The sequence below is a fragment of the Mesoflavibacter sp. CH_XMU1422-2 genome, from assembly GCF_037029245.1.
In the GTDB taxonomy this organism is placed as follows: Bacteria; Bacteroidota; Bacteroidia; order Flavobacteriales; family Flavobacteriaceae; genus Mesoflavibacter; species Mesoflavibacter zeaxanthinifaciens.
The window spans coordinates 57,672-234,900 of record NZ_JAYMEE010000001.1 but is presented as its reverse complement, the minus strand read 5'-3'; the positions used below and the strand labels follow the sequence as shown (position 1 = coordinate 234,900).

Annotated in this window: 164 protein-coding genes, 1 tRNA gene and 1 pseudogene (1 of these 166 running past the window's edge); 92 read left to right on the top strand and 74 right to left on the bottom strand. The window is 31.2% G+C overall.

From position 1 onward, the window contains the following. Positions 1-256: 256 nt before the first annotated feature. Both WA340_RS01105 and WA340_RS01100 read right to left on the bottom strand, forming a co-directional pair. On the bottom strand, positions 257-1,612 hold the full coding sequence (locus WA340_RS01105) for a UDP-N-acetylmuramate--L-alanine ligase (RefSeq protein ID WP_336126946.1): 1,356 nt from the start codon (positions 1,610-1,612) through the stop codon (positions 257-259). A 230-nt stretch (positions 1,613-1,842) separates the two neighbouring features. Then, positions 1,843-2,790: a tetratricopeptide repeat protein gene (locus WA340_RS01100; RefSeq protein WP_336126945.1), complete on the bottom strand. Its 948-nt coding sequence runs from the start codon at positions 2,788-2,790 to the stop codon at positions 1,843-1,845. 177 nt (positions 2,791-2,967) lie between these two features. On the opposite strand from WA340_RS01100, the gene WA340_RS01095 reads away from it, so the two are divergent. Further along, positions 2,968-9,114 carry an alpha-2-macroglobulin family protein gene (locus tag WA340_RS01095; RefSeq protein WP_336126944.1) on the top strand — a complete coding sequence of 2,049 codons (6,147 nt, stop codon included), beginning with the start codon at positions 2,968-2,970 and terminating at the stop codon, positions 9,112-9,114. A gap of 61 nt (positions 9,115-9,175) precedes the next feature. Here WA340_RS01095 and WA340_RS01090 read toward each other — a convergent pair whose 3' ends face one another. From WA340_RS01090 to WA340_RS01080, 3 genes are all read right to left on the bottom strand, one after another. Beyond that, positions 9,176-9,898, bottom strand: a complete 723-nt coding sequence (locus WA340_RS01090; RefSeq protein ID WP_336126943.1) for an SDR family oxidoreductase — start codon at positions 9,896-9,898, stop codon at positions 9,176-9,178. Between the two features lie 224 nt (positions 9,899-10,122). Beyond that, positions 10,123-11,118, bottom strand: a complete 996-nt coding sequence (gene obgE / locus WA340_RS01085) for a GTPase ObgE (RefSeq protein ID WP_336126942.1) — start codon at positions 11,116-11,118, stop codon at positions 10,123-10,125. A gap of 85 nt (positions 11,119-11,203) precedes the next feature. Further along, positions 11,204-12,319: an adenylate kinase gene (locus tag WA340_RS01080; protein WP_336126941.1), complete on the bottom strand. Its 1,116-nt coding sequence runs from the start codon at positions 12,317-12,319 to the stop codon at positions 11,204-11,206. Positions 12,320-12,438: 119 nt separating this feature from the next. On the opposite strand from WA340_RS01080, the gene WA340_RS01075 reads away from it, so the two are divergent. The 10 genes from WA340_RS01075 to WA340_RS01030 all read left to right on the top strand — a co-directional run bounded on the left by WA340_RS01075 (position 12,439) and on the right by WA340_RS01030 (position 20,206). Next, entirely contained in the window at positions 12,439-13,593 is a 1,155-nt protein-coding gene (locus WA340_RS01075; protein ID WP_336126940.1) for a 5-(carboxyamino)imidazole ribonucleotide synthase, read from the top strand. Between the two features lies 1 nt (position 13,594). After that, positions 13,595-14,083 carry a 5-(carboxyamino)imidazole ribonucleotide mutase gene (purE, locus tag WA340_RS01070; RefSeq protein WP_336126939.1) on the top strand — a complete coding sequence of 163 codons (489 nt, stop codon included), beginning with the start codon at positions 13,595-13,597 and terminating at the stop codon, positions 14,081-14,083. A 526-nt stretch (positions 14,084-14,609) separates the two neighbouring features. Beyond that, positions 14,610-16,640, top strand: coding sequence for a M3 family metallopeptidase (locus tag WA340_RS01065; RefSeq protein WP_336126938.1), 2,031 nt, complete (start codon positions 14,610-14,612; stop codon positions 16,638-16,640). Between the two features lie 128 nt (positions 16,641-16,768). Next, positions 16,769-17,272, top strand: a complete 504-nt coding sequence (locus WA340_RS01060; RefSeq protein WP_336126937.1) for a GbsR/MarR family transcriptional regulator — start codon at positions 16,769-16,771, stop codon at positions 17,270-17,272. 54 nt (positions 17,273-17,326) lie between these two features. Then, complete coding sequence (locus WA340_RS01055) at positions 17,327-17,662, top strand: hypothetical protein (RefSeq protein WP_336126936.1); 336 nt, start codon at positions 17,327-17,329, stop codon at positions 17,660-17,662. Beyond that, positions 17,659-17,835 carry a hypothetical protein gene (locus WA340_RS01050; protein ID WP_336126935.1) on the top strand — a complete coding sequence of 59 codons (177 nt, stop codon included), beginning with the start codon at positions 17,659-17,661 and terminating at the stop codon, positions 17,833-17,835. The genes WA340_RS01055 and WA340_RS01050 overlap by 4 nt, the downstream gene beginning before the upstream one ends. A gap of 178 nt (positions 17,836-18,013) precedes the next feature. Then, positions 18,014-18,412: a hypothetical protein gene (locus WA340_RS01045; RefSeq protein ID WP_336126934.1), complete on the top strand. Its 399-nt coding sequence runs from the start codon at positions 18,014-18,016 to the stop codon at positions 18,410-18,412. A 2-nt stretch (positions 18,413-18,414) separates the two neighbouring features. Next, a complete protein-coding gene (locus WA340_RS01040) occupies positions 18,415-19,311 on the top strand; it encodes a TIGR01777 family oxidoreductase (protein WP_336126933.1) in 897 nt (298 codons plus the stop codon). Between the two features lie 85 nt (positions 19,312-19,396). After that, positions 19,397-19,948: a sigma-70 family RNA polymerase sigma factor gene (locus WA340_RS01035; protein WP_027880243.1), complete on the top strand. Its 552-nt coding sequence runs from the start codon at positions 19,397-19,399 to the stop codon at positions 19,946-19,948. 3 nt (positions 19,949-19,951) lie between these two features. Continuing rightward, entirely contained in the window at positions 19,952-20,206 is a 255-nt protein-coding gene (locus WA340_RS01030; RefSeq protein ID WP_336126932.1) for a hypothetical protein, read from the top strand. Here the strand turns inward: WA340_RS01030 and WA340_RS01025 are convergent. Continuing rightward, the gene (locus tag WA340_RS01025) at positions 20,186-21,013 is read right to left on the bottom strand and encodes a hypothetical protein (RefSeq protein WP_336126931.1); all 828 of its coding nucleotides are present in this window, start codon (positions 21,011-21,013) and stop codon (positions 20,186-20,188) included. The two genes, WA340_RS01030 and WA340_RS01025, sit on opposite strands and share 21 nt — an antisense overlap. 174 nt (positions 21,014-21,187) lie before the next feature. Between WA340_RS01025 and gcvP the strand changes: the two genes are divergently transcribed. The 4 genes from gcvP (at position 21,188) to WA340_RS01005 (ending at position 26,603) form a co-directional block, all read left to right on the top strand. Next, a complete protein-coding gene (gene gcvP / locus WA340_RS01020; RefSeq protein ID WP_336126930.1) occupies positions 21,188-24,037 on the top strand; it encodes an aminomethyl-transferring glycine dehydrogenase in 2,850 nt (949 codons plus the stop codon). Between the two features lie 100 nt (positions 24,038-24,137). Then, entirely contained in the window at positions 24,138-25,196 is a 1,059-nt protein-coding gene (locus tag WA340_RS01015; RefSeq protein ID WP_336126929.1) for a 3-oxoacyl-ACP synthase III family protein, read from the top strand. A 23-nt stretch (positions 25,197-25,219) separates the two neighbouring features. Next, positions 25,220-25,741, top strand: a complete 522-nt coding sequence (locus WA340_RS01010) for a methyltransferase (protein WP_336126928.1) — start codon at positions 25,220-25,222, stop codon at positions 25,739-25,741. 13 nt (positions 25,742-25,754) lie between these two features. Beyond that, complete coding sequence (locus WA340_RS01005) at positions 25,755-26,603, top strand: glycosyltransferase family 2 protein (RefSeq protein WP_336126927.1); 849 nt, start codon at positions 25,755-25,757, stop codon at positions 26,601-26,603. On the opposite strand, the gene WA340_RS01000 is transcribed toward WA340_RS01005, so the two are convergent. From WA340_RS01000 to WA340_RS00990, 3 genes are all read right to left on the bottom strand, one after another. Further along, positions 26,600-27,412 (bottom strand): DNA/RNA non-specific endonuclease, encoded by an 813-nt coding sequence (locus WA340_RS01000; RefSeq protein WP_336126926.1) that lies wholly within the window; start codon positions 27,410-27,412, stop codon positions 26,600-26,602. The genes WA340_RS01005 and WA340_RS01000 overlap by 4 nt on opposite strands. Before the next feature lie 95 nt (positions 27,413-27,507). Further along, the gene (locus WA340_RS00995) at positions 27,508-28,212 is read right to left on the bottom strand and encodes a hypothetical protein (RefSeq protein WP_336126925.1); all 705 of its coding nucleotides are present in this window, start codon (positions 28,210-28,212) and stop codon (positions 27,508-27,510) included. 235 nt (positions 28,213-28,447) lie between these two features. Next, positions 28,448-31,084, bottom strand: coding sequence for a valine--tRNA ligase (locus WA340_RS00990; RefSeq protein WP_336126924.1), 2,637 nt, complete (start codon positions 31,082-31,084; stop codon positions 28,448-28,450). 184 nt (positions 31,085-31,268) lie between these two features. On the opposite strand from WA340_RS00990, the gene WA340_RS00985 reads away from it, so the two are divergent. After that, a complete protein-coding gene (locus WA340_RS00985; RefSeq protein WP_027880253.1) occupies positions 31,269-31,694 on the top strand; it encodes a DUF1573 domain-containing protein in 426 nt (141 codons plus the stop codon). 49 nt (positions 31,695-31,743) lie between these two features. Here WA340_RS00985 and WA340_RS00980 read toward each other — a convergent pair whose 3' ends face one another. Together WA340_RS00980 and WA340_RS00975 are read right to left on the bottom strand one after the other, a co-directional pair. Further along, positions 31,744-32,511, bottom strand: a complete 768-nt coding sequence (locus WA340_RS00980; RefSeq protein WP_336126923.1) for a PDZ domain-containing protein — start codon at positions 32,509-32,511, stop codon at positions 31,744-31,746. A 188-nt stretch (positions 32,512-32,699) separates the two neighbouring features. Further along, the gene (locus tag WA340_RS00975; RefSeq protein WP_336126922.1) at positions 32,700-33,083 is read right to left on the bottom strand and encodes a retropepsin-like aspartic protease; all 384 of its coding nucleotides are present in this window, start codon (positions 33,081-33,083) and stop codon (positions 32,700-32,702) included. A 127-nt stretch (positions 33,084-33,210) separates the two neighbouring features. On the opposite strand from WA340_RS00975, the gene WA340_RS00970 reads away from it, so the two are divergent. The 10 genes from WA340_RS00970 (at position 33,211) to WA340_RS00925 (ending at position 43,050) form a co-directional block, all read left to right on the top strand. Beyond that, positions 33,211-34,401, top strand: coding sequence for a pyridoxal phosphate-dependent aminotransferase (locus tag WA340_RS00970; RefSeq protein ID WP_336126921.1), 1,191 nt, complete (start codon positions 33,211-33,213; stop codon positions 34,399-34,401). Next, the gene (gene murB, locus WA340_RS00965; protein ID WP_336126920.1) at positions 34,401-35,414 is read left to right on the top strand and encodes a UDP-N-acetylmuramate dehydrogenase; all 1,014 of its coding nucleotides are present in this window, start codon (positions 34,401-34,403) and stop codon (positions 35,412-35,414) included. The genes WA340_RS00970 and murB overlap by 1 nt, the downstream gene beginning before the upstream one ends. A gap of 46 nt (positions 35,415-35,460) precedes the next feature. After that, a complete protein-coding gene (locus WA340_RS00960) occupies positions 35,461-35,991 on the top strand; it encodes an RNA polymerase sigma factor (protein ID WP_336126919.1) in 531 nt (176 codons plus the stop codon). A gap of 12 nt (positions 35,992-36,003) precedes the next feature. Beyond that, a complete protein-coding gene (locus WA340_RS00955) occupies positions 36,004-36,813 on the top strand; it encodes an anti-sigma factor (RefSeq protein ID WP_336126918.1) in 810 nt (269 codons plus the stop codon). Between the two features lie 109 nt (positions 36,814-36,922). Beyond that, a complete protein-coding gene (locus tag WA340_RS00950) occupies positions 36,923-37,126 on the top strand; it encodes a hypothetical protein (protein ID WP_027880259.1) in 204 nt (67 codons plus the stop codon). Positions 37,127-37,132: 6 nt separating this feature from the next. Next, positions 37,133-38,248, top strand: a complete 1,116-nt coding sequence (locus WA340_RS00945) for a glycosyltransferase (RefSeq protein WP_336126917.1) — start codon at positions 37,133-37,135, stop codon at positions 38,246-38,248. Beyond that, the gene (locus WA340_RS00940; protein WP_336126916.1) at positions 38,239-38,784 is read left to right on the top strand and encodes an RNA polymerase sigma factor; all 546 of its coding nucleotides are present in this window, start codon (positions 38,239-38,241) and stop codon (positions 38,782-38,784) included. The genes WA340_RS00945 and WA340_RS00940 overlap by 10 nt, the downstream gene beginning before the upstream one ends. A 103-nt stretch (positions 38,785-38,887) precedes the next feature. Then, complete coding sequence (gene lipA, locus WA340_RS00935; protein WP_336126915.1) at positions 38,888-39,766, top strand: lipoyl synthase; 879 nt, start codon at positions 38,888-38,890, stop codon at positions 39,764-39,766. After that, complete coding sequence (gene gap / locus WA340_RS00930; protein WP_336126914.1) at positions 39,766-40,761, top strand: type I glyceraldehyde-3-phosphate dehydrogenase; 996 nt, start codon at positions 39,766-39,768, stop codon at positions 40,759-40,761. The genes lipA and gap overlap by 1 nt, the downstream gene beginning before the upstream one ends. Positions 40,762-40,806: 45 nt before the next feature. Continuing rightward, the gene (locus WA340_RS00925; protein WP_336126913.1) at positions 40,807-43,050 is read left to right on the top strand and encodes an ATP-binding protein; all 2,244 of its coding nucleotides are present in this window, start codon (positions 40,807-40,809) and stop codon (positions 43,048-43,050) included. Here WA340_RS00925 and lpxK read toward each other — a convergent pair. Then, the gene (gene lpxK, locus WA340_RS00920; RefSeq protein WP_336126912.1) at positions 43,037-44,041 is read right to left on the bottom strand and encodes a tetraacyldisaccharide 4'-kinase; all 1,005 of its coding nucleotides are present in this window, start codon (positions 44,039-44,041) and stop codon (positions 43,037-43,039) included. The genes WA340_RS00925 and lpxK overlap by 14 nt on opposite strands. Positions 44,042-44,132: 91 nt before the next feature. On the opposite strand from lpxK, the gene WA340_RS00915 reads away from it, so the two are divergent. From WA340_RS00915 to WA340_RS15255, 5 genes are all read left to right on the top strand, one after another. Then, positions 44,133-45,227 (top strand): Nif3-like dinuclear metal center hexameric protein, encoded by a 1,095-nt coding sequence (locus tag WA340_RS00915; protein WP_336126911.1) that lies wholly within the window; start codon positions 44,133-44,135, stop codon positions 45,225-45,227. Positions 45,228-45,230: 3 nt separating this feature from the next. Beyond that, a complete protein-coding gene (locus tag WA340_RS00910; RefSeq protein WP_027880267.1) occupies positions 45,231-46,016 on the top strand; it encodes a zinc ribbon domain-containing protein in 786 nt (261 codons plus the stop codon). Positions 46,017-46,148: 132 nt separating this feature from the next. Continuing rightward, positions 46,149-46,805, top strand: a complete 657-nt coding sequence (gene msrA / locus WA340_RS00905; protein ID WP_336126910.1) for a peptide-methionine (S)-S-oxide reductase MsrA — start codon at positions 46,149-46,151, stop codon at positions 46,803-46,805. Between the two features lie 73 nt (positions 46,806-46,878). After that, positions 46,879-47,244: a hypothetical protein gene (locus tag WA340_RS00900; protein ID WP_336126909.1), complete on the top strand. Its 366-nt coding sequence runs from the start codon at positions 46,879-46,881 to the stop codon at positions 47,242-47,244. Position 47,245: 1 nt separating this feature from the next. Next, the gene (locus WA340_RS15255; protein ID WP_442920763.1) at positions 47,246-47,485 is read left to right on the top strand and encodes a type II toxin-antitoxin system HicA family toxin; all 240 of its coding nucleotides are present in this window, start codon (positions 47,246-47,248) and stop codon (positions 47,483-47,485) included. A 16-nt stretch (positions 47,486-47,501) separates the two neighbouring features. Here the strand turns inward: WA340_RS15255 and WA340_RS00895 are convergent. Beyond that, positions 47,502-48,301 (bottom strand): annotated as a pseudogene (locus WA340_RS00895) (class I SAM-dependent methyltransferase). A 90-nt stretch (positions 48,302-48,391) separates the two neighbouring features. Between WA340_RS00895 and WA340_RS00890 the strand changes: the two are divergent. The 13 genes from WA340_RS00890 to WA340_RS00830 all read left to right on the top strand — a co-directional run bounded on the left by WA340_RS00890 (position 48,392) and on the right by WA340_RS00830 (position 59,499). Continuing rightward, the gene (locus WA340_RS00890) at positions 48,392-49,063 is read left to right on the top strand and encodes a hypothetical protein (protein WP_336126908.1); all 672 of its coding nucleotides are present in this window, start codon (positions 48,392-48,394) and stop codon (positions 49,061-49,063) included. A 192-nt stretch (positions 49,064-49,255) separates the two neighbouring features. Continuing rightward, positions 49,256-50,524, top strand: coding sequence for a kynureninase (gene kynU / locus WA340_RS00885; protein WP_336126952.1), 1,269 nt, complete (start codon positions 49,256-49,258; stop codon positions 50,522-50,524). Positions 50,525-50,594: 70 nt separating this feature from the next. Continuing rightward, positions 50,595-52,013 (top strand): FAD-dependent oxidoreductase, encoded by a 1,419-nt coding sequence (locus WA340_RS00880; RefSeq protein WP_336126907.1) that lies wholly within the window; start codon positions 50,595-50,597, stop codon positions 52,011-52,013. Between the two features lie 352 nt (positions 52,014-52,365). Continuing rightward, positions 52,366-52,818 (top strand): RidA family protein, encoded by a 453-nt coding sequence (locus WA340_RS00875; protein ID WP_336126906.1) that lies wholly within the window; start codon positions 52,366-52,368, stop codon positions 52,816-52,818. 2 nt (positions 52,819-52,820) lie between these two features. Continuing rightward, positions 52,821-53,141 (top strand): GIY-YIG nuclease family protein, encoded by a 321-nt coding sequence (locus tag WA340_RS00870; protein ID WP_336126905.1) that lies wholly within the window; start codon positions 52,821-52,823, stop codon positions 53,139-53,141. After that, complete coding sequence (locus WA340_RS00865; RefSeq protein ID WP_336126904.1) at positions 53,131-54,597, top strand: aldehyde dehydrogenase; 1,467 nt, start codon at positions 53,131-53,133, stop codon at positions 54,595-54,597. The genes WA340_RS00870 and WA340_RS00865 overlap by 11 nt, the downstream gene beginning before the upstream one ends. An 82-nt stretch (positions 54,598-54,679) precedes the next feature. Beyond that, positions 54,680-54,976 (top strand): hypothetical protein, encoded by a 297-nt coding sequence (locus tag WA340_RS00860; RefSeq protein ID WP_336126903.1) that lies wholly within the window; start codon positions 54,680-54,682, stop codon positions 54,974-54,976. A 53-nt stretch (positions 54,977-55,029) separates the two neighbouring features. After that, on the top strand, positions 55,030-55,812 hold the full coding sequence (locus WA340_RS00855; RefSeq protein WP_336126902.1) for an SDR family oxidoreductase: 783 nt from the start codon (positions 55,030-55,032) through the stop codon (positions 55,810-55,812). 237 nt (positions 55,813-56,049) lie between these two features. Beyond that, positions 56,050-56,541, top strand: a complete 492-nt coding sequence (locus WA340_RS00850; RefSeq protein WP_336126901.1) for a 3-hydroxyanthranilate 3,4-dioxygenase — start codon at positions 56,050-56,052, stop codon at positions 56,539-56,541. A gap of 67 nt (positions 56,542-56,608) precedes the next feature. Further along, entirely contained in the window at positions 56,609-57,694 is a 1,086-nt protein-coding gene (locus WA340_RS00845) for an amidohydrolase family protein (RefSeq protein WP_336126900.1), read from the top strand. Beyond that, on the top strand, positions 57,694-58,341 hold the full coding sequence (locus tag WA340_RS00840) for an O-methyltransferase (protein WP_336126899.1): 648 nt from the start codon (positions 57,694-57,696) through the stop codon (positions 58,339-58,341). The genes WA340_RS00845 and WA340_RS00840 overlap by 1 nt, the downstream gene beginning before the upstream one ends. Positions 58,342-58,346: 5 nt before the next feature. Continuing rightward, a complete protein-coding gene (locus WA340_RS00835) occupies positions 58,347-59,126 on the top strand; it encodes a HipA family kinase (protein WP_336126898.1) in 780 nt (259 codons plus the stop codon). After that, on the top strand, positions 59,116-59,499 hold the full coding sequence (locus WA340_RS00830; protein ID WP_336126897.1) for a DUF3037 domain-containing protein: 384 nt from the start codon (positions 59,116-59,118) through the stop codon (positions 59,497-59,499). Before WA340_RS00835 ends, WA340_RS00830 begins: the two co-directional genes overlap by 11 nt. Positions 59,500-59,558: 59 nt before the next feature. Here WA340_RS00830 and WA340_RS00825 read toward each other — a convergent pair whose 3' ends face one another. The 3 genes from WA340_RS00825 to WA340_RS00815 all read right to left on the bottom strand — a co-directional run bounded on the left by WA340_RS00825 (position 59,559) and on the right by WA340_RS00815 (position 62,628). Further along, positions 59,559-61,079 (bottom strand): S8 family peptidase, encoded by a 1,521-nt coding sequence (locus tag WA340_RS00825; protein WP_336126896.1) that lies wholly within the window; start codon positions 61,077-61,079, stop codon positions 59,559-59,561. A gap of 260 nt (positions 61,080-61,339) precedes the next feature. Beyond that, entirely contained in the window at positions 61,340-61,627 is a 288-nt protein-coding gene (locus WA340_RS00820) for a Sec-independent protein translocase subunit TatA/TatB (protein ID WP_336126895.1), read from the bottom strand. Positions 61,628-61,659: 32 nt separating this feature from the next. Beyond that, complete coding sequence (locus WA340_RS00815; RefSeq protein WP_336126894.1) at positions 61,660-62,628, bottom strand: type I phosphomannose isomerase catalytic subunit; 969 nt, start codon at positions 62,626-62,628, stop codon at positions 61,660-61,662. 113 nt (positions 62,629-62,741) lie between these two features. Here WA340_RS00815 and WA340_RS00810 point away from each other — a divergent pair, with 113 nt between their 5' ends. Continuing rightward, positions 62,742-64,505, top strand: coding sequence for an aromatic amino acid hydroxylase (locus tag WA340_RS00810; protein ID WP_336126893.1), 1,764 nt, complete (start codon positions 62,742-62,744; stop codon positions 64,503-64,505). Position 64,506: 1 nt separating this feature from the next. Here the strand turns inward: WA340_RS00810 and WA340_RS00805 are convergent, their stop codons facing one another. Further along, positions 64,507-65,259 carry an enoyl-CoA hydratase/isomerase family protein gene (locus tag WA340_RS00805; protein WP_336126892.1) on the bottom strand — a complete coding sequence of 251 codons (753 nt, stop codon included), beginning with the start codon at positions 65,257-65,259 and terminating at the stop codon, positions 64,507-64,509. Between the two features lie 113 nt (positions 65,260-65,372). Between WA340_RS00805 and WA340_RS00800 the strand changes: the two genes are divergently transcribed. Then, the gene (locus WA340_RS00800; protein ID WP_336126891.1) at positions 65,373-65,684 is read left to right on the top strand and encodes a rhodanese-like domain-containing protein; all 312 of its coding nucleotides are present in this window, start codon (positions 65,373-65,375) and stop codon (positions 65,682-65,684) included. Here the strand turns inward: WA340_RS00800 and WA340_RS00795 are convergent. From WA340_RS00795 to alaS, 8 genes are all read right to left on the bottom strand, one after another. Then, positions 65,679-66,278, bottom strand: a complete 600-nt coding sequence (locus WA340_RS00795) for a DUF4230 domain-containing protein (protein WP_336126890.1) — start codon at positions 66,276-66,278, stop codon at positions 65,679-65,681. The genes WA340_RS00800 and WA340_RS00795 overlap by 6 nt on opposite strands. A 322-nt stretch (positions 66,279-66,600) precedes the next feature. After that, the gene (locus WA340_RS00790; protein ID WP_106676638.1) at positions 66,601-67,242 is read right to left on the bottom strand and encodes a response regulator; all 642 of its coding nucleotides are present in this window, start codon (positions 67,240-67,242) and stop codon (positions 66,601-66,603) included. A 1-nt stretch (position 67,243) separates the two neighbouring features. Beyond that, positions 67,244-67,507, bottom strand: a complete 264-nt coding sequence (locus WA340_RS00785; protein WP_106676636.1) for a hypothetical protein — start codon at positions 67,505-67,507, stop codon at positions 67,244-67,246. An 87-nt stretch (positions 67,508-67,594) separates the two neighbouring features. Then, the gene (locus WA340_RS00780; RefSeq protein WP_336126889.1) at positions 67,595-69,406 is read right to left on the bottom strand and encodes an ATP-binding protein; all 1,812 of its coding nucleotides are present in this window, start codon (positions 69,404-69,406) and stop codon (positions 67,595-67,597) included. 146 nt (positions 69,407-69,552) lie between these two features. After that, positions 69,553-71,442: an outer membrane protein assembly factor BamB family protein gene (locus tag WA340_RS00775; RefSeq protein ID WP_336126888.1), complete on the bottom strand. Its 1,890-nt coding sequence runs from the start codon at positions 71,440-71,442 to the stop codon at positions 69,553-69,555. 12 nt (positions 71,443-71,454) lie between these two features. Then, complete coding sequence (locus WA340_RS00770; RefSeq protein ID WP_336126887.1) at positions 71,455-71,904, bottom strand: hypothetical protein; 450 nt, start codon at positions 71,902-71,904, stop codon at positions 71,455-71,457. A gap of 98 nt (positions 71,905-72,002) precedes the next feature. Then, entirely contained in the window at positions 72,003-72,971 is a 969-nt protein-coding gene (locus tag WA340_RS00765; RefSeq protein ID WP_336126886.1) for a GSCFA domain-containing protein, read from the bottom strand. Positions 72,972-72,988: 17 nt separating this feature from the next. After that, entirely contained in the window at positions 72,989-75,604 is a 2,616-nt protein-coding gene (gene alaS, locus WA340_RS00760) for an alanine--tRNA ligase (protein ID WP_336126885.1), read from the bottom strand. A gap of 172 nt (positions 75,605-75,776) precedes the next feature. Here alaS and WA340_RS00755 point away from each other — a divergent pair, with 172 nt between their 5' ends. From WA340_RS00755 to WA340_RS00730, 6 genes are all read left to right on the top strand, one after another. Beyond that, positions 75,777-76,748, top strand: a complete 972-nt coding sequence (locus WA340_RS00755) for a M23 family metallopeptidase (RefSeq protein ID WP_027880294.1) — start codon at positions 75,777-75,779, stop codon at positions 76,746-76,748. Next, positions 76,748-77,077, top strand: a complete 330-nt coding sequence (locus WA340_RS00750) for a MerR family transcriptional regulator (RefSeq protein ID WP_027880295.1) — start codon at positions 76,748-76,750, stop codon at positions 77,075-77,077. The genes WA340_RS00755 and WA340_RS00750 overlap by 1 nt, the downstream gene beginning before the upstream one ends. Before the next feature lie 12 nt (positions 77,078-77,089). Beyond that, a complete protein-coding gene (locus tag WA340_RS00745) occupies positions 77,090-77,674 on the top strand; it encodes a LemA family protein (protein WP_336126884.1) in 585 nt (194 codons plus the stop codon). Positions 77,675-77,683: 9 nt separating this feature from the next. After that, complete coding sequence (locus tag WA340_RS00740; protein WP_336126883.1) at positions 77,684-78,124, top strand: TPM domain-containing protein; 441 nt, start codon at positions 77,684-77,686, stop codon at positions 78,122-78,124. Then, entirely contained in the window at positions 78,121-78,954 is an 834-nt protein-coding gene (locus WA340_RS00735) for a TPM domain-containing protein (RefSeq protein WP_336126882.1), read from the top strand. The genes WA340_RS00740 and WA340_RS00735 overlap by 4 nt, the downstream gene beginning before the upstream one ends. Before the next feature lie 92 nt (positions 78,955-79,046). After that, positions 79,047-79,523 (top strand): TPM domain-containing protein, encoded by a 477-nt coding sequence (locus WA340_RS00730; protein WP_336126881.1) that lies wholly within the window; start codon positions 79,047-79,049, stop codon positions 79,521-79,523. 158 nt (positions 79,524-79,681) lie between these two features. Here WA340_RS00730 and WA340_RS00725 read toward each other — a convergent pair whose 3' ends face one another. Further along, positions 79,682-82,465, bottom strand: a complete 2,784-nt coding sequence (locus WA340_RS00725) for an outer membrane beta-barrel protein (protein ID WP_336126880.1) — start codon at positions 82,463-82,465, stop codon at positions 79,682-79,684. A gap of 116 nt (positions 82,466-82,581) precedes the next feature. Next, complete coding sequence (der, locus tag WA340_RS00720; RefSeq protein ID WP_027880301.1) at positions 82,582-83,889, bottom strand: ribosome biogenesis GTPase Der; 1,308 nt, start codon at positions 83,887-83,889, stop codon at positions 82,582-82,584. 110 nt (positions 83,890-83,999) lie between these two features. Between der and WA340_RS00715 the strand changes: the two genes are divergently transcribed. Then, positions 84,000-84,497, top strand: a complete 498-nt coding sequence (locus tag WA340_RS00715; RefSeq protein WP_336126879.1) for a GTP-binding protein — start codon at positions 84,000-84,002, stop codon at positions 84,495-84,497. A 1-nt stretch (position 84,498) separates the two neighbouring features. Here the strand turns inward: WA340_RS00715 and era are convergent, their stop codons facing one another. Beyond that, complete coding sequence (era, locus tag WA340_RS00710) at positions 84,499-85,383, bottom strand: GTPase Era (protein WP_304143879.1); 885 nt, start codon at positions 85,381-85,383, stop codon at positions 84,499-84,501. 27 nt (positions 85,384-85,410) lie between these two features. Continuing rightward, the gene (locus tag WA340_RS00705; RefSeq protein WP_027880304.1) at positions 85,411-85,869 is read right to left on the bottom strand and encodes an RNA methyltransferase; all 459 of its coding nucleotides are present in this window, start codon (positions 85,867-85,869) and stop codon (positions 85,411-85,413) included. Between the two features lie 626 nt (positions 85,870-86,495). Between WA340_RS00705 and WA340_RS00700 the strand changes: the two genes are divergently transcribed. The 12 genes from WA340_RS00700 (at position 86,496) to WA340_RS00645 (ending at position 98,177) form a co-directional block, all read left to right on the top strand. After that, the gene (locus WA340_RS00700) at positions 86,496-87,392 is read left to right on the top strand and encodes a T9SS type A sorting domain-containing protein (protein WP_336126878.1); all 897 of its coding nucleotides are present in this window, start codon (positions 86,496-86,498) and stop codon (positions 87,390-87,392) included. Positions 87,393-87,801: 409 nt separating this feature from the next. Further along, positions 87,802-88,686 (top strand): PHP domain-containing protein, encoded by an 885-nt coding sequence (locus WA340_RS00695; protein ID WP_336126877.1) that lies wholly within the window; start codon positions 87,802-87,804, stop codon positions 88,684-88,686. Between the two features lie 168 nt (positions 88,687-88,854). After that, positions 88,855-90,396 (top strand): hypothetical protein, encoded by a 1,542-nt coding sequence (locus WA340_RS00690; RefSeq protein ID WP_336126876.1) that lies wholly within the window; start codon positions 88,855-88,857, stop codon positions 90,394-90,396. Between the two features lie 331 nt (positions 90,397-90,727). Beyond that, complete coding sequence (locus WA340_RS00685; protein WP_336126875.1) at positions 90,728-91,783, top strand: hypothetical protein; 1,056 nt, start codon at positions 90,728-90,730, stop codon at positions 91,781-91,783. A 279-nt stretch (positions 91,784-92,062) separates the two neighbouring features. Further along, positions 92,063-93,388, top strand: coding sequence for an ATP-binding protein (locus WA340_RS00680; protein ID WP_336126874.1), 1,326 nt, complete (start codon positions 92,063-92,065; stop codon positions 93,386-93,388). After that, entirely contained in the window at positions 93,388-94,182 is a 795-nt protein-coding gene (locus WA340_RS00675) for a hypothetical protein (RefSeq protein WP_336126873.1), read from the top strand. Before WA340_RS00680 ends, WA340_RS00675 begins: the two co-directional genes overlap by 1 nt. Further along, positions 94,175-95,386, top strand: a complete 1,212-nt coding sequence (locus tag WA340_RS00670; RefSeq protein ID WP_336126872.1) for a hypothetical protein — start codon at positions 94,175-94,177, stop codon at positions 95,384-95,386. Before WA340_RS00675 ends, WA340_RS00670 begins: the two co-directional genes overlap by 8 nt. Further along, positions 95,373-95,900: a condensin complex protein MksE gene (locus tag WA340_RS00665; protein WP_336126871.1), complete on the top strand. Its 528-nt coding sequence runs from the start codon at positions 95,373-95,375 to the stop codon at positions 95,898-95,900. Before WA340_RS00670 ends, WA340_RS00665 begins: the two co-directional genes overlap by 14 nt. A 125-nt stretch (positions 95,901-96,025) precedes the next feature. Beyond that, positions 96,026-96,157, top strand: coding sequence for a hypothetical protein (locus tag WA340_RS00660; protein ID WP_336126870.1), 132 nt, complete (start codon positions 96,026-96,028; stop codon positions 96,155-96,157). 493 nt (positions 96,158-96,650) lie between these two features. Continuing rightward, on the top strand, positions 96,651-97,064 hold the full coding sequence (locus WA340_RS00655) for a hypothetical protein (RefSeq protein ID WP_336126869.1): 414 nt from the start codon (positions 96,651-96,653) through the stop codon (positions 97,062-97,064). A gap of 6 nt (positions 97,065-97,070) precedes the next feature. Next, positions 97,071-97,643, top strand: coding sequence for a Crp/Fnr family transcriptional regulator (locus tag WA340_RS00650; RefSeq protein ID WP_336126868.1), 573 nt, complete (start codon positions 97,071-97,073; stop codon positions 97,641-97,643). Positions 97,644-97,721: 78 nt separating this feature from the next. Beyond that, positions 97,722-98,177: a carboxymuconolactone decarboxylase family protein gene (locus tag WA340_RS00645; RefSeq protein ID WP_336126867.1), complete on the top strand. Its 456-nt coding sequence runs from the start codon at positions 97,722-97,724 to the stop codon at positions 98,175-98,177. A 37-nt stretch (positions 98,178-98,214) separates the two neighbouring features. Here the strand turns inward: WA340_RS00645 and WA340_RS00640 are convergent, their stop codons facing one another. After that, a complete protein-coding gene (locus WA340_RS00640; RefSeq protein WP_336126866.1) occupies positions 98,215-98,391 on the bottom strand; it encodes a hypothetical protein in 177 nt (58 codons plus the stop codon). Positions 98,392-98,959: 568 nt separating this feature from the next. On the opposite strand from WA340_RS00640, the gene WA340_RS00635 reads away from it, so the two are divergent. Both WA340_RS00635 and WA340_RS00630 read left to right on the top strand, forming a co-directional pair. After that, positions 98,960-99,973 carry a hypothetical protein gene (locus tag WA340_RS00635; protein WP_336126865.1) on the top strand — a complete coding sequence of 338 codons (1,014 nt, stop codon included), beginning with the start codon at positions 98,960-98,962 and terminating at the stop codon, positions 99,971-99,973. Beyond that, positions 99,974-100,729 carry a LytR/AlgR family response regulator transcription factor gene (locus WA340_RS00630; RefSeq protein WP_336126864.1) on the top strand — a complete coding sequence of 252 codons (756 nt, stop codon included), beginning with the start codon at positions 99,974-99,976 and terminating at the stop codon, positions 100,727-100,729. Here the strand turns inward: WA340_RS00630 and WA340_RS00625 are convergent. The 13 genes from WA340_RS00625 to WA340_RS00565 all read right to left on the bottom strand — a co-directional run bounded on the left by WA340_RS00625 (position 100,726) and on the right by WA340_RS00565 (position 116,266). Continuing rightward, on the bottom strand, positions 100,726-103,692 hold the full coding sequence (locus WA340_RS00625; RefSeq protein WP_336126863.1) for a type I restriction endonuclease subunit R: 2,967 nt from the start codon (positions 103,690-103,692) through the stop codon (positions 100,726-100,728). The two genes, WA340_RS00630 and WA340_RS00625, sit on opposite strands and share 4 nt — an antisense overlap. A 2-nt stretch (positions 103,693-103,694) precedes the next feature. Further along, positions 103,695-104,381: a nucleotidyl transferase AbiEii/AbiGii toxin family protein gene (locus tag WA340_RS00620; RefSeq protein ID WP_336126862.1), complete on the bottom strand. Its 687-nt coding sequence runs from the start codon at positions 104,379-104,381 to the stop codon at positions 103,695-103,697. 6 nt (positions 104,382-104,387) lie between these two features. Further along, complete coding sequence (locus WA340_RS00615) at positions 104,388-104,948, bottom strand: hypothetical protein (protein ID WP_336126861.1); 561 nt, start codon at positions 104,946-104,948, stop codon at positions 104,388-104,390. Between the two features lie 86 nt (positions 104,949-105,034). Beyond that, on the bottom strand, positions 105,035-105,394 hold the full coding sequence (locus tag WA340_RS00610; protein ID WP_336126860.1) for a hypothetical protein: 360 nt from the start codon (positions 105,392-105,394) through the stop codon (positions 105,035-105,037). A gap of 9 nt (positions 105,395-105,403) precedes the next feature. Then, positions 105,404-106,222, bottom strand: a complete 819-nt coding sequence (locus WA340_RS00605) for a GIY-YIG nuclease family protein (RefSeq protein ID WP_336126859.1) — start codon at positions 106,220-106,222, stop codon at positions 105,404-105,406. A 2-nt stretch (positions 106,223-106,224) separates the two neighbouring features. After that, entirely contained in the window at positions 106,225-106,845 is a 621-nt protein-coding gene (locus WA340_RS00600) for a hypothetical protein (RefSeq protein WP_336126858.1), read from the bottom strand. After that, complete coding sequence (locus WA340_RS00595; protein ID WP_336126857.1) at positions 106,833-107,519, bottom strand: hypothetical protein; 687 nt, start codon at positions 107,517-107,519, stop codon at positions 106,833-106,835. Before WA340_RS00595 ends, WA340_RS00600 begins: the two co-directional genes overlap by 13 nt. 3 nt (positions 107,520-107,522) lie before the next feature. After that, on the bottom strand, positions 107,523-108,752 hold the full coding sequence (locus WA340_RS00590) for a restriction endonuclease subunit S (RefSeq protein WP_336126856.1): 1,230 nt from the start codon (positions 108,750-108,752) through the stop codon (positions 107,523-107,525). Beyond that, complete coding sequence (locus WA340_RS00585) at positions 108,745-110,208, bottom strand: type I restriction-modification system subunit M (RefSeq protein WP_336126855.1); 1,464 nt, start codon at positions 110,206-110,208, stop codon at positions 108,745-108,747. The genes WA340_RS00590 and WA340_RS00585 overlap by 8 nt, the downstream gene beginning before the upstream one ends. A 1-nt stretch (position 110,209) precedes the next feature. Then, complete coding sequence (locus tag WA340_RS00580) at positions 110,210-112,078, bottom strand: GmrSD restriction endonuclease domain-containing protein (protein ID WP_336126854.1); 1,869 nt, start codon at positions 112,076-112,078, stop codon at positions 110,210-110,212. 2 nt (positions 112,079-112,080) lie between these two features. Beyond that, complete coding sequence (locus WA340_RS00575; protein ID WP_336126853.1) at positions 112,081-113,559, bottom strand: type I restriction-modification system subunit M; 1,479 nt, start codon at positions 113,557-113,559, stop codon at positions 112,081-112,083. A 481-nt stretch (positions 113,560-114,040) separates the two neighbouring features. Then, positions 114,041-114,766, bottom strand: coding sequence for a hypothetical protein (locus tag WA340_RS00570; protein WP_336126852.1), 726 nt, complete (start codon positions 114,764-114,766; stop codon positions 114,041-114,043). A gap of 6 nt (positions 114,767-114,772) precedes the next feature. Next, a complete protein-coding gene (locus WA340_RS00565; protein WP_336126851.1) occupies positions 114,773-116,266 on the bottom strand; it encodes a tyrosine-type recombinase/integrase in 1,494 nt (497 codons plus the stop codon). Positions 116,267-116,507: 241 nt separating this feature from the next. Between WA340_RS00565 and WA340_RS00560 the strand changes: the two genes are divergently transcribed. Next, a complete protein-coding gene (locus WA340_RS00560) occupies positions 116,508-117,539 on the top strand; it encodes an AAA family ATPase (RefSeq protein ID WP_336126850.1) in 1,032 nt (343 codons plus the stop codon). Here the strand turns inward: WA340_RS00560 and WA340_RS00555 are convergent. From WA340_RS00555 to WA340_RS00540, 4 genes are read right to left on the bottom strand one after another with little or no spacing between them, the layout of a single operon-like run. Continuing rightward, positions 117,534-117,755, bottom strand: a complete 222-nt coding sequence (locus WA340_RS00555; RefSeq protein ID WP_336126849.1) for a hypothetical protein — start codon at positions 117,753-117,755, stop codon at positions 117,534-117,536. The two genes, WA340_RS00560 and WA340_RS00555, sit on opposite strands and share 6 nt — an antisense overlap. Before the next feature lie 17 nt (positions 117,756-117,772). Then, complete coding sequence (locus WA340_RS00550) at positions 117,773-118,255, bottom strand: hypothetical protein (RefSeq protein ID WP_336126848.1); 483 nt, start codon at positions 118,253-118,255, stop codon at positions 117,773-117,775. Positions 118,256-118,279: 24 nt separating this feature from the next. Further along, entirely contained in the window at positions 118,280-118,459 is a 180-nt protein-coding gene (locus WA340_RS00545) for a hypothetical protein (protein ID WP_336126847.1), read from the bottom strand. Next, complete coding sequence (locus WA340_RS00540; protein ID WP_336126846.1) at positions 118,443-119,090, bottom strand: hypothetical protein; 648 nt, start codon at positions 119,088-119,090, stop codon at positions 118,443-118,445. The genes WA340_RS00545 and WA340_RS00540 overlap by 17 nt, the downstream gene beginning before the upstream one ends. A gap of 101 nt (positions 119,091-119,191) precedes the next feature. On the opposite strand from WA340_RS00540, the gene WA340_RS00535 reads away from it, so the two are divergent. After that, positions 119,192-119,413, top strand: coding sequence for a helix-turn-helix domain-containing protein (locus WA340_RS00535; protein WP_336126845.1), 222 nt, complete (start codon positions 119,192-119,194; stop codon positions 119,411-119,413). Here the strand turns inward: WA340_RS00535 and WA340_RS00530 are convergent. The 4 genes from WA340_RS00530 to WA340_RS00515 all read right to left on the bottom strand — a co-directional run bounded on the left by WA340_RS00530 (position 119,410) and on the right by WA340_RS00515 (position 121,484). After that, positions 119,410-120,249 carry a hypothetical protein gene (locus WA340_RS00530; protein ID WP_336126844.1) on the bottom strand — a complete coding sequence of 280 codons (840 nt, stop codon included), beginning with the start codon at positions 120,247-120,249 and terminating at the stop codon, positions 119,410-119,412. The genes WA340_RS00535 and WA340_RS00530 overlap by 4 nt on opposite strands. Positions 120,250-120,281: 32 nt before the next feature. After that, positions 120,282-120,446: a hypothetical protein gene (locus WA340_RS00525; RefSeq protein ID WP_336126843.1), complete on the bottom strand. Its 165-nt coding sequence runs from the start codon at positions 120,444-120,446 to the stop codon at positions 120,282-120,284. 158 nt (positions 120,447-120,604) lie between these two features. Further along, complete coding sequence (locus tag WA340_RS00520) at positions 120,605-121,042, bottom strand: JAB domain-containing protein (protein WP_336126842.1); 438 nt, start codon at positions 121,040-121,042, stop codon at positions 120,605-120,607. A 49-nt stretch (positions 121,043-121,091) separates the two neighbouring features. Further along, on the bottom strand, positions 121,092-121,484 hold the full coding sequence (locus WA340_RS00515) for a hypothetical protein (protein ID WP_336126841.1): 393 nt from the start codon (positions 121,482-121,484) through the stop codon (positions 121,092-121,094). Between the two features lie 284 nt (positions 121,485-121,768). On the opposite strand from WA340_RS00515, the gene WA340_RS00510 reads away from it, so the two are divergent. The 5 genes from WA340_RS00510 to WA340_RS00490 are packed head-to-tail and all read left to right on the top strand — an operon-like array spanning position 121,769 to position 130,645. Beyond that, the gene (locus tag WA340_RS00510; protein WP_336126840.1) at positions 121,769-123,004 is read left to right on the top strand and encodes a DNA cytosine methyltransferase; all 1,236 of its coding nucleotides are present in this window, start codon (positions 121,769-121,771) and stop codon (positions 123,002-123,004) included. 1 nt (position 123,005) lies between these two features. Beyond that, the gene (locus WA340_RS00505; protein ID WP_336126839.1) at positions 123,006-124,475 is read left to right on the top strand and encodes an ATP-binding protein; all 1,470 of its coding nucleotides are present in this window, start codon (positions 123,006-123,008) and stop codon (positions 124,473-124,475) included. Then, the gene (locus tag WA340_RS00500) at positions 124,472-127,282 is read left to right on the top strand and encodes a Z1 domain-containing protein (protein ID WP_336126838.1); all 2,811 of its coding nucleotides are present in this window, start codon (positions 124,472-124,474) and stop codon (positions 127,280-127,282) included. Before WA340_RS00505 ends, WA340_RS00500 begins: the two co-directional genes overlap by 4 nt. 2 nt (positions 127,283-127,284) lie before the next feature. Further along, on the top strand, positions 127,285-128,265 hold the full coding sequence (locus tag WA340_RS00495; RefSeq protein WP_336126837.1) for a PD-(D/E)XK motif protein: 981 nt from the start codon (positions 127,285-127,287) through the stop codon (positions 128,263-128,265). After that, a complete protein-coding gene (locus tag WA340_RS00490) occupies positions 128,258-130,645 on the top strand; it encodes an AIPR family protein (RefSeq protein ID WP_336126836.1) in 2,388 nt (795 codons plus the stop codon). The genes WA340_RS00495 and WA340_RS00490 overlap by 8 nt, the downstream gene beginning before the upstream one ends. A gap of 42 nt (positions 130,646-130,687) precedes the next feature. Here the strand turns inward: WA340_RS00490 and WA340_RS00485 are convergent, their stop codons facing one another. The 11 genes from WA340_RS00485 to WA340_RS00435 form a co-directional block, all read right to left on the bottom strand. Further along, complete coding sequence (locus WA340_RS00485; protein WP_336126835.1) at positions 130,688-131,710, bottom strand: DUF3871 family protein; 1,023 nt, start codon at positions 131,708-131,710, stop codon at positions 130,688-130,690. Continuing rightward, the gene (locus tag WA340_RS00480) at positions 131,679-132,503 is read right to left on the bottom strand and encodes an AAA family ATPase (protein ID WP_336126834.1); all 825 of its coding nucleotides are present in this window, start codon (positions 132,501-132,503) and stop codon (positions 131,679-131,681) included. The genes WA340_RS00485 and WA340_RS00480 overlap by 32 nt, the downstream gene beginning before the upstream one ends. 253 nt (positions 132,504-132,756) lie before the next feature. Continuing rightward, entirely contained in the window at positions 132,757-133,449 is a 693-nt protein-coding gene (locus WA340_RS00475) for a hypothetical protein (protein ID WP_336126833.1), read from the bottom strand. A gap of 163 nt (positions 133,450-133,612) precedes the next feature. After that, positions 133,613-134,824 carry a site-specific integrase gene (locus tag WA340_RS00470; RefSeq protein WP_336126832.1) on the bottom strand — a complete coding sequence of 404 codons (1,212 nt, stop codon included), beginning with the start codon at positions 134,822-134,824 and terminating at the stop codon, positions 133,613-133,615. A gap of 166 nt (positions 134,825-134,990) precedes the next feature. Then, positions 134,991-135,063: transfer RNA gene (locus WA340_RS00465), tRNA-Met, on the bottom strand. A 121-nt stretch (positions 135,064-135,184) separates the two neighbouring features. Continuing rightward, a complete protein-coding gene (locus WA340_RS00460; RefSeq protein WP_336126831.1) occupies positions 135,185-135,367 on the bottom strand; it encodes a CPXCG motif-containing cysteine-rich protein in 183 nt (60 codons plus the stop codon). A gap of 64 nt (positions 135,368-135,431) precedes the next feature. Further along, positions 135,432-136,244, bottom strand: coding sequence for a leucine-rich repeat domain-containing protein (locus WA340_RS00455; RefSeq protein WP_336126830.1), 813 nt, complete (start codon positions 136,242-136,244; stop codon positions 135,432-135,434). 194 nt (positions 136,245-136,438) lie between these two features. Beyond that, on the bottom strand, positions 136,439-137,689 hold the full coding sequence (locus tag WA340_RS00450; RefSeq protein WP_336126829.1) for a TolC family protein: 1,251 nt from the start codon (positions 137,687-137,689) through the stop codon (positions 136,439-136,441). A 61-nt stretch (positions 137,690-137,750) separates the two neighbouring features. Then, the gene (locus WA340_RS00445) at positions 137,751-140,951 is read right to left on the bottom strand and encodes an efflux RND transporter permease subunit (protein ID WP_336126828.1); all 3,201 of its coding nucleotides are present in this window, start codon (positions 140,949-140,951) and stop codon (positions 137,751-137,753) included. After that, the gene (locus WA340_RS00440) at positions 140,951-142,078 is read right to left on the bottom strand and encodes an efflux RND transporter periplasmic adaptor subunit (protein ID WP_336126951.1); all 1,128 of its coding nucleotides are present in this window, start codon (positions 142,076-142,078) and stop codon (positions 140,951-140,953) included. The genes WA340_RS00445 and WA340_RS00440 overlap by 1 nt, the downstream gene beginning before the upstream one ends. Positions 142,079-142,167: 89 nt before the next feature. Then, entirely contained in the window at positions 142,168-144,075 is a 1,908-nt protein-coding gene (locus WA340_RS00435) for an ABC-F family ATP-binding cassette domain-containing protein (RefSeq protein ID WP_106676816.1), read from the bottom strand. Between the two features lie 87 nt (positions 144,076-144,162). Between WA340_RS00435 and WA340_RS00430 the strand changes: the two genes are divergently transcribed. Next, positions 144,163-144,549, top strand: coding sequence for a DUF983 domain-containing protein (locus WA340_RS00430; protein ID WP_027880543.1), 387 nt, complete (start codon positions 144,163-144,165; stop codon positions 144,547-144,549). A 146-nt stretch (positions 144,550-144,695) separates the two neighbouring features. Here WA340_RS00430 and WA340_RS00425 read toward each other — a convergent pair whose 3' ends face one another. The 7 genes from WA340_RS00425 to topA form a co-directional block, all read right to left on the bottom strand. After that, entirely contained in the window at positions 144,696-145,745 is a 1,050-nt protein-coding gene (locus WA340_RS00425) for an NAD(P)/FAD-dependent oxidoreductase (protein ID WP_336126827.1), read from the bottom strand. A 76-nt stretch (positions 145,746-145,821) separates the two neighbouring features. Continuing rightward, positions 145,822-146,721, bottom strand: coding sequence for a type IX secretion system ring protein PorN/GldN (gene porN, locus WA340_RS00420; protein WP_027880541.1), 900 nt, complete (start codon positions 146,719-146,721; stop codon positions 145,822-145,824). A gap of 32 nt (positions 146,722-146,753) precedes the next feature. After that, positions 146,754-148,316 carry a type IX secretion system motor protein PorM/GldM gene (gene porM / locus WA340_RS00415; RefSeq protein ID WP_336126826.1) on the bottom strand — a complete coding sequence of 521 codons (1,563 nt, stop codon included), beginning with the start codon at positions 148,314-148,316 and terminating at the stop codon, positions 146,754-146,756. Positions 148,317-148,370: 54 nt separating this feature from the next. Then, a complete protein-coding gene (gene porL / locus WA340_RS00410; RefSeq protein WP_304141838.1) occupies positions 148,371-149,006 on the bottom strand; it encodes a type IX secretion system motor protein PorL/GldL in 636 nt (211 codons plus the stop codon). A 68-nt stretch (positions 149,007-149,074) separates the two neighbouring features. Beyond that, positions 149,075-150,436, bottom strand: a complete 1,362-nt coding sequence (gene porK / locus WA340_RS00405) for a type IX secretion system lipoprotein PorK/GldK (RefSeq protein ID WP_244906262.1) — start codon at positions 150,434-150,436, stop codon at positions 149,075-149,077. 168 nt (positions 150,437-150,604) lie between these two features. After that, the gene (locus WA340_RS00400; protein WP_336126825.1) at positions 150,605-151,771 is read right to left on the bottom strand and encodes a formimidoylglutamase; all 1,167 of its coding nucleotides are present in this window, start codon (positions 151,769-151,771) and stop codon (positions 150,605-150,607) included. 6 nt (positions 151,772-151,777) lie between these two features. Beyond that, the gene (topA, locus tag WA340_RS00395; protein ID WP_336126824.1) at positions 151,778-154,282 is read right to left on the bottom strand and encodes a type I DNA topoisomerase; all 2,505 of its coding nucleotides are present in this window, start codon (positions 154,280-154,282) and stop codon (positions 151,778-151,780) included. 155 nt (positions 154,283-154,437) lie between these two features. On the opposite strand from topA, the gene miaB reads away from it, so the two are divergent. The 8 genes from miaB to groL all read left to right on the top strand — a co-directional run bounded on the left by miaB (position 154,438) and on the right by groL (position 162,135). Next, positions 154,438-155,883, top strand: a complete 1,446-nt coding sequence (gene miaB / locus WA340_RS00390; protein WP_304141832.1) for a tRNA (N6-isopentenyl adenosine(37)-C2)-methylthiotransferase MiaB — start codon at positions 154,438-154,440, stop codon at positions 155,881-155,883. A 12-nt stretch (positions 155,884-155,895) separates the two neighbouring features. After that, a complete protein-coding gene (locus WA340_RS00385; protein WP_336126823.1) occupies positions 155,896-156,891 on the top strand; it encodes a hypothetical protein in 996 nt (331 codons plus the stop codon). Positions 156,892-156,916: 25 nt separating this feature from the next. Continuing rightward, entirely contained in the window at positions 156,917-158,176 is a 1,260-nt protein-coding gene (locus tag WA340_RS00380) for a sigma-54 interaction domain-containing protein (RefSeq protein WP_304141828.1), read from the top strand. A 28-nt stretch (positions 158,177-158,204) separates the two neighbouring features. Next, positions 158,205-158,705, top strand: a complete 501-nt coding sequence (locus WA340_RS00375; protein WP_336126822.1) for an LptE family protein — start codon at positions 158,205-158,207, stop codon at positions 158,703-158,705. Between the two features lie 10 nt (positions 158,706-158,715). Next, a complete protein-coding gene (locus WA340_RS00370) occupies positions 158,716-159,636 on the top strand; it encodes a hypothetical protein (protein WP_336126821.1) in 921 nt (306 codons plus the stop codon). Between the two features lie 12 nt (positions 159,637-159,648). Further along, positions 159,649-160,005, top strand: a complete 357-nt coding sequence (gene secG / locus WA340_RS00365; RefSeq protein ID WP_027880530.1) for a preprotein translocase subunit SecG — start codon at positions 159,649-159,651, stop codon at positions 160,003-160,005. Positions 160,006-160,145: 140 nt separating this feature from the next. Beyond that, positions 160,146-160,424 (top strand): co-chaperone GroES, encoded by a 279-nt coding sequence (locus WA340_RS00360; RefSeq protein WP_223076052.1) that lies wholly within the window; start codon positions 160,146-160,148, stop codon positions 160,422-160,424. A 73-nt stretch (positions 160,425-160,497) separates the two neighbouring features. After that, positions 160,498-162,135 (top strand): chaperonin GroEL, encoded by a 1,638-nt coding sequence (gene groL, locus WA340_RS00355; RefSeq protein ID WP_336126820.1) that lies wholly within the window; start codon positions 160,498-160,500, stop codon positions 162,133-162,135. Between the two features lie 56 nt (positions 162,136-162,191). Here groL and WA340_RS00350 read toward each other — a convergent pair whose 3' ends face one another. Then, entirely contained in the window at positions 162,192-162,620 is a 429-nt protein-coding gene (locus WA340_RS00350) for an exosortase F system-associated membrane protein (protein ID WP_223076051.1), read from the bottom strand. Continuing rightward, positions 162,613-163,164 (bottom strand): exosortase family protein XrtF, encoded by a 552-nt coding sequence (gene xrtF, locus WA340_RS00345; RefSeq protein ID WP_027880526.1) that lies wholly within the window; start codon positions 163,162-163,164, stop codon positions 162,613-162,615. The genes WA340_RS00350 and xrtF overlap by 8 nt, the downstream gene beginning before the upstream one ends. Positions 163,165-163,244: 80 nt before the next feature. Here xrtF and WA340_RS00340 point away from each other — a divergent pair, with 80 nt between their 5' ends. The 7 genes from WA340_RS00340 to rodA all read left to right on the top strand — a co-directional run bounded on the left by WA340_RS00340 (position 163,245) and on the right by rodA (position 171,165). Continuing rightward, complete coding sequence (locus WA340_RS00340) at positions 163,245-163,700, top strand: GAF domain-containing protein (protein ID WP_336126819.1); 456 nt, start codon at positions 163,245-163,247, stop codon at positions 163,698-163,700. 156 nt (positions 163,701-163,856) lie between these two features. Next, positions 163,857-165,386 carry a bifunctional phosphoribosylaminoimidazolecarboxamide formyltransferase/IMP cyclohydrolase gene (purH, locus tag WA340_RS00335; protein WP_336126818.1) on the top strand — a complete coding sequence of 510 codons (1,530 nt, stop codon included), beginning with the start codon at positions 163,857-163,859 and terminating at the stop codon, positions 165,384-165,386. Between the two features lie 226 nt (positions 165,387-165,612). Beyond that, entirely contained in the window at positions 165,613-166,641 is a 1,029-nt protein-coding gene (locus WA340_RS00330) for a rod shape-determining protein (RefSeq protein WP_027880522.1), read from the top strand. Positions 166,642-166,653: 12 nt separating this feature from the next. Beyond that, positions 166,654-167,466, top strand: a complete 813-nt coding sequence (gene mreC, locus WA340_RS00325; RefSeq protein ID WP_106676521.1) for a rod shape-determining protein MreC — start codon at positions 166,654-166,656, stop codon at positions 167,464-167,466. After that, positions 167,459-167,965 carry a hypothetical protein gene (locus WA340_RS00320; protein ID WP_027880520.1) on the top strand — a complete coding sequence of 169 codons (507 nt, stop codon included), beginning with the start codon at positions 167,459-167,461 and terminating at the stop codon, positions 167,963-167,965. Before mreC ends, WA340_RS00320 begins: the two co-directional genes overlap by 8 nt. After that, on the top strand, positions 167,962-169,887 hold the full coding sequence (gene mrdA / locus WA340_RS00315) for a penicillin-binding protein 2 (protein WP_027880519.1): 1,926 nt from the start codon (positions 167,962-167,964) through the stop codon (positions 169,885-169,887). Before WA340_RS00320 ends, mrdA begins: the two co-directional genes overlap by 4 nt. After that, entirely contained in the window at positions 169,888-171,165 is a 1,278-nt protein-coding gene (gene rodA / locus WA340_RS00310; RefSeq protein ID WP_336126817.1) for a rod shape-determining protein RodA, read from the top strand. A 52-nt stretch (positions 171,166-171,217) separates the two neighbouring features. Here the strand turns inward: rodA and WA340_RS00305 are convergent, their stop codons facing one another. Beyond that, a complete protein-coding gene (locus tag WA340_RS00305) occupies positions 171,218-173,953 on the bottom strand; it encodes a TonB-dependent receptor (RefSeq protein WP_336126816.1) in 2,736 nt (911 codons plus the stop codon). Positions 173,954-173,985: 32 nt separating this feature from the next. Beyond that, positions 173,986-174,900, bottom strand: coding sequence for a GLPGLI family protein (locus tag WA340_RS00300; protein ID WP_336126815.1), 915 nt, complete (start codon positions 174,898-174,900; stop codon positions 173,986-173,988). Positions 174,901-175,057: 157 nt separating this feature from the next. On the opposite strand from WA340_RS00300, the gene WA340_RS00295 reads away from it, so the two are divergent. After that, positions 175,058-175,837, top strand: coding sequence for a hypothetical protein (locus WA340_RS00295; RefSeq protein ID WP_336126813.1), 780 nt, complete (start codon positions 175,058-175,060; stop codon positions 175,835-175,837). Between the two features lie 2 nt (positions 175,838-175,839). Further along, positions 175,840-176,454 carry a deoxynucleoside kinase gene (locus WA340_RS00290; protein WP_027880514.1) on the top strand — a complete coding sequence of 205 codons (615 nt, stop codon included), beginning with the start codon at positions 175,840-175,842 and terminating at the stop codon, positions 176,452-176,454. A 96-nt stretch (positions 176,455-176,550) separates the two neighbouring features. On the opposite strand, the gene WA340_RS00285 is transcribed toward WA340_RS00290, so the two are convergent. Further along, a protein-coding gene (locus tag WA340_RS00285) for an App1 family protein (protein WP_027880513.1) crosses the window boundary here: on the bottom strand, positions 176,551-177,229 show its 3' portion. It continues 323 nt past the right edge of the window; only the last 679 of its 1,002 coding nucleotides appear in the window; its start codon lies beyond the right edge, outside the window; it ends in the stop codon at positions 176,551-176,553.

Genomic DNA, 177,229 nt, shown 5'->3' with positions numbered 1-177,229 from the left:
ATAACCTTATTCCTCTCTTTGGTTCTTTATGATTAAATGTTAAAGTTAATAGATTGCTAACTTAAGACGTATATAAAAAATAGCTAAGTAATCGCCTAACCTAATTTGCTATACTAATTTAATAACGTTATTTTAGTCGGAAAAGTATTTGTGTACTTACACGCTACTTTTCATATACAAGACCGGACGTTAAACGAAACTCTTCAATCCAATATATTCAGTACATTTTAAGATTCCTGTCTGCACAGAAATAACTCTACTCAATCAATCCTTTCACTTCATCAAAATCCAATCCGCCATAATTACCACTACTCATTAACAATAAGGCTTTGTTATCAAAATTTTGAGAGAAGAGATAATTTTTAAAATCGTCTGGATTGGTATAAATAATTAAATCGTCACACTCAAAAGCATCTGCTATTTGTTGGTGTGTTACTGCTTCTAATTTTTTAATTTCTACAGCATGCGGACTGTAAAACACTACTGCAACATCTGCTGCATCTAAAGCGCCTTTATATTCTTTTAAAAATTCGGCATTTAAACTGCTATAGGTATGTAATTCTAAACACGCTACCAAAGTACGATCTGCATATTGTTCTTTAACAGCTTTTGTAGTTGCACTTACTTTACTTGGCGAATGCGCAAAATCTTTATAAGCAACGCTATTATTGGTTTCGGCAATTTTTTCTAAACGCTTGCTTGCACCTTTAAATGTTGAAATAGCTTCGTAAAAATCATCCTCATCTATTCCCATATGTTGGCAAATCCATTTTGCGCCAGCCAAATTATTTAAGTTGTGCTTACCAAACACTTCTATTGGCATTGGTCCTTCTGGAGTTTCTAACAATGTTTCACCATCTTCTACGGTGTATTCTGGTGTGTGATATGGTAATTTTCTAATTGGGTTTTCGCTAGCTTCTACAATGCGTTTAACCGCTTCGTCTTCTTCGTTATAATTTATACTTCCTCCTCGTACAATACTATCTACAAAGATTTTAAACTGCTCTTCATAATTTTCATACGTTGGAAACACATTGATATGATCCCAAGCAATACCACTTAACAACGCTATATTAGGTTTATATAGATGGAATTTTGGTCGTCTGTCTATCGGACTACTTAAATACTCATCACCTTCTAAAACGATAAAATCATTATCCTCGGTTAATTTTACCATCACGTCAAAACCTTCTAATTGCGCGCCAACCATAAAATCTACATCACGATCATGGTAATGCATGACGTGTAAAATCATAGATGTTATTGTGGTTTTTCCATGACTACCACCAATTACAACTCTAGTTTTATCTTTAGATTGCTCGTATAAAAACTCTGGATAACTGTATATTTTTAAGCCTAATTCTTGAGCTTTTAATAACTCCGGATTATCTGCTTTAGCGTGCATACCTAAAACGATAGCATCTAATTTATCAGTAATTTTCTCAGGAAACCATCCAAATTGTTCTGGCAATAATCCTTTAGCTTCAAGACGTGATTTTGAAGGTTCAAAAATCGTGTCGTCACTTCCGGTTACTTGATATCCTTTGTTATGTAATGCTAATGCAAGGTTGTGCATTGCGCTTCCGCCAATGGCTATAAAATGTACGTTCATGGTTTATTTTTGAAGATGTTTCAAAGATAGTTGTTTTGATACTAATTCCCGAATTATTTAAATGACGAAATAAACTTGATTATTTTACAGAGATATTAATGTTTATTAACTCTTTATCGAGTTTTTGAGATAATTTTGACACGAATTTCACAAATGTTCACTAATAAAATAATTACATAGCTTACTTTCAACTAAAGACTGAAAACTGTTTACTGCTTACTGCTTACTGCTTACTGCAAACTTTCCTTAAATTCTTTAAAGACTTCAATTTTTGGTAGTTCTTTTAAAGCTAGATTTATATGTGCTAAAGCTTGCTTATTGTCTTTTTTGTGTTTGTAGATTTGTGCTATACGGTAATTTGCCCAAGCTTTTGGCACACCATCTTTTGCAGAGTAGTTATGCAAATACACTTTTAAACATGTTAGGCCTTTATCTAATTGCACGTTATAATCTGCACATACTTTTCCTATTTGATAGTGTAGTGCATTTCTTTTATGTTTTACCTGTGAGGCTTCAATATTACTAATAGCTTTTTCTGGTAGGTTTTCCTTTTCATATAACGCTGTTAGCTTGTCGTAACAAGTAATAGAGCCACCAACTTTAATAGCTTTTAGGTAATAATCTTCAGCAAGTTCTGGCTCATCATCATATTCATAAATATAACCTTTAGCTAAATAGCCATCTACTTTAGAAAGTTTTTCAAGCTCGTTAGCATATTTTAAAGATTTACTTTTACTACCACCAATAATACCTGGTAACTGCATGTATAACTCTACTAAAGCCCAACGTGTGTCTATATGATTTGGATCTAATTCGGCTGCTTTTAAAAACGCTGCTTTAACGTCATCTATAATGGTTAATGCTCTAATTTTACTTACAGACAAGGCTTTCATCCCTAAAGCGCCTCCATATTTATAATGGTAATTAGCTTCGGTTGGTTTGGCTTCAATTAACTTTTTATATTGCTTTGCGGCTTCATCCCATTTTTTTTGATGTCCGTAAGCATCGCCTAATAATTCTATAGCTTCTAAATCATTTTCATTATTATCAACAAAAGGTTTTAGCTCTGCTTCTGCTTTGCTAAACAATTTTTGTTGAATAAGGGCTTTTCCTTTTTCAATAGAGGTTTGCCCCATTAAAAAAAGCGGAAAGCAACATATAAAAATGATTAATCGCATATTTAGTATTTTCAATTTATACAAAAATAACATTCTGTTGGTATTGTTTTTGATTCTGTTGCGTTAATAATTGTTAACTTTAAATTTCTATCGTTTTACTCAACAAAACGATAGACTCACGCATTTTTAGTTTTAAGTCAAAATGTCTAAACTTATCTTGCTTTTAAAAATAATTTTATGAAACAGATTTCAACCTTAATAATGATTTTACTTTTTGCTACTACTTACGCTCAAGATGACTATTCCAAGCTTTGGAAGCAAGTCGAAACCCATGAAAAAGATGGTTTGCCTAAAAGCGCTTTGGATGTTGTTAAGCAAATTGAAATATTAGCTAAAAAGGAGCAAAACAGACCACAAGTTATTAAAACGCTTATTTTTAAAAGTAAGTATGCGCTAACTTTAAAAGAAGATGCGCAGTTGAGTATTATTAAAGATTTTAAAACTGAAATAAACAACAGCCAATCACCTACCAAAAACGTATTGCAAAACTTGTTAGCTGACTTGTATTGGCAATATTTTAATCAGAATAGATATAAGTTTTACAATCGTACAAAAACTGAAAGTAAAATTGATGAAGTAGATTTTAGAACTTGGGATTTAGACACTTTATTTACCGAAATACAAACACTTTTTAATCAATCTTTAGAAGACGAAAGCGGTTTAAAATCGACACCAATCCATCAATTTGATGCGATAATTAATAAGTCTAAAAACTCAGAAACATACAGACCTACGTTATTTGATATTTTAAGTCACAATGCATTAGACTTTTTTAAAACAGACGAGAACAGCATTACAAAACCAGCTTATAAATTTGAGATTGATAACGAAAGTTATTTAAGTGCTTCGTCACAATTTTCTACCCTAAAACTTGAAGCTAAAGACAGTACTTCTTTACAACTACAGGCTTTAAAAGTGTATCAAAAACTAATTCAGTTTCATCAACAAAACAAAAATTATAAAGCGTTAGTTGATGTTAATATTCAGCGTTTAGATTATGTCTTACAACATGCGACTTTTAATAATAAAGATGAAATTTACCTTCAAACGTTAAAAGATGAAATTTTTAGTATAAAAACAGATGAAACAGCTGCGCTTTACGAATTTGAAATTGCAGAAAAAACTTATCAAAACGGCTTACAATACGATTCTAAAACCAATACCGAAAACCGTTGGTTAATACAAGAAGCTTTAGCGATTGTAAAGAATATCATTAAACGTTTTCCTGATAGCAAAGCGGCTAAAAACAGTACAATTTTAAAACAACAAATTTTAAATAAAGAGTTACAACTTACTACCGAAACGTATATACCAATTCAGCAAAATAGCAGATTTCTGGTACGTTATAAAAATGTAGAAAATCTTGAATTCACGCTTTACAACTTATCTAAAAATCAGTTAGAAACATACAACAAAACCTATCGTAAAGACGAGCGTTTAAAGTTCATAAAAACTTTAAAACAACACACGAATTGGAACAATAATTTAAAAAACGAAAATGACTACCAATCGCACACAACAGAAATTGTCGTACCAAAATTATCTAATGGAAGCTATCTAATTCTTGCTAGAGCCAATAGCGATTTGTACGCTACGCAAACCTTTCAAATTACCGATTTTGCGTTAACCGAAATGGAAACCAACAACGAAGTTATTTTTCAATTAATAGACAGAAATAACGGGCAACCAATTCAAAATGCAACTTTAGATATTACGTACCGTAAAAATTACAAAAACAAATACCACAACTCGACATTAAAAACCGACGTATTTGGTAAAGCTACCTTAAAAAAAACGTCAACCTATCTTTCAGACGTTAGCGCAGAAGTTAAACACAACAACCAAACTGCTTATTTTGGCAATTATTACGTTGGCAGAAAGTACAATAATAACAAAGAAGAAACACGTTACAACGCGTTTGTATTTACAGACAGAAGTATTTACAGACCTAGACAAACTGTTTATTTTAAGGCAATCGCAATAAAAACACTTAAAGAAAAATCTGAAGTGTTACAAAACGAAGCAGTTTACGCTATTCTTTATAATGTAAACAACGAAGAAGTTGGTCGTTTAGAATTAAAAACTAACGATTTTGGATCGGTTGCTGGCGAGTTTATTTTACCTAACTCAGGTTTAAACGGACAATACAGAATTCAAATTTTAGGAAAAAATCACACCTTTGATAATGGTAGACATTATTTTTCAGTTGAAGAATACAAACGTCCAAAATTTGAAGCTAATTTTAATCCAATCACCGAAACCTTCAAAATTAACGATAGTATTACCATAAAAGGTAACGCAAAAGCCTACGCTGGTAGTAATATTAGCGATGCTAAAGTCACTTACACCTTAAAACGTAAAGTACAATATCCAACTTGGTGGTACTGGCGTAGACCGTATTTTAACAGCGAACCTCAAGAAATAACTCACGGTGAAACCAAAACAAATAATAAAGGTGAATTTGATATTACCTTTAAAGCCATACCAGACCAAAGTGTTGATCAAAAATCACAACCTGTTTTTAATTACGAAGTCACTGCAGACGTTACCGACATTAACGGTGAAACGCGAAGCACAACGACAATCGTCAACGTTGGCTATCATGCTTTAACAGCAACTATATCTGTAAAAAGTAAATTAGATAAAAGCAGTAAAGACCATACAATCCAAATCGATACTAAAAATTTAAATGGCGAATTTGTTCCTGCAAAAGGCTCTATTAAAATCTACAAACTTAAAGCACCAAACCAAGTATTAAGACATCGTCCTTGGGACGCACCAGATTATCACAATTTAAGTGAAACAGAATTTAAAACGCTTTTTCCTCATGATGCTTACAAGAATGAAGATGATAGCAAATTTTGGAACAAAGGTGAACTTGTTTTTTCAGAAGAATTCAATACTGAAAACACTAAAGACGTTAAACTTGGTAACATCAGAAAATGGGATTCTGGTAAATACCTTATTGTTTTAGAAAGCAAAGATAAGTTTGGACAATTAGTGAAAGCTGAAACCAGAACAACACTTTACAGTGAAAAAGATAACACTGTTTCAGACAACCAATTGTTTACCATTACCACAAACAAAGACAGTTACCAACCTAACGACACTGCAATAATTACATTTGGTAGTGCAGCGACAAACCTTACTGTTTTTATTGATGTAGAAAAAGATAAGCGAATTATCAATAGTAATAAATATGTAATAAATAACGAGAAAAAAACCATACGCATACCTATTACTAACGAAGATGTTGGCGGTTTTGCCGTACATTATAGTTTTGCTGCTTTTAATAGCTATACCGCTAACACTTTAGCTATTTCTGTGCCATATCCAAAAACCGATTTAGAAATAGAAACCACAACCTTTAGAGACAAAATACAACCAGGAACAGATGAGACTTGGAGCTTTAAAATTAAAGGTCCAAAAGGTGAAAAAATCTCAGCCGAATTACTAGCCAGCATGTACGATGCGTCTTTAGACCAATTTAAATCACATAGCTGGGATTTTAACCTGTTGTACCAACCTAATTACAATCCAAACCGTAACCAAAATAATGGAAACAGTTTTGGACAACGCGGATTTAGAGTCATAAATAACAGCAAGAATTACTATAACTATCCAACACAACAATACGACCAAATTAATTGGTTTGGGTTGAGTTTTGGTAATAGTTATAGAAGGTTATATAAACCAGAAGCGAAAGGTATTATAGTTGAAGAATTTGCTGTTGAAGAAGCTGTAATGGACTTTCCTGCTCCAAATGATGCTGAATTAGATGAAGTTGTCGTTGTCGGATATGGTACAACAACAGAAAAAGCCTATACAGGAACAGCAAAAATTAAACCGTCATCAACTGTTACTGATGGCACTTCGGACATGAAATTATATCCATTACCAAGTGATAAAGAAATAGATTTCAGCACTGTTACAATTCGTAAAAACCTACAAGAAACAGCATTTTTCTTTCCGCAATTACAAACAGATAAAGATGGTAATGTTAGTTTCAATTTTACAACTCCAGAAGCATTAACTAAATGGAAACTACAATTATTAGCGCATACAAAAACTCTGGAGAGTAAAGTTTCAACTTTAGAAACAGTGACGCAAAAAGAGCTTATGGTTATACCAAACGCACCTCGTTTTTTACGTCAAGGTGACCAAATAACCATTAGCACTAAAATTGCCAACTTATCTGATAAAGATTTATCAGGACAAGCTAAATTGATATTAACTGATGCGGTTTCTGGTAAAGATATTACGTCTTTGCTTGTCAGTTCGAGCACTTCGACTTCGCTCAGTATAAACTCCGTTAAGAACTTCTCAGTAGACAAAGACAACAACACACAAGTCGTTTGGCAATTATCCATTCCCGATACGGTAAATGCTGTTCAATATAAAATTGTGGCAAAAGCAGGAGATTTTAGTGATGGTGAACAAAATGCGTTACCAGTTTTAACCAATAGAATGTTAGTTACCGAATCGTTACCAATGTGGATTAGAAGTAACCAGACTAGAACATTTACACTAGATAAGCTCGCTTCGACTTCGCTCAGCGAACAAAACAGAACACTTAGACATCACAAACTGACTTTAGAAATGACTAGCAATCCTGCTTGGTATGCGGTACAAGCTTTACCGTATCTAATGGAATATCCTTACGATTGTAACGAGCAAACCTTTAGTAGATATTACGCTAATGCATTGGCTAGTCATATTGCAAATAGTAATCCGCGTATTCAAGAGGTATTTAATCAATGGAAAAACACCGATGCGTTGATTAGTAATTTAGAGAAAAACCAAGAACTTAAATCTATTTTAATTCAAGAAACACCTTGGTTACGCGATGCGCAAAGCGAAACCGAACAGAAAAAACGTATTGCATTGCTTTTCGATTTAAATAAAATGAATAACGAATTGCAAAACGCCAAAAACAAATTAAAACAAAACCAAATGTCTAATGGTGCTTGGGCTTGGTTTAATGGCGGACGACCAAACCGTTTTATCACGCAACACATTATTACTGGTTTTGGACATTTAAAACAACTTAATGTCGCTTCGACTTCGCTAAGCGACCAAAAAAACATGATTGAAAAAGCAATCAATTATTTAGATTCAGAATTTGTAGAAGAATACAACAACTTAACTAAATACAATAAAGATGTAGATTTAAGCAAAGACCATTTAAGTCATATGCAAATACATTATTTGTACATGCGTAGATTTTTCCCAGAAATTAAAACGTCTAAAGAAGTAAAAACGATAATGGATTATTATCAGTCCCAAATTCAAAATTATTGGTTAAGCAGAAGTCTGTATAACAAAGGATTGATGGCGTTAATTTCTTATAGAAATAATGACACTAATACCACATCTAAAATTTTAAATTCATTAAAAGAAACCAGTATTACTAGTGAAGAATTAGGTATGTATTGGAAATCTAACGAAAACTCTTGGTATTGGTATCAAGCACCAATTGAAACACAAGCGCTACTAATTGAAACGTTTTCTGAAGCTGGAAATGTCATTCAAAATGAAATGAAGAATCTTGAAACCATAGATAATCTTAAAATCTGGTTACTTAAAAACAAGCAAACCAACCGTTGGAAAACAACCAAAGCTACTACCGAAGCTGTGTACGCATTATTACTTCAAGGTAGCGATTGGTTAAGTGTAACCGATATGGTAGACATTGTTTTAGGCGATCAAAAAATAGATCCTAATACTATGGAAGATGTTAAAGTTGAAGCTGGTACTGGCTATTTTAAAACGTCTTGGTCTGCTAATGAAATTTCGTCTAAAATGGCAGAAGTAAAAATCTCTAAAAAAGGAGAAGGAATTGCTTGGGGAAGTTTATACTGGCAGTATTTTGAAGATTTAGATAAAATTACCTCTGCGGAAACACCACTTCAACTAAAGAAAAAATTATTCTTAAAAACTAATACAGATACTGGTGAAACACTTACCGAAATTACTAAAGAAACCAAACTTAAAATTGGCGATTTAGTAACCGTAAGAATCGAATTAAGAAGTGACAGAAATATGGAATTTATCCACATGAAAGATATGCGTGCAGCAGGTTTAGAGCCAACCAATGTGATTAGTCAATACAAATGGCAAGATGGCTTAGGCTATTATCAAAGCACAAAAGACGCAAGTACAAACTTCTTTTTTGATTATCTACCAAAAGGTGTTTATGTGTTTGAATATGATTTACGCGTTAACAATGCTGGTAATATGAGTAATGGTATAACTACTATACAAAGTATGTATGCACCAGAATTTAGTAGTCACAGTGAAGGCGTAAGAATTGATGTTGAATAATAATGTAATTATTCAATACAAAAAAGGCTTCCAAATTTGGAAGCCTTTTTTGTATCTATAGTTATTTACTTGGCGGCGTTGTTGGTCGTACTTCAATTTTACTTGGTAATGTACGTGGATGCATTTTTAATAAATCGACCACTAACTCGCCAATATCTTCAATTTGTATTTTCCATGCGCCTTCATCGTTTGGCTCGTTTCCGTTAAAGTAAGTCGAAACAGATCCTGGCATAATAGTACTAACCTTTATGCCGTATTTACGCAAATCTAACATTACCGCTTGGGTAAATCCGGTAACACCAAATTTACTAGCGTTATACGCAGATCCGCCAGCAAAAAAGTTGGTACCTGCTAAACTTGAAATAGTAATGTAATACCCTTTACTTGCTTTAAGTGCATCTACACTTGCTTTAATCGAATTAAAAACACCTGTTAGATTGGTATCTATAACTTCATTCCATTGTGTTGTAGTTAAATCTTCTATACTACCAAAATGTCCTAAACCTGCATTAGCAATGACAATGTCTAACTGTCCAAAGGTATCTACAGTTGTTTTAACAGCTTGTTGCTGACTTTCTAACTCTCTAACATCTGCTTCTAGTCCGATTGCTTTTGCAGAAGACACTTCTGCATTAAGTTGTTCTGCTGCTTTTTGCGCAGATGCTACACTTCTACTGGTTATAGCTACGTTAACACCTTGTTGCATTAATGCATAGGCTATACCATATCCAATGCCTTTTGATCCGCCTGTTATTAAAGCGACTTTATTATTTAAATTGCTCATAGAATTTTATTTTTTGGTTGAAACCCAAAGTTACAAAACCTACAACGCAAGTCGAATTTTAAAATGTTAGGATATTTATAAAATTGAAATAATCTCTGACTTGAACACTAGGACAGCAAACATACCCGCGTTAAGGATTGAATGGCATGTTTGAGCTCTCCCAACTTTTTAGTTGGGAAGCGAGTAATGAAAGCCTGACCCTTTAGGGTAACGCCAAAATAAAATTAATTAAGCATGTCCCACAACTTATCTTTAAGCGTTGTAATGCCTTGTTGTGCTACACTTGAGATAAATAAATATGGAATTGGTAAGGTATTGTCTAACTCTTGTTTTAGTTCGGCTTTAAGTTCGTCATCTAACATATCACATTTTGAGATGGCTATCATACGGTCTTTATCCAACATTTCTGGATTGTAACGTCTAAGCTCGTCTAACAAAATCTCGTACTGTTTGTTGATATCTGGTGCATCTGCTGGAATTAAAAATAGCAATACCGAATTACGCTCTATGTGACGTAAGAAGTAATAGCCTAAGCCTTTACCTTCGGCAGCTCCTTCTATAATCCCCGGGATATCTGCCATTATAAAAGTTTGATAATCGCGATATTTTACAATACCTAGATTTGGCTTTAAGGTTGTAAACTCGTAATCTGCAATTTTTGGTTTTGCAGCGGTCATTACAGATAGTAAAGTAGATTTTCCTGCGTTAGGAAAACCTACTAAACCTACATCTGCTAAGACTTTAAGCTCTAATGTTATGTCTTTTTCTTCTAACGGAATACCTGGTTGTGCGTAACGTGGTGTTTGGTTGGTACTGCTTTTAAAGTGCCAGTTACCTAAACCACCTTTTCCTCCTTCGGCAACAATTTTTTCTTCACCTTGTTCGGTGATTTCAAAAAGGATATCGTTAGTTTCTGTATCTCTAATTACAGTTCCTAATGGTACTTCGATAATGTAATCTTCTCCATCTGATCCTGTACTACGATTACTACTACCGTCGCCTCCATGACCGGCACGGATATGACGCTGAAATTTTAAATGTAGTAATGTCCAAAGGTTTTCGTTACCTCTAATAATTACGTGTCCTCCACGTCCACCATCGCCTCCATCTGGTCCACCTTTTGCGTTATATTTTTCGCGGTTAAGATGCGCAGATCCTTTCCCTCCTTTTCCTGAAGAGACATGCATTTTTACGTAATCTACAAAGTTACCTTCGGTCATTTACTTAGTTTATTTGTGAATTTATAAATTCGTTTTATGAAGAATCTAAGCATTTCAGATTAACATATAAACGAATAAACGCATTTTAAAGTTTATCGATTACAGCGCAAAGACGCTCTGTAATTTCTTCTATGCTACCAACACCATCTACTCCAAAATATTTATCTTGAGCTGAGTAATAATCTTTTAAGATAGCGGTTTTGTTGTAATATTCTTTAATTCTGTTTCGGATGATAGACTCGTCTGCATCATCTGCTCTACCACTAGATTTACCACGTTCTAAAAGACGTTGTACTAAAACTTCGTCGTCTACTTCTAAAGCGATCATCGCATTAATTTGAGAATCTTTAGTATCCATTAGTTTATCTAAAGCTTCTGCTTGTGCGTTAGTACGCGGAAAACCATCAAATATAAATCCGTTGGCATCTGCATTTTTTTCAACTTCTGCGTTTAACATGTCAATAGTTACTTGATCTGGTACAAGTTCTCCTTTATCCATGTATGACTTAGCCAACATACCTAATGCTGTTTCGTTTTTGATATTAAATCTAAATACATCGCCAGTAGAAATATGTACTAAGTTATATTTTTCTTTTAAAAAGTTTGCTTGTGTGCCTTTACCTGCTCCTGGAGGACCAAATAATACTAAGTTAGTCATGTGTTGTGTTGTTTTTAGTTGATATACTGCTGGCAAATCTCTACCTAAACCATCATAGTCTAATCCATATCCTACAATAAATTTGTTAGGTATTTCTATACCAACATAATGAAGTTTAAAGTCTTTTTTATAAGCTTCTGGTTTGTAAAACAGTGTCGCAATAACTAGTTGCTTTACATTTTCGTTTTTAAAAATACGATGAATTTCATGTAATGTATTACCTGTATCTATTATGTCTTCTAAAATAACTACAGTTCTTCCTGTTAAGTCTTGTGTTAAACCAATTAATCTTTGGATATCTTCTGTGGATTTAACGCCTTCATAAGATGCTAATTTTATAAAGGTAACTTCACAAGGTTTTGGATATTTTTTTACAAAATCACTTACTAGCATAAATGATCCGTTTAAAATACCAACAAAAACAGGTACTTCATCTCCTAAATCATTAGCTACATCTTGTGCCATTTTAGTAACAGCAGCGTCTATTTGTTGTTCAGAAATAAAAGGCTTAAATTCTTTGTCGTGAAGCTTTATAGTTTTCATTGTAAAAAATTAAAAAGCAAATATAAGGATTTGTAGCAGCTTAACGATATTTGATTTAGATTTTTAAAGGCTATTTTACATTTAAAATGTATTTTTGTTGCACACAACTAATATTAAAAATGAATTATTTTTCTTCAAACTTTAAATTAGGTATTCTTGGTGGCGGACAACTAGGTAAAATGCTACTTTACAATACCCGAAAATTTGATATTCAAACCTTTGTTTTAGATAATAGTGATCAAGCACCAAGTAAAATTGCTTGTGATAAATTTGTAAAAGGCGATTTGTTAGATTTTGATACGGTTTACAACTTTGGAAAACAAGTTGATGTACTAACTATCGAAATTGAAAACGTAAACGTTGATGCTTTAGAAAAACTAGAAAACGAAAACATAAAAGTCTATCCATCTTCAAAAACATTACGCCAAATACAAAATAAAGCAAAGCAAAAATTATTTTATGTAGACCACAATCTTCCAACTGCGCCTTTTAGCAGATTTGCTTATTTATCTGAAATAGAGGATGCTATTAATAATGGAGGTTTAGAATTACCATTTGTATGGAAAGCTGCTAGATTTGGTTATGATGGTAACGGTGTAAAAATTGTAAGACAATTAAGTGATTTGGAAGGTTTACCTGCTGGCGAATGTATTGCAGAACAAATCATTCCGTTTAAAAACGAATTAGCTGTAATTGTAGCAAGAAATGTCTCAGGAGACATTAAAACGTATCCCGTTGTTGAAATGGAATTTCATCCTGAAGCCAATCAAGTAGAATATGTAATATGTCCTGCACGTATTAATGATGACGTTGCAAAAAAAGCACAAGATGTGGCTTTAAAAACATCAGAAGCTTTTAACCATGTTGGATTATTAGCAGTAGAAATGTTTCAGACACAAGACGACCAAATTTTAATAAATGAAGTTGCGCCAAGACCACATAATTCTGGACATCAAACCATAGAAGCTAGTTTTACTAGTCAGTTTGAACAACATTTACGCGCCATTTTAGATTTACCTTTAGGTGAAACTAAAAGTAAAGTTGGCGGAATTATGGTAAATCTTGTTGGTGCAGAAGGACATACAGGAAATGTTTTATATAAGAACATAGAAAGTATAATGAACCTTGAAGGTGTTACACCACATATTTATGGTAAAAAACAAACACGTCCGTTTAGAAAAATGGGACACGTAACCATAGTTAACGAAGATTTAAGCAAAGCAAGACAAATTGCAGAGAAAGTAAAAAATACAATACAAGTAATAAGCGAATAACATGAGTAAAGTTGCAATAGTAATGGGAAGCAATAGCGATATGCCAGTAATGCAAGACGCTATTGATATTTTAAAAGGGTTTGATATAGAAATAGAAGTAGATATTGTTTCTGCCCATCGTACACCAGAAAAATTATTTGATTTTAGCAATAACGCACATAAAAGAGGTATTAATGTAATTATAGCTGGTGCTGGTGGCGCAGCTCATTTACCGGGTATGGTTGCCTCTATGAGTCCGTTACCAGTAATTGGTGTTCCTGTAAAAAGTAGTAACTCTATAGATGGTTGGGACTCAGTTTTATCTATTTTACAAATGCCAGGTGGCGTACCTGTTGCTACTGTAGCATTAAACGGAGCTAAAAACGCTGGTATATTGGCTGCTCAAATTATTGGCGCTTCAGACCAATGCGTTTTAGATAAAATTATGGCTTATAAAGAAGGCTTAAAACTAAAAGTAGAACAAGCTGCTAAAGACATTAAAAAATGGTAGTAACAATAACACTAATAAGTTTAGTTATTGCTGTAGCAGTGGTAAACTATTTACAAAGAAAAGACAGATTAAAATGAAATTTATGTAGAAGGAATGACCAAAATCTTTAACGAAAAGAAGTTTGCAAATAAAATGCTGAGTAAAAAACTTTCAGTAATAGCATAAAAAAAGCCTCGACTTCCGTCAAGGCTTTACATCGCTATTAATCTTTCTATATGAGTTTTACTCACATCAAAAAAACTTAAGTCAAAGGTCTTAGTTTTGTTGAAAATGAAAGAATTGAGGCAAAAATTATTTTGTTTTTAGATAAAATGCGTTTTTTATCGCTCAAAAACAAACTTACTGAGTATAAGACAGAAAAAAAGCCTCAAAACTTAATTTGAGGCTTTTTATCGCTATTAATCAATAATTTTTATGTGAGTAACCAGCTCACGGGAAAAAATCGAGTCAAAGATAACACAAATAAGTATTTCAAAAAAAAAAATATTTATTTTTTATGAAAAATTTAAACTTAAACGTTTTCGGTATGAATATACTTCTTAATAAATTTAACACTAAATATAATTCTGCTCCATTTCAATCTATTAAAAATGAAGATTTTAAACCAGCAATAGAGACTTTAATTAAAGAAACGAAAGCAGAAATTGAAACAATTACCAATTCAGAGAAAATTCCTACTTTCAGTAATACTATTGAAGCTTTAGAATATGCTGGACAACAATTAGATAGAGCTACAAGTGTATTTTTTAATTTAAATTCGGCAGAGACTAATGAGGAAATTCAGAAAATTGCTCAAGACATTTCTCCTCTTTTATCAGAATTTAGTAACGACATTACTTTAAACGAAAAACTCTTTGCGCGTATTAAAGACGTTTACAATCAAAAAGAGCAACTTGATCTTTCCGAAGAACAAAAAACCTTATTAGATAAAAAATATAAAAGCTTTGCAAGAAACGGTGCAAACCTTTCTGAAGATAAAAAGGAACAATTAAGAGCGATTGATAAAAAATTAGCATCGCTTAAATTAAAGTTTGGTGAAAATGTATTAGCAGAAACTAATGCTTTTGAAATGCATATCACCAACCAAACGGACCTAGAAGGGTTACCAGAAGGCGCAATTGAAGCAGCACAACAATTAGCCGAAAGTAAAGGTAAAGATGGCTGGTTAATCACTTTAGATTACCCTAGCTACATTCCTTTTATGACCTATGCAAAAAACAGAGAATTACGTAAAAAACTCTCGATTGCTTTTGGAAGTAAAGGGTTTAACAATAATAAATTAGACAATCAAAAAAATGTTTTAGAAATTGCTAAACTAAGACACCAACGCGCCAATTTATTAGGCTATAAAACACATGCTCATTTTGTTTTAGAAGAACGCATGGCTGAAACACCTGCAAAAGTTGAAAGCTTTTTAAATGATTTATTAGACAAAGCAAAACCTGCTGCGGAACGTGAGTTTGCCAACCTTCAAAATTTTGCAAAAGAATTAGATGGTATAGATCACCTTGAAAAATGGGATGGCGCTTATTACAGTGAAAAGCTCAAGCAAAAGCTTTTCAATTTAGATGACGAAAAACTAAAACCATACTTCAAATTAGAAAACGTTATTGATGGCGCCTTTAAAGTAGCCAATAAATTATTTGGATTGACTTTTAAAGAAATTGATACTATTGACAAGTATCATCCAGATGTATTGACTTACGAAGTTTTAGATGAAAATGGTGACTTAGTTTCAATCTTTTATGCAGATTTTTTCCCGCGTGCAGGAAAACGTAACGGAGCTTGGATGACGTCTTATAAACCTCAATTTGTACAAAACGGCGTTAATGAAAGACCACATGTTTCTATCGTTTGTAACTTTACAAAACCAACCAAAAGCAAACCTTCTTTATTAACATTTAATGAAGTAACCACTTTGTTTCATGAGTTTGGTCATGCATTACACGGTATGCTAGCAAATACCACTTACCCTAGTCTATCCGGTACAAGCGTGTATTGGGATTTTGTAGAATTACCAAGTCAAGTGCTAGAAAATTGGTGTTACGAAAAAGAAGCGTTAGAATTATTTGCAACACACTATGAAACCGGAGAACTAATCCCAATGGATTTAGTAGAAAAAATTAAAGAAAGTGCCACTTTTAATGAAGGTATGCAAACCTTACGTCAAATAAGTTTTGGCTTATTAGATATGCATTGGCACGGTATTAACCCAACCGAAGTTACAGATGTAAAAGCACATGAAAATGAAGCTTTTAAAGACACGAAATTATATCCTGATGTAGAAGAAAATTGTATGAGCACAGCATTTTCTCATATTTTTCAAGGTGGATATTCTTCTGGGTATTATAGCTATAAATGGGCAGAAGTTTTAGATGCAGATGCATTTGATTATTTTAAACAAAACGGCATTTTTAATCGTGATATTGCTTTAAAATTTAAAGACAATGTACTTACAAAAGGCGGTACTGAAAATCCACTAATCTTATATAAACGCTTTAGAGGTCAAGACCCAAAACCAGAAGCTTTATTAAAACGTGCTGGGTTGATTAAGTAATATTTTATGTCATTCTGAAGGTAGTAAATAATTAAAACATTAATTGTATTACTTCTTCAGAATGATATTTTTTTTAATAAACTTTCAAAGTTTATTGAAAGTTTAAAAGTTATTAATATATTTGTGTCATGGAATATCAAGAAGCAAAAGATAAATTTATAAACACTTGGGGAAGTTTGGGCACGCTTTGGGGAATTAATAAAGCTATGGCTCAAATACAGGCATTGCTTTTTATTTCGACAAAACCATTATCTATGGAAGAAATCATGGAAGATCTTCAGATTTCAAGAGGTAACACAAGCATGAATCTTAGACAATTAATGGATTGGGGAATTGTTACAAAAGAGCTTATTCCAGGTGAACGTAAAGACTTTTTTACAACAGAAAAAGACGTTGAAGAATTAGCTAGAATTGTAGCTAAAGAACGTAGCCGAAGAGAAATAAAACCAGTTATTAAGGTTTTAAACGATGTCTCTTCTATTAAAGATGATGGCACAGAAAAAACTAAAGAATTAATTAAACAAACAAAAGCTTTAAAAGAACTTACTGATAATTTAGACGTTTTAATGAACAAACTTGTAGACCAAAAACAAAACTGGATTACTAAGTCTTTATTAAAATTAATCAAATAAAAAAATTTAAATTAAATTTTCAATATTTTCTGAAAGTTTCAAAATAATAAAATTATGAAAATAGAATCTTATTTAAATCTCATATTTTATTTATTCACCTTAAGCCTCTATTTATATGAAACTATTTATGGTGCACTAATTCAAATAGTATTAGGAATAATCCAAATTGTGATAGCAATTTCAATAAATAGTAATATCAAAAAATTAAATAACTATTCAATAAAACTTATAAATATCTATTGGATATTAATTGGATTGTGGCTTTCAACAACAATTTTAATCAAAGTAATTTTTGGTTTACAAAACGTATTTATTCCATTGTTATTAGTAACACCAATGATTATCGGGACATATTTCACAATCGTGCTTTTTAAAATACAAAAGGTATGAACGTAAACATTATCACATACTGCATTTACCTACCAATAATTGTATTTATTACGGTAAGAATTGGATGGATATGCTATAAAAATGGAGAATTATTTTTAATAAACTTATTTGAAGACATAGCAATAGTAAAATCAATTAATAACTTATTACTAAATAGGATATTATCTAACTAATATTGGCTATGCTATAATTACAATTTCCTATTGGGAAACTATACATAATGTAGTCGAGGTAATAAGCAGCCTAAACTTTACTTTAGGAAAAATCATACTAATACTTGCCGCATTACATTACAACAATATTTTTTGGCTTCAATTAACACATAAACACAAATTTTTAAAACAATAAATTATGGAACATTCAAAAATCATTATCGGTTACTTTATTTACCTACCAATAGTTATTGCACTAACAATATTTGTTTCTAAAATGCTCTTTAAAAACGGAAAGCTTTTTATGATAGATATTTTTAAAGGAAAAGAGGATATCGCTTTAGCAACCAACAAACTATTTGAGATAGGTTTTTACCTTATTAATATTGGTTTTGCACTGTATACAATGAAGATTTTTTACTACGGAAGTGATCCTATGAGCTCACAAACACTAATAGAAATTTTAAGTAAAAAATTAGGCGGATTTACCATCTATTTAGGCATCATGCTATTTTTTAATCTGTTCCTATTTTTTAGAGGAAGAAAAAAATCTAGAACTACTACTAAAACGGTTTATAATCCTCAAATAAATAGCTAAATATGAAAAAAATAATTATTGCAGGAGGAAGTGGTTTTTTAGGAGAAATCTTAAAAAACCACTTTAAAAAAGAAAAATATGATGTGTTTATTTTAACTAGAAATCCAAAACATAAAAATGATATTTATTGGAACGGAAAAGATATTGACACATGGACTGATCATCTAGAAAACGCAAGCGCTATAATCAATTTAGCCGGTAAATCTGTAGACTGTAGATACACTAAAAAAAATAAAAAAGCTATTTATGATTCTAGAATTGAATCCACTAAAGTTTTAGGATTAGCGATAAATAAATGTGAAAATCCGCCAAAATTTTGGATAAATTCATCTACTGCTACAATTTATGATAATAGTTTTGAGAGAATCAACACTGAAGATGATGGAATAATTGGAGATGATTTTTCAATGAATATTGCAAAATCATGGGAACTTGCCTTCAATGAAATCAACACGCCTAAAACCAAAAAAATCATACTTCGCACATCAATTGTTTTAGGTAAAAAAGGTGGAGCTATTATTCCTTTAAAAAAAATCACAAAGTTATTTTTAGGAGGAAAACAGGCTTCAGGAAAACAAAAGGTGAGTTGGATACATGAAGAGGACTTTGCAAATGCCATTCAATTTTTAATTGACAATAATAAACAAGGCATTTTTAATTTATGCGTACCAAAACCAACTGACAATAAAACTTTAATGAAATCTTTAAGAAAAGTATTAAATATTCCTTTTGGAATACCACAACCAAAATGGTTAATAAAAGCTGGAGCTTTTTTAATAGGTACAGAACCAGAACTAGTAACAAGAAGTAGAAATGTATACCCAGAAAAACTTTTAAATAATGGTTTCAAATTTAAGTATACTAACATAGAAAATGCTTTGAAAGATATTTTGCATTAAGTAAACTCTTATCATAGTGTTAAATAAGCCAAAAACCGTGGTTTTTTTAGTTATTTTTGAAAAATGAAAAAGAAAAAACCAGCTAATGCCAAAACACACTTTAAATCCTAACAATTGGGTTGATCTTTATAGTGACTACCTATTTAATTACACAATAACGCGTGTAAATGATCGTGTCATTGCTCAAGATTTAGTGTCCGAAACTTTTTTGGCTGGGTTAAACGCTATGAAAAACTTTAAAGGTGAAGCGGCTGAGCGTACTTGGCTTATTTCAATTTTAAAGCGAAAAATTATTGATTACTATCGTAAGATCAATTCTAATAAAGGAAAAGCCGAAGTTAGAATGACTTACAATGATTCTGAATCTGAAGGCGATTGGTTAGAAGAGCGTATTGCAGATCCTTTTGACAAAACAGCAGAAGATAGCATTGAAAACGAAGAATTAGCAGACGCAATACAAAGCTGCATTGCTAAACTACCTAAAAAACAAGCTGAAGTCTTTAAGAAGAAAACCATCTTAAATCAAGAAACAGAAACAATTAGTAAGGAACTAAACATTACAGCGTCTAACCTATGGGTAATTGTTCACAGAGCTAGAGTTGCTCTTGCAAGTTGCTTAGAAAAAAATTGGTTTTAAATCATGGGATTATTTTTTATTAAATGCAAAGAGGCTGGTCATGTTTGTGATAAATATCAATATAAAGAAGCTTCAATAACTGAAAAAATAAAACTTAAAATTCATTTAATGTATTGTTCTGCTTGCAGAAAACACTCTAAATCAAACAAAAAATTAAGTCAGTTGTTAAATAAAATTAAATTTCAGTTTTTATCTTCAGAAGAAAAAGATAATATAAAAAAGTCTTTTGAAAAAGAATTAAAAAAGCATCAACAATAGCCATAAAATAGGCAAAGCTTCAACCCAAAAAGAAGCGTAATATTTATTTCTGTTTTTTGTAGAAAACAAAATAAATAGCATTAAAACAAAAGCCACAATTACTTCTTTGTAAAGAAAGTGAATTAGAATTTCTTCTTTAAATACATTTAAACCTAAAAAAAAGAAAAGTAGTAAAACACCAAGTATTTTGGTCTTTTTTATACCAATTTGTTGCGGGATTGTTGCTAGTTTTATACTATCATATTTTAGATCCCTTATTTCAAAAGGAATCATTAAAGCTAACACAAATACAAAATTTTGTAATACAGTAATCCAGACTTTAGTTTCTAACTCTTGATTGTTGTTTAATATAGGTAAAACAACTGTAGTAAATGCCCACACAGCTGCTATTATATACACCTTTAATCCACTTATTTGTCTTAAATTTTGGTGTTCATCCAAATACATTTGTTTTGGCAAAAAGGGTATAGCATATAAAAAAGTTATAAGCCCTAACCCTGTTAAAACAACCATAACTTTATACTCTAATCTAAAAGCATAAAACAGCATTAACAAAAAACTAAAAAACGAAAAGACCTGAATAACTTTTAACCATTTTGCCAAGCTACGATGATGCCACTTAGCAATACCAAAATACTTTACAAAATTATAACCTGTAATTGTAGCGTAAAAATTAAAATATAGGATGTTTTCGTCGTAAGGCAAGTTAAAAACAAGAAGCGTAATCCAACTTAAAGCATATACTGCTAAAGCCACATGTATACTGCTATTTATATAAAAATCTAAAAGCTGTTTGACTATCTTCATCACACAAAAATAATCAATCTGTTAATAAAGCTTTTAAATGGTTAAAAACTTTCAAATTTTAACTAAAAAATGCTATAAGATTTCATTAATTTTGCAATCGCATAAAAATGCGTTTTAAAACGCTAAATTAATTTGTCATTCTCATGAAAATGAGAGCCTAACAACACAACACTAATGAACACAAACGCTTTTGCTTTGCGCCATATTGGTCCAAGAGAAAATGACATTAAAGAAATGTTACAAACAATAGGTGCAGAAAGTATTGAACAACTAATTTACGAAACTATTCCTTCTAACATTCGTCTTGAAAAAGATTTAGGTTTAGATGAAGCTATGACGGAATATGAGTATTCTACACACATTAATAATTTATCTAAACTTAACAAAACGTACAAGACTTACATTGGTTTAGGCTATCATCCAACAATTTTACCGGCTGTTATACAGCGTAATATTTTAGAAAATCCAGGTTGGTATACTGCTTACACACCTTACCAAGCAGAGATTGCACAAGGTCGTTTAGAAGCCTTATTAAATTTCCAAACCATGATTACCGATCTTACCGGTATGGAACTTGCAAACGCCTCTTTACTTGACGAAAGTACTGCTGCTGCAGAAGCTATGAGTCTTTTATTTGCTGTTAGAGAAAGAGCTCAAAAAAAAGAAAATGTAAATAAGTTTTTTGTTTCAGATGCAGTTTTACCTCAAACCATTTCGGTTTTAAAGACACGTGCGCTTCCTATCGGAATTGATTTAGTAATCGGAGATGAAAGCACATTTGATTTCTCTTCAGAATACTTCGGTGCTATTGTTCAGTATCCTGGTAAAAACGGACAAATTACAGACATTAAAACATTCATTGCTAAAGCAAATGAAAACAATATAAAAGTTGCAGTAGCAGCAGATATTTTAAGCTTAATTAAGCTTGAAGCTCCAGGACAATTTGGTGCCGATGTTGTTGTTGGTACAACACAACGTTTTGGTATACCAATGGGTTATGGTGGTCCTCATGCAGCTTATTTTGCAACAAAAGAAGCTTATAAACGTGATATTCCTGGTCGTATTATAGGCGTTACCAAAGACGCTAACGACAACCGTGCATTACGTATGGCGCTTCAAACAAGAGAACAACACATTAAACGTGATAGAGCAACATCTAACATTTGCACAGCACAAGTTTTACTAGCGGTAATGGCAGGTATGTATGCTGTTTACCATGGTCCAAAAGGCTTAACGTTTATAGCAAATAAAGTTCATAATAGTGCTTCTACCTTAGCGTCTACCCTTTCAAAAATGGGATTAGAACAAACAAACACATCTTTCTTTGACACTTTACAAGTCAAAGCTTATGCTGCTAAAGTAAAAGAAGTAGCAGAAAACAATGAAGTTAACTTCTACTATCAAGATGATAACACCGTTTTAATTTCTATTAACGAAACAACTTCAATTTCTGATTTAAATGAAATTGTTAAAATTTTCGCTGAAGCGGAAAACAAAAAAGCAATAGAAATTTCTGAATTATCAGAAACAAACAATATAGATACTGACTTAAACAGAACAAGTGATTTTTTAACACTTGAAGTATTTAATAGCTACCATTCTGAAACCGAATTAATGCGTTACATCAAAAAATTAGAACGCAAAGATTTAGCATTAAACCATTCTATGATTTCTTTAGGATCTTGTACAATGAAGTTAAATGCAGCTTCAGAAATGTTACCTTTAAGTCAAACAAATTGGGGAAGCATTCATCCATTTGCACCGATAGACCAAACAGAAGGTTACCAAAAAGTATTAAAAGCATTAGAAGATCAATTAACAGAAATTACAGGTTTTGCTGCAACATCTTTACAACCTAACTCTGGCGCACAAGGTGAATACGCTGGATTAATGGTAATTAAAGCGTATCACGAATCTCGTGGTGATCATCACCGTAACATCTGTTTAATTCCTAGTTCTGCTCACGGGACAAACCCTGCAAGTGCTGTAATGGCTGGCATGAAAGTAGTTGTTACAAAAGCAGACGATAATGGAAACATTGATGTAGAAGACTTACGTAATAAAGCTGAGTTGCACTCAGATAATCTTGCTGCTTTAATGGTAACTTACCCATCTACACACGGTGTGTACGAGTCAGCAATTAAAGACATTACAAAAATCATCCATGATAATGGCGGACAAGTTTACATGGATGGTGCAAACATGAACGCTCAAGTAGGATTAACAAACCCTGGTAATATTGGTGCAGATGTTTGTCACTTAAACTTACATAAAACGTTTGCTATTCCTCATGGTGGTGGCGGACCTGGTGTTGGCCCAATTTGTGTAGCTAAGCAATTAGCTCCGTTTTTACCTGGTAATCCAATTATAAAAACTGGTGGTGATAATGCTATTACAGCAATATCTGCAGCTCCTTTTGGAAGTTCTTTAGTATGTTTAATTTCTTATGGATATATTAAAATGTTAGGTGCTGAAGGGCTAAGAGCATCTACAGAAATAGCTATCTTAAACGCTAATTATATCAAACACCGTTTACAAGGCGCTTTTGAAACTTTATATTCTGGTGAAAGAGGTCGCGCAGCTCACGAAATGATTATAGACTGTAGACCATTTAAAGCTAACGGTATAGAAGTAACAGATATCGCAAAACGTTTAATGGATTACGGTTTCCACTCGCCTACTGTATCATTCCCTGTTGCAGGAACAATGATGATTGAACCAACAGAAAGTGAAAGTAAAGCCGAAATGGATCGTTTTTGTGACGCCATGATTTCTATTAGAAAAGAAATTGATGCTGTAACTAAAGAAGACGAAAACAACCCGCTAAAAAATGCACCTCATACTTTAGATATGCTAACAAGTGACGAATGGTTACTACCATACTCTCGTGAAAAAGCAGCATATCCTTTAGAGTATGTTAAAGAAAATAAATTTTGGCCTTCTGTACGTCGTGTAAATGATGCTTATGGAGATCGTAATTTAATCTGTACTTGTGCGCCAATAGAAGAATATATGGAAGCATAATAGCTTTTGGGCATCGTATAATATAAATTCAAATCTGTCTTTTTATTTAGTAGCTAGTATATTTGTATATTAGTAAAAAATAAAAAGGCAGATTTTTTTTATGACTATAAAAATTACCGGAACTGGAAGTTATATTCCAGAAAATATTGAAAAGAACGAAGACTTTCATCAACATGAGTTTTTAAATGTAGACGGTTCCCAAATCAACTCCCCGAACGAAGTTATTGTTGAAAAATTTAAAGCAATAACAGGTATTGTTGAAAGACGCTACGCAGACGATAAGTTAATAGCTTCCGATTTAGGTTTTCTTGCTGCAGAAAAAGCTATAGAAGACGCTAAAATTGATAGGGAAGATATAGATTACATTATCGTAGCACACAACTTTGGAGACGTTAAAAAAGATGCGATCCAAAGTGATATTTTACCTTGTTTAGCAACCAGAGTAAAACATAAACTTCGCATTAAAAACCCTAAATGTGTTGCTTATGACATATTATTTGGTTGTCCTGGTTGGATTGAAGGTACAATCCAAGCACAAGCATTTATAAAAGCTGGAATGGCAAAAAAATGTTTAGTAATTGGCGCCGAAACATTATCTAGAGTGGTAGATAAACACGATCGTGATAGCATGATTTACAGTGATGGCGCTGGCGCAACAATTATTGAAGCTACAGATGAAGAAGGTGGAATTTTAGCACACAATACCGCTAGTTTCACATACGATGAAGCCTATTATTTATTCTTCGGAAATTCTAACAATCCAGAATTAGACAAAGATACTAGGTACATTAAAATGCATGGTCGTAAAATTTACGAATTTGCATTAACAAACGTACCACTAGCTATGAAAGAATGCTTAGACGAAAGTGGTGTAGATATAAAAGACGTTAAAAAGATATTGATCCATCAAGCTAACGAAAAAATGGACGAAGCTATCATAAAACGTTTTTACAGACTTTACAAAACTCCTGTTCCAGAAGGCATTATGCCTATGAGTATTCATAAACTTGGTAACAGTTCGGTTGCAACCGTACCAACACTTATTGACTTAATTAGAAATAATAAATTAGAAAATCAGCAGATAGAAAAAGGAGATGTTATTATATTTGCTAGCGTTGGTGCAGGAATGCACATAAACGCTATTGTTTATAAATATTAATCCGCTGTTGCGGAAAATAACTAATGTACGAAAACACATTTCCGCATAAAAGATATAAGCTTACGTTTCAATTTTTAGAAAAACATATTTCTAAATCCGAAACCATTTTGGATTTAGGTGTAGAAAATCCGTTTACCAAAATACTAAAGGCTAACGGATTTTCTGTTAAAAACACTAAAGGTGAAGATTTAGATTTAGACACCTCAACTATAGAAAATTCCGATGCTACCGTAGTCACAGCTTTTGAAATTTTTGAACATCTACTCTCTCCTTTTACCGTTTTAAAAAGTATAAAAGCCAATAAATTAGTAATTAGCGTACCATTGCGTTTATGGTTTTCTTCTGCTTACAGAAGTAAAACCGATATGTGGGACAGACATTATCATGAGTTTGAAGATTGGCAATTAGACTGGCTACTAGAAAAAACAGGTTGGAAAATTATTGACCGACAAAAATGGACTAATCCAACCAAAAAATTAGGTATTAGACCAATTTTAAGATGGTTTACGCCAAGATATTATATTGTTTATGCAGAACGAATTTAAAAATAATTTAAAAATGAAATTCTGCATTATCATACCAGCGCATAACGAAGAAGACTCTATTGGATTAACGTTAGATTCTTTGGTTAAACAATCCTTACTTCCGCAGGAAATTATTGTGGTAAATGATAATTCTACAGATAAAACTAAAGGAATCGTTGAAGGTTTTCAGCAACAATTCAACTTTATAAAATTAGTTAATAACAGCTCATCAAATCAACATTTACCTGGCACAAAAATCATTAATGCTTTTTATAAAGGTTATGATATTGCAAACAAAAATTATGATGTGATTTGTAAGTTTGATGCCGATTTAATTTTTCCGCTTAATTATTTAGAACAGTTAGCATTTCATTTTAATAAAGATGAAACTATAGGAATGGTTGCTGGATATTGTTATATCGAAAAAAATAACCAATGGATTTTAGAGTCTATTACTGGTAAAGATCATATAAGAGGTGCTTTAAAAGCGTACACAAAATCATGTTTTGAAGCTATTGGACAGCTAAAAACATCTATGGGTTGGGATACTATCGATGAGTTATTAGCAAAGTATTTTGGTTACAAATTAGTTTTAGATGATAATCTTCATGTTAAACACTTAAAACCGACTGGCGCAAGCTACAATAAAGCTGCAAAACACCTACAAGGTGAAGCTATGTACAAAATGCGATATGGTATTACACTTACTTTTTTAACAGCTGTAAAAATGAGTTTAAAGAAAAAAAGTTGGCCTTACTTTTATAATTATCTAGTTGGTTATTTAAAAGCTACTTTTAATAATCCTGAGCGTTTAATTACTAAAGATCAAGGTAAATTTATTAGAAACTTACGCTGGAAAGGCATTAAAGAAAAACTTTTTTAATCTCTTAAGCTCCAGATTTTATAATCACTTAAAGCTTCTATTTTATTTTCAACTTCATCGTCTAATTCATGAAAAAAATCTATACCAGTCAAAGATTCTATTTTATCTACTGAAGTTACAAATTTGTATAAAGATTGACTAGATTCTTGATGTGGTAATAAGAATGCAATTACTTTCGTTTTTCCTGTATTATTATCTAATATTATTTTATAAAACTGGTCAGGCACAGCAACATCTTCTTCACCAATAGTCTTAAGATTATCTTTTAAAATTCCTCCTGTTACTACAAATACACCATCATATTTTTTTGCCCAATAACGTGTTTTTTGTTCTAAACGATTCCAGATTCCTGCATTAAAATCGTGATTTTGAGGTGAAATATTACTGGTTAAAAATGTTTCATCATGCGACTGTTTACTATATCTTCTATCTCCAGCAGGACATAAGTGACCACGATCGTAACCGGATTGCTTATAGTTGCGCCAATGTGCTGCGCCTGTTTTTACCGCTTTATCAATTTCAAAATATGGTCTTTTGTGTTGCTTGCTACTAAGATGAGATTTTTTAAGCTCGTAGGCTACCCATTCTGCTTGTTCATGTAATTCACTATAACTTAAACTGTAACCATTATGGTGGATTATTTGACCTGTTGTACTGCTTGGTAAAAAATATTCATTTGTATTATTTTTGACTTTCTTACCAATTTCAACATTAGCATTCTTTTCTTGATTGTCTAAATAAAAATTATAAGAATATAATGCTATTAAAGCAATTGCTGTTAGTAAAGAAACTTTGGTTTTATAAGTCATTTAAATCTACATTTAAAAAAATCAAAAATAGTGATAAATAAAAAAAAGACCTTTTCGTTTTGAAAAGGTCTTCTAACTAACACAAATAGACAATACTATTTCTCTTCTTCGTAATCTGCAATTTTATTCAGTTTTTCTATCTCTCTTTTATATTTTCTATTAGCCTTTTCGAAGTTTCCTTTTTCTATTTGTTTATTGTATTTTTTTATTGCTCTTTCATTAACTTTCATGTATTCTTCAACTGTTTCGGTTAACTCTTCTTGTAAATCGGCATACTTTTCAGAAACTTCCTCTATGTTTTCTTTATATTCTTTTTCTGAAACATTGGTCTCTGTCATTAACTCATTATATTCTTTTTGAATATCTGCAACATCTTCCATAACCTCTTCTGTTTTTAACCAGTCTGGAATACTATTATCTAAAGTTGCTATAACTCCTCTTAAATTTCCTACACGTTCTTTAGTGTAAATATTGGCTTTTTTCATTTCTTCTAACTCATATGTTAGAATATTAAATTGTTGCCAACCGTCAAAACCTACAGTTCCAGCTTCTGTTGTTTGGTAATTGATGTTTCTACCATCATTCATAGCATACTCTTTAGACATGACTTGGTCTGATTGCATGATATAATCACTTTCTGAGTTCCTACTTGAAGATTTATCCATTTCGTTTTCTAAATCTTCTACCTGTTCTTCTACAGTATCTACTTCTGTATCTTTTGTCTTATAATCATTTTTACAAGACATAAATGCTAAACCAGATACTACTAATGTTGTTGTTACTAACTTAATTGATTTCATAGTTTTTAGTTTTTTTGGTTTATATACCTTCAAAACTAATGGTAACTTTTATGTAGTAGAAATTTTAAAACATAAACTAATCCTAAAAATTTATTGAAAATTAACAGAAACAAACTAACCTTTAACTTTTTCTGAAAATATTATGTTAATACATAAATTATATTCAAATATCAGTCAAATAAAAAAGCTCTAAAAATAACTTTTTAGAGCTTTTAGTAAACTATATTTATTAAGTCTATTGCATGCTAGCTAAACTTGCTTTAATTGTTTCAATCTTAGCTAACGCATCTGCTTCTTTCTTTTTCTCACTAGCTACAACTTGTTCTGGTGCATTATTTACAAAACGGTCGTTGGATAGTTTTTTCTGTACCGATTTTAAGAAACCTTCAGTATAATTTAACTCTTCAGTTAACTTTTTAATTTCAGCTTCAACGTCTATAGCGCCAACCATTGGCACAAAATATTCGTTAGATTTAACTCTAAAAGTTAAAGCGCCTTCAACTGCTTCATCTACATACTCAATAGCTTCTAGATTACTCATTTTTTGGATAATTGCATCAAACGTAGTTGATGATTTTTCGTTATTTATTACCGAAAATCCAATCGCATCCTTAAACGCAATGTTCTTTTCTTTTCTAATAGTACGAATACCTGAAATCACTTCTGAAGCAAAATCAAATTCTGAAATCAAGGTTTCGTTTATTGCTTTTGTTGTTGGCCAACTCGCTACAATTAGAGCTTCTTCTGGCGTACGATCTTTTATGTAATGCCATAAATCTTCAGTTAAAAATGGCATAAACGGATGTACAATTTTTAAGTTATCTTCAAAAATCGAAATAATTGCGTTATAAGTTTTAGCATCAATTGGTTGTTGGTATGCTGGTTTTACCATTTCTAGTAACCAACCGCAAAAATCGTCGTAAATTAACTTGTAAATTGCCATTAAAGCATCGCTTAAACGATATTTGCTAAAGTGGTCTTCAATCTCGATTAATGCTTTTTGGAATTTAGATTCGTACCATTCTATTGCAATCTTACTTGCTTCTGGTTGCTCAATGCTTTCTGAAATTTCCCAACCATCAACTAAACGATAGGCATTCCAGATTTTGTTACCAAAACCTTTTCCTTGTTGGCACAATGATTCGTCAAACAATAAATCGTTTCCTGCTGCACTACTTAATAATAATCCAACACGAACACCATCGGCGCTGTATTCTTCAATAAGTTTTAATGCATCTGGTGAGTTTCCTAAAGATTTACTCATTTTACGACGTTGCTTATCGCGCACCAATCCTGTTAAGTATACATTCTGAAAAGGCTTTTCATCTTTATACTCGTAACCAGCAATTATCATACGTGCTACCCAAAAGAATAAAATATCTGGACCAGTTACTAAGTCGTTTGTTGGGTAATAATATTTAATTTCTTTGTTTTCTGGATTGCGAATACCATCAAAAACCGACATTGGCCACAACCATGATGAGAACCATGTGTCTAGAGCATCCGTTTCTTGACGTAAATCTTCAGCTTTAAGTGAAGAATTTCCTGTTTTATCTTGAGCAAGTTTTACTGCGTCATTGATGTTTTCTGCTACTACAAAATCTTCTTTTCCGTTGCCATAATAAAATGCAGGAATTTGTTGTCCCCAAAGTAATTGACGCGAAATATTCCAATCACGGATGTTTTCCATCCAGTGACGATACGTGTTTTCGAACTTTTTTGGGAATAGTTTTATATCGGCATCTTCACCTAAAACCGCTTCTATTGCTGGTTTTACCAAGTCTTCCATTTTTAAGAACCATTGGTCGCTTAACCTTGGCTCTATAACTGCTTTGGTACGTTCTGACGTACCTACCTTGTTAATATGTGTTTCAGTTTTAACTAAAACACCATTTTCTTCTAACTCTTTAGCTATAGCTTTACGTACAGCAAAACGATCTTGACCTTCATAGTGTAAACCGTAGCTGTTTAAAGTTGCATCTTCATTAAAAATATCTACTACTTCAAGATTATGCTTATCTCCTAGCATCTTGTCGTTTTCGTCATGCGCTGGTGTTACTTTTAAACAACCTGTACCAAATTCTAAGTCTACATAGTCATCTTCAATAATAGGGATTACACGGTTGCAGATTGGTACAATTGCTTTTTTTCCACGTAAGTGAACAAAACGCTCGTCATTAGGATTAATACAAATTGCTGTATCACCAAAAATGGTTTCAGGACGTGTTGTAGCAATAGTTAGCGTATCGTCGCTACCTTCAATTTTATACTTTAAATAGTATAGATTTCCTTGCTTTTCTTCGTAGATAACTTCTTCATCCGAAAGTGTTGTTTTTGCTTCTGGATCCCAATTTACCATACGATAACCGCGATAAATTAAGCCTTTATTGTATAAATCTACAAAGACTTTAATTACGGCTTCGCTCATATCGTCATCCATAGTAAACTTAGTACGATCCCAATCGCAAGAGCAACCTAGCTTTTTTAATTGCTCAAGGATTACGCCACCATATTCGTGCGTCCAATCCCAAGCATGTTTTAAAAACTCGTCTCTAGTTAAATCATTTTTATCTATTCCTTGTGCTTTTAATTTTGCTACAACTTTTGCTTCTGTAGCAATAGATGCGTGATCTGTACCTGGTACCCAACAGGCGTTTTTACCTTGTAAACGCGCACGACGTATTAATACATCTTGAATGGTATTATTCAACATATGTCCCATATGTAATACTCCTGTTACGTTTGGAGGCGGAATAACTATGGTGTATGGTTCTCTTTCGTCAGGTTCTGAATGAAAGTAATTATGTTTCATCCAGTAGTCATACCACTTATTTTCTACGGATTTTGCATCATATTTTGATGGGATATTCATCTTTGGAATAGTTTTTGAATTATAGTTGGCAAAAATACTTATTATTCTGTTTTTGTGAAATTATATAGCAGATTAATGCACCGTTAAATTATTCAAAAGTATTTGTTTGAGTGTATTACATCTAATATTTTTGCTAAAGGAGTAAAAAGTGATTAAATTTACAAATCATTAAAATTTATATACAATGAAAAAATTAATGACATTATTATTTGTTGGCTTGATTAGTTTAACAGTTAATGCTCAAGAAAAAGTAGCCAAAATTGAATTTAAAGAAACTACAATAGACTACGGTACAATAGAAAAAGGAGCTAATGGTTTAAGAACTTTTGAATTTACTAATACAGGTGACGCGCCGTTAATTATATCTAAAGTAAGTTCTAGTTGCGGATGTACAGTCCCAAAAAAACCTGAAAAACCAATTATGCCTGGTGAAAAAGGTGAAATAGAGGTAAAATATGACACAAATAGAGTAATGCCAATTAGAAAAACAATTACTGTTTTATCTAATGCGGATACGCCAACAGTTTCTTTAAAAATTAAAGGAAACGTTATTGATCCTTCAAAGACAAGTGTGTTAGCTAAAAAAGAAAAGAGTGTTATGGAAAAATAACATTTAAAAAATTTTTATTAAAGCCGAAAACTAATGTTTTCGGCTTTTTTTATTCTAAAGGAGATTTTAATGTAATAGCAAACTTACGCTCTATTCCGTTTCTGATCACAACAAACTTTAACTCTTCTCCTGAATCTTTATAGAAATATCCTGTTAGTTTTTCTAAAGTCATATCTTGAGTACTTCTATTATTTATGTAAACAATCTCATCACCTCTTAATAATCCTGCTTTTTCTGCTGGAGAATTAGGTAAAACTTCATAAATAGTATAAACTGGCTTAAGATTATATTTATAATTAGGTTTTATAATGCTGTTAATGTTTATAGATTTTTCATCTTTATAACTTACCGCTGAGTTTTGTTTTGCATTAAGTTCCATAACCATTCTAACGCCACTATTTTCAACTAAAATCCCGCTTTTATTATAACTAAACTTATCCTTATAATAGCTATTAGGTTTTAACATTAACCGTGAATTTGAGTAATCAAACACAGAATTAAACCGTTTTAATATCTCTCCTCCTAAAGAGCCATTTCTACCCTCATAAGATCTCATAAAATTAACAGCTAAAGTATCAGGAAATGCAACTGTTGGTTGTTCTATATCAAACATTCCTAATGTTATTTTTTTAATTTTATAGCGCCTACCATAAACACTACCATTAAGTCCCGTACCAAGATAATCTATGAATGATTTTTGTTTTAGTTGTATATTATTAACCTTGTCTTCAAATAACCAAAGTGCATCACTATTACCTGAATCTAATAGTAAATTAACTGGTATATTTTTATTTGCACCAATATCTACATAAGACAAAACATAGGGTCTATTATTTTCTAAGTTTAAATCTAATACTTGGCACCTTCTGCATATTCTTAAATTGTATTCGGATGGTTTTTTAATTTTAATAAACTTTCGATTATAATTAATTTCTATAATAAAATCTTTAAAAAAATCATAACCAATAATACCATCTATAGGTATTCCTATTTTTGGCGCAAAATTTAGTTCTGGATCAAAAACGGCATAAAAAAAACTTGGTCGCTATTTACTGCTTCACCAATTTTAAAAGTATTATGACTAGAGCGTAAAGCTTCTAAATCATTTCCGTTACCTAATCCTCTTACTTTTATTTTTTCTGCATTTAAAATTTGTAAAGAATCTGCAGCTTTTAAAAAATTAAAAACTATAGGTTTACTAACACCTGTATCCAATAAAAACGTTAATTCTAAGCCATTAACTTCTACAGGAATTAATATGACATTATTTATTAATTCAAATCTAATTTTATCAGACGTTTCACCTTCTGGAAGTTTATATATACTCTGTGAATAAAGACTTTGAAATAACGCAAATATTAATAATAATGTGATTTTAGCACTTTGCATTAGTAAATAATAAAAAATATGTCCTCTTAAATTTACAAATCTTTAATTACTTAATACTTTTTAGTTGGTATTATTTGAAATATTCTCTAATAATTTTCGCAAATTTGCAGTACAAATATTAATTAGTATGCCAGTAATTTCAAAAAAGGGGCAATCAATGCCTCAATCACCTATAAGAAAGTTAGTTCCTTACGCAGAACAAGCCTATAAAGAAGGAAAAACTGTTTACCATTTAAACATAGGACAACCTGATATAAAAACACCACAAGTTGCTTTAGATGCTGTAAAAGTTCACTCTTTAGATATTTTAGCTTACACAAGATCTGAAGGCTCTGAAGAATACCGCAAAAAAATAGCAGATTATTATGCAAAAAACGATATACACGTAAAGCATGATGATATTATTGTAACTACTGGTGGTAGCGAAGCTTTATTATTTGCTTTTGGTAGTATTATGGATGTTGATGACGAGGTTATAATACCAGAACCTTTTTACGCTAATTACAACGGATTTTCTACTGCTTCTGGCGTAAAAGTTGTTCCTGTAATTTCAAAAATTGAAGACAACTTTGCATTACCTGCAATTGAAGAGTTTGAAAAACTAATCACACCAAAAACAAAAGCTATATTAATTTGTAATCCTGGTAACCCAACAGGTTATTTATATTCAAAAGAAGAAATTAAAAAATTAGCAGAAATCGTAAAAAAACACGATCTATTTTTAATAGCTGATGAAGTGTATCGCGAGTTTGCTTACGATGGCGCAAAACACTACTCTATTTTACAAGAAGAAGGTTTAGAAGATTACGCTATAGTCATAGATTCTGTATCAAAAAGATATAGTATGTGTGGCGCACGTATTGGCTGTTTAGTTTCTAAAAGCAAAGATGTTATAGCTACAGCTTTAAAATTTGCACAAGCGCGATTAAGTCCTCCTACATTAGCTCAAATTGCAAGTGAAGCCGCTTTACAAACGCCGCAAAGTTACTTTGACGAGGTTAATAAAGAATATGTAGAACGTCGTAACGTTTTAATAGAAGAATTAAGTAAAATTGAAGGCGTTAAAGTTGCAAAACCTAAAGGTGCTTTTTATTGTATTGCGGAGCTGCCAATTAAAAATGCAGACAAATTTGCTCAGTGGTTATTAGAATCTTTTGATGTTAATAAAGAAACGATTATGGTTGCTCCTGCTGCCGGTTTTTACAGCTCACCAAACGTAGGTCTAAACCAAATAAGAATTGCTTACGTATTAAATAAAGAAAGTTTGATAAAAGCCGTAAACATTCTAAAAGAAGCGCTTAAAGTTTACAAAGATTAGTGCAAGTACAGCATAACATATCATTAAAACCTTACAATACTTTTGGTATTGATGTCCAAGCAAAACAATTTGTTTCAGTAGAAAATATAGATGATTTAAAGACTATATTTTCTACTGAAGAATTTACTAATAAATTTATTATTGGTGGTGGTAGCAACATGCTATTAACCAAAGATATTGATGCGCTTGTGATTCATTTAAACTTAAAAGGAAAAACAATAGTTTCTACAAACGATAATCACATTTTTATCAAAGCTGAAGCTGGAGAAAACTGGCACGATTTTGTACTTTGGACTTTAGATCAAAACTATGGCGGTTTAGAGAATATGTCTTTAATACCTGGTAATGTTGGCACATCTCCTATACAAAATATTGGGGCTTATGGTGTAGAGCTTAAAGATGTTTTTGAATCTTGTGAAGTTTTAAATTTAGATACTTTAACCATTGAAACTTTAACTAATAAAGACTGTCAATTTGGCTACCGTAATTCAATTTTTAAAAACGAAGCTAAAGGCAAATACATTATTTTAAATGTAACTTTTAAGCTGACAATAAACAACCATAATTTACACACTAATTATGGTGCAATACTTTCTCAATTAGAAACAATGAATGTTACAGACCCAACCATTCAAGATGTTTCTAAAGCTGTAATTGCCATAAGACAAAGTAAATTACCAGATCCGAAAGAGATTGGTAATTCTGGTAGTTTTTTTAAAAATCCAATTATTTCAACTGAACAATTTAAAGAGCTACAACGTAATTTTCCTGAGGCACCTCATTATGTAATTTCAGAAACTGAGGTAAAAGTACCTGCTGGTTGGCTAATAGAAACTGCTGGATTTAAAGGAAAAACTTTTGATAATTACGGCGTACATAAAAAACAAGCACTAGTGTTGGTTAATTATGGTGGCGCCAAAGGCGAAGACATTCTTCAACTTTCAAAATTGATACAAAAAACAATTTATCGTATATTTAATATTTCTATTGAAGCCGAAGTAAATATTTTTTAATAATCACTTCAAAAGATAAAACTAACTAACTCTTAAAACTGCATATTTGGACTTTTCGATTGAAGATAGTATAATAGAGCACCTAAAAAATGGCAACAAAAAAGCCATTACTCTTCTGTATGAAAACTATGCAGATGCGCTTTTTGGTGTTATAAAAAAAGTAATTAGTGACGACGATTTAGCACAAGATGTATTACAAATAACCTTAATTAAAGTCTGGAAAAAAGGCAAAAGCTATGACCCAGAAAAAGCCAAATTATTTACTTGGTTATACCGTATTGCATACAACTCTGCAATAGATAAAGTTAGATCTGTAAATAATAAAGCAACAAAGGAAATCCAAATTGAAAATTCAAACGTATATAAACTGACTACCAAAAGTTTAAACGAAGATGTGATGGATATAAAAAAACACCTTCACACCTTAGAATTTAAATATCAAGAAGTCATTAACGCATTGTTTTTTGAAGGTATGACACAACAAGAAGCAAGTGAAGAGTTAAATATACCTTTAGGAACCATCAAATCTAGATTGAAAATTGCGTTACGTGAATTGAAAAAAATTTACAACCCTTAATTGTAAAAAGTGATGAATGTAAATGAACAAATAACTACTTTTTTAAAATCTAATTTATTAGATAAATACTTGATAGGTCAAACTACAGCTTCAGAAACTGAAGAGGTAGAACATTATATAAACACCTATCCAGAAGTTAAAAAAGTTTACGAAAAACTACAAGACAAACTAGAACTTTCAGCTCAAATAAATGCTGTAAAAGCCCCTAAAAATGCATTAGATAATATTTTAAATGCATTAGAAGAAGACACACCTGTTATACCAATACAGCCTACTCATAAACCAAAAAGAAAATGGTTTAGTCTAGCAATTGCTGCAAGTGTAGCAGCTTTACTTTTTGCTGGTAGTTCTGCATATTTATTCGTGCAAAACTCAAATCTATCTAACGAAAATCAAGTTATTGTAGACGAGATTTTTGACCTTAGAAGTGATATTGCAAAAAACAACAATCGTTTAACTGATATATTAGAACAGTTTAAGCAACTTAATAACCCAGAAACAGAAAAGTACGTATTAAAAGGTAACCGAAGTGCAAAAGACTTAAAAACTGTAGCTTACATCAATCCAAAAGAAAAAAAATCTATGATAGATGTAGTGTCTTTACCTCAATTACCAGACGATCAAGTCTATCAAATCTGGGCAGACATACAAGGAAAAATGGTTAGTTTAGGTATTTTATCTGAAGCAGATAGAAAACTTCAAGAGATACCTTACACAGAAGATGCTTTAGGTTTAAGCATATCTGTAGAACCAAAAGGCGGAAGCTTAGAACGATCTAGTGACACACCTGTTGCAGAAATCTCTTTAAAGCTTAACGACTAAAACATTTCAATTAATAAAAGTAAAAAGCCATACCAAAAAGTATGGCTTTCTTTTTGGTTTAATTTGTATTAAAATTAATATCTTTGCAGTAACAAAAAGATACTTTATTTTGAAACTTTTATTAATAACATTATTACTTCTAGGATTAGGTATTGCTGGTATTGCTATAAAAATTTGGGCAAAAAAAGACGGTAAATTTGCAGGCACATGCGCTAGCCAAAATCCAATGTTAAATAAAGATGGTGATGCTTGTGGTTTTTGCGGAAAAACGCCAGATCAATTCGATTCGTGTAACGAGCCTCAACACTCTTAATAAAACATGATAATACTTGATATACTGTTCTACAGTTTTATAATTGTAGTTATCATTCAAGTATTATACTATGCTGTACTTTTTGGTAGTTTTTCTTTTTCAAAAACAGAATCAAAAGCTACTAAAAGTAACTTACCTATCTCGGTCATTATTTGTGCTAAAAATGAAGCCGAAAACATCAAACATTTTTTACCTTCAATTTTAAATCAAGATTATCCAAACTTTGAAGTTGTTTTAATTAACGACGCTTCTATTGATAATACTTTAGATGTTTTTGAAGCTTTCGCTGAAAAGCATAACAACATAAAAATTGTAAACGTAGAAAACAACGAAGCGTTTTGGGCTAACAAAAAATACGCTCTTACTTTGGGTATAAAAGCTGCAAAACACAAACATTTACTGTTTACAGACGCAGATTGCACACCAGTTTCTGACCAATGGATTACTAAAATGGCTTCGTATTACAGCGAACAAAAAACTATTGTTCTGGGTTATGGCGCTTACCAAAAAGTTAAAAATTCGTTTTTAAACAAACTCATTAGATACGAAACACTACTTACTGCAACGCAATATTTTTCTTTTGCAAAAATAGGCATACCATACATGGGCGTAGGCAGAAATCTTGCTTATCATAGTGAAGAATTTTTTAACGCCAACGGTTTTATAAATCACATAAAAATAAGATCTGGTGATGATGATTTATTTATTAATGAAGTCGCCACCGAAAAAAACACAACTATTTGTGTAAATCCTAAAAGTTTTACCATATCTCTACCTAAAACTAATTTTAAAGATTGGTATAGACAAAAACGCAGACATGTGTCTACTGCAAATCTTTATAAATTTAAACACAAATTTTTGTTAGCGCTATTTTATATTAGTCAGGTTTTGTTTTGGCTTTTAGGAATAGTACTTATTTCAACACTTTATTTATGGCCATTTGTGTTAGGAATTATTATTTTAAGGTTTATCCTACAATTTTTAAGTATCGGATTTTCAGCAAAAAAATTAAAAGAATTTGACATAGTTTTTTTACTTCCTTTTTTAGAGACTTCTTTACTTGTCATACAATTCTGTATCTTTATAAATAATAAAATTTCAAAACCTAATTATTGGAAATAAAAGACGCTATAAAAAAAGCTAAAAACAACGACCAAAAAGCGTTTAAACAATTACTAAACACTTATTGGGACCAAGTATATGGTTTTCAATTAAAACGTGTTGAAAACGAAAATGACGCAGAAGATATAACCATACAAACCTTCTCTAAAGCGTTTGATAAGATTGAGACTTTTGACGAAAAATATACATTTAGCACTTGGTTAATTACCATTTCTAAAAATATACATATTGATATTGTTAGAAAAGAAAAAAACTCAATCAAACATGCACTATCTAGGACAGATGAAGAAGTATATAATGTTTTAGACGAAACACCTTCTGTTGAAGACAAACTAATTACAGAACAAAACCTAGCTAAACTACTTAGAGATATAAAAAAGTTAAAGCCTCATTACCAAGAAGTAATTAACTTAAGATATTTTCAAGAATACAGTTATAAAGAAATTTCTGAAGAGCTTAACGAACCTATAAACAACGTAAAAGTTAAATTGTTACGAGCAAAAAAATTACTTGCAGAGATTATTCAAAGAAAATAAATTTCACAATTAAATTCTCATACAATTTGCTAAAATTAGTTAACCAAGCTAAAGTTTTAAATCACACTTATAACTCGTATCTTTGCAAGTAGAAAAATAAACTATGAATACAGAGAACGTTTCAAATATATTACCAGAAAGAAAACCTAAACCAAAATGGTTACGTGTTAAATTACCGACTGGTAAAAAGTATACCGAATTAAGAGGCTTAGTAGACAAGTACAATTTAAATACCATTTGTACTTCTGGAAGTTGTCCAAATATGGGCGAATGTTGGGGAGAAGGAACTGCTACTTTTATGATTTTGGGTAACGTTTGCACAAGATCTTGTGGTTTTTGTGGTGTAAAAACAGGTAGACCAGAAGATGTAGATTGGGACGAACCTGAAAAAGTTGCTCGTTCTATCAAAATAATGAAAATTAAACATGCCGTTTTAACTAGTGTTGATAGAGACGATTTAAAAGACATGGGAAGTATCATGTGGGCAGAAACTGTTAAAGCTGTACGACGCATGAATCCTGAAACAACAATGGAGACTTTAATTCCAGATTTTCAAGGTATCGAAATGCATATTGATAGACTTATCAATGTTGCTCCAGAAGTTATTTCGCACAACATAGAAACCGTAAGACGCTTAACTAGAGAAGTACGTATACAAGCAAAATACGACCGTAGTATGCAAGTTTTAAAATATTTAAAACAGCAAGGACAACGCCGTACAAAATCTGGTATAATGTTAGGTTTAGGCGAAACTAGAGAAGAAGTTATTGAAACACTTCACGATCTTAAAGAAAATAACGTAGATGTTGTAACTATTGGACAATACCTACAACCAAGTAAAAAACACTTACCAGTAAAGCGTTTTATTATGCCTGACGAATTTAAAGAATATGAAGAAATAGGACTTAAATTAGGTTTTAGACATGTAGAAAGTAGCGCTTTAGTTCGTTCATCTTACAAAGCTCAAAAACACATTAATTAATGATAACGGTTGCTATTAACGGTTTTGGTCGTATTGGTAGACGTGTTTTTAGATTATTACATAATCATTCATCGATAAAGGTTGTTGCTATAAACGATTTGGCAGATGCTAAAACATTAGCTCATTTATTAAAATACGATAGTATACATGGTGTTTTTCCTGCTGAAATTTCTTCAACAGAAAATACAATAATGGTTAATGATAAATCTATTCCATTATTTAACAAAAAGCATCCTAAAGAAACCGACTGGTCTTTAGTTAATCCTGATTTTGTAATTGAGTCTACAGGAAAATTTAAAACTTCTGAAGATTTAGAATTTCATTTAAAGAACGGAGCTAAACGAGTAATTTTAAGTGTTCCTCCAACAGAAGATGATATTAAAACCATTGTTTTAGGCGTAAATGAAAGTAGTATTAATGGCGAAGAAAAAATAATATCTAATGCCTCTTGTACTACTAACAATGCTGCACCAATGATTAACATCATTAATGATTTGTGTGGTATAGATCAAGCTTACATTACAACAGTACACTCTTACACTACAGATCAAAGTCTACACGACCAACCTCACAGAGATTTGCGTCGCGCCAGAGCTGCAGGACAAAGCATTGTCCCAACCACAACTGGAGCAGCAAAAGCATTAACTAAAATTTATCCTGAGTTATCAGATGTTATTGGTGGTTGTGGTATTAGAGTTCCTGTTGCTAACGGATCTTTAACAGATATTACTTTTAATGTTAAAAAAACAGTGACAATTGAAGAGGTTAATCAAGCTTTTAAAAATGCTTCAAAAAACCAATTTAAAGGCGTTTTAGAATACACAGAAGACCCTATAGTATCTATTGACATTGTTGGCAATACACATTCATGTATATTCGATTCTCAAATGACCTCTGTCATTGGTAATATGGTAAAAATTATAGGTTGGTACGATAACGAAACTGGTTACTCTAGCAGAATTATTGACTTAATTAACTATTTATCGAATAAATAGTTAATTTTATCTGATAAATATTTATATTTGTTTATGTGTAATGCTATGAGTACCCTAACCAAAACATACCTACTATACTTATTTATAGGCCTATTTGGTCTTAATCTATTTGCTCAAGAAGAATTAACTCAAACTGAAATAGAGTCAATTCAAGAAAGCATAGATTTTGACATTAATTTTGCTCAAAAAAACATAGACAACAACGAGTATTACAAAGCTCAAGACGACTTAGAACAAGCACTAGAATTAGCACAACAAATTAATGACAATAAAAGTATTGGCTTAATCTACTCAAAAATGGGTAAATTGTATTACATACAAGAAAACCCAGAAGAAGCCACCAAAATTCTTGTAAAAGCTATAGAAAAACAACGCTTTGCCAAAGACAATATAAATATTGCAGAAACCTATAAAACCCTAGGATTAGTATATCTTAATCAAAAAAAGGAATACAATAACGCTATAGATTACTTTAATTCTGCAGAAGTGATTTTTGAAAACGAAGATTTACACTCCTTTGAAGCAGAAACTAAAATGTATAAAGCAGACGCTTACTACATTTTAAAAAACTATGAAATGGCAGATGAGTTATATGAAGATGCTATTAGCCTTTCAAAAAGATATCAACACAATCAATTATTAAGTATAAACTACTTAAAATCTGGACTAACAAAAGCTGCTTTAAACAACATTGAAGAGGCAGAAGAACTAGCTGAGTTAGGATTTCAAATTGCAGAAAAAAATGGGTTTATAGATATTATAAGCACTGGTTATAAAATAAAAAGCGACATTAAAGAAGCTGCTGGCGATTATAAAACGTCTAATTCTTTACTAAAAAAACACCTTAAGTTAAATGACTCTTTACTTCAAGTAAAACGCTCTTATTTAGCAGAAGATAAAAAACTAGATTTTTTATATGAAAACCCAATAGAGTATCAAAAAGAAAGAGAAGCAGATTTACAAAAAGAAGCAAACTCTTCATGGTTAGAAAAATTAACTACCATATTAAGTATTGCTTTAATTACTATTCTTTCTTTATTAACATTATCGCTTTACAAAAACAATAATATTAGATTAAAATCTAACAACATTTTACATAAAAAAAATGCAGAGCTTACCGTTGCAATGGAAAAAGCAGAGCTTGCTACAAAAACTAAAGCAAACTTCTTATCTACAGTAACGCATGAGTTAAGAACACCTTTGTATGCCGTTACAGGACTTACAAATATGCTATTAGAAGAAGACCCAAAACCTGAACAAATACAGCATTTAAAGTCTTTAAAATTTTCAGGAGATTATCTACTAACTTTTATTAATGACATCCTTCAAATTAATAAAATTGAAGCTAATAAAGTAGATGTAGAACCAGAAGTTTTCAACCTAAAAAAGAAAGTAGAGAACGTTATTTCTGCATTAAACAATTCTGCATTAGACAACAACATCAACATTCATTTTGAATACGACCGTAATCTACCAGAAAACTTTAACGCCGATCAATTAAAAATATCTCAAATTTTAATTAATCTTATTGGTAACTCTATAAAATTTACCAAAGATGGCGATATTTGGATTAGAATTATTCAACAAAAAGTATCTGGAGATAATCTTGAAGTTAGATTTGAAATTGAAGATAATGGTATTGGTATAAGTGAAGAGAAGCAACAAAATTTATTTGAAAGTTTCTCTCAAGGCTCTATTCAAATAAACCGTAAATATGGCGGTACTGGTCTAGGACTTTCTATAGTAAAAGGATTGATAGACATTTTAAAAGGAAAGATTTATTTAAAAAGCGAACTTGGAAAAGGAACCACTTTTTACTTTGAATTACCTCTAAAAAGAAGTCATGAAGAAGTTAAAGTAGAAAAAACTGCTTACTTTAAAGATGTAGACGAAATAGAATTAAGTAACATCAAAATTTTAGTTGTAGAAGACAACAAAATTAACCAGATGATTACAAGAAAAATTCTAAACAAAATGAATTTACATTGTGATGTTGTAGACAATGGTGAAGAAGCTGTAGATAAAGTTAAAACAGGAAATTACGATGTTGTTTTAATGGATATACACATGCCTGGAATAAGCGGTATTGAAGCCACAAGAATGATTAGAGCATTTGATAGAGAATTAACCATTTTTGCATTAACAGCAGTTACTATTGAAGATAAAATGCAAGAATTTGACGAAGCTGGTTTTACAGACATCATCCCTAAACCTTTTAAACAAGAAGATTTTGAGCGTAAACTTTACAATGCTTTAATGTCTGATGGTTCTCAAATTAGCCAAGAGTAAACGCTTTAACTAAAGCATCAAATTGTTCTGAATTATCAATAACCGTTTTAATTGGTAAAAAGTATAATTTACTTTTTAAAACAGCTTCATTTTTAAGACGCATATAATCTTTTTCTGTAGTCACAATCTTATCTAATTCTGAAAGCTTTTTTATATCGTTTTCAGTAAAATTATGATGATCTTTAAACTCGATATGATTAAAATCTAACCGCAGGGATTTTAGATAATTTACTAAAGGTTTTGCATTTGCAATACCTGTTACTAAAGTAAAAGATTCAAGTTTGTTTACACTAACCTTTTGTGTTTCATTTAAAACAGAATTACCATAACCAATATGACTAAAAAACACATGTTGATATACCTTTGGTTTCAATTTTAAAACAATAGCTTCTTTATCATTTTGACTCAAAAATTCAGGACATTTAGTCACCACAATTATGTTAGCTCTTTTTGCTCCTTTTTTTGGTTCTCGTAGATTTCCTGTTGGTAAAACAAAGTCATCTACATAAAGATTATTATACGTTGTTAGTAAAATATTATAACCTGCTTTTACTTTTCTATGCTGAAACGCATCATCCAAAATAACAACATCTGGTTTGGGTTTTAATGCTCTTAATGTTGATATGCCATGTTGCCTGTCTTCATCAACTGCAACTGTAATTTCATCTTTAAATTTATGATAAAATTGAAATGGCTCATCACCTAATTCTGCAGCTGTAATATTTTCTTCTGCTAATAAAAAGCCTTTTGTTTTTCTTCCGTAACCTCTACTTAAAGTAGCTAAATTGGTTTCATCTTTTAACAATCTAATCAAATACTCAACCATTGGTGTTTTTCCTGTACCGCCAGCACTTAAATTACCAACACAGATTATAGGAAAATCATAGCTCATGGACTTAAACCAACCTTTATCGTAGGCTAAATTTCTATACCAAGTCACTAAAAAATAAATTGGCACAAAAGGAAAAAGTATGATTCTTATAAACTTCATTTTAAGATAAAATTTCTGTTTTGTTTTAACAGATTACAGTAACGAAAGTAAATATTTTATATTTGTTTTAAATTATTAAACCTAAAAAAGTATGCTAATAAAAGACATTATTAACGCTTTAGAAGAAGATGCACCATTACACTATGCAGAAGATTTTGACAATGTTGGTCTTTTGGTTGGCAATAAAAATACCGAAGTAACTTCGGCTTTAATCACATTAGACACAACTGAAAATGTTGTAGAAGAAGCTATTGCAAAAAATTGCAACTTAATTATCAGTTTTCATCCTATCATTTTTAAAGGTTTAAAAAGCTTAACAGGCAAAAATTATGTAGAGCGCACTGTGTTAAAAGCTATAAAAAACGATATTGCTATTTATGCCATACACACCGCTTTAGACAATTACAAAAAAGGTGTAAACGCTATGCTTTGTAATCAATTAGGACTTGTTAATCAACGTATTTTAATTCCGCAAAAACAAACTATAAAAAAACTAACAACATTTGTTCCTAAAGCAGAAGCAGAACAACTTCGTAATGCACTATTTAGCGCAGGAGCAGGAAGCATCGGTAATTATAATCATTGTAGTTTTAACGTAGACGGTATTGGCACATTCAATCCTAACGAAGACGCAAATCCTACTATTGGTATTAAAGGTGAAACACATTACGAAAACGAAACAAAAATTGGCATTACATTTCCTAAACACTTAGAAAACAAAGTTTTAGAAACATTATTTAAATCACATTCTTATGAAGAAGTTGCTTACGAGGTAACTACTTTAGAAAACACAAATCAAAATATAGGAATGGGAATGATTGCTGAATTTGAAACCGCTATGACAGAAGTTGATTTTTTAAATCATCTTAAGCAAAAAATGAAGGTTTCAAACATTAGACACACTCAATTTTTAGAAAAACCAATCAAAAAAGTAGCGGTTTTAGGTGGTTCTGGTAGCTTTGCTATTGGTGCTGCAAAAGCATCAGGCGCAGACGCTTATGTCACTGCAGACCTTAAATATCACGACTTTTTTCAAGCAGAAAACAACATCCTTTTAGCAGATATTGGACATTACGAGAGCGAACAATACACAAAAAACGGTTTAGTAGCAATACTTACAAAAAAAATTCCTAATTTTGCATTCGTTTTATCAAACACAAATACCAATCCTGTTAAGTATTTTTAAAATATGGCAAAGAAGAAAGAAGCAACAGTAGAAGAACGTTTAAGAGCATTATACGATCTACAATTAATCGACTCTAGAATAGACGAGATAAGAAACGTTCGTGGAGAACTACCTTTAGAGGTTAGCGATTTAGAAGATGAAGTTGCGGGATTAAAAACAAGACTAGAAAAATTAGAAGAAAGTCTTAATAATATTGATACTGAAATTTCTGATAGAAAAAATTTAATTGAAGAATCTAAAGCTTTAATTAAAAAGTACACAGAACAACAAAAAAATGTTAGAAATAACAGAGAATTTAACTCTTTAAGTAAAGAAATTGAATATCAAGAATTAGAAATTCAATTAGCTGAAAAGCACATTAGAGAATTTAAAGCTCAAATCGAGCAAAAGAAAGAAGTAATTGCTAAAACTAAAGAGCATACTAAAGATCGTGAAACACACCTTAAACACAAAAAAGGTGAATTAGACGCTATTTTAAAAGAAACTGAAAAAGAAGAAAAAGCTTTAATTGAAAAGTCTGAAGAGTCTAAAAATAAAATAGAAGATCGTTTAGTAAAAGCCTACGAGAGAATAAGAGCAAATGTAAAAAACGGATTAGCTGTTGTACCAATCGAAAGAGGTGCATCTGGAGGATCTTACTTTACAATTCCGCCACAAGTACAAATGGAAATTGCATCACGTAAAAAAATTATTACAGACGAGCACAGTGGACGTATCTTAGTAGATTCAGCTTTAGCAGACGAAGAGCAAGAAAAAATGAACAAGTTATTTGCTAAGTTATCATCTTAAGCTATATAACAAAACAAATATTTTATCAGAGTCTTCAATAAATTGAAGGCTCTTTTTTTTTAAGACAATTTTATAAAAAACAAATTAAGGCTTTAGTTACTTTTACGTCTAAAGACGAAAAAGAAATTTATTATGAAACGATTACTACCTATCCTATTACTTACGCTACTTTTTAGCTGTAATAATCAAGCTCAAACAAATCCAAAACAAGAAGCAGTAAAAAATGCTAAGCCTATTGAAGTGCCTTTAAAAAATGGATTAGCTAAAGCATATTTTGCTAGTGGCTGTTTTTGGTGTGTAGAAGCTGTTTACGAAAGTGTTAAAGGTGTAGATGAAGCTATTAGTGGTTATTCTGGCGGATATACACAAAACCCAACTTACGAGAAAAGCAACACTGGATTAACAGGTCATGCCGAAGCTGTAGAGGTAATTTACGACCCTAAAGTTGTTAGTTTTTCAACCTTAGTAGATGTATATTTTGCATCACAAAACCCAACACAAGTTAATGGACAAGGACCAGATCGTGGATCTCAATACCGTTCTATTATTTTTTATCAAAATGATGCACAAAAGAAAATTATAGAAGAGAAAAAAGCTGCTTTAGCTAAACAATTAAATGCAACAATTGCTGCAGAAGTCTATCCATTCCAAAAATTTTGGAAAGCAGAAGACTATCACCAAAACTATGAGAAGCTACATCCTGAAAACCCATATATACAAAACGTTTCTATACCTCGTTTAAAAAAGTTTCAAGCTAAAATGCCTGAAGTTTTAAAGGAAAAGCATTAAATATTAGTTAGTTTATTTTTTAATTGATTGATATTGAGTATTTACATTTAATTATTATATTTGAAATATCTTTATGAAAAAAGAAACTATTAACATAGATCATAGAAAGAAAGTCTTCAAAGCACAATTAAATGGAATTGGGTTTAAGGAAGGTGATTATCATATTATTTATTTACCAAGCTTACAAATATCAGCTTATGGTGATTCTATTAGAGAAGCTAATGATATGATGAAAATTTCTCTTAATGAATTTTCTGAAAATCTTTTAAAATTAAATGAAAATCAAATAAATTTGATTTTAAAGGATTTAGGTTGGAGTAAAGCTAAATTTTTCAACAAAAGGCTTGTACATTTAAGTGAAACAACATTTGATGATATAAAAAAAGAATTTAACCTTCCTGAAGATACTCAAGTTGAAAAAATCCCAATAGCTGTCTAAAATGGGTGAATACAACAAACCTGTTCCAACTAAATGTTGGAAATCTTATCTTACTTTTTGTGGTTGTAAATTTGATCGTCAGCAAGGAACTCATCATCACTGGAAATGCCCAAATTGTTTTAGAACTGTAACCTTTTGGGGACACAAAAAAGATGTTCCTAGGTTTCATATAAGCACTTGTTTGAAAACAATGGGAAAAACTAATTCTGAGTTTAACAAATGGATCAAAAGCAATTGTTAATTAACCATAAAAAAAATTAAACCTTCCTAGCCTTTATCTCAAAAATTAAAGGATACAATTTATCTTTAGTAACGTATGTTCCGGATTTAGTTTGTTCTAAATTTGGAAGTACGTTATAAGGACTTTCATCATACTCGTTTAAATAATCAAAACGTAACCCAGCTTCGGTTAATGCATTTATGACTTCGCTTAAACCATGATTCCAACCGTATTCTTTACTTATCATTTTAGAATCAGTATCTGCGTAAGTCCCTTCGTATTCTTCATAAATAGCTTCATCTTGCATGTAACCATATTTCATTTTTGGTTGTCCGTCTAAATAATCAAACATCCAAACTATTGGGTGAACTCAACCATATAAAATGTACCTCCTTCTTTTAAACGCTCTGCAATCATTTTTCCCCAAGGTTTTAGATTGGGCAACCAACCTATTACACCATAACTAGTAAAAACAATATCAAACTGCTCTTTTACATGTTGTGATGTATCCAAAACATTACAACACACAAAATTGGCATCTAATTTTAATTGATTGTTTAATTGTTGCGCAAGTTTTACACCTTCATCACTTAAATCTACTCCTGTACACTTTGCGCCTAACCTACTCCAACTTAAAGTATCTTGACCAAAATGACATTGCAAATGCAGTAATGATTTATCTTTTACGTCCTTCAAAGCGTTTAACTCGTATGTATTAAGCGAGTTTTCACCATTTATAAATGCGTCTAAGTTATAAAAGTCACTATTAGCATGCGCTTTTACCTTTTTGTTCCAAGTGGCTTTGTTTGAATTAAAGGCGTCGTTAAGGTCTTTCATTTTTGTGAATTATTGATGCTAAATTTCATCTAAAATTAAACTAAAAAAATTGATTCAAAATTTCAATTACGTAACTTTACACAAAAAACTATGAGATTATTTTACACGATTTTTATCCTTTCAATTTTACTTTTTAGTTGTAAAAATGAAACTAAACCAACCCAAAAAGAAGAATCAAAATCACTTACAACTGCTGAAAAAATTGCAAATAGTTACGGTTTTAAACACTTTAAAGACATTACCGAAATTGATTTTACCTTTAATGTAGATAGAGATAGCTCGCATTTTGAACGTTCTTGGATTTGGAAACCAAAATCTAACGAAGTCACCTTAATTACCACAAAAGATACGATTACTTATAATCGTAAATCTGTTGACAGCACAAACATAAAAGCCGACCAAGCATTTATAAATGATAAATTTTGGCTGCTGGCACCTTTTCAGTTAATATGGGATAAAAGCACTACAATAAGTGAAGTTTCAAAAGAAAATACACCAATTAGCAATGTTGAATCCAACAAAATAACATTAACCTATCCAGATAAAGGCGGTTACACACCAGGCGATGCTTACGATTTTTATTTTGACGATAATTATCAAATCACAGAATGGGTTTTTAGACAAGGTAACAGTAAAGAACCTTCTATGATTAATACTTGGGAAGATTATCAAACTTTTAATGGATTAAACCTTAGTTTAACACATAAAAACAAAGAAGGTAATTTTAAACTTTACTTTACAAATATTAAGGTTGTTAAATAAATATTAAACCCAAAACACTTAACATCCAACACAAAAAAACAATACGTATATAAAGCATAACCAAGTTAAAATTCCGCGTTATGCGTCTCTATATATTCAAAGCGCTTCATTTAAAAAATGAAGCGCTCTTTTTTTGATTTATTATCCTTATTTTTATACTCAGATTACAAAAATCAACTAAAACCAAACACATTGTCTAACTATAAAACCGGTCTTGATTACGCAAAAACACAAGACCAAAACGACACATTAGCGCATTACCGAAGCCAATTTCATATTCCAAAAGACAAAGAAGGAAACGACTGGTTATACTTTACAGGAAACTCGCTAGGATTACAACCAAAAAGTACGGAAAAGTACATTCAACAAGAGTTAAACGATTGGGCAAATCTTGGTGTAGAAGGTCATTTTGAAGCCAAAAACCCATGGATGCCATATCACGAATTCTTAACCGAAAGTATGGCAAAAATCGTAGGCGCAAAACCTATTGAAGTTGTAGTGATGAACACGCTAACCACAAACCTACACTTGCTAATGGTTAGTTTTTATCAACCAACAAAAACCAAATACAAAATTGTAATTGAAAGTGATGCCTTTCCATCAGATCGATATGCTGTGCAAACACAACTAGACTTTCATGGTTTTGATGCTAATGAAGGTTTAATTGAATGGAAACCTCGCGAAGGCGAAGAATTACTAAACATTGAAGATTTAGAAACAATCCTAGACCAACAAGGTGACGAGATTGCTTTACTTCTAATTGGCGGCGTTAATTATTACACAGGTCAATACTTAGATATAAAGCGTATTGCCAAATTAGGTCACGCCAAAAACTGTATGGTTGGTATCGATTTAGCGCATGGCGCAGGAAACATTCAACCAGAATTACATAACTCAGGCGTAGATTTTGCAGCTTGGTGTACTTACAAATATTTAAATTCTGGACCAGGAAGTTTAGGCGGACTTTTCGTACACGAAAAACACGCGCACAATAAAGATTTAAAACGTTTTGCAGGTTGGTGGAGTCATAATAAAGACACACGTTTTAACATGCGTCAACCATTAGACGTTACACCTGGCGCCGAAGGTTGGCAGCTTAGTAATCCACCAATTTTATCTATGGCTGCCATAAAAGCATCTTTAGATATGTTTAACGAGGTTGGAATGGAAGCGTTACGCAAAAAGTCTGAACAACTAACCGGTTATTTTGAATTTTTAATTAATGAATTAAACAACGATAAAATAAAAATAATCACACCAACAGATCCAAAACAACGTGGTTGTCAATTATCGATTCAAGTTAAAGATGCCGATAAAAGTTTACATCACAAATTAACCAAAGCCAACATAATTACAGATTGGCGCGAACCTGACGTAATACGTTGCGCACCAGTACCGCTTTACAACAGTTTTGAAGATGTATTTAGAATGGTTGAAAAGTTGAAAGAAATTTTAAATTAAACAGTCACCTCGAGCGCAGTCGAGAGGTCAAAAAAAGGTCTCGACTGCGCTCGACCAGACAACTAACATAATGAAACAAAAAGAAAACATATTAATCATTGGCGCAGGTTTATGCGGCTCACTTTTAGCACTTCGTTTAGCACAACGTGGCTATAACGTTAATGTTTACGAAAGCAGACCAGATCTTCGAGTTACAGATATTTCTGCAGGACGTTCTATCAACCTTGCCTTATCAGATCGCGGTTTTAAAGCCTTACGTTTAGCTAATGTTGAAGATAAAGCACGTGAGATTTGTATCCCAATGAAAGGTAGATTAATGCACGATACCAAAGGAAATACCTTTGCATCCAACTATTCTGGTCGTGATAACGAATACATCAACTCAATTTCAAGAGGTGATTTAAATGGCATGTTATTAACAGAAGCCGATACATACGACAATCTAACCATTCATTTTAATACTGAATGTGAAACAGTAGATTTAGATACCAATACCGTTCAATTTAAAAATCGTAATACAAATGAAGCGTTTAACGTCACTGCAGACGTTATTTTTGGTACAGATGGCGCAGGTTCAGAGTTAAGAAAAAGCTACTTTTTACAGCGTAAATTCTTGTTTAGTTTTTCTCAAAATTTCTTAACGCACGGTTATAAAGAATTAGAAATCCCTGCAGCCAAAGACGGAAGTCATCAGATCAGTAAAGACTATTTACACATTTGGCCAAGAGGCGAATATATGCTTATCGCTTTGCCAAATTTAGATGGAAGTTTTACGGTAACTCTGTTTTTAAGTCATGAAGAAGGCGAGTATAATTTTAAAGATTTAGATACAGAAGAGAACATAAAAGCCTTTTTCCAAGCCCAATTTCCTGATGCATTGGCGCTAATTCCGAACATTTCTGAAGAATTTGCAAACAATCCAACAGGCGCTTTAGGCACTATAAAATGTTCACCTTGGCATTATAAAGGCAATACTTTAATTTTAGGTGATGCCGCGCATGCTGTTGTTCCGTTTTACGGTCAAGGAATGAATGCTTCTTTTGAAGATGGAGCGGTATTAGATAGCATTATCGATAAACATGAAGGCAATTGGGAAACCATTTTTAAAACCTATCAGTCGGTTAGAAAAGCAGATGCAGACGCTATTGGCGAATTAGCCGAAGAGAACTATTACGAAATGCGTGATCATGTTGCTAATCCAATGTTCAAAACAAAGCGCCAATTAGAAATGCAATTAGAAAAGCATTTCCCAGAGCACTATTTTTCAAAATATTCTATGGTCACATTCAATGAAAATATTGGCTATCATGAAGCTATGACTAAAGGTCGTGCGCAAGACAAAGCCATTTTAAATATGATTGCAGATAACGAGATATCGATAACAACAGATATGACTTATGAGCAATTAGAAAAGGCTTTACAAAAAGTACAAGAAAAAACTAACGATATTATAGACGATGATAACGTTGCAAAAACGATGCATCACTAAATTCCTGCGAAAGCAGGAATCTCATAAAAAAAATAAACTGTCACTTCGAGCGCAGTCGAGAAGTCTCAGGAAGATACAATAATCAAAAAATAGATTCTGAATCAACACTTCGATAAGCTCAGTGTGACAATTCAGAGAAAAAAACATTAGGAAAGTAAAGTCCTTAAAATCAATTCGCAGAATTGAAAGTCAAAATTCAGAAATAATGAGCGAAGGAATGAAGATGCAAAGCGTAGCTTTAAGCACGAAATTCCGATAGCGAATGATGCTTTAGCAATTTCCTAATTTTGATATGATTTTTTGGTTCGTTTTGCATCAAGGCAAAATGAACATAAATAAAAAATGAAAAAACATGAGTGAAAATAAAAATGAGGTTCCTGCTTCCGCAGGAACTAAAGTAACACCAAGAGGCGCATATCCACACGTGAAAGTGGTAGGCGATTTCATTTTCGTATCAGGAACCAGTTCAAGACGCGCAGACAATACAATTGCTGGTGTAGAACTTATTGACGAAATGAACACCAAAAAATTAGATATCGAAGTTCAAACTAGAGAAGTTTTAAAAAACATCGATAAAAATTTACAAACCGTTGGTGCCAGCCTTAAAGATGTAGTTGATGTAACCACATTTTTAGTAAACATGAACGATTTTGCAGGTTACAACAAAGCCTACGCCGAGTTTTTTGAAAAAGAAACAGGACCAACAAGAACAACTGTTGCTGTACATCAATTACCTCATCCTGATTTGTTGGTTGAGATTAAGGTGACTGCATTCCTGCGAAGGCAGGAATCTCAAAGTAAATAATAATGAACATTTGGTATGTCTACATAATGGCAAACAAACCTAATGGAGTTATTTATATTGGAGTTACTGATAATATAGAAGAAAGAGTAAAAGAGCACAAACTTAAATTATATCCAAATTCATTTACAGCGAAATATAATTGCAATAAATTAATCTATTTTGAAGAAATTACGGACGCTGAAAATGCCTACAATAGAGAAAAGAGAATGAAAAAATGGAGAAGAGATTGGAAAATAAAATTAATAGAAAACATGAACCCAAGTTGGATGGATTTAAGTCTAAATTGGAATTTTAACATGAATAAATTTAGGCATGAAAAATAATGAGATTCCTGCCTACGCAGGAATAAAAAACTACATAAACGGCGAATTTATCAATCCAAAAAGCAATCAGTGGATTGACAACTACAACCCTTCAAACGGTGAAGTCTATGGACAAATCCCAAACTCATCGAAAGAAGATATAGAACAAGCCTATAAAGCTGCAAAATCTGCTTTTCCTAGCTGGAGTCAAACTACTTTAGAAGAACGTAGCAGAATTCTAATTAAAATTTCAGAATTATTAGAAGCCAATTTAGACCGTTTTGCAGAAGCCGAAAGCAAGGACAACGGAAAACCCATAAGTCTTGCCAAAATGGTCGATATACCAAGAGCAGCAAGTAATTTCAGGTTTTTTGGTAACGCCATAACCCAATTTGCAAGCGAAAGCCATGAAAGCGTTGGTCAAAACGCGGTGAATTATACACTACGCCAACCTATTGGTGTTGTTGGATGTATTAGTCCTTGGAATTTACCTTTATATCTCTTTACTTGGAAAATCGCACCAGCAATAGCCGCAGGTAATTGCGTCGTAGCCAAACCAAGCGAAGTAACTCCTTATACTGCATACTTACTGGGAGAAATACTAAATGAGGCTGGCCTCCCGAAAGGCGTTTTAAATATTGTTCATGGTTTAGGTACTACGACTGGTCAAGCTATTATAGAACATCCAAATATCAAAGCCATTAGCTTTACTGGTGGAACTGCAACTGGTGCACATATTGCCAAAGTTGCTGCGCCAATGTTTAAAAAACTATCTTTAGAATTAGGAGGTAAAAACCCAAATATCATCTTTGCCGATTGCGATTATGATGATATGCTGAACACAACGGTACGTTCATCGTTTGCTAATCAAGGTCAGATTTGTCTTTGCGGAAGCCGAATTTTTGTAGAAGAAACTATCTATGACAAATTCAAAACTGATTTTGTCGAAAAAGTTAAAAGCTTGAAAGTTGGTCATCCTTCTAAAATAGAAACTAATATTGGTGCTTTAGTTTCAAAACCGCATCTTGAAAAAGTGAAAAGCTACATCGAAATTGCTAAAGAAGAAGGTGCAACTATTTTATGTGGCGGAAACGAAGTTACTGTTAAAGGTTATGAAAACGGCTACTATTTACAACCAACAATTATTGAAGTTAAAACAGACGATTGTCGTGTGAATCAAGAAGAAATCTTTGGCCCAGTAGTTACCATTATGCCATTTAAAACTGAAGACGACGTGTTAGAAATGGCTAACAAAGTAAAATACGGATTATCTGCAACACTTTGGACGAATAATCTAAAACGCACGATGCGAATGAGCAACCAACTACAAGCAGGTATTGTTTGGGTAAACACGTGGATGATGCGCGATTTACGTACACCTTTTGGTGGCGTTAAAGCAAGCGGAGTTGGTCGCGAAGGTGGATTTGAAGCTTTACGCTTTTTTACTGAGGCTAAGAATGTATGTATAAAGTATTAATGTCATTCCTGCGAAAGCAGGAATCTAAGTTTTTAATTATTAAAAATTGTTTAACTAAATTTCAACTTGAAACTCTATTTTAATGCCTACTGTTACGTTTAATAGAATAAGTGAATACGAAAATAGATTTAGGAAAATTCGGTTAGAAGTGAATGGTAAATTATTCACAAAAATAAATAATGGCGAAATAAAAAAACTAGAGTTACCTTATGGTAAACATTATTTTCAAGCAAAAATTGATTGGTGTACTTCAAATATCTTAGAAGTAGAACTTGTAGAAGATAAAGACATAAAGTTAATGAAAGGTAAAGGTTCTGCTCTATATAGGACAACCTTTGGATATAAAAAGTATTTATTATTACAGTTGGAAGTCAATTAAATATAACTTCCAGTTAACATTAAAAAAGATTCCTGCCTACGCAGAAAGTTATTATGAATCTAAACTTAAACAACAAATACGCACTAGTTTGTGGTAGCACAGCAGGAATTGGTAAAGCAACTGCTTTAGCTTTAGCTGAAGAAGGTGCAAATATCACACTAGTAGCAAGAAACGAAGACAAGCTAAAAGCGGTTTTAGCAGAATTACCAAAACACAGAAATCACGATTATATCGTAGCTGATTTTTCTAATCCAATGGAATTAAAAGAGAAAGTAGAAAGCTACATCAAAAACAATCACGGATTTCATGTCTTGGTAAACAACACTGGCGGACCTGCTGGCGGACCAGTTTTTGATGCGAAAATTGAAGAATTTGAAAGCGCTTTTACACAGCATTTAAAATGCAATCATGTATTAGTACAAGCTGTTGTTCCGTTTATGAAAGATGAAGAATATGGACGTATTATTAATGTGATTTCGACTTCTGTAAAACAGCCATTAGATGGACTTGGTGTAAGTAATACCATTCGTGGTGCAGTAGCCAATTGGAGTAAAACCTTGGCTAACGAGCTTGGACAATTTGGTGTTACCGTAAACAATGTGTTACCTGGCGCAACAGGAACAGAACGTTTAACCGAAATTATTAAAAACAAAAGTGCTAAAACTGGTAAAACAGAAGAAGAATCTGCTAACGCTATGAAAAGCGCTGTACCAGCAAAACGTTTTGCAAAACCAGAAGAATTAGCTGCTGCAATCACCTTTTTAGCTAGTGAAAAGGCGAGTTACATTAACGGAATTAACCTTCCGGTTGATGGTGGTAGAACAAAAAGTTTATAAGCCTAATATTTCAAAAATATTATTCTTAATTTTATTGAATTGATGAATTTGCGTTAAGGATTACTCACGCAATACATTTTTAAAAAGATGTGTTCGTGAACCTGAAGGTTTGAAGCGATATCCTTTTTTACGTCAGTTTGAGTGTTTTGCGAAGCATGAGCAAAATGTATCGAAAACAAGTAAAAAAGATATAGCGTAAAGCCTGACCCGATAGGGTAACGCCCAAAATATTATACTATGAGCAAGTTATTTCCTCCTATTAATTTTAAAGCATGGATTGAAGAAAACCGTCATTTACTAAAACCACCTGTTGGTAACAAAGTGGTTTGGAAAGATGCCGATGTTATTGTTATGGTTGTTGGTGGACCAAACGATAGACAAGATTATCACTATAATGAAACACCTGAATTTTTCTATCAAATTGAAGGTGATATGGTCTTAAAAGTGATTGAAGATGGTAAACCAAAAGATATTCATATTAAAGAAGGTGAAATTTTTGTGTTACCGCCAAAAGTACCACATTCACCTCAACGTAGTGCAAACACTGTTGGTTTGGTGATCGAATACCCTAGACCAGAAGGTGTTATGGATAAGTTACAATGGTACTCGGATGAAGATACAAGTCTGATTTATGAAGAAGAATTTATGCTTGATAATATAGAAACTGATATGCCTGCTATTTTTGACCGTTATAACGATATGGTTAAAAAAGGCGCTTTTAAAAAATAAATCAAATTACATCTAACCAACACAAAAACAGTTACTAAAATTTAAAATTTGGTAATCCCTTAAACAAATGAGCAGACGCAAACTAAGAATTAACGGTCATTCACACTTACTGCCTTACCCAGAAGAAATTCCGCAATTTATGAAAGATAAAGGTATTTTTTGGGTAGATAAAGACCGTAAATACATGCTTCAAAAAGATTGGAATAGACCCATTACAGATTCTAGTTTTTTCTTAAATGAAAAATTAGAATGGATGGAGCGCAACAAAATAGATCATGCAATTGTGCTAAACTTATCTCAGTTATATGGTAATGGTTTACGTGTTGAAGAAATGAAGCAAGCCTTACGTTTTCAAAATGATTTTAATGCAAAAATCCAGCATGAAAACCCAAGTAAATTTACTACTGGATTTGTAGTGCATCCAGGATTTGTACGTGGCGCTTGTTGGGAAATTGAACGCTGTGTGGAAGAATTAGGTATGCGTTTATTGTGTTTACCTACACATTACATGGATACGATTGGGACTTGGCGTTGTATTTTTGATGAAGAAAACGAACCTATTTTTGAATTAGCCAACAAGTATAATTTAGCTGTTGAAATTCATCCTTATGATGGTGAAAAATTTATCAAATTAGAAAACACATCGTGGCGATTTCATCTGATTTGGATGTTAGCACAATGTGCAGATGCATATCACTTTTTAACCTTAAATGGCTATCAAGACAAGTATCCAAACATGCGAACCTGTTTTGCGCATGGCGGACAATTGGCACAGATTAATTTAGGACGACGTATACAAGGTTTTGATGGTAGACCAGATTTATTTGAAGGTAAACATCACCCAAGAAAAGCTGTAGCGCATCCAAATATTTTCTTTGATACATTGGTACACGATACTGGCGGACTACAATTATTAATTAAAAATCAAACATCTAAACAAGTCTTAATGGGTTTAGACGATCCTTATCCTTTAGGTGAAATGGAAAGCGAAAAACAAAGTTCTTATCCTGGTAAAATATTAGATCTGGCTATAGAAAGAGATATTATTAATGAAACCGAACGTGATGCAATTTGGGAAGACAATGTAATACGTTGGCTTTGCGGAAATGATCAAGCTGAAAAGGATAAATTATATAAGCGAATTTTAGGATAATGTATTTTTTACCAGAAAAATTAGACGATTATGTTGTTGCTCATTCTGAAGAAGAGCCAGAATTACTACAACAACTAACTAGAGAAACCTACCAGAAAATTTTACAACCTATTATGCTTTCTGGACCGTATCAAGGTCGTGTATTAAGCATGATATCTAAATTAGTACATCCTAAAACTATTTTAGAATTAGGTACTTTTACAGGTTATGCTACACTTTGTTTAGCTGAAGGTTTAGATAAAAATGGTCAAATACATACTATAGATATTAATGAAGAATTGCATGATTTTCAGCGTAAATATTTTGATAAATCGGCTTATGGAGATCAAATCATTCAGCATACAGGAAGTGCTTTAGATATTATTCCTGCTTTAGATATGACATTTGATTTAGTATTTATTGATGCCGATAAACCTAATTACGTTAATTACTTTCATTTAATTATTGAAAAACTAAACCCTGGCGGAATTATTCTATCCGACAACGTATTATGGCACGGAAAAGTGGTTGAACCTTTAAACGAAAAAGACACATCTACAAAAGCTGTTTTAGAGTTTAATACACTTTTAAAAGACGACCATCGCATAGAAACTGTATTACTACCAATACGTGATGGACTGACTATTAGTAGAAAATTACCTTTTTAAATAATATGAATACATTAGAAATTAGAACTGTTGATGTCGTAAAATACATTACACCTTTAAGAGAAGGTGGTTCTTTACCTGCTATTGTTGAAGCTAGCGACGGTTTTCTCTATGTACTAAAATTTAGAGGTTCTGGTCAAGGAAAAAAAACACTAATTTCCGAATTAATTGGAGGTGAAATAGCACGTGCTATTGGTTTAAAAGTTCCTGAATTAGTGTTTATGAATTTAGACGATTCGTTTAGCAAAACGGAACCTGACGAAGAGATACAAGACTTACTTAAATTTAGTGTAGGCTTAAATTTAGGATTACATTATTTAAGTAGTTCTATTACTTACGACCCTTTAGCGTTTTATGTTAACAGTTTAACAGCTTCAAAAATTGTATTATTAGATAGTATTATTAGCAATATAGACAGAACAGCCAAAAACACAAATCTGCTTAACTGGAATAAAGAATTATGGGTTATTGATAATGGTGCTAGCTTCTATTTTCATCATAATTGGGCTACTTGGGAAAGTCATTTAACAAGAACATTTCCTCTTATAAAAGATCATGTACTAGTTAAACATGCTACACGTCTTGATGAAGCCTCAAAAACAATTATTGAAGCCTTAAATAAAAACACGTTAGAAACCATTATTAACACAATACCCGAAAATTGGCTACTAAATGAATCTGATGCGTTAAACCCAAATCAAATAAGAACTGCTTATTTGAGCTATTTAATTTCTAGACTATCAAACATTGATGCCCTAATAAACGAAATCGAAAATGCAAGATAAAGTCACTTTTGAATATGCCATAATTAGATTCGTTCCAAAGGTTGAACGTGAAGAATTTTTTAATGTTGGAGTCATTTTATACTCTAAACGAAAAAAATTTCTTGATGTTAAATATCATGTAGATAATGAGAAGTTAAAGGCTTTTTCTTGCGAACTTGACATAGAAGACATCAATAATCATTTGAAATCTTGGGAATTAATTTGTAGAGGCGAACCTTCATCTGGAGTAATTGGACAATTTGACCTTTCAGATAGATTTCGTTGGTTAGCAGCCTCAAGAAGCACAGTAATACAAAGTTCTAAAACACATTCTGGCTTAACCAATAAGCCAGAAGAAGAATTAAATAAAATTTTTGAAAAGTACGTATTATAACTAATATAAACAAAAAACCTCTCATTATTGAGAGGTTTTTTAATTTATAAAGAGCTTTATTATTGTACAGCTTGCAAAGCATCTATTGTTCCGTAACCAAAACTAGAATGTTTATTTGGATATAGATGTGCTGATTGTTTTAGTTTATTTAAGACTTGACTTCTACTCCAACTTGGATATTTAGACCAAACTAATGCAGCAATACCAGCAGTTGTTGCTGTAGCTACAGAAGATCCGCCTGTGTATTGTCGTTGTCCGTTATAAAACCCTAAAACTGGCGGATGTTTACTTGTATTATTATCACCTTCCATTACGATAGTAAAATCTATTTTATCACCTTCGTGACAAATATCACAAGTTTCATAATATGCGCCATCTGTAATACCAGTTACTGCAACTGTTTCGCTCATAGTTGCTGGAAAAATAACACCATACCAGTTAGTGAAGTTTGTAGATGTTCCACCAGCAGCAAAAATTAATTTTCCTTTACTATATGCGTATTTAACAGCATCTTTTATGTTACCAATTGACCACGGATAACCAATAGACATCGAGATTATTTTAACATCACTTCTGTTTCCTAATTGGGTCAATGCATCACTTACACCTTTACGCTCGTGATAATCATTTAAAACTACATCTTCCGTAGCTCTGTAAGCCACAAGATTTGCATTATAAGCAACACCAACTGGCATTCCGTTATCGTTACGTGGCGCAGCAATGGTAGACCCCATTTGTGTACCGTGACCACATTTATCATGTGGACCATCATAATTGCTACTCCACCACCAAGAAGAATCTATAAATGTCCCGTACTTTTGAACAAAACGACCGTTTGAATATCCGTCGTTAAAGCCAGAACTATTTAATAAGGTTTGAGATTGAGATACACCTGTATCTATTAATCCTACAGTAATACCTGATCCTGTTGAATAGTTCCATGCTTGTGGAATATTGTGCTGATAGAAGTGCCAAGACACTTGCGCATTATTTGGCGCTACAGTAGAATAATGTGCAGGATTTATAGTTTCTCCATTTTTAGAACATCCAGAATCTGACAAAGATCGTTGATTACTTGTGTTAGTAGAATAATATTGATTATATCCATTAGGCTCTAAATACCTAACACCATTGATTGATTTTAAGCGTTTTATTGTTTCAAAATTTTCAACCTGAACATCAACAACATTAATAATATCATGCTCTACCAATGTTTTTTCGCTTCGTTTATATCCTTCAGTAGCTTCTACAATTTGAAGAATATTTTCTAGGTTTTGTTTTAGTCTTTCAGATTTTACTTCACTAAAATATTCATCTTCTTGACCGTAACCTATCGTTAAAATATTATTACCGTGTGTAACTGCACTCCAAAGTGTATGTGCATCTACTTGGCTCCAATCAAAATCGCCAGTAGTCTCTAAACTTTCGGTTATTTTACTATTAATTTCTTGTACGGTTAAGGGTTCTTTTGCTTGTTCTTCTTGTAATGTTTGGTTATCAAACAATTCTTCTTCTTGACAAGATTGCATAAAAACAATTGCTAAACAAAATATTGCTAGCTTTAGGGGAAAAGTTTTCATAATTGATGGTTTATCGGTTAATCAATTAAATATATAAATAATTAACAAATATTAACTTATAAAATTATGAATTCTCTAAAAAAAAACAGAAGTTTAGTATAAAATTTAATATATATTCTAGCGATTAATCCCATTGAAGTATAATATACTATTGCACTAAAAAAGCTGAGATTAAAAAATAACTTTCTCTTCTACTTTCTTCTAAAATAAAAAGGATATAAAAGTATGGCGCGACACTTATGAAAATGTCTTAAAAAGATTTATTTGTTACGTTTTATTGAACCTGTAAACTGCTCTAAATCGTCTTTTACTTTGTTTAACTCTTCGTTTACTTCTTTGGTAATGTTTGTATCTATACCATTATTTTCTGCAGATTTAGTAATCTCATGTTTAATATCGTTGGTAGCGTCTTTTAGTGTACGCATACCTTTCCCTAATCCTTTAGCGATATCTGGTATATTTTTAGCTCCGAACAGCATAACAACCACCAAGAGTATGAAAAACACTTCTGGAGTACTTATAAATAAAAATGTTGTTGCCTTTATCATGCTGCAAATATACTAAGTTGTTTGTTTAGTACTTAAAAATAAACCTCCAAAATTTGAGTATCTTCAGACTTTAACATTACTTCTTTTATAGACGCTGGTAAAAGAATAGTTTCGCCTGCATTTAAGTTGTAACCTTTTTGTTGATGTTGAATTACAGCTTGACCAGAAACACACATGTAAATAACAAAAGAATCTACATTACTGTAATCTTTTTTTACTTCTCCTTTAATCGGTAAAAAATTAGATTTAAAATATGGAGAATGAATTAATTTATTAGATGTATTTAATTCTTTTTGATAATCAGTCTTGTAGCTACTTTCTACATTAAAATCAAGCACTTCTATAGCTTGATCTGTATGTAACTCTCTTGTTTTTCCGGTGGTTTTATCTACACGATCATAATCATAAACACGATAAGTGACATCTGATGTTTGCTGAATTTCTGCCAACATAACTCCTGCTCCAATAGCATGTATACGTCCAGTTGGAATATAAAATGCATCTCCCTTTTTTACATTTTCATGATGCATTACATCTAAAACAGATTTATCTTCTAAATGTTGTTTAAATTGTGTTTTATCAATTTCTTTTTCAAAACCTACAATAATATTAGCGTCTTGATCTGCTTGCATGATGTACCACATTTCGTTTTTCCCAAAGGAATTATGATGTGCTTTTGCATATTCATTATTAGGATGTACTTGTATTGAAAGTGGTGTTTTAGCATCTATAAATTTAATAAGCAACGGAAAAGCTTCACCAAACTGTTTATAAACGCTTTCTCCTAAAAATTCGCCTTTAAACTCTTGTATTAGTTGTTTTAAAGTGTATCCTTTTAATGACCCATCTGCAACTACTGTCTCATCATTTTGTACATCAGAGATTTCCCAAGATTCACCAATAGAATCTCCATCATAGTCTTTATTTAAAACGGTTTTTAATTTATTTCCGCCCCAAATTCTATACTTAAATAAAGGTTGAAATTTTAAAGGAGTTAACATTTGCTATTATTTTAATGCAAAAATAAAATTTTTATTGACTAATATACTGTTTTACAGCATTCTGTTTTTAGTGTAAATTTTAGTATTTTTACCTAATAGCAAACCCTATTACAATGAGCTTAAAAAATATAGAAACTAATCCGATTTTAGACCGTTTACCAAAGCATTTAACGCAATTTATAAAACCTCAAAACTACGAGGATTACAGTGCAATTGATCAAGCTGTTTGGCGTTATGCAATGCGTAAAAATGTAGATTATTTAAGCCAAGTAGCTCATAACTCTTATTTAGAAGGTTTAAAACAAACAGGAATTAGTATTGATGCTATACCAAATATGTATGGTATGAATCGTATTTTAAAAGAAATTGGTTGGGCTGCAGTCGCTGTTGATGGTTTTATCCCTCCAAATGCGTTTATGGAATTTCAAGCTTATAATGTTTTAGTAATTGCTAGTGATATTAGACAGTTAGAGCATATTGAATATACGCCTGCTCCAGATATTATTCATGAAGGTGCAGGACATGCTCCAATTATTGCAAATCCAGAATATGCTGAATATTTAAGACGTTTTGGAGAAATTGGCTGCAAAGCTATAAGTAGCGCCAAAGATTACGAATTATATGATGCTGTAAGACATCTTTCTATAATAAAAGAAGCGCCAAATACGCCACAAGACGAGATTGATAAAGCCGAAAAAAAAGTTGAAGATTTACAACAAAATATGGGTAAACCAAGTGAAATGGCTTTAATAAGAAATTTACATTGGTGGACTGTAGAATACGGTTTAATTGGCACGCTTGAACAGCCAAAAATTTACGGAGCAGGATTACTATCTTCTATTGGAGAAAGTGCTTGGTGCATGACCGATAAGGTAAAAAAACTACCGTATACTATTGAAGCAACTTTTCAGGATTTTGATATTACAAAACCGCAACCTCAACTATTTGTCACACCAGATTTTGCACACTTAAGTTTAGTTTTAGAAGAGTTTGCAAACACTATGGCATTACGTACTGGTGGCGCAAGCGCAGTAAATAAATTAATAGAAAGTAACGCACTAGGTACCATAGAATTAAGTACAGGTTTACAAATTTCGGGAGTATTTACTAATGTTATAGAAACTAACGGGAAAGTACACTACATCCAAACCACTGGTAAAACTGCATTAGCAAACCGTGATAAAGAATTAGTAGGACATAGTACTTTAGAGCATCCCGAAGGTTTTGGATCTCCAATAGGAAAATTAAAAGGTATTAATCTTGCTATTGAAGATATGTCGCCAAGAGATTTGCGTGCATATGATATTTATGAAGGTGAAACAGTAACGCTTGAATTTGAAGGCAATATTACCGTAACTGGCGAAATTATTACCGGAACAAGAAACCTACAAGGAAAAATTATATTAATAAGCTTTAAAAACTGTACCGTAAAACATAACGATACGGTTTTATTTAAACCAGAATGGGGGCAGTATGATATGGCTGTAGGAAAAGAGGTTATATCTGGATATTCTGGACCTGCAGATTTACATAGCTTCGATTTGATTTCTCATAAAATTAGTAGCAATACCATTCATGAGGAAAAATCACCAGAAAAGCTTGAACTTATTTCACTTTACCAACAAGTAAGAGATTATAGAGAAGGTACTAATAAAACCATTTCTAGAACTAAAGTTTTAGAACAGTTACAAGATAAATTCCCTAACGATTGGCTTTTACCTGTAGAGTTGTACGAATTAGCTTTTAAAGGAAATGAAAAAGAATTATGTACTTCTATTTTAAACCATCTAGAAACCATTAAACAAAACAGACCTAAAATTGGTCATTTAATAGATGACGGTATTAAAATTGTAAATGAAGAACCTGTTTTAAGTTAAACTACTTATAACTAGCTAGCTTTTCTTTTGTAAAACTACTTAGTACTAATTTACCGCTAATTTTGGCGCGTTCTTTAAGTAACGTGTCCCAATTTTCGGTGTTTTGCCATAGTACGTTTTTTAGTTCTGATAACGCTTCTGGATTATAACTTGCTAATTTATTTGCTAGTTCGATGACTGCTTGGTCTAATTCTTCAATGGTTTCAAAAACATTTGCATAAAGTCCTTTGTCTTTAGCGTATTCTGCCGTGTAAAAATTTTCGGCATCAATAGTCATTTGCGAAAATGCGGTTGCTCCTATTTTTTTAGACACTGCTGGCTCGATTACAAATGGTCCAATACCAATACTAATTTCGCTTAATTTAATAGCTGCATATTTGGTTGCTAAACAATAATCTGTTGCGCAAGCCAAACCAACGCCTCCGCCAACAGCTTTACCTTGCACACGACCAATTATAATTTTTCCGCAGGTACGCATGGCGTTTATGACATTTGCAAATCCTGAAAAAAACTGCTCACCTTCATCTAAATTATCAATAGCAACCAGTTCTTTAAAACTTGCTCCTGCACAAAATGTACGGTCGCCACCACTTTTTAAAACAATTACTTTTACAGTTTCGTCTTTACCTGCGTTGGTGATTACTTGCGCTAATTCTTTTAAAATTGGGCTTGGCATAGCATTGTGCTCTGGTGTGAAAAATTCGATAAATGCTATTTGATTTACAAGTGATTGCTTGACGTAAGCTTGAGCCATAATTTTGAATTTAGTTATTTAATTACAAATTTAAGGGTTTAAAATACAAGTAACAATTGTTACAGTATTAGTATTTGTAATTTGTATTTTTGTAACAAATTTAAACTACAATTATGGGATTATTTGGTTTCTTATTTGGTAATAAAAACGAAAAGTTAAACGATTTTAAAAATAGAAATGCTATTATTTTAGACGTTAGATCTAAAGCTGAGTATGATTCTGGTGCAATTCCTGGTTCTAAGCATATTCCTTTACAATCTATACCTACTAAAATAACAGATATAAAGAAGTGGAACAAACCTGTAATTACATGTTGTGCTAGTGGTATGCGATCTGGAAGTGCTGCAGCTATTTTACGACAAAATGGTGTTGAGACTATAAATGGTGGCGGTTGGCTTAACCTTGCTAAAAAGTTAGACTTATAATTTTAAATCTTCTACTTTATCTATTACTTTTTGGTTGTATTGCAATGTCCAACCTAAACTATTGGTTAAAATATAGAATTTAGATAGCTCACTAACTAATCTATTCTCTGCATTTGATTTTAAATTAGATGCATTTATCTTTTTAGTTATTTGCTGTTTTACTTTTTTGTTGATAGCATTATAGTCTTCGGCTTTAAAAGGATTTAAAAAGTCTGCTTGTACATCATAATATTCTAACTCAGGGAAAATTTTTATTTCTTGTTCTGGTATTTTTGTAATGGTTAGTGTTTTATTTTCTTCGTCTAAATTAAATTCAATTTTACTTAAATCGTAAGCAACCGTCACTTCTGCATTAACAACAACTAGTGCTTTTTTTTCAACCTCTATTAAATCTCCAAATACTGCTTTGCTATTTTTATAGCTAAAAACTTCGCTAAAATTACCTTCGGTAACAACTAGCTTACTAACGTTTTTTATTTGCTTTTCTATTAATGCAGAATGTTCTTGAATAAGAATTTCTTCTTTATTAGAACATTTATTTATGATAAATATAACCATTAAAGTTATGCATATTCCTACTACTATTTTTCTCATATTTTAAAGGTAAATAAAAAAGCACCAATGTTTACTATAAACAAAAGATGCTTTTTTATATGTAGATTAATAGCCTTGCAAAAATAAATTTATATTATTGAGGCTAAATGATTTAAATGTTACCAAATTGATAATAAAAAAACACCAGATTTAACAAACTCTTAATAAGTTTATTAATCTGGTGCTTATAGTGAAATATGATTAATAGCTTTATAAAATTAGAACTATCTTTGAGTTTGTATCTTTTTTTTCGACCAAAAGAACATATCTTAGTTTAAGATACTATTTGTAGATTTTATCTTACAAAATATACTGAAAACCTCTAAATCAGATTATTACGCCTTGCTTTTTGTACGGCTTCTAATTTTGAGTGCACTTGTAGCTTTGAGTAAATATTTTCTATATGTTTTCTTACTGTAGAAGGTGATAAAAACAAATTATCTGCTATAACTTTATAACTTAATCCTTTTGACAATTGCTCTAAAACCTCAACTTCTCTGTTGGTTAAATTAATTTCTTCTTTTGATACATCTTTAAAATCTACTGGATTACGGAGTAACTTTAATGTTTTTAATGCAATGGAAGGATTCATAGCTGCTCCACCATTTAAGGTATCTACAATACCATTAAATAGCTCATGTGGATTAACATCTTTTAATAAATACCCATCTGCTCCTGCTTTTATGGCGTTAAAAATATTCTCGTCATTATCAAAAACCGTTAGCATAATTATTTTTATTTGCGGATACTTTTGTTTTACAGCTAATGTTGTTTCGATACCGTTTAAGACAGGCATTTCTATATCCATTAAAAGCGCGTCTAAATTATGGTCTTTATCAAGTTTTTCTAATAAATCTGCACCATTATTGGCGGTATATTTTACCTGAATTTCTTCAAAAAAAGAGAGCTTCTCTTTTATAGAAGAAATTAAAAAACTGTTATCGTCTATAATAGCTATTTTCATTTTAGTTGCTCTCTTTATTAATTGAAATTTGTTTTAAAATTTCAATTTGATTTTTAATTATAGATATTTTAATGTTAATCCTTTTGATATTAATTTTTGAATTTTGTTTAGCCAAATACTCTTTTAGATTGGTTTGCTTGTCTAACTTATTTTGAAAATCATGAACAATTAAATTATGATGATGTATTTCTTTTTTAACAACATTAAAATGCCAAAAAAGTAATATTAAAGTAACTAAGAATAGTATAAAAATTGGATAGTTCATAACGCAAATATTGAACATTAGATGACTATCAAATTTAAAAAAGATTAATAGTTTTTAAAATAAGGCAATTGCCCTATTTAATAAAGATTACATTTCAAATTTTATGGTAATTTCTGTTCCTTGGTCGGAAGATTTCATTTCAAAATCTGCATCAATTTCATTTGCTCTTTTCTTCATAGATGACAGACCATTACCAGCCTCTATAGTTGATTGATCAAACCCAATACCATTGTCTATAATCGAAATTTTCAAATCGTTATTTACTATCTCAAAATTAACTACAATTTTAGTTGCTTTTGCGTGTTTTACCGCATTATTTATTGCTTCTTGAATGATGCGATATACGTCTATTCCTTGAAGTGAATTAAGCTTAACATTATCTGTATCCTTAGGATAATTAAACTCAAAATCAATACCTAATAAAGAGGTTTTTGCTGCTTCTATAAAATTGGTGGTTCTTGTTTTAAGGTCTTCAAAAGTAATTTCTTCTTTATTCATTGCCCAAATCGTATCTCGTAAATCGGTAATTGTACTTCGGGTAAAGTTGCCTATAGAATCAAACTTATTATAAAGTTTTTCTTTGGTGAAATCAAAATATTTCAAATTGTCTAAAGAAGAAATTATAAAGGTTAATTGAGAACCGATATTATCGTGTAAATCTTTAGAAATAGCTAATCGCTGTTCTTGTAAATTATTTTGATTTTCAATTTTTATTAAAGCCTCTTTTAGTTCGTTTTCTTTAATTATTTGCTTGTTTTTTAAGCGTTGTTGTTTATAAACTAAATAACCTATTAATCCTAAAAAGAAAGCTAAACCAAATGCGTAATAAGTTAAGGTGGTTTTTCTCTTTATTTTTGCTTCTTTAATTAATATATCAGATTTTGCTTCTGCTAGTTGTTTTTCTTTTTTTTCGGTTTCAAATTGTATTTGGAGTTCTTCTATCTTATTCTGCGTTGCTACATTGTCTGTACTATCCTTTAAAGCTTGAAATCTTTCATGAAAGTCTAAAGCATCTTTGTATTTGTTTAGTTTTTTATAGCATGTAGCAATATTTTGATAACAGTATTTTTCTAAATGTTTGTACTTGTATTTATTAGCTAATTCTGCACAGGTTTTATAATTATCAATAGCTTTAATGTAGTTTTTTTCTTGTTGAAAAATTTCTGCTATATGCACGTAGTTTACAGTTATTCCATAATTATCTGCAATTTTATTTCGTATAACCGAAGAGCTATCTACGTAGGTTTTAGCTAAGTCATAGTTTTGTTTTTCGGCAAACGTATTAGCTATATTTGCGTAGCTATAACCAAGCCCTATACTATCTTTTAACTGCTTCTTTATAGCTAAAGATTTATATTGATAGTATAAAGCGCTATCAAGTTTTTTGTCCATACTTAGCAATACGCCATAATTGTCATATACTGGATTTAAACCTTCTAAATCATTTTCAATTTCTAGTAGTTTTATTCCTTTTTGCATGTAATAAAACCCTTTATCTAAGTCTCTAGTTTTTAAGTTGTAGCCTAAACCACCGTAAGCTATACCTGCTTTTGTATTATTTTTTTGATGTTCAAAAATTCTTATTGCTTGCAAAGTGTACTCTAACCCTTGATCAAATTTATTTTGATACGATTTAAGTTGACCGTATTTAAACATAATTTCGCCTAAAGCAATACTATCGTTTATATTTTTAGATAGTTCTATACCTTTATTAAACAATTGTTCTGACTTTTCTAGCTCTGCGACAAAACTTCCGTAGGGAATTTCAATAATAGTATTTAAAGCTTGTTTTGGCTTTTGGGTTTTAATTTGGTTGCTTATACTATCTAGATATGTGTTTTGATCTTGAGCGAAGAGATTAAATCCTATAAAAAAGAAAATGAAATAATAGCGATTCATTTATGTTGGTTTTAGTCTTATAAAGTAAAGTGATAAATATTAAATTTCAAAAAAGCTAAAAAAATAAACACCAACTTATAAGTAAAACTTATTTTAAATGTTGGTGTTTACAGATTGATTAATAGCGCGTTTTTAGTATTTACATACTATAATTTATATGCATAGATGGTGCTTTTATTGGCTTTATAAAAGAGCACACCAGCTACTTCGTCTACTTGATATTCTGGTTTTTTGTCTTTAAGAATAATTTCTTTATCTACATTACCATTATCTTTATTTACTTTAACTAAACCAACGCCATCATCTAATTTAGTTAAAATGAATTGTGAATTCTCTGTAGCTGCAGTTGCTTTAAAACGTTTTGACATGATTTTAAAAGACTCGTCTGCTATAGAGGCAAACATATCTGCAGCTCTTTTGTTTTCTTTTCCATAATCATTGTAGTTATCTAGATTATTAGCACTACCGTATCGTGTTTTATTTAAACCTGCTTGATAAGAATGCGCCATAGTTAGTGCTGTAGACGCTACAGCTACTACGCCAGATAAGGCTTTCATAAAACCGCTTTTTGATGGTGATTTATAGTATTTATGATACACTTCGTTACCATCTTTATCTAAAACCATCATATTTTGAGATGAGGCTAGGTAAATGTTTCCGTTTCTCATCTCCATTTGGTTAGCGTCTTCTTTTTCGTCAAATTTTACTTTTGCAAAATCTTGTGCATCGCCAGAATTTGCATCAATACTAAAAATAGTACCATCTGCTGCAATTAAATATCTATTATTATCGGCATCAAAAGTTGACGCTACAGAAGCTGAATTTTTATATTTTAATGGCTTATCCCAAACTTGCTCACCTGTTTTTAGGTTAACAATATTTGCATCTTCGCTAGTTATGTAAATTAATCCTTGAGGAGAATTTGCCATAACCATTATATTTTCTCCTGTTTTTAATGGTTTTTTAAATAACGTTTCTCCTTCAAAAGAAATCTTATTTATTCCTCCTTGCTGGATTCCGAATAAAATCCCATCATCCTGCACATAAAAGTGCTGCACATAACCTTTAGTTTTTGGTGCTTTTTCCCAAAGATCTTCTCCTGTACTAGCACTTAAAAAAGCGATTTCAGATTCGTTTTTTTGAGAGAATACACTTTTATCTCCGCCATCACTTTTGTTACTAACAACAGCTATACCTTGTGGTAATATTTCAAAATTAGATACAATTCCTTTTACTTTTCTATCGTCTTGCCATAGCTCTTTTCCATCTGCTCCAATTTTATGTATTCTTGTGTTTTTTCCGTTTGTTGTGGTTTCAAAACCATAAATTTCTTTTTCAGATTTATCAGACACCATCCATGCTACTCTTTTAATCTTGTTTGTCCATAAATCTTCTCCTGTATGAGATTTTGCAATTAAGCCTTGCGCAGTAGGAATGATTAAAAAATCTTTTAATAATAATGGTAATCCTGTAACACTAAAATCTTTTGATATACCTACTCTACCTGGCTTATCTAAGAAAAAACTATAATCTAATTGTTGTGTGCTTAAATCGTAAACTGCAACTTTAGGTGTCATTTTTTCGGCTTTTGTACCTACTTTTTGGATACCACTAACTACTAATTTATTATCTGGTAAAAAGATATTACATGTGTAAACTTGATTCCAATTATCATTATCTGAATTAAAAATTACTTGTCCTGTTATGTAATTAATAACTGCTCTTTTTGTTTTAGCAATACCTGCAAATTTAGAGCCTGCTCCTTGTGATACAATGATATATGGAGAATCTTCTACAAAAATGGTTTCTTCTGGAGTTAACTTACCAAAATTATTAAATGTAAATGTAGGCGTACTTGTTTCTGGATTTATTCCAACTAAACCATCGTTAGTTGCGACTACTAAAATGCCACCAACAGTTAATGTCATTTCATTAATTGTTGCACCTAAATCGTAAGAATTGTTAGGTTGCTCAGCTTTTTGTGCCAATGATAATTGAACACAAAAAATAATTAAAAATAGATTGATTGTTTTCATTATAGCTTATTATTAAAATATAGTATTATTAGAATCTTTACTTATTGCTAAAGTCACACCTGTTTGAAATAACTTTACGGCACTTACAAATGTTTTGTCAGAAAAACCATTATCTATCCAAAAATAATAGTAAAAAGATACAGAATGCGCTGACTCATTATAATGACACTTGATCATTAGTACATCTTTATTAATCGCATTAAATACTTCTAAAATTTCATCTTTTTTAGCACCTTCTTTTAATGTATATAGAGTACTTATGCTTATAAATCTTTTTTGAGAATCAATATCTAAATAAAGTGTTCGGTTATCTTTTATTTTTACAAAAGTGTCCTTTACTTCTAATACATCTATATATGCATTTTTAAAAATGTTTTCTAAATATTGAGGTGTTACATCATCTGGAGAAGATAATTTTTCTTGAGAAAAAGATTGAGTAGATACACTCAATAAAACAAGCAACAATAATAGTTTTAGATTTTTCATTCAATTTCGGTTTTAAATTATAATCCAAAATTGAAATAAAACAACAAAAATGTAAATACGTCATTTGGCGTATTTTAGTAAAAATCAATAAAAGGGAAAGATTTTTTAAGTGTTTCTTTACGTTTTTTTAACTGAAGTAAAAACTTCTGATGCGCTTCTGAAGATTCATTAAAAGGTTTATGAGACAACCCTTTTTGGATAGCTTCGACGTCTTCCATAGTTAATTTTGCACTAGAAGAAACCCAAGTATTTAAAAACTTATCCCAAATATAATCTACTGCTAACGGACTTGGATGCAACATATCTTGATTGTAAAACCTATAATCTCTTAACTCGTCCATCATAATCTCGTAAGAAGGAAAATAGTTTAAGTTATGTTTTTTGGACTCATGATTTTTACTTAAAAACTCATGAATAGCAGTAATTAAATGCGATTTACTTCTTGTATTTTCTATAAAACCATCTTTAATATGCCTAACAGGAGATACTGTAAAAATAAATTGAGCTTTTGGATTAACTAGACTAATTAATGAGACTAAGCTTTGTAGGCTTTTTTCTATTTGAACAGGTGATAATAATTCTTTTTTAAAGTTTTTCTGAGGAATTTTATGACAATTTGCTACAACTTGTTGATTTTCTAGAAAACGATATATCCAAGCAGTTCCTAATGTAATAATTATGTGTGAAGCTGATTTAAGTTTAAGTTTAGCATCAACTATCGTATCATTTAATGTAGAAAGAAGTTCTTCTTTAGAATGATTACTAAAAATTGAATGTGCATTTAAACAATGAAACTGTTCGTTATTAAATACTACATCTTTATCAGTAAATATCTGATCGGTTAATGCTTTTTTTATTAAAGTTTCAATCGCTAAAGGATGAAATAAAATACCTAATGGGTTAACTATATACTGAAACTTATAATAATTAAATTTTTCGGCAATGTTTTCTGCAAAACAAGACCCTAACAATACCACTTTAGAGTTATAATCTATTTGGTTATTAGGTATAACCTGAAGTGGTATGTTGGTTTGTAAGTTCATATATCTATAAAAGCAGATTATGCCAAATAAGCTTCTACAGCAGATAAAGCAGCATTAATACCTTCAGGGTTTTTACCACCTGCAGTAGCAAAAAATGCTTGTCCGCCACCGCCACCTTGGATGTGCTTACCTAACTCTCTAACAATGGTTCCTGCGTTTAAACCTTTACTTTCTACTAGTTTTTTAGAGATATAACAAGATAAGATTGCTTTACCGTTATTTTCTGCTCCAAATAATAAAAACAGGTTATCAAATTGGCTACCTAATTCAAAACATAAATCTTTAATACCAGATGCATCTAAATCTAATTTTTTAGCCAAGAAATTAACGCCATTAATTTCTTTAATTTCAGATTTTAACTGTCCTTTTATATTTTGAGCTTTATCTTTTAACAACTGCTCAATTTGTTTTTTTAAGGCTGTATTTTCTTCTTGTAAATTTTGAAGTGCTTTAACTGGTTCTTTAGCATTATTAAGCAAATCTTTCATTTCAAAAAACGCACGATTATTATCATGAAAATAGCTTTTTACAGCATCGTTTGTTATAGCTTCTATACGTCTTATTCCTGCTGCAACAGCACTTTCTGATACAATTTTAAAATGCCAAATATCTGCTGTATTATTTACGTGTGTTCCACCACATAATTCTATAGACTGTCCAAATCTAATAGTACGTACTGCATCACCATATTTTTCACCAAATAATGCCATAGCGCCTTCTTCTAACGCTTTTTCCATTGGTACATTACGTTGTTCTTGTAATGGCAATTTACTTTCTATCCTTGCGTTTACAAAGTTTTCTACGTCACGTAATTCTTCCACAGTCATTTTAGAAAAATGAGAAAAGTCAAAACGTAAGTATTTACTATGCACTGCACTTCCTTTTTGCTCTACATGATCACCTAAAATTTCGCGTAATGCTTGATGTAATAAGTGTGTTGCTGTATGATTACACTCGGTTCTGTAACGTTGTTTAGCGTCTACAGTTGCCTTAAACTTCTCAGTAATATTAGCTGGTAAATTTTTAGTTAAATGTATAGCTACATTGTTCTCCTTTTTGGTGTCTAAAATGTAAACCACATCACCATGAGCGTCTTCTAAATACCCTTTATCACCAACTTGTCCACCACCTTCTGCATAAAATGGGGTTAAGTTAAATACCAATTGGTACATCTCTCCATCTTTTTTAGAGGTAACTTTACGATATTTGGTAATTTTTACGTTAGTTTCTAGAGTATCATAACCAACAAACTCTTGTTCTTCATCTTCAATTAAAATAGTCCAATCATCAGATTTTAATTCTGAAGCTTTACGACCTCTATTTTGCTGTTCTTCAAGACGTTTTTTATAGTCTTCTTTATTGTAAGCGAATCCCTTTTCACGTAAAATTAAATCGGTTAAATCTTCAGGAAAACCATAAGTATCTTTAAGCTCAAATACTTTAGAACCTGAAATTTCTTTTCCTTTAGCAGTTTCAACAATACGATCTAGAATTGTTAATCCTTGCTCTAACGTACGTAAAAACGAAGTTTCTTCTTCTTTAATTACGTTTTCTATTAGTTGTTTTTGAGCTTTTAGTTCCGGGAATGCTTGTCCCATTTTTTCAACTAAAACATTAACTAATCGGTAAATAAAAGGTTCGTTTTTATCTAAAAAAGTAAAGCCATAACGTACTGCACGACGTAAAATGCGTCTAATAACATAACCTGCTCCGTTATTACTTGGTAATTGCCCATCTGCAATAGAAAAAGCTACTGCACGAACGTGATCTGAAATAACACGAATAGCAACATCAATTTTATCTTCTTTACCATAATCTTTGTGCGTTATGGTTTCAATTTCTCTAATTAATGGTGTAAATACATCGGTATCGTAATTTGATGTTTTGTTTTGTAAGACCATACATAAACGCTCAAATCCCATACCTGTATCGATATGTTTGTTTGGTAATTCTTCTAGGCTTCCATCTGCTTTACGATTGTATTGCATAAAGACAAGATTCCAGATTTCTACCACTTGCGGATGATCTTCGTTAACTAAAGACTTACCGTCTACTTTTGCTTTTTCTTCTGCAGAACGAATATCTACATGAATCTCGCTACAAGGTCCGCAAGGTCCTTGATCGCCCATTTCCCAAAAGTTATCTTTTTTATTTCCTTTTAAAATTCGGTCTTCGCTTATATATTCTTTCCAAATATCATAAGCTTCGGTATCCATACCTAAGTTATCTGCATCATCACTACCTTCAAAAACAGTGACGTAAAGTATGTCTTTATCTATTTTATAAACTTCGGTTAATAATTCCCAAGCCCAAGCAATTGCTTCTTTTTTAAAGTAATCGCCAAACGACCAGTTACCTAACATTTCAAACAACGTATGATGATAGGTATCGTAACCAACTTCTTCTAAATCATTATGTTTACCCGATACTCTTAAACATTTTTGAGAATCTGCAATACGATTATTTTTTGGCTGTGCATTACCTAAAAAATATTCTTTAAAAGGTGCCATACCCGAGTTAACAAACATTAAGGTTGGATCATCTTTTAAAACCATTGGTGCAGAAGGCACAATGCTATGCTTTTTGTTTTTAAAAAAATCTAAAAAAGTAGAACGAATGTCTTGAGAATTCATATTTATATTTTAATACTTGCCTTTTTTAAAGCGTTTTACACTAAAATAAAAGACTTTAGTTTTATTTACTTAAATTTAAACTGAAATATTTTTGTAAGTTTGCTCGTTACTGTTTTGATTAAAGCCCAACTTAAATCATATTTTTAACAGCAAAAATAGTATAAATTAAGGAATGAGTAAGGTAAAATATTATTATGATTCTGAAACGCTTTCATATAAAAAAATAGAGCGTAAAAAAAGACGTACATTTAAGTTCATCTTATTGTTTCTTTTAGCTAGTGTTTTATTTAGCTTTTTACTTGTTTTTATAGCCGGTCATTACATAGAATCGCCTAAAGAAAAAGCATTAAAACGCGAGTTGGCAAACTTAGAATTTCAATATGAATTATTGAATAAAAAAATGAGTCAAGCCGAAACTGTTTTAGCCAACATCGAAGAGCGAGACAATACCATTTACAGATTATATTTTGAGGCCAATCCAATACCAGAAGAACAACGCAAAGCTGGTTTTGGTGGTGTAAACCGTTACAAAAAACTTGAAGGTTTTGATAATTCTGAATTAATTATAAATAGCAACAAACGTATTGATAAACTTTTAAAACGTATTGTAGTGCAATCTAAATCTTTAGATGAAATTGCTGTTTTAGCTGAAGAAAAAGAAAAACTATTAACATCTATACCGGCAATACAACCAGTTAACAATAAAGATTTAACCAGAATGGCTTCTGGTTACGGTATGCGTTCTGACCCATTTACTAAACAACGTAAAATGCATTGGGGAATGGATTTTACCGCACCAAGAGGCACACCTGTTTATGCTTCTGGAGATGGTGTTGTGGTAAGAGCAGACAGTAATAGTTCTGGTTACGGAAAACATATTAGAATAGACCATGGTTATGGTTATGTTAGCTTATACGCACATCTTTACAAGTATAATGTGCAAAAAAACCAAAAAGTAAAACGCGGAGATTTAATTGGTTTTGTAGGTAGTACTGGTCGTAGTGAAGCACCTCATTTACATTATGAAATCTTTAAAGATGACCAACGTATTAACCCAATAAACTTCTACTACGGTAGTTTAACTCCTGAAGAGTTTAGCAAATTATTAGAACGTGCATCTTTAGAAAACCAATCTTTAGACTAATGATAATTGATTTACCTGAAAAAAGATATTATTCTATTGGTGAAGTCGCCAAAGCTTTTGATGTAAACACGTCTTTAATACGTTTTTGGGAAAAAGAATTTGAAGTTTTAAAACCCAAAAAAAACGCTAAAGGCAATCGTAAATTCACACCAGAAGACGTAAAAAACCTTCAGCTTATTTATCATTTGGTAAAAGAACGCGGGTTTACTTTGGAAGGAGCAAAAATTCATTTAAAAGAAGAAAAGAAAAAAACACTCGATAATTTTGAAATAATCGCTAAATTAGAAAGTGTAAAAAACCAACTTATAAAACTAAAAGAACAACTTTAAAACCAACACATCATGAAAAAATGGCTTGTACCAATTATCTTAATTGCACTAGCAGTTATTTTTGGAGTAAGAGTATACAACTCGACAATAGGATTAGAAGAAAATGTAGAAGAAGCATGGGCTAAGGTAGAAAGCTCTTACCAAAGACGTAGTGACCTAATTGGCAACCTTGTAAAAACAGTACAAGGTGCAGCAGATTTTGAAAAAAGTACATTAGAGTCTGTAATTAATGCCAGAGCAAAAGCAACATCTATAAATATAGACCCAACAAATATTACTCCAGAACAGTTACAACAATTCAATCAAGCACAAAGCGGTTTAAGCAGTGCTTTATCTAGATTATTAGTAACTGTAGAACGTTATCCAGGCTTAAAGGCTAATCAAAATTTTTTAGAACTACAAAGTCAATTAGAAGGTACCGAAAATAGAATTAATGTAGCAAGAGATAGGTTTAATGAAACGGTAAAACCTTATAATAAACATATAAGAACTTTCCCTAACAATCTACTTGCTGGTATTTTTGGTTTTGAGAAAAAAGCTTATTTTGAAGCAGAAGAAGGAAGCGAAAAAGCTCCTGATGTAGAATTTGATTTTTAATAAAACGCGATGTCTTTAGACGTAGAATCTTTTTTAACCGCTAGTGAAGAACAAGACATTGTTGATGCTATTAAGTTAGCAGAAAAAAACACGTCTGGAGAAATACGAGTTCATATAGAAAACACTTGTAATGCACATCTTGAAGAACGTGCTTTAGAAGTGTTTTCTGTTTTAAAAATACACAACACCAAAAACCGAAATGGTGTCTTAATTTATGTTGCTGTAGACGATCATAAATTTAGCATTTACGGTGATCAAGGTATTAACAAAGTAGTGCCTGATAACTTCTGGGACGAGACAAAAGATATCATTCAAAAGCATTTTAGAAACGGTAACTTTAAACAAGGTCTTGTTGATGGCATTATACACGCTGGAGAACAATTAAAAGCACATTTTCCTATAGAAGATGATGACACAAATGAGTTAACCAATACGATTTCTAAAGGATGAAAATAAGTAAACAGTTTATAAAAAACAGTGTATTTATTTTAGCACTATTATCGTTTAGTTTTGGATTTGCTCAGTTTGAAATCCCTAAAAAACCAGACTTCCAAACTAGTGTTTACGATTACATTAATTTATTATCTGCATCAAAAAAAAACACACTAGAAAACAAACTAGTTAAATATTCTGATAGTACTTCTACACAAATTGTTGTTGCAATAATTGCATCTACAAAAGGTGAATATATTAATTATTTAGCGACAGAATGGGCGCATAAATGGGGAATTGGTCAAGCTAAAGAAGATAATGGTATATTTATTTTATTAGCCAGAGATGACCGTAAAATAATGATTGCAACGGGTTACGGCGTAGAGCACTTATTAACCGATGCAATGTCACGCAGAATTATAGAGCGAGACATAATCCCTTATTTTAAACGTAATGATTATTATGGCGGTTTAAATCGTGGTGCAGATGCTATTTTTGAAGTCTTAAAAGGTGAATATCAAGGCACAAGAAAAAGTTCTGGTGGTGGTTTTCCTGTTGGTGTCATTTTCTTTTTGATTATCATCTTTATAATTATTCTTATTTCTATATCAAAACACAAACGCAATGGTGGTAATGGCGATCATTTTGGTGGTGGCGGAAATAGCACACGCGACATCTTAGAAGCCATTATTTTAAGCAATTCTGGTCGTGGTGGCTACAGACGTAGCTCTGGTGGATTTGGTGGTGGATTTGGAGGATCTTCTGGTGGCGGATTTGGTTCTGGTGGCTTTGGCGGCGGTTTTGGTGGCGGCGGTTTTGGCGGCGGTGGCGCTTCTGGTGGTTGGTAGTAAGGTTTACAGTCGCGATCGTATTTTTAGTTTCATTAGCAGACAACAAATTCAACTTCAACTAGTTCTAAATTTCAATATAAATTCTTTAGATGAAATATTTCACTTTTGTATTAGCCTTCGTTTTTTGTATTTCTTGTAAAACAAAACCTCAGCAAACCTTAAAACATAATCAAGCAGTTATTCAAGATTATGCTAATGTATTTTCTACAGTAGAAGAGGATTCACTTACTAATTTCATTTTAAATTATGAAAAATTAACTACTAATGAAATTTGTGTAATGACCATAGATTCTTTACCCGCAAATACAAAAGCACTTAGACATGCAATAAATATTGCTCAAAACTTAGGTATAGGAAAAGCAGATAAAAACAATGGTCTATTACTTTTAATTGCTAAAAGTGATAGACAAGTTGCTTTTGCTACTGGTTATGGTACAGAATTGATTTTAACCGATAGTGTTTGTTATCATTTAATTGAATCTACACTAATACCGAATTTTAAAAATAAGCTGTATTATAATGGTGTAAGGCAAGTGTTAGATTCGGTTAAGACTAAATGGTATTAATTAGATAAACTAAATAGTTTATTTAAAAATCATATTTCTTCACTTTCATTTTTAATTAAAATAACAAAGAATGAAGATGAGTATTCTCTTAAAGAGCTTTCTCGTCGCTCATTCTTCGCTCTGTCGAAATGACATTTATTAACGCTAAATAAATGACATTAATCTATAAAATACATACTGCTATCTCCACTTTCTCCTTTTGGACCTAGGCTGTTAAACTTCCAACTAAAGTTAAGCATAAAATATTGCCTTAAAACGGTACTTTGCGTGTCTTCTATATAATCTAAAGTTGCGGTACGCCTTGCGTTGGTATTTTGATTAAGTAAATCGTAAACTTTTAAGGTTAGCAAACCTTTGTCTTTTAGCACAGAATAAGACACACTAGCATTCCAGAACCAAGCATCTTTTTGGAAACCATCAGCAACATTTGGATTGTAATTATATGCTATATCGTTTCGCCATTCAAAACCTTTAGGTAAGAAAAATGCAGTATTTAAATCTAAATTATGAGAGGTAAAATTTCTGTCTTCAAATGCATCAATATCGTATTTATTATTTGTTAACGATATACGATAACGTGGTCTAAATTCAAACACATTATTATGGATGTAATCAAACCCTACGTTTGGATTAAAGCCCAATCTTTTACTAGAATATTGTACATTGTTATTATAGTTTATGTTTTCAGAAAAATTTCCCCACATACCTACTCTAGCTCTAAAACTTCTTAAAGAATCTATTTTGAATTTCTTTCTGAAACTACCACCAAAATATCCGTTTTTGTTACCATTTACATTATCGTAAGTTGTTATTCTTGTTAAAGTTTCTGGATCAATGGTTGTTCTTGATACTACAGCATCATTAGTTATTGTAAAATTAGAATAGAAAAAGAATCCTGTTTTTTCTTGCCAATTAAACGAGTTAAAATTAGCGTAAACACTATGAGAGTTTGTAGGACTTAAGTTTGGGTTACCTATTACTGTGTTTAAAGGATTAGAAACATCTTCAAAAGCTTGAAGTTGTCTTAGTGCTGGCGGTCTATTACTTAAGTTATAACTAACATATACTGTAGAGTTTTTACTAAAGCTATATCTAAAGCTAGAGTTAAGCTCTACAGCCTTAAAGTCTCTTTCTACATTAAACTGCGGTCTTAAACCATCGTTATTTTTTAACGTTCTTGCTACATAATCTGCACCAAATCTTGCAAACCATTTTTCTTTTCTAATACTTAACTCTATACCTGGTGAGTTTCTTATATCTGTATACTCAAAGTCTGTACTTAAGGCTAGATTAAAATCATCATAAGCATTTGTAGCATTATTAAAATCGAATGTACTCTGCTTATTTTCATCCTTATTATTTTGGTATTGATAACCAAACTTCACAAAGATTTCTTTTGCTTTTATTGGTAATCTATACTCTAAGTCTGCTCTTAAATTTGTACTATTATTATCGCCATCTGTAAATTGATCCCTAACAATAGTTTCTGGGTTTGTTCCAAAAACTTCAGCAACTGAGTTTATGTAGTCATCACTTTCGTTATTGTTTATACTATTATCTAAATTTAATCTTAAAAACGCACCTTTGTTTCCAAACTTTTTGGTTGCACTAATTTCGTTTGTAAAATTATTTGCTTGATTTTCTACAAAGGAGTTTAATGATGATTGGTTTGTCAGTACTTGGTCTTCGTCTAAAGTTTCGTCGTTACTTACGTAATCTGTATTTGTTTTGGTGAAAGAAAAACGAGGTCTAACGTTAATCATAAACGTAGTGTCTATTTCAATTTCAAAATCTGCATTTGCGGTATGCGAATTAGATTCGCTTACAGATCTTGATCTAGAGTTTGTAAAAAACCTAGAGTCTGACAGAATAGTTTCTCTTTGAGAGTTAGATTCATTTTCTGAGCTGCTTCCTGAGTAAAAATAATCTGCAGATGCTTCTAATGCTTTGCCATAATTATCTGCAAAATTTGCTCCTGCTAATTTTGAGGTCGTTATACCTTGTCCGCCTCCAAATTGTCTTCCGTTAATACTAAAAGAGCCATTACTGTTCCATGATGTACTACCGCCACTTCCAAACATTTTTTCTATTTCTCCAAAACTAAATCCTGGAGAGTTAATGTTGTTACCACCTACTAACGCACTAAACCTTTGGTCGTTATTAAAATGATTAAACATACCTGCAAATTCGTAGCGTTTGTCTGTTCCTGCTCCTGCTGCAACACGACCAAAGACACCTTTATTGTTTTCTTCTTTTATAGTAAGATTTATGGTTTTATTTTCGGCATCACCTTCTTCTCCTGTAAAAGCTTCACTTTTAGTTTTTGTATCTACAACTTGAATTTTTTCAATAATTTCTTTCGTTAAGTTTTTTGTTGTAATTGACGGGTCATTACCAAAAAACGGCTTACCGTTTACTAGTATTTGGTTTACTTCTTTTCCGTTTACGGTAATTTTTCCTTCTTCATCTACTTCTACACCTGGTAATTGTTTTAGTAAATCTTCTACTGTTGCGTCTTTTTTGGTTTTAAAAGACTTTACATTAAACTCTAAAGTATCTTTTTTAATGGTTACTGGAGCTGATGTTTTAATTAAAACTTCTTCTAATGCGTTACTGCTAACTTTTAGTTTAATTTCACCTAACTCTATATTATTTTTGTTTATAGCTATCTTTTGTTTGTAAGATTGATAACCAACATAAGAAACTAGAAGGTTTAGATTTTGATCTGATGTTTTATCTTCTAATTGAAAACTACCTTCTTTATCTGAAATAGTATATGAAACAAGACTACTATCCTTTTCTCTTTCTAAATAAACAGTCGCTGCTTCTAAAGGTGTATTATCTTCTTCGGCTACAATTTTTCCTGAAATTTTAAAGTCTTTAGATTGACTAAACGAAAGTAAACTACATAAAATAGTTACTACAAAAAGTAATTTACGCATTTGGTTGTTTTTGATTGATAATAGCATGTCTAGTTAGGAATGCTAACTCTAAAAAAAACGAAAATATACTTGTTGTAGTATTTAAGCTCTTAAAATAAACTTAAAATTTAAATAAATTATTTTTTTCGCATGTATACACTTACTGGTACACCTTTAAAATCATAAATTTCTCTTAGTTTATTTTCTAAGTATCTTTTGTAAGGATCACGTACATATTGAGGTAAATTACAGAAAAATGCAAATTGTGGCTGTGGCGTTGGCAATTGCATAATGTATTTAATCTTTACAAATTTACCTTTGTAAGCTGGTGGTGGATAACTTTCTATAATTGGAAGTAACGTTTCGTTAAGCTCGCTAGTTTTTATACGTTTTGCACGGTTATTATAAACCTCTACAGCTGTTTCTATAGCTTTATAGATACGCTGTTTTGTTAATGCAGAAATAAATACAATTGGTACATCTGTAAAAGGTGCAATTTGTTCTTTTATATATTTTTCAAATTGAACGGTTGACTTATGGTCTTTTTCTACTAAATCCCATTTATTGACAAGGATTACAATTCCTTTTCTATTTCGCTCTGCTAACCAAAAAATATTTTGAACTTGTCCGTCAAATCCTCTATTTGCATCTACCACTAATAAACACACGTCTGAATGTTCTATAGCTCTTACACTTCGCATTACAGAGTAAAACTCTAAATCTTCTTTTACTTTAGATTTTTTACGTATTCCTGCAGTATCAACTAAGTTAAATTCGAAACCAAAACGATTATATTTTGTATCAATTGCATCTCTTGTTGTTCCTGCAATATTGGTAACGATATATCTATCTTCACCGATTAAAGCATTTATAAAAGACGATTTACCAGCGTTTGGACGACCAACAACTGCAAATCTTGGTAAGATTTCTTCTCTTTCGTCTTCTTTAGGTTCTGGTAACGCTTCGACTAAAGCATCTAATAAATCACCTGTACCACTACCGTTTATACTGGCAATTGTATAATAATCACCAAGTCCTAAACTATAAAACTCTACAGCATCTTCGGCACGTTTTCCGTTATCAACTTTATTAACAACTAAAAACACTGGTTTTTTAACCTTTCGAAGTAGTTGTGCAACATCTTCATCCATTCCTGTTACACCAGATTCTACATCTACCATAAAGATAATTGCATCTGCTTCATCAATAGCTAATTCAACTTGCTTATCGATTTCAGCTTCAAAAATATCATCGCTACCAACTACATACCCGCCTGTATCTATTAATGAAAACTCACGACCATTCCAGTCTGTTTTCCCGTAGTGTCTATCTCTAGTTACACCACTTACTGCGTCTACAATCGCTTCGCGACGTTGAATTAATCTATTAAAAAAAGTGGATTTTCCTACGTTTGGTCTTCCTACTATAGCAACAATATTACTCATATCTTTATGTTTTAATCTGCATTACATATCCTGCAAGCGAGTGCAAAGGTAGTGTTTAAACTATTTACTATTCAATAAAAAACAGTATTTTAGTTTATTATGAATTAATTATGAACGAAAATTTAAACGAAGTCATTTTAAGACCACGATTTAAAATTGAATTAAATAAAGACAATATTTCTGTTTTAAATGCTTTTGAAGCTAAAAAAACATCTCAAAAAGAGTTTGTAGTCTCTAGAGTTGATGATCATGTTTTTATAAAATTCCCAAAAGCTAAACAACGGTTTTGGACGCCACAATTACATTTAGAAATTAACGAAACTAATGATCATAAAAGCTTGCTTTATGGTCTATTTGGACCCAACCCAACGGTTTGGACGATGTTTATGTTTTTTCATTTTGCAGTTGCTGGTTTTTTTATTGCATTTGCCATATGGGCATATTCTAATTATGCTTTAAAAACCGATTACTACCTACAAATTTGGGGTATGCTTTTAATGATTATTTTATGGTTTATACTGTACTTTGCTGGTAGTTTTAGTAAAAACGCTAATCAAGATGAAATGACACAACTTTACACATTTATGAGTGATGTTTTAGATGAATAATCTACTTTTGATTATATCCAAAACGTTTAAGTTGTCTTTGGTCACTTCTCCAATTTTTGTTCACTTTTACATAAAGTTCTAAATGTACTTGCTTGCCAAAAAATTTCTCTAAGTCTTTTCTTGCTTCTACACCTACTTTTTTTAAGGCGCTACCTTTATGACCAATAATAATTCCTTTTTGAGTTTCGCGCTCTACCATAATTACAGATCGCATACGGATAATGTTTTCTTCTTCAAAAAACTCTTCTGTATCTACTTCTACTGCGTACGGAATTTCTTTTTTATAGTTTAGAAGAATTTTTTCACGAATGTTTTCATTTACAAAAAAACGTTCTGGCTTATCGGTTAATTGATCTTTTGGATAAAATGCTGGACTTTCTGGAAGCAGTTCGATAATTTTCTCAAAAACTTCTTTTACATTAAATCCTTCTAATGCAGAAATTGGATAAATTAAAGCATTTGGTACTTTTTCTGACCACAGTTTAACTTGTGCTTCTAACTGTTCTTGATTTGAAGTATCAATTTTATTTATTAATAATAGCACAGGAATTTTAGAATTGGTTATTTTTTTAAAAAAAGCTTCGTCTTTTAATTCCTTCTCTCCTATTTCTACCATGTACACTAAAACGTCTGCATCTTCAAAAGCAGATTTTACAAAATCCATCATAGAAGATTGCAGCTCGTAAGCTGGTTTTATAATTCCTGGTGTATCACTTAATACTACTTGAAAATTTTCACCATTTACAATTCCTAAAATACGGTGTCTTGTTGTTTGTGCTTTAGAGGTGATAATGGATAGTTTTTCTCCTACAAAAGCATTCATTAATGTAGATTTGCCGACATTAGGGTTACCAATTATATTTACAAAACCTGCTTTATGACTCATGTGTAATTATTGTTTTAAAGTGCAAAGTTACGACCTTGGTTTGTTTATTCCTCTATCATACATCACAATACTTCCTGCAACCGATACATTTAAGCTTAATTGCGACTTAAATTTAACTAAAAAATGGCTTTTTTCTATTGCTGCGTTTGATAATCCGTGATCTTCTGCTCCTAACAAATAAACACAGCGTCTTGGGTGATGGAAGGTCTCTAAAGATTCTGCTTCTTCAGTTAATTCTACACCAACTAGCCTTGCACCTTTAGGTAGGTTTTTATAAAACTCTTCAAAATTTTCATAATGAAAATAAGGCATAGATTTTACAGCATTATGCGTATCGCAAGCTTGTTTGGCGTAACGATTACCTATTGTAAAAATAAAACTTGCTCCTAAATTTTGGGCAGATCGCCATAATACACCAAGGTTTTCTGGTGTTTTTCCGTTAAGGATACCGATACCAAAAAATTCGTTTTCAAAATTATCAATCATACTGCAAAAGTAACTTTTTTATTAGCAACATTAAAAAGCTATCTATAAGGTAAATTTGACTTTAAAGTATTCGATTTTTTTATAAAGAAAGCTAATAATTTAGAACTAAATATTGCAAATAAAATTGAAAGTAATTATCATTAAAAAACCTCAGGTTATGAGTTTAAACAAAAACTCTCTAACAACCCTATTTACAAGGCTTCCCAGCGTACCGTATAAAAAACCGTATGCAAAAACGTATGCACTTTTTGTTGCCGGTTTGGCACCTCTGTTATACAATAAATTTATACACAAATCTACACTTTTTTTGGTTAACCTTGGTTAGCTTTGGTTAAAATTTTAGACAATAGCACAAAAACACAAATTCCTAAATATCAGCTATTTAAAAATTTAAATAAAATTGAGTTTTTGGTTAAGTTTTGGTTAACCTTGGTTACGTTTAGTTAACCACAAAAAATGCTTTTGATGTCTTTTTTTGTTATGATTTGAAGTGTTTTTGAAACAAAAAAATCTGGATTTTTATTTTTCTTTTTACCATACATCGAAATATTAAAAACTACAGCTTTAATTTATCTATATTTACCCCCAGTTTTAAACATCACTATTAACCTACTTAAAAACTACTTATGAAAAAAAACTACCCAAATAAAATTGCTAAACTTTTAGCTTTAGCGCTAATTTCTTCTACATCACTTTTAGCACAAGTAAATGATGAAAATTTTGACGGATTAGCACCTTCTTTAAGAGGACTTGATTACACTACCAACGGAATTAGATTTCAGCAAATTTCTCCAACTTCAATAAGTCAAATGGCGTCTTTATCTGAACCATCTGATTTTATAATTACTCCAGAACCTTCTGATCTAGGAATATTATTTAACATCGATAACTCTGGTACTGTTAATGGCCCAAACATTGGTGCTTTTGATTATAGAATAGGAAGTGCAGATGGATCTGAATTTAAAATAGAATCTATGGAAGCAGACATGTCTGCTAAAAACCCTGCAAATGGTTACGCCTTTACTGCAACTATTACAGGGTATAGAGATGGAGCTGTTGTTGCTACAGATAATATAGATTTTACTGTAAGTGACACAAATGGTTCTGTTAGCTACACAAAAGATGCAAACCCAGCTGCTAATGGTGGCGTATTAACTTTTAATAGTGATTGGGGAACAATTGATGAAATTAGATTTACTGGTGGTAACTCTAGCTCGATTTCTCTTTTAATGGTGGACGAGTTAGATTTTTCTATGCCAGATGCTTTGAGTATAGAAAAAAACAGTATTCAAGCTAATTTTTCTTTATATCCAAACCCAACTAAAGGAACAGTAAATTTAAAATTAGGTAACGCTAGAGACACAAAAATTAAAGTCATCAATACTTTAGGTCAAGTTGTTTATAAAAAAGATAATATTAACAACTCTACTTTTAAGTTTGAATTAAATCAACCAGCTGGTATTTATTTAGTTCAAATAGAATCTAAAGGAAAAAGCAAAACTTTAAAACTTATTAAAGAGTAATATTTTTATTATTTATGTTTAAAAAAAGCGGATCGATGATCCGCTTTTTTTTGTTTTGGTTTATTCTAGTGATTAAAATTCATATTGTATCTAGTTATATTAATTACTTGGTTTAATTTGTAGCTTTTATCTTATAATTAAAAGTTGTTTTTTATATATTTACCTCAGCTATTAACAATAATCCAATTACGGATTACCGTAAAATAAAAACTATTGCTTGTATTATTTTTGGTTATATATGATGTCTAATTAATTATCTTAGATATTAGGGATTATATGATTACCAACACTAGTTGTGTTTCATACTAAAAGTCAACGCACAAACAATAAATTTGGTTTTTGCCTAAACTTATGCCAACGCTGAAAAAACAAAATAGCTATTTTAAATCAACGCTCAAACTTAATAAGAATGAAAAAAATTGAAAAAGGTTCTCAGTGGAGAAAATGGGATTTACATTTTCATACACCTTCATCATATGATTACGGAGATAAATCTGTTACTAATCATGAAATCATAGATACTCTTTCTGCAAATGACATTTCTGTAGTGGCAATTACAGACCATCATGTAATTGACATTGAAAGAATTACTGAACTTCAAAGTTTAGGGAAAACTAAGGGAATAACTGTTCTTCCTGGAATCGAATTTTTGTCAGACTCAAGAGGTCGAGCACCTATACACTTTATTGGAATCTTTGCCGAAGATTGCAACTTAACTCATATCTGGGGACAAATAGAGAATAAAACTAATATCTCAAAAATTAAAGGTGAAGGAGCAAAAATTAATGAAGTTTACTGTAATCTCGAAACAACGATTGAACTTATTAAAAATTTAGGCGGTCTTACGAGTATTCACGCTGGTGAGAAGTCAAACTCAGTTGAAAACATAACTCATTCTTTACCACACGGTGAAGCTCAGAAAACGCTTATTGCTAAAAGTGTTGATTTTTACGAACTGGGCAAACCCGAAGATAAAGAAGGCTACTTAAACGCGGTATTTCCTGCTATTAAGAAGCACATTCCAATGATTATATGCTCTGATAATCATAATATTAGAAAATATATTTCAAAAGAAAATTGTTGGATTAAAGCCGATACAACATTTGAAGGTTTGAAACAAGTTGTTTATGAAGCAAAACAAAGAGTAAGAATTCAAGCATTAAAACCGCAAGAAAAAGCAGGTTATCAAGTAATCGATTCGGTCAAAATATCACATAGTGATTTCCATTCACAAAACATTCACTTTAACCAAAACTTAAATTCTATTATCGGTGGGCGTTCAACTGGTAAGTAAATTCTATTAGGTGCAATAGCAAAGAAGCTTAATAGCGATAAAGAAGTAAAATATGGAAATGAAGATTACATAAACTTTGTAAATGAGGTCGTATCCAACTTAGTTGTTACGTGGAAAGATGGAACTGTCAATGACAAAAGAGACATTGAATACTTTCCACAAAGCTATATGTACACGTTAGCAAGAAATAAAAACAAAGAACTTGATAACCTCATAGAAAGCATTATAAAACAAGACAGTTCTAAAAATCAATTGATTTCAAACTATGAAACCTTTAGTAGCGAAAACAACACTGATATAACTAATAAGGTTAATAAGATTTTTCAGTTACAAGAAGATTTGGTCAAAAGGCGTAATCTCTTAAAGGAAAAGGGAGACAGAAAAGGAATCGAAACTGAAATTGAAAAACTCACAAAAGAGTTAGCAGAGCTAAAAAGCAAATCACAAATATCAGAAGATGATTTGGAGAATTATTCCAAGTTGAGGACACAAAAAGATTCACTATCGAAAACTAATCAGTTTTTAGACGATGAAATAGCAAGAATTGAAAATCTTAAAGAAAAATTCTTCATCAACAAAGAAATTGATTTTGAACTGGTTTCAATCTCTGAAAATAACCGCAAGGAAATCAAAGAAAAATTTGATGAATTAAGAGCAAAATTTCAACAAGAATGGGAAGCGGAAATAGATAAAATACAAGCTACCAACTCATCTGTCAGAAAGGCAAATGAAAAAGCAAATGATGAAATTGATAAAAACCCTATTTATATTAAAGGGCTAGAAGCCTTTCAGAATAATACTCAGTATCGTGAAGTAGAAAGCAAGTTAAAAATCCAAAAAGACAAACTTGCTGACATAATTATAATAAAAGGCGAAGTTGACAAGCTAAAAGAGCAAATTGAATCTTTCAAAACTTCTATTAAGGATGCTCACCGAGAATATTTAAACAAAATTGAGGCTTTTAAGGAAGACTTAAGTGTTTCACGAGATAAACTCGAAATCAAAGCATCTGCTAAATTAAATAAACGTGCATATAAAGATTTGTTATACAGCAGTATCAATCAACAAAGTCATCAAGGACAAAAGATTGTTGGAGTTGAGTTAGAAACTAACGAAAATTATTTTACTTCTGTTAATCAGCTATTTGATAAACTCTTAGAAAAAAACGTCACACTTAAGAGCCAATACAGTCACAACTCACTATGTCAAAAGTTGATGGCTAGTAACTTCTTTGAAATATCATACGAAATAGTTTATGATGACATTTTCAATCAGATGTCAGAAGGTAAAAAAGCTTTTGTTGTACTTCTCCTTTTGCTTGATTTTAGTAATAAGGATTGTCCGATTTTAATTGACCAACCTGAAGATGATTTAGACAACCGAGCTATTTACAAGGACTTAGTTACATACTTAGTTAAAAAGAAAAAAGAACGTCAAATAATACTTGTAACTCATAATCCAAATATTGTAGTCGGTTCGGATTCAGAATTAGTTATTGTTGCCAATCAAAATGGTAATGATTCACCCAACAAAAACGGAATTAAATTTCAATATACTTCCGGTAGCTTGGAAAACACACGAGAATTTGATGATTCTGTAAAGATTACTCTTGATTCTAAAGGTATTAAAGAACACGTTTGCGAGATACTTGAAGGTGGAAATGAAGCCTTCAAACAAAGAGAAAGAAAGTATGCGATTACAATGGAATAGCCAACGATGAATGTAAAAAAGTTGGTGTACAACATTGTATAAAATTAATAAGAGTTTACTACTAAAACTAAAAAAATAAATATCAAAAAAAGTCTGTGTTTAACCGTAAATTAGTGCGATTATACCCGCTATTATTCTTAAAATAGACCTTTGTAAGTAAAACTGAAAACTTGATGAAATTGAATATTTAAAATAAAAAAGCCAGCCGCACAAACAGCACATTTGGTTTTTTTGCCAAGACAAAAGCCAATGCTAAAAAAAACAAAAGAGCTGTTCTTTCCCAACGCTCAAAAAACTGTATATTGGAAATGAATAAATTGACCAAAAATAAATGCTTAAAAGATTAATAATATTAAACTCTGACATCTATTCAAAAGCAGATATAGAACTTGATAATTGCAATTCTCTTCAAATTGTTGGACCAAATAACATTGGAAAAAGTACTCTGATTTACGCTCTAAACTTTCTATTCATAATTGATGGAAGAGAAATGACCTTTAGCGGAAATAGAATTGGAGACAAAACTACTTTCAACCATTATTTTCCCTCAATAAATTCTAGTTTTATAATCTTTGAAATTTTCAAAAACCGCTACTACTCTATTTTAGTAAAGAAAAATGCCGAAGGCAATCTAGATTATTATAAAATTGACAGCGAATACAAGGAGGAACTATTTTTTACAGAAACAAATAAGGGACAAAAAATAAGAAAGTTCGATTCACTACTATCTGAACTTACAACAAATGGAATTGAACATAAAAAGTTCACAAAACGTTCAGAGGTATTCAATTTTGTGTATCAAAAAGGAAAAAGAAATAACGGAGTTGTTTGGCTAAATCAAAACGTAAATCAAGATGGACGAGGAATCAGTAATAATTTTTCCAAAATCTACAAATACTTAATAAACTCAAAATTAATCAATAACAATTCACTTAAAGAATCTTTAATAATAGCAGATAACAAAGAAAATGAGAGTGTTTCTTTTTCAAAGAAAAACCAAAAAGATATTCAGACTTTATTGAGACATAATCGAGATATTAAAGTTATCAAGAGCATCCAACGAAGCTTTACTGATTTCAAAGAATTAGTAAATCAATACAAAGGGAAAAATGCCATTCTATCTGAATTAACTTTTGCTTTTAACCAACAATATTCTACTTTATACTCTGAGCTTGGTACTTCAGTTTCTAAAATGAAAACAGAAAGAGCCGAAAAACGAACTCACTTAAATGAAACACTTAATCCAAAAGAAAAAGAATTAAATCAACTTATTGGAAAAATCACCAATCAAATTGAACAGAAACAAAAAGATTTAGATTCAAAAGAGAAATTAGTTCTTGAAATTAAAGCTTTTGAAGATTTACAATTTCTAGAGGAGTCTTTTTAAAACTTAGACAAAGACAGAAAAAACATTGAAAGTCAAATAACTTTAATAGAAAACCAAAATCTCAGTAGCAAAGAAATTGAAAGTAATATCCAAAAAGCTGAATCTAAAATTTCAAGAATTAAAAATCAAGTTGATAGCTATTCAAACCAATTAATTCATCGAATTTCAGATAACCAAGAAAATAAAGAGTTACTAAATAGAATCCTTTCTACAGATATAACAAGTTTATCTTCCGACAATATTTCAGCAAAAATAAAGCAAACAGAAAACTTGATGAAGTTGTTTGATGGTGCTATTGAGTTACCAAATAATTTTAAAGGAAAGCCAATAGAATCTATTGAAGATTTAAAAAAGCAAATTGAACAACTCGAAAAAGAAAAGGGAATAAATGAAAAGCTATTACCTATAGCTAAAGATTTAGAAAAACATCGTAAAAATTTAATTGAGATAAACGCCAAAATTAAAATCATAACTGATAAGATTGAAAAGTTAAAACAACTTCCAACCTTTGAGAAAGAGCTAGAAGCTATTAAAGTTGAATTTGATAACCTAATAAAAGAAAAAGAACAATCAACTAAAGACGTTAAGTTAATTGAAGAAGAAATCAGAAAACTTAACGAGACTATTGAACAAACAAGTAAGGAAATTTTTAAAAAAGAAAAAAGAATTGAAGAAATCCAAACTTGGAAAGTAGTACTTGAACAGCTTGGAATTAAACCTATTGAATATCAATCAACTGATTCACTTGACAATATCTACAAGAACCTCAAAAGAAACTTTGAAGAAAGACGAGAAATTAAAGTCAAAAAGGATAGTTTATTTGAACGCTTAAAACTAAAAACAGAAACATCTTTCGCTAGTGAAACAGATTTTATAAAACACGTTGATTCTGAATTAGCTGCACAAAAAGATAAAGAAAAATTTGTAGAAGGTTTATTGGCAAATATTTCAACTCAATTCGCAAATCCTTGTGGTACCCTTCGTTCAAGATTTGAAGAATTTAACTCATTCATTACAAATCAATTCAATTCAAAGATTAAGAAAATAAAAATATCTGATATCGACACCTTAAAGATTGAAATTGTAGAAAACGAAAAACTTATTAAGGATATAAATAAAATCATTCAAATTAGAGATTTAACATCAGAACTAATTTTTGATGACCAGTCAGAAAATCTAAACACACTTAATAAATATTTAGATAATCAAACCACAATTACATTTAATGATTTATTTGATATCAAGCTTCATCTACATAAAAAAGGACAGCACAAAGATGTAGACCTTAAAAATCAAATAGAATCTGATGGAACAGATAAAATGATTCGTTTGGTTTTAATTATGTCTATTATTAATCAAATAGTTGTAAAAGATGATGAAAACAAAATTGTCCTATTTGTTGATGAAATAGGAACTATTGACGAAGCAAATAGAATTGAAATATTGAACTTCTGCAAAGAACACAATTTTATACCGATTTCAGCTGCACCACTTCATCCTTATGATGGTTTTGATAAATACTATCTCGTCAGAAGAAACAAAGGTAAAATCGTAGTTAGCGAGAAGAATGGAAATGTTATATTAAGAAAACCGATTGAAGCCTAATGAGAGAAGTTGACTTTAACACATATAAACTATTATTTGAAAGCAAATCGATTTCTAAATCGTCAATTCCTAAAAGCGTTTTAAACTCTGATATTTTTCAAAACTTGCTTCGTGCTGAAATTTTAGAATCATTAAAACTTGGCAGAGGTTTTAAAATTTTAGTTTCTAAAGAAAATGAATTTGAAAAATTTTTTAAAACGTCATTTCCAGAACAAAAAGTTAGCAAAAGCAAATCAGGAAATATTAAAAAATATAGAAACTCAAAAGCAACAAAAATTGACAATAACCCAATTTTCTTGCTAAGAGGTTTTAATTCAGTTCAAATAAACAATCAACTTGTAGATATTAAAGAACAGACTCTTGATTTTGGTTTATTTTCGGTAATTCCAAATTCAATTATTGCTGATAAAATCTGCTTTGTTGAAAATTTAGAAACTTTCTTAAATGCAGAAAAACTCTTAGGTAAAGAGTATCTGTTTCTACATAAGTATGGTAGAATCGGAAAAGAATCTATTTCAAAGATTAGTGCAAAGGAAGTTTTAGTTTTTGTCGATTTTGACTTTAATGGACTTGACGAATATTTACGAATAAAAGAAGTTTTTACTAATGCTCAATTGTATTTGCCTTCCAATTACAATGAACTTTTCGACAAACATTCAGTATCGTTAAAAGGAAATAAGGCTAAAATGAGCAACCTTGTAAAAAACTCGAAAGATTCAATCGTTATACAAATTCGAGAACAAGTTGCTCGTACAAATAGATTTTTAGAACAAGAAATTTTAATCAATGTTTAAGTCAGAACCAAAAACCATATTACAATTTTTGGCAACTCATTTTGACTTGCTAAGGCAACTCTTTGATATACAAGTTAAGAATGAAATTATCTTAAAAAGTCAAGTTTCTGATGCACTTAAAGAATTTGGAAGTGATATTGAGAACCAACTTTTTGAACATAAATTACTTGTTGAACAAAATGACGATTATGTAATCAATGAACCATATTTCGTTTTATTTGAGTTTGTTCTTCAACAATTCAAGCCATTACTTCCAGAAGAGATTGAAAAATTTGGTCAATCGATTAGAACTTTGTTTTTAAATATAAAAGAAGGCATCAATCAAGACAAAAACATTTTACTGGATAGAATTGAAGCTTTGGCAAACGAGATTAAGAAATTTTCAAATGCAGTAACAAATAACACAATAAGTCTTCTAAATGAATCTAGAGAATTAAAAGCAAATACTCGAAAAATTGAATATCAAGAGAAAGTACAAAAAGCTAGATATTTAATTGATTATTATATCATTCCTTTAAACACAATTTTAGATATAAATCATTCTCAATCAATCTATAATGAACTACTAAGTATTTCTCAATTTTCAAATAATAAGCGTTTTGATTATACAGACGAAAGCATAAGAAGGCAGTTCGAAAAACTTTATAATTTGTTAAGGCAAGTAGTAAAAGATATTAGCAAACAGTCTTCTATCTTAAGTAATGAACTTTTACCTCTTATAGATAGGATTAGGACAGAAAGTGAATATTTACAAGGTTTCCATTTATACTTAACAAACGGAAATTGCTATAAAGGAATTAAACCACCTGAGATTTTCAATACAACAAGGGATAATCTATATAATCAGTTTATATACGAAAACACAAAAGAATATTTTGACCAATTTAAAAATGAAGAAGATGTATTTTTTGAAGAGGAAACTGAAATTGTAGAGCAATGGATTTTCAATAAAAGTGAATATAAATCTCAGCTAAACTCAAAACTTCCAGTTGACGACTTTTTCACTTGGTGCAAAACATCATTAGAAAATGAAAACAAAAGCTTTGATTTTGACAACTATTTTATGGTAACGAGCTTAATCTTTGAAGAAGAATATGAAGTACAACAGGACAAAGAGAATCGAAATATTTCCTTTAAAACAGAACAAGGAGAGTTGATAATGCCAAAACTTAAAATCACTAAAAAAGAAAATGTATCCCAATAAACACAAACAAATAGTTACATCTTTAATGGATGGAAGATTTATAACCATTGACGAATCTTATTTTGATATCGTAAAGGAGAATCAAGATTTCTATGCTGAGTTTTTTGATAAATCTTTTGGTTTTGAATTAAAGAATACGCAGGAGTTTTATTATCTAATTTCAGAAGTGACAAATGAAAACACTTCTCGTGATATAAGCATATTTTTCTCAATCTTTTGTTATGAACTAGACAAAGACGGAAAGAATTTTATGGATGAATTAGGGTTTTCGGACTTTCACATTGACGAAATAGTTGATTACATCAAAAACAGCTCTTGGACTGATATTATTAAATCAAATAAGCAATTAAATGATGCAGATAGTATCAAAAGGTTAGTTGGTTCTACAATGGTAAAAAGGAACATAGCTGTTAAACATTCAAACGACAACTATTCATTTACAAAAGCATATAAATTATTTATCGATTTTGCACGTGAATTGATTAAGTCAGAAGCGAACAATCCTAAAACTTAAAATTGAAGTTATTTACTATTAATTTTAATCAAAAATAGATTAAAAAACCAAAAATGAATTTGGTTTAAATTAAATAAATTAGCATTAATAAAAAAATATTACTCACAGCTCTTACGGTAAGCTTTATGACAAACAGTTGTAAATCCCAAGAAAAAACATCTGATTTCAAAATTGAAATCGAAAAATGGAAAAAAGAACTTATCTCTAATGGAGAAGTTGGAAACCCTTGTATAGAAGATGATGACTGGGAAAAATAGCAAAAGGAAAACCCAAAAGCAAATTTTGGTTTACTAGAAATAGAATCTAGTGAGTCTGATTTTAATTCTGTCGGTATCAAAGATGGACTTTTATATTTTCCAGCAGAAACTTGTGTTGGTGGTAATGGTACCGATTCAGATTTTGGAATGCTAGTTTATTCTAAAAATGGTCAGCTCTTAATGAATAAAACATAACTCAAACTATTGAAGAAGGAATAAAAGCTGAATTAGCAAAAATCAAAATTAATAATATATATAAATACATATTAAATATAAAGGACATGGAAAAACTATAATTGATGAATATTATGCATGGTCTGAATAAGACGCAGATTGTTGCCTAGCAAGAAAGGTGTTTTTAAATATAGTCCTATATAACTAGAAACTGAAATTAAAAATTAAAAAAACCTTTATATTTAAAATCCTCAGAAGAATATTAAATTCAAAAACTTATTTTAGCGTAAATCAAACGTTTAATTTACGCTAAATATCTATGTTAGAACCAAAACACTATACATGTAATTATTGCCAACAGGACTTTGTGCCTAAGCGACGTCGTGTACAAAAATACTGTAGTAACTCGTGCAGGTCTTCTGCATATCAATTAAGAAAAAGCAATAAAAATAATTTACCTGTAGCAAATAATACAAAACCTGCTACAGAACAAAATGATAAAATGACGTTAGTTGGTGTTGGTAATGCTGCTGTTGGATCAATGGTTGCAGGAGGACTTGTAAAACTTTTTACTAGCGAAAAAAATAAACCAGCAACTAAAGGAGATATAGATTTGCTTATACAAAAATTAGGAGGTCGTTATCATCTAGTAAAAAACTTACAACCTAATGAGCAAGGTGCTCTACCCTATTATGATATTATAGAAGGAATAATTGTTTATTTGCAATTTTAAATCATATTGAAATCTAATTACTCCATAAAAGATCATTTTTATAAACACATTGATTTTACCGAAATAGAAATTGATGATATTTTGTCTCATTTCACTTTAGTAGAATTCGATAAAAAAGAGATTTTATTAAAAGAAGGTAATGTTTGTAATCATAAGTTTTTTATAGTTGAAGGCTTAGTTCGTTCTTATCAACTGGATCATAAAGGCAACGAAAAAATTAATCAATTTGCTATTGAAAATTGGTGGATTACTAATGTTGAAAGTTTTGTAAATGAAACGCCATCTTTAACTTCTATAGAAACTATCGAGCCAACTAAAGTACTTAAAATTGATAAAAACACTTTAGAAGATCTATACATTAAACATCCAAAGCTAGAGCGTTATTTTAGAATTATCACAGAAAATATGCTAGTTGCTATACAACGTAGATACGAAGTCTTTCTACAGCTAAAAAGCAAAGATCGCTATCTCAACTTTATTAAAAACCTACCAGAGTTTTCACAACGTGTTCCCCAATACATGATTGCATCTTATCTAGAAATTACACCTGAATACCTTAGCGAACTTAGAAAAACATAAATTTATTTCATAAGATACCTTAAGTAGATTGATATAGCTTCAAAATAACTTTATACCATAATTAAAATTTAAATATGTATGGAACGAATAAGTTATACAGATGTACCTCAAGACATCTTCAAAAATCTGATGGCAATTGAGAATTATTTAGATAATTCAACACTAGATTTACATTTATTAGAACTAGTGAGGTTAAGAGTCGCACAAAAAAATGGTTGTGCATATTGTGTAGATATGCATCACAAAATTCTAAAAAAACATAATGAAACCGACTTAAGACTTTCGTCACTTTGTGTATGGGAAGAAACCAATTACTTTAGTGAAAAAGAATGTGCTGTTTTAAAGTTTACTGATGTATTAACAAGATTAGAAAGACATCCTATATCTGATAATGTTTTTAATCCTTTATTAGAACATTTTACTAAATCTGAAATTGCTCAACTTACATTAGCAATATCTCAAATAAATACTTGGACAAGACTTATGAAAACGTTTGGTTTTGCGCCTGGTAAATTTAGGGTTAATCAGAATTAATTTAATCAATTAGGTAAAGAACGGTTTAAAGTTAATTTCAAACCGTTTTTTTTATTTTAATATATGCTTCAATGACTGTTAAAGTATTATAAGGTATTTTTAGTTTTTTAATGTTGAATGGTCTACTGCCATATTTTTCTACATACTCTTTAGAACTATCCAAATCTAATAAAAACTCGTTTAGTTTATGGAAATTATTGTAGGTTAGTCTCACTAAAATTTGCTTTTGGTTTTTTGAATATTAGGTTTGGTGTAATATAAAAATAGCAATGCTACAAGAACATTGCTATTTAGCTTGGAAAATTTAAATAACTCAACCTTCAATTAAGAAAAGACACATCTTTATTTTTTACTTTTTGGAGGATTATTACCTCTTTTCCCTCCTGATTTCATTCCTTTGTTTTTACTCGGAAAATTAGGATTTGGCTTACCTGATTTGCTTACTGATTTTTCCATAATACTAGTTTTTAATTTTAATTCTCTTCTCTCGAGTGCCAATACTCATCATTGTTTGGGTTTAATTGGTTTGCATGATTGTCTAAATCTGCTTGTGTGTAATCATAATCTTTGTTTAATGACATTGTTTTTTGTTTTAAAATTAATACTCCTTATTTAAAGCTCTTCTATTAAGCTTTTGTTTATAGTCCAAATTTCATCTTTTTATATTTTTCATTTTACTATTTGTGACATACAAGTTATATTTGGGATAATATTACTTTGTTTTGTGACATACTATTTTCTCCTACTAGTTAATCATAAAAATTAGCCCATTATTTTTGAATATGAATTATCAATACGATTACATTTCATCATCAAATGAACTTGAATCTTTACAAGAAGATTTTGCAGTTTTATTTCTTATTTGCCTCATTATATCAGTTCTTTTTATACTCTTGCTTCTAAGAAACTGGTACAACCTCTATAAGAAACGAAGTTTCAGAAAAAAATATAATTTATTAAAAACTCAATTACTAAAACTACAACCAATAGAGCAACAGCTAGCTAACAAAACCACAGAGGTTTTTGAACTTGAAAAACAACTAAAAGATTATAAAGAAAAGTTTTACAATACATTAAGTGAAAAAGACAAAGAAATAACATTAAAAAAAGAAGAACTTAATCATCAAAAAAATGCTTATGAAAATTACTTAAGATTTAAGAACATTGAACTTAACTCCACACGATTAGGCGCCCATTTTTTAAAAAATATTATTAGTCAGATATATGAAGATTTAGAGTATACTGATATTAGCTATAGCTCCTTTTTGGGATTTCATTATAGATTTGGAAGAGTATCAAGTAAGTTACCTCCTCTAAAAGCACTAAAACATATATTTAGTCTTTTAGACTATAACGTTAACGCTTTAAACAAAAAAGATATCCAACTTAAAGAAGAATTAGAATATATAGATATGTTTTTAGAGTTAATAAAATACTTAAAGCCATACACAAGCATTGAATTTAAAAACCAATTAACCAAAAAACGTACTAAAGACATTGTTATAAAGCCTACATTATTATTCCCTTTTATTGAAAACGCATTAAAACATGGTAGTTTGAACAACAATGACTCTTTTATTAGTATTATTCTGAAAGAAGATGAAAACAATATATTAAGTTACAGCTTAGTAAATAGTATTGAAGAACGAGAGGATTATAAAACTACATCAAAAAACAGTTTTGGTTTAACTGCATTAAAACAGTTATTAGATGCCTATTACCCTAATAGCGAACTTTTAAATAAACCCTTACCTAACAATCAATACCTTTCTGAGTTAACTATAAATCTAAGCTAAATGATAAGATATATACTGGTTGATGATAATTTAAAAACCTTAGAACGTGTAAAGTCTAAAATTGATAGAATTTCACAAGCCTATGACTTACAACACATAAAAAGTTATAGCAACTCTAAAATCGCGTTTGAAGAAGCTATCCATGAAGACTTTGACTTATTAATAGTTGACTTTGAAATGCCCGTTTATAACGGATTAGAACTAGCTCAAGAAATTGGGATAAATAAAAAAATAATTTTTTTAACCTCTACATCCGACAACGAAAAAAAAGTCATTAACAATCTTAACATTACAGGATATTTAAGCAAACCTTTTGATGTTGAAGAATTTAAAACAATCCTTAAAAATAAAATTATAGGTAAATTACATAAAGATAGTACAACTTCTTTAAATACACCCATTACATTAGAAATAGGTACCAATAAGGACATTAGGTTTTTACCTGAACAAGTTTACTATATAAGTACCTCGAAAAACATTAATGGTGATAAACCTAAAAAAAATTCTGTTCACTTTTATGGTAAAGAAGATGAATTAGTACATAAAAACATTCGAACGACTATTGATTACCTTAATAAAAAATTATCCCCTTACGACTTTCAAAAAATTAATCAAAGTACTATTATTAACAACTCTCATTTTAAAATGAGAGACAATAATAATGTTGAATTATTTAATACTAAAGAAACTTTTGAAGTCACCCACAAAGAGAAGAATAGTTTTATTTCTAGACTACGAAATAAGTTAAAGTATTAATAGTATTCTTTTATGTAAGCATAAGCCCTATTGAATAAATCTTGTTCCTTATGTAATTTATATTTTAGTAAAGCTTGCCTTAACGACTTTTGCACTTCGCGCTCTCCTGAACTTGTTTTTTGCCAACCAGGGAAACGAACGACTCTAACAATAGCATCAATATCATTTACAATACGTTCAACAACTGCTGGTGTTTCTTGGTTTTTTAATTCTAAAAACAGTTCTGTTAGTGCTGCTTTTGGTGTTTTGATTTGTACTAATTCTGACATCTCTTTTTCAGCTTCAACCGTCTCTTTAGCTAATTTACATAGCTCTTTAACAAACTCTATAGAAGTTATCAAACCCTGTTGTGCTTTATCTCTTAAAGCTTCTAAACGCTCACTTAATGATTTGAATTTAGGATCTCCAGAATGCTTTTGGAATCGTTTTATTAATAGTTTTTCTAACTTTTTAGCATTTTTGGGGTCAGGATTATTGAAGATATCTTCTATGACATCTGCATCAAGAACGAACTCTTCCAATTGATGAACTTCACCTACATGAACATTTTCATGTATCAATTGTGTTGTTTGAGCTCCTAATGAAAACCAAAGCAGCTTTCCAATATTATCAGATGCTGGTCTCACGGATTCAAAAACCTGGGATAACCATTTATAATCCTCTTGGTATTCATTTAAAATTGCATCAGGCGATAAGGATTCCCAAAGTTTTGATACGTACTTATAGTCTTTGGCAAATGCATCTTTTTTATCATCATTATTAATAGCATTTTGTGCTGCTTCTAGGCCTTCAAAACCACCTAAAGATCTATCAAGATTTTTAAAATGAGATAAAGCCTCTTCCATTGCCTTTGGCAGTTTTTCTTTTAAATCTGTTAAATTTGTAATTACCTTTTTAATACTATCTTCATCAAACTGTAAGGCTTTTGCAGCATCATCAAATACTCCAAAATAATCTACAATACGACCAAACGATTTCTTTGGATACAACCTATTCGTTCGACAAATAGCCTGCAACAATGTATGATCTTTAATAGACTTATCAAGGTACATAGTTTGTAATATCGGTGCATCAAAACCTGTTAGTAATTTAGCAGTTACAATTATGAATTTTAAATCAGAAGTAGCATCATTAAACTCATCTACTATTTTTTCTTGATCGGATTTAGTAATTGCCCATTTTTGCTTGAATTCTATGCCATCATTAGCTGTAGTAGAAATCACTACTTTACTTGCCTCTTCAGGAAAATATGTATCTAGTTCTGCTTTGTATTGAACACATGCATAACGGTCTGGTGTTACTATCATCGCTTTAAAACCATGAGGATTTACTTTTTCATTAAAATGTTGTGCAATATCCGATACTATTTTAGCGACACGTTCTGGTGACTTTAAGAAAGCAGCCATTTTTGCAGATTTCTTGTTTAGAGCATCTGCTTCTTCATCAGTAAGTGCTGAACTTTCTTTAAATTCAGCAAATGCTCTATCAATATTTTCTTTGTCTACATGTACATCAACCAACCTTGGTTCAAAATGCAAAGGCATTGTGGCTTTATCTCGTATTGAATCATGGAATGTATATCGGGACATATAACCGCCTTTATCTTCTTCTGCTCCAAAAGCCCAAAAGGTATTTTTATCTGCTTTATTAACTGGAGTACCGGTTAAACCAAATAAAAAGGCATTAGGTAATGCTACACGCATTTGACGACCTAAATCACCTTCTTGTGTTCTGTGCGCTTCATCAACTAGAACGATAATATTTTCTCTTATATTCATATTAGGCTTAGCGTCTCTAAACTTAAATATGGTAGAAATGATAATCTTTCTAGTGTCTCGCTCAAGCAACTTTTGTAGTTCGTAGATACTATCTGTGGTTTCTAGATTAGGTACATCTGCTGCATTGAATGTTCCTGTAATTTGGGTATCTAAATCAGTTCTATCAACAAGAACAATAACTGTTGGACTTTTTAAGGACTGCTCTCTTCGTAATTTTTGAGCCGCAAAAACCATCAATAAAGATTTACCTGAACCTTGAAAATGCCAGATTAATCCTTTTTTGATTTTACCTTCTTTTACACGCTCAACGATTCTATTAGCCCCTTCATATTGTTGAAAACGTGGAATTACCTTAATACGCTGCTTCTTTTTATTTGTTGTAAATAAAGAAAAGTTTTGAAGAATATCCAATAAGCGCTTCGGATGTAGCAAATCTGATAACTCCTTACCTACTTCTCCTAAACCTAATCTTTTTGCTATGGCATCCTCGTCATTTTCTAATCGCCATGGTGCCCAAAACTCTAACGGTGTACGCACACCACCATAATACAATTCTTTGCCTTCTGTAGCAAATGATAAAACATTAGGTACAAATAATTGAGAAATAGCATTTTCATAAATATCATGAACTTCATGCGCACCATCCAACCAGCTTATTGATGGACGAATGGGTGTTTTTGCTTCACCAATTACAGTTGGCAAGCCATTAATAAACAATACTACATCAGGTATTTTAGTTTCTCTATAGTGAACACGAAATTGGGTTGTTGCAATAAAACTATTATTCTTTAAATCTTCGAAGTCTATTAACCTTACAGGAACATGTCTATTATTCTCTCCAAACGGCATGGTTTTATCACCTTGTAACCACTTAAAAAATTCTTCATTAGCGCGAACCAAACCCACTTGATGTACAGAAATTAAAATAGCACGTAGTTTATAAATCACCTCATCTGCAAATTCTGGATTTGCAGTAATCTCTGGGTTTAAACGAATAAGCGCTTGTTTTAACTCACTTTCTAATAACACCTCATTGACTGAACGTTGTAACTCTTGAGGTGATTTGTATTGCCATAAACTATTATATACTAAAGCGACTTCTGCTACTTCATTGGTATTTAAGTTAACACCTGTAAGTTGTTTTATGATGTAGTTTTCTACACTGTTTAGTTCGTTGAAGCTCATAGTTAACTCATAATTATTTTTTCTATTTTTTCTATTAAAATTGGCAATCTATCCTCTATAATAAGCGGATGGATATGACAAGATATTATTTCCATAAACGAAGGGCTAGCATATATTTTGGTTAACTCCTGCTTTATAAATTCTTTAACTTCTGGATGGTCCTCATTAATTTCGTCAACAATAGTCGTTCTATTATCCAATACATAAATAATGTCTTCAAAATCATGACTTGTTCTGTAATCTGTACCTCGGTCATTAAATGCCTCAAATTTAGTAGCCAAATAACAAGGAGCAGATAATATACTAATATCTTGCCCTTTAACTTCTGTAGTATGTAAATTTTTAAAGCCAATCTTATACCATCTATTAGCTGGACCAATAGGACCATCTTCTGCTGGCATTATATCTATGGATACGCCTTTATATAAATAACTACATATAGCATGTCCATCTGGGTCTGGACTAAAACCTAGTTCTGCTAATCTTTCTTGCATTTGAGCCCAATCTGAATAGTTTAATAAATCAATAGTTAAATCAACATCAGCTGTTGGTCGTATTTCATCTGCTGATGCATCATCTGTATAAACACTGACAACAGCTCCTCCTATAAAAATCATTTTATCTTTTAGTTCTTGTAGTGCTGATGCTACTTGGGCTACTGTATCTATATTTATGACTTTATTTTCCATTCCTTTTTACTTTTTCCCTAGTAGCAATAATCTTCTATCTAAATCAGAATCATTTTCTAGTATTCTAATTTTTAATTCTTTTAACGCTATTTCTCTTTCTCTAGCTCTTCCTACTCTTATAGCATCTACTAACGCTAATAATTCATATAGTTTTTTATCCTTTAAACATGCTTCGACTACGGTTATATATAAAGGCTCTATTGATTGACCTCTTATTTCACCCTTAGCATAAGGCCACACATAATATTCTTCACTTACTATAGTATTATTTAAAGGTGATGCAGAATGTGCTGTCGGGATACCTCTCACTATTGCTCCTGGTTTTTGTGGATACACATACCTAATTCCAAATTCTAAAAAATCCATTAAAGCCAAACGCATTAAACTTTTTTTATTTGGACCTATTAAACCAGCTATTTTAGATCTATTAATACTTTCACTTATTTCACTAGCACTAATATTTAATTCGAAAGACAAGTCTTTCATTAACCATTTTTTCTTGCCTTTAGCTGCTATTTTTAATAATACCACAATATCATGTGGCCTCATTCCACTATGTTTTTTCATGACTATTTTTATAATTTTATGCACAAATATACAAAACAATCATGTTAATTCGCGATTCGCGAATCGCGAATTAACTATTAAGATATCTAAAGCATTATAGTATCCTTAACAAACTCATTAAAATCAAACCCTGTACCTCCACTCTTCACATCATATAAAAAATTATTGCTTCCTGCGTTAATCTCTAAATCTACAGCATTTTTATCTTTTCTTACTTTAAAAGTATTCTCTAAAGAGTCTACAAAACCAACTGGTAACACAATCCAAAACACTCCGTTTTCTACTTTTAAAAGTAGATTAACTTCTGTCTTAAATTTATCTACAGCGATATTTAACCACCAGACATTTTTAGATTTATTAATACTAGAAAAGCTTGTGTTTTTAATAGTTAAACTTCCTTTTTTTGTAGCATTTATATAGTCTATAAATTGTTTTTTAGTTGTCATGTTATGTTCTTATAAAGTTCCTCTTGCTATCTCTTTACACTTATTTCTTAAATCACGCACCTCTTTTAAAGCTTTAGGGTTACCGGCTATGTTTAATAATGGTAAATATTCTTTGATAAGCTCCTTCTCTATTCTGCTCAAATTTTCAGAAAGTGTTACCCAATTAATTAGTAAGTTTTCATTAATCCAATCGATTATTTTTATTTCATCCTTCTTTGAAAACTTATAGTTATTTTGATTGCTCTTACCTATTAGTGATCCTTTTTCTGGAATATATCCAAGTACAGCACCTAAACTTCTAAAAAATGTACCGTGCCCTTTTGCTCGAAGCTCTTGATTTAAAAATCGCTTTTTCAAACTTTTAGAAGCTATACCAATATAAATAATATTATGATCACGTAGTTTTAATATATTTGAAAAGGTTTTACCCAATACGCTTACATCTTTAATTCTTATACAATAAAGTCCTGGTGAATCAGGGATTTTATGTTCGCAATCTAAAAGCTTTTTAAAGTTTTTATCATTCATCAGGATTTTAATAGATAAAGATGAATCCTGATTTACATTTTCTAAAGGTGTCTTTAGTGGTGTTTGTTTGTTTTTTATGGGTTTAACACCTGTTTTACTTTTTAATGTAATTAATCCATTTACTTTACTAAAAAGATGTGGATAGTTTTTAACTCTAGCACCTATTTGACTGCTTTTTATACCAATTCCATCACCTCTAGTATACCAACTATTCTTGTTTAAAATCATTGCAATTTCGGTTGCAGATAATGGTTTTCCTGCTTTTAAAAGCACTTGTTGAATAGCTGCATGCAATGTCATAACTAATTAATATTTTTTGATAATAAATCTATTCCAAAAGTATCCTTACACAAGGCATTAAATTCTGTAAGCACTACATCTGCTGACTCTTGATTAACAAATCTTGATATATCATAAGGTTTAGCTAACCAATTACCATTTAATATTTTGCCTGTACTATCTTTAGTTAAATTGTCTTTTAAAAAATGTTGAATAGGACAACCATCTTCATTTTTACTAACTATAAAAAACAAACGCGTTTGAGATTTTTTTTCATCTGCAAACTGGTCTATATTTAACTTGGTTATTTCGTGCATCTCATTAGCATCATAAAAACCAGTATCTGCTTGATGTAGTATTTTAAAATAGAATTTATCTTGTTCTACTTCTAATACTCCCATATTAAACTCATATAGGTATTGTGTTAACCAATCCCAAGACCATTTTTTATGTATAGTAGCCCTATTACCATGAGAGGCTGCATTACTAAATTTAGACCAACCGCTTTGAAAGGAAAAACCATATTGATTACCTACATATTTTACGGTATCTAATATACGCTGTTGATATAAAGCTAAAATGCGATAAGCAGACCTAACGTCTTTAAATATATCTTGTAGTTGGTTTGGGTTTAGTTTTTCCATGATAGCGCTAATTGATTAATAGACGATTTTTTAATATGGCTTGGTGGCATAAAACGCTCTAACCAATCTGCTGTTGAGAAACCAAATAACCCAAAACTAACAATCATATCTTCTAAAATGTTTAGTATAGTTTGATTGCTATTTAATACATCTTTGGTTAACTCTAGTGTGTATTTTAAGTTATTTATGGCTTGTAGAATGGCTTGCCATTTGCATTTATAAATTTGGTGTTCTTTATTATTAACCTTAATGGTTTCTGTGTGTTGGTTATGCAAACCACCTAATGCAATAAATAGTAATGGTTTTTCATCAATACTATATTCGTTATAATAGGCTTGTATTTCGTTTTTCCATTGGGTTTTACTTTGCTGTTTGGCATCGTAGCGTTTTGCTTCTATAATAATATCTTGGGTAGCTGTACGTATAAACACATCTGGTTCTACACGGTTTTTATTTGTGGTATGTTCTGGATTCCAATTGGGCCAATACTCGATACTTTGTATGGTGTGCAAGTCTAAATTTGGCACTACATCTAGCAAAGCTTCTTTTAGTATATGCTGAAACAGCTCTTTGGGCAAATACATAAACCGCTCAAAAATAGACGATGTTAAAGCATCTTCATTGGCTTTAAACACCAATCTATTGACTTTGTTGTTTTGTACTGCTTGTATCATACCCTAAAACACCTGATTAATTAAACTCTTTTGTAAGGCTTTGGAACTTTGAATTTTGGATTTTAAGGAATCAATATTAGATTTCATAAAATCTAATCTATCTATTAATTCTTGCTGTATTTCAATTGAAAAACATGGAAGAACCATAGATTGATACTCTTCAGAATTAATATTTGGTTGTGCACCTATTTTTATCATTTTCCTTTTAAATGATTCATACTTCAAAGATTTGGTAAAGTAGAAAAGAAACTTCGGTTTCAATACAATAGGATTTACTCTAAATCTAATAAGATAGCCAGCAAACACGGATTCTTCCATTTGAGAATCATATAAAAGAGTTTTTCCAACTGTATTTCCCGTTCTTGCAAAAAGGAAATCTTGATCTTTCAAGATGTATTGCGAATATTCGGTTGAATCGATTGTAACCTTATCTTCTTCAATTAAATTACCTTCATCATCGATATCCGTAATTCGAATGTACCTCAAAGAACCATTTTCAAAAGGCTTAGACGAAGCATTTGCACCATAAGTAGGCTTTTCAAGGAGACATTCTTTTAATTTTATAGTTTTAATTCTTTTATCTAAAAGCCCGCATTTTGTTTTTACAATTTCTCCATCATCGCCATAGTTTCCATGTATCATAAATTGATTAATAGAAGTCGAGTAGGTGTCATAAAGATTATTTAATGCTTCATTTTCCTTCTCCACAACCTCATCCATAGCCCAAAGTAATTCCGCAAGTTTGGCTTGTTGGTCTTTTGGTGGTAAGAGGAATTCGTATTCTGCCAAATCGCGCCATTTTACACGTTTTGACATGGTTCCTGCAGCATTAGAGTTGGCATAATCCCAAAGTGCATTGCTATTTAATAAAAAGGCTAAAAAACCAGGAACTACTCTATCATGATTTTCTCTTAATATAAATGCATCGCCAGAGCAACAACCGTCAAAATCTACCATAGATGCCCTACGTAAATAGGCATTTCTACGTGCAAACAGTATATCTCCAGCTTGAAATGCTTTTGCAGAAGACGCCAAATTATCTGTAGGTTCCCAAGTTTTAATTTTTATATCTCCAGAAACAAAGTTTCCTAATCCAACAAAACGGTCATATGCAGACTCACTTGGATTATCTACTCTTTTGGATATTTCAGAAGCTAAATCACCTAACTTAGTTGGAATCCAATTAGATTTATCCAATTTTAATTCTTTTTCTTCCTTCATTACATTATCCATTCGCTAAAGTTTTAAAAAGGTCATTCATTGAGGTTTTTAATTTTTTAGAATCAGTTTCCCAAGTGTTGAAAACAGTGCCAAAATTTAATTCTTCTTTAATCTCCTCCTTTACGAACAACTGTACACTTAAACGTGCGTTTTTATCTTCTACAATTTTATCATTCTCGATTACAGCTGTAAACGTTTTTTCATCCTTAAAATCTTGATATGCATTATATATTCTCTCAATATGATGAGGATCTAAATACGAAATAGTTTTTTCATTTCTAACTTCGTTTACTGCTTGAATGAATAAAACCTTACCCTTTCTTTCTGGCTTCTTGTTATTATTCGTTATTAATAAACAAGACGTCATTGAGGAATTATAAAATAAATTTGGGCCAAGACTAATAACACATTCCACTAAATCTTCTTCTATCATCTTACGACGCATTTCACTTTCAGAATCCCTAAACAACACACCATGTGGCCAAAGCGAAATAGAGCGTCCGTTTTCAGCATCTAAACTCTTTTGTATATGTTGTTGGAAAGCATAATCGGCACAACCTTGTGGTGGTGTGCCCCAAAGATTACGTCCGTAAGGATCATTTTCAAAATTTTTTTTGTCCCATGCTTTTATACTGTATGGTGGATTAGCCAGAATTACGTTAAATTTTTTTAGCTCATCGTTATGCAAAAACGCAGGTCGTGCTAGTGTATCGCCACGTACAATGCTAAACTCTTCTATACCGTGCATAAACATGTTCATACGTGCTATAGCGCTGGTAATTAGGTTTATTTCTTGTCCGAATAATTTTAGGGTACGGTATTCTTTACCTTCATCGCGTAAATGTAAGGCGCAGTTTAATAGTAAACCACCAGAGCCACAGGTTGGGTCGTATACAGATTCTCCTGGTTGTGGATCCATAATCATGGTCATGAGTTTAACCACAGTACGGTTGGTGTAAAACTCTGCTGCGGTATGGCCAGAATCGTCTGCAAATTCTTTTATTAAGTACTCGTAGGCGTTACCCAATTGGTCGTCTGGTACATTTTTTAAATTAAGTTTGTGCTGCGAGAAATGTTCTATAAGGTTGGTTAAGGTTTCGTCGCTTAACCGGTTTTTATTGGTCCATGAGGCATCACCAAAAATACCATAAAGGGTTTCTGGGTTGGCCTTTTCTATATCGCGCATGGCGTTTTGTATGGCTATACCCACGTTTACGGTGGTTTCGCGTACGCTATTCCAATGAGCGGTTTCTGGTACTATAAAATGATGGTGCTCTGCAAATGCGGCGTATTCTAAATCGCCATCGCTTTCTTCTAGTGCTTTTTCAAACTCTTCATCATACACATCGCAAATACGCTTGTAAAACAATAACGGAAAGATGTATTGTTTATAATCGCCTGCATCTATGGTCCCTCTTAATGAGGTTGCTGCGCCCCAAAGGTATTTTTCTAGTTCTTGTTGGGTCATGTTAATTTACCTCTTCTAAAGTTTCTACTTTATTAATAATTTCTGTTGCACTTATATCTTTACCTTTTGTAAGTTGTTTTACAGCTTCAATAACATATAGTCCACGTTTTTTTATAAACGCTTCAAAATCTTTAGCTACTTTAACTTTTTTAGTTTCCTGACTTAAGTTTTCGTAACCTCCATTTTTTAACTCTTCAATAGGAATTAAGTGTGATTTTAATCTTGAATTTACAATATCTTCACTTGTCCAGTCATATCGCTCTTTTAAATAATTAAAAGGCTCTTTATTACTTATATTTAGGTTGGTTTTATCTGTAATTAAAGAACAATTTAGTGCTAGATAACTTTCGATTTCAGCTTTCTTTAAAATATCATCAGGAAATACATGATGATAATGTCTTTTACTCTCTATAAGTTGTTGTCTATTAATTGTAGAGCCATCTGCAAAATCTATAGCACCTAACTTGTTAAATACCGCCATTATACCACGAGCTCTTATATTTTCTCGTTTAGGCCAACCTACTTGAACTAGCTCTTCTATGGTTGATAACGGATATTTATCTCTATTAAGAACAGGAACGTCACTTTCGCAAAAACGTACACCAGATTCTTTTTCTTTGCCAAGAATAACATTCTTTAATGCCATAAAATCATTAAAAGCATGCGATGCTGCAGAGTTTTCATAACGATCTGTAAAGAAGCTAGACCATAAATATTTTCTTAATAATATTTCGGCTTGACCTCTTGCGTCTAAACTCTCTGGTATATGAGTATATAGAGCTGCTATTACAGCTAAAACAGCATTGGTAGGTAAACGTTTTTTATCGTATATACCTTGACCTTCTAAAAATGCTGCCATTTTTGACAGTCCTGCAACCATTTTATCCCAGTCGGCAATCATAGTGTCTTTTTCCATATCCCACATACCGCGTTGATTAGGTAGCTTGTCTTGCATTAATGCCGAAGTAGCAAGAATTAAAAATGGTAATTCAAAGTAGAATTGCACATTAGGATGTTGTGTTTCTATTTTTTGTTGATAATCGTCTAAAGAAACACCTTTAACACCTTCTATTTCAGCACGAATTATATCGTATTGAGATAATGGTTTACTATTTGTATTCATATTGATAAATACTTGTAAGGCTGTATCTTTTGTTGTTGTAGAAGGTAATGCTAAATAAGGAAGATTAAAATGCGCTATTGTTTCTCTAACATCTCGAATAATTTTTAAAAGATTTTGTTTATCATTCATCCAAGCCTCAAATTGCTTTTCGTAATCATTATCTCCTATTTTAGGTTTTTCATCCATAAGAGCATCATTCACCCAAGTTTCGTATTCTCCAGAAATATCACCAGGTCTGAATAATTGCATAGGCACAAAACCTCTTGCTAAAGTCTCTTTAGGGTTTTCAACCCATAATGGTCTGAGCCTATTTTTTTTATCTATCCATCTTCCTTGAAAATATACTGCAAACTCATTTTCTTCTTCTTCAATATTGTCACGATACAAATCATATTCAGGCAGGTATAGAAAATAAGTTTCTTGATTATAATTATTGTGTAAAGCTCTCCATAATGCTGTTAAGCGTTGCTGCCCATCTAATAAGTGTTCTGTAACTCTTCCTCCAGTTTCTGGTGCTGTGACAAGGTATCTTGAAATGAATTGCTCTTTGTCTACATTTAATAATAAGGTTACACCTAATGGAAGATTTTGAATAACAGTATCTAATAAACTTAAAACACGTTTTCTATCCCAAGCTTGATGTCTTTGAAAACGAGGTAATTTAATTTCTCCATTTTCCAACTTTTGAAACCAAACTGAGATTGGACGATCTTGCGCATTACTAGATGGCATTTTTTTTAAATTCATAGTTATATAAATTCTTTCAATATTTTTTTAAACTTATCTTCTGCTTCTTGACTAGCTTTCCATGCTTCTTTTAAATTAGAAAGCGCTTCTTCTACACTAGGTAAATTATCTTCGATTATTTTCTCTACATACAATGGTATATTAAGATTGAAATCATTTTCTTCTAAATCTTTTATGCTAGCCACTTTTACATAATTCTCGACATCTTTACAGTCAGTGTACCATTCAAAAATTTGATTTACATGTTCAGGCTCTAAAAAATTTTGTGCTCTACCTACTTTAACTTTATCGGAACCATCAATAAATAAAACTTTGTCTTTTTTATTAGCTTCTTTGTTTTGTTTAAACACCATTATACAAGCTGCTAACTGCGTACCGTAGAAAATATTTGGTCCAAGACCTATAACCGCTTCTAGCAAATCTTGTTCTATAAGTGCTTTTCTTATCTTGCCTTCAGCACCTTTTCTAAACAAAGCACCATGTGGTAACACAACCGTCATACGCCCAGTACTATTCATGGATTTAATCATATGTTGCACCCAAGCCATGTCTCCGTTACCTTTTGGCGGCACACCAGCGACATTTCGTCCATAAGGATCATTTATCCAGTTTTCTGCGCCCCATTGTTTTAAAGAGAATGGTGGATTAGCAATTACGCAGTCAAAAGTTTTTAAGCCATCAGCTGCAAAAAAAGCTGGTTGTCGTAAGGTATCGCCTCTAGCTATCTGAAAATCTTCAATACCATGCAAAAACATGTTCATTCTAGCAATAGAACTTGATGTAAGGTTTTTTTCTTGACCATATAATTTAAGCGTACGATAATCTTCGTTATTTTCTTTTAAATGATCTACACATTCTAATAGCATACCACCAGTACCGCAAGCAGGATCATAGATAGTTTCACCTTCGTGAGGATCTAAAATTAAACCTAAAAGATGTACTACAGAACGTGGTGTATAAAACTCCCCAGCTTTTTTATTAGTTAAATCTGCAAAGTGTTTAATTAAATATTCGTAGGCATTCCCTAAAATATCTGGATCTACTAGCGAGTTGGATAGGTTGTATTGCGAAAAATGTTCTATTAGGTCGATTAATAAACGGTCTGATAGTTTATTCTTATTACTCCATTGTGCATCACCAAAGATTCCATAAAGTGACTCTTGATTAGCTTGCTCAATTCCTCTAAGTGCTTTTTCTATTGCAAGACCGACATTAGTTGTTGTCTCTCTTACGTCTTTCCAATGACAATCGTTTGGGATTTCAAAACGGTGAAATTCTGGTAATGAAGCATATTCAATATCTCCATCGGATTCTTCCAATGCTTGTTGATATTCTTCATCATAAACATCTGATAACCGTTTAAAAAATAATAATGGGAAAATATACACTTTATAGTCTGAAGCATCTACTGGACCTTTTAGTATCCATGCAGCTTTAGACAAGTATTGTTCTAGTTGTGAAAGTGTTAACTTGTTCTTCATTTATAATAATTTCAATCTACAAAAAACCATAATTTATATAATGAAAATTAAAATCAAACATAATAATTATCTTTATTTATTTATTACGGTTTCCCTCAATAATAATTTATACCCAATATAAAATATATTTAAACTTTATGATTATTGATTTTTACTTTTAAATAAAAAAGTTAGATTTTCATTCATAATATAATAGCGCTTTGATTTTCTCCTTAAAGAAGTATTGGTTGCCATAAAACTAAAGAAAATCTTCAAACGCTGAAAGTTAATTCAAGTCTATTTTTCTATAATTCTTACTAAACCAAAATAACATAAACAAATCCCTTTTTGAAAACCAACATTAATTCAACAAGAATCAACAATATTCAACAGCAATTCAACAAGAATCAACAGAGGATCAACGATAAATCAACAAGATTCAACAACTAATCAACAAAAATCAACAGCGGATCAACAAGAATCAACAGTGGATCAACAACAATTATACATCCAAATTAAAAACACGCTTTAGTATATAACTTTCAGCTTCTTGGTTAGCTTTTTCTTTTATGGCTTGTATTTTTTCTTTCTTTAATTGCGATTTTGACTTTTTAACCTCTTCTTTTTTGTCATCAATTAAAGGTTGCTGTTTTGTTTTAAAGTCTTCAGCTTTTAATTCTGGAATTTTTGAATTTGGAAAAGTAGCATTTAAGTCATTTAACCTTTTTTGATTTAACCAAGAATTTATATTTATTGGCGGAAAATTGTAAGGACTAAATTTAGAATCAAATTCTTCTTTATGTTTAATTAAATAATGATATTGATTTTGGAAAGAAGTTTTAATCGAAGTATTAGCTTCTGGTATATCTATATCAATATTATTAAAATAATACTCAGCTATATAAATTACTGCATTAAGAGAATCTGTATATTTTTCTAATATGTACTTAAAATTATCTTTGTTATGCTGTCGTTTTAAATTATTTAAATCAAATATATTTTGACTTAACAAAGATGATTTACCCATAAGCATAAAAAGCTCGGTTACTGTAGGTTCTTTGTCATAACCCTTTTTGTCAATAATAACGATTTTATTAACCAAATTCTGAAAAAACGTATCACCTTCTTTATTTATAAAATTGACAAAACGTTGAGGCACATATCCTATTGAACAACATATTAAACCTAAGTTTAATTTATTATATATTTCACTTAAATTTTGATCCATTGATTTTTAAAAATAATTTGAATAGTCTTCTGGTAATTCTACATCCATTTCACGAAGATAAAATTCCAACGCAGTCATAGAGGTATGACCTGTAATTTGCATTAGCTGACTTTTTGCTTCATGCGGTGATGAATTTTCTTTTAATGCTCTATATAATTTAGTTATAAATGTGTGTCTAAAACTATACAAACCATATTCTTTCCCTAAATTAAACTTATCTTTTACCACTGTTTTAAAACGAAGGCTATATTTACCTCTTTTAGTATCCTCTGATGCATTCCAATAACCGCCTAATTTTTTATAATTAAAAAGAAACTCATCCTCCTTAAATTGACTCAAATCTGGTAAATCATTAATAAGTATCGATGGAATAATTTTAGTTTTTAATGGCTTATTTTTTGCTTTAAAAGAAATTGTTCTGTTCTTTAAGTTAATATCTCCAATTTTTAATCGGCACACTTCTATTGGTCTTAAAAAGTTATACGCCACAAATTTTATAAATAAAAGTAATATTGGATCAGCTTTTTCTAAATAACCAAAAATTTCTTTTATCTGCTCTTCTGTGTAAGTTTTGTTTCTTACCGAATTAGTTTTAAGCTTTTTTATCGAAACTATCTCATTAGTCTTTAAAATATCATTATCTACTAACGTTGAATAAAAACTACTAATACTTGCTTTATAATTATTTCTATTTCTAGATGAAGAGTTTAAAAGCACCTTGTTTAAATATTTAATCACAACAGATTTATCTACCTGTTCAATGTACTTTAAATGTTTTTGTTCTTTACGTAACCAGTCTTTAAATCGTTTTATGTGACTTGAATATGTTCTATAACTAGTAACTCTTAACGACTTTTGTTTTATCCTATCATCTAGGTTAAATGCATCATCAATTAAAGTTTTCCCTTTATTATCTTCAACTTCTTTTTTTGATGTTGAATTAGACGCCTCTTTTATCTGGTTTCCTTCGGTTGCTGTACCCGAAACAGTTTTGGTTACGTCTTGGTTAACTTTGGTTAAATTTGGTTGTGCATTACCCTTTTCAATAGGCTTCACCTCTTCCAAAACACCAGTATTTACTGTACTTGAACCAACATCACTATTATTATTTACTGTAGTTAACCTATTTGGTTTTTCTGGTTGCGGTTTTGGTTCGTTTTTGGTTGGTGTATTCAGTCTTGTATGCAGTTCTGTATTATCTTCATATGGACTGTAACCTTGCTTTAAAAGTTTTAATAAAACACGCCTATAAATAGTTAGAACTGCTAAACGTTCTTCTTTCGTTTTATAGGTGTTTGCATCGCCATATATTGGCGTTTGTCTAGTTAGCTTTCCTGTTTCAGGATTTCTGTAGGAAAAATACACGTACCATCGTTTTGATAGGTCGTTGTTTCCTAAGTAAATTTTTGGTTCAGAATATTGTTGTTTCATAGTCAAATCGTATGCACTTTCGTATGCACTTCTGTATTCACTTTCAATTAACTGCTGAAAATTAAGCATAAAAAAACGGTTTGTGAGGACACAAACCGTTGATTTTATTAGTCTAAAGACTTAGTAGCGGGAACTGGACTCGAACCTGTTCCTTCTCTATATTGATTATTAACTTCTTACAAAAGCTATTCAAAAAAGGTTACCTAATAGTATGCCTTTTTATTCGAATTATTCTACTTTTGAACTGTCCTGTCCACTATATAACATAATGGACATTGTACAGTCATGTCCTATTTATAATATATAATGTATGGATAACACAAATTTTAAGGACTCCCCTTATTCTGGTTTAAAATTATACAAAAATAATTACAGTAGTATTCCTACTTTGGTAGAACCACTTTTTCCACTATCAGGAATAGTATCATTAGTTGGTTCTTCTGATGTTGGTAAAAGTACCTTTTTAAGACAATTATCAATCTGCATAGCTTTAGGATTTGACAAATTCTTAGGATATAAATTGAATTGTAGAACTAACAATGTAATATATGTTAGTACTGAAGATGACCCAAACTCAATTAGTATCGGATTTAAAAAACAAGTAGCAAATATTCAATCTGATATAGATGAAGAGAAACTTAACAATTTACTCTTCTTATTTAATCCTGAAGAACTTCATAAGAAATTAGAATCAATATTAGAAAAAACACCAGTTGATTTAATAGTTATTGACACATTTACTGATGTATTTAGTGGTGAAATAAATGCTAGTACAAAAGTTAGAGAATTTCTTAAAATCTATTCTGCAATTGCCCTAAAATATAATTGTTTAATTCTATTCCTACATCATACTGGTAAAGGTTCTGAAAAGAAAAGAGCTGACAAAAATAATGTTTTAGGTTCTCAAGGATTTGAAGCTAAAATGAGGTCTGTTATAGAATTAAGAAAACATCACAGAGAAGAACAAAAACGCTTTTTACATATTTTAAAAGGCAATTACATTAGCTCTAAAGAGAAAAGTACAGCTAAAGTGATAGAGTTTAATGAAGAAAGTCTTCTTTTTTTAGATGAAGGACAATCCATTAATGTCTCTGCTTTACAAAACCAAGGTATTCCTGAAAAAGACCTCATTATTCCTATTATTATTGAATATAAAAAGAAAGGAATATCTTTAAGAAAGATGTCTGAACTTTTAAAGGAACAAGGTTATAATGTTGGAAAGACTACTTTAAGTAATTGGATTAAGGAATATGAATCTGAAATGGAAATTTCAAAATCTAGTTATGATGATATTGACCTAAGTGAAGACACTGATAATGATGAAGACGCTATAAAATTATAAATCTAAAAAATAAATAACTTTAGATAATATATCTGCATTATAATACAAGTGAACTTTCTTAACTCTAACATTAAATAAACTCATTTCTCTTTGTTCTATAAATTCATAAACTAAGTATTCATTATTACCCTGAAATACTGTCTTCACATATTTTAAATCAAACTCATAAAGTTCATACTGTTCTCCTATTCTAAAAGGGAAAATATTGGTTTTCATTTTTTAAAAACATTGCCCTATTTAAATTGAAGTGATTCGTATAAATTCAGAAACTTAATTGTATTTCTAAAATCCTTTTTATCTACAAAGAGTTCTAACTTTTTATTTAAGTGAGAAAACACCTTTAAATGATTACCTTTCTCTTGATAGTCCAAATATCCAATTGAAAGATGCACTAACTGTCCATAGTAAAACTCTTCATTAGTACCTAGCCACTTCCCTACTTTTACAGTATCATTATTAATTGAAGTGTAAATCTCTAATTGTTCTTTACAATAAGATTCAAACTTATGGTATCTTGATACCTCTTCTAACTGTTCAAATAAATCTACAAACTTATCTTCTGCTCTTGCATAATTGGATAAAGGTGGCAATTCACCTTCTCTAAGTGATTTCAAATAATTGTACTTGTCTTGGTATTTGAGTAACCAAAATTCAATTTTATCTAATGAAATAATACTATCAGTAGAAAGAGATATTAATTCTTTAATAGATTTCAATTTAGTTTCAACAGTATTAAATTTTTATTTATCAGAATTTGAATCACCTGTAATTACAAAAATAGCAATGCAAACACCTATAACTATCACAGTATAAGCTATGATTTTTACAATAAGGTTATCTATTGAAGTTAAATTGTAAGCTACATATAGAACTACTAAGAATAAACCTATCTTTAGAGTATCTTTATTTAAGTCGCTCATGGAAAGTAATATTATGTGCAACCTTAACATATTCTCTAAAAAAGTTCTCTAAAGTCTTATCCTCAATATCTGAATAAAATACTAATGACTTCTCATTAAAACTATCTTTCTTTTTAAAGTAGATGTAGTTTTTCTGCTTTGTATTACTCAAGACTATTTCATCAAAAAAGAAAGTATGACTTTTTCTTTTAAGTCCACTTAGCTCATAGATATAACCATTACTAATTATTAGAGCTTTTGGATAAGAAATAATAAACACTAAGCTACCAAACAACTTATAAACAAAGACTAGTATAATTGGAACAGTTATTAATAAACCTAACTCGTTACTTATGTAGTTATTCTTTTGAAGAAAATCTATCAGCCAAAACAAAATTATGATTCCTATTAAATAGGGTAAAAAGCCTTTAAGATTATTAAGTATTTTTTTAAACTGATAATTGAAATCTCTGTTTTCAAAGTGGAACTTCTTTTTATTGGTTTTCACTTTGTCTTGTTCATAATTGATTATTTCAAAAGGCTTATTAACTGCCTCTTCTAAGTCAATAGCAATTTGCTCATTAAACTTATTATCAAGTTTAAACTCAGCTTTTTCAACAGCATCATATGCTGTAATTCGCTTTAAATTCATAATTAATTAAACGTTTTAAATTCAAAAATAGTTATTTATCATATATGATAACCATTAAGTTATCATAAACAACAACTTTGTTTGTCAACCTATTAAAAGAAATGACAGACAAAAGAAAGTTACAATTAGCTGTTGGTAAACGGATTAAAGAGTTGAGAGAAGAAAAGAAGATTCAGCAACAAGATATTGCAGCAGCATGTAACATAGAAAAGTCTAACTTTAGTCGTATTGAAGCTGGTAATACTAACCCAACAATTTATACATTAAGTAAAATTGCTGATAAACTTGAGGTTAGTCTTTCAGAATTATTAGAATTTAACTAGTATTCTATTTGAGAGTCCATTTTTTCAATTAACTCTCTAGATAGGCTATAAGGGAACTTATCTATAAAACTATAATAAGCCACCTTTTTAATAGATGTTACATCTTTTAAAGTTTTCTTATCAGAATCACATAAAACAGCAATATCTTCTTTAAAATAAGATAAAGGTTGGTTTAACCTATTTACATAAGTATCTATATTATTTTCAATATCTAACTTACCTTCTTCTTTAGCTAAAAACAAAGTTTCAAAAATTTTTAAATACTCATTGAAATAGACACCTTGATTTCTTGAAATAGCTTTTGTAAATTCTTTATCAAAAAGCCCTGTTTCATTCAACCATTTATTGAGTGTTTTCTTTGTAGTACCAAATTCATGAGCAATATCCTCTTTAGAAATTGAAAACTGTTTAAATAAAGACATCATCAACTCATCATCTGTAATTTCTTCATTTTTCTTTATAAAGATTGTTTTAACAATAATAGATTTTAGACCTTCTTTATCATTTAAAATTGCATCAACTCCTTCTTGATTGGTTATTAATTTTTTAAGTTCAGGAACTTTTTCTTTTATGCTTCTAAAACTTCTAATAAGACCAGAAATATTATTAAAGTTTAGTTCTGAAAACAAAGCATTAAAAAAGTCATAATTAACCTCTTTTTTAAAAGCCTCAATAAACTCTTCTTCTGAATTAGTTTCATCCTTTAGAGCCTGTAGCTTATTAATAGCGTTTTCTTTATTACCATCCCCTAATAAATAAACAAGTGTGCTATTTAATAACACACTTGTTCTTTTTTTAGGTAAAGAATTTATTTTTTTCCTAATCTTGTTTATCACATGAGTAAACTTAGATTATAAAAATATAAAAACTATTTAATTAATGCTTGTAAATAAGCTATTTCATTATTTCCTGCTCCCCATTTATCTCTACATGCATTAACTCCTCCCAGTGGTTTCCAGCCTTTTTCTATGTGCTTATTAACTGCTTCAATTAAGTAACCTAAATGAATTTCTCTTAAAACTAAATATTCCATTTTTTAAAAATTTAAATTGTTATAAGAGCAAACTTAATACTGTTCAAATTCATCAATCTAAATTCTCCCTGATGAAATTAAAAAATGGCTATTAATATATATCTGAACAATTCTAAATTGTCATATTTATAGCCTTAAAGAGTGGTTTGTAACTTCATTCATATTTGTGATTCATCTACAAAACTATAATATCCTTCCCTTGATAGTATAATATGGTCAAGGACTTTGACATCCAAATAGCTTCCTGCTTCTTTAAGTTTTTGTGTCAACCGTATATCAGCTTCACTAGGTTTTAAATTCCCTGATGGATGATTATGCGCTATTATTATACTTGAAGCGTTACACTTTAAAGCAACACTAAAAACTAATTTAGCATCCACTATTGTCCCAGATACGCCGCCTTTGGATAAAGGATAGATTCCTAAGACTTGGTGGTTTCTATTTAATAGTAATACCTTAAATTCCTCTTGTAACTCAATGGTTTTCTGAGACCAACAAGACAAAAACAGTTCATAACTATCCTTACTGTTAGTAATCTTTACTTTATCTCTATTACCTGAAGTGTAAGAGACTTTTATTTCCTGTATTGTATACATAATTCAAAAAAAATAAATGCCCAAAACCATTAGTCTTGGGCATGTGATTTTAACTAGATAGTAATGGATGATGTTCCTCACTTGCAGTTTCACTAGGAACAAAATCGTCTATTGTGGACTCACTCATATCATTTCTTCCTGATGGTGTTTCAGGAACATATTGATACCTATGAGATAATTGAATAATCTCACCTGTTTCCTTGATTGTGTAATCATAAGGGTCACATTCAATTTTGGCTATTTCACCAGGAATTTCACTTCCTAATAGTGCCTTACAGGTTTCTTCATCAAATGTTGATGAAATGGATGCTTTTCTTGCAGTAGCGTAGAAGTTATTAGTTTCTCTACTTTGCACTAATTCTACACCACCTTGAATGATTAAAGCAAAGAATACATTGCCTTCATCAGATTCTCTTTGTTGATAGTTAACAATTCGTACCATGATTTTAAAATTTTTGAGTTGAACATTTCTTTTAGTAAAACAACATCTTAAACTATCAGAAAAGGAACAGCTATCACCTTGTTCATTTTTTCTTGACGACTAAAAAATTTTGTTTTATATACAAAGGGGTGGGGATTCCCCTTTGCTCAAGTATAGGTGAGGGTATTTAGAAGGTGATGCGTGTTTGAATTATATTTATTTAAAAAAAATAAAAAAAAATCGCATTAAAAATTGGTTTGAATAGTTAAATTTTTAATCTTGTTTCAAAATATAGCACATACAGAATGATTAATTTTATTGATTTATTTTCAGGAGCAGGTGGTTTATCAGAAGGCTTTATCAAAGCTGGATTCAATCCAATAGCACATGTAGAAATGAATAAAGATGCTTGTGATACTCTAAAAACAAGAACTGCCTACCACTACCTGAATAATAATAATAACATAGATATATACCATAAATATTTAAAAAAGGAAATAACTAGAGAAGAGTTTTGGAATTCAGTACCTCAAAATTTGATTGACTCAGTTATCAATACCGAAATTTCGAGAAAAACTCTAAAACCAATATTCCAACAAATAGATTCTTCTCTAGGAGACAAGAATGTTGATTTAATTATTGGAGGACCACCTTGTCAAGCTTATTCCATTGTAGGAAGAGCTAGAGACCCTAAGGGAATGGTAGATGACCCTAGAAATCATCTTTACAAGCATTATGTTGGCTTTTTAAAAAAGTATCAGCCTAAAATGTTTGTGTTTGAAAATGTTCCAGGTATCCTATCTGCTAGTAATGGTACTTTTCTAAAAAAGATTTTCAGTGCAATTGATAGAGCTGGTTATAAAATAGAAATCCCTTCAACAAAACATCTTAACTCAAAAAACTTTAATGTCTTACAAGACAGAAAAAGAGTTATAATGATAGGCTGGAAAAAAGGTTGTAAATTAAAGTATCCTGATTTTGAAGAAAAACAAATTAAATATAATCTTGGTGAAAGTTTGTTTTCCGATTTACCTAAACTAAAACAAGGAGAAGGTTCATTAGGTGTTGTTAAATATGCAAAACCAATAACTGATTACTTACAAGAAACAGGTATCAGAAATGGAATTGATTTTACTACTCAGCATATTGCTAGACCCCACAATGAAACAGACTTAGAGATTTATAGAATAGCAGTCAACTTACTTATCAAAAAAGGTAAAAGATTAAACTATGCTGATTTACCTAAAAGACTAATTAAACATAAGAATACTACTTCATTCACAAATAGGTTTCAAGTTGTGAACCCAAATGGTATATCAAATACTGTAGTTGCACATATTGCCATGGATGGACATTATTACATTCATCCTGATATAAAGCAAAATAGGTCTATATCACTAAGAGAAGCAGCTAGACTTCAATCATTTCCAGATGACTTCTTTTTTGAAGGTAGTAGGACTGCTGCTTTTAAGCAAATTGGTAATGCAGTGCCTCCTTTAATGGCTGAAGGTATTGCTAACAAAATCAAGGAAATGTTCTAACATGGATAAATATAGAGCTGAGAATGCAAGACCTAATCCAAAATCAACAATAAACTCTTATCGAAGTTTTGGCTATAATTTATCTACAGCTATAGCTGATATTGTAGACAACAGTATTTCTGCCAACGCCAGCTTAGTAGAAATAAACTATAAATGGGAAGGAGAAAAGTCCTATATATCAATTATTGATAATGGAAATGGGATGAACTTGGAAGAACTTATTGAAGCAATGACTCCTGGAAGTAAAGATCCTGAAGAAATTAGAAACGAAAATGATTTAGGTAGATTTGGTATGGGACTAAAAACAGCTTCATTCTCTCAATGCAAAAGACTCACTGTAATAACAAAGAAGAAAGGTTATAAAACAATAAAGAGATGTTGGGATATTGACTACATCAATCAGATTGAAGAATGGGTACTTTTAGATTACATTTCGGATTCAGCCTTTACAGAACTTCTAGATAAATTTGACTCTGGAACATTAGTATTATGGGAGAACCTAGACAGAATTGTTGGAAATGCACAGAAAAATAATGAAAGTGTAAAAAATGCTTTCTATCAAGAAATGTCTATTGTCAAAGAACATCTTGGACTTGTTTTTCATAGGTTTATTGAAAACTCTAGACTAGTCTTAAGCTCTAACTCTTATTCTATTGAAGCTTGGAATCCGTTTCTTTATAATCTTACTACCAAGCCAGAAATGGGACAACCAGAAAGATTAAGTAATAATGTTGAAGTAACTTATTACATCCTACCTCACATGTCGCGAATTTCACATGATGAATATGAAAAATCTGGAGGACCTTTAGGCTGGTTTAATCAACAAGGTTTTTACATCTATAGAGGAGACAGACTTTTAGTTTCTGGAGATTGGTTAGGACTTGAAAAGAAAAGAGATTATTCCAAATTAGCTAGAATTGCTGTAAATTTCCCTAACACAGGAGATTTTGACTGGAATTTAGATATAAAAAAATCTACAGCAACACCACCTATTAAAATACGTAGAGAGCTATCTAGAATAGCAAAAATTGCGATTAAAAAGTCAGCTAAGATTTATAATTGGAGAGGGCAGAAATCTATTTCTCAAACAATTAATGAAAGTAGTTTAGAAAAGCTATGGAAGGACACTACCAATAGAGATGGAATTAAAAAGTACCAGATAAATAGAAAACATCCAATTATTGCTCAAGCTTTAGAAATTGAAGATTCAAATAAGATTTTTTCTAAAACACTTAAATTAATAGAAAGTAATATTCCTATCGAACTCATTCTATACAATCAAAATGAAGACCCATCTCATCATGAGCTGGAAAAAATATCTGAAACTCCAGATGATGCTTTAATCCAATTGGCTATTGATTTGTTCAAAATAAACATAGAAAATGGTGTGCCTAAGTCATTAGCAAAACAACAGATAATGAACTCAGTACCATTCAACCTTTTTCCACTAATAAACGACTATTTAATATGAGTAACATAAACGAAACTGCTAGAATGATAGCTCATTCTTTATTAGACCATGAGAAAAAAAATGGCGAAATAACAGAGGAAAAAATCCTTTCAATTATAGAAAAAGTGTCTGCAATAGATATAATACCTGGTCAGCAAATTAATAAAGAAGATTTATTCGAGGTTTTAATGTCTGATTTAAGTATTGGTCAAGGCTCAATTACATCAATGACAGATGACATTGAACCTTGGCTTAATAATGAAAAAGCAAATATCGATTTTGAACTATGGAATAGGTATAAATTATATTTAAAAGAAAAAGACAAGTCTTTTCCAATACCATCATTAGATGACTTTACCGATAAAATTCTAGATAAATGCGTTAACCCTAAACAGAAAGGTTCTTGGGATAGAAGAGGAATGGTTGTTGGACATGTTCAGTCTGGTAAAACCTCAAATTATGTTGGTTTAATTAATAAAGCAACTGATGCAGGTTACAAATTAATCATTGTTATTGCAGGAACAATAAGCTCTCTTAGAAGACAAACTCAAGATAGGATTGACTCTGGTTATATAGGGAGAAACAGCTCCTTATACCTAAGAAATAAAGGAGAAAACAGAATTAAAGGTGTTGGGAAATATAAGGTAAAGACAGATATATATCCTTTAACATCTTCGTATTATCATAAAGGGGATGAAGGTGATTTTAGCACCAAACAATTGCATAATTCTAACATTCCCATAGGTAAAAATCCTGTTGTATTTGTCATTAAGAAAAATAAGACTATCCTCGAAAACTTAATTGATTGGTTGTCACACAATGAAGATATTAAGACAGTTGAAGGTCGTAAAAAATTGATGAATATACCTGCATTAATAATTGATGATGAGTCAGATTATGCGTCAGTTAATACTACTAAAGATATAAATGAAGTTAAGACAATAAATAAACTAATAAGAGTATTACTTAACTTATTTGACCAAAATACTTTTATAGGCTACACAGCTACTCCTTATGCCAACTTATTCATCTCTCAAGAATACAATGAAGACTTAACTACTTATGTTAAAGGCAAAGAATATTTTATTGGAGATGATTTATTTCCAAAGCATTTTATTGTAAATATAAAAGCAGCTAAAAATTATATAGGAGCTTCTACTTTGTTTGGACTAGAAGACCCTAATTCTGAAGAAAGCACAGAGCCATTAGACATTTTCAGACCAATTTATAGCGAAGAATATAATCCTCCTCTTTTTGAAAAAATTAATAAGCATAACAAAGATAATTTACCTGAATATCTTCCAAATAGTCTAAAGTATGCAATCAAATCCTTTATTCTTACTTGTGCAATCAGAAGGCTTAGAGGACACGAAAAAAAGCATAACTCCATGCTTATTCATGTTGCTTTATATGTTAAATGGATAGATAGAGTTGCTATGCTTGTAAATGAATTGATAAAGGAGTTCACCAATAATATTGAGGCTAATGATACTGAGTTTATTGAGGAGATGAGAAATATCTTTGAGTCTGATTTTAAGCCAACTACTGAAAGTGTTTTAGAAAATCTAAGATATAAAGACAATCGAATTAAAACTCATACTTGGGAGGAGGTAAGGAAAGAAATTAGAACAGCAATTAAAAAGTTTGATGTAAGAGCTGTCCATGGGACTGCTTCCTTATCAAAATTAGATTACCATAATATTTCTAATATAGATTATGACAGACATGAAAACGGTTTATCTGTAATTGCCATTGGTGGTGGTAAATTATCAAGAGGTATTACTCTTGAAGGTCTATCTGTAAGTTACTATCTAAGAACTACTAAGATGTATGACTCTCTTATGCAAATGGGAAGATGGTTTGGATACAGACCCGGTTATGTAGACTTGTGTAGGCTTTTTACTAATAATAGAATTTTTGATTGGTTTAACCATATTACTATGGCTACTGAAGAAATGAGAAACGATTTTGATATTATGAGTTCTCAAAACCTAAAACCTAAAGATTTTAAATTGAAAGTTAGAAACCATCATGGTCTTTTGGCTGTAACTAGTGCTTCAAAATTATATTGGTCTACTAACATAAAAATTTCATTTTCTGGAACTAACCTCCAAACTTACACATTAAATAAAGATTTTGAGTCAATCAATAATAACTTTAATATATTTAAATCTTTAATATCGAAACTAGAACACCCTATTGAAAAATTGACAACAAGAGGAGATCTTAAATATTTAATGTTCAAGAAGGTTGATGTTCAATATCTAACAGACTTTATCAATGACTTTAGAATAGATATTCCAACAATCAAAAACTCAGTAATTTCAGACTATATATTATCTCAAAACTTGAAAAACAATATTAAAGAATGGACTATATGTATAGTGTCAAATACAGATAAAAAAGTAAATGTAAAATATCCTAAAGATGAAAATCAAGAGCCAATGTACTATAACATCAATTCAAATGGACATAATATTCAAATGACTTGTAGTGTAAGAAATCAGACTGAGCCAAATTTAAAATATAGAATTACGAAAAATCAAATTGATGACATTAAGGATAGACAAGCTGATTTAGACGTTCAAGAGTTTAAGTCTAACATAAAGATTCGAAAACAAAGAAAAATAGAAAATAAAGGATTATTGCTCATTTATGCTTTAGATGAGAGAGGGACAAGTAATTTGAATAACAATATCCCTGTAATTGGATACAGTATATATTTTCCTGAGATAAAGAACGAAACAAAAACATCTTATACTGCAACAATTTTTGATGATTTTGATGAAGAAGTTATGCCTGAAGAGGAAAATTCTAAAAGCGAATAATTATGTTAGATTTAAAATCAATTTGGGAGTTACAAAAGCCTTCAAAAGATGAATTAATAATAAAAACTAGGATTGATATACTACCTCAGTTTAATTGCTTTGCAGCTACAAATCATATAACAGGGAATCATTTATTTTTAATGGAAGTCTCCTTAAACACGGTTATTCCCGAATTTAAGAACTCAAGTTTCAAGGGGGTAAGAATTGATGTATTTGAACTTGATAACAGTAAAGAATTAAATATATATTTAATAGACAATGAACTTAAAGATATTTTTAGTCTATTTGTAGAAAATATAATTGAGGAAATAACAAATGTTCCAACAGAAAATGAAGCTATCACAATTACATCAAATATTATCCAAAAGTGGAAAAAGTTATTTGACAAACTAAATACTCAAGGATTAACAATAGAACAACAAAAAGGGCTCTTAGGTGAACTTTTATTTCTAAACGAGTTAATTGATAGTAATATAAACCCAGATTATCTTTTAAACTGCTGGACAGGTCCTGATTATGAAGATAAAGATTTTACGCTTGGAGCTACTTGCTTTGAAGTTAAGTTCACTACATCCAAATTACCTAGAATTAAGATCACTAGTGAAAGACAATTAGACACTTCAAATGTTAAAAATCTCTTTCTAAATAATTATGCATCTGAAACATTAAAGGAAAATGGTATTTCACTTAATTCTGTTGTAGATAATATTCGAGATAAAATTTCTAATAACTCTGCTACTCTAAAATACTTCAATGAAAAATTGCAATCTGCTAATTATTTTGAAGAAGATAGAGATAACTATGATATTCAATATGGAGTAAAAACAAGGTCTTTATATCAAGTCAATGATTCTTTTCCAAAACTGACTAATGAGAACTTACCTCAAGGAATTTACAATACCTCCTATTATATTGAAAATTCAGCTATTGAAGACTATAGAGTTGATTTTGACATAATAATTAATGAACTAAAAAATGAATAGAGCTTTAAGAAATTACATAGATGAAGTAAAGTCTGAAGTTGCAGCACTAGTGTATTCAGATGGTGAAGGCTCTAGTTTTGAAGATAAATTTACCGAATACTGTATTGAAGTGCTTGAATCTATAGGAAAAACTGATGGTGCAAGAGTTTTGTCATTCATTCATCCTAATTCTAAAGGAGGGATAGATTGGAAAATTAATGGCTATTGTTTAAAGGACTCGTATAAAGATGACAGCAATAAGAGTTATTTTGAAACTTTAGAGCTATTTATAACCTATTTTAATGCTGATGATTATGAATATAATATTCTTTCTACAGAGTTTACTAAAACCCTAAACCAAATAAAGAGGTTTTTAAATGGAGCTATAAAAAGGCATATAGACTATATAGATTCATCTAATGATGAACTTATAGAGCTTTTGAAAATTATAGGAAAACAAAATCAGCTTTTTGATAGAGTTAATATTTATCTATTAATGAATGGTAATTCTAAACAACCTGAGAACAAAATCAAACTAAAGGGTATAGATGAAAGTTTAAGTATAAACCTTCATGTTTGGGATATAAATAGGTTTTTTAGAATTAATGAAACTAATAGCACAAGAGAACCAATAGAAATTAATTTTTCTGATTTTTTAAATGACAATCAACAAGGAATACAATGTCTTAAAGTTCCAAGTATAGATGAGCTATATGATTGTTATTTAGCCATTATACCAGGCTATGTTTTAGCTAATTTGTACAAAGAGTTTTCTAATGAATTATTAGAGAGCAATGTAAGAGCATTTCTTGGACAAGCTGGCAAATACAATAAAGGTATTAGAGATACTATTAGAGAAAAGCCTCAAATGTTTCTACCATATAATAATGGGATTACTGCCACAGCTAATGAAGTTGAAACTAAAGTCATAAATAATCAGCTTTTTGTAACAAAATTAAATGATTTTCAAATTGTTAATGGAGGTCAAACTACTGCCTCACTTTATCATACTCAAAAAAAGTATAAAGATGCAGATTTAAACAGTATTTCAGTTCAAATGAAATTAACTGTTATAAAGGATATTGATAAGAAAAATATAGAAGTTCCCAACATAGCGAGATATGCCAATAGTCAAAACAAAGTAACAGAATTAGACTTATCATCTAACAACCCATATTTTGTTAAAATAGAAAGCTTATCCAGAAAGAAATATGTTATAAATCCAGAGAATAAGAATCAATCTGTTCTATGGTATTTTGAAAGAGTAAAAGGGCAATACAGAGAAGCTATTAATAAGCTTACTCCTAGTATGCAAAAGAAGTTTAAAGAGCAAAACCCAACAAAACAAAAATTTGTAAAATCTGACATTGCCAAGTACATGAACCTATGGGCACAAAAACCCTACATGGTTTCTAGAGGTTCCCAGAAAAATTTTATTGACTATACTAAAAGCATCAATGAATTAGTAGAAAAAAACAAAATGCCTGGTGAGAATTTCTACAAAAAATTTATTGCTAATGCCATTATTTTTAAAACAGTAGACAAACTCTTTGGTAGAAAGAATGTAGATGCTATAGGCGACACTAACTTGAAGTCTTTTACTGTAGCTTATACTATAGCATATTATCACTTCTTAACTAATAACAGAACAGATTTATGGAAAATCTACACTGAACAAAGACTTAATGACTCTTTTGTTGAAATGCTAAGAGAATTACTTGTATTTGTTTATAACCATTTAACAAAAAATGCAGTAAATACACTTATATCTGAGTATGCAAAAAAAGAATTGTCTTGGAAAACACTAAAAGAAGAAAAGTATAATCTTAACAAGAATGTTTTGGATGAGTATCTAATTACTCAAGAAGAAGCTAACTTAAGAGCAAAAGAAAAAGAAGTTGATGATAATGACAATGAAAATAGTTTACATAGGGTAAGTAATATCTTAAAATTGGGCATTAAATTTTGGGATGGATTCAAAAGATATATAAATATTAATTCAATTGACGAATTAGATTATTATGAAATTTCTGATTTAGTTAAAAATATTAAAAATGGAAAAAACTTAAATTCAAGAAACAAATACCATGGAGGTAAAGTATTGAAATTACTAGAGTTTAATCCTGAAATTATTGAGAACTCAAAAAAACTTTCTAGTTTAAAAGACGAAGAAACTATTGAAGTTAAGTTCATTTATGATAGGCTAAAACTCATAAAAGCTGCAGATTGGAAAAGGATTATTGCATTAGGAGAGCAAACTAAGGTTTTTGAATATAAAGAGCTCTCTAACATAAAATACACTAGTACAAAGCTATTAAAAAATGATTCGGTTAAAGAAATAGCTATAGTAAAGTGTTTTGAATCGTTAAAAAAAATTAAAAAATTTGGAATCAAATTTTAAAATAACCCAACCTCTAGTTTTAGAGGTTGGGTATCTGTCAACTCAATTCAAAAACCAAAAATACTTGGAATCCCCATTGAGAGTTTGTGCCAATCCATTTGTAAAATCAAAAGCATTGACAGTTCTATCCAGAAAAGCATCTATATAAGAACTCTTATTTGCTGATGTGAAAAGGTTATAAACATTCCATAAATTAATGTTTCCGTTTTCATCTTTACAAAAACTCTTATCCTCATAATAGTCTTTTGCAATAGTATTCATTTGTCTATCTGCAAAGTCCATTTGTGGTAATTCCTTTCTCTGTTCTTTAGGCAGATAATTATACAATCTTGCTTTGCCAATTAACTGTGCAAATTGATGTTCAGTAATACTCTGTTGTGTCAGTTCTCTCATTGCTTTTAAATGACTTTCTGCTTCATAACCTTGTATGGTTTCCATTATTTTAGCTTGAAGCTCATCATACCCACCTACTCTCATTTCTGATACAAAGCCATCAGATGATATACACATATTGCAGCACACCATATTCTGAAATCCTATGAAGAACTTAAACTTTTCATAGGTCTTTTTACTGTAAAGGTTTTCATGGTTGTAAGCTCTAACACCACCTACCATTAAGGATAAAGGATTACCGTTTATAGTTTCTGTTATTGAGGGTATTCTCACCATAAAAGCCATCCTCTCAAAGTATTGGGTAACTTCTGTATCTAATAATTCATTGGCTGACTTATGTATAGCATCACTGATTCTACCCTTAATCTGGTGACTTACCCTTATCTCTGGCTTATCAATCTGCTGGTTATTAAAAACGCTACTAACACAGTCTTGAGTTATTTCTATAAACTCTTGATGTGCTATTGTTCTTTCATTATCCTTTGCGAATACTGGAATAATGCACTCTTCTTTTAAACAAGAAAGGCTAACATCCTTTGTGTTAGCCTCTATAAATGGGTTTTGTTTAAATTTCCTCTTTTCTGATAGTGTGTGGGAATCTTGAGAAGATTGTTTTGTACTATCAGGTAAAGAGGAAATATTATTGTTTTGGGTTACTGTTATAAGTTCCATTTTGACTGTGTTTTGGTTGTTTAACTAAATTTTCTAATTGTTCTTTTTTCTTAATAAAATCAGCATTAAGTGTTTTCTGAAATTCTGGATTTTCCTTGTATAACGTCATAAGCTCACTAACAGATAAACATTCATTAATACGTTTTAAGACATCTTCCTGAGAGTTTGGTGAATTACACCATTCCAAGATTTTTTTACCTGTAGATGCGTTAATTTTAAATTCTGGTTTACCTGAAAAAAGGTTAGTTCTATCCTTACTGCATGATGCATAATTTTTGCTATCTATATCAAACACAAGGGTAAATTCAAAATCTATTCCATCTCTCATTATGCTTTTCAACCCTATTTTCTCTGGGACATATTTTCCGTTTTTTTGATTAAGCACATAATCCTGTTTGGTTCTCATAGTGGCAATAAAATGAGCATCTGACTGTAATATTTTATTCACCAGAGTATTAAGTCTTGGGGTGATTTTCGCCCAATTTGTAAATGAATTTCCTGGAAGTTTACTATGGTAATCTAAAAGCTCTTCCCAAGAATGAGATAGACTGTCTATCACTATAGTCTGCATATTTGCATTTAGACATACATCTATTGCTTCAATATATCTTTCAGGAGTATAAGGTGGCTCTAAAATTAACACATTGTATTCTCCTAAATTTGAATACAAATTACTGCTTCCTGACTCAGTATCAATAACTGCTACATTTTGTAGATTATTATTAGTCAATCCTTGAGCTAATAAAATTGATGAATAGCTTTTGCCTGAACCTGCAGGTCCTTGCAAAGCCATTTTAATCTTGGCTTGTTTTCTTTCTGATTTTCTTAATTGCATGATGTTTAAATGTTGATTATTATTTTGTTGATTTGATTTGAAGGAAGTGGAAGAAATTTGAAATCTTCTTAAAGAAAGTACCCAAAGAAAATTTAATAAAAAGATTATAATATATTCTTGTACCTTCTATAGTGTCTGTTGTTTTTTACAAACCAAAAAACCCAAGAAAAAATGAATTTTCCTGGGTTAATTTTTACATTCCAAATATAAGTTAGTCCTTTTTAAAGGCAGGTGCTAAATACTTATATAAGTCATGTTCCACTTCCTTTCTGTTGTATTCTGAAAAAATTTCTGGTATTAATTCAAGTATTCTTGAACAGTCCAAATTGAAGAAGTAACTATTTGCATTTCTTCCTTTTTCAGCTTTACAAGACTTAGAAATAGCAGATTTGATAATTCCTAAGTTTTTAAACCTATTGATTATTGTATTCCTCTTACCTCGTTTTATTCCTAATTCATAGCCTATTTTAGATTTCTCCCACCTAAAGGTTTTAAATCCCTCTTGCTTGAATTTTATTATTAAGGTTTCAAACAATACTCTTTCTTCACAGGAAAAAAATCTTGGATTATAATTTCTAAAATTAGGATACCTTGTTCCAAAAATGGTATCATAATCATGAACCAAGGTTCTTAAATATGAAATGTTAGATGAATTTAATTTTTGGGGTGTAGATAAACATTTTGAAAACTGGTCAGGAATCAAGTTTTTTATACTGTCATCATGAAATGCTATTTTTAGAACCAGATATTTATCTCTTTCATCTGTAAAATTATCACTAAATACTAAATCTGGATTATAAATATCCTCTTTAGGAATTGCTAAATATTCATTAGTAGAACTTTCTCCAAAACGTCTTTCAATACATGTTTCTGGCTCTATATAGCCAAATGATAAATCATTCATAATTATATGATTTAAATTAAATAAAAATATGAAAAACTCTTAATTTGAAGCTGAAGAAATTAGCTTCTTGGTCTACTTTAAAGATACAGTTCTACTGTTACTGCAATGAGTTTCAAATATACAAAATGTAGAGTTCATATGCTATTTTTAGCAATGTAAAAAATTACTTTTTTTTGATTTTTTTCTTTAGTCGAAACATTTCTTCACTAATTTTCTGCTGGACCACTTTACCATAGTGTCTTTGGGTAATTGTCATTTTAGAATGTCCTAAAAGCTCACTCACAATTTCCATTGGCACATCATTATATAGCAATACAGTAGTTGCAAATGTTTTTCTGGCAATATGGTGTGTCAATTTCTTTTTAAAGCCTAAAATCACTCCTATTTCCTTTAAGTAGGAATTAAATTTTTGATTGGTGACAACAGGTAGTAATCTATCTTCATGATAGTACTTCTCAAGAATTGAAATTGCTTTAGGTAAAAGAGGAATATTAACTGGACTTCCTGTCTTTTTTCTAAACATTTTAATCCAATTGTTTCCATCAAACCCTTCAATAATATGTTCCTCACTTAATGCTTTCATTTCAGCATATGCTAAGCCTGTATAACAGCAGAACACAAAACAATCTCTAATCCTTTCCAATCTTAAATTATAGGAAAAATCATGTTTCTCTAGCTTTTCTAATTCATCAGAACTGAGATATACTACTTCAACCTTATATCTTTTAGGCTTATAAAGAATAAAAGGGTCTTTTTGTAGATACCCTTCAGCTAGAGCTAACTTTATTATTTTACGTAATCTCTGTATAGACTTATTTATGGTAATCTGTTTATGTCCTAATTCTGACTTTAAATAGAAATCAAAATCATCCAGAAACTTTAATGTAATCTTAGATAACAAAATATCATTACGCTTATATTTAAATTTCAAAAAGTTAGACAGATGATTTTTAGCTTCTTTAAACTTATAATAGGTTGATTTGGTATATTCCTTCCCAATGAGTATAGACATGTTCTCATTGTGGGTTTTAAATACTTCCATTAAAGTTTTTTCTTTATTTATACTCTCACCCTTATACTTTAAATAAATATCCTCAACATCAAATGAATTTACATTGACTTGTAAAAACAAAAAAGCCTCATTAATTTTTTGACTAATAAGGCTTAATTGAATATTTATATAATTATTTTCAGGGTTTGGTTGTTTAGCTTTCTGCTCTTTATTATACCAATATTTAGGATTTATAAATATACCTGTTGAAAATATCTTTCTCTTTCCCAAATAAGTTATTCTACATCTAATTGAGGATTTATTTTGTTTGTTGATTTTAGCTCTATTAAGTAAAAACAACACTCTTATATTTTTAGGATTCATAATGTTTCGGTTAAAATAAAAGGGTGTACCTTTTTTGGAAAATGGTGTACCTAATAGTGTTCCTTTTTCTTGATAGTGAAAGGCAATTGTATAAAAATTAAATACAGTAATAATATAGATTTACTACATAAAAAAAGAGCTAACATTACTGTTAACTCTTATTTAGTAGCGGGAACTGGACTCGAACCAGTGACCTTCGGGTTATGAGCCCGACGAGCTACCTACTGCTCTATCCCGCGATATGTATGTTGAAATGCTTTTCTTAGCTTTTAACTTGTCGGTTCATAATGCCGACCAAAACATTTCGGACTGCAAATATACAACCCTTTTTACATATAACAAGGATATTTTAAAAAAAAATTACTGATCGATACCAATAGCTTCAAAATTAATTAGTTCTGCTTCTTCAAACACTGGTGTTATTTGTATTGGATTACAACATACTTCGCAATCTTCTAAATAAGTTTGATTACTAACACTAGTATCTAGTAGCATAGATATTGTTTCCCAACAGTAAGGACATGTAAAAAAGTGTTCTAACATAGTTCTATAATATAAAAAAAGTCAACCAATTGGTTGACTTTAATTTACAAACTTTATTTTAATTCTAATCTTTATCAACAACCGTTTGGTCTTCTAAAAATAAAGATACTTTTTTTGGATTATTATTAACTACTGTGATGTAATCATTATTTAAGTTGTTGTCGCTAACCATAACTAAAGATAGATTATTTAATTGCGATAACTGAAATGGTAATACTCCTGTTAAATTGTTGTTTGACAATACTAATTCTTCTAATTTAGATAGTTCTGCAATTGTTTCAGGTATATCTCCTTCTAATTGGTTATCTATTAAGCTTAATATTTTTAATTGTTTTAAGTTATTGATTTTATAAGGTATTGTGCCTTGTAAATAATTACTACCTAATTCTAAGCTTTCTAATTGTGTTAAATTTGTAATTGTTTCTGGTATTTGTCCTGTAAACTTGTTACTGTAAAGAGCAACAACTTCTAAATTCTTTAAATCTCCTATCCAAGATGGAATATTTCCTTCTAATTGATTTAAGAATAACTCTAAATTTTCTAAAGATTTTAAATTTGATATAGTATTTGGTAATGTTCCGTTAATTTTATTGAAACCTAAATTAATTGATTTTAAGTGAATTAAATTTCCTATTTCTGTAGGTAATTGCCCTTTTAAATTATTGAAAGAAAGATTTAATCCAACTACTTTAGAATCTTGAACAGTTACACCATGCCAAGTATTTATTGGCGCTTCTAAATCCCAAGTTGTGTTCCAACTAGCTCCGTTAGTACTGTTATAAAGTGCTACTAAAGCTTCTTTTTCTGAATTTGAAACTTCTGCAAAAGATAACATTGCAGTTAAAAAGAAAACGATGGTTAATTTTAAGTGTTTCATGGTGAATTATAGATTTGGTTTCTAATTTCATATTAAAACTAACTTAAAAGATGGTGAATGACAAATTCTTTCGATTAAGTGCATTAAATTTTAACATTCATTTCGAAAAAAGATGCATTTCATCGGATATTCCCTTAAAATTAAACATAATATTCTACGTTTATCGGCAAAAAACACTGTTAAACAGCAGTTTACTAAAATTCAACATTTAATAATTCACCACTAATTTGAAGTAATTGTAACTCGGCTAATTTTGCAGCATATTTAGCTTGATTTCTACTTAATTCTGCGTTTAATAAATTAAGTTGTGCTTGTCTGAATTCGATAGAGTTAACTTGACCAATTTTAAATTTTTCTTGTGTACGATCAAAGTTATTTTGAGCCGTAATAATGTTTTTTTCTTGGATGTTATAAATCTCCAATTTATTCATATAATCGTCCCATGCATTATCAAAATCTCTTTGGATAGATAATAGAATATTTTCTTTTTGTAACTGCTGAGTTTCTAAGTTAATCTTAGCGTTTTTTACACGTGTTATTGTAGCTCCTCCATCAAATAAATTCCAACTTAAATTAACTCCACCAGACAATCCTGTATTTGTTGAAACCGCGACAAACGACGCTGCATTGTTGTTATTTTTGTTCCACCCATAACTTCCGGTTAAGCCTAAAGTTGGTAAATATGCAGATTTACCAGATTTAATATCTAACTGGCTAATTGCTATATTTTTTTCAGTTTGAAGCAAAGCTACATTGCGCTGTTTTGCCTTTTCAAATAAACTGTCTTTTTTAAATTGAAGTACAAAATTGACTTCAGTTTCTACATTAAAATCTTCAGTAAACGTTTCCCCTAAAACCAATTTTAAATCGCGTTTTGCAATTTTTAAATCTTGCTTTATATTTATAATATTAATGCTATCGGTATTTATATCTACTTCTGCATTAAGTACTTCTAATTTGGTATTTTGTCCGTAATCAAATTGATATTCTGCTCTTACTAATCGGTCTTTTGTTACCAAAAGTGTTTCATCTAAAGTCTCTAAGTTTTCTGATAGTTGAGCCACATTGTAATACACAGAAAACAACTGAACAATTGTATTCTCAATCGTTTCTCTTGCCTGCAATTCACTTAATTGATACTGTTCTTTTAGCCGTTTGTAATTATAATGTCTTCCTAAACCATCAAAAATGGTATAATTTAAACTTACACCTGCATTATACCTGCTACTTTCTGCTCCGTTTAAAACGGTTGAATTTCCGTTAGAAAATTCGGCTTCTGTATTGTCTAAATTATAAGTTGCTCCAGCAGTACCTGTTACTGTCGGTAAATATCCAGAGTTTAAAACACTTGTGTTATTTTCGGCAACTAGAACATTGTTATTTGCAATTTTTATATCGTAATTATTGTCTAAAGCTAATTTTACTGCTTCCTCTTTAGTCAACATTTGTTGTGCATTCAAATTATTGATGCAAAACATAATAGAAATGCTTATTAAAAATGCAAAATTACTCTTCTTCATCTGTTTCATGTTGTTCTATTATTGCACGTTCTACTTCTTCTTTGGTTACATTATTACCTGTTGCTAACCATTTTCCTTTTTGTTTAATGGTATTGCTAAACGATAAAAATAGAGGCAGTACTAGTAATGTTAATATTGTGGCATAACCAATACCATAAGAAATTGAAATTGCCATAGGCTTTAAAAATTGCGCTTGCCTACTTTTTTCTAAAAGTAAAGGTGCTAAACCAGCAATAGTCGTTAAAGAGGTTAAGAATATGGCTCTAAAACGTGATTTACCAGCTTCAGATAATGCGATTTCAAATGGCATTCCTTCTTTTAAATTACTATTAAATTTACCAATCAAGACCAAACCGTCATTAACCATAATCCCAATTAAAGCGATAATACCTAAAAGCGATAAAATATTTACAGGAAAACCAGAGATCCAATGTCCCCAAGCGACTGCTGTTAAGCTAAAAGGTATTAAAAGCAATAACAATAATGGTTGAGAATAACTTCTAAAAGTGAAAGCTATAGTAATGTAAATTAACAGTAATATAGGTATTCCTGCTGCTTTTAAAGATCTTCCTAGTTTACTAAACTCTCTATTTTGACCTTCAAAAGAGGCATTAATTGTTGGATATTTTGATTGTAAATTTGGTATGAAATTATCTTTTATATCATCCAAAATATCATTTGGACTTGTACTAGGATCTTTTAAATCTGCATAGACTTGTATTTCGCGCTTTCCTTCTAAATGGTTAATTGCCACGTCACCACGAACAATATCATATTCTGCAATGTCTTTTAAAGTAACACGCTCGCCGGTTGGTGTTACAATACGCATAGCGTCTAGGTCGTTTATAGAGCTTCTGTTGTTTTTATCATAACGTACCCAAACTCTAATCTCGTCTTGTCCTCGTTGAAAACGTTGTGCTTGCGCACCAAAAAATCCAGCTCTTACCTGAGACATTACTGTTCTTAAATCTAAACCAAGTAAATAGGCGTTATCTTTAAGTTGTAATCTGATTTCTTTAATTCCTGCAGGGTCATTATCTCCTATATCTTTAAGTAAAGGATTAGATTCTAAATACTTTTTAAGCTCTTGTTTTGATGCTTTGAGCTCTTCAATATTATTACTCAATAATGATACTGAAACTGGACTACCACCAAAATTTCCTCCAGAACCATAAATTAGTCGTTCTGTTCCTATTACTGGTCCAACTAATTCTTCTAACCTATTAGTTACTAAAAAGGATTGGATTTCGTCAGGACGTTCTTCACCTGGCAATAAATTAATTCTTAAAGTTGCGCTAGAGCTACTACTAATATTAACTATTGTGTTTTCAAACAGTTGCTTTCCTGTACCTTTTAAATATTTTTCTGTAAGCTCTTGATTAACAATAAATGACTTTTCTTCTATCATGGAAATGATAGAATCTGTAATCTTTACGTTAGTTCCTGCTGGCATTACCAACTCGATATTTGCAGAGTCACTTGCTATTCTTGGGAAGAAAGACGTTTTTATAATCCCGCCACCAATAGATCCAAAAGTAATCACTAATAAAGACACAAAAATACCTAATGACAACACCTTATAACTTAATACAAACTTTAAAACTGGTGTATATACTTTATCCCTTAAGTATGCCATAAAGTTATCTCCTGCTTTATTAATACCTCGCATTACAGCAAAAAAACCTTTAGATTGTTTAGCGTGAAGCTCTTCCTTTTTTATTCTTAATGCTTTAGAATGTGCTAAATGAGCAGGTAGGATTATTAATGCTTCTACTAAAGAAACTACTAGCGTGAGAATAACAATAACGGATACTTCGCTAAAAAATTCGCCAATACGACTTTCTAAAAAGAAGAATAATGAAAACGCTAAAAGTGTTGTTGCTATTGCTGAAACTACTGGCGGAATCACTTCTAAAGTTCCATCTATTGCTGCTTGGATAGGTTTTTTACCTTTTTCGTAATGTTGATAGATGTTTTCGGCAATTACAATACCATCATCAACCAAAATACCAATTACGATAATCATCCCAAATAGTGACAATACATTTATGGTTACATCAAATTGACCTGCAAAAGCAAACATCCCAAAAAACGAAATTGGTAACCCAAAAGCTACCCAAAGTGCTAATCGTGTATTTAAGAAAATAGATAAAAATACTAGCACTAAAATCATACCTACAACTGCATTTTCTACTAGTAATTCTGTACGCTGATTTAATGTAATTGATAAATCTCTAATAACATTTAATCTAACGTTATCATACTTTTGATTATAATCTTCTATGTAGGCTTTTACTTTATCTGCTGAAGAAATTAAATCTTCATTATTAGTACTTGTAATTGTTACATTAACTGCTAAATCTTGATTAAAATACGTTGCATTTGGTGTTTCTGAAAAACGGTCTCTTATTTTTGCTACATCTTTTAACCTAATAACTTTACCATCTGCAGATGCTCTAACGACTATATTAGACAGCTCTTTACCATAATACTCACGGTTATTAGCTCTAATTAAATACTCTTCGGCTTCTGTTTTTACATTTCCACCAGTGACTAAAATATTGGCGTTACTAACCGCTTGAGCGACTTCGTTAAAAGTTAAATTATAGGCTAATAAATCAAGTTCGTTTACTGCTATTTCAATTTCTTCTTCAGGAAAACCAGAGATTTCAATTTGCGATATACCTTCTAATGCACGTAGATCGGTTTCTACTTGACGTGCTAATTGTTTTAAAGTAACTAATGGCACGTTATTTCCGCTTAAAGCGAAAGAAATAGTTTCTCTTACCGCTTCTTGTTTAGAAACTACCAAAGGTTCCATTCCTGTGGGGAAAGACGGTACTCTATCTACTGCATTTTTAACTTCTAAAAGCATAAAGTCAAGACTTTCGCCTTTTTCAATTTCAACAGTAATTGATCCGCTATTTTCTCTAGATACCGAAGTCACACGGTCTACACCTTTTAAGCCTTTTAAATTATCTTCAATTTGAAGTACAATACCTTCTTCTATTTCTTGTGGTGATGCACCTGGATAAGTAATGGCTACATTGATAATTTTGGATTCAGTTAACGGGAAAAATGAGGATTTTAATGATAAAATACCAAGTATACCAAATACAATAAAGGCAATAATAAAAATGTTTACTGCAACGTGATACCTTATGAAATATTCAATTATCTTTTTCATTATTTAATTGAATCTTTAGTTGTTGTAGTACTACTCGATGATTTTACACGCATACCTGCATAAGCGCCAGGTACTGGTTTACGTAATATGATTGTACCATTTGGCACGTCTTTTAAAATTACTTTTGTATCAGAAAAATGTATTGGTTTTGCTGGTATTACGTCTAACAAACTATCTTTAACCACATAAATTTCTTGACTATCTAAAAGCAAGTTTCTGTCTATTTCTATAGCGTTGTCTACTTTTTCTGCATCTAAATTTGCTTCTAGATACATACCTTCTTTTAAATCCGGATGTTTTACTTCTATAAATACAGTTATGGTTTGCGTGGTCGCATCAATATTACCATTTACACGAGATACTGTTCCTGTGTAGTTTTCAGTTTTTTCTAAGTTAGAAAGACTAACATTTTCACCTTCTTTTAAAACACTTGCAAAAGATTTACTCACTGCAACTTCCATTTCGTAAACTGAAGGATTTATAAACTCTCCTAATTTTTGTCCATTACGTACCAAGGTACCTTCGGTTACTAAAGCTTCGGTTAAAATTCCTGAAAACGGTGCAGTAATGCGATATTTTGCTAACCGTTGCTCTAAGTTTTTAACGTTGTAATAGGCACTAACAATACCTCTTCCGGTGATGAAATAATTTTCTTTTTCATTTGAAATTTCTGGAAGTTTTGGTGTTGTCTTGTTTAAATCAAAACCATTTAAATACGATTGCCACTTTGGGAAAACATCTGGAAAATCTAAACGTAAATCTGGCATAATCGCAGCAATGCTATTATATAAATTACTTTTTGCAGATTGTACGCTAGCATAATATTCTGAAGCATCAATACGAATTAAAGTTTCTCCTTGATTATACTTTTGTCCTGGTTTAAATAACTTATTCCCAGTTTTAAAAATACCTTGTACTTCTGAGTATAACTCGACTCTTTGCTTTGCTGTTAAGTTTCCGTTGGCTTGAATAACAATAGGAACAGTAGTATTTTTAACGGTATCTGTTAATACAGTTTTTACCACTTTAGGCACTACTGGTTTTGGCTTGTTCTTATTATCTACTAGTGTTTTTGCTCCAAAAAAAGTTACTGCAATTAAAGCTAAACCAAGTATGCTAAGTATAATTTTCGCATGGTTAGAAAGTTATAAATCTTAAAACTACAAAACTAGCTTTTAGATAGATGTAACTTTCTTAAAAATTTCTTAAAAAGAGACTAACTAAGCGACTCTAATTCAATGGTAATAGCTTCCCAAGTTTCCATAAGTTCTGATAATTGATCTTTTTTTGCTTGGTAGTTATCAAAGAAGTTTGGCTGCGCAATAACTTCATCATAATTTGTTGCTAACTCTACATCAATTTCTTTAATTTCTTTTTCTAATTGATTGATTTTAGCTTCTGTATTACTCAGTTTATTATTTAAAGATTTTAGTTTCTTTTGGTCTTCGTAAGATTGCTTATTACTTGCTTTTGGCGATTCTTTTTCTACGGTACGTTTTTCGACTTCACGTAAATTTTCAACATTACGTTGTTCTAAATAAAAATCGATATCACCTAAATATTCTTTGATGTGTTGATCTTTAAATTCGAAAACTGTATTGGTCAAACCTTGAAGAAAATCTCTATCATGAGACACCAATATTAATGTACCTTCAAAACGTTGTAGCGCATCTTTTAGGACGTTTTTAGATTTAATATCTAAATGGTTTGTTGGCTCATCCATCACTAATACGTTAAAAGGCTGAAGCATTAGTTTTGCTAAAGCAAGACGATTACGTTCGCCTCCAGAAAGTACTCGTACGTACTTATCTACTTCTTCGCCTCTAAATAAAAACGACCCTAAAATATCACGTACTTTACTACGGTTAGATTCGTTAGCGGCATCAATCATGGTATCTAAAACAGTTTTACTTCCGTCAAGATACTCTGCTTGATTTTGGGCAAAGTAGCCTATTTGTACGTTATGACCTAGTTTTAGGTTTCCATCGTGTTCAAGATCACCTACAATTATTTTAGCTAACGTAGATTTACCTTGTCCGTTTTGTCCAACAAAAGCGGTTTTAGCATCTCTTTCGATTAACAAGTCTACTTCACTTAAAACTTGCTTTTTTCCGTAGCTTTTAGATACGCTGTTAGCCTCTACAACAACTTTACCTGGCGTTACCGATACAGGGAAATTTAAGGTCATGACGCTATTATCATCTTCATCAACCTCAATAATATCCATACGGTCTAGCTTTTTAATTAAAGACTGCGCCATAGTTGCTTTACTAGCTTTAGCACGGAATTTTTCAATTAGCTTTTCGGTTTGCTCTATTTGCTTTTGCTGATTTTTTTGAGCTGCTAATTGTTGTGTTTTAATCTCATCTCGCAAGACTAAATATTTACTGTATGGTTTTGGGTAATCGTAAATTCTACCTAAAGAAATTTCGATAGTACGATTGGTCACGTTATCTAAAAACATTTTATCGTGAGACACTATAACTACTGCACCAGAATAGTTGTTTAAAAACCCTTCTAACCAAATAATAGACTCGATATCTAAGTGATTTGTTGGCTCATCCAATAACAAAATATCGTTGTTTTGGAGTAACAATTTTGCAAGCTCTATACGCATACGCCAACCACCAGAAAATGTATCGGTTAGCTTATTAAAATCTTCACGTTTAAATCCTAATCCTTGTAATATTTTTTCGGTATCTCCTTGATAGTTGTAACCTCCAATAATTTCGTATTGGTGTTGAACTTCGTTTAGCTCGACCATTAAATCATGATAGCTTTCACTTTCATAATCGGTACGTTCAGCTAGTTGTGTGTTTATGGTTTCCATCTTAGCTTCTAAAGTTTTTATTTCTTCAAAAGCTTGATAAGATTCTTCTAATACTGTTCTACCAAAAACAAAGTCAATATCTTGTTTTAAAAAGCCAATTTTTATATCCTTATCTGTTGCTATTTGACCAGAGTCAGGCTCCATTTCTTTGGATAAAATTTTAAGCATTGTAGATTTTCCTGCTCCGTTTTTACCTATAAGTCCTACCCTATCGCCACCATTAAGTTTGAAGGTTATGTCTTCAAAAAGATATTCACCTTGAAAAGAAATAGATAAATTATGAATATTGAGCATATATTTGTGACTTTTGTTACTTATAATTTTACCAAGAAACTTTAAATTTGTGTTTCTTAAAACCAATTGCAAAAGTACACAATTATTATGTTTAAAAAAGGCTCTAAAATATACTCTATTATAACTGGCGCATGCCCAAAATGTCAAGAAGAATCAATGTATGAAGATCCTAATCCGTACAATGTTTCAAAACTATTTAGCATGCACGAGCGTTGTAGCAATTGCAATACAAAATATAAAATAGAACCATCGTTCTTTTACGGTGCAATGTATGTTAGCTATGCAGTTGGTATTGCTTTTGGTGTTGCTGCTTTTGTTATTAGCTACCTTTTTATTGGGTCGTCTTTAAAGACTGCTTTTATAGCTATTGTTGGCGCTTTAATTGTGTTTTATCCTGTAATAGTAAGACTTTCTAGAAATATTTGGATTAATATTTTTATGAGCTACGATAAAAAATTAGCCAAAAAAAATTAATTTTTGGGCGTTACCTTTATCCTAAAAGTGTTTAGAATAAAGGTCGCGTTATCCACTATATCTTTTTTTTTATGGATCACCTAGCGTAGTCGCAATTGATCCATAAAAAAAAAGGATGCCGTTACTACCGCTAACGCAACTATCTACTATGTATTGGCAAATCTGCTAATATTAATCTCATCATCTAAAGGCATATCATTTTCGATGTGATTAAAAAGCTGTTTTGCAATGTAAGGTCCAATCATAACACCTCTTGTTCCTAAACCATTAAGCACAAACATATTTTTATATTCTGGATGAGCGCCAACTAATGGTCTTCTATCTTTAACCGTTGGTCTTATTCCTGCCACTTGATCTATAACTTCAAAATCGCATTTTAAAAAGGTTTTAAGCTTATTTAAAAGCTCTTCTTTCGCTTTTTGGGTAATATTATTAGTTTTATCAGTCCACTCATAAGTAGCTCCTACAATGTATTGATCCTTTTCTTTTAAAGGAATTAGAAACGCACTAGACTTAAGTACATAATCTAATTTTAATTTTGGAGCTTTTATAATTAGAAGTTCGCCTTTTGTTCCATTAAGCGGTAGATAATTAAAAAATGGATTTTGTTTTAATCCAAAACCTTCGGCAAAGACAATATGTTTTGATTTTATAGTTTTATAATGTATACCTGATGGATTTACTTCTAATTGATTATGGTTAAAAGTTTCGTTACAATAACTATTTAAACCTTGTAACCAGATTTTATAGTTATCAATTAAAGTAATGGTATCTATTTTTCCGGTTTCTAAAACTTCGCCTAATTTAAAATCAGCATCAATTTCATCATTTTCATTAGTAATTAAATTAGTGTTTAAAAAAGGTTTTAAACCGTCTTTATCAGAAGCTTCAAACCAATTGTTTTGCTCTTCTAATGAAGTGAAACGTCTTCTTACTGGTATTTTATAATCTAATTTTACATCAAGTCTATCTTCAATATTTTGATAGGCTGGGATAGCTAAATCTAATTGCTCTTTACTTTTCCAAACTTTTGAGAATCGTTTTAAAACTACCGGATTATACAATCCGCCAGCAACTAATGATGATTGTTGACTTTGATCATCAAATACAATAAATGACTTTTGGTTAGAATATAGTTGTTCACAGAAAGCTATTCCCGCTAAACCACAACCAACAATTATGTAATCTACTTCCATAGTGCAAAGGTAATAAAGGGTATAAAAAAACGCTCACTAAAATAGTGAGCGTTTTTAAATATTATTTAGTTACTTATTAGTAAGACCACATGTCTAACTCAAAGTTTCTAATTTTTTCTTTAATTCTTTCAGATTCTAAAAGTTGCATTAAAGCATTTTCTGCAATGTATTCTTTTACTTCTCTATCTCCATAAACGTTTTCTTCTTTATAAATAATACCATTAAAACGTCTAGAATTTAAGATATGATCAAAAGTAAAAGGCATAGCACTGTTTTTTGTGTTGAATGCTTTTGCTTCGTGTAAAACATCTCTTGCATCTGGATAGAAAATCCAGAATAATGGAATTGGCTCGTTGTTAGCAGGATCGTCAGAGTCGATAAAGTTAACATCTGGAGCAGCTGGTGCAATTGCAAGAATACGATATTTTAATTCGCCTTGACGCTTGTCAAAATACCATAAACCTTTGATTAAGTAAGCAGATACATTGTAAGCAGAAATTGTTCTCTTAATAATGTATTCTGGATCTACATAACCATCTGCATTTAACTGATCGTAACCAATATCCATTGTATCAATAGATGTTCTAATTTGAGCAATCTCTTTTTTAGTCTTCTTTGAAGTAAAATAAGAGTCTGTGTAAACGTCTTCAATTTTATTTTCGTCTACAGCTTTCATTAATGCATCAAATAAAGAACGTCTATCACTACCAATATTATTTGTATCTACTGGATAGTATAATGGAAAGTTTACACGCTCATCTAAAACCACTTTTTCCCAAGTCATTTTAGCAAACATAATATCTCTATCATCAACATAACCGTATTCTAAAGGTTTGTCGTTATCTAAAGCTTTTTGTTCTTCTGTTCTAAACCCAATTTGATCTGGATCTTTTGCATTAAGAATGTTAGCTTGTGCATTTACTTGAGCAGTAAAAACTACTCCGAATACGATTGCTAATAAAGATTTATAATTCATCTGAAAAATTTTAAAATGTTAATCAATTATGATTAGTTTGCTAACTCAATTACGATAGCTGTTGCCGGCTTAATTTTTACGCTTGAATTAGCTTTTGACGAAATGTCAAATATTTGGATTGCCTCACCACGCTTAGCTTTTCTTAACGCTGCTTTAGCTTGTCCGTTTAATTTATTACCAGATACTCTTACTGTAGCTTCACCTGGAACTTTAAATTTGAAACCAGTTACTGTTAACGGTAAATCAAAATCAAAGTCTTCTAATTCTGCTTTAATAGTACCTATTTCTACGTTGTTTCTTGGTAAAGAACCAGAAGACATACCTGCGATCTTACCAGTTGGCTTAGGAATATCTTTAATTCTAAATGTTTTACTATCTCTAGCTGAAGAACCATCGTCTAAGGTAGCTGTAACATTAATAGTTACTTCTTTACCTCCACCTGGACTCATAACATATTTACCAACACCTGAAGTTTTAGATAATCCATTACCTGATGCTTTTACTTTATTATCTGGCACACCAGCAAATGAAATTGTCATTGGGTTTGGTACACCACGGTAAACAACATTCATTTTGTCTGCAGATATAGTTGCAGAGTTAGGTCTTGGTACAACAACATAGTTTCCTTTGATGTCAATTTCTAATGGTTTACCATCTTCTAAGAAAGTAAATTTACCATCAATTTCGTGCTCACCAACATTACCTACATTAAAGTCTAATCTAGCAGCTCCTGTAGAGTCGATAGCGTTTGATAAATCTATTTCTTGACCAGAAACTGTCATTTTTGTTGGTACAACGTTAGCATACTTTCCTAAAACTACACGTCCTTGGAATTTTTCACCAGCAAAGAAAGCTGATTTATCTGCTAATACAATTGCTTGATAATTCTTTAATGATGTAGCATCACTAACTAAGTTACCTAAAAACCCATTATAAATGTTAGTTTCAGTAGCTTTAACATCATTTTGCATAGCTGTTAACTTTGTGTAAGAAGCAATAGCTGGGAAACCTTGAAAGTGATAGTTTAACCAATCAACTTTTTTACCATCATTGTTTTCTACTTTAGCTGTGCTAAAACGCTCTTCAAAGCTAGTAATAACTGGTTGCCATTTTCCTTCGTTAGGAATAACAGCTTTAATGTCTGCTTTGTACTTTTCTATTCTGTCAACGATCTCTTGACCTCTTTTAGTTAATCTGTCTCCAGTAAACCAATGCTCATCAAGTTTGTCTCCCTTATCCATTTCTTCGTAAGGTAACTCTCCTGCTTCCATTTCGTAACCTCCTAATTTTACAATGTCTTTAGCTTTTACATCATCTAAAAACTTGTAAAACTCGTCTGATATAATACTGATTTGTTTAGCTTTCTCGTTAGGTGCAGCAAATTGTTCTGGCTTTTCTTCAGCTTGTGTTTCTAACTGTCTTAAAATACCATCGTTTGAATTTGCAGCTAACTCATTAGCTCTATCAAATTTTTGATCCATTAACCCGAATGCAGATAGTACCTCTTTCGACATTGTCATTGCAATCATCGAGATGAATACTAAGTACATCAAGTTAATCATTTTCTGCCTTGCAGATAATTTTCCTCCTGCCATTTCTAATTAGTTTTTTCTTTTTTAATTATTAAATAAATTGAGACTAATTACTAATTAGTTTTTTGACATTGCAGATAACATTCCACCGTAAACTCCATTTAATGAAGATAAGTTAGATGCTAAAGATTGCATTTGCTCTTTTAATTTAGCAGCATTTTCTACAGTCTCTTCGTTAATTGAAGCTTGACGACTAGCAGCTTCCATTTGAACTTTATATAAGCTGTTTAAAGACTCCATTTGAGCAGCAGCTAAAGACATTTCTTCACCGTATTTTTTAGTTGCAGCAACAGAATCTACTGTTGGAGCGATACCTTTTGCAGCACCTTCAAAGTTTTTAATGCTTTCTCCTAAGCTAGCCATTAACTCACCGTCAATTTTAGCTTCTTTTAATAAGTTATCTAATTTTTTAGATAATAAACCTTCTGCATCTTTAGGCTCTTCAGTTTTTGCTTTCTTACCAGTTGATTGTCCTCCTGCTAATTCTGGATAAACTAATGACCAATCTAAATCTGCTTGAGATTTTTCGAATGCAGAAATTATAAATACAATAGCTTCTACAATCATACCAATTGTTAAGATTAACGAACCATAAGGCCAGTGTTGAATTTTGAATAACGCTCCAATAATTACAATTGCAGCTCCTAGTCCGTAGACCATATTCATTGTTGAGATTTTTCCTTTTTGTGCCATAATTTCTAAGTTTTAGTTTTTTGTCTACTAGTGTAGGTTATTATAATTTAGTTAAGTTGTTTAGTTTATTATTTTCTTGCATTGGCTGTTACATCTGTACCCATGTAATCTTGAACAGTTCTAAAACCAATGTAACTTCTTGCAGAGTCTGCGTATTCGTAATCTCTAGAACTTACTTGTAAAAAGTAAGCTACATCTTTCCAAGATCCACCTCTAACTACTTTACGTTTATTGTTAGGATCGTTTACACTTGGATTGATAGTTGATGCGTATTCATAAGAACCTGGATCATATGATGAATCTACCCATTCTGATACATTACCAGCCATATTATATAAGTTGAAGTCATTAGGCTCATAGGCATCTGCTTCAACAGTATATAATGCTTGATCAGCCGCATAGTCTCCTCTTAAAGGTTTGAAGTTTGCCATAAAACAACCTCTGTCGTTTTTAGCGTAAGGTCCTCCCCAAGGGTAAGTAGCAGCTTGTAAACCACCTCTTGCAGCATATTCCCACTGAGCTTCTGATGGTAATCTATATCTAGCCACAAAATGTTTACCTCTTCTTTTTCTTTCTGCATTGTGGTATAGTGTTCTCCACTCACAAAAAGCTTTAGCTTGTTGCCAAGAAACACCAACTACAGGATAATCGCTATATGCGTCATGCCAAAAATAGTCGTTGTGCATTGGCTCGTTATAAGAGTATGCAAAATCTCTAATCCAAACAGTTGTATCAGGATAAATTTCTACCTCTTCTTTTACTATAACGTCTTTACGTCTTAATTTTTTATTTTTTGCAGCTTTTGCAATATCCATATAAGAATACTGAAATTTGAACTTAGTAACATCCCAAGTTCTTTGTCCGTTGTAAGATTCTTCTAAAGGAAGATACATTGTATCCATTACTTCTACGTAGTATTCATCAGGATATTCTGCTGTATCAAAAATTAAATCTACATCATGATTTAATTTTCTACCTTCATAACCAGTTTCTCCTAAACCACTGTAGTTATCGTACATATATTGCTCGTACGGAGTCATATTTTCTGGATCAGCGTCTTTGAAAGCAAATTCTCCTATTCCTCCACTACCAGGAGTTTCTCCTACCTCATCAGCTAAGATTGCTAATTTGGTACGAATTGTTGAGTCACGTACCCATTCTACGAATTGACGATACTCACTATTAGTGATTTCTGTCTCATCCATATAGTAAGATGCTACAGTAACTGTTTTAGCAGGTGCATCTTGGATACCAGCCAAATCATCGTCGGCTTTACCCATAATAAAGGCTCCACCAGGTATTAAGGTCATACCGTAAGGCTTTTCTGGATGCCATTTTTTTCCTTTAACACCAACTAGCTGTCCTTTGTCTTTAGACCCACAACTTGCCAATAGTGCGAAAACCGCTGTTAGTAATACAAACTTCTTCATATTCATAGAAAACTCGAGGTTAATTTTATACTCTTAAAATTTTAAGAGCGTAAACATATTTATATATTTTTTAAAAAACAACTTTTTAATGTAAAAATATCACGTTTTATCGTCAAAATTTAACATTTGAACGGTATAAATTTACACTTAATCTGATTTTTCACTCACTTAAACGCTATTCTTGTAATAAGCTTTGAACCAACGATTTGGTATTTTGTCATTACAGGCATCTAAATAATCTTGATGCGTGCATGGTAATAACGTATGCTTTTTTAATTTATTATTAACATTTGATAAAAATGGAATTTCTATCCACCATCGCCCAGTTTTAACGCTTTTATAAAAGATTAACTCATGAGAGTCAGCTAAGGTAATAAATTTTTGATGACTTTTATCATCTGCAAAGTTATCATCTTGGACTCTGCAATTTACACCTTCTATAAAATACCAAACCATCTGAGAGATAAGCATTGATGTTATTTCATCATCTGTAGATGGTTTGTATTCATAAATTCCAAAACTACTCACCTTATTGCTTATACCTGCATATCTTGATACTGCACAGATCTCTTTTCCATCTAATCCATTAGGAGACACTTTTTGCCTTAAACTTACTTCTGCTGCTTTTAACACTCCTAAATCAATAGATACAATATTAGCATCTCTCATTACAGGTTCTACCAAAGTAATATCATTTGATACTTCTCCTAATCTGTAAAACTCAAAATGAAGTCGCTCCATTAAGTCAATTTCTTCTTGACTATTAAAATAGGTTTGGTAACCTACAGTTGCGTAGTTAAATAAATTGTAAGGTTGATCTATAATAATTTTACCTACAAAGCTATTATTCTTTATTGGTTTGGAAGAGTCTCCTAAGTCAAAAGCACGATCTACATTTACCACGTTTACCATTGGCATTAAACTATCGTAAGCACGATAATTAGCGTAGGTTAAATCTTGGCTTCCTCCTATTATTATAGGTATGATTCTTTTTTGAATTAAGACTGAAAGTGTTTCTTTTAAAGCAAAGTAAGTATCTTCTATGCTTTCACCTTTTTGGATATCTCCTAAATCTGCTATGTTGGTTGACCAACTTCCTGGAAAGAGCGAGTATAAAGATTTTCTAATTTCATTTAAATTAAAATCTTCTCCTATATAGTTTATATCATTTCTATTTTCTAATACTCCAAGTATTACAATATTAATGTTATCTAAATCAGGAATCCCGTCTTGTTCAGTGTGAATTTTAATTTTTCTTCCTAGACTAAGTGGCGCTAGTAATTGGTTATGCGCTAAAACTGTATCTGGTACTGGTGAAAGAAAGTTAAAATTCATTATATATTATTTCTTTTTTGCTGTTGTTTTTTTCTTGGTCGTTTTCTTTTTTGATGCTTTTTTCTTAGGTGCATTCTTTTCTATTAGATCTTTTACCTCTTCTAAAGTTAGTGCAGCAGCATCTACTGTTTTTGCTAACTCTATTTTAGTTTTACCCTTTATTATATTGTGTCTGCCCCAACGTGCTTTTTCTACACGTATACCTTCATCTTCCCAATTATGTACTACTTTATCTATTTCTTTTTGAATTTTCTCATCAATAAGCGTTTCAATATCTTCTGTAGTTAAATTGTCCCAATCGTATTTTTTATTTACGTTAATAAACATACCGTCCCATTTAATAAACGGTCCAAAACGTCCTTTACCTTTTGTTACGTCTTTACCTTTATAATTATAGATTGGTGCATCTGCTTTTTCTCTTTCTTTAATTAACTCTATTGCTTGATCTAACTCGACATTTAAAGGATCTTGTCCTGCTGGAAGAGAAATATATTTTTTACCAAACTTAACATATGGTCCAAAACGACCATTATTTACTTCTACTTCTTCCTCTTTATATTTCCCTAAAGATTTTGGAAGCTTGAACAAATCCATTGCTTCTTCAAAAGTAATTGTATTTAATTGTTGATCTGGTCCAAGACTTGCAAAAGTTGGTTTTTCTTCATCATCTACTGTACCCATTTGTACCATTGGTCCAAATTTACCTAAACGTACACTAACTTGCTTTCCTGTTTTAGGGTCTTCTCCTAAAATACGCTCTCCTGATTCTCTATCTGCATTTTCTTTAACATCTTCTACTACTGGATGAAACTTATCGTAAAAAGTTTTCATCATCTTTTTCCAATCTTCTTTTCCTTCTGCTATATCATCAAACTGGTCTTCTACTTTTGCTGTAAAGTTATAATCTAAGATACTCTCAAAGTGATTAACCAGAAAGTCGGTAACTATCATACCAATATCTGTTGGCACTAATTTTCCTTTATCAGATCCAACTTTTTCGGTTAGTTTTTTATCTTCAACTTTTCCTTCTGTTAAGGTTAATTGCGTGTATTCTCTTTCTACACCTTCAACCGTTCCCTTTTCTATATAATTTCTATTTTGAATAGTAGAAATTGTTGGCGCATATGTAGATGGTCTACCAATACCTAACTCTTCTAACTTTTTAACTAACGAAGCTTCTGTGTAACGGTAAGGCGGACGTGTATAACGTTGAGTTGCGGTAATATATTTATTTAATAAGGTTTCGTTTACCTTCATTGCTGGCAACATTCCGTCTTGCTCTGTATCTTCGTCATCTGTTCCTTCTAAGTATACCTTAAGAAAACCATCAAATTTAATTACCTCTCCATTTGCTGTAAACGTTTGGTCATGTGTATCTGCCTCAATTTTAACGTTTGTACGTTCTAGCTGTGCTTCACTCATTTGTGATGCAATTGCACGCTTCCAAATCAATTCGTATAAACGTGCTTGATCACGATCAATATTAACGCTATGTCTTGAAAAATCTGTAGGTCGTATAGCTTCGTGAGCCTCTTGAGCACCTTTAGTTTTCCCTGTAAAATTTCTTTCTTTACTATATTCTTTACCGTAGGCATCTACAATTTCTTTCTCTGCTCCTTTTCTTGCTTCGTCAGATAAATTTACACTATCTGTTCTCATATAAGTAATTAAACCGGCTTCGTATAAACGTTGTGCCATAGTCATAGTTTTACTTACTGAGAAGTATAATTTACGTGACGCTTCCTGTTGTAGCGTAGATGTTGTAAACGGAGCTGCTGGAGATTTTTTTGCAGGTTTTTTTGTTAAATCTGCAACTTTAAAATTAGCAGTCGCATTTTTTTCTAAAAAGGCTAAAGCTTCTTCTTTTGTTGAAAAAGTTTTAGGCAATTTTGCTTTAAAAGACTGTCCTTCTTCGTTAGAAAACTCAGCATCAATTCTGTAAGATGCTTCTGGTTGAAATTCTTGAATTTCGCGCTCACGCTCTACAATTAAACGCACAGAAACAGATTGCACACGACCAGCAGATAAACCTCCTTTTACTTTACGCCATAACACTGGAGAAAGCTCGTAACCCACAATTCTATCTAAAACACGTCTTGCTTGTTGCGCATCTACTAAATCGTAATCTATTTTACGCGGGTTTTCAACCGCTTTCATAATAGCTGTTTTTGTAATCTCATGAAACACAATACGTTTAGTTTTTTCTTTATCTAAGCCTAATGTTTCAGCAAGATGCCATGCAATAGCTTCTCCTTCACGATCCTCATCACTTGCTAACCAAACCGTCTCGGCTTTTTTAGCTAAGTCTTTTAATTTTTTTACTACCGCTTTTTTATCGGAAGAGACTTGATATTTTGGCTCAAAATCGCCATCAACATCAACACCAAGTTCCTTTGAAGGTAAGTCTGCAATATGTCCAAAACTAGATTCTACTTTAAAATCTTTTCCTAAAAATTTCTCTATAGTTTTTGCTTTTGCAGGTGACTCTACTATTACTAAATTCTTCGCCATTCTTTGATTTTTGTGAGTGCAAAGGTAAATTAAAAAAAATTTATCTACCTAATTTTATAATTTTTACCATAATTTAACTAGCTGTCAGATTGTCATATTTTTAAATTAATCGTACCTTTGCATGCTTATTGAGTAGCAGTATTTCAATATTATATATGGAAAAAACAATAGACGAAAAAAAACAAGGCGAAACGTTAGTTATCCCTTCTAAGGCAGAAAACAACAAAAAGCTTTTTATAGAAAGCTATGGTTGCTCTATGAATTTTAGCGACAGTGAGATTGTAGCTTCAATACTTCAAAACGAAGGTTTTAATACAACACCACATTTAGAGGAAGCAGATTTAGTATTGGTTAACACATGCTCTATACGTGATAAAGCAGAACAAACTGTTAGAAAACGCCTTGAAAAATATAATGCAGTAAAAAAGATAAACCCAAAAATGAAGGTTGGTGTTTTAGGCTGCATGGCAGAACGTTTAAAAAGTAAATTTTTAGAAGAAGAAAAAATAGTAGACCTTGTTGTTGGTCCAGATGCTTATAAAGATTTACCTAATCTAATTAGTGAAGTAGAAGAAGGTCGTGATGCAATAAACGTAATACTATCAAAAGAAGAAACATACGGAGATATTTCACCAGTGCGATTAAACAGTAATGGTGTAACAGCTTTTGTAAGTATTACACGTGGTTGTGATAATATGTGTACATTTTGTGTAGTTCCATTTACACGTGGTAGAGAACGTAGTCGTGATCCTCAAAGTATTATTGAAGAAGTAAATGACTTATGGACAAAAGGCTATAAAGAAATTACTTTACTAGGTCAAAACGTAGACAGCTACCTTTGGTATGGCGGCGGACTAAAAAAAGATTTTGATAAAGCTAGTGATATACAAAAAGCAACAGCTACAGACTTTGCAAAGTTATTACAACTTTGTGCAGAAGCGCAACCAAAAATGCGAATTCGTTTTAGTACATCTAACCCGCAAGACATGCATATTGATGTCATTAAAACTATGGCTAAGTATGATAATATTTGTAATCATATACATTTACCAGTACAAAGCGGAAGCGATCGTATTTTAAAAGCAATGAATAGATTACACACTCGACAAGAATATTTCACTTTAATAGATAATATAAGAGAGATTATTCCTGGTTGCGCTATTAGCCAAGATATGATTGCTGGTTTTCCTACAGAAACAGAAGAAGACCATAAAGATACTTTAAGCCTAATGGAGTATGTAAAGTATAATTTTGGTTACATGTTTACTTATTCTGAAAGACCAGGTACATTGGCTGAACGTAAATTAGAAGATGATGTCCCTGAAGACGTAAAAAGTAGACGCCTTGCTGAAATTATTGAATTACAATTAAAACACAGCGAATATAGAACCAAGCAATTTTTAAATACTACTGTAGAAGTTTTAATAGAAAAAGAATCTAAAAAATCTAACCAACATTGGTCAGGTCGTACACCTCATAATATTGTATGTGTATTCCCTAAAGGTCAATTTAAAGTTGGAGACTTTGTAAACGTAAACGTAACAGACTGTACAAAAGCGACATTAATAGGTGAAGCTATTGGGTTATCTATAAACAACTAATAAAAACTAAATATGAAAAAACTACTTTTAATTCTTATATCTTTAAGCCTATTTACTGCTTGCGAAAATGAACCTTTAGATAATGGGTTTACAGATTTTGACAACAACCAAAACAACGGTAATAATAATAATAATAATAATAATAATAATAATAATAATGGCAACAACGGTAACAATAGCAATAGTGATGATTTAACACTATCTGTTTACGAGCTAGATATTGATTTATCACTTTCATTTTTTGGATTTCCTATAAACACAATTACTAATAGTGATATTAATATTTCTAACGATATTATAGTTTCTAGCTCTATAGAGTTATCTACAAATAACAGTCCATTTGTAACCGAAAACCAAACTATTACTAGAAATGCTAATGGGCAAGTAATAAGCGATATTAGCGTAAATGAATCTGGTCAAAATACAAACGAATATTTTGTTACTTACAGCGGTAATAACATTTCTCAAATAGAATACAATTATTATGATTACGAAGACCCAAGCTACAACGAAAACCATGTTTATAATTACGCTTACAACGGTAACGTTATTACAAGAACAGAAGTAGGTTCTTCAATAACTGTAGAGTTTACATTAAACAATAATGACCAATTAATAAGAAAAGAAGCTTTTGAAAACGGAGCTTCAATACTAGCAGAAGATATAACTTATAACAGCGAAGGTAACATTATAAATAGCGTAAGCTCTGGAGAAAGCAACAATAGTGCTACTTACGCTTATGATAATTTTGAAAACCCTTTAAAAGTAGTTTATGACGAAAGTTATCTACTAAACTTTTTAGCAGACGATTATTCTGATGAAATTGGAGGGCTAATTGCTCAATTCCATTCTACAAAAAACTGGAATAGTGTTACTGTAGACGGAACAACATTTAATTTTGACTTACAATACAACTCAGCAAACAGAATTCAGTCTAGAGAAATTTCTTATAACTACGGACCTGAATTTTCAATTTCAATAAACGAAAATTTCAATTATTTAAATTAAACCAATCGCTTAAATTCCTCTTCATATGGAATCCATTCAATCAATAAAACAACGTTTCGGGATTATAGGTAATAGCGCAGGCTTAAACCGTGCTATAGAAAAAGCTATACAAGTAGCACCAACAGATATTTCTGTACTAGTCACCGGAGAAAGTGGTGTTGGTAAAGAAAGTATTCCTAAAATAATACATCAATTATCACATCGTAAACACGGTAAATATATTGCTGTAAACTGCGGTGCAATACCAGAAGGCACAATAGATAGCGAACTTTTTGGTCACGAAAAAGGCGCTTTTACAGGTGCAACACAAACACGTAGTGGTTATTTTGAAGTCGCAGATGGTGGTACAATTTTTTTAGATGAAGTTGGCGAGTTACCACTTACTACACAAGTGCGTCTATTGCGTGTTTTAGAAAATGGCGAGTTTATTAAAGTAGGTTCTAGCAAAGTACAAAAAACCAATGTACGTATCGTTGCTGCAACCAACGTTAATATGTTTGAAGCTATAAAAAAAGAAAAGTTTAGAGAAGACCTATATTATCGTTTAAGTACTGTAGATATTCACCTACCTCCGTTAAGAGATAGACAAGAAGACATTCATATTTTATTTAGGAAATTTGCTAGCGACTTTGCATTAAAATATAAAATGCCAACTGTTAAGCTAACAGATGATGCTGTAAATATGCTACTAAGATATCGCTGGAGCGGAAACATTAGACAACTACGCAACGTAGCAGAACAAATCTCGGTCTTAGAACAAAATCGGACTATTAATGCGCAAACGTTACAAACTTATTTACCATCTGGAGCTAGCAATCTACCAGCTGTAGTCAATGCTTCTAAATCTGAAAGTGATTTTAGTAGCGAAAGAGAAATATTATATAAAGTTCTTTTTGACATGAAAGCCGATTTAAATGACTTAAAGAAGCTTACCATGGAGTTAATGAAAAACGGTAACGCAAAAGAAGTACAAAAAGATAACGAAGGACTTATACAAAAAATCTATGGTAAAAATGAAAGCGATGCCGAGTTTGAAGAACAAGTACATGATTTAGAAATTTTATCAATTCCTGAGTCATCAGAAAGCAAAATATCAAGTGCTGAAGACAAATATCATTTTGCTGAAGAAATTGAAGAAGAAGAAACACTATCACTTCAAGACAAAGAATTAGAGTTAATCAAAAAATCTTTAGAGCGTCACAACGGTAAACGTAAACTTGCTGCAGAAGAATTAGGTATAAGCGAGCGTACATTATATAGAAAGATTAAGCAATACGATTTGTAAAAAAGCGTTACTTTCAAAAAAAATTAAGATGAAACTATACAAAAATATATTAGTTGCTATTTTACCACTACTCTTTTTTGGTTGTGGCATATACTCGTTTACGGGTATCGAAACTAACGCAAAAACCTTTCAAGTTAATTACTTTCAGAATAATGCCAACCTTATAGAACCAGGATTGGATAGAGATTTTACATTAGCTTTACAGAATCAAATTCAAAATTTAAGCAGTCTTAGTTTAGTAAACTCTAACGGAGATTTAGTTTACGAAGGAGAAATTACACAGTATCGTATATCTCCAACAACAGCAACTGCAAACAGTACAGCTGCACAAAACCGATTAACTATAGGTGTTAATGTTAGATTTTACAACAAATTGAACGAAGAAGAAAATTTTGAAAAAAGCTTTTCTTTCTTCTACGATTATACAGGTAGCGAATTATTAAGTGGATCAACAAAAGATACAGCATTTGAAGAAATTTTTCAGCGTTTAACACAAGATATCATCAACGCCTCATTAGCCAATTGGTAAAAATATAACTATGACCACTAAAGACTTTATACAAATCTTACAACAACCGCAAACCGTTAGCCAAGAGCAAACCAATGCATTAAGTAGTATTATAGAAGAGTTTCCGTATTTTCAATCAGCAAGAGCAGTATACTTAAAAGGATTAAAAAACAAAGAAAGTTTTAAGTACAACCAAGCTTTAAAACAAACAGCAGCGTACACAACAGACAGAAGCATCTTGTTTGATTTTATAACTTCAGAAAGTTTTAATCAAAACGAAATTTCAGATTATATCAAACAAAATACGGCTTACATTAACAATTTAGATGTAACTGCAGAAGACATTTCGGTTAATAAAAGCGTGACTTTTGATGACGATTTAGACACTCATATAAAAGCCACAAAAGAAATTATTAATCCAGAATTATTTCAACCTAAAATCGAAATTAAAGAAATAGCAGAGTTTAATAAAGATGAAGTTGAAACAGAAGACCAAAAAGAAAAAACACCAGAAAAAGTTTTAAATATAGGTAAACCGTTAGAATTTGATAAAACTGAAACACATAGTTTTAACGAATGGCTTAAACTAACCAGTTTTAATCCTATTGAAAGAAATGAAGACACTTTTATAGAAGAAGAAACTAATAATACTTCAGAATCTGAATCTGAACAAGAATCAGACAGAGACAAAAAATTTGAGTTAATAGATAAGTTTATAGCAAGCAACCCTAAATTAGAACCTGCTAAAACTAGTGACAAAAAACAAAACCTTGCTAAAGATCGGATGATACAACCAGAAGCGTTAATGACCGAAACTTTGGCAAGAATTTATGTAGAACAAAAAAATTACAAGAAGGCAATTCAATCTTATAAAATTTTAAGTTTGAAATATCCAGAAAAAAGTGGTTTCTTTGCAGACCAAATTAAAGCAATAGAACAATTACAAGAATAAAATTATAATATAATGAATACATTTTTAATCTTCTTAATACTAATCATAGCAGTAGCTTTCTTTTTAGTAGTTGTAATTATGGTACAAAATCCAAAAGGCGGCGGATTATCTTCTTCTTTTGGTGGTGGCGGCACACAACAATTAGGTGGTGTTAAGAAAACTACAGACTTTTTAGACAAAAGTACTTGGACATTAGCAATTGCGTTATTAGTGTTAATATTAACATCTAGTTTAGCAATACCTAGACAAGGTGTTACTTCAGATTCTAAAATTTTAGAAAATGATAATATAGAGTTACCTGCACCAGCAGAAACACCTGCAACAGATAACACATCTACTCCAGCAGATACAACTACAATAGGACAATAGTTATCACTATAAAAAATATTAAAAATGCCAACTTTTACAGTTGGCATTTTTTGTTTTCTGCAAGTTTGTCAGTCCTATGTCATTGGCACATTTTTGGCTTAATGCTAAACATCAAACTTAATAATCTAAAAAAATATACAATGAGTAAACTAAACATTAAACCACTTGCAGATCGTGTTCTTGTAGAACCGCTTCCTGCCGAAACACAAACAGCGTCTGGTTTATACATTCCAGATACAGCACAAGAAAAGCAACACAAAGGAACTGTAGTTGCAGTTGGTAACGGTAAAAAAGACGAACCTTTAACCGTTAAAGTTGGTGATACTGTACTTTACGGTAAATACTCTGGTTCTGAAATTAAATTAGACGGTAAGGACTATTTAATGATGCGTGAAGAAGATATCATGGCAATTATTTAAGATTATTCTAAGCCTAAATTAAGATTTAGAACATTCATTATTAACAATTCCAAAAACATTAAATTAAATAAAAATGGCAAAAGATATAAAATTTGATATTGAAGCTCGCGACGGATTAAAACGTGGTGTAGACGCTTTAGCAAATGCAGTAAAAGTAACATTAGGACCAAAAGGTAGAAACGTAACTATCAGTCGTTCTTTTGGCGCACCAGTAGTAACTAAAGACGGTGTTAGTGTAGCTAAAGAAGTAGAATTAGAAGACGCTCTAGAAAATATGGGCGCACAAATGGTAAAAGAAGTTGCTTCAAAAACCAACGATCTTGCTGGTGATGGTACAACTACTGCTACCGTTTTAGCACAAGCAATTGTAAAAGAAGGATTAAAAAACGTAGCTGCTGGTGCCAACCCAATGGACTTAAAGCGAGGTATCGATAAAGCTGTAGAAGCTATCGTAACCGATTTAGGTAAGCAAGCTAAAGAAGTTGGAGATTCTTCAGAAAAAATTAAGCAAGTAGCTTCAATCTCTGCAAATAACGATGATGTTATTGGAGATTTAATAGCTAAAGCATTTAGCAAAGTAGGTAAAGAAGGTGTAATTACTGTAGAAGAAGCAAAAGGAACAGATACATATGTAGACGTTGTAGAAGGTATGCAGTTTGACAGAGGTTATTTATCGCCTTACTTCGTTACTGATAGCGAAAAAATGATTACCGATTTAGAGAATCCTTACATTTTATTATACGATAAAAAAGTGTCTACAATGAAGGATTTATTACCAGTTTTAGAGCCTGTTGCTCAATCTGGTAAACCTTTATTAATCATCGCAGAAGATGTAGATGGAGAAGCTTTAGCCACTTTAGTAGTAAATAAATTGCGTGGTTCTTTAAAAATTGCTGCTGTAAAAGCACCTGGATTTGGAGATCGTCGTAAAGCTATGTTAGAAGATATTGCAATCTTAACTGGCGGTACTGTTGTAAGTGAAGAAAGAGGTTACACTCTAGAAAACACAACTCTTGATATGTTAGGTACTGCAGAACGTGTTACAATTGATAAAGACAATACAACTATTGTAAACGGTTCTGGTGATAAAGACTTAATCAAAAACAGAGTTAATCAAATAAAAGCACAGATTGAAACAACAACTAGCGACTATGATAAAGAAAAACTGCAAGAGCGTTTAGCTAAATTAGCTGGTGGTGTTGCTGTACTTTATGTTGGTGCTGCTAGTGAAGTAGAAATGAAAGAAAAGAAAGACCGTGTAGATGATGCTTTACATGCAACTCGTGCAGCTGTAGAAGAAGGTATTGTTGCTGGTGGTGGTGTTGCTTTAGTTAGAGCAAAATCTGTTTTAGAAAAATTAACTACAGATAACTTAGACGAAACTACAGGTATTCAAATTGTAGCTAGAGCTATCGAAGCGCCTTTAAGAACCATTGTTGAAAACGCTGGCGGAGAAGGTAGCGTTGTAGTAGCAAAAGTAATTGAAGGTAAAAAAGACTTTGGTTATGATGCAAAATCTGAAGCTTACGTAGATATGCTTAAAGCTGGTATTATAGATCCTAAAAAAGTAACTCGTGTAGCATTAGAAAATGCAGCTTCTGTTTCTGGAATGATCTTAACTACCGAATGTGCTTTAGTAGACATTAAAGAAGATAATCCATCTGGAGGAATGCCTGCAGGAATGGGCGGAGGCATGCCAGGAATGATGTAGTAAATATCATCAAATAAATAATACTGAGAAACCACTTCAAAATTGAAGTGGTTTTTTTATGTCTTTAACCGTTGATAATAATAAGCAGGCAACAATAATAACAATATTAAAGGCTGAATTAAAAAGCGCCTAATATTAAAAAACACGTAGTAATCTTCTTGTTTTGGATTTAAAACAAAGTACAAGAAAAGTGTAATTAAAATGACATAAGAAATCGAATAAACTAATACCGAAAACTTCACAACACTTTTATCTTTAAAAAACAGATATAAAATACCTAAAGAAATAATGGTGTTAATCCCATATCGCAATGTTGTAAAAGCTACCAATTTTGCAACTTCGCGTCTTGGCGAGTCCAAATACAAATAGTCATTTTGAAAAAACACCAAGTACGGATCATAAAACAATTCGTTTTCAAAAAAACGCACTAAAGCTAATAAGCAAAACAGCAAACCTATCCATATATATTTAGCGTATTTACCCATTAGTTTTCTTGATTTTAGAAAAACGATTCACCCAAAACATCCATAATAAAAATACCATTCCGTAAATTATTCCTGGAAAAATCACAGAGTGTAAAATTTCTTTTCGCCAAGGATAATGATACAATCCAATTGCTAAAATTACTATTCTAAAAAGATTAACTGTATAAATTAAAACACTACCTGACAAAATATAAAAAAAGGTGGTTTTTGGTTTACCTGCAAAAGCTACAACAAAAGCAATAAATAAAATTATAACACTTGTACCGTTACAACCTTCTATTACTCTTGCAACATATTTTTCATTAACTAAAAGTTTCATTGAAGGCTCGTCAGGATGTGGCAAAACTTGACTATCGTACCCAAAACTATCTAATAAAATTTCAGATTGGTTAGCAACCAAATTTGTCACGTAATCAGGATAATAAATCGTTCCTTTAGACAGCTCTAGATATTGACTATAAACAAAACTTAGCACACCATAAACCAATAAAAAAGTGATTATAAATTTAATAACAGACTTGTATTGTAATAATAAAGATTTCAAATGCGTAAATAGAAAAAAAATAGTTTTATAAATGTGGAAATTACACCTTTTTAAATACTTTTACCAAAAATTTTATGAAAATGAGTTTTGATACACTAAAACCTCAAGTTGAAGCTATAATTGCTAATTCTTCTTTATCTAAAGACGAAAAACTTTTAAACATCTGTAAACTTCTAGAAACCAATATAGAATATTATAATTGGGTTGGATTTTACTTTAAAAACGGTGATAAAAACGAACTTAAATTAGGTCCTTATGTTGGCGAACCAACAGATCATACAATCATCCCTTTTGGTAAAGGTATTTGTGGTCAAGTTGCAGTAAGTAACAAAAATTTTGTCGTTCCGGATGTTTCTGCACAAGACAACTATATCGCATGTAGCATTACTGTAAAAGCCGAAATTGTAATTCCTATTTTTGTTAACGGAGAAAACATTGGTCAAATAGATATAGATTCTAACACTCCAGATCCGTTTACAGAAGCAGACGAACGTTTTTTAGAATTTGTTTGCCAAAAAGCAGCATCAATATTATAAAACGTAACAAATCAACAACTTACAAAAAGCAACTATTTCTTATAGTTGCTTTTTTTATGTTAACAACTTATATTTTTTAGTTAAAAAAACTATCACAAACAAAGTTGAAAAAAACTTGAAATTCATTACATTTGATGGCTTATTAACACAACTATAATGAGCAACAAAACAATTAAATCTGCATTAATTTCAGTATTTAGCAAAGATGGTTTAGAGCCAATTGTTAAAGAACTTGACAAACAAGGTGTATCCATCTATTCTACTGGTGGTACAGAAAAATTCATTAAAGATTTAGGCATTAACGTCATTCCTGTAGAAGATGTAACATCTTACCCTTCTATTTTAGGTGGTCGCGTTAAAACATTACATCCAAAAGTATTTGGTGGTATTTTAAATCGTCAAAATCATGATGGTGATGTTAAAGAGATGAAAGACTTTGACATACCACAAATAGATGTTGTAATCGTAGACCTTTATCCGTTTGAAAAAACGGTAGCTTCTGGCGCATCAAACCAAGATATTATTGAAAAAATTGATATTGGAGGTATTTCTTTAATACGTGCTGCTGCAAAAAATTATGCAGATGTTATTTGTGTATCTTCTGTAGATGATTATGCTGAATTTTTAGAGCTAATCACAGATAAAAAAGGAAATTTAAGCGAAGACGATCGTAAGCGTTTTGCTGCAAAAGCTTTTAATGTATCATCGCATTACGATTCGGCAATCTTCAATTATTTCAATACCACTGAAAATATTCCTGCTTACAAATTAAGTGAAACTAAAGGTCAAGTTTTAAGATATGGCGAAAATCCTCATCAAGACGGTTTCTTCTTTGGTGATTTTGACGCTATGTTTACAAAATTACACGGTAAAGAATTAAGCTACAACAACCTTTTAGATGTCGATGCTGCTGTAAATTTAATAAACGAATTTAAAGGCGAAGCGCCAACTTTTGCAATATTAAAACATAATAATGCTTGTGGTTTTGCACAACGTAGCACCATAAAACAAGCTTATGCAGATGCATTAGCAGGCGATCCTGTTTCTGCTTTTGGAGGTATTTTAATTTCTAATGTTGAAATTGATGCAGACACTGCAGCAGATATTCATAATTTATTCTGTGAAGTTGTAATTGCACCTTCATTTTCTGATGAAGCTTTAGAGATTTTAAAAGGAAAGAAAAACCGTATTCTTTTAATCTTAAAAGACACACCGCTTTCTGCTAAAACTGTAAGAACATGTTTAAACGGTGTTTTAGTACAAGATAAAGATAATAAGACTGATGTTGTAGAAGATTTTACTTATGCAACAAACACAAAACCAACAGATGCCGAAATTGAAGATTTAATCTTTGCTTCAAAGATTTGTAAACACACAAAATCTAACACTATTGTTTTAGTAAAAGACAAGCAACTTTGTGCTAGCGGAACAGGTCAAACAAGTCGTGTAGATGCTTTAAATCAAGCTATACATAAAGCAACATCTTTCAATTTTGACTTAAAAGGAAGTGTTATGGCAAGTGATGCTTTTTTTCCATTTCCTGATTGTGTAGAAATCGCAGGAAACGCTGGAATAACAAGTGTTATTCAACCTGGTGGATCTATAAAAGATCAATTAAGTATTGATTATTGTAATGATAATAATATTTCAATGGTCATGACTGGGACACGTCATTTTAAACACTAATTTCTATTTAAAATATATTTAAAAGCTTCAGTTAAACACTGAAGCTTTTTTTATGCAAAAATTTTCAACTTCAATAAAATAAAACATAAAAAAATCTGTTACTTGAAAAGGAATTTATATCTTAATAAAATTAAGTAGCAAGTAAATTATTAAATTCACAATAATTTCAGCATTTTTCTTACTTTTACACCATCATATACTAATAGCAAATAATTACACGTAGCGCATGGGTTTTTTTGACTTTTTAACTGAAGAAATCGCAATAGATTTAGGAACAGCAAACACACTTATTATTCATAACGATAAGGTTGTGGTTGATGCGCCTTCCATAGTTGCCAGAGATAGAGTTTCTGGAAAAATCATTGCAGTTGGTCAAGAAGCTAACATGATGCAAGGTAAAACGCATGAAAATATCAAAACTATTAGACCTCTAAAAGACGGTGTAATTGCAGATTTTGATGCGTCAGAGCAAATGATTAGTATGTTTATTAAAAACATACCTGCGTTAAAGAAAAAGCTATTTACACCTGCCTTAACAATGGTTATTTGTATTCCTTCAGGAATTACTGAAGTTGAAATGCGCGCCGTAAAAGAAAGTGCAGAACGTGTTAACGGTAAAGAAGTATACCTAATCCACGAGCCTATGGCTGCAGCAATTGGTATTGGTGTAGATATTATGCAACCTAAAGGGAACATGATTGTTGACATAGGTGGAGGAACAACAGAAATTGCAGTTATTGCTCTTGGTGGTATTGTTTGTGATAAATCTGTGAAGATTGCAGGAGACGTTTTTACAAACGATATTATATACTACATGCGTACACAACACAACCTTTATGTTGGAGAGCGTACTGCTGAAAAAATTAAAATCCAAATTGGCGCTGCTACCGAAGATTTAGATTTACCACCAGAGGACATGAGTGTTCAAGGTAGAGATTTATTAACAGGTAAACCAAAACAGGTACAAATATCGTATAGAGAAATAGCAAAGGCATTAGACAAGTCTATTTTGCGTATTGAAGATGCGGTAATGGAAACATTATCTCAAACACCTCCAGAATTAGCTGCAGATATTTACAATACAGGTATTTACTTAGCTGGTGGAGGATCTATGTTACGTGGTTTAGACAAGCGTCTTTCTCAAAAAACAGATTTACCTGTTTACATTGCAGAAGACCCATTACGTGCTGTAGTTAGAGGAACAGGTATTACGCTAAAAAACATAGGTAGATTTAAAGGCGTATTGATCAAGTAGGATAAAAACACTATGCAACAAATTGTAAATTTCATTTTAAGAAACAAATCGTTTTTGTTTTTCTTGTTGCTACTGTCTATCTCGGTTTCACTTACAATTCAATCACATTCTTATCACAGAAGTAAGTTTATAAATTCTGCTAATTTTTTTACTGGAGGACTTTATAATACTAGCAACTCAATTTCTAGTTATTTTAACTTAGAAGAAGAAAACCAAAAACTTAATAAAGAAAACGCTAGACTTAACACATTAATTGGTAATACTAAAAAGGAAAGTATTAGCTATATAGACACTACAACTTTTGAAAACACTTTTAAGTTTACACCTGCTAGAATAATTAAAAACAGCTACTCTAAGCAACAAAATGTTTTATTAATTAATAAAGGCAAAAAAGATAGTATAAAAGACGACTTAGCTGTTATTGACAATAATAAGATTATAGGTATTACAGCCAATTACAACTCAAAATACGCTACTGTTATTTCAATATTAAATACAACAAGTCGTATTAGTGCACAACTTAAAAAAACTAATCATTTTGGGACTTTAAGTTGGAACGGAAAGTCTCCAAAAATTGTACAATTAACAGATATTCAAAAAAACGCTCCAGTTAAAATTGGAGATACTATTATAACTTCTGGTAGATCGTCAATTTTTCCAAAAGGAATACTTATTGGCTCTATCAAAGATTTTAAACTAGATATTACAGAGAATTATTACGAAATAAACGTTTCATTGTTTAATGACATGACCAATTTAGAGCATGTTATGGTTATAGAAAACAAAGACAAATCATTAATTGAAGATTTATTAAACAATGAATAATTTATTATCTATACATACATTAAGGTTTTTACTGCTAATAGTTTTTCAAGTATTACTTTTTAATCATATTGATTTTTTAGGCTACGTAAACCCATACATTTACATACTTTTTATTGCATTATACCCTGTAAAAAACAATCGTATGTTGTTTTTATTTTTAAGTTTTTTACTAGGGTTAATTATAGATTTTTTCATGGATTCTGGCGGTATAAATGCAACAGCTTCTTTAATTATAGCCTTTATCAGACCTGCTGTATTAAAGTTTAGCTTTGGTGCAGTATACGAACACAATGTGTTAAAATTTAACAACACTAATTTTATTCAAAAACTGGCTTACTTTAGCATCTTGATAGTTATTCATCATTTCTTTTACTTTTTGATGGAATTTTTTAACATTTCTAAAATAATTTTAATCTTAAAAAACACGTTATTATCCAGCATTTTTACTATACTACTTAGTATTTTAATAACTACTATTTTTAGCAAAAAAACTAAATGAGAAAATATATACTTTTCTTTTTTGTAATTATTGTTGGTATCATATTTATAGGCAGATTGTTATACTTGCAAGTATTTAACAGTCATGCCCAAAGTATTTATGATGACAATGCAATTAGAACAGTTTTTAATTATCCTAAACGAGGTTTTGTTTACGACAGAAATGGTAAACTTTTAGTATCAAACCAACCATCTTATGATGTCATGGTTATTCCTAGAGATGTCAAACCTTTAGATACTTTAGAGTTTTGTTCACTTTTAAAAATCAACAAAGAACAGTTTTTAAATAAATATAATAAAGCTAGGCATTACTCACCAAGACTACCTTCTGTTTTTGTTTCTCATTTAGCAAAAGAAGATTACGCTATCCTTCAAGAAAAAATGAGAAAATACAAAGGGTTTTATATTCAAAAAAGATCCTTAAGAAAATACGAAACCAATATTGGCGCAAATGTTTTAGGAGACATAGGAGAAGTCAATAGCAGAGATATAGCAAAAGACAATTACTACCATAGTGGAGATTTAATAGGTAAGCAAGGTGTAGAAGCTTCTTATGAAAACATATTACGCGGACAAAAAGGGATTAAGTTTATCCAAAAAGATATCCATAATCAAGATATAGGACCTTATAAAAACGGTAAATATGACACGCTACCAAGAGCTGGTAAAGACATAAAAATTACAATTGATGCAGATTTACAAGCTTATGGAGAGTTACTAATGACCAATAAACGTGGTGGAGTAATAGCTATAGAACCAAAAACAGGAGAAATCTTAGCAATGGTTTCTGCTCCTACTTACAACCCAAATAGTTTAGTTGGAAGAAATAGAAGCAAAAACTTTACAAAACTATTTAACGACTCTATTGCAAAACCGTTATTTAACAGAAGCTTGCAAGGTGTTTACGAGCCAGGTTCACCGTTTAAATTAATGAATGCTCTTATTGCTTTAGAAGAAAACGTTATGTCCCCTAATGAAAAAGTAACGTGTTATCACGGTATTAAATACGGTAACCGTTTTATGGGATGTCACTGTCCTTCTGGTAAAAGAAATGATATGATTGAAGGTATTGAAGAGTCTTGTAATGCTTATTTTTTAACAGCTTATAGACGCATATTAGATAAATATGAAAACGCATCTGTTGGTATTGACAAATGGAGTAAGCATGTAAAAAGCTTTGGCTTAGGCAACTACTTAAATAACGATCTTTTTGTTGGTCAAAAAGGACGAATTCCGGATAGAGAATACTATAGCTATCAATATCCAAAAACCTTCTACTCTACTTATACTGTGTCTAATGCAATTGGACAAGGTGAAGTTGCTACAACACCTATACAATTGGCAAATATGACTGCCGCAATAGCTAACAGAGGTTTTTATTTTACACCACACATTATTAAATCTATAGAAGGAGACACTATTCCTGAAAGTTTTAAAACACCAAAATACACTTCTATAAGCAAAGAAAATTTTGAACCAGTAATTGAAGGTATGCACCAAGTTTACAAAACAGGTACTGCAAGTAGCCTTAAAATAAAAGATATTGAAATCTGCGGAAAAACTGGTACAGTAGAAAATTTTACTAGAATAGATAGTGTAAGAACACAGCTTACTGACCATTCTATTTTTGTTGCATTTGCACCAAAAGACGACCCAAAAATTGCAATTGCTGTTTTTGTTGAAAATGGATATTGGGGAAGCAGATTTGCAGGAAAAGTTGCTAGCTTAATGATTGAAAAACATTTAAAGGGCGAAATCACAAGAACAGATTTAGAAGATTGGCTACTTTCACACAGTCTTGAAAACGAATACGCAAAACCTTATTCTGGTAAACCGTTTAAAATTAATGGTCAAACTGAGTTACAAGTCATTCCGCCAGAAGAATTTAATAAACTAAAACAAAAGTTAAATCAGCTTAACTAAATGCTAAGAGAAACAGACAGATATTTTAAATTTGATTGGCTAACCATAATACTATTTTTTTTATTAGTAGGGTTTGGATGGGTTAATATACTATCTGCATCACATTCAGGCGATGCTATAGAACTTTTTAATTTTAGTCATTCTTACAGTAAACAATTAATATTTATTGGTTTATCTGTAGTTTTAATTATCTTTATTTTGTCTTTAGAAGCTAAATTTTACGAACGGTTTTCTAGTATTTTTTACCTCATCTCAATAGTTTCTTTAGTTGGTTTATTCATCTTTGGTAAAAATATTAACGGAGCTACTTCTTGGTACGCAATAGGATCTATGACCCTTCAACCAAGTGAGTTTGCTAAAACAGCTACTGCACTTGCTGTTGCAAAATATTTAAGCGATTTAAACACAGATATTAAAAGTTTTTCGGATCAATTAAAACTTTTTGGCATTATTGTGTTACCTGCTCTATTAATTTTACTTCAAAAAGATGCAGGTAGTACTTTGGTGTATAGTGCTTTCTTCTTTGTTTTATATAGAGAAGGTTTACCTCAAATCTATTTAGTTATTGCGGTTTTAGTAGTTTTACTTTCTATTTCTGCATTAAAATTTGGACTAATAATTACTTTATTAGTTACTGCTTTTATTGTGCTAACTCATCATTTCACCAGAAAAAAGAGACCATCATTTTTTCAACCTTTAATGGTCATTTTAATATCCGGAGCTCTAGCATTTACTGTAAGGTTTATTTATCAAAACTTTTTACCAGTCCATCAAAAAGACCGTATTACAATTTGGTTAAGCTTAGAAAAAGACCCTGTTAAATTGAAGCAAATGAAACAAACCATAGCTTACAATTTAAACGAATCTGAAAAAGCTATAAGTAATGGTGGTTTTGCTGGAAGAGGTTTTTTACAAGGTACACGTACTACAGGAAATTTTGTACCAGAACAACATACAGATTACATTTTTACAACCGTTGGTGAAGAATGGGGATTTATTGGCAGCACACTTACTGTTATTGTATTTGTATTGCTAATCATAAGGGTTATTATTCTTGCAGAACGCCAAAAAAATCAATTTAGCCGCATGTATGGTTATGCGGTTGCTAGTATTTTATTTATACACTTTAATATTAATATTGGCATGGTCATGGGATTAATCCCAACCATTGGCATACCACTTCCGTTTTTTAGTTATGGTGGCTCTGGTCTTTGGGGATTTACTATTTTACTATTCATTTTTATTAAATTAGATTCTAATAGAATTAATGAGTGGTAATAAAAAAAAGCGCCTTTTTCAAAGCGCTTTTTTATTGGACTAAAATTCAATACTATAAATTATATATAACTCTTAGTGTTAAAAATCTTGGCTGTATGTAGTACTGACTTGTACTTACAGAAAATGTTCCGTTGCTTGTTTGGTTTCTTGTAGCTGTATCTAACAAGTTTGTTGCTTTAAGCTCATATTCCCATTTACTATCATTTGTTTTACGATACGCTAAAGAGGCATTCCATAAATCAAAAGAGTTTATAGTTTCATCTTCATTTCTTAAGTTACTGTATGTATAGTCTGTTTTAAAAGTTAGTTTTTTGAAGATTAACGCATCAAATTCAATAGTTGGTGCATTGGTATAAAACTTAGTTCTTGTATTACCTTGATCGCTATCTTGAATGCTGTAACGGTAGCTTACTTCAAAATTAGGCGCTTCTAAAAAATTAGAACGGATACTTGCTGTATAAGTTTGATTATAATTTTCGTTAACCGAAACAATATCGTTAATTAACTGGTTAAATTTTGTGTAGGCAAAACTACCTCTTACACTACCTTGTAGCTTACCAAATCGTCTTTGAAAACGTCCGCTTGCTGTAAAAGATTCGTCTTCAAAACCTGAGTTAAAAGGTGTACTACTTCTAATTACAGAACCGTCTTGAAACACCGATCTTGTCCTAATATTATCAATACTTTTTGTGTAATTTAAAAAGGCAAACACGTTAGTATAATTAAACATATTAAAGCTGAAATAACTTAAATTTAAATTATGTGATAATGCACTTTCTAAATCAGGATTTCCAATAAAAGTTGAATTGTAATTATTTAAAACTAATCCTCTAGCAAACTGATTAACATCTGTAAATTGGGTTTGCATTCTATAATTAAAACTTAAATTTTCTGATTGTTTAAGCTGAACTCGAACATTTAAATCTGGTAATAATCTGAAAAAGTTATCTTTTGTTTCTTCTCCAAATTGCGTATTAATTGCGCTATAAGCATGAGCCGAAACACCAGGACTAATAGTAAACTTACCTGTTTTCCAACGGTAATGTAATCCTAAATACACATCGCTAAATGTGTAATCTGTATCATTTACATCGGTTACACCTGCTATTGGAGTTGTATCTAAATCACTTCCGTTATCTAACACTTGGAAGATATTAGAATTAAACTGCTGCTTACTGTAAATTGTACCAATAGTAAAATTAATATCGCTCTTCTTATTAAGAATGTTCCAGTAATCTAATTTTACATCTAACTGATTAGATTTTACTCGCTTCTCTTGATTTACATCGTATAAATTTTGATCTGTATTTAAGCCTAAAGCAAATGCAGTATTATCAAAAGCATCATTATCTGCATCTGCATTGTTTGTAGGGTCATTCTCTAAAACCGCTTTATAAAAAGGATCTTCATCTTGTATTAAATGTTGTGCAGATAATGCAAAAATATTATTCTCGTCATGCGTGTAGTAGTAGTTTAAATTCTGATTAATACTGTATGGATTTGAGTTTTGGTTTTCGTCAATGCCACCAACTACAGAAGATAATACTACTTGATCTTGAGACTCTTTAGATGTACGTCCAACAATATCATAATCTAGTTGATTATTAGTGTTAGGTTTGTATTTAGCACTTAATTTAATCATTCCTAAATCACTTTTTTGATGTGTGTTTGTCTCTGTTTGTTCATTAGGAATATTTAAACTTTGGTCTGTATAAATTACATTTTGGTTTTCTTGTAAGTCTATACGGCTACTAGAAAAAATACCAAAACCACTTAAGTCTAAAGTCTTTTTAGGTGAAAAGCTGAAGTTTGCTGCACCAAACTTTGTATTAATATCTTTAGCTTGATTATTTTGTAGTTGAAGGAAACTTAGATTATTATTTCCTAAACTTATATTTGTACCACTTTGCTGACTTGGCATTTGGAAACCACCAGAAAAGTTAAAGATATCACGACGTGTTAAAGCTAATTCGCCAACATTATTTAAATCGCCAATAAAGTTGATGCTTTTTTCTGGACTGTAATAAAATAATTTAGGTTGTGCCAGGTATAAAGTTTTGTCTGGAGAGCCACCAATACCGCCAGTAATTGTACCAAACCAAAAGTTTTTCTTTCCTTCTTTTAACTTAATATTTATGGCAATATTATCTTGGTTATTAGTTACACCACTTAATTGACCAACTTCTGAATAGTTTTTTAAGACCTGAACTTTATCTACCGCATTTGCAGGAATATTTTTAGTTGCTAATTTAGAATCGCCATCAAAAAAATCTTTACCATCTACCATGACTTTCCCAACAGCTTTACCTTCTACTTCAATTTCACCTTCATCATTAACCTCAACACCTGGAAGCTTTTCTAAAACGTCACCAAGTTTTCTTTCGGTTCCGTTTTTAAAAGAATCTGCGTTATAAACTATGGTATCGCCACTAATGGTTACAGGCATTTCATAGGTTAATTCAACTTCATCTAAACTATCATCAAAAGACATTGTAAAGTCTTTTTCTAAATTTGCTTCTTTAGTTTCTACAGTCTCTGATAAAGATTGCATACCGATATAGCTCACGGTAATTGTATAGGTAGAATTTTCTTCTAAATTTAACTTGAAACGACCTTTATCGTTGGTAATCCCATAAGAATCTAAATTTTTAGTTGCTTGGTTTATAGCTACTACGTTGGCTAACTCTAAACCAACACCTGTACTATCTTTTACTACACCTTGAAACGTGACTTGAGCAAAAGATGTACTTGCTAATAAGATTATTAGCAGTTTTATTACGTTTTTCATTATTTGATTTTTGATTAGTTAAAAGAAATGGACTAGTGTCTTCCGCCGCCACCTCTAGCTCTTCTGGCTCTAAACATTTCACGCATTTCTTCCATTTTCTTTTTTACAATCTCTTGATACTCTTCTCTACCAACTTCTTTACCTTTGGTTGGTTTTTTAATTTCCTTTTTATTTTCAGGATTTAAAGTGATTTTAGTACAAAGAATAGTTGTTCTTCCAGAGTTGATTTCTAAAATCAATCCTGGTAATCCCCAATATTCTCCAGGTCCAGCGCTTACAGGTACTTGCATAGTATACCATGCTGTAATCTCTATTTCTTCAGGGATTTCTATCTCATCAAACGGATCTTTAAATTCTTCTTTTTTTGTGCTATCCTTTTGTACTTCTGCATCCTCTTTTTCATCATCTTTTTTCTTGTCTTCATCTTTATTTTTACGGCGCATATTTGTCCAATCTGCAGCATCTACCTTTTTTACAGCTGTTGCTTTAAAACACATGTATTGACCAATTTGTTTGGTTTCGCCTGTCATTTTCCATTCGTATTTTGGTAAACTATCGTTAATTAAAAATTGCTTACCAAAAAACTCTTGATCCTGCAAGTACTCGTTTGTTTTTACATTTTTGTAAACTGGACCACTACTTCCCATTCCGCCCATCATACGCATTCCTCCTTGTGCTGGCGACTCTAAAGCTTCGTCTTCTTTATACATCGATTCTGTTTTGTTAAACGTAAGTATGAAGGTTTTTTCTAGCATAGATTTCATACGCTCCATAATCATTTTCTTACGTTCTGGACTAAGCTCTCTGCCTCCAAAGTTATCTAAATCTACTGTCGTTTTTGACATGTAAACTGCTTCTCCTTGAAAATCGTTTTGAGCATGTAAACCAAAAGCAATCAACATAATAAAGCTTGCTGCTAAGGCTTTTAGGGTAGTTTTTAAATTCATTTTAAAAATTTTAAGTATTAAATTTTAATCTTTTATTTGACTTTGAAATTAACTAATAGTTTAATTGTTAAATGTTAATTATTTACTAATAAAAAATTAGTAGCAAAATTGCTGATTTTGTTACAAATATTGTTTGAAATTTGTACATTGTATCTTAATGAAACAGCTTTTGATTTTACTTGCTTTTATTAGCTCTTCTTGTTTTGCTCAAGAAGAAATCACTACTACTCTTATTGAAAAAAAGTCTCTAAAAGCCGATTGGCTAGTTGGCATAGATAATTTTGAAGCAACCTACTTTATAAAAAACAACACCTTTAAAAAAGCAACTAGCAAAGACACAATAAACTATAGTAACTTTCAATTAGGTCAAATTACTAGCGCTAACGCTTTTAACTCTTTAAAGATTAATTTGTTTTATGCGGATTTTAATACGGTTATTATTCTTGACAACCGTCTAGCTGAAGTCGCTAAAATAGATTTTAATTCAGCTGAAAACTATAAAAACATTACCCATGTCACTACTGGTTTTGACAATACTATTTGGATTTACAATCAAGACTTTCAGTATTTAGAATTATTTGATTTTCAAACTAAAAAAACACGATACAAAACTATACCTGTAAGCTCTAAAGTTTTAGACCTAACTAGTAATTACAATTACTGTTGGTTACTAACAGATAATTTTTTATACTGCTACAACTACTTTGGTAGCTTAGTTTACAAAATACCAAACACTGGTTTTACAAAACTTCAAGCCACTAAAGAAAACTTAATCATAAAAACCAATGATGGGTTAATCTATTACAACTCAAAAGACCAAACACAAAAAAAAATTAAAACTTCAAATATGTTAATAAAACAGTTTTTTGTAACCAATCAAATCCTGTATATTTACACCCTTAATTTTTTATCTAAATTTCAACTTAAAACCGACTAATTATGCACGTTGCTGTAGCAGGAAATATAGGCGCAGGTAAAACTACGCTAACCAAATTATTAGCTAAACACTTTAACTGGGAAGCTCAATTAGAAGATGTTGTAGACAACCCATATTTAGACGATTTTTATAACCAAATGGAACGTTGGAGTTTTAACCTACAAGTTTATTTTTTAAATAGTCGTTTTAGACAAGTCACCCAAATAAACGAAAGTGGTAAAGACATTATACAAGACCGTACCATTTACGAAGATGCACATATTTTTGCACCTAACCTTCATGCTATGGGACTAATGACAAATCGTGATTATGAAAATTACAAATCACTTTTTGATCTTATGCAATCTTTTGTACCAGGTCCAGACTTATTGATATATTTACGTAGTTCTATTCAAAATTTAGTAGCTCAAATCCACAAAAGAGGTCGTGATTATGAAAACTCTATAAGCATCGATTATTTAAGCCGACTTAATGAGCGTTACGAAGCTTGGATACATAATTATGACAAAGGAAACTTATTAATAATTGACGTAGATAATTTAGATTTTGTTGCAAATCCTGAAGACTTAGGTAATATCATTAATAAAATAGACGCGCAAATTAACGGATTATTTTAGATTTTTTTTGGCGTTACCCTAAAGGGTCAGGCTTTACGTTACAAATCCTCGCTCATGCTTCGCTGTGGGTTTTTCACTTCAATCCTTAACGCGGGTTTACTTAATAATACCTAAACCTTTAGCATGCGCAATAGCTTCTTTGCTGTTGTCTACTAACATAACAGGAATACTGTAATCTGCTAATAGTTTTTTAACACGCTGCATTTTCTGTTTATGTAATACACTACGTAAATAAACAACTTTAATACGGTTAGGAAAACTATTGACTAACTCTAAATAAATATCTGGATCATGCTCACTACTATCTCCAATTAATACAAAAGGTAGATTAGGATAGGTATTTAAAATATTAGTAATTTCTAGTTGTTTTTGTGGCTTGCAAGTAGATGTTTTCTTTTTAAAAATAGTTCTAAAACTACGAAGCAATATTGGTCCTTTAGGAAAGTTGTTAGTTTTTAAAAAAAACTCTAAATATCTGTATAAATTCCATGGACTATGACTTACATAAAATATAGGATTAGCCTTTTTACCAGTTGTACCACGATGTAAAAGATGATAAAACTCTGCTGCGCCTTCTAAAGGCATCCTACTTTGTACATGTTTTAAAAAGGTATTAAAAATAACACGCCATTTTAAAAATGAAGCTACTCCGGTATGAATAATCGTATCATCAATGTCGCTTATTACACCAAAATCTGCATCTTTAGCAGGTATTAGCATTTCACCTTTAAAACGGTTTTCTTTTTGAATGGTACGCTTTATGTTAGGTTCATCG

Excerpts from the sequence above, each read along its gene's own strand:
- WA340_RS00865 (WP_336126904.1), top strand. The coding sequence starts at position 53,131 with ATGAAAAATAATGAGATTCCTGCCTACGCAGGAATAAAAAACTACATA.
- WA340_RS00305 (WP_336126816.1), bottom strand. The coding sequence starts at position 173,953 with ATGAAAAACGTAATAAAACTGCTAATAATCTTATTAGCAAGTACATCT.
- WA340_RS01010 (WP_336126928.1), top strand. The coding sequence starts at position 25,220 with ATGTACGAAAACACATTTCCGCATAAAAGATATAAGCTTACGTTTCAA.
- WA340_RS00615 (WP_336126861.1), bottom strand. The coding sequence starts at position 104,948 with ATGAAAAAACATAGTGGAATGAGGCCACATGATATTGTGGTATTATTA.
- WA340_RS00300 (WP_336126815.1), bottom strand. The coding sequence starts at position 174,900 with ATGAATTTAAAAACTACCCTAAAAGCCTTAGCAGCAAGCTTTATTATG.
- WA340_RS01015 (WP_336126929.1), top strand. The coding sequence starts at position 24,138 with ATGACTATAAAAATTACCGGAACTGGAAGTTATATTCCAGAAAATATT.
- WA340_RS00985 (WP_027880253.1), top strand. The coding sequence starts at position 31,269 with ATGAAAAAATTAATGACATTATTATTTGTTGGCTTGATTAGTTTAACA.
- WA340_RS00655 (WP_336126869.1), top strand. The coding sequence starts at position 96,651 with ATGTTAGAACCAAAACACTATACATGTAATTATTGCCAACAGGACTTT.
- WA340_RS00775 (WP_336126888.1), bottom strand. The coding sequence starts at position 71,442 with ATGAAAACAATCAATCTATTTTTAATTATTTTTTGTGTTCAATTATCA.
- WA340_RS00320 (WP_027880520.1), top strand. The coding sequence starts at position 167,459 with ATGAATAATTTATTATCTATACATACATTAAGGTTTTTACTGCTAATA.
- WA340_RS00450 (WP_336126829.1), bottom strand. The coding sequence starts at position 137,689 with ATGTTGACTAAAGAGGAAGCAGTAAAATTAGCTTTAGACAATAATTAC.
- WA340_RS00900 (WP_336126909.1), top strand. The coding sequence starts at position 46,879 with ATGAAAAAAGAAACTATTAACATAGATCATAGAAAGAAAGTCTTCAAA.
- WA340_RS00595 (WP_336126857.1), bottom strand. The coding sequence starts at position 107,519 with ATGATACAAGCAGTACAAAACAACAAAGTCAATAGATTGGTGTTTAAA.
- WA340_RS01050 (WP_336126935.1), top strand. The coding sequence starts at position 17,659 with ATGAACGTAAACATTATCACATACTGCATTTACCTACCAATAATTGTA.
- WA340_RS00295 (WP_336126813.1), top strand. The coding sequence starts at position 175,058 with ATGAAACAGCTTTTGATTTTACTTGCTTTTATTAGCTCTTCTTGTTTT.
- WA340_RS00675 (WP_336126873.1), top strand. The coding sequence starts at position 93,388 with ATGAGAGAAGTTGACTTTAACACATATAAACTATTATTTGAAAGCAAA.
- WA340_RS00915 (WP_336126911.1), top strand. The coding sequence starts at position 44,133 with ATGCTAATAAAAGACATTATTAACGCTTTAGAAGAAGATGCACCATTA.
- topA (WP_336126824.1), bottom strand. The coding sequence starts at position 154,282 with ATGGCGAAGAATTTAGTAATAGTAGAGTCACCTGCAAAAGCAAAAACT.
- WA340_RS00670 (WP_336126872.1), top strand. The coding sequence starts at position 94,175 with ATGTTTAAGTCAGAACCAAAAACCATATTACAATTTTTGGCAACTCAT.
- WA340_RS00475 (WP_336126833.1), bottom strand. The coding sequence starts at position 133,449 with ATGAATGATTTATCATTTGGCTATATAGAGCCAGAAACATGTATTGAA.
- WA340_RS00470 (WP_336126832.1), bottom strand. The coding sequence starts at position 134,824 with ATGAATCCTAAAAATATAAGAGTGTTGTTTTTACTTAATAGAGCTAAA.
- WA340_RS00570 (WP_336126852.1), bottom strand. The coding sequence starts at position 114,766 with ATGGATCAAAATTTAAGTGAAATATATAATAAATTAAACTTAGGTTTA.
- WA340_RS00955 (WP_336126918.1), top strand. The coding sequence starts at position 36,004 with ATGAATGTAAATGAACAAATAACTACTTTTTTAAAATCTAATTTATTA.
- WA340_RS01000 (WP_336126926.1), bottom strand. The coding sequence starts at position 27,412 with ATGACTTATAAAACCAAAGTTTCTTTACTAACAGCAATTGCTTTAATA.
- WA340_RS00290 (WP_027880514.1), top strand. The coding sequence starts at position 175,840 with ATGCACGTTGCTGTAGCAGGAAATATAGGCGCAGGTAAAACTACGCTA.
- WA340_RS00825 (WP_336126896.1), bottom strand. The coding sequence starts at position 61,079 with ATGAAAACTTTTCCCCTAAAGCTAGCAATATTTTGTTTAGCAATTGTT.
- WA340_RS00855 (WP_336126902.1), top strand. The coding sequence starts at position 55,030 with ATGAATCTAAACTTAAACAACAAATACGCACTAGTTTGTGGTAGCACA.
- WA340_RS01035 (WP_027880243.1), top strand. The coding sequence starts at position 19,397 with ATGCCAAAACACACTTTAAATCCTAACAATTGGGTTGATCTTTATAGT.
- WA340_RS00875 (WP_336126906.1), top strand. The coding sequence starts at position 52,366 with ATGAGTGAAAATAAAAATGAGGTTCCTGCTTCCGCAGGAACTAAAGTA.
- WA340_RS00460 (WP_336126831.1), bottom strand. The coding sequence starts at position 135,367 with ATGTTAGAACACTTTTTTACATGTCCTTACTGTTGGGAAACAATATCT.
- WA340_RS00990 (WP_336126924.1), bottom strand. The coding sequence starts at position 31,084 with ATGAATATCCCATCAAAATATGATGCAAAATCCGTAGAAAATAAGTGG.
- WA340_RS01005 (WP_336126927.1), top strand. The coding sequence starts at position 25,755 with ATGAAATTCTGCATTATCATACCAGCGCATAACGAAGAAGACTCTATT.
- porK (WP_244906262.1), bottom strand. The coding sequence starts at position 150,436 with ATGAAGAAGTTTGTATTACTAACAGCGGTTTTCGCACTATTGGCAAGT.
- WA340_RS00590 (WP_336126856.1), bottom strand. The coding sequence starts at position 108,752 with ATGGATAATGTAATGAAGGAAGAAAAAGAATTAAAATTGGATAAATCT.
- WA340_RS00555 (WP_336126849.1), bottom strand. The coding sequence starts at position 117,755 with ATGAAAACCAATATTTTCCCTTTTAGAATAGGAGAACAGTATGAACTT.
- WA340_RS00495 (WP_336126837.1), top strand. The coding sequence starts at position 127,285 with ATGTTAGATTTAAAATCAATTTGGGAGTTACAAAAGCCTTCAAAAGAT.
- WA340_RS00620 (WP_336126862.1), bottom strand. The coding sequence starts at position 104,381 with ATGGAAAATAAAGTCATAAATATAGATACAGTAGCCCAAGTAGCATCA.
- WA340_RS00535 (WP_336126845.1), top strand. The coding sequence starts at position 119,192 with ATGACAGACAAAAGAAAGTTACAATTAGCTGTTGGTAAACGGATTAAA.
- WA340_RS00490 (WP_336126836.1), top strand. The coding sequence starts at position 128,258 with ATGAATAGAGCTTTAAGAAATTACATAGATGAAGTAAAGTCTGAAGTT.
- WA340_RS00350 (WP_223076051.1), bottom strand. The coding sequence starts at position 162,620 with ATGGGTAAATACGCTAAATATATATGGATAGGTTTGCTGTTTTGCTTA.
- WA340_RS00820 (WP_336126895.1), bottom strand. The coding sequence starts at position 61,627 with ATGATAAAGGCAACAACATTTTTATTTATAAGTACTCCAGAAGTGTTT.
- WA340_RS00810 (WP_336126893.1), top strand. The coding sequence starts at position 62,742 with ATGAGCTTAAAAAATATAGAAACTAATCCGATTTTAGACCGTTTACCA.
- WA340_RS00435 (WP_106676816.1), bottom strand. The coding sequence starts at position 144,075 with ATGCTCAATATTCATAATTTATCTATTTCTTTTCAAGGTGAATATCTT.
- WA340_RS01095 (WP_336126944.1), top strand. The coding sequence starts at position 2,968 with ATGAAACAGATTTCAACCTTAATAATGATTTTACTTTTTGCTACTACT.
- WA340_RS00740 (WP_336126883.1), top strand. The coding sequence starts at position 77,684 with ATGTCTTTAGACGTAGAATCTTTTTTAACCGCTAGTGAAGAACAAGAC.
- WA340_RS00925 (WP_336126913.1), top strand. The coding sequence starts at position 40,807 with ATGAGTACCCTAACCAAAACATACCTACTATACTTATTTATAGGCCTA.
- obgE (WP_336126942.1), bottom strand. The coding sequence starts at position 11,118 with ATGACCGAAGGTAACTTTGTAGATTACGTAAAAATGCATGTCTCTTCA.
- WA340_RS00580 (WP_336126854.1), bottom strand. The coding sequence starts at position 112,078 with ATGAATTTAAAAAAAATGCCATCTAGTAATGCGCAAGATCGTCCAATC.
- WA340_RS00750 (WP_027880295.1), top strand. The coding sequence starts at position 76,748 with ATGATAATTGATTTACCTGAAAAAAGATATTATTCTATTGGTGAAGTC.
- WA340_RS00745 (WP_336126884.1), top strand. The coding sequence starts at position 77,090 with ATGAAAAAATGGCTTGTACCAATTATCTTAATTGCACTAGCAGTTATT.
- WA340_RS00800 (WP_336126891.1), top strand. The coding sequence starts at position 65,373 with ATGGGATTATTTGGTTTCTTATTTGGTAATAAAAACGAAAAGTTAAAC.
- WA340_RS01090 (WP_336126943.1), bottom strand. The coding sequence starts at position 9,898 with ATGAGCAATTTAAATAATAAAGTCGCTTTAATAACAGGCGGATCAAAA.
- WA340_RS01040 (WP_336126933.1), top strand. The coding sequence starts at position 18,415 with ATGAAAAAAATAATTATTGCAGGAGGAAGTGGTTTTTTAGGAGAAATC.
- porM (WP_336126826.1), bottom strand. The coding sequence starts at position 148,316 with ATGGCAGGAGGAAAATTATCTGCAAGGCAGAAAATGATTAACTTGATG.
- WA340_RS00785 (WP_106676636.1), bottom strand. The coding sequence starts at position 67,507 with ATGAACTATCCAATTTTTATACTATTCTTAGTTACTTTAATATTACTT.
- lipA (WP_336126915.1), top strand. The coding sequence starts at position 38,888 with ATGAATACAGAGAACGTTTCAAATATATTACCAGAAAGAAAACCTAAA.
- WA340_RS00340 (WP_336126819.1), top strand. The coding sequence starts at position 163,245 with ATGAGTTTTGATACACTAAAACCTCAAGTTGAAGCTATAATTGCTAAT.
- WA340_RS00730 (WP_336126881.1), top strand. The coding sequence starts at position 79,047 with ATGAAATATTTCACTTTTGTATTAGCCTTCGTTTTTTGTATTTCTTGT.
- WA340_RS00790 (WP_106676638.1), bottom strand. The coding sequence starts at position 67,242 with ATGAAAATAGCTATTATAGACGATAACAGTTTTTTAATTTCTTCTATA.
- WA340_RS00975 (WP_336126922.1), bottom strand. The coding sequence starts at position 33,083 with ATGCAAAGTGCTAAAATCACATTATTATTAATATTTGCGTTATTTCAA.
- alaS (WP_336126885.1), bottom strand. The coding sequence starts at position 75,604 with ATGAATTCTCAAGACATTCGTTCTACTTTTTTAGATTTTTTTAAAAAC.
- WA340_RS00500 (WP_336126838.1), top strand. The coding sequence starts at position 124,472 with ATGAGTAACATAAACGAAACTGCTAGAATGATAGCTCATTCTTTATTA.
- WA340_RS00880 (WP_336126907.1), top strand. The coding sequence starts at position 50,595 with ATGAAACAAAAAGAAAACATATTAATCATTGGCGCAGGTTTATGCGGC.
- WA340_RS01065 (WP_336126938.1), top strand. The coding sequence starts at position 14,610 with ATGAATATACTTCTTAATAAATTTAACACTAAATATAATTCTGCTCCA.
- WA340_RS00375 (WP_336126822.1), top strand. The coding sequence starts at position 158,205 with ATGAAACTATACAAAAATATATTAGTTGCTATTTTACCACTACTCTTT.
- WA340_RS00870 (WP_336126905.1), top strand. The coding sequence starts at position 52,821 with ATGAACATTTGGTATGTCTACATAATGGCAAACAAACCTAATGGAGTT.
- purH (WP_336126818.1), top strand. The coding sequence starts at position 163,857 with ATGAGCAACAAAACAATTAAATCTGCATTAATTTCAGTATTTAGCAAA.
- WA340_RS00635 (WP_336126865.1), top strand. The coding sequence starts at position 98,960 with ATGAATTATCAATACGATTACATTTCATCATCAAATGAACTTGAATCT.
- WA340_RS00725 (WP_336126880.1), bottom strand. The coding sequence starts at position 82,465 with ATGCGTAAATTACTTTTTGTAGTAACTATTTTATGTAGTTTACTTTCG.
- WA340_RS00610 (WP_336126860.1), bottom strand. The coding sequence starts at position 105,394 with ATGACAACTAAAAAACAATTTATAGACTATATAAATGCTACAAAAAAA.
- WA340_RS00430 (WP_027880543.1), top strand. The coding sequence starts at position 144,163 with ATGTTTAAAAAAGGCTCTAAAATATACTCTATTATAACTGGCGCATGC.
- WA340_RS00715 (WP_336126879.1), top strand. The coding sequence starts at position 84,000 with ATGAACGAAAATTTAAACGAAGTCATTTTAAGACCACGATTTAAAATT.
- WA340_RS00815 (WP_336126894.1), bottom strand. The coding sequence starts at position 62,628 with ATGTTAACTCCTTTAAAATTTCAACCTTTATTTAAGTATAGAATTTGG.
- msrA (WP_336126910.1), top strand. The coding sequence starts at position 46,149 with ATGAAACGATTACTACCTATCCTATTACTTACGCTACTTTTTAGCTGT.
- WA340_RS00685 (WP_336126875.1), top strand. The coding sequence starts at position 90,728 with ATGCTTAAAAGATTAATAATATTAAACTCTGACATCTATTCAAAAGCA.
- WA340_RS00665 (WP_336126871.1), top strand. The coding sequence starts at position 95,373 with ATGTATCCCAATAAACACAAACAAATAGTTACATCTTTAATGGATGGA.
- WA340_RS00705 (WP_027880304.1), bottom strand. The coding sequence starts at position 85,869 with ATGATTGATAATTTTGAAAACGAATTTTTTGGTATCGGTATCCTTAAC.
- WA340_RS00780 (WP_336126889.1), bottom strand. The coding sequence starts at position 69,406 with ATGAATCGCTATTATTTCATTTTCTTTTTTATAGGATTTAATCTCTTC.
- WA340_RS01025 (WP_336126931.1), bottom strand. The coding sequence starts at position 21,013 with ATGAAGATAGTCAAACAGCTTTTAGATTTTTATATAAATAGCAGTATA.
- WA340_RS00945 (WP_336126917.1), top strand. The coding sequence starts at position 37,133 with ATGATAATACTTGATATACTGTTCTACAGTTTTATAATTGTAGTTATC.
- WA340_RS00890 (WP_336126908.1), top strand. The coding sequence starts at position 48,392 with ATGAGATTATTTTACACGATTTTTATCCTTTCAATTTTACTTTTTAGT.
- WA340_RS00645 (WP_336126867.1), top strand. The coding sequence starts at position 97,722 with ATGGAACGAATAAGTTATACAGATGTACCTCAAGACATCTTCAAAAAT.
- WA340_RS00370 (WP_336126821.1), top strand. The coding sequence starts at position 158,716 with ATGACCACTAAAGACTTTATACAAATCTTACAACAACCGCAAACCGTT.
- WA340_RS01100 (WP_336126945.1), bottom strand. The coding sequence starts at position 2,790 with ATGCGATTAATCATTTTTATATGTTGCTTTCCGCTTTTTTTAATGGGG.
- WA340_RS00515 (WP_336126841.1), bottom strand. The coding sequence starts at position 121,484 with ATGGTACGAATTGTTAACTATCAACAAAGAGAATCTGATGAAGGCAAT.
- secG (WP_027880530.1), top strand. The coding sequence starts at position 159,649 with ATGAATACATTTTTAATCTTCTTAATACTAATCATAGCAGTAGCTTTC.
- WA340_RS00700 (WP_336126878.1), top strand. The coding sequence starts at position 86,496 with ATGAAAAAAAACTACCCAAATAAAATTGCTAAACTTTTAGCTTTAGCG.
- WA340_RS00840 (WP_336126899.1), top strand. The coding sequence starts at position 57,694 with ATGTATTTTTTACCAGAAAAATTAGACGATTATGTTGTTGCTCATTCT.
- porL (WP_304141838.1), bottom strand. The coding sequence starts at position 149,006 with ATGGCACAAAAAGGAAAAATCTCAACAATGAATATGGTCTACGGACTA.
- WA340_RS00485 (WP_336126835.1), bottom strand. The coding sequence starts at position 131,710 with ATGGAACTTATAACAGTAACCCAAAACAATAATATTTCCTCTTTACCT.
- WA340_RS00545 (WP_336126847.1), bottom strand. The coding sequence starts at position 118,459 with ATGAGCGACTTAAATAAAGATACTCTAAAGATAGGTTTATTCTTAGTA.
- WA340_RS00660 (WP_336126870.1), top strand. The coding sequence starts at position 96,026 with ATGACAAACAGTTGTAAATCCCAAGAAAAAACATCTGATTTCAAAATT.
- rodA (WP_336126817.1), top strand. The coding sequence starts at position 169,888 with ATGCTAAGAGAAACAGACAGATATTTTAAATTTGATTGGCTAACCATA.
- WA340_RS00805 (WP_336126892.1), bottom strand. The coding sequence starts at position 65,259 with ATGGCTCAAGCTTACGTCAAGCAATCACTTGTAAATCAAATAGCATTT.
- WA340_RS00970 (WP_336126921.1), top strand. The coding sequence starts at position 33,211 with ATGCCAGTAATTTCAAAAAAGGGGCAATCAATGCCTCAATCACCTATA.
- WA340_RS00425 (WP_336126827.1), bottom strand. The coding sequence starts at position 145,745 with ATGGAAGTAGATTACATAATTGTTGGTTGTGGTTTAGCGGGAATAGCT.
- WA340_RS00605 (WP_336126859.1), bottom strand. The coding sequence starts at position 106,222 with ATGACATTGCATGCAGCTATTCAACAAGTGCTTTTAAAAGCAGGAAAA.
- WA340_RS00600 (WP_336126858.1), bottom strand. The coding sequence starts at position 106,845 with ATGGAAAAACTAAACCCAAACCAACTACAAGATATATTTAAAGACGTT.
- purE (WP_336126939.1), top strand. The coding sequence starts at position 13,595 with ATGAGTAAAGTTGCAATAGTAATGGGAAGCAATAGCGATATGCCAGTA.
- WA340_RS00525 (WP_336126843.1), bottom strand. The coding sequence starts at position 120,446 with ATGGAATATTTAGTTTTAAGAGAAATTCATTTAGGTTACTTAATTGAA.
- mrdA (WP_027880519.1), top strand. The coding sequence starts at position 167,962 with ATGAGAAAATATATACTTTTCTTTTTTGTAATTATTGTTGGTATCATA.
- WA340_RS01080 (WP_336126941.1), bottom strand. The coding sequence starts at position 12,319 with ATGAAAACTATAAAGCTTCACGACAAAGAATTTAAGCCTTTTATTTCT.
- miaB (WP_304141832.1), top strand. The coding sequence starts at position 154,438 with ATGGAAAAAACAATAGACGAAAAAAAACAAGGCGAAACGTTAGTTATC.
- porN (WP_027880541.1), bottom strand. The coding sequence starts at position 146,721 with ATGAATTATAAATCTTTATTAGCAATCGTATTCGGAGTAGTTTTTACT.
- WA340_RS00850 (WP_336126901.1), top strand. The coding sequence starts at position 56,050 with ATGAGCAAGTTATTTCCTCCTATTAATTTTAAAGCATGGATTGAAGAA.
- WA340_RS00860 (WP_336126903.1), top strand. The coding sequence starts at position 54,680 with ATGCCTACTGTTACGTTTAATAGAATAAGTGAATACGAAAATAGATTT.
- WA340_RS00585 (WP_336126855.1), bottom strand. The coding sequence starts at position 110,208 with ATGACCCAACAAGAACTAGAAAAATACCTTTGGGGCGCAGCAACCTCA.
- WA340_RS01055 (WP_336126936.1), top strand. The coding sequence starts at position 17,327 with ATGAAAATAGAATCTTATTTAAATCTCATATTTTATTTATTCACCTTA.
- WA340_RS01045 (WP_336126934.1), top strand. The coding sequence starts at position 18,014 with ATGGAACATTCAAAAATCATTATCGGTTACTTTATTTACCTACCAATA.
- WA340_RS00380 (WP_304141828.1), top strand. The coding sequence starts at position 156,917 with ATGGAATCCATTCAATCAATAAAACAACGTTTCGGGATTATAGGTAAT.
- WA340_RS00385 (WP_336126823.1), top strand. The coding sequence starts at position 155,896 with ATGAAAAAACTACTTTTAATTCTTATATCTTTAAGCCTATTTACTGCT.
- mreC (WP_106676521.1), top strand. The coding sequence starts at position 166,654 with ATGCAACAAATTGTAAATTTCATTTTAAGAAACAAATCGTTTTTGTTT.
- era (WP_304143879.1), bottom strand. The coding sequence starts at position 85,383 with ATGAGTCATAAAGCAGGTTTTGTAAATATAATTGGTAACCCTAATGTC.
- groL (WP_336126820.1), top strand. The coding sequence starts at position 160,498 with ATGGCAAAAGATATAAAATTTGATATTGAAGCTCGCGACGGATTAAAA.
- WA340_RS00565 (WP_336126851.1), bottom strand. The coding sequence starts at position 116,266 with ATGCTTAATTTTCAGCAGTTAATTGAAAGTGAATACAGAAGTGCATAC.
- WA340_RS15255 (WP_442920763.1), top strand. The coding sequence starts at position 47,246 with ATGGGTGAATACAACAAACCTGTTCCAACTAAATGTTGGAAATCTTAT.
- WA340_RS00910 (WP_027880267.1), top strand. The coding sequence starts at position 45,231 with ATGGCAAAGAAGAAAGAAGCAACAGTAGAAGAACGTTTAAGAGCATTA.
- WA340_RS00330 (WP_027880522.1), top strand. The coding sequence starts at position 165,613 with ATGGGTTTTTTTGACTTTTTAACTGAAGAAATCGCAATAGATTTAGGA.
- gcvP (WP_336126930.1), top strand. The coding sequence starts at position 21,188 with ATGAACACAAACGCTTTTGCTTTGCGCCATATTGGTCCAAGAGAAAAT.
- WA340_RS00455 (WP_336126830.1), bottom strand. The coding sequence starts at position 136,244 with ATGAAACACTTAAAATTAACCATCGTTTTCTTTTTAACTGCAATGTTA.
- WA340_RS00560 (WP_336126850.1), top strand. The coding sequence starts at position 116,508 with ATGGATAACACAAATTTTAAGGACTCCCCTTATTCTGGTTTAAAATTA.
- WA340_RS00845 (WP_336126900.1), top strand. The coding sequence starts at position 56,609 with ATGAGCAGACGCAAACTAAGAATTAACGGTCATTCACACTTACTGCCT.
- WA340_RS00360 (WP_223076052.1), top strand. The coding sequence starts at position 160,146 with ATGAGTAAACTAAACATTAAACCACTTGCAGATCGTGTTCTTGTAGAA.
- WA340_RS01105 (WP_336126946.1), bottom strand. The coding sequence starts at position 1,612 with ATGAACGTACATTTTATAGCCATTGGCGGAAGCGCAATGCACAACCTT.
- WA340_RS00520 (WP_336126842.1), bottom strand. The coding sequence starts at position 121,042 with ATGTATACAATACAGGAAATAAAAGTCTCTTACACTTCAGGTAATAGA.
- WA340_RS00480 (WP_336126834.1), bottom strand. The coding sequence starts at position 132,503 with ATGGCTTTGCAAGGACCTGCAGGTTCAGGCAAAAGCTATTCATCAATT.
- WA340_RS00830 (WP_336126897.1), top strand. The coding sequence starts at position 59,116 with ATGCAAGATAAAGTCACTTTTGAATATGCCATAATTAGATTCGTTCCA.
- WA340_RS00400 (WP_336126825.1), bottom strand. The coding sequence starts at position 151,771 with ATGAATTTTAACTTTCTTTCACCAGTACCAGATACAGTTTTAGCGCAT.
- WA340_RS00795 (WP_336126890.1), bottom strand. The coding sequence starts at position 66,278 with ATGAGAAAAATAGTAGTAGGAATATGCATAACTTTAATGGTTATATTT.
- WA340_RS00695 (WP_336126877.1), top strand. The coding sequence starts at position 87,802 with ATGAAAAAAATTGAAAAAGGTTCTCAGTGGAGAAAATGGGATTTACAT.
- WA340_RS00625 (WP_336126863.1), bottom strand. The coding sequence starts at position 103,692 with ATGAGCTTCAACGAACTAAACAGTGTAGAAAACTACATCATAAAACAA.
- WA340_RS01030 (WP_336126932.1), top strand. The coding sequence starts at position 19,952 with ATGGGATTATTTTTTATTAAATGCAAAGAGGCTGGTCATGTTTGTGAT.
- WA340_RS00630 (WP_336126864.1), top strand. The coding sequence starts at position 99,974 with ATGATAAGATATATACTGGTTGATGATAATTTAAAAACCTTAGAACGT.
- gap (WP_336126914.1), top strand. The coding sequence starts at position 39,766 with ATGATAACGGTTGCTATTAACGGTTTTGGTCGTATTGGTAGACGTGTT.
- WA340_RS00995 (WP_336126925.1), bottom strand. The coding sequence starts at position 28,212 with ATGAAATCAATTAAGTTAGTAACAACAACATTAGTAGTATCTGGTTTA.
- WA340_RS01060 (WP_336126937.1), top strand. The coding sequence starts at position 16,769 with ATGGAATATCAAGAAGCAAAAGATAAATTTATAAACACTTGGGGAAGT.
- WA340_RS00735 (WP_336126882.1), top strand. The coding sequence starts at position 78,121 with ATGAAAATAAGTAAACAGTTTATAAAAAACAGTGTATTTATTTTAGCA.
- WA340_RS01075 (WP_336126940.1), top strand. The coding sequence starts at position 12,439 with ATGAATTATTTTTCTTCAAACTTTAAATTAGGTATTCTTGGTGGCGGA.
- WA340_RS00765 (WP_336126886.1), bottom strand. The coding sequence starts at position 72,971 with ATGAACTTACAAACCAACATACCACTTCAGGTTATACCTAATAACCAA.
- WA340_RS00510 (WP_336126840.1), top strand. The coding sequence starts at position 121,769 with ATGATTAATTTTATTGATTTATTTTCAGGAGCAGGTGGTTTATCAGAA.
- WA340_RS00835 (WP_336126898.1), top strand. The coding sequence starts at position 58,347 with ATGAATACATTAGAAATTAGAACTGTTGATGTCGTAAAATACATTACA.
- WA340_RS00575 (WP_336126853.1), bottom strand. The coding sequence starts at position 113,559 with ATGAAGAACAAGTTAACACTTTCACAACTAGAACAATACTTGTCTAAA.
- WA340_RS00755 (WP_027880294.1), top strand. The coding sequence starts at position 75,777 with ATGAGTAAGGTAAAATATTATTATGATTCTGAAACGCTTTCATATAAA.
- WA340_RS00690 (WP_336126876.1), top strand. The coding sequence starts at position 88,855 with ATGTACACGTTAGCAAGAAATAAAAACAAAGAACTTGATAACCTCATA.
- lpxK (WP_336126912.1), bottom strand. The coding sequence starts at position 44,041 with ATGAAGTTTATAAGAATCATACTTTTTCCTTTTGTGCCAATTTATTTT.
- WA340_RS00540 (WP_336126846.1), bottom strand. The coding sequence starts at position 119,090 with ATGAATTTAAAGCGAATTACAGCATATGATGCTGTTGAAAAAGCTGAG.
- WA340_RS00505 (WP_336126839.1), top strand. The coding sequence starts at position 123,006 with ATGGATAAATATAGAGCTGAGAATGCAAGACCTAATCCAAAATCAACA.
- der (WP_027880301.1), bottom strand. The coding sequence starts at position 83,889 with ATGAGTAATATTGTTGCTATAGTAGGAAGACCAAACGTAGGAAAATCC.
- WA340_RS00445 (WP_336126828.1), bottom strand. The coding sequence starts at position 140,951 with ATGAAAAAGATAATTGAATATTTCATAAGGTATCACGTTGCAGTAAAC.